Annotated in this window: 205 protein-coding genes and 2 tRNA genes (2 of these 207 only partly in view); 99 read left to right on the forward strand and 108 right to left on the reverse strand. The window is 67.9% G+C overall.

What is annotated here, in order from left to right; translation table 11 throughout:
• Nucleotides 1–767 carry the 5' portion of a lipoprotein-releasing ABC transporter permease subunit gene (locus tag M5C98_RS18685; RefSeq protein ID WP_272548942.1) on the reverse strand. The gene continues 487 nt to the left of window position 1, outside the view, so 767 of the gene's 1,254 nt are visible here — the first part of the coding sequence; it begins with the start codon at nt 765–767; its stop codon lies beyond the left edge, outside the window.
• Between the two features lie 81 nt (nt 768–848).
• Here M5C98_RS18685 and M5C98_RS18690 point away from each other — a divergent pair, with 81 nt between their 5' ends.
• The 5 genes from M5C98_RS18690 to M5C98_RS18710 all read left to right on the forward strand — a co-directional run bounded on the left by M5C98_RS18690 (nt 849) and on the right by M5C98_RS18710 (nt 6,156).
• Nucleotides 849–1,820 (forward strand): phosphoglycerate mutase, encoded by a 972-nt coding sequence (locus tag M5C98_RS18690; RefSeq protein ID WP_272548943.1) that lies wholly within the window; start codon nt 849–851, stop codon nt 1,818–1,820.
• Nucleotides 1,817–3,538, forward strand: a complete 1,722-nt coding sequence (gene recJ, locus M5C98_RS18695) for a single-stranded-DNA-specific exonuclease RecJ (RefSeq protein ID WP_272548944.1) — start codon at nt 1,817–1,819, stop codon at nt 3,536–3,538. Before M5C98_RS18690 ends, recJ begins: the two co-directional genes overlap by 4 nt.
• Before the next feature lie 88 nt (nt 3,539–3,626).
• Nucleotides 3,627–4,088, forward strand: coding sequence for a hypothetical protein (locus M5C98_RS18700; protein ID WP_272548945.1), 462 nt, complete (start codon nt 3,627–3,629; stop codon nt 4,086–4,088).
• Between the two features lie 18 nt (nt 4,089–4,106).
• Nucleotides 4,107–4,763: a response regulator gene (locus M5C98_RS18705; protein WP_272548946.1), complete on the forward strand. Its 657-nt coding sequence runs from the start codon at nt 4,107–4,109 to the stop codon at nt 4,761–4,763.
• Nucleotides 4,764–4,794: 31 nt separating this feature from the next.
• Nucleotides 4,795–6,156 (forward strand): sensor histidine kinase, encoded by a 1,362-nt coding sequence (locus M5C98_RS18710; protein ID WP_272548947.1) that lies wholly within the window; start codon nt 4,795–4,797, stop codon nt 6,154–6,156.
• A gap of 318 nt (nt 6,157–6,474) precedes the next feature.
• On the opposite strand, the gene M5C98_RS18715 is transcribed toward M5C98_RS18710, so the two are convergent.
• Nucleotides 6,475–8,337 (reverse strand): methyl-accepting chemotaxis protein, encoded by a 1,863-nt coding sequence (locus M5C98_RS18715; RefSeq protein WP_272548948.1) that lies wholly within the window; start codon nt 8,335–8,337, stop codon nt 6,475–6,477.
• A 182-nt stretch (nt 8,338–8,519) separates the two neighbouring features.
• Here M5C98_RS18715 and M5C98_RS18720 point away from each other — a divergent pair, with 182 nt between their 5' ends.
• Together M5C98_RS18720 and M5C98_RS18725 are read left to right on the forward strand one after the other, a co-directional pair.
• Nucleotides 8,520–9,383 carry a 3',5'-nucleoside bisphosphate phosphatase gene (locus tag M5C98_RS18720; protein WP_272548949.1) on the forward strand — a complete coding sequence of 288 codons (864 nt, stop codon included), beginning with the start codon at nt 8,520–8,522 and terminating at the stop codon, nt 9,381–9,383.
• A 10-nt stretch (nt 9,384–9,393) separates the two neighbouring features.
• Nucleotides 9,394–10,029: an L-threonylcarbamoyladenylate synthase gene (locus tag M5C98_RS18725; RefSeq protein ID WP_272548950.1), complete on the forward strand. Its 636-nt coding sequence runs from the start codon at nt 9,394–9,396 to the stop codon at nt 10,027–10,029.
• Nucleotides 10,030–10,056: 27 nt separating this feature from the next.
• On the opposite strand, the gene M5C98_RS18730 is transcribed toward M5C98_RS18725, so the two are convergent.
• On the reverse strand, nt 10,057–11,325 hold the full coding sequence (locus M5C98_RS18730; protein ID WP_272548951.1) for a methyl-accepting chemotaxis protein: 1,269 nt from the start codon (nt 11,323–11,325) through the stop codon (nt 10,057–10,059).
• 184 nt (nt 11,326–11,509) lie between these two features.
• On the opposite strand from M5C98_RS18730, the gene M5C98_RS18735 reads away from it, so the two are divergent.
• The 3 genes from M5C98_RS18735 to M5C98_RS18745 all read left to right on the forward strand — a co-directional run bounded on the left by M5C98_RS18735 (nt 11,510) and on the right by M5C98_RS18745 (nt 14,146).
• Nucleotides 11,510–12,178, forward strand: coding sequence for a site-2 protease family protein (locus M5C98_RS18735; protein WP_272548952.1), 669 nt, complete (start codon nt 11,510–11,512; stop codon nt 12,176–12,178).
• Nucleotides 12,179–12,256: 78 nt separating this feature from the next.
• Nucleotides 12,257–13,561: a tryptophan--tRNA ligase gene (locus M5C98_RS18740; protein ID WP_272548953.1), complete on the forward strand. Its 1,305-nt coding sequence runs from the start codon at nt 12,257–12,259 to the stop codon at nt 13,559–13,561.
• Nucleotides 13,562–13,600: 39 nt separating this feature from the next.
• A complete protein-coding gene (locus tag M5C98_RS18745) occupies nt 13,601–14,146 on the forward strand; it encodes an RNA 2'-phosphotransferase (protein ID WP_272548954.1) in 546 nt (181 codons plus the stop codon).
• Between the two features lie 279 nt (nt 14,147–14,425).
• Here M5C98_RS18745 and M5C98_RS24730 read toward each other — a convergent pair whose 3' ends face one another.
• Nucleotides 14,426–14,797, reverse strand: coding sequence for a helix-turn-helix domain-containing protein (locus M5C98_RS24730; RefSeq protein ID WP_336298482.1), 372 nt, complete (start codon nt 14,795–14,797; stop codon nt 14,426–14,428).
• 140 nt (nt 14,798–14,937) lie between these two features.
• On the opposite strand from M5C98_RS24730, the gene M5C98_RS18755 reads away from it, so the two are divergent.
• The 3 genes from M5C98_RS18755 (at nt 14,938) to mobV (ending at nt 19,127) form a co-directional block, all read left to right on the forward strand.
• Nucleotides 14,938–15,741 (forward strand): hypothetical protein, encoded by an 804-nt coding sequence (locus tag M5C98_RS18755; protein ID WP_272548955.1) that lies wholly within the window; start codon nt 14,938–14,940, stop codon nt 15,739–15,741.
• A gap of 741 nt (nt 15,742–16,482) precedes the next feature.
• Entirely contained in the window at nt 16,483–17,508 is a 1,026-nt protein-coding gene (locus tag M5C98_RS18760) for a YiiX/YebB-like N1pC/P60 family cysteine hydrolase (RefSeq protein ID WP_272548956.1), read from the forward strand.
• A gap of 443 nt (nt 17,509–17,951) precedes the next feature.
• Entirely contained in the window at nt 17,952–19,127 is a 1,176-nt protein-coding gene (gene mobV / locus M5C98_RS18765; RefSeq protein ID WP_272548957.1) for a MobV family relaxase, read from the forward strand.
• A 3-nt stretch (nt 19,128–19,130) separates the two neighbouring features.
• Here the strand turns inward: mobV and M5C98_RS18770 are convergent, their stop codons facing one another.
• The 4 genes from M5C98_RS18770 to serS form a co-directional block, all read right to left on the reverse strand.
• Nucleotides 19,131–20,444: a phage integrase gene (locus M5C98_RS18770; protein WP_272548958.1), complete on the reverse strand. Its 1,314-nt coding sequence runs from the start codon at nt 20,442–20,444 to the stop codon at nt 19,131–19,133.
• A gap of 77 nt (nt 20,445–20,521) precedes the next feature.
• A tRNA-Ser gene (locus M5C98_RS18775) sits at nt 20,522–20,611 on the reverse strand.
• A gap of 50 nt (nt 20,612–20,661) precedes the next feature.
• Nucleotides 20,662–21,174, reverse strand: coding sequence for a DUF1993 domain-containing protein (locus M5C98_RS18780; protein ID WP_272548959.1), 513 nt, complete (start codon nt 21,172–21,174; stop codon nt 20,662–20,664).
• Between the two features lie 100 nt (nt 21,175–21,274).
• Entirely contained in the window at nt 21,275–22,585 is a 1,311-nt protein-coding gene (serS, locus tag M5C98_RS18785) for a serine--tRNA ligase (protein ID WP_272548960.1), read from the reverse strand.
• A gap of 89 nt (nt 22,586–22,674) precedes the next feature.
• Here serS and M5C98_RS18790 point away from each other — a divergent pair, with 89 nt between their 5' ends.
• On the forward strand, nt 22,675–23,103 hold the full coding sequence (locus tag M5C98_RS18790; RefSeq protein ID WP_272548961.1) for a VOC family protein: 429 nt from the start codon (nt 22,675–22,677) through the stop codon (nt 23,101–23,103).
• A 43-nt stretch (nt 23,104–23,146) separates the two neighbouring features.
• Here M5C98_RS18790 and M5C98_RS18795 read toward each other — a convergent pair whose 3' ends face one another.
• Entirely contained in the window at nt 23,147–24,091 is a 945-nt protein-coding gene (locus tag M5C98_RS18795) for a threonine/serine dehydratase (protein ID WP_272548962.1), read from the reverse strand.
• A 282-nt stretch (nt 24,092–24,373) separates the two neighbouring features.
• Here M5C98_RS18795 and M5C98_RS18800 point away from each other — a divergent pair, with 282 nt between their 5' ends.
• On the forward strand, nt 24,374–25,054 hold the full coding sequence (locus tag M5C98_RS18800) for a CBS domain-containing protein (RefSeq protein ID WP_272553341.1): 681 nt from the start codon (nt 24,374–24,376) through the stop codon (nt 25,052–25,054).
• 130 nt (nt 25,055–25,184) lie between these two features.
• Here the strand turns inward: M5C98_RS18800 and M5C98_RS18805 are convergent, their stop codons facing one another.
• From M5C98_RS18805 to M5C98_RS18815, 3 genes are all read right to left on the reverse strand, one after another.
• On the reverse strand, nt 25,185–26,507 hold the full coding sequence (locus M5C98_RS18805) for a hemolysin family protein (RefSeq protein ID WP_272548963.1): 1,323 nt from the start codon (nt 26,505–26,507) through the stop codon (nt 25,185–25,187).
• A 248-nt stretch (nt 26,508–26,755) separates the two neighbouring features.
• Nucleotides 26,756–27,751, reverse strand: coding sequence for a 4-hydroxy-3-methylbut-2-enyl diphosphate reductase (gene ispH, locus M5C98_RS18810; RefSeq protein ID WP_272548964.1), 996 nt, complete (start codon nt 27,749–27,751; stop codon nt 26,756–26,758).
• A 4-nt stretch (nt 27,752–27,755) separates the two neighbouring features.
• Nucleotides 27,756–28,244, reverse strand: a complete 489-nt coding sequence (locus M5C98_RS18815) for an FKBP-type peptidyl-prolyl cis-trans isomerase (RefSeq protein WP_272548965.1) — start codon at nt 28,242–28,244, stop codon at nt 27,756–27,758.
• Between the two features lie 94 nt (nt 28,245–28,338).
• Between M5C98_RS18815 and radC the strand changes: the two genes are divergently transcribed.
• The 4 genes from radC to M5C98_RS18835 all read left to right on the forward strand — a co-directional run bounded on the left by radC (nt 28,339) and on the right by M5C98_RS18835 (nt 31,324).
• Nucleotides 28,339–29,052 carry a RadC family protein gene (gene radC, locus M5C98_RS18820; protein ID WP_272548966.1) on the forward strand — a complete coding sequence of 238 codons (714 nt, stop codon included), beginning with the start codon at nt 28,339–28,341 and terminating at the stop codon, nt 29,050–29,052.
• A 169-nt stretch (nt 29,053–29,221) separates the two neighbouring features.
• Entirely contained in the window at nt 29,222–30,157 is a 936-nt protein-coding gene (locus tag M5C98_RS18825; protein WP_272548967.1) for a hypothetical protein, read from the forward strand.
• A gap of 56 nt (nt 30,158–30,213) precedes the next feature.
• Nucleotides 30,214–30,681: a hypothetical protein gene (locus tag M5C98_RS18830; protein ID WP_272548968.1), complete on the forward strand. Its 468-nt coding sequence runs from the start codon at nt 30,214–30,216 to the stop codon at nt 30,679–30,681.
• Between the two features lie 82 nt (nt 30,682–30,763).
• Complete coding sequence (locus M5C98_RS18835) at nt 30,764–31,324, forward strand: hypothetical protein (RefSeq protein WP_272548969.1); 561 nt, start codon at nt 30,764–30,766, stop codon at nt 31,322–31,324.
• A gap of 41 nt (nt 31,325–31,365) precedes the next feature.
• Here M5C98_RS18835 and M5C98_RS18840 read toward each other — a convergent pair whose 3' ends face one another.
• Nucleotides 31,366–31,872 carry a hypothetical protein gene (locus M5C98_RS18840; protein WP_272548970.1) on the reverse strand — a complete coding sequence of 169 codons (507 nt, stop codon included), beginning with the start codon at nt 31,870–31,872 and terminating at the stop codon, nt 31,366–31,368.
• Between the two features lie 189 nt (nt 31,873–32,061).
• Here M5C98_RS18840 and M5C98_RS18845 point away from each other — a divergent pair, with 189 nt between their 5' ends.
• The gene (locus M5C98_RS18845) at nt 32,062–33,276 is read left to right on the forward strand and encodes an esterase-like activity of phytase family protein (RefSeq protein WP_272548971.1); all 1,215 of its coding nucleotides are present in this window, start codon (nt 32,062–32,064) and stop codon (nt 33,274–33,276) included.
• 187 nt (nt 33,277–33,463) lie between these two features.
• Nucleotides 33,464–34,111, forward strand: coding sequence for a Smr/MutS family protein (locus tag M5C98_RS18850; protein ID WP_272548972.1), 648 nt, complete (start codon nt 33,464–33,466; stop codon nt 34,109–34,111).
• 47 nt (nt 34,112–34,158) lie between these two features.
• Here the strand turns inward: M5C98_RS18850 and M5C98_RS18855 are convergent, their stop codons facing one another.
• Genes M5C98_RS18855 through M5C98_RS18865 form a run of 3 tightly spaced genes read right to left on the reverse strand, consistent with a single transcriptional unit; the run spans nt 34,159 to nt 37,107 of the window.
• Entirely contained in the window at nt 34,159–35,691 is a 1,533-nt protein-coding gene (locus M5C98_RS18855) for a sensor histidine kinase (RefSeq protein WP_272548973.1), read from the reverse strand.
• Between the two features lie 19 nt (nt 35,692–35,710).
• Complete coding sequence (locus M5C98_RS18860) at nt 35,711–36,385, reverse strand: response regulator transcription factor (RefSeq protein WP_272548974.1); 675 nt, start codon at nt 36,383–36,385, stop codon at nt 35,711–35,713.
• Complete coding sequence (locus tag M5C98_RS18865; RefSeq protein WP_272548975.1) at nt 36,385–37,107, reverse strand: PepSY domain-containing protein; 723 nt, start codon at nt 37,105–37,107, stop codon at nt 36,385–36,387. The genes M5C98_RS18860 and M5C98_RS18865 overlap by 1 nt, the downstream gene beginning before the upstream one ends.
• Nucleotides 37,108–37,267: 160 nt before the next feature.
• Between M5C98_RS18865 and M5C98_RS18870 the strand changes: the two genes are divergently transcribed.
• On the forward strand, nt 37,268–37,918 hold the full coding sequence (locus tag M5C98_RS18870) for a PepSY domain-containing protein (RefSeq protein WP_272548976.1): 651 nt from the start codon (nt 37,268–37,270) through the stop codon (nt 37,916–37,918).
• A 115-nt stretch (nt 37,919–38,033) separates the two neighbouring features.
• On the opposite strand, the gene M5C98_RS18875 is transcribed toward M5C98_RS18870, so the two are convergent.
• The 4 genes from M5C98_RS18875 to M5C98_RS18890 form a co-directional block, all read right to left on the reverse strand.
• On the reverse strand, nt 38,034–40,100 hold the full coding sequence (locus M5C98_RS18875) for a bifunctional 2',3'-cyclic-nucleotide 2'-phosphodiesterase/3'-nucleotidase (RefSeq protein ID WP_272548977.1): 2,067 nt from the start codon (nt 40,098–40,100) through the stop codon (nt 38,034–38,036).
• A gap of 132 nt (nt 40,101–40,232) precedes the next feature.
• The gene (locus M5C98_RS18880; protein WP_272548978.1) at nt 40,233–40,706 is read right to left on the reverse strand and encodes a RidA family protein; all 474 of its coding nucleotides are present in this window, start codon (nt 40,704–40,706) and stop codon (nt 40,233–40,235) included.
• 119 nt (nt 40,707–40,825) lie between these two features.
• A complete protein-coding gene (locus M5C98_RS18885) occupies nt 40,826–41,242 on the reverse strand; it encodes a group II truncated hemoglobin (RefSeq protein WP_272548979.1) in 417 nt (138 codons plus the stop codon).
• A 23-nt stretch (nt 41,243–41,265) separates the two neighbouring features.
• Nucleotides 41,266–42,711: an MFS transporter gene (locus M5C98_RS18890; protein ID WP_272553342.1), complete on the reverse strand. Its 1,446-nt coding sequence runs from the start codon at nt 42,709–42,711 to the stop codon at nt 41,266–41,268.
• Between the two features lie 257 nt (nt 42,712–42,968).
• On the opposite strand from M5C98_RS18890, the gene M5C98_RS18895 reads away from it, so the two are divergent.
• The 5 genes from M5C98_RS18895 to M5C98_RS18915 all read left to right on the forward strand — a co-directional run bounded on the left by M5C98_RS18895 (nt 42,969) and on the right by M5C98_RS18915 (nt 47,341).
• A complete protein-coding gene (locus M5C98_RS18895) occupies nt 42,969–43,868 on the forward strand; it encodes a LysR family transcriptional regulator (RefSeq protein WP_272548980.1) in 900 nt (299 codons plus the stop codon).
• A 163-nt stretch (nt 43,869–44,031) separates the two neighbouring features.
• Nucleotides 44,032–44,859, forward strand: a complete 828-nt coding sequence (locus tag M5C98_RS18900; protein ID WP_272548981.1) for an ABC transporter substrate-binding protein — start codon at nt 44,032–44,034, stop codon at nt 44,857–44,859.
• A 153-nt stretch (nt 44,860–45,012) separates the two neighbouring features.
• A complete protein-coding gene (locus M5C98_RS18905; protein WP_272548982.1) occupies nt 45,013–45,714 on the forward strand; it encodes an amino acid ABC transporter permease in 702 nt (233 codons plus the stop codon).
• A gap of 173 nt (nt 45,715–45,887) precedes the next feature.
• The gene (locus M5C98_RS18910; RefSeq protein ID WP_272548983.1) at nt 45,888–46,601 is read left to right on the forward strand and encodes an amino acid ABC transporter permease; all 714 of its coding nucleotides are present in this window, start codon (nt 45,888–45,890) and stop codon (nt 46,599–46,601) included.
• Entirely contained in the window at nt 46,598–47,341 is a 744-nt protein-coding gene (locus M5C98_RS18915) for an amino acid ABC transporter ATP-binding protein (protein WP_272548984.1), read from the forward strand. Before M5C98_RS18910 ends, M5C98_RS18915 begins: the two co-directional genes overlap by 4 nt.
• A gap of 29 nt (nt 47,342–47,370) precedes the next feature.
• Here the strand turns inward: M5C98_RS18915 and M5C98_RS18920 are convergent, their stop codons facing one another.
• Complete coding sequence (locus M5C98_RS18920; protein ID WP_272548985.1) at nt 47,371–49,893, reverse strand: ABC transporter permease; 2,523 nt, start codon at nt 49,891–49,893, stop codon at nt 47,371–47,373.
• Nucleotides 49,894–50,100: 207 nt separating this feature from the next.
• Here M5C98_RS18920 and M5C98_RS18925 point away from each other — a divergent pair, with 207 nt between their 5' ends.
• Nucleotides 50,101–50,484, forward strand: coding sequence for a hypothetical protein (locus tag M5C98_RS18925; protein WP_272548986.1), 384 nt, complete (start codon nt 50,101–50,103; stop codon nt 50,482–50,484).
• 151 nt (nt 50,485–50,635) lie between these two features.
• Complete coding sequence (yjjJ, locus tag M5C98_RS18930) at nt 50,636–51,916, forward strand: type II toxin-antitoxin system HipA family toxin YjjJ (protein WP_272548987.1); 1,281 nt, start codon at nt 50,636–50,638, stop codon at nt 51,914–51,916.
• A gap of 3 nt (nt 51,917–51,919) precedes the next feature.
• Here the strand turns inward: yjjJ and fdhD are convergent, their stop codons facing one another.
• The 5 genes from fdhD to apbC all read right to left on the reverse strand — a co-directional run bounded on the left by fdhD (nt 51,920) and on the right by apbC (nt 60,019).
• Nucleotides 51,920–53,095 carry a formate dehydrogenase accessory sulfurtransferase FdhD gene (fdhD, locus tag M5C98_RS18935; protein ID WP_272548988.1) on the reverse strand — a complete coding sequence of 392 codons (1,176 nt, stop codon included), beginning with the start codon at nt 53,093–53,095 and terminating at the stop codon, nt 51,920–51,922.
• Entirely contained in the window at nt 53,092–55,446 is a 2,355-nt protein-coding gene (locus M5C98_RS18940) for an FdhF/YdeP family oxidoreductase (RefSeq protein WP_272548989.1), read from the reverse strand. Before M5C98_RS18940 ends, fdhD begins: the two co-directional genes overlap by 4 nt.
• 108 nt (nt 55,447–55,554) lie before the next feature.
• Complete coding sequence (locus tag M5C98_RS18945; protein ID WP_272548990.1) at nt 55,555–57,081, reverse strand: methyl-accepting chemotaxis protein; 1,527 nt, start codon at nt 57,079–57,081, stop codon at nt 55,555–55,557.
• Between the two features lie 12 nt (nt 57,082–57,093).
• Nucleotides 57,094–58,734: an OFA family MFS transporter gene (locus M5C98_RS18950; RefSeq protein WP_272548991.1), complete on the reverse strand. Its 1,641-nt coding sequence runs from the start codon at nt 58,732–58,734 to the stop codon at nt 57,094–57,096.
• A 193-nt stretch (nt 58,735–58,927) separates the two neighbouring features.
• Nucleotides 58,928–60,019, reverse strand: coding sequence for an iron-sulfur cluster carrier protein ApbC (gene apbC, locus M5C98_RS18955; protein ID WP_272548992.1), 1,092 nt, complete (start codon nt 60,017–60,019; stop codon nt 58,928–58,930).
• Nucleotides 60,020–60,154: 135 nt separating this feature from the next.
• On the opposite strand from apbC, the gene M5C98_RS18960 reads away from it, so the two are divergent.
• From M5C98_RS18960 to M5C98_RS18975, 4 genes are all read left to right on the forward strand, one after another.
• The gene (locus M5C98_RS18960) at nt 60,155–60,736 is read left to right on the forward strand and encodes a restriction endonuclease (RefSeq protein WP_272553343.1); all 582 of its coding nucleotides are present in this window, start codon (nt 60,155–60,157) and stop codon (nt 60,734–60,736) included.
• A gap of 40 nt (nt 60,737–60,776) precedes the next feature.
• Complete coding sequence (locus tag M5C98_RS18965) at nt 60,777–62,033, forward strand: patatin-like phospholipase family protein (protein WP_272548993.1); 1,257 nt, start codon at nt 60,777–60,779, stop codon at nt 62,031–62,033.
• A 243-nt stretch (nt 62,034–62,276) separates the two neighbouring features.
• The gene (gene metG / locus M5C98_RS18970) at nt 62,277–64,346 is read left to right on the forward strand and encodes a methionine--tRNA ligase (protein WP_272548994.1); all 2,070 of its coding nucleotides are present in this window, start codon (nt 62,277–62,279) and stop codon (nt 64,344–64,346) included.
• Between the two features lie 173 nt (nt 64,347–64,519).
• The gene (locus M5C98_RS18975; protein ID WP_272553344.1) at nt 64,520–67,369 is read left to right on the forward strand and encodes a calcium-binding protein; all 2,850 of its coding nucleotides are present in this window, start codon (nt 64,520–64,522) and stop codon (nt 67,367–67,369) included.
• A gap of 389 nt (nt 67,370–67,758) precedes the next feature.
• On the opposite strand, the gene M5C98_RS18980 is transcribed toward M5C98_RS18975, so the two are convergent.
• On the reverse strand, nt 67,759–68,427 hold the full coding sequence (locus M5C98_RS18980) for a YitT family protein (RefSeq protein ID WP_442867200.1): 669 nt from the start codon (nt 68,425–68,427) through the stop codon (nt 67,759–67,761).
• A 150-nt stretch (nt 68,428–68,577) separates the two neighbouring features.
• Nucleotides 68,578–69,108 (reverse strand): outer membrane protein assembly factor BamE, encoded by a 531-nt coding sequence (locus M5C98_RS18985; RefSeq protein ID WP_272548995.1) that lies wholly within the window; start codon nt 69,106–69,108, stop codon nt 68,578–68,580.
• 117 nt (nt 69,109–69,225) lie between these two features.
• On the opposite strand from M5C98_RS18985, the gene M5C98_RS18990 reads away from it, so the two are divergent.
• From M5C98_RS18990 to M5C98_RS19045, 12 genes are all read left to right on the forward strand, one after another.
• Nucleotides 69,226–69,429 carry a DUF3460 family protein gene (locus M5C98_RS18990; protein ID WP_272548996.1) on the forward strand — a complete coding sequence of 68 codons (204 nt, stop codon included), beginning with the start codon at nt 69,226–69,228 and terminating at the stop codon, nt 69,427–69,429.
• A gap of 67 nt (nt 69,430–69,496) precedes the next feature.
• A complete protein-coding gene (locus M5C98_RS18995; RefSeq protein WP_272548997.1) occupies nt 69,497–70,366 on the forward strand; it encodes a segregation and condensation protein A in 870 nt (289 codons plus the stop codon).
• Nucleotides 70,367–70,442: 76 nt separating this feature from the next.
• The gene (gene nadB / locus M5C98_RS19000) at nt 70,443–72,032 is read left to right on the forward strand and encodes an L-aspartate oxidase (protein WP_272548998.1); all 1,590 of its coding nucleotides are present in this window, start codon (nt 70,443–70,445) and stop codon (nt 72,030–72,032) included.
• Between the two features lie 44 nt (nt 72,033–72,076).
• The gene (gene panD, locus M5C98_RS19005; protein WP_272548999.1) at nt 72,077–72,457 is read left to right on the forward strand and encodes an aspartate 1-decarboxylase; all 381 of its coding nucleotides are present in this window, start codon (nt 72,077–72,079) and stop codon (nt 72,455–72,457) included.
• A gap of 13 nt (nt 72,458–72,470) precedes the next feature.
• Nucleotides 72,471–73,796, forward strand: coding sequence for an adenosylmethionine--8-amino-7-oxononanoate transaminase (bioA, locus tag M5C98_RS19010; protein ID WP_272549000.1), 1,326 nt, complete (start codon nt 72,471–72,473; stop codon nt 73,794–73,796).
• The gene (bioD, locus tag M5C98_RS19015) at nt 73,793–74,485 is read left to right on the forward strand and encodes a dethiobiotin synthase (protein WP_272549001.1); all 693 of its coding nucleotides are present in this window, start codon (nt 73,793–73,795) and stop codon (nt 74,483–74,485) included. The genes bioA and bioD overlap by 4 nt, the downstream gene beginning before the upstream one ends.
• Nucleotides 74,482–75,705 (forward strand): 8-amino-7-oxononanoate synthase, encoded by a 1,224-nt coding sequence (gene bioF / locus M5C98_RS19020; RefSeq protein WP_272549002.1) that lies wholly within the window; start codon nt 74,482–74,484, stop codon nt 75,703–75,705. The genes bioD and bioF overlap by 4 nt, the downstream gene beginning before the upstream one ends.
• The gene (gene queE, locus M5C98_RS19025) at nt 75,702–76,340 is read left to right on the forward strand and encodes a 7-carboxy-7-deazaguanine synthase (protein ID WP_272549003.1); all 639 of its coding nucleotides are present in this window, start codon (nt 75,702–75,704) and stop codon (nt 76,338–76,340) included. The genes bioF and queE overlap by 4 nt, the downstream gene beginning before the upstream one ends.
• Nucleotides 76,341–76,390: 50 nt before the next feature.
• Nucleotides 76,391–76,777, forward strand: a complete 387-nt coding sequence (locus M5C98_RS19030) for a 6-carboxytetrahydropterin synthase (protein WP_272549004.1) — start codon at nt 76,391–76,393, stop codon at nt 76,775–76,777.
• Nucleotides 76,778–76,825: 48 nt separating this feature from the next.
• Nucleotides 76,826–77,185, forward strand: a complete 360-nt coding sequence (locus tag M5C98_RS19035; RefSeq protein WP_272549005.1) for a 5-carboxymethyl-2-hydroxymuconate Delta-isomerase — start codon at nt 76,826–76,828, stop codon at nt 77,183–77,185.
• Between the two features lie 237 nt (nt 77,186–77,422).
• On the forward strand, nt 77,423–78,769 hold the full coding sequence (locus M5C98_RS19040; RefSeq protein ID WP_272549006.1) for a hypothetical protein: 1,347 nt from the start codon (nt 77,423–77,425) through the stop codon (nt 78,767–78,769).
• Between the two features lie 14 nt (nt 78,770–78,783).
• A complete protein-coding gene (locus tag M5C98_RS19045) occupies nt 78,784–79,068 on the forward strand; it encodes a hypothetical protein (protein WP_272549007.1) in 285 nt (94 codons plus the stop codon).
• Between the two features lie 143 nt (nt 79,069–79,211).
• Here M5C98_RS19045 and M5C98_RS19050 read toward each other — a convergent pair whose 3' ends face one another.
• The 3 genes from M5C98_RS19050 to nadC all read right to left on the reverse strand — a co-directional run bounded on the left by M5C98_RS19050 (nt 79,212) and on the right by nadC (nt 83,148).
• Complete coding sequence (locus tag M5C98_RS19050) at nt 79,212–81,005, reverse strand: chorismate-binding protein (RefSeq protein WP_272549008.1); 1,794 nt, start codon at nt 81,003–81,005, stop codon at nt 79,212–79,214.
• An 81-nt stretch (nt 81,006–81,086) separates the two neighbouring features.
• On the reverse strand, nt 81,087–82,205 hold the full coding sequence (gene nadA, locus M5C98_RS19055) for a quinolinate synthase NadA (protein ID WP_272549009.1): 1,119 nt from the start codon (nt 82,203–82,205) through the stop codon (nt 81,087–81,089).
• Between the two features lie 76 nt (nt 82,206–82,281).
• Nucleotides 82,282–83,148: a carboxylating nicotinate-nucleotide diphosphorylase gene (nadC, locus tag M5C98_RS19060; RefSeq protein WP_272549010.1), complete on the reverse strand. Its 867-nt coding sequence runs from the start codon at nt 83,146–83,148 to the stop codon at nt 82,282–82,284.
• A gap of 64 nt (nt 83,149–83,212) precedes the next feature.
• On the opposite strand from nadC, the gene panB reads away from it, so the two are divergent.
• Nucleotides 83,213–84,106, forward strand: coding sequence for a 3-methyl-2-oxobutanoate hydroxymethyltransferase (gene panB, locus M5C98_RS19065; RefSeq protein ID WP_272549011.1), 894 nt, complete (start codon nt 83,213–83,215; stop codon nt 84,104–84,106).
• 58 nt (nt 84,107–84,164) lie between these two features.
• Nucleotides 84,165–85,013 (forward strand): pantoate--beta-alanine ligase, encoded by an 849-nt coding sequence (panC, locus tag M5C98_RS19070; RefSeq protein ID WP_272549012.1) that lies wholly within the window; start codon nt 84,165–84,167, stop codon nt 85,011–85,013.
• A 299-nt stretch (nt 85,014–85,312) separates the two neighbouring features.
• On the opposite strand, the gene M5C98_RS19075 is transcribed toward panC, so the two are convergent.
• The 4 genes from M5C98_RS19075 to M5C98_RS19090 all read right to left on the reverse strand — a co-directional run bounded on the left by M5C98_RS19075 (nt 85,313) and on the right by M5C98_RS19090 (nt 87,698).
• Nucleotides 85,313–86,329 carry an NAD(P)H-dependent glycerol-3-phosphate dehydrogenase gene (locus M5C98_RS19075; protein ID WP_272549013.1) on the reverse strand — a complete coding sequence of 339 codons (1,017 nt, stop codon included), beginning with the start codon at nt 86,327–86,329 and terminating at the stop codon, nt 85,313–85,315.
• Nucleotides 86,330–86,386: 57 nt separating this feature from the next.
• On the reverse strand, nt 86,387–86,848 hold the full coding sequence (secB, locus tag M5C98_RS19080) for a protein-export chaperone SecB (protein ID WP_092741496.1): 462 nt from the start codon (nt 86,846–86,848) through the stop codon (nt 86,387–86,389).
• A 117-nt stretch (nt 86,849–86,965) separates the two neighbouring features.
• Nucleotides 86,966–87,238 (reverse strand): glutaredoxin 3, encoded by a 273-nt coding sequence (gene grxC, locus M5C98_RS19085; protein WP_092741498.1) that lies wholly within the window; start codon nt 87,236–87,238, stop codon nt 86,966–86,968.
• A 52-nt stretch (nt 87,239–87,290) separates the two neighbouring features.
• Entirely contained in the window at nt 87,291–87,698 is a 408-nt protein-coding gene (locus M5C98_RS19090; protein WP_092741500.1) for a rhodanese-like domain-containing protein, read from the reverse strand.
• 71 nt (nt 87,699–87,769) lie between these two features.
• Between M5C98_RS19090 and gpmA the strand changes: the two genes are divergently transcribed.
• The 4 genes from gpmA (at nt 87,770) to M5C98_RS19110 (ending at nt 91,434) form a co-directional block, all read left to right on the forward strand.
• Nucleotides 87,770–88,513, forward strand: coding sequence for a 2,3-diphosphoglycerate-dependent phosphoglycerate mutase (gene gpmA, locus M5C98_RS19095; RefSeq protein WP_272549014.1), 744 nt, complete (start codon nt 87,770–87,772; stop codon nt 88,511–88,513).
• 106 nt (nt 88,514–88,619) lie between these two features.
• A complete protein-coding gene (locus M5C98_RS19100; RefSeq protein WP_272549015.1) occupies nt 88,620–90,056 on the forward strand; it encodes a S41 family peptidase in 1,437 nt (478 codons plus the stop codon).
• A gap of 101 nt (nt 90,057–90,157) precedes the next feature.
• Nucleotides 90,158–90,913, forward strand: a complete 756-nt coding sequence (locus tag M5C98_RS19105; protein ID WP_272549016.1) for a HesA/MoeB/ThiF family protein — start codon at nt 90,158–90,160, stop codon at nt 90,911–90,913.
• Nucleotides 90,914–91,029: 116 nt separating this feature from the next.
• A complete protein-coding gene (locus tag M5C98_RS19110) occupies nt 91,030–91,434 on the forward strand; it encodes a response regulator (RefSeq protein WP_272549017.1) in 405 nt (134 codons plus the stop codon).
• A 113-nt stretch (nt 91,435–91,547) separates the two neighbouring features.
• Here M5C98_RS19110 and M5C98_RS19115 read toward each other — a convergent pair whose 3' ends face one another.
• On the reverse strand, nt 91,548–92,180 hold the full coding sequence (locus M5C98_RS19115) for a response regulator (RefSeq protein ID WP_092741509.1): 633 nt from the start codon (nt 92,178–92,180) through the stop codon (nt 91,548–91,550).
• Between the two features lie 140 nt (nt 92,181–92,320).
• Here M5C98_RS19115 and M5C98_RS19120 point away from each other — a divergent pair, with 140 nt between their 5' ends.
• From M5C98_RS19120 to M5C98_RS19145, 6 genes are all read left to right on the forward strand, one after another.
• Nucleotides 92,321–93,664: a sensor histidine kinase gene (locus M5C98_RS19120; RefSeq protein ID WP_272549018.1), complete on the forward strand. Its 1,344-nt coding sequence runs from the start codon at nt 92,321–92,323 to the stop codon at nt 93,662–93,664.
• 231 nt (nt 93,665–93,895) lie between these two features.
• Nucleotides 93,896–94,060 (forward strand): DUF1328 domain-containing protein, encoded by a 165-nt coding sequence (locus tag M5C98_RS19125; RefSeq protein ID WP_011796896.1) that lies wholly within the window; start codon nt 93,896–93,898, stop codon nt 94,058–94,060.
• 51 nt (nt 94,061–94,111) lie between these two features.
• Entirely contained in the window at nt 94,112–94,513 is a 402-nt protein-coding gene (locus tag M5C98_RS19130; RefSeq protein WP_272549019.1) for a hypothetical protein, read from the forward strand.
• Between the two features lie 51 nt (nt 94,514–94,564).
• A complete protein-coding gene (locus M5C98_RS19135; RefSeq protein ID WP_272549020.1) occupies nt 94,565–95,137 on the forward strand; it encodes a ferritin-like domain-containing protein in 573 nt (190 codons plus the stop codon).
• A gap of 114 nt (nt 95,138–95,251) precedes the next feature.
• On the forward strand, nt 95,252–95,566 hold the full coding sequence (locus tag M5C98_RS19140; RefSeq protein WP_092741513.1) for a BON domain-containing protein: 315 nt from the start codon (nt 95,252–95,254) through the stop codon (nt 95,564–95,566).
• A gap of 148 nt (nt 95,567–95,714) precedes the next feature.
• Nucleotides 95,715–96,872 carry a zinc-binding metallopeptidase family protein gene (locus M5C98_RS19145; protein WP_272549021.1) on the forward strand — a complete coding sequence of 386 codons (1,158 nt, stop codon included), beginning with the start codon at nt 95,715–95,717 and terminating at the stop codon, nt 96,870–96,872.
• On the opposite strand, the gene coaD is transcribed toward M5C98_RS19145, so the two are convergent.
• The 4 genes from coaD to M5C98_RS19165 all read right to left on the reverse strand — a co-directional run bounded on the left by coaD (nt 96,847) and on the right by M5C98_RS19165 (nt 100,972).
• On the reverse strand, nt 96,847–97,344 hold the full coding sequence (gene coaD / locus M5C98_RS19150) for a pantetheine-phosphate adenylyltransferase (protein WP_272549022.1): 498 nt from the start codon (nt 97,342–97,344) through the stop codon (nt 96,847–96,849). The two genes, M5C98_RS19145 and coaD, sit on opposite strands and share 26 nt — an antisense overlap.
• A 180-nt stretch (nt 97,345–97,524) precedes the next feature.
• Nucleotides 97,525–98,145, reverse strand: coding sequence for a 16S rRNA (guanine(966)-N(2))-methyltransferase RsmD (gene rsmD / locus M5C98_RS19155; protein WP_272549023.1), 621 nt, complete (start codon nt 98,143–98,145; stop codon nt 97,525–97,527).
• Entirely contained in the window at nt 98,142–99,494 is a 1,353-nt protein-coding gene (locus M5C98_RS19160; RefSeq protein ID WP_272549024.1) for a M16 family metallopeptidase, read from the reverse strand. The genes rsmD and M5C98_RS19160 overlap by 4 nt, the downstream gene beginning before the upstream one ends.
• Nucleotides 99,495–99,517: 23 nt before the next feature.
• The gene (locus M5C98_RS19165) at nt 99,518–100,972 is read right to left on the reverse strand and encodes a M16 family metallopeptidase (RefSeq protein WP_272549025.1); all 1,455 of its coding nucleotides are present in this window, start codon (nt 100,970–100,972) and stop codon (nt 99,518–99,520) included.
• 280 nt (nt 100,973–101,252) lie between these two features.
• Between M5C98_RS19165 and ftsY the strand changes: the two genes are divergently transcribed.
• The 5 genes from ftsY (at nt 101,253) to M5C98_RS19190 (ending at nt 106,272) form a co-directional block, all read left to right on the forward strand.
• Nucleotides 101,253–102,440, forward strand: coding sequence for a signal recognition particle-docking protein FtsY (ftsY, locus tag M5C98_RS19170; protein ID WP_442867295.1), 1,188 nt, complete (start codon nt 101,253–101,255; stop codon nt 102,438–102,440).
• Nucleotides 102,441–102,715: 275 nt separating this feature from the next.
• Nucleotides 102,716–103,657 carry an RNA polymerase sigma factor RpoH gene (rpoH, locus tag M5C98_RS19175; protein ID WP_272549027.1) on the forward strand — a complete coding sequence of 314 codons (942 nt, stop codon included), beginning with the start codon at nt 102,716–102,718 and terminating at the stop codon, nt 103,655–103,657.
• Between the two features lie 134 nt (nt 103,658–103,791).
• A complete protein-coding gene (locus M5C98_RS19180; protein WP_442867201.1) occupies nt 103,792–104,808 on the forward strand; it encodes a Bug family tripartite tricarboxylate transporter substrate binding protein in 1,017 nt (338 codons plus the stop codon).
• Nucleotides 104,809–104,919: 111 nt separating this feature from the next.
• On the forward strand, nt 104,920–105,300 hold the full coding sequence (locus tag M5C98_RS19185) for an oxidoreductase (protein WP_272549028.1): 381 nt from the start codon (nt 104,920–104,922) through the stop codon (nt 105,298–105,300).
• A 111-nt stretch (nt 105,301–105,411) separates the two neighbouring features.
• Nucleotides 105,412–106,272, forward strand: coding sequence for a Crp/Fnr family transcriptional regulator (locus M5C98_RS19190; RefSeq protein WP_272549029.1), 861 nt, complete (start codon nt 105,412–105,414; stop codon nt 106,270–106,272).
• On the opposite strand, the gene M5C98_RS19195 is transcribed toward M5C98_RS19190, so the two are convergent.
• From M5C98_RS19195 to M5C98_RS19215, 5 genes are read right to left on the reverse strand one after another with little or no spacing between them, the layout of a single operon-like run.
• Nucleotides 106,212–106,820, reverse strand: coding sequence for an SCO family protein (locus M5C98_RS19195; protein WP_272549030.1), 609 nt, complete (start codon nt 106,818–106,820; stop codon nt 106,212–106,214). The two genes, M5C98_RS19190 and M5C98_RS19195, sit on opposite strands and share 61 nt — an antisense overlap.
• 5 nt (nt 106,821–106,825) lie before the next feature.
• Nucleotides 106,826–107,737 (reverse strand): heme o synthase, encoded by a 912-nt coding sequence (gene cyoE / locus M5C98_RS19200; RefSeq protein ID WP_272549031.1) that lies wholly within the window; start codon nt 107,735–107,737, stop codon nt 106,826–106,828.
• Nucleotides 107,734–108,939: a COX15/CtaA family protein gene (locus M5C98_RS19205; protein ID WP_272553349.1), complete on the reverse strand. Its 1,206-nt coding sequence runs from the start codon at nt 108,937–108,939 to the stop codon at nt 107,734–107,736. Before M5C98_RS19205 ends, cyoE begins: the two co-directional genes overlap by 4 nt.
• Nucleotides 108,939–109,688: a hypothetical protein gene (locus tag M5C98_RS19210; RefSeq protein WP_272549032.1), complete on the reverse strand. Its 750-nt coding sequence runs from the start codon at nt 109,686–109,688 to the stop codon at nt 108,939–108,941. Before M5C98_RS19210 ends, M5C98_RS19205 begins: the two co-directional genes overlap by 1 nt.
• On the reverse strand, nt 109,630–110,400 hold the full coding sequence (locus M5C98_RS19215; RefSeq protein WP_272549033.1) for an SURF1 family protein: 771 nt from the start codon (nt 110,398–110,400) through the stop codon (nt 109,630–109,632). Before M5C98_RS19215 ends, M5C98_RS19210 begins: the two co-directional genes overlap by 59 nt.
• A gap of 6 nt (nt 110,401–110,406) precedes the next feature.
• On the opposite strand from M5C98_RS19215, the gene M5C98_RS19220 reads away from it, so the two are divergent.
• A complete protein-coding gene (locus M5C98_RS19220) occupies nt 110,407–110,637 on the forward strand; it encodes a twin transmembrane helix small protein (protein ID WP_272549034.1) in 231 nt (76 codons plus the stop codon).
• A 111-nt stretch (nt 110,638–110,748) separates the two neighbouring features.
• Here the strand turns inward: M5C98_RS19220 and M5C98_RS19225 are convergent, their stop codons facing one another.
• The 7 genes from M5C98_RS19225 to M5C98_RS19255 form a co-directional block, all read right to left on the reverse strand.
• A complete protein-coding gene (locus M5C98_RS19225; protein ID WP_272549035.1) occupies nt 110,749–111,630 on the reverse strand; it encodes a cytochrome c oxidase subunit 3 in 882 nt (293 codons plus the stop codon).
• A 51-nt stretch (nt 111,631–111,681) separates the two neighbouring features.
• Nucleotides 111,682–111,900: a DUF2970 domain-containing protein gene (locus M5C98_RS19230; protein ID WP_272549036.1), complete on the reverse strand. Its 219-nt coding sequence runs from the start codon at nt 111,898–111,900 to the stop codon at nt 111,682–111,684.
• Nucleotides 111,897–112,496, reverse strand: coding sequence for a cytochrome c oxidase assembly protein (locus M5C98_RS19235; RefSeq protein WP_442867296.1), 600 nt, complete (start codon nt 112,494–112,496; stop codon nt 111,897–111,899). Before M5C98_RS19235 ends, M5C98_RS19230 begins: the two co-directional genes overlap by 4 nt.
• Before the next feature lie 45 nt (nt 112,497–112,541).
• Nucleotides 112,542–112,652, reverse strand: a complete 111-nt coding sequence (locus M5C98_RS19240) for a cytochrome oxidase small assembly protein (RefSeq protein ID WP_272549038.1) — start codon at nt 112,650–112,652, stop codon at nt 112,542–112,544.
• Between the two features lie 13 nt (nt 112,653–112,665).
• Complete coding sequence (ctaD, locus tag M5C98_RS19245) at nt 112,666–114,306, reverse strand: cytochrome c oxidase subunit I (RefSeq protein ID WP_272549039.1); 1,641 nt, start codon at nt 114,304–114,306, stop codon at nt 112,666–112,668.
• 33 nt (nt 114,307–114,339) lie between these two features.
• Nucleotides 114,340–115,509: a cytochrome c oxidase subunit II gene (gene coxB, locus M5C98_RS19250; RefSeq protein WP_272549040.1), complete on the reverse strand. Its 1,170-nt coding sequence runs from the start codon at nt 115,507–115,509 to the stop codon at nt 114,340–114,342.
• A gap of 487 nt (nt 115,510–115,996) precedes the next feature.
• Entirely contained in the window at nt 115,997–116,902 is a 906-nt protein-coding gene (locus M5C98_RS19255; RefSeq protein WP_272549041.1) for a methyltransferase domain-containing protein, read from the reverse strand.
• Nucleotides 116,903–116,939: 37 nt separating this feature from the next.
• Between M5C98_RS19255 and M5C98_RS19260 the strand changes: the two genes are divergently transcribed.
• Both M5C98_RS19260 and trmL read left to right on the forward strand, forming a co-directional pair.
• Nucleotides 116,940–117,662 carry a ComF family protein gene (locus M5C98_RS19260; protein WP_272549042.1) on the forward strand — a complete coding sequence of 241 codons (723 nt, stop codon included), beginning with the start codon at nt 116,940–116,942 and terminating at the stop codon, nt 117,660–117,662.
• 92 nt (nt 117,663–117,754) lie between these two features.
• Nucleotides 117,755–118,216, forward strand: coding sequence for a tRNA (uridine(34)/cytosine(34)/5-carboxymethylaminomethyluridine(34)-2'-O)-methyltransferase TrmL (trmL, locus tag M5C98_RS19265; RefSeq protein WP_272549043.1), 462 nt, complete (start codon nt 117,755–117,757; stop codon nt 118,214–118,216).
• Between the two features lie 11 nt (nt 118,217–118,227).
• Here trmL and M5C98_RS19270 read toward each other — a convergent pair whose 3' ends face one another.
• Nucleotides 118,228–119,193: a LysR family transcriptional regulator gene (locus tag M5C98_RS19270; RefSeq protein WP_272549044.1), complete on the reverse strand. Its 966-nt coding sequence runs from the start codon at nt 119,191–119,193 to the stop codon at nt 118,228–118,230.
• 209 nt (nt 119,194–119,402) lie between these two features.
• On the opposite strand from M5C98_RS19270, the gene M5C98_RS19275 reads away from it, so the two are divergent.
• Nucleotides 119,403–119,717 (forward strand): DUF4148 domain-containing protein, encoded by a 315-nt coding sequence (locus M5C98_RS19275; RefSeq protein ID WP_272549045.1) that lies wholly within the window; start codon nt 119,403–119,405, stop codon nt 119,715–119,717.
• Nucleotides 119,718–119,818: 101 nt separating this feature from the next.
• Here the strand turns inward: M5C98_RS19275 and M5C98_RS19280 are convergent, their stop codons facing one another.
• The 3 genes from M5C98_RS19280 to M5C98_RS19290 all read right to left on the reverse strand — a co-directional run bounded on the left by M5C98_RS19280 (nt 119,819) and on the right by M5C98_RS19290 (nt 121,747).
• Complete coding sequence (locus M5C98_RS19280; protein WP_272549046.1) at nt 119,819–120,283, reverse strand: MaoC family dehydratase; 465 nt, start codon at nt 120,281–120,283, stop codon at nt 119,819–119,821.
• A 65-nt stretch (nt 120,284–120,348) separates the two neighbouring features.
• The gene (locus tag M5C98_RS19285; protein WP_272549047.1) at nt 120,349–120,966 is read right to left on the reverse strand and encodes a ParA family protein; all 618 of its coding nucleotides are present in this window, start codon (nt 120,964–120,966) and stop codon (nt 120,349–120,351) included.
• 142 nt (nt 120,967–121,108) lie between these two features.
• On the reverse strand, nt 121,109–121,747 hold the full coding sequence (locus tag M5C98_RS19290) for a LysE family transporter (RefSeq protein WP_272549048.1): 639 nt from the start codon (nt 121,745–121,747) through the stop codon (nt 121,109–121,111).
• Between the two features lie 116 nt (nt 121,748–121,863).
• Here M5C98_RS19290 and kefC point away from each other — a divergent pair, with 116 nt between their 5' ends.
• The 9 genes from kefC to M5C98_RS19335 all read left to right on the forward strand — a co-directional run bounded on the left by kefC (nt 121,864) and on the right by M5C98_RS19335 (nt 139,593).
• The gene (kefC, locus tag M5C98_RS19295) at nt 121,864–123,759 is read left to right on the forward strand and encodes a glutathione-regulated potassium-efflux system protein KefC (protein WP_272549049.1); all 1,896 of its coding nucleotides are present in this window, start codon (nt 121,864–121,866) and stop codon (nt 123,757–123,759) included.
• 81 nt (nt 123,760–123,840) lie between these two features.
• Nucleotides 123,841–128,022, forward strand: coding sequence for a DUF4132 domain-containing protein (locus tag M5C98_RS19300; protein ID WP_272549050.1), 4,182 nt, complete (start codon nt 123,841–123,843; stop codon nt 128,020–128,022).
• Nucleotides 128,023–128,074: 52 nt separating this feature from the next.
• Entirely contained in the window at nt 128,075–129,220 is a 1,146-nt protein-coding gene (locus tag M5C98_RS19305) for an ATP-binding protein (RefSeq protein ID WP_272549051.1), read from the forward strand.
• Entirely contained in the window at nt 129,217–131,697 is a 2,481-nt protein-coding gene (locus M5C98_RS19310; protein WP_272549052.1) for a DUF5682 family protein, read from the forward strand. Before M5C98_RS19305 ends, M5C98_RS19310 begins: the two co-directional genes overlap by 4 nt.
• Nucleotides 131,694–132,821, forward strand: coding sequence for a vWA domain-containing protein (locus tag M5C98_RS19315; protein ID WP_272549053.1), 1,128 nt, complete (start codon nt 131,694–131,696; stop codon nt 132,819–132,821). Before M5C98_RS19310 ends, M5C98_RS19315 begins: the two co-directional genes overlap by 4 nt.
• Nucleotides 132,818–134,965, forward strand: coding sequence for an SWIM zinc finger family protein (locus M5C98_RS19320; protein ID WP_272549054.1), 2,148 nt, complete (start codon nt 132,818–132,820; stop codon nt 134,963–134,965). The genes M5C98_RS19315 and M5C98_RS19320 overlap by 4 nt, the downstream gene beginning before the upstream one ends.
• A 251-nt stretch (nt 134,966–135,216) precedes the next feature.
• Nucleotides 135,217–137,400, forward strand: coding sequence for a TonB-dependent siderophore receptor (locus tag M5C98_RS19325; protein WP_272549055.1), 2,184 nt, complete (start codon nt 135,217–135,219; stop codon nt 137,398–137,400).
• 280 nt (nt 137,401–137,680) lie between these two features.
• The gene (locus M5C98_RS19330) at nt 137,681–138,319 is read left to right on the forward strand and encodes a helix-turn-helix transcriptional regulator (protein WP_272549056.1); all 639 of its coding nucleotides are present in this window, start codon (nt 137,681–137,683) and stop codon (nt 138,317–138,319) included.
• Nucleotides 138,316–139,593 (forward strand): type II toxin-antitoxin system HipA family toxin, encoded by a 1,278-nt coding sequence (locus M5C98_RS19335; protein WP_272549057.1) that lies wholly within the window; start codon nt 138,316–138,318, stop codon nt 139,591–139,593. Before M5C98_RS19330 ends, M5C98_RS19335 begins: the two co-directional genes overlap by 4 nt.
• A gap of 100 nt (nt 139,594–139,693) precedes the next feature.
• Here the strand turns inward: M5C98_RS19335 and M5C98_RS19340 are convergent, their stop codons facing one another.
• The 10 genes from M5C98_RS19340 to M5C98_RS19385 form a co-directional block, all read right to left on the reverse strand.
• The gene (locus M5C98_RS19340) at nt 139,694–140,686 is read right to left on the reverse strand and encodes a tripartite tricarboxylate transporter substrate binding protein (protein WP_272549058.1); all 993 of its coding nucleotides are present in this window, start codon (nt 140,684–140,686) and stop codon (nt 139,694–139,696) included.
• 74 nt (nt 140,687–140,760) lie between these two features.
• The gene (catC, locus tag M5C98_RS19345) at nt 140,761–141,045 is read right to left on the reverse strand and encodes a muconolactone Delta-isomerase (protein ID WP_272549059.1); all 285 of its coding nucleotides are present in this window, start codon (nt 141,043–141,045) and stop codon (nt 140,761–140,763) included.
• A gap of 58 nt (nt 141,046–141,103) precedes the next feature.
• Entirely contained in the window at nt 141,104–142,438 is a 1,335-nt protein-coding gene (locus M5C98_RS19350; RefSeq protein WP_272549060.1) for a short-chain fatty acid transporter, read from the reverse strand.
• Between the two features lie 62 nt (nt 142,439–142,500).
• A complete protein-coding gene (locus M5C98_RS19355; RefSeq protein WP_272549061.1) occupies nt 142,501–143,226 on the reverse strand; it encodes an SDR family oxidoreductase in 726 nt (241 codons plus the stop codon).
• Between the two features lie 41 nt (nt 143,227–143,267).
• Complete coding sequence (locus tag M5C98_RS19360; protein ID WP_272549062.1) at nt 143,268–143,564, reverse strand: YciI family protein; 297 nt, start codon at nt 143,562–143,564, stop codon at nt 143,268–143,270.
• A gap of 113 nt (nt 143,565–143,677) precedes the next feature.
• Complete coding sequence (locus tag M5C98_RS19365) at nt 143,678–144,745, reverse strand: cyclase family protein (RefSeq protein WP_272549063.1); 1,068 nt, start codon at nt 144,743–144,745, stop codon at nt 143,678–143,680.
• A 29-nt stretch (nt 144,746–144,774) separates the two neighbouring features.
• Entirely contained in the window at nt 144,775–145,569 is a 795-nt protein-coding gene (gene pcaD, locus M5C98_RS19370) for a 3-oxoadipate enol-lactonase (RefSeq protein ID WP_272549064.1), read from the reverse strand.
• Nucleotides 145,570–145,597: 28 nt separating this feature from the next.
• Complete coding sequence (gene pcaF, locus M5C98_RS19375; RefSeq protein WP_272549065.1) at nt 145,598–146,800, reverse strand: 3-oxoadipyl-CoA thiolase; 1,203 nt, start codon at nt 146,798–146,800, stop codon at nt 145,598–145,600.
• A 53-nt stretch (nt 146,801–146,853) separates the two neighbouring features.
• Nucleotides 146,854–147,507, reverse strand: coding sequence for a 3-oxoacid CoA-transferase subunit B (locus M5C98_RS19380; protein WP_272549066.1), 654 nt, complete (start codon nt 147,505–147,507; stop codon nt 146,854–146,856).
• A gap of 29 nt (nt 147,508–147,536) precedes the next feature.
• On the reverse strand, nt 147,537–148,238 hold the full coding sequence (locus tag M5C98_RS19385; RefSeq protein WP_272549067.1) for a 3-oxoacid CoA-transferase subunit A: 702 nt from the start codon (nt 148,236–148,238) through the stop codon (nt 147,537–147,539).
• Nucleotides 148,239–148,346: 108 nt separating this feature from the next.
• Between M5C98_RS19385 and M5C98_RS19390 the strand changes: the two genes are divergently transcribed.
• The 4 genes from M5C98_RS19390 to M5C98_RS19405 all read left to right on the forward strand — a co-directional run bounded on the left by M5C98_RS19390 (nt 148,347) and on the right by M5C98_RS19405 (nt 154,385).
• Complete coding sequence (locus tag M5C98_RS19390; RefSeq protein ID WP_272549068.1) at nt 148,347–149,147, forward strand: IclR family transcriptional regulator domain-containing protein; 801 nt, start codon at nt 148,347–148,349, stop codon at nt 149,145–149,147.
• 160 nt (nt 149,148–149,307) lie between these two features.
• The gene (locus M5C98_RS19395; protein ID WP_272549069.1) at nt 149,308–151,158 is read left to right on the forward strand and encodes a methyl-accepting chemotaxis protein; all 1,851 of its coding nucleotides are present in this window, start codon (nt 149,308–149,310) and stop codon (nt 151,156–151,158) included.
• A 122-nt stretch (nt 151,159–151,280) separates the two neighbouring features.
• The gene (locus M5C98_RS19400) at nt 151,281–151,715 is read left to right on the forward strand and encodes a DUF1841 family protein (RefSeq protein WP_272549070.1); all 435 of its coding nucleotides are present in this window, start codon (nt 151,281–151,283) and stop codon (nt 151,713–151,715) included.
• A 150-nt stretch (nt 151,716–151,865) separates the two neighbouring features.
• Nucleotides 151,866–154,385 carry a bifunctional diguanylate cyclase/phosphodiesterase gene (locus tag M5C98_RS19405; RefSeq protein ID WP_272549071.1) on the forward strand — a complete coding sequence of 840 codons (2,520 nt, stop codon included), beginning with the start codon at nt 151,866–151,868 and terminating at the stop codon, nt 154,383–154,385.
• Between the two features lie 37 nt (nt 154,386–154,422).
• Here the strand turns inward: M5C98_RS19405 and M5C98_RS19410 are convergent, their stop codons facing one another.
• Together M5C98_RS19410 and M5C98_RS19415 are read right to left on the reverse strand one after the other, a co-directional pair.
• Nucleotides 154,423–155,481 carry a hypothetical protein gene (locus M5C98_RS19410; RefSeq protein WP_272549072.1) on the reverse strand — a complete coding sequence of 353 codons (1,059 nt, stop codon included), beginning with the start codon at nt 155,479–155,481 and terminating at the stop codon, nt 154,423–154,425.
• 202 nt (nt 155,482–155,683) lie between these two features.
• A complete protein-coding gene (locus tag M5C98_RS19415) occupies nt 155,684–156,349 on the reverse strand; it encodes a c-type cytochrome (protein WP_272549073.1) in 666 nt (221 codons plus the stop codon).
• A 104-nt stretch (nt 156,350–156,453) separates the two neighbouring features.
• Between M5C98_RS19415 and M5C98_RS19420 the strand changes: the two genes are divergently transcribed.
• From M5C98_RS19420 to M5C98_RS19445, 6 genes are all read left to right on the forward strand, one after another.
• Nucleotides 156,454–157,308 carry an AAA family ATPase gene (locus M5C98_RS19420; protein ID WP_272549074.1) on the forward strand — a complete coding sequence of 285 codons (855 nt, stop codon included), beginning with the start codon at nt 156,454–156,456 and terminating at the stop codon, nt 157,306–157,308.
• Nucleotides 157,309–157,318: 10 nt separating this feature from the next.
• A complete protein-coding gene (locus tag M5C98_RS19425; RefSeq protein WP_272549075.1) occupies nt 157,319–157,549 on the forward strand; it encodes a hypothetical protein in 231 nt (76 codons plus the stop codon).
• Nucleotides 157,550–157,557: 8 nt separating this feature from the next.
• Nucleotides 157,558–158,160 (forward strand): GNAT family N-acetyltransferase, encoded by a 603-nt coding sequence (locus M5C98_RS19430; protein ID WP_272549076.1) that lies wholly within the window; start codon nt 157,558–157,560, stop codon nt 158,158–158,160.
• A gap of 28 nt (nt 158,161–158,188) precedes the next feature.
• The gene (locus tag M5C98_RS19435; protein ID WP_272549077.1) at nt 158,189–159,376 is read left to right on the forward strand and encodes a vWA domain-containing protein; all 1,188 of its coding nucleotides are present in this window, start codon (nt 158,189–158,191) and stop codon (nt 159,374–159,376) included.
• A 190-nt stretch (nt 159,377–159,566) separates the two neighbouring features.
• Nucleotides 159,567–161,420, forward strand: coding sequence for an autotransporter assembly complex protein TamA (locus M5C98_RS19440; RefSeq protein ID WP_272549078.1), 1,854 nt, complete (start codon nt 159,567–159,569; stop codon nt 161,418–161,420).
• 18 nt (nt 161,421–161,438) lie between these two features.
• A complete protein-coding gene (locus M5C98_RS19445) occupies nt 161,439–165,629 on the forward strand; it encodes a translocation/assembly module TamB domain-containing protein (protein ID WP_272549079.1) in 4,191 nt (1,396 codons plus the stop codon).
• A gap of 17 nt (nt 165,630–165,646) precedes the next feature.
• On the opposite strand, the gene M5C98_RS19450 is transcribed toward M5C98_RS19445, so the two are convergent.
• Nucleotides 165,647–166,141 carry a guanylate cyclase gene (locus M5C98_RS19450; RefSeq protein ID WP_272549080.1) on the reverse strand — a complete coding sequence of 165 codons (495 nt, stop codon included), beginning with the start codon at nt 166,139–166,141 and terminating at the stop codon, nt 165,647–165,649.
• Nucleotides 166,142–166,316: 175 nt separating this feature from the next.
• Here M5C98_RS19450 and M5C98_RS19455 point away from each other — a divergent pair.
• Nucleotides 166,317–166,391: transfer RNA gene (locus M5C98_RS19455), tRNA-Arg, on the forward strand.
• 844 nt (nt 166,392–167,235) lie between these two features.
• On the opposite strand, the gene M5C98_RS19460 is transcribed toward M5C98_RS19455, so the two are convergent.
• From M5C98_RS19460 to M5C98_RS19475, 4 genes are all read right to left on the reverse strand, one after another.
• Entirely contained in the window at nt 167,236–167,976 is a 741-nt protein-coding gene (locus M5C98_RS19460) for an IPTL-CTERM sorting domain-containing protein (protein ID WP_272549081.1), read from the reverse strand.
• 305 nt (nt 167,977–168,281) lie between these two features.
• The gene (locus M5C98_RS19465; RefSeq protein WP_272549082.1) at nt 168,282–168,542 is read right to left on the reverse strand and encodes a hypothetical protein; all 261 of its coding nucleotides are present in this window, start codon (nt 168,540–168,542) and stop codon (nt 168,282–168,284) included.
• 160 nt (nt 168,543–168,702) lie between these two features.
• The gene (locus M5C98_RS19470) at nt 168,703–170,217 is read right to left on the reverse strand and encodes a lyase family protein (RefSeq protein ID WP_272549083.1); all 1,515 of its coding nucleotides are present in this window, start codon (nt 170,215–170,217) and stop codon (nt 168,703–168,705) included.
• A 219-nt stretch (nt 170,218–170,436) separates the two neighbouring features.
• Nucleotides 170,437–170,919 (reverse strand): DUF2127 domain-containing protein, encoded by a 483-nt coding sequence (locus M5C98_RS19475; RefSeq protein ID WP_272549084.1) that lies wholly within the window; start codon nt 170,917–170,919, stop codon nt 170,437–170,439.
• 259 nt (nt 170,920–171,178) lie between these two features.
• Between M5C98_RS19475 and M5C98_RS19480 the strand changes: the two genes are divergently transcribed.
• The 3 genes from M5C98_RS19480 to M5C98_RS19490 all read left to right on the forward strand — a co-directional run bounded on the left by M5C98_RS19480 (nt 171,179) and on the right by M5C98_RS19490 (nt 175,593).
• Nucleotides 171,179–171,562 carry a DUF2946 family protein gene (locus tag M5C98_RS19480; protein WP_272549085.1) on the forward strand — a complete coding sequence of 128 codons (384 nt, stop codon included), beginning with the start codon at nt 171,179–171,181 and terminating at the stop codon, nt 171,560–171,562.
• Nucleotides 171,563–171,748: 186 nt separating this feature from the next.
• Nucleotides 171,749–174,037, forward strand: a complete 2,289-nt coding sequence (locus M5C98_RS19485; protein ID WP_442867297.1) for a TonB-dependent receptor — start codon at nt 171,749–171,751, stop codon at nt 174,035–174,037.
• A 20-nt stretch (nt 174,038–174,057) separates the two neighbouring features.
• The gene (locus M5C98_RS19490) at nt 174,058–175,593 is read left to right on the forward strand and encodes a PepSY domain-containing protein (RefSeq protein ID WP_272549087.1); all 1,536 of its coding nucleotides are present in this window, start codon (nt 174,058–174,060) and stop codon (nt 175,591–175,593) included.
• Between the two features lie 164 nt (nt 175,594–175,757).
• Here the strand turns inward: M5C98_RS19490 and M5C98_RS19495 are convergent, their stop codons facing one another.
• From M5C98_RS19495 to M5C98_RS19510, 4 genes are all read right to left on the reverse strand, one after another.
• Nucleotides 175,758–177,158 (reverse strand): phospholipase D-like domain-containing protein, encoded by a 1,401-nt coding sequence (locus tag M5C98_RS19495; protein ID WP_272549088.1) that lies wholly within the window; start codon nt 177,156–177,158, stop codon nt 175,758–175,760.
• Nucleotides 177,155–178,669, reverse strand: coding sequence for an ATP-binding protein (locus tag M5C98_RS19500; protein ID WP_272549089.1), 1,515 nt, complete (start codon nt 178,667–178,669; stop codon nt 177,155–177,157). The genes M5C98_RS19495 and M5C98_RS19500 overlap by 4 nt, the downstream gene beginning before the upstream one ends.
• A complete protein-coding gene (locus M5C98_RS19505) occupies nt 178,666–179,325 on the reverse strand; it encodes a response regulator (RefSeq protein WP_272549090.1) in 660 nt (219 codons plus the stop codon). Before M5C98_RS19505 ends, M5C98_RS19500 begins: the two co-directional genes overlap by 4 nt.
• A gap of 175 nt (nt 179,326–179,500) precedes the next feature.
• Nucleotides 179,501–181,030, reverse strand: a complete 1,530-nt coding sequence (locus M5C98_RS19510) for a DegQ family serine endoprotease (RefSeq protein ID WP_272549091.1) — start codon at nt 181,028–181,030, stop codon at nt 179,501–179,503.
• 153 nt (nt 181,031–181,183) lie between these two features.
• On the opposite strand from M5C98_RS19510, the gene M5C98_RS19515 reads away from it, so the two are divergent.
• Both M5C98_RS19515 and M5C98_RS19520 read left to right on the forward strand, forming a co-directional pair.
• Complete coding sequence (locus tag M5C98_RS19515; protein ID WP_272548362.1) at nt 181,184–182,359, forward strand: IS5 family transposase; 1,176 nt, start codon at nt 181,184–181,186, stop codon at nt 182,357–182,359.
• Nucleotides 182,360–182,686: 327 nt separating this feature from the next.
• Complete coding sequence (locus M5C98_RS19520; RefSeq protein WP_272549092.1) at nt 182,687–182,863, forward strand: hypothetical protein; 177 nt, start codon at nt 182,687–182,689, stop codon at nt 182,861–182,863.
• Nucleotides 182,864–183,365: 502 nt separating this feature from the next.
• On the opposite strand, the gene M5C98_RS19525 is transcribed toward M5C98_RS19520, so the two are convergent.
• Together M5C98_RS19525 and M5C98_RS19530 are read right to left on the reverse strand one after the other, a co-directional pair.
• Nucleotides 183,366–184,451: an IS5 family transposase gene (locus M5C98_RS19525; RefSeq protein ID WP_272553350.1), complete on the reverse strand. Its 1,086-nt coding sequence runs from the start codon at nt 184,449–184,451 to the stop codon at nt 183,366–183,368.
• Between the two features lie 160 nt (nt 184,452–184,611).
• Complete coding sequence (locus tag M5C98_RS19530) at nt 184,612–186,240, reverse strand: ABC transporter permease (RefSeq protein ID WP_272549093.1); 1,629 nt, start codon at nt 186,238–186,240, stop codon at nt 184,612–184,614.
• A 147-nt stretch (nt 186,241–186,387) separates the two neighbouring features.
• Between M5C98_RS19530 and M5C98_RS19535 the strand changes: the two genes are divergently transcribed.
• On the forward strand, nt 186,388–187,455 hold the full coding sequence (locus M5C98_RS19535) for an ABC transporter ATP-binding protein (protein WP_272549094.1): 1,068 nt from the start codon (nt 186,388–186,390) through the stop codon (nt 187,453–187,455).
• 56 nt (nt 187,456–187,511) lie between these two features.
• Here the strand turns inward: M5C98_RS19535 and M5C98_RS19540 are convergent, their stop codons facing one another.
• Together M5C98_RS19540 and M5C98_RS19545 are read right to left on the reverse strand one after the other, a co-directional pair.
• Complete coding sequence (locus M5C98_RS19540) at nt 187,512–188,426, reverse strand: lysine exporter LysO family protein (RefSeq protein ID WP_272549095.1); 915 nt, start codon at nt 188,424–188,426, stop codon at nt 187,512–187,514.
• Between the two features lie 3 nt (nt 188,427–188,429).
• The gene (locus M5C98_RS19545) at nt 188,430–189,194 is read right to left on the reverse strand and encodes a 2OG-Fe dioxygenase family protein (RefSeq protein ID WP_272549096.1); all 765 of its coding nucleotides are present in this window, start codon (nt 189,192–189,194) and stop codon (nt 188,430–188,432) included.
• A 315-nt stretch (nt 189,195–189,509) separates the two neighbouring features.
• On the opposite strand from M5C98_RS19545, the gene M5C98_RS19550 reads away from it, so the two are divergent.
• Nucleotides 189,510–189,962, forward strand: coding sequence for an Lrp/AsnC family transcriptional regulator (locus M5C98_RS19550; protein WP_272549097.1), 453 nt, complete (start codon nt 189,510–189,512; stop codon nt 189,960–189,962).
• Between the two features lie 63 nt (nt 189,963–190,025).
• On the opposite strand, the gene M5C98_RS19555 is transcribed toward M5C98_RS19550, so the two are convergent.
• From M5C98_RS19555 to M5C98_RS19580, 6 genes are all read right to left on the reverse strand, one after another.
• Nucleotides 190,026–190,766: a lysophospholipid acyltransferase family protein gene (locus M5C98_RS19555; RefSeq protein WP_272549098.1), complete on the reverse strand. Its 741-nt coding sequence runs from the start codon at nt 190,764–190,766 to the stop codon at nt 190,026–190,028.
• A 34-nt stretch (nt 190,767–190,800) separates the two neighbouring features.
• The gene (locus M5C98_RS19560; protein WP_272549099.1) at nt 190,801–192,102 is read right to left on the reverse strand and encodes a dihydroorotase; all 1,302 of its coding nucleotides are present in this window, start codon (nt 192,100–192,102) and stop codon (nt 190,801–190,803) included.
• Nucleotides 192,103–192,173: 71 nt separating this feature from the next.
• Nucleotides 192,174–193,199 carry an aspartate carbamoyltransferase catalytic subunit gene (locus M5C98_RS19565; protein ID WP_442867298.1) on the reverse strand — a complete coding sequence of 342 codons (1,026 nt, stop codon included), beginning with the start codon at nt 193,197–193,199 and terminating at the stop codon, nt 192,174–192,176.
• Nucleotides 193,139–193,681 carry a bifunctional pyr operon transcriptional regulator/uracil phosphoribosyltransferase PyrR gene (pyrR, locus tag M5C98_RS19570; protein WP_272549101.1) on the reverse strand — a complete coding sequence of 181 codons (543 nt, stop codon included), beginning with the start codon at nt 193,679–193,681 and terminating at the stop codon, nt 193,139–193,141. The genes M5C98_RS19565 and pyrR overlap by 61 nt, the downstream gene beginning before the upstream one ends.
• Entirely contained in the window at nt 193,678–194,112 is a 435-nt protein-coding gene (gene ruvX / locus M5C98_RS19575; protein WP_272549102.1) for a Holliday junction resolvase RuvX, read from the reverse strand. The genes pyrR and ruvX overlap by 4 nt, the downstream gene beginning before the upstream one ends.
• Nucleotides 194,109–194,708, reverse strand: a complete 600-nt coding sequence (locus tag M5C98_RS19580) for a YqgE/AlgH family protein (RefSeq protein ID WP_272549103.1) — start codon at nt 194,706–194,708, stop codon at nt 194,109–194,111. Before M5C98_RS19580 ends, ruvX begins: the two co-directional genes overlap by 4 nt.
• Before the next feature lie 21 nt (nt 194,709–194,729).
• Between M5C98_RS19580 and M5C98_RS19585 the strand changes: the two genes are divergently transcribed.
• Nucleotides 194,730–196,202, forward strand: a complete 1,473-nt coding sequence (locus tag M5C98_RS19585) for a cryptochrome/photolyase family protein (RefSeq protein WP_272549104.1) — start codon at nt 194,730–194,732, stop codon at nt 196,200–196,202.
• Nucleotides 196,203–196,341: 139 nt separating this feature from the next.
• On the opposite strand, the gene M5C98_RS19590 is transcribed toward M5C98_RS19585, so the two are convergent.
• From M5C98_RS19590 to M5C98_RS19615, 6 genes are read right to left on the reverse strand one after another with little or no spacing between them, the layout of a single operon-like run.
• Nucleotides 196,342–202,659 (reverse strand): hybrid sensor histidine kinase/response regulator, encoded by a 6,318-nt coding sequence (locus M5C98_RS19590; RefSeq protein WP_272549105.1) that lies wholly within the window; start codon nt 202,657–202,659, stop codon nt 196,342–196,344.
• Between the two features lie 47 nt (nt 202,660–202,706).
• Nucleotides 202,707–204,986, reverse strand: coding sequence for a methyl-accepting chemotaxis protein (locus tag M5C98_RS19595; protein ID WP_272549106.1), 2,280 nt, complete (start codon nt 204,984–204,986; stop codon nt 202,707–202,709).
• Nucleotides 204,987–205,007: 21 nt separating this feature from the next.
• Complete coding sequence (locus M5C98_RS19600) at nt 205,008–205,535, reverse strand: chemotaxis protein CheW (protein ID WP_272549107.1); 528 nt, start codon at nt 205,533–205,535, stop codon at nt 205,008–205,010.
• Between the two features lie 16 nt (nt 205,536–205,551).
• Entirely contained in the window at nt 205,552–205,917 is a 366-nt protein-coding gene (locus M5C98_RS19605) for a response regulator (protein ID WP_092741674.1), read from the reverse strand.
• Nucleotides 205,917–206,315 (reverse strand): response regulator, encoded by a 399-nt coding sequence (locus tag M5C98_RS19610; protein ID WP_092741676.1) that lies wholly within the window; start codon nt 206,313–206,315, stop codon nt 205,917–205,919. Before M5C98_RS19610 ends, M5C98_RS19605 begins: the two co-directional genes overlap by 1 nt.
• Before the next feature lie 51 nt (nt 206,316–206,366).
• On the reverse strand, nt 206,367–206,540 hold the full coding sequence (locus tag M5C98_RS19615) for a rubredoxin (protein WP_272549108.1): 174 nt from the start codon (nt 206,538–206,540) through the stop codon (nt 206,367–206,369).
• Between the two features lie 95 nt (nt 206,541–206,635).
• Between M5C98_RS19615 and thiD the strand changes: the two genes are divergently transcribed.
• The 3 genes from thiD to M5C98_RS19630 all read left to right on the forward strand — a co-directional run bounded on the left by thiD (nt 206,636) and on the right by M5C98_RS19630 (nt 210,286).
• Complete coding sequence (gene thiD / locus M5C98_RS19620; RefSeq protein ID WP_272549109.1) at nt 206,636–207,586, forward strand: bifunctional hydroxymethylpyrimidine kinase/phosphomethylpyrimidine kinase; 951 nt, start codon at nt 206,636–206,638, stop codon at nt 207,584–207,586.
• Nucleotides 207,570–208,883 carry a glutamate-1-semialdehyde 2,1-aminomutase gene (gene hemL, locus M5C98_RS19625; protein ID WP_272549110.1) on the forward strand — a complete coding sequence of 438 codons (1,314 nt, stop codon included), beginning with the start codon at nt 207,570–207,572 and terminating at the stop codon, nt 208,881–208,883. Before thiD ends, hemL begins: the two co-directional genes overlap by 17 nt.
• 146 nt (nt 208,884–209,029) lie before the next feature.
• The gene (locus M5C98_RS19630) at nt 209,030–210,286 is read left to right on the forward strand and encodes a pectate lyase (protein ID WP_272549111.1); all 1,257 of its coding nucleotides are present in this window, start codon (nt 209,030–209,032) and stop codon (nt 210,284–210,286) included.
• A 105-nt stretch (nt 210,287–210,391) separates the two neighbouring features.
• Here M5C98_RS19630 and purH read toward each other — a convergent pair whose 3' ends face one another.
• From purH to M5C98_RS19650, 4 genes are all read right to left on the reverse strand, one after another.
• Complete coding sequence (gene purH / locus M5C98_RS19635) at nt 210,392–212,017, reverse strand: bifunctional phosphoribosylaminoimidazolecarboxamide formyltransferase/IMP cyclohydrolase (protein ID WP_272549112.1); 1,626 nt, start codon at nt 212,015–212,017, stop codon at nt 210,392–210,394.
• Between the two features lie 82 nt (nt 212,018–212,099).
• Complete coding sequence (locus M5C98_RS19640) at nt 212,100–212,333, reverse strand: Fis family transcriptional regulator (protein ID WP_005799570.1); 234 nt, start codon at nt 212,331–212,333, stop codon at nt 212,100–212,102.
• Nucleotides 212,330–213,379: a tRNA dihydrouridine synthase DusB gene (gene dusB / locus M5C98_RS19645; protein WP_272549113.1), complete on the reverse strand. Its 1,050-nt coding sequence runs from the start codon at nt 213,377–213,379 to the stop codon at nt 212,330–212,332. The genes M5C98_RS19640 and dusB overlap by 4 nt, the downstream gene beginning before the upstream one ends.
• A gap of 123 nt (nt 213,380–213,502) precedes the next feature.
• A complete protein-coding gene (locus M5C98_RS19650; protein WP_272549114.1) occupies nt 213,503–214,354 on the reverse strand; it encodes a c-type cytochrome in 852 nt (283 codons plus the stop codon).
• A 134-nt stretch (nt 214,355–214,488) separates the two neighbouring features.
• On the opposite strand from M5C98_RS19650, the gene M5C98_RS19655 reads away from it, so the two are divergent.
• Nucleotides 214,489–214,968 carry a YqaA family protein gene (locus M5C98_RS19655; protein ID WP_442867202.1) on the forward strand — a complete coding sequence of 160 codons (480 nt, stop codon included), beginning with the start codon at nt 214,489–214,491 and terminating at the stop codon, nt 214,966–214,968.
• Between the two features lie 120 nt (nt 214,969–215,088).
• On the opposite strand, the gene M5C98_RS19660 is transcribed toward M5C98_RS19655, so the two are convergent.
• The 6 genes from M5C98_RS19660 to M5C98_RS19685 form a co-directional block, all read right to left on the reverse strand.
• On the reverse strand, nt 215,089–216,492 hold the full coding sequence (locus M5C98_RS19660) for a sensor histidine kinase (RefSeq protein WP_272549116.1): 1,404 nt from the start codon (nt 216,490–216,492) through the stop codon (nt 215,089–215,091).
• Nucleotides 216,489–217,202: a response regulator transcription factor gene (locus tag M5C98_RS19665; RefSeq protein WP_272549117.1), complete on the reverse strand. Its 714-nt coding sequence runs from the start codon at nt 217,200–217,202 to the stop codon at nt 216,489–216,491. The genes M5C98_RS19660 and M5C98_RS19665 overlap by 4 nt, the downstream gene beginning before the upstream one ends.
• A 47-nt stretch (nt 217,203–217,249) precedes the next feature.
• Entirely contained in the window at nt 217,250–218,221 is a 972-nt protein-coding gene (locus M5C98_RS19670) for an aspartyl/asparaginyl beta-hydroxylase domain-containing protein (protein WP_272549118.1), read from the reverse strand.
• Entirely contained in the window at nt 218,218–218,340 is a 123-nt protein-coding gene (locus M5C98_RS19675) for a hypothetical protein (RefSeq protein WP_272549119.1), read from the reverse strand. The genes M5C98_RS19670 and M5C98_RS19675 overlap by 4 nt, the downstream gene beginning before the upstream one ends.
• A 125-nt stretch (nt 218,341–218,465) precedes the next feature.
• On the reverse strand, nt 218,466–219,257 hold the full coding sequence (locus M5C98_RS19680) for a MipA/OmpV family protein (protein ID WP_272549120.1): 792 nt from the start codon (nt 219,255–219,257) through the stop codon (nt 218,466–218,468).
• A gap of 353 nt (nt 219,258–219,610) precedes the next feature.
• Complete coding sequence (locus M5C98_RS19685) at nt 219,611–220,576, reverse strand: YihY/virulence factor BrkB family protein (RefSeq protein WP_272549121.1); 966 nt, start codon at nt 220,574–220,576, stop codon at nt 219,611–219,613.
• A gap of 377 nt (nt 220,577–220,953) precedes the next feature.
• Between M5C98_RS19685 and M5C98_RS19690 the strand changes: the two genes are divergently transcribed.
• A complete protein-coding gene (locus tag M5C98_RS19690; protein ID WP_272549122.1) occupies nt 220,954–222,087 on the forward strand; it encodes a Kelch repeat-containing protein in 1,134 nt (377 codons plus the stop codon).
• Between the two features lie 791 nt (nt 222,088–222,878).
• On the opposite strand, the gene M5C98_RS19695 is transcribed toward M5C98_RS19690, so the two are convergent.
• From M5C98_RS19695 to M5C98_RS19715, 5 genes are all read right to left on the reverse strand, one after another.
• Nucleotides 222,879–223,838: an HNH endonuclease gene (locus tag M5C98_RS19695; RefSeq protein ID WP_272549123.1), complete on the reverse strand. Its 960-nt coding sequence runs from the start codon at nt 223,836–223,838 to the stop codon at nt 222,879–222,881.
• A 448-nt stretch (nt 223,839–224,286) separates the two neighbouring features.
• On the reverse strand, nt 224,287–224,496 hold the full coding sequence (locus tag M5C98_RS19700) for a hypothetical protein (protein ID WP_272549124.1): 210 nt from the start codon (nt 224,494–224,496) through the stop codon (nt 224,287–224,289).
• A gap of 25 nt (nt 224,497–224,521) precedes the next feature.
• Nucleotides 224,522–224,956 (reverse strand): hypothetical protein, encoded by a 435-nt coding sequence (locus tag M5C98_RS19705; RefSeq protein ID WP_272549125.1) that lies wholly within the window; start codon nt 224,954–224,956, stop codon nt 224,522–224,524.
• 402 nt (nt 224,957–225,358) lie between these two features.
• Nucleotides 225,359–226,453, reverse strand: coding sequence for a redox-regulated ATPase YchF (ychF, locus tag M5C98_RS19710; RefSeq protein WP_272549126.1), 1,095 nt, complete (start codon nt 226,451–226,453; stop codon nt 225,359–225,361).
• Nucleotides 226,454–226,550: 97 nt separating this feature from the next.
• Nucleotides 226,551–226,937, reverse strand: partial view of an MOSC domain-containing protein gene (locus tag M5C98_RS19715; protein ID WP_272549127.1) — the 3' portion only. 486 nt of this gene lie beyond the right edge of the window; the window shows 387 of its 873 coding nt (coding positions 487–873); its start codon lies beyond the right edge, outside the window; the stop codon is at nt 226,551–226,553.

The raw sequence follows: 226,937 nt of genomic DNA on the forward strand, positions 1-226,937 counted from the left end.
TCGCGGATCAGCAGGTCGCCGGTGAGCGCGTGCGCCAGCTCCTGCGCCACCTGGGGGGCGCGGTGCAGATCCTTCAGTTTGAGGCGGATGCCGGTCGGCCCCTCCAGGCGGAAGATGCGCTCGGCGTCCTCGTGGTGCAGCAGCACCAGTGCCGAGTCGTATTCGTAATGGCCCGAGTTGAACGTGCCCGCCACCGTCATCTGCTTGAGGCGGGGCACCACGCCAGCGGGCGTCACCTGCCCGCCCGGCGCGATCAGCGTGACCGCGTCGCCCAGCCGCACGCCCAGGGCACGGGCCAGTTCGCTGCCCAGCACCACGCGGAACTCGCCCGGCACCAGGGCCTTGAGGGCTTCGACGTTTTCGGCGGCCAGATCGGTCACGTCGGCTTCGCGCAGCGGGTCGATGCCGCGCACGAGCGTGCCCTTCATGTCCTCGCCGCGCGCCAGCAGCGCCTGCGCTGCCACGAACGGCGCTGCGCCCACGACCTCGGGGTTGGCCCGCGCTTCGGACAGCGTGCGCGGCATGTCGGCCAGCGCCGCGCCGTGCGGCGCGAAGATCTCGATGTGCGAGACCACGCTCAGCATGCGGTCGCGCACCTCTTTCTGAAAACCGTTCATCACGCTGAGCACGATGATGAGCGCCGCCACGCCGAGCGCGATGCCCAGCATGGAGACGCCCGAGATGAACGAGATGAAGCCGTTGCGCCGCGTGGCGCGCCCGGCCCGGGTGTAGCGCCAGCCCAGGGCCAGCTCGTAGGGAATTTGCATGGTGTGATGGAAGGCCCGCCGCCGCTCTGGAAATGTCGGCCACCGGGCGGCGCCGATTGTGGCATCCCGGACAATAGGCCCATGTCGGACACCCCCCATTTGCTCATTCCGTTCGCGGCCAGCCCCTCGGACGGATGCCAGCAGGCCTTGCAGGACCTTGCCCTGCCCCACCTCGACCGGCTGCTCGCCCGCCTGCCGCCCCCCGCCACCGACCCCGGAGACGAGACCGATTTCATCCCCCCGCACGAGCGCGCCCTGGCCCGCCACCTGGGCTTGCCGGCCACCAGCCGCCTGGCGCCCTGGGCCGCCTGGCACCAGCGCCAGGCCGGCATCACCGGCGCCGATGGCGACGGCGCCACGGCCTGGGCCTTCGTCACGCCCTGCGAATGGCGCGTGACCACCGAGCATGTCACCGTCGGCGATCCGGCCGCGCTGCGCCTGGACGAGGCCGCGTCGCGCGCGCTGCTGGACATCGTGGCGCCCTGGTTCGCCGAGGACGGCATCGTGCTCGCCTATGAGCAGCCCACGCGCTGGCTGGCGCGCGGCGCGGTGTTCGAAGGGCTCGCCACCGCCTCGCTGGACCGCGTGATCCAGCGCGACGTGCGCGCCTGGATGCCCGATGCAGCCCAGGCCCGCCTGCTGCACCGCCTGCAAAGCGAGATGCAGATGCTGCTCTACACCCACGCCTTCAACGACGTGCGGGCCGCCCAGGGGCTGGGGCCCGTCAACTCCTTCTGGGTGCACGGCACCGGGTCGCTGCCGCCCGCCGCCCCGCGCGCCGCGCCGCTCCCATCCCTTCCCGAGATGCCCACCGCCCTGCGCGATGCCGCCCTGGCCGAGGACTGGCGCACCTGGCGCGCCGCCTGGCAGGCGCTGGACAACGGCCCCATCGCCCGGCTGGCTGATCGCGTGGCCGCCGGCGGCGCGGCGCGGCTCACGCTGTGCGGCGAGCGCAGCGCCCTCGCCTGGCAGACGGGACCGCGCGGCTTCGTGCAAAGGATTCAAAGCCTTTTCCGGCCCCAGCGCATGAAAGACTACGGCACATTGCTATGAAAATAGTAGCAAGAGACATTCCTCCGCGTGCCGCCTGGGCGCTGGAGCAGGCCGGCGTGCACCCGCTGCTGGCGCGGCTGTACGCCGCCCGCGGCGTGTGCGGCAAGGACGAGCTGGACGACGGCCTGGCCCGGCTGCTCCCCCCCGACACCCTGCTGGGCACGCGCGAGGCCGCCGTGCTGCTGGCCGACGCCATCGCGCAGGACCGCCGCCTCGTCGTGGTGGCCGACTACGACTGCGACGGCGCCACCGCCTGCGCCGTGGCCGTGCGCGGGCTGCGCCTGCTGGGCGCGCGGCAGGTGGACTACCTGGTGCCCGACCGCGTGGCGGACGGCTACGGCCTCACCCCCAGCATCGCCCGGCGCGTGCACGAGCGCGGCGCGGACGTGCTCATCACCGTGGACAACGGCATCGCCAGCGTGGACGGCGTGGCCGAGGCCAAGGCGCTGGGGCTGCAGGTGCTCGTCACCGACCACCACCTGCCCGGCCCCGCGCTGCCGCTGGCCGATGCCATGGTCAACCCCAACCAGCCCGGCTGCACCTTCGAGAGCAAATCGATTGCCGGCGTGGGCGTCATGTTCTACGTGCTGATGGCGCTGCGCGCCGAGCTGCGCGAACGCGGCGTGTTCGACAAGGCCAGCCAGCCCAAGCTGGAGCCGCTGCTGCCGCTCGTCGCCCTGGGCACGGTGGCCGACGTGGTGCGCCTCGATAGCAACAACCGCCGCCTGGTGGCGCAGGGCCTGCGCCGCATCCGCGCGGGCGCCATGCCGGCGGGCATCGCCGCGCTGTTCGATGCCGCCGGCCGCAAGGCGCCCGTGGCGACCACCTTCGACTTCGGCTTCGCCCTGGGGCCGCGCATCAACGCCGCGGGGCGCCTGGCGGACATGACGCTGGGCATCGAATGCCTGCTGACGGACGACCCCGGCCACGCCGCGGAACTCGCCCGCACGCTCGATGCCATCAACCGCGAGCGCCGCGAGATCGAAGGCGGCATGCGCGAGCAGGCGCTGCTCATGGCCGAGAGCCTGTTCGAGGAAGGCACCGAGCCCCCGCCGGCCATCAGCGTGTTCGACCCCGACTTCCACGAAGGGGTGGTGGGCATCGTCGCCTCGCGCATCAAGGACAAGCTGCACCGCCCGACCTTCGTCTTCGCCGCCAGCGCCGCGCCGGGCAAGGGGCACGAACTCAAGGGCTCGGGGCGGTCCATTCCGGGCTTTCACCTGCGCGATGCGCTCGACCTCGTGGCCAAGCGCCACCCGGGCACGCTGCTCAAGTTCGGCGGCCACGCCATGGCGGCCGGCTGCACGGTGGCCGAGGAACACTTCGTCACCTTCGAGCGCGCCTTCGCCCAGGTCGCCCAGGAGTGGCTGGACGCCGCCACGCTCACCCGCCGGCTCGACACCGACGGGCCCCTGGCCCCCGAATACTGCCGCGCGGACATGGTGGACACGCTGCACCGCGAAGTCTGGGGCCAGGGCTTCGCGCCGCCCACGTTCAGCGAAGAGGTCGAGGTGCTTTCGCAGCGGCTGGTGGGCGAGAACAAGCACCACCTGTCGCTCAAGCTGCTGCACCAGGGCCAGCCGGTGGACGGCATCTGGTTCGGCCACACCGAGCCGTTGCCCTCGCGCGTGCTGCTGGCGTTCCGGCTGGATGTGAACGAGTGGAAGGGCGAGCGGCGGGTGCAGTTCCTGGTCGAAGCCGCGCAGGAGTCAGGCTGACGTCTTTGGCTAAGCCAAAGCTTGGGCGCTCAAAAATGGCCGCATGGATATCCACTCCATGCCCCAAGCCACCATCCCAAGGAACACCATGCAACTCCGTCAACTACTTATGGGCGCATCTCTTGTCTGCGCGGTCTTTTCCAGCGGCTGCACTTCAATGATGAGCGAAGTCGTCACCGCCAAAAAACAGGGTACAGAAGGCCTGACGGTGGAATACCCGATCACGGAAAACCAGGCCTGGGACATCGCCAAAACGGTGCTGCGTGAAGCCGGCGCGCAGGCCATCGAGGAGCATCGCGCCGAGGGCTACATGCTCACGACCAGTCCCAACACCTTGGGCGTGTCCGGCGCGCTTTTGGGAGTCTGGATCAGCACGGGCAGCGCGTCGAAAACAGCGGTGACGGTCATTTCCAAACGCCAGATCAAATCCGCCCTGTTCGTTGCGCCTACCGAGACCCGGATTCACGACCGGTATGCGCAAGCCGTTGGGCAGTTGCACAAGGACCTCACCTACATGCTGGTGGCGCCCGACGCCCAACCCCGAAGCTGACCCTCGCACAATAGTGCCATGCACATTCTGTTGATCGAGGACGATCTTGACCTGGGTCGGGCGCTTCACTCCAGCTTGCAGCTGGAAGGTTTCAGCGTGCAATGGCTGCGCCGTGCCGCCGACGCACCGCACCAACTGGACGATGGCGTTGTGGGCTGCGTGCTGCTGGATTTGTCCTTGCCCGACGGCGATGGCATGGCGCTGCTGGCCCACTGGCGGCGGCAAGGCCACGTGACACCCGTGATCGTCATCACCGCGCGCATGGCTTTGCATGATCGCTTGAGCGGTCTGGACAACGGCGCCGATGACTTTCTGGTCAAACCCTTTGCCATCCCGGAACTCGTGGCCCGCATCCGTGCCGTGCTGCGCCGCTATGCAAAGCAGGCCAGCGAAGTCTGGGCCATCGGTGCGCTGGCGCTGGAGCCCAAACGCCACCTCTGCCGGCTGCATGGCGAGCCGCTGGATTTGTCACCGCGCGAATTCCAGCTGCTGCTCGAACTGGCGCGCGAACCCGGCGTGGTCATCGCCAAGGGCCAGTTGGCCCAACGCCTCGAACCCCTGGGCGACGCCGTGGAGTTCAGCGCGTTGGAAGTGCATCTATCCAACCTGCGCCGCAAGATCGGGGCCGACCGCATCCGCACGGTACGTGGCGTCGGCTACCTGCTGGAGGCTTGAGATGCGGGGTTGGCATTGGCCTAAAACCCTGGTGGCGCGTCTCGTCGCCGTGGTGGTGCTGGCGGTGGCACTGTCCGGTGCTGCGGTGGCGCTGCTGAACTATTGGCAGTTCAAGCAGGCCATGGCCACCGAATCGGGGCTACAGCACCTGGGCCGCTACCTGACTCCGGCCCTGGAAGGCATCGGCAATGCACAGGATGCCATCACCACGGTGGTGGCACTGGAGACCGTCGTGAACGCGTCCCGCCACGAAGCTGCGGCGCAAGGCCTGGCGCTGGCCCCCTGCCTTTTTCAGCTGCGGGATGCCAATAACCGGCTGCTGTACTCCAGCACCCCGCTGGGCACCCAAATGCTGCTGGCCCAAGGCACCCAAGTCACCGAGCAGAACATCGCCGGGCAGCCTTACCGGGTGGTGCAAACCGATCTGCCGCGCTGGTCGGTACGCATTGCCGAGCCCAAGCTGGCCGACGCTACGGTGCTGCAGGTGATCGTGAACGACCTGCTGCCCGCGCTACTGCTGGCCTTACCGGTGACTTTGCTGCCCATATGGCTGGCCGTGCGCCAGGGGCTCAAGCCCTTGCAGCGCTTGTCCGCACAACTGCAGACGCGTTCGCCCAACGATCTGCGCGCCGTGACCGCGGATCTGCACTATGCCGAACTCAGCGCCGTGGCCCATGCGTTCAACGCCGTGCTCAACCAGCTGCGCGACAAGATGCAGCGCGAGCATGCTTTTGTGCAGGATGCGGCCCATGAACTGCGCACCCCCATGGCCGTCATCAGCGCCCAGGCCCATCTGCTGCTCCAGGCAACCAATGGGCCGCAGCGCGCGCAAGCCCAGGCCGGCTTGGAGCATGCGATCCAGCGCGCCTCGCACCTGGCACACCAGCTGCTGGCCCTGGCCGCCCTGGACGAAGCCAGTCGCCCATCTGCGCAGCGGGTGGATGTGGCCGCCCTGCTGCGCAACACGCTGGCCGCCCTGACCCCGGCCGCCATGGCGCGGAATATGGACATATCGCTGGAAGCCCCCGATCAGGTGTTCTGCACGCTGGATGCCGCTGCCTTGCAATCCATCGTGCAGAACCTGCTGGACAACTCCCTGCGCTACGGGCGCGAGGGAGGACGCATCGCCATCCGCCTGCATGCCGACAGCGACAGCCGGCAACTGCGGCTGCTGGTGGCCGATGACGGCCCCGGCATCCCGCATGACGAGCAGGCGCACATCTTTGAGCGCTTTGTGCGCGGCAGCCACCCGCAGGCCGCCGGCTCCGGTCTAGGGCTGTCCATCGCGCGGCAGGCCGCCCTGGCGTTACACGGCCACATCACGCTGGGCCCCGGACTGGACGGCCAAGGGGCCACCTTTACGCTCACTATTCGCATCCAACCCGGTGCGTGAAGCGTGGTTGTTTGGCCTTCATGACCGGGAGTATCTGCACCACCATTGCCGGCACGCATCCAGGCACCGGCTCCGGCGCTGCTGGCGGCGCAGAGCAGCGCATCAGGGCTGCATCCAAAACCCCACTGGGCAAGGGCTAGCCCGTTTTACGCGCTTTTCAGGACTCCGGCGCAGCAGTGCCTGCGCTACCAGCCAGCAAATTTAGCTATTATTTTTATAGCGCCTGATTTGCATCTGGCGCTCACTGAATGCCTGGTGTTGGCAGTGCCTGCAGCCCATCAGCCACAGACCGATATCAGTGCCCCCGAGGGCCACAGGTCAGAACGTTTCCCAATCGTCCTCGGAGCCGGAGGAGGTGCGGGCAGCCGCCGGGCGTGGCGCTGCAGCGCTGTTGGCAATGCGGGGGGCTGCAGCAGGCGCTGCGGGTGCCTTGGCGGAAGGCGCCTTGGGTGCTGCGGCAGCCGTTTTCTTGGCGGGCGCCGCAGCACTACTGGTGCGGACTGCCGGGGATGCGAGGGCTGCCGGGGCGGCGGTTCGCACGGGTGCGGGTTTTCCGGCGAAGCGGTTCAGTGCCGGTGCGGGCACTGGCCGCGGGGCGGCGGTTCGCACCGGGGCCGGGATCGGCGCGCGCGCGACCGCCACGGCTCCGACGTTGAACACCGACACGACCTGCGACAGCCGCTGGGCCTGATCCCGCATGGCGGTGGCCGCGGCGCTCGACTGCTCCACCAGGGCAGCGTTCTGCTGCGTCATCTGATCCAGGTTGCTCACGGCTTGGTTAACCTGGGAAATGCCGTCGCGCTGCTCGGTGGACGAGGCGGTGATCTCGCCGATCAGGTCGGACACGCGCTTGACGCTGCCGACGATCTCTTCCATGGTCTGGCCGGCCTGCGCCACCTGCTGCGAGCCCGATTCCACATTCTCCACCGAGGTGTCGATGAGCAGCTTGATCTCCTTGGCCGCCTCAGCCGAGCGCTGCGCCAGGCTGCGCACTTCCGACGCCACCACGGCAAAGCCCCGGCCCTGCTCGCCCGCACGGGCGGCTTCCACCGCGGCGTTCAGCGCGAGGATGTTGGTCTGGAACGCGATGCCGTCGATCACGCCGATGATGTCGCTGATCTTGCGAGAGCTGTCGGTGATCCGCTGCATGCTCGTGACGACCTGGCCCACCACCTCGCCGCCCCGCCCGGCCGCCTGCGCCGCCGTAGAGGCCAGCTGGTTGGCCTGGCGCGCGGTGTCGGCGGACTGGGTGACGGTGGCGGTCAGCTCTTCCATGCTGGCCGCCGTCTCTTCGAGGTTGGCGGCGGTCTGTTCGGTCCGTGCGGACAGGTCCTGGTTGCCGGTGGCGATTTCGTTGGAGGCGGAAGAGACCGATTCCACGCCCGAGCGCACCTCGGCCACCACCCCGCGCAGGCGCGCCGCCATGGCGGACAGCGAGCGCAGCAGATGGCCCAGCTCGTCCTGGCGGCCGTTCTGCACCTGCACCGTCAGGTCGCCTTGCGCAATGGCGTCGGCCATGCCCACGGCATGGCCCAGAGGCACGGTGATCGACCGCACCGTGAGGTGGGCCAGGAACACGCCCAGCAGCACCACGAGCGCGGCGATTCCCGCGCCGATCCAGTGGGCCTGCGCGCGCTGGCGGCGGCCCTCGGCCTTGGCCGCTTCGCGCTGCCCCTCCTGCTGCCCGATGAAGGCTTCCTGGGCCTGGATGTATTTGGCAACGGCGGGCAGCAAGGCGTCGTCCACCAGCTTGCGGGTAGTGTCGATGTCCGCACGGCCTTCCTGGGCCTGGGCGGTGATCTTGAGCACGCCGGCGCGCTCGGCCGCGACCCGTTCGAGCTGTGCCTTTTCCTCGGGGCTCACGGCCTGCTCGACGATCTTTTTCTGGATTTCGGTGATGGCGGCGATGTCCGCCTTGACCTGCGTCTTCATGCGCGCGCTCAGCACTTCGTCGGTGGCCACTGCGCTCACCACCACCCGCTCCACGGCCAGTTGCGTCATGCCCTTCCATCGCAGCGCCAACGAAATGCGGTCTTCATTGGCCTGCACCATGGCGGTGGTTTGTACATCGACGCGGGCCGTGTAGCTCACGAGCGCATAGACCAGCAGCAGCATTCCCCCCATGAGCCCAAGAATGATGAGCCACAGCTTGCGGCCGACGGAAAGGTTTTGAAAGTTCATGGAGCGTGGGAAAGAAAAGAAGGAAGTGCCGTGAAGGCACAGGGCCAAGCAGCGCATCGCCTCTCCCAGCGCGCACTCTTTCTTACATTTTGCATTCTTGTCTTGGTGTATTGCCAAGGGGTTTTCCGCATTCCGTGCAAGATTGCGACACATGGGACCACCTCCGGTCCTAGAATCGATCCGTGTCCATCCTTCTCAACGCCGATCTGCATTGCCATTCCGTGGTCTCCGACGGCACGCTCACGCCTGAAGAACTGGCGGCCCGGGCGCACGCCAACGGCGTTCAGCTGTGGGCATTGACAGACCACGACGAGATCGGCGGCCAGCACCGCGCCATCGCTGCCGCCGCATCCCACGGCCTGCCCTACCTGACCGGCGTGGAGATCTCGGTCACCTTCGCCGACACCACGGTGCACATCGTCGGCCTGGGGTTCGACCCGGACGACCGGCAGCTCAGCCAGGGCCTGGCCGCCACCCGCGGCGGGCGAGGCGAACGCGCGATGGAAATGTCGCGCCAGCTGGCACAGGTCGGCATCCGCGGTGCCTACGAAGGCGCGCTGCGCTACGTTGGCAACCCGGAACTCATCTCCCGCACGCACTTCGCGCGCTTTCTGGTCGAAACAGGCGTGTGCCGCGATACCTCCGAGGTGTTCCGCAAATACCTCACCGAAGGCAAGCCCGGCTACGTGCCGCACCACTGGGCAGCGCTCGGCGACGCGGTGCGCTGGATCAGCGAGGCCGGCGGCATGGCCGTCATCGCCCACCCGGCGCGCTACAAGTTCAGCGCGAACGCCGAGTACGCGCTGTTCACCGAATTCATCCAGCATGGCGGACGCGGCGTAGAGGTGGTGACCGGCAGCCATTCGGTGGCCGAGTACGGCGTGTATGCCGGCATGGCCACCGAATTCAAGCTCGCCGCATCGCGCGGCAGCGACTTCCACAGCCCGGACGAATCGCACACCGACCTGGGCGCCCTGCCCTCGCTGCCCGGCGCATTGACCCCCGTATGGGACCTGCTGGCAGACCGCATCCACACCGTCGCCTGAGGACCCTCCCTTGGCCCAGTATTTCGAAGTCCATCCCGACAACCCGCAGCCCCGGCTGCTCAAGCAGGGCGCCGCACTGTTGAAACAAGGCGCGGTGCTGGCCGTGCCCACCGACTCCAGCTACGCCCTTGTGTGCCAGCTCGACGACAAGACCGCCGTGGACCGCCTGCGCCGCATTCGCCAGGTGGACGAAAAGCACCACCTCACCCTGCTGTGCCGCGACCTGTCCGAGCTGGCCAACTACGCCCGCGTGGACAACCGGCAGTACCGCCTGCTCAAGCTGGCCACGCCCGGGCCCTATACCTTCATCCTGGACGCCACCAAGGAAGTGCCCCGCCGCGTGAGCCATCCGCAGCGCAAGACCATCGGCCTGCGCGTGCCGGACCGCAAGGGCCTGCAACTGCTGCTGGAACTGCACGGCGCGCCGCTCCTGGCCACCACCTTCATCGCGCCGGGCGAAACGCTGCCATTAAACGACCCGCGCGAGATCCGCGAGCGCTACGAGCACCAGATCGATGCCGTGGTCGATGCGGGCGCCTGCCCGCTGGAGCCGACCACCGTGGTGGACCTGACCGACATGTACGACGGCGGCGAACCCCGGGTGGTGCGCGAGGGCCGCGGCAGCCTGCAGGCGCTGGGCCTCTGACGCGAAACCGGCGCGCCGCCGGGCCCCTCAGGCCGGCAGGCGCAGCGCGGACGTGGTGTGATGGCCGGGCGAGCCCACCAGGGCGGGCGCGTCGTCATCGTCCAGCTTGAACGCACCCACGGCACGCTGCAGGTCGTTCGCGCGTTCCGACAGCACCGACGCGGCCCGCGCTGCCGCCTCGACCATCGCTGCGTTCTGCTGCGTGGCGCCGTCCATGTGAGCAACCGCCTGATTCACGTGGGCAATGCCGTCGCTCTGTTCATGCAAGGCGCGCGAAATCTCACCCAGCAGGGCGGTGACCTGCCCGACATCGTGCACGATCTCCTGCATCGTCTTGCCCGCCTGGCCGACCAGGCCGGTGCCGTTCTGCACCTGCTGCACGGACTCCTGGATCAGCGTGCGGATCTCGCGCGCGGCCACGGCGCTGCGCTGCGCCAGGCTGCGCACCTCGGAGGCCACCACCGCGAACCCCCGGCCCTGCTCCCCCGCGCGGGCCGCTTCCACCGCCGCGTTCAGCGCCAGGATGTTGGTCTGGAAAGCGATGCCTTCGATCACCTGGATGATGTCCACGATCTTGTGCGAGCTGCCGCTGATGGCCTGCATGGTCTGCACCACCTCGCCCACCACCGCCCCGCCACGCTCGGCCGTGGCGGAGGCGGCCACGGCCAGCCCGCTGGCGGAGCGCGCCCGATCGGCGTTCTGGCGCACGGTAGAGGTGAGCTGCGCCATGCTCGCGGCCGTCTCGGTCAGCGAGGAGACCTGCTCCTGCGTGCGGCGCGACAGATCGGAGTTGCCCGAATCGATGTCGCCCGCGCACAGCGTGATCGCATCGGTGGACTGCTTGATGCGCGAGACCAGTTCGGTCAAGGTGTCTTCCATCGTGCCCAGCGCCCCGAGCAGCCGCCCGAAATCCCCTTGCAGATCGGAGCTGAACTCCTTGCTCAGGTCGCCCGCCGCCACGGTTTCCGCAATGACGATGGCCTGAGCCAGCGGGCTCACGATGCCTTGGCGCAGCAGCAGGAAAGCGGTGATGGCCACCGCAAACACCGCCCCGCCCAGCACCAGCAGCCACACCCGCACGTCGTCCAGTTGGGCCTGCGCCGCCTGAATGGCCTGCACCAGCGGCAAGCGTTGCGCATCGGCCAAGCCACCCGCCAGTTGCAATGCCGCGCGGTGCGAGGCCTGCGCGCGCCCGATGTCTGTCAGCCCAACGACCAACAACAAGGCCATCAGCGCCGCCAATGCCCCGAACGCGAGCACCAGCCGCGTACCAATCCTCAGCCTGTCCAAGCCCATGATCGCCTGTCTCCTATGCCTGTTGTATGTCGTTATCGCAGGCAGCCAGCGGCGCCCGGCGGTGTGCACGGGCTACGTTTTGCAACATGCCGTGCCATGCTATCAACGATCGCGCCGGGCGCCCTCCGTAGTTGCGCTTATGCCCAGGACAAGGCCGTGTGCCGGCGTCTGAGACAATCGCGCCGTGGACTTCTCCAACCTCATCCAAACCGTTCTCATCTACGCACTGCCGGTGCTCTTCGCGATCACGGTGCACGAAGCCGCCCACGGCTACGCGGCGCGCCACTTCGGCGACCAGACCGCGTTCATGATGGGCCGCATCACGCTCAACCCGCTCAAGCACATCGACCCGGTCGGCACCATCCTCATGCCGCTGCTGCTGTACTTCGCCACGTCGGGGGCGTTTCTCTTCGGCTACGCCAAGCCGGTGCCGGTGAATTTCGGCAACCTGCGCAACCCCAAGCGCGACATGATCTGGGTCGCCCTGGCGGGACCGGCCTCCAATTTCTTCCAGGCCATCCTGTGGGCGGTGTTCCTCATCGCGCTGGTCGGCTTCGGCGTGCAAGAGCGCTTTTTCATGGAAATGGCGCGCGCCGGCATGCTGGTCAACCTCGTCATGTGGGCCTTCAACCTGTTTCCGCTGCCGCCGCTCGATGGCGGGCGCATCCTGGTCGGCCTGTTGCCGTGGAAGCAGGCGCAAATGGTGTCGCGCATCGAGCCCTACGGCTTCTTCATCGTGCTGGCCCTGGTCGTGGCCGGCGTGGTGGGTGCGGTCTGGCTGCGCCCGCTCATGTCGCTGGGCTACTCGGCCATCAACCTGCTGCTGACGCCCCTGATGGCGATGCTGCGCTGATCGGTGCTTGCCGCTGGCGCCGCTGACAGCGCTCGCACCGGCGTCCCTCTTCTTTTGTTTTCTGCGGATTCCGTTTACATGACCACCACGCGCTTTCTCACTGGCATCACCACCACGGGCACGCCGCACCTGGGCAACTTCGTCGGGTCCATCCGCCCCTCCGTCGCGGCCAGCCTGCAGCCCGGCGTGCAGAGCTTTTACTTTCTGGCCGACTACCACGCGCTCATCAAGTGCGAAGACCCGTTGCGCATCCAGCGGTCCACGCTGGAGATCGCTGCCAGCTGGCTTGCAGCGGGGCTGAACCCCGAGCACGTCACCTTCTACCGCCAGTCCGACATTCCGGAAATTCCCGAACTCAACTGGCTGCTGAGCTGCGTGACCGGCAAGGGCGTGCTCAACCGCGCCCATGCCTACAAGGCATCGCAAGACAAGAACACCGCCGCCGGCCGCGAGGCCGACGACGGCGTGACCGCAGGCCTCTTCATGTACCCCGTGCTCATGGGCGCCGACATTCTGCTGTTCAAGGCCCACAAGGTGCCTGTGGGGCGTGACCAGGTGCAGCACATCGAGATGGCGCGCGACATGGCGGCCAGCTTCAACCACCTGTACGGCGACCATTTCGTGCCGCCCGAGGCCGCCATCGACGAACACGTCGCCACCCTGCCCGGCCTCGATGGCCGCAAGATGAGCAAGAGCTACGACAACACCATTCCGCTGTTCTCGTCGCGCGAACAGTTGCGCAAGCTCATCGGCGGCATCCTCACCGACTCGCGCGCGCCCGGCGAACCCAAGGACACCGAAGGCTCGGCCCTGTTCCAGATCTACCAGGCCTTCGCCACCGAAGCGGAAACCGCCGCGCTGCGCCAGCAATACGCCGAAGGCATCGCCTGGGGCGATGCCAAGCAGGTGCTGTTCGAACGCGTGGACCAGGTCATCGCCCCCATGCGCGCGCGTTACGAAGCGCTGATGGCCAACCCCTCGCAGATCGAAGACACCCTGCTGGCTGGCGCCGAACGCGCACGGGCCATCGCAACGCCTTTCATGCACGACCTGCGCGCGGCCGTGGGGCTGCGCAGCCTGCGCACCGCAGCAGTGGCGACGCCGGCACAGGCCAAGCCCGCCAAGGCGGCGCTGCCGTCGTTCAAGCAGTACCGGGAGGCGGACGGCAAGTTCTACTTCAAGCTGGTCGCAGTGGATGGCCGGGTGCTGTTGCAAAGCACCGGCTTCGATGCACCGCGCGATGCGGGGCAGGCCATTGCACGGCTGCAGAAGGAAGCGGGAGCACTGCAGGCGCTGACAGCCCGCCTGGTGCCGCAGCAGGGGATCGAGGACCGCGAAGTGGACGAGGCCTTGCAGGCGTTGATCGCAGCAGCGGCAGATTGACGGACCGCCAGGCCAGAGAAACAGCCCAAGGCGTTTTCCATGAGCACCAAGCCACTCGCCGAAACCAGCAAGTTTCTCAGTTACGTTCTGCGCCATGAACCCCAATCCATCGGGCTGACCCTGGATCGCGAGGGCTGGGCACCCATCGACACATTGATCGCTGCGGCAGCCATGCACGGTCGCGCGCTGGACCGTGCATTGATAGAGCAAGTCGTCGCTACCAGCGACAAAAAACGGTTTTCGATTTCGGAAGATGGCTCCAGCATCCGCGCAGTGCAGGGGCACTCCACCCCCACCGTGTCGATCAGCATGCAGGAAAAGACGCCGCCCGCTGTTCTGTACCACGGCACTGCAACCCGGTTTCTGGAGTCGATCCGCCATCAAGGATTGCTGCCGGGTTCGCGGCACCACGTGCATCTTTCAGAGGATGCGCAGACGGCGATCAGCGTGGGGCAGCGATACGGGCAGCCCGTGGTGCTCTCCATCGCGTCGGCCACCATGCATGGCCAAGGGCACCAGTTCTATCAAGCAGAGAATGGCGTCTGGCTCACAGAGGGCGTGCCGGCCCGCTTCATTGGCTTTTGAGCAGGCGGTGGTGGCGAACGCCACAGAAAACACCGTTCATCTCAATTTTTGGGCCCATTGCTAGCGTTGACCGTTTATGAACAGGCAACAAAAAAGCGCCCCGGAGGGCGCTATTTTGTTTACTTGCTGGCGGAGAGGGTGGGACAAACTTTCCCAACCTAGAAAACCTATATAAATCAACTGCTTAGGTGGTAGCGGGGTCAAAAATCCTGCTACTAGCACTGCTACCAATAGCAACCTTGGGCGTTATACCACACGTGTAACCTTGGAGTTTTTGGTTCATTTTTCGGGTTTGCGGAGGGATGCTTCGCCCTTCGCCATTAAGTGCTGATAGGCCTCCTCCATCAGCAGATTCGCAAGCTCTTTGAGTGCCTCTTTGTGGCCGTCTTTGCCATCGCTGCCCCGCTCGTCCAGGGCCTTGAAAAACTCAGACGGCTGCATGCCCAACGCCTTGATTATTTTCAGGATGTTGGCCAATGCCAAATTGTGCTCGCCGCGCTCGATTCCCCCCATGTAGCTGCGGTCTATTCCGCACGTGTCCCCGAATGCCTCTTGCGAGTAGCCGCGCGCCTTGCGCTGCCGCCTTACCGCTGCGCCAAAAGCCACGAGTTCCGGGGCCTTTTTCCTTGATGTGTCCCTGTCTTCAACCATGTTCCCATGGTGTTTTCATGCACTATTTAACACCACGGCAGAAAGTTTCCTTTGATGATGTATATGGTTACCAATGCTTGCTACGATTCCCCTCGGTAGCGGCGATGTGCCGCCCACAATCTATCCAAAGAGGACTTCTTATGAAAGCACCGGCAGCCCTTGCGCTCGCCTTCGCCCTGACGCTCCCCAGCATCAGCGCACAAGCTAACGACATTGCCGGGGTCAAGCTCGGTATGTCCATTGCGGAGGCAAAAGCCGCATTCGCAAAACCCGCCAACATGAAGGTCATACCTGTTCAAACCGACAGGGTGGAAAGCGGCTTAGCTGGCTGGGTAAACCCAACTCACGATAGCGAATTTGGCAGCCAATGGGGCGGCCCGCCTGATGAGTTTTTTGCGTTCAAAGGTAATGCAGAGAACGTTTGGTTCATTCAAAAAAATCAGCGTCTGTCAAAGAATGAGAGGTATGCGCAGCAAACCCTTTTGGAAGCTGTTAGGAAAAAATTCGGCAAAGAGAGCTATATTCGCGGCGAACTGAATGACCGATATGGGACCATTGTTGTTGGCTGGGAATATGACCAAAATGGAAAACAATACTTTGGCTCGTATTCAGAGGGTGGAAATTCAATTACGGGCGTGCCTATTATTGCCCCTCCCTGCCGAATGTTTGACCTCAACAGAATTGGGGGCAATCGCACCGGAGGAGATAATTTTCTGCCAACACCCATGAAAATATATCCCCCCTCGGATTTCCAGCGTTCATGCAGTCGCGCCTATTACGTTGAATGGAATCATGGCGACGGATTGGTCGAAGCGATTGCAATCAGAGCGATAGACTCAGGCGCTATGCTGAAAGCCATTGACGGGAAAAATTCGCGAAATGAAGCGGATAGCAAACAAAAGACCCAGCAGCAACTCAGCAAAGGCATAAAGCCAAGCCTGTAAATGGCTCTCAGCTTGGCCAAATATAATGGCCCAAGCCGGTTTCCTATCTGCGAAGGAAGGCAGTTAAAACCCGTTTTACCTGTCAAGGGATGGAACGATGCCAACCCGTTCTCTACCACAGCCTTTAGACCCATTACAGCCCCATTGCGGGCTGTTTTGTCGTGGGAATCGGTCCCCGATTCCCAATTTTCCTTTGGCTCGATGGCACAGCCCCGACGCTAGGCCGCAGGCCGACGCAAGGCGGGGCGTGATAATCGGAGGCCGTCAGGCCGACCCGCTCTAGCGTGCGTATGCACGCCTGTCCCCCTCAATAAATCCCCTCTTCCCCTTTAGGGGGAGAGGGGTTTATAGAGGGGTTAAAGAGAAGAGATAGATATCTCTTCTCTTCCCCGCGCCCCAGGCGCTCACATACGCGCGAGGGCTTCGCACGATGAAACCCCGCTAAAAAGCGCTTTACCCTCCCAATGGAGCAATGCCCCCACCTCGGTCTCAATCAGAGCACCGGGAGGCACTATGGCCTGATTGCGGCCCCTTCCCGTCAATGAAAGCTTCGGACATTCAAAGCCGCGAAATAACTATCCGCTTGGCACAAGCTCACCATGCAATCGAATGCCCAGTTGCGCAAAATCTCTGGTATCAAATAGCGATACTTTGGAGCACTTGGTATGATACCGAGAAAACTTATGAAGGCAGTTATTAAGTTCTTCTATAAGATTGGCCACTTTCAAGGCTGCACCGAAAATGACACACCCCAATCCAAAATACATAATCAATATAGATTCCCTAAGACCTGGAGATATTATTCTCACATCTGCCAAAACAGTCATTAGCAAATCCATTCGAATTGCAACAAAGAGCGATTTTTCTCATGTAATATTCCATGTGCGGGATGGAAGTTGCATGCATGCAGATAGCGGTGGTGTGCACCCTCTAAATTTGCAAAGGTTTTTACTTGATGAGAAGAATACTGCTGTTGTACTGCGTTTGAAAAATTATGACCAATTTCAAAACGCTATCGCTTTTGCCTGTGATTTTGTTTATGTCGATGCAGGAAAAAGCTATTCAACACGCGAAGCATTATTTTCCAAAAAACTCCGAAGTTCAAAAATGCAGCAACGGGAAAATAGGCAATTTTGCTCGCGCCTCGTTGCTCAGGCTTATGCAGCAGCAGGCATAAATCTTGTCAACAATCCTGACTACTGCTTTCCTAGTGATTTTTCTGATTCCGAGCTTCTAGAATTTGTTGACGAATGCATTGAATTGGCGAGTGACGAGCAGATTGCATTCGCCATTTCGGATAGTCCACTGGATTTGCAAAAGCACATGATGAATGAAATAATGGCTTTTGCTCGGCGGTTATTTGACGCAGACGTGCAAAGCTTTCCTCAGATTGAATTAGCACTGGAAGATAAAAATCTTGCAAAACTAGAAGGGATGCTTGCGAAGAAAATTGAAGAGACTGGATTTTTATCTTTTGGATTTATTGATGTTGAAAAAAATCCATGGAGATATAACGGCCAGATACTTATGACAGCCGTCAATATAAGTGACACCAAGAAATTAGAAGCGGCTAGGCGAGAGCTAAAGCTCGCAAAATCTGACGTAAAAAAGTATGAAGCCCTAACAATTCATCATTATTATCGATATATGAGCAATGGATTCAAATACGATGAGCAATTTTTTGAGCTTTATAAAAAAATGCATTTTCTCCACTCTGCCAGAAAGATTGCCGCAGATTACGTGATAGACCTTTTAGGCAATTGTTAATATATTTCATTTAGCCAATTATTTTTAGCACATCCTCTAAAAGCGTTTGCCATTACCAATTGGCAACACCCCCAACCCGAGCCATATCGAACCGTCTGAGGGTATCATGGCTCAATTATGCGACCTTCTCGTCCCCTGGCGTGGCGGTAATCGGCGGGGTATGGGGTGTAACCCCATGGCAGCGAAGCGGAAGCCGGGGCCGTCGATAAAGCGCTGGCCATGGACGCGTGGCCCATGGCCCAAATATCACCGGACGCACTCCGCGACTTGGTGAACAGCGGCATTTTGGCTTGTGCCGAAGGCGGCCCCCGGCAGGGGCGAAGGAAGGGTTTTTTTATGCGCAGCGTAAAAAATGCCGTAGTGAGTACACGTAGTGGACGGGCCACCCCCGATAAACTTGCTTAAAGCTTGCACGGTGCTATTTTAACCCAAAGGGATAAAAAATGGCATACGCGATATTCAGGGTCGAAAAATACAAAACCAATCACGCCATCGGCGGCATCATGCGGCACCATCTCCGAGAAGCTCCGGAGGAGGTGGATGGGCTCGACCCGAGCCGCTCCCACCTCAATATAACCATCGGCGCAGCCGACCGACCGGCGCTATTCAGGGCGATAAAGGCGCGGATTGCCACAACGACGCGAAAACCGCGCCCCGACGCCAATCGTATTATTGAGAATGTCTTTACGGCTTCCCCGGAGTTTTTTGATGGCATGCCTTATGAGAGTCAAAAGACGTATTTACTCCACTGCGTTGATTTTGCAAAAGAGGTTTATGGTGCTGATAATGTCGTTGGGGCGTATTTGCATTTTGACGAAAAAAGTCCGCATTGCCATGTACTTTGCGTGCCCATTGAGACATCGACCAGGACTACAAAGAAAAACAGCCGCCACATCACAGCACTCAACGCGGGTCATTATTTGGGTGGTTCTGAAAAGTGCATTAACCTGCAAACCCGCTTTGCTGAGTTCGTCCAGAGGAAGGGGTACGACCTGAAACGGGGCGAGCCCAAGAGTGAGACCCAAAGGCGGCATGTTCCATTGCGGGAGTATTACGCCGAGATTGCCGCGAGCCATAAGGCCGCCACTGAATTGCTGGCGCAAGCGGCAAGCGAAGCCAGCGCGACAGCACAGAAGCGGCGGCAGGCGGAGCATGAAATGGGGCGCCTGAAACTCGACCGGGAGGCCATAGAAGCTGAGCGCGAAGCCATCCAGAAGCGACATACCGAAGCAGATGCGGAATGGAGCCGCGCCCGCGCTGCGAACCAAAAGGCACGGGACTATGAGGACAGGGCGCAAAAGCTGGCCCATCAAGGGCTGGCGGGCATCCAGGGCGTGAAGCGCCTTGCAGCAATTGCCAACCGGCCAGAGCTGGCCGGGATGTTGGAGCTATTGGCCGAGAATGCCACCGCCCGGGAGCTGTTGGCCCTCTATCAGCATGACCCGAAAATGGCCCTAGTGGTCCAGAACAATGTCGCCTTGGCCATTGGCATGTCCGACCAAAATCTGGCCCCCAAAACGGGCGATGAAAAAAATGCCGTAGTGATTACGGCATTGAAGGGTTTGAAGCCCCAGGAAGATGGCCCCGCCGCATTCGACTGGGGCATGCCAGGCCATTGACGGCTACATCAGGGCATCGGGGTCGATAAGCCCCCCCATCTCGATGCCCGCCATGGGGTCGGTGGCTATTTGGACGGTCTGGGCAATCAGGTCCAGCGTTGGGAACACCGACGCAGCCAGTTCGTCGATGCCGATGACCTTCGTATACACGGCCACGTTCACGTTGTCGATTTCGTGCCCGGCGAACTGGCAGCGGTGTTCCAAGCTCACTTTGTTTTGCATGAGTTCGTTGTTCACGTACTTGCGCAGGCTATGGAATACGAGCTTGTCCCGTGAAATCCGGGCGCTTTCGAGGTTGCGGGCGAACATCTTGCCGACGGCGTTGCCGCTTCCCTTGCCGTCGCGCTCCTTGTACTTGAAGAGCTTGTCTTCCGCGTTTTCCAGCGTGTCCAGCACGGGCACTATCTGCGCATAGATGTAGGGGTGTAGCGGCACCTCACGGATGCCTGCTTGCGTCTTGCTATCCCGGATGGTGATGTAAGGCACGCCGTTACGGCTACGCTTGAACTGGCCTTTTTTCAGGGCGGTGATCTCGCCCACGCGGCAGGCCGTGAACAGGCCCATAAGCACCGCGTTCACATAGTCCGGGGATTTCTCGCGTTGCTCGCGGAAGAAGTCGCCGCCCAGCAAGAGCGCGATTTCGTCGGTTTCAAACGTGGCCCAACCGCCTTGCAAGCGCTGTTTCTTGGTCAGCAGCGCGCGATTCTCTGCGGGGTTGTCGCCGCGCGTGTAGCCTTGCTTTTTAGCGAAGTTGTACAGGGCGCGCACGGTGGATATCTTGTTGTCAATGGTGCGGATGCCATTGCCCTTGGCGGCTAGATGTTCCTGGTAGCGCGTGAGGTCGCTTTGCGTGATGCGCGTGATGGGTGGGTTTTTGAGGAACTTGGCCAGTTCGGTGGTGGTGTTCTCGTACGAGTCGGCAGTGGACTGCTTGACGGATTTGAGCAAGAGGAACTTTTCCAGCAACTCGCCCAGCTTCAAGGCCGTGGGGTCGTCTGCTGGTGGGGCTACTGTGGCCGGTGCCAGTGTGGGCGCGGGCTGGCCTGCGTGTAGCGCTTTGAGGGCCTGGATGGCCTCCATCATCCGCTTGTGGTCTTCGTCTCCGTCGGCTTTGAAGATGCCCTTGGATACGTCCATCTCGTAGGTGCTAAGTTCGCTGAGGTCGGGCTTTTTGTGCATTGTGTTCAACAGAGCTATTGCCCGAATGATAGCTACCCGTTTGTAGCTGGTGCGCAGCGAACGCTTGACCTGCTGGCCATTGATACGGGTATGGAGGTAGTAGCTGGAACCAAGTAGGTAGATGGGCAAATTGAGCATGAATTGCTACCAAATTTGCTACCACCCTCAAAGCAAAAAGCCTCGTAAGTCGTTGACTTACAAGGCTTTTTCCGTTTTGGCGGAGAGGGTGGGATTCGAACCCACGGTAGTGTTGCCACTACGCCTGATTTCGAGTCAGGTACATTCGACCACTCTGCCACCTCTCCTGTGTGTCGAAGCCGGGATTCTAGCAGGAAGTTTGGCCCCTCCAGGCGGCTCAGTACTTCCCCATGTAGTCGCGCTTGCCCAGTTCCACGCCGTTGTGCCGCGCGATGGCGTACGTGGCGTTCACGTGGAAGAAGAACTGCGGCAGGCCGTAGTGCAGCAGGTAGTGCTCGCCGGCGAACTGCTTTTCGCGGGGCGTGCCGGGCTGCAGAGTGATCTGGCGCGTGGCGGCTTCGTTGAAAGACTCGGCGGGCAGGCCTTCGATGAATGCCAGCACGGCGTCGATGCGAGCTTGCAGATCGGCAAAGCCGACCCGCTCGGCATCGGGCATCGACGGAACATCAGCGCCAGCCAGCCGTGCAGCGATGCCTTTGGCGAAATCGCAGGCCACCAGCACCTGGCGGGACAGCGGGAACATGTCAGGGAACAAGCGTGCCTGCAGCAGCGCGTCCGGGTCGATCTTGCGTGCGGTCGCGTGGGCTTCGGTTTTGGAAAGCACATCCCGCAGGGAGCCGAGCATCTGCTTGAAAACGGGGACGCTGGCGCTGTAGATAAAAGAAGTCATTGCAGATCGATCCTGGTTGGAGAGAGGTGCCGGCAGAAAGCCGGCGAACCATGAGCGCCACAGTAACGGACTGCCGCGCTCATGGTGTGACGAAAGGCGATCAGGCAGCCAATACGGCCAGCCCGCCCAGATAGGGGCGTAAGGCCTCGGGCACCTGCACGCTGCCATCCGCTTGCTGGTAGTTCTCCAGCACCGCCACCAGAGTGCGGCCCACGGCCAGGCCCGATCCGTTCAAGGTGTGCAGCAGCTCGTTCTTGCCCTGCGCGTTCTTGAAGCGGGCCTGCAGGCGGCGGGATTGGAATGCCTCGCAGTTGCTGACCGAGCTGATCTCACGGTAGGTGTTCTGCGCGGGCAGCCACACTTCCAGGTCGTAGGTCTTGGCGGCGCTGAAGCCCATGTCGCCCGTACACAGGCTCATCACGCGGTAAGGCAGGCCGAGCTTTTGCAGCACGGCTTCGGCGTGGCCCGTCATGGCCTCCAGCGCCTCGTAGCTCTTGTCGGGATGGACGATCTGCACCATCTCGACCTTGTCGAACTGGTGCTGGCGGATCATGCCGCGCGTGTCGCGGCCGTAGCTGCCGGCCTCGGAACGAAAGCACGGCGTGTGCGCCGTGAGCCGGATGGGCAGGTCCGACTCGGGCACGACCACATCGCGCACGAAGTTGGTCAGCGGCACTTCGCTGGTGGGAATGAGGTACAGGGCCGCATGGTCGGGCACCGGCTCGCCGTCCTGGCCGCCCTTCTTGGCCGCGAAAAGGTCGCCCTCGAACTTCGGCAGCTGCCCGGTGCCGCGCAGCGAATCGGCATTGACGGCGTAAGGCACGTAGCACTCGGTGTAGCCGTGCTCCTGGGTCTGCACATCGAGCATGAACTGCGACAGCGCACGGTGCAGGCGAGCGATGGGCCCCTTCATCACGGTGAAGCGCGAGCCCGACAGCTTGACGCCCATGTCGAAGTCCAGCCCCAGCGGCGTGCCCACGTCCACGTGGTCCTTCGCCGCGAAGTCGAAGGCGCGCGGCGTGCCCCAGCGGCGCACTTCGACGTTGCCGGCTTCGTCCGCGCCCAAGGGCACGCTCTCGTGCGGCAGGTTGGGCACGGCCAGCAGCAGCGCGTGCAGTTCGCCCTGCAACTGCTCCAGCCGGGCAGCCGAGGTTTCGAGTTCCGACTTGAGCGAGCCCACTTCGGCCATGACCGCATCGGCGTTCTCGCCTTTGGACTTGAGCTGGCCGATCTGCTTGGACAGCGTGTTGCGGCGCGCCTGCAGTTCCTCGGTGCGGGTCTGCAAGGTCTTGCGCTCGGACTCCAGGGACTGAAAGGCCTCGACGTCCAGGAAGGCCTGGGGTTTTTTGCGGGTCTCCAGCCGGGCGATGGCGGAGTCGAGGTCTTTTCGAAGGAGGAGGATGTCTAGCATAGGCGGCGATTTTAGTAGGGCGTCTTACCGGGTTGGCGTGCCGGAGTTTCCGTTTTAGGATGGACCGCACTGCCCCAGGGAGGAACTCCATGCACATCGAACCGTACCTTTTCTTCGACGGTAACTGCGAGCAAGCGCTGGATTTCTACGCCAAGTGCCTGGAAGGGCGTCTCGCGGCGGTACACCGCTACGAGGGCTCGCCACTGGAAAAGCAGCTTCCCGCGCATTGGCGCAACAAGATCATGCACGCCACCCTGGAGGTGCCTGGCGGCCACCGCTTCATGGCAAGCGACCGCATGCCGGGCCAGCCATTTGCAGGGCACGCGGGCTTTTCGATATCGATCAACTGCCCGGGCAGCGCCGAACGCGGCGAGCGCATCTTCCACAGCCTGGCTGTGGGCGGGCACGTGGGCATGCCCTTCACCGTTACGTTCTGGGGCGCGCACTTCGGCACGCTGGTGGACAAGTTCGGAGTGGGCTGGATGGTCAACTGCGACGGGGCGCCGCCGCCCGCCTGAAAAGGCGCCGTCCCGACAGCGCAACCATCCAGCAGCGCACCGCTCAGGCCAGCGAGGCGGGATCGAAATTGGCCCCGCACAGGATCAGGCCGACCGTCTCGTCGGCACGCGGGCGGTAGGCGCCGCTTTGCAGCGCGGCCAGGCCCAGCGCCGCCGCCGGCTCGACCGCCAGCTTGAGTTCCCGCCACAGCCACTGCTGCGCGCTGCGAATGGCGTCGTCGGGCAGCAGCAGCGCGGCATGCACGTGGCGCTGCGAAACCTCCCAGGCGATGTCGCCGATGCGGCGGGCCCCCAGTGAATCGGCGGCGATGCCACCCACCTCCACATCCACCGGCATGCCCGCCGCGCGGGCGCTGTGCAGCGTGGGCGCGCGCTCGGGCTCCAGCGCCACCACGTGCGCGCGGCTGTCGCACCACGCGGCCACGCCGGCGATCAGCCCGCCGCCGCCCACGCTCACCAGCACGCTGTCGGGCAACCGGTCGCCCGCCTGTCTCTGCATCTCCAGCGCCAGCGTGCCGGCACCGGCCACGACTTCGGGCTGGTCATACGCATGGTTGAGCAGCGCGCCGGTGGCCTGCTGGCGCGCCAGGCAGGCCTGCAGCGCTTCGGAATACGCGGCGCCGGTCACGACCACTTCGGCGCCCAGGGCCCGCAGCCGGGCGCGCTTGGCCTCGGGCGAGATTTCCGGCACGAACACCTCGCAGCGCACGCCCAGCGCGCGCGCCGCGGCCGCCGTGGCAATGCCCGCGTTGCCGCCCGAGGCGATGATCACGCCGCTCTCGGGCACGGGGTTGGCCAGCATGCGGTACAGCATGCCCCGCGCCTTGAAACTGCCGCCCACCTGCAGATGCTCCAGCTTGAGCCACACCTGCGCGCAGTCCACGCCCAGGGCGCTGCCGCTCAACTGCAACAGCGGGGTGGCGCGAAGAAAGCCGGCCTGTGCGGCCAGGCGCTGGTGTGCGGTGGAGATGGCGGAGCGATCGATCATGAAGGGGGCCTTTGGCAAAGCGAAAAGAAAGACCGTGCCCGCACGGGCCTCGCACGAAGAACGGGCGACGGGCAACGGGCTTGCGGCACACGAAACCGTCGAGTGTATGCAGCGCACCACGCACCCGCCACGCACCCGCAACGTGAATCCATCGAAGCCCGTCGCCCGCCCCCGCCATGCCCCGGCTTTCTGCGGCCCCTGCATCTGCCGATACCATGGACCGCCGATCGCGGCGTGCGCGGCACTGTGCACGCCGGTGCAGCGGCATTGCAGGAGATGGCGATGTTCTATGTGTTCGGGCCTTCGGGCCAGATGTACCGCGGCGGGCCGGAGCAATTGGCGCAGGTCTCGCCCGTGCGGCGGGTGCAGCGGCCCCAGGCGTTGCGCACCCGCAGCGCCGATCCCGAGGCCACCCCGTTCCCGCCAGTCGGCACGCCGGCACCCGACCCTACCCCCAACCCGGTGAACCTGCGCGCGCAGGAAGCCGTGAGCGCCTATGCCCAGACCGAGCAAGGCCCGCAGGTGCCGCGCCAGCCGCTGTCGCGCGTGCAGGACGTGATGACCGTGGGCGCCCTCACCGTGCCGCCCGACATCCGCGTGAACGACGCCTGGGCCACGCTGGCCGAGCACCGCATCGCCCAGGCGCCCGTGGTCAACGCCGCGGGCCAGGTGGTCGGACTGCTGCTGCGCGCCGACATGGCGCCGCTGGATCTGCTGCCCGAGCCCGGCAGCGTGAAGGCGGCGATCGACCTGGCACGCCGGCCCGTCTCCGAGATCATGGTGAGCCCGGTGCCCACCGTGGCCGCCGACACCGAACTGCGCCGCGTGGCGAGCGTGCTGCTCGACACCGGCCTGCCCGGCCTGCCGGTGACCGACGAGTCCGGCACCATGACGGGCTTCATCTCGCGCACCGACATCCTGCGCGCCGTCGCGGCAGACCCGCCCCTCGATCTCTGGAGCTGAAGCGGCAGGCGGCACCCGACCGCTGCCGCAGCGCATGAAAAAACCCGCGGGGGCCTTGCAGCCGCGCGGGTTCTTGATGGACCGAGGCAGCCCGCAGCTTGCGCCACAGGTCGCGACTTGAATCAGGGGATCACTCGGCCGAAATCGCCTCGGGCTCGGCGATCTCCACCGAAGGCAGCGGACTTGCCAGCACCTTGTCGATGGTCTTGCCGTCCATGTCCACCACCTCGAACTGCCAGCCCTCCCACTGCACCCTGTCGGTCACGCGGGGCAGCTTGCCGGTCAGCAGCATCACCATGCCGCTGAGCGTGTGGTAGCGGCCGCGGTCTTCCTCGGGCACGGCGTCCAGGTTCAGGCGGTCTTTCAGTTCGGGCACCGGAATGTGGCCGTCCAGCAGCCAGCTGCCGTCCTCGCGCTGCACCGCCCAGGACGTTTCGGGGTCGCGGGCATGGAATTCACCCGTGATGGCCTCGATCAAGTCCTGCAGCGTGACGATGCCCTGCACTTCGCCGTACTCGTCGATCACGAACGCCATGTGCAGGTCCGACTGGCGGAAGTTGTCCAGCAGCTCCATGCCGGTGATCGTCTCGGGCACGTACAGCGCCGTCTGCAGCGGCTGCGTGGCCAGGTCGCGCGCCTGCTCGCGCAGCGAGCGCGACAGCCACTGGCGGGCGTTCAGCACACCCAGCACGTTTTCCATGCCGCCCCGCACCACGGGAAAGCGCGCGTGGTCCGACTCTTCGATGCGCTTGAGGTTTTCTTCGAACGAATCTTCCACATCCAGCACCGCCACATCGGCGCGCGGCACCATCAGCGAGCCGATCTGGCGATCGTCCAGGCGGAACACGTTGCGCACCATCTGATGCTCGTGCGATTCGATCACGCCGGCGCTCGTGCCTTCGGCCAGCACCGCGTGGATCTCGGCCTCGGTCACCGCGCTGGCGTTGTTCTCCTTCACGCCCAGCAGGCGCAGCAGGCCCCGCGTGGACATGGACAGCAGCTTCACGAACGGCTTGGTGGCAATGGCCAGCCAGTTGATCGGGCGGGCCACCAGGCGGGCGATGGCCTCCGGATGGCTCTGGCCCAGGCGCTTGGGCACGAGTTCGCCCACGACGATGGAGAAGTAGGTGATGAGCATCACCACCAGGCCGGTGGCCAGGTAGCTGGCGTATTTGGCCTCCAGCCCCAGGGTGCGCAGCCATTCGCCCAGTGGCTGGGCCAGCGCGGCTTCACCGACGATACCGTTCAGCACACCGATGGAGGTGATGCCGATCTGGATGGTGGAGAGGAATCGGGTCGGGTCTTCGCCCAGCTTGATGGCAGCGACCGCGCCGCTATCGCCCTCATCGATCAGCTTCTGAAGCCGGGTCTTGCGCGCTGTGACCAGCGCCAGTTCCGACATGGCAAACAGGCCATTGAGCAGGATGAGGGCGAACAGTATTGCTATTTCCATAGACAGGGAACGGATGGGTTCCCTCAGAGTGAATCAACCGCAAATTGTAAGAAGTCACACCCGCCGTGGGGTCATAGGGGCCGCCAGCGTAGGGACATTGGGCCGCTCGCGTGGTATTTGCGCCCTGTCGCTGCCGGGACAGGGCGTGCGGCAAGCCCTTGGGCACTAAGCATCAAAATGGCCTCCAGCGCAATTAGCACTAGGGCATACAGCTATCAAATTAATAGCAAAATGACAGCAAAGCCATTTCAATGCCCTGCGGGGCCCGTCTCCGGCGTGCGCTCGGTGATCGCCAGCCCCGTGGCCGCATCGATGCGCAGGCCCTTGGGCAGCGGGAATTTCACCGTCTCCTCGATGCCGTCCATCTTGCGCACCGACACGGCGCCCAGCGCCTTGATGCGGTCGATCACCTGGCGCACCAGGATCTCGGGGGCCGAGGCCCCGGCCGTCAGCCCCACCCGGGCCACGCCCTCGAACCACTCGGCGCGCAGTTCCTCGGCGCTGTCCACCATGTAGGCCCGCGTTCCCAGGCGCGCCGCCAGCTCGCGCAGCCGGTTGCTGTTGGAGCTGGTGGGGCTGCCCACCACGATCACCAGGTCCACCTGCGGGCTCAGCACCTTGATCGCGTCCTGCCGGTTCTGCGTGGCGTAGCAGATGTCCTGCTGCTTGGGCTCGCGCACGCTGGGAAACCGCGCACGCACCGCCGCGCTGATCTCGGCCGCGTCATCCACCGACAGCGTGGTCTGCGTCACCACCGCCAGCTTGGCCGTCTGCCCGGGCTGCACGCGGGCTACGTCCTGCACGTCTTCCACCAGGTGGATGCCATGGTCCAGCTGGCCCATGGTGCCCTCCACCTCCGGGTGGCCCTTGTGGCCGATCATGATGAACTCGTAGCCCTCCTTGGCCAGCTTGGCGACCTCCACATGCACCTTGGTCACCAGCGGGCAGGTCGCATCGAACACGCTGAAGCCGCGCTCGGCCGCCTCCGTCTGCACCGCCTTGCTCACGCCGTGGGCCGAGAACACCAGCGTGGAGCCCGGCGGCACATCCGCCAGGTCCTCGATGAAGATCGCGCCCTTGGCCTTGAGGTCGTTCACCACGTAGGTGTTGTGCACGATCTCGTGGCGCACGTAGATGGGCGCGCCGAACTTCTGCAGCGCGCGCTCGACGATCTCGATCGCGCGGTCCACGCCCGCGCAAAAGCCGCGCGGCTCGGCCAGAACGATTTCCTGGGGTTTTTGCATGGCGTCAGAGCACCCCGATGAGCTGCACCTCGAAGGTGACCGGCTGCCCCGCCAGCGGGTGGTTGAAGTCGAAGCGCACCGCGCCGTCCTCACGCACCGCCAGCACCACGCCCGCGTAGCTGCCCAGCCCGTCCGGCGTGGGGAACTGCACCACGTCGCCCACCGTGTAGCACTCGTCGGGGTCGCCCAGCTCGGCCAGCAGCTTGCGCGCCACCCACTGCTGCATGTCGGGATTGCGGTCGCCGAACGCCTCGCCCGCGGGCAGGGTGAAGGTGGTGCGCGTGCCCTCGGGCAGGCCCATCAGGCGCTGCTCCATGGCGGGCGACAGCTCGCCCGCGCCCAGCGACAGCGTGGCCGGCTTGTCGCCGAAGGTGTTGATCACATCGCCCGCCGGGCCGGCCAGACGGTAGTGCAGGGTCAGGAAGGAACCCGCCTGCACGGTGGGAGCGGCGGCGGGAGAGGCAACGAGGGAGGTGGGGGCGAGGGTGGTCATGAGAGTCCCGATAAACTGGCCGCCATTGTAGAAACCCGCCCATTCCCTGCCCCGCGCGCGGCCATGCCGCCGCCCTTACCGGACCTGCCGCACCATGCTCATGAAAACCATGCCTGCCGACGCCCGGCCCCGTGAACGGCTGCTGCAGCGGGGCCCTGCCGCGCTGTCGAATGCGGAACTGCTGGCGATCTTGCTGCGCACGGGCATCGCCGGCAAAGGGGTGATGGAGATGGCGTGCGAACTGCTGGCACCGACCACCGTGGATGCAGCCTCAGGGCGTCCCACCGGAGGCTTTGGAAGCGTCAGCGGCCTGTTGCACGCCAACGTGGACGACTTGAAGCGCATCAAGGGGTTGGGCCCTGCAAAGCGCACCGTCCTTGTCGCCGTTCTGGAACTGGCCCGTCGTGTGTTGAGCGAGCAATTGCCTGACCGCGAAACATTCGGCTCACCTGCAGAGGCCAAGCACTATCTGCAGTTGCACTTGGCCGGCAGAGGCTACGAAGTCTTTGCCGTGATGTTCCTGGACGCCCAGAACCGCATGATCGCCCTGGACGAAATGTTCCGCGGCACGCTCACCCATGCCAGCGTGTACCCCCGCGAAGTCGTCAAGCGCGCACTGCACCACAACGCCGCTGCCGTGGTGCTGGCCCACAACCACCCCAGCGGCAGCGTGAAGCCCAGCCGCGCCGACGAAAACCTCACCAAGACCCTCATGAACGCACTGGAACTGGTGGAGGTTCGCGTGCTGGACCACGTGATCGTCGCGCCAGGCAACGCGCTGTCGATGGCCGAATCCGGGATGTTGTAACGCGCTGCCGGAGTCGCGGCCTGCTTGCCCGACTCCAGCCATTTCACAACGAAGCATCGCCCACGTATTAACAATTTGTTAAAAAATTAATTTACTTCAAAATCAAAAATCAACCATTGTCCGATTAGCATTCGCCCCCAACAAAAACACGATCTCAAAGGGGGATTGAATGAGCGCAGAACTCGCGGCGACGTTTTTCAACGTCGGCTACGGACAGACCCTGGCCCAGTCCATGGACAAGAACCAGGTGGACGTGCTGGTGCTGACCCAGGGCCAGTACATGAGCATCTTGCAGGACAAGGCCAGGCGCAATGCCGCCCTGGAATTCAGCCTGCGCAAGATGCTGTCGCAGTCCACGTTCGGGCAGTATTGGCAGAAAGAATTCAGCCCGAATGCGGGTGAGCCTTGGGTGGGGCCTGTAGCGCAAAGTGCAAACGACGCAATCACCATCGTCAAGACGCTGAACGCCATAGGCATGGCTGGCATCTCCAGCTACATCAAGACCACTGCGACAGGGACTTACATCATCATCAAGGGTTACTCGGCCAAGCGTAGCAGCGCTCTGCAGGGCACTCGCTATCTGGCGACCAACCCGAAAATGCTGCAACTCGGCCTGGGAATCAAGAGCCTGCAGGGCATTGCCAAGGGCGGCTTCATGCTAGGTGTGGTCGTCTCCACAGGCCTTGAAGTGATGGACTTCATGTTCAACGACGAGAAGACCATGTACGACCTGGTGGGCGGCATCGGCGTGGAGGCCGTCAAGGGCGGGCTGGGTGGATTGGTGGCGTATGGCGCTGCCGCAGGTACGCTGGGGGCCACTACGGCGGTCGTGCTGCCCCTGTTCGTGATGGCTGTCGTGGCGGTCTCTATCGGCATTGGGCTCAACATGCTCGACAACCACTACAAGATCAAAGGCAAGGTGATTGCAGCCCTGAAAATGATCCCCGAGCAGACGGCTCAGGGCATTTACTATGTCGACACCCAATCGCAGTCCTGGCTGGACGACATGCGCAACGCTGTCGAAAACAAGAAATTGGAAGTAGGTCAATCCATCAACCAGGGCATGAAAAGTTGGCTATGCCGTATTACTTGTTTACGGTACTAGGCATTCACTCCTGAGCGCTATCGATCATGCACGACCCCCAAACGGTCCGAAAAACCATGCTGTGGAGCACCCCGCTTTTTTTAGGAATAGCGGCAAGCTGCGTCCTTGTGACCTGGTACGCACTCATTCCCGCAGTTCAGGGGGTTGCTTCGTTGGCCCCAGCGGTCCGGATCGCTCCTGCCGCACAGCTGACGCCTTTCACGGCACTCACCTGTCTCATGGTGATCGTGATGGGCGCGATGCGCGCCATCCCCACCAGCGACAGCAGGATCAAGAAATTCGAGCGGTTTCTCACCTACACCGTGCTGCTCAACACTCTGGTCCTGGTCCTGATCCCCGTCACCTCTGTGGCACAGCGCTTCTACATGCCTAGCGTTGGCTACTCGATGTGTTCGGAGTTGCAGGGCAACCCCACCCTGTGGTTCACCGACTGGGTGCGCGATCCCGCTTGGTGCGTCAAAGGAAAGAGCCTGGACTGGGTCATAGAGAAAGCGAGCACAGCCGGTCATCACGGCACGCCGTAGAGGCGATCGCTGCAACATCCCGCTTTTTGCTATTAATTAAATAGCGCCATGCCAGCATACTAATTGCGCTGGAGCCCGATTCATGTCTGATACACGACCACGCCGAAAGCGTACGCGCAACGTGCGCGCCACCGAGTTGACGGTGTTCGATGTCAAAAAAGTCCGCCGGGCGATGCTCTGGGGCGTCCCTTCTTTCATTGCAATGATTGCAGGGTGCTACTGGATGACGACCGAGCTTTTGATCTCGACCTTCGTGGACATCGCATACCGCGCACCAGCGGTGCAAATCACACCGGGCGCCCTGGTAGCGCCGTTGCTGGCCGCGATGCTGATATTGGGCATCGTCGTGGGATGCATGCGTGCCATACCTTTGCGCGAACGCATCGTGAAACCCTTCGAATACGCCATGTTGCTGGCCTCGCTCTTGGGCTTCGCTGTCATGTGGCTGGTTCCTGTCGCGGCGGTGGCCCAGCATTTCTTCATGCCCAGCCTGGGCTACTACCCCTGCAACATCCTGCAGGGCAACCCCAACAAGTGGTCCACCGACTGGGTGCTCGACACGCAGTGGTGCGTCAAAGGCCAGACCATCGAATGGGTCAAGGAGCAGGCCCGCGCGGCCTTCACTCCCAGCGCTTCCAGGTAGACAAGGAACGCGCCCTGCGGCCGAGCGACCGCCGCATCCGCTCAGCACCCCGCCGGCCGGTTTCCGCGCAGGGTGAGCAGCCCGGTCACGCGCAGCGTGTCGCCCGTGCCATCCGTGGCCGTCAGCCGCTTGTTGACGATCTCCAGGTAGTCGCGGCTGTGGTGCACGTCGGTGTCGTCGCCATCGCCGTTGGCGGTGGCGAACTCCCGGCCGCGCACGTTCAGGACCAGCCGGTAGAGCGAATCGGCATTGGTGGCGTAGCGCACCGTGCCGGAGGCCGTGCCGTCACCGCCCACCCGGTCGGCGCCGTTGAAGCCGAAGCTGCAAAGCACGGGGTCCGTGCCGGTGGCCGGCACTTGGGTGACTTCGGTGGCATTGATGTTTCCGTCGCCATACGTGCCATCCAGCCCACTGGCCGAGGCATTGGTCACCGTGAGCGAGGCGGCGCGTTCATCCAGGGAATCGCCGCCCCCGCCGCACGCGGACAAAAGCGCGGCAGCAGCCAGCACGGCGGACAGGACAGAGAAGGTTTTGAGGGAGGTGTTCATGGCAAATGGGGCGGTTGTGGAATCGAGGAAAAGGCTTGCTGGGGCCCAGCCAAAGCCAGACACCGGTCATAACTGTACCATCATGTTCTGTTTTAAATGGTGGTTTTTTAGCGCCCTTTTTTGGCGGCAAGCACCTTGACGGATGGGCTCGCAGCCAGGCCTGCCCCTGCCGCACCTACACTGCGCGCCATGCCAGACACCCGCATTCCGCCGCCTTGGAGACGACGCCCCTGGCACTGGTGGGCCACCTGCCTTGCGGCATCGGCGGTACTGCTGGCCGCCTGCACTGGCGCGCGGCAGGGGCCGGAGCCAGACCCCGCCGCGCCGGCCGCGCTGCGCCTGATCGGCACTGCCGCCATCGCGCCCGGCACCGAAGTGCTGGGCACGACCTTCGGCGGCATCTCGGGCATCGACTACGACCCGGTGCAGGACCGGTGGCTGCTCATCAGCGACGACCGCTCGGCCCTGCAGCCGGCGCGCATCTACACCGCCACGCTGCGCTACACGGCCACGCACCTGGACACGCCGGTGGTCACCGGCACGGCACCGCTGCGCCAGGCCAGCGGCGCGCCCTACCCTTCGCAGCGGCAGGCCGAGCCCGGCGTGGACGTGCCCGATGCCGAGGCGGTGCGCTGGCTGCCGGGCGGGCACACTTTTTTGTGGACCAGCGAGGGCGACTTTGCGCGCGGCTTCGGCCCGCAGTGGCGCGAAAACCGGGCCGATGGCGCGTGGGTGCGCGAGCTGCCCTTGCCGGCGGCGTTCGGGCCTGTGCCCGACTTTCGGCGCGGGCCCCGCGCCAATGCCACGCTGGAAGGCCTGGCGCTGTCGCCGGACGGCCGCACAGCCTGGCTGGCGATGGAAACGGCCTGGATTCAGGACGGCCCGCGCCCCACGCCCGAGGCCCCGGGCGGGCCGCTGCGCATCACGGCGATGGATGTGGCCAGCGGCCAGCCCTGGCGGCAGATCGCCTATGTGCCGGACGCGGTGCCGCACGCCCGGCGCATCCCGTGGGGCCCGCAGCTGAACGGGGTGAGCGAGGTGCTCGCGGACGGGCCGCACCACCTGCTGGTGCTGGAGCGCAGCTACAGCGCAGGGGCGGGCTTTTCCGCGCGGCTGTACCGCATCGACACGCGCGCGGGCAGCGACACGCTGGCGCTGGACGCGCTGCAAATCCAGGGCACGGGCAGCAACCACACCGCGGTGCCGAAAACGCTGGTGGCCGACCTGGACCGGCTGGGCGCGGGCCCGCTGGACAACCTGGAGGGCATGGCCTGGGGCCCGCCGCTGCCCGGGGGCGGGCGGGTGATCGTGTTCGTGAGCGACGACAACTTCAACCCCGCGCAGGCCACGCAGTTCATCGCGGCGGAGTACCGGGGCCCGGCTGCGAGGCCATCGGTGCCTTGACCGCCAAAGGACCGCACGCGCGGCGTGGCGAACACGGGCGACAGCGGGGGCGAGCGCACGGCACCGAACGATCGGTGGGTGCAACGGGTGCGGCCCTGTCCCTGCGCGGCAGGGCATGGCCCGCGGCGACCCCGGGGCACTGCCGCGCGCGCCAGGGCAGCCGCCGCACTTCGGGTACAACCGGCGCATGAAAGTGAAGTCCTTCCAGGATCTCCAGCCGATGCGCCAGGCCCTGGCGGAGGCGGCCGAGCGCGAGGCGCGGCTGCAGCGCGAGTGGCTGGAGGCCGCGCGCCGCGCGCGCGCCGAGTTGATGCTGTTCGAGACGGCGGTGGGCCCGGTGCAGGCCCTGCGCGGGCAGCACGACCGGCGCTGGCACTTGCCAGAGCCGGTGGAGCCGCTGCCCGTGCAGCGCGAGCTGGACGAAGAGCGGGTGCTGATGGAGTCCATCAGCGACGAGTTCGACGTGACGACCCTGCTGGACGTGGACGACCAGATGAGCTACCGCCGCAGCGGCATCGGCCCGGAGGTGACGCGCCGCCTGCGCGCGGGCCACTGGAGCATCCAGCGGCAGCTGGACCTGCACGGCCTGCGCACCGACGAGGCCCGCGAAGCGTTGGGCGAGTTCATCCGCCTGGCGCACCGCACGGGCCTGCGCTGCGTGCGCGTGGTGCACGGCAAGGGCCTGGGCTCGCCCGGCAAGACGCCCGTGTTGAAGGGCCGCGTGCAAAGCTGGCTGGTGCAAAAGAAAGAGGTGCTGGCCTTCGTGCAGGCCCGCCCGGCCGAGGGCGGCGCGGGGGCGCTGGTGGTGCTGCTGCAGCCGGTGCAGCGGCATTGATTTTTCCGAGGAAGGACGGCGCCCTGCGTGGCACCGCCCGGGCTCCGTCAACCCGCAGGGCGGTGATCCCCCCTCACCAGCCCACGCATCTCCAGCCGCACGCGCAGGCCCCGAAGGGCCTCGCTTTTGTCCAGCTGCAACTGCCCGCCGTAGGCCTGGGCGATCTGGCTCGCGATGGCCAGGCCCAGCCCGCTGCCCTGCACGGATTCATCGAACCGCACGCCGCGCTGCCCGGCGGCCTGCAGCTGCGCGGCGGTCATGCCGGGGCCATCGTCTTCGATGTCCAGCCGCAGGCCCGGGTGATCGGCACCCTCCTGCCGCGATAGCGTCAGCCGCACCCGCGACGCGGCCCACTTGCCCGCGTTGTCCAGCAGGTTGCCCAGCACCTCCTGCAGGTCGGCCTGCTCGCCGCGCCACAAAAGGCGGCCCGAGGTGCGGTCTTCCAGCGCCCAGTCCAGCTCCTGCGCGGCATGCAGGCGCTCCATCATTCGCACCACCTGCGACAGGCACTCGCGCACGTCCACCGCCTGCCCCGCAGCGCCGGGATGGGCATGCAAAGCATCGCTCAGGGTGCGGGCCTGGTAGCGGTCCACGAGCTGGGCCATGGCATCGACCTGCTGGCGCACCTCGCTGCTGGGCACCTGGGGGTGCGCGCTGGCCTGGGCACTCAGCAAGGCCAGGGGTTTCTTGAGGGCGTGGTTCAGGTCCACCGCATGGGCGCGGGCGCGGGCCACGACGTGCGCGTTGTGCGCCAGCAGGCCGGCCAGCTCGTTTTGCAGGGGCTGCAGGTCGCGCCCCGTGGGCGCTGCCAGGTGCGAGGTCAGGTGCGCGGCCACATCGGGTCCGTCGCCCTGCGGCGCGCGCAGGGCGGCCAGCAGCGCTTCGAGGCGCCGCAGCGGTGCCAGCCCCACCCGCACCTGCAGCCAGGCCAGGCCGCCGGCCAGCAGCATCAGCACCAGCCCGGCCAGCACCAGGGTGCGGTCGATCTGGCGCATGCTGGTTTGCAACTGGGCAGCGGGGCCATAGACCGTCAGTGCCACCTGAACGGGCTGGGCAGATGGCTGGGCGGGCGGCTGGCCCAGGGGGATCGGCAGCGTCAGCGACAGCAGCGGCTCTTGCAGCGGCCCGGTCGCCAGGTGCAGCACGGCCGAGCCGTGCAGGGGCTGGGGGTCGGTGGGCAGGCGGTCCATGTCCCACAGCGAGCGCGAGCGCAGCGCCTCGCCGCCCGACTGGGCACGCCAGTACCACCCGGCGTAGATGGCGCTGAATTCGTCCGCACTGCCGGTGGCTTCGCGCAATTCGCCATTGGGGCCCTGCTGCAGCCTTGCGCCCACGCGCTGGACCTTTTCGCGCAGCACCTGCTCGAAGCCCCCCAGCAGGCTCTGGTGCATCTGCCCGCGCAGCCACAGGCCTCCGGTGGCCACCAGCAGCAGCATGGGCACGAGCGCCAGCACCGCGATGCGGGTCGCCATCGGCCACTGGGCCAGTGCCAGAGCCCATGCAGAAAGCCCACGCGCCGGCAGGGCCTGCGGGGGCGGCGCGGGCGGCGCTGCCAGCGGGTCGAAGCCGCCGTGCTTCATCGCTTGCCCTGGCAACGCATCAGCCTGGCACCTCGGGGAGCAGCAGGCGAAAGCCCTGGCCGCGTTCGGTGACCAGTTGCGGCGCGCCGCCGAGCTTGCGGCGGATGCGGCCGATCAGCACGTCGATCGTGTTGGAGTCCGGGTCGAGGTCGCGCGCATACACGTGTTCGCCGATGTCGCTGCGCGTGAGCAGCTTGCCCGGGTGGTGCATGAAGTACGCCAGGATCTTGTGCTCCTGCGCGGTGAGCTGCAGGCTCTGGCCCTGCAGCGAGAAGCGGCCCCGCACCACGTCGTACTCCAGCGGTCCGACCTGCAGCACGGCGGCGGCCGATCCGGCCGTGCGGCGCAGCATGGCCCGCAGGCGCAGCACCACCTCGTCCATCAGGAACGGCTTGGTGAGATAGTCGTCGGCTCCGGCGTTGAAGCCCGCGACCTTGTCACTCCAGCGATTGCGGGCGGTGAGCACCAGCACGGGCCAGCTGCGGCCCGCGCCGCGCCAGTCGTGCAGCACGCTCAGGCCGTCTTTGAGCGGCAGGCCCAGGTCCAGCACGGCGGCGCTGTAGGCCTCGGCGCTGCCGGCGAAGGAGGCGGCCTCTCCGTCATGCTCCACATCCACGGCAAAGCCCGCAGCCTCCAGTGCGCCGCGCAGTTGCTGGGCGAGCGCCACATCGTCTTCCACGACCAGGATGCGCATCAGTCACCCCCCTTTCGCCGCGTCACTTCCAGGGTGGTGGCATCGACCTCCAGCTCCAGCTTGAAGCCGTTGGGCTGCTGCAGCTCGACGCTGTAGTACGCGCGGTTGCGGTGGTCGCGTTCCAGCTCCACCTCCAGCACCAGGCCCGAGAAGCGCGGACGCAGCGATTCCAGCACCACGTCCATGGATTTCGGGGGAGCCGTTGCAGCAGCCGCCTCCGGCCGATGCAGGACCTCGCCCGTGTTCACGTCCATCAGCAGCTTCATCTCCACGGCGGGCTTGTCGGACAGCTTGACTTCATAGACCGCCTTGCCTTGCGAATCGCGCTCGAACTCGGCGTTCACGACGCGCGCGCCATACCGCTGCTCCAGTTGCTTGATGTACCGGGCCATCTGCGCCAGCGTGACGGGCTGCGTGGGCCAGTCGCGCTCTTGCGCCACCACGGAGCCGGTGGCGGCATCCACCAGCACTTCCTGCTTGTTGCCCCGCGCGTCGATGAGGGTGATTTCATAGCGCGGCTCGCCCTTGCGCCCGCGCTTGCTTTCCACCTCGATGACGCGGCCCGCGTACTGGCGGCTGATGTCCGCAACGATGCTGTTGAGCGGCTTGAGCTGGCCATTGAGCACGCCACGCCGCGCCGCGTCCTGCTCGGCCGCAGGCGCCTGCGCGCACGCGAGCGCCACCGCCGCCACCGCCGCCGCAAAGACGGCGCGCAAAAGCACGCGACAGGTCCGTCCGCTCCGGGTCCATTTTTTCATCGCGGGATTATTGCTGGCGCCGTTAAACGGCGCATGAACGAATGCTTCATGAAAGGTTTAGCAACGGTTGCGCACACTGCCTCCCAGTTCTCGCCACTTCTGCAACACCGAAAGGAAAAGCACCATGAAAAAGACCATTGCCACCCTGGCCATCGCCGCCGCAGCAGCCACCGCAGCCACCCTGCCTTCCATGGCCTGGGCGCTGACCGCCCAGGAAGCCGTCAACGTGATCACCCAGCACCAGTACGTCGCGCCGCAAGACCTGCAAAAGCAGTACGGCTACTGGTCTGCCGACGCGGTCGCCCTCGATGGCTTGCGGGTCGATGTGCTGGTCAATGACGCGGACGGCAGCCTCACCACCGTGCGCAAGAGCGACATCGGCAAAACGCTGCCCAGCGTCGAACAGGTGGCACAGCACCTGCGCTCCAAGGGCTACGCCTTCGTGTACGACGTGGAACTGGACGACGGCTTCTGGGAGGCGAAGGCCCGCCAGTCCGCCCAGCAGAGCGAGAAGGTGGAGTTCGTGCTGCACCCCGTGACGCTGGAGGTGCTGAGCCAGGTGGGCCGCAGCGGCGGCACGGTCAACAACCAGCCGGTGCTGAGCGCCGACCAGGTGCGCCAGGCCCTGGAGCAGGTCGGCTACACCCGCGTGCGCGGCATCGAGTACGAAGACGGCTACTGGGAAGCCGAAGCCACCAACATGGCCGGTCTGAACATGGAACTGCGCGTGGAGCCCACCACCGGCAAGGTGATCAGCGAACGGCTGGACGACTAAAGGCGCCCGCACCGGCTCTGAAAAAAGCACCGGGCCCCGGCACGCACATGCATGCCGGGGCCCGGTCGTTTGGTTGGGCGTTACTGGCCAGCCGTTGCCGCTGGCCGGCGGCCGGTTACTTCGACAGGTCCAGCCGGTACTTGGACGTGCCCTTGCCCGAGCCGTCGTCCGCCGCCATCAGCGTGACGTTGGCCAGGCCCGCGGCCTGGGCCACGGGCAGCGCGTTGGCGCCGGAGCTGAACACCACCGGGCCGGCCGTGGCCACCTTGGTGAAGCGCCAGCTCTTGGCGGCGCCGTTGGCCGCACGGGTCACGTTGGCGTTCTTGCGGATGTAGTCGATCACCACGTCGCGGTTGGCGTCCGGCGAGGCCCAGATGGTGCCCGAGCCGTCCAGCTTGTCGATGAAGCTCTTGCCGCTGGTGGCGCGGTAGTTGTTGGTGGCGATCACGAACTCCTGCGCCGCATTGATGGGCTGGCCCTTGTAGGTCAGGTTCTTGATGCGGCGGCCGGTGGGCTGCGTCACGTCGATCTCGTACTGCACGTCGGCCGTGGTGAACATGTCGAAGTTGTAGCCGGGGAAGGTGCTGATGAGCGGCTGCTCGGCGGTCTTGGCCGGGTCGATCTGGTTGAAGCGCTTGGCAGCGGCCTCCAGCCAGCCCTGGATGTCGGCGCCGTTCACCTTCACCGCGTACACGGTGTTGGGGTACAGGTACAGGTCGGCGGCGTTGTAGATCGCCAGCGGCCCCGTGGCCACGTCGGTGTAGTCGGCCCCGCCCTGGAAGCCCGACTTGAACGGCGCGCTGACCGACAGCACGGGCAACTGCGCGTACTGCGGCAGGTTGGCGGCCACGTAGGCGGCCACGTAGTCGCGCTGGGCCTGGTTCACGATCTGGATCGCGCCGGGGTCGCCCACGTCGGCGAACAGCGTGCTCATGCGGAAGTCGGTGCTGCCGATGGGCGTCTTCACGTAGGCGATGGCGGCCTGGTGCTGCGTCTCGATCAGGGGCGCGACGGTGGGATCGGCATCCACGTACACCGTGGCGCCCGAGGCGTTCTTGCCCTGGATGTTGCGCAGCTCGCTCCTAGTGGCGGTCTTGTCCACGGCCCAGGCCTTGCCGTCCCACTTCAGCGCGAGCTGGATCACGCCCAGCGCCTTGCCCCACGAGCTGGCCATGACGGCAGGCACGCCGTTGATGGTGCCGGCCTTGTTGTCCACGCCGGTTTGCGAATAGGCCGGCGTGGCGGCGGTGTCGGGGAACACGCTGTGCTGGTGGCCCATGACCATGGCGTCGATGCCGGCGACCTTGGACAGGTACAGGCCCGGGTTCTCCATGGTGGCCGAGTAGGCGCCCGCATCGAGCCCGCCGTGCAGCAGGGCCACGACGACGTCGGCGCCCTTGGCGCGCAGCTCGGGCACGTATTTCTGCGCGGCTTCGACGGCGCCTTCGGTATAGACCTTGCCTTCGAGGTAGCGCTTGTCCCAGTTCATGATGCCGGGCGTGGTGAAGCCGATCACGCCCACCTTGATGGGCAGCTTGACCTCCTTGCCGTCCGCGCCCTTGGAGACCAGCGTGCGCTCCAGGATGGCGTAGGGCTGCACCAGCGGCTTCTTGGTCTTGCTGCTGTACACGTTGGCCAGCACGGCGGGGTAGCCGGCGCCGGCGCACTTTTGCGCGGCATCGACGCCATCGACTTCCATGCCGCCGCCCAGCACCTGGTTGAGGAACGGCAGACCGTAGTTGAACTCGTGGTTGCCCAGCGTGCCGGCATCGAAGCCCAGTGCGCCCATGGCCTTGTACATGGACAGCTGCTGCGTGCAGGGAATGGCCTTGACCACGGCCTCGTAGTCGGCCAGCGCCGTGCCCTGGATGGTGTCGCCGTTATCGACCAGCAGCGTGTTGGCGAACTCCTTGCGCGCCTGGCGCACCAGCGTGGCGGTGCGCTCGAAGCCGTAGCTCTTGTCTTCGGCGAGCTTGAAGTAGTCGTAGCTGCGCACGTTGAAGTGCAGGTCGGTCGTCTCCAGCACGGCCAGCGTGGCGGTGGCGCCGGCGTTGTTGTTGCCGTCGTTGTCGCTGCCGCCGCAGGCGGCCAGCAAGCTGGCGGCAGCGATCACGGTGAATGCGGTGAGGGCGGTCCGGCGGGTGGCCGGCGAGAGGTCTTGGCGTGGGAGGGTGTCCAGCATGCAATGGCCCGGGTGGTGGGTAAAGGCCAGAGTGTCACGAACCCGTTTGACACTGGCGTGACGCGGCCGTGGCCCGCCCGCAGTCACCGGCCCGCCGGCGCCCCGCCCCACCGGCCTGCGCGCTTGCGGCTGTCAGTCCGCCGACGCGATCAGGTCCACTTCCACCGAAGCGTTCTTGGGCAGCTGCAGCACGCCGACCGAGGTGCGCGTGTGCGCCCCGGCCACCGGGCCCAGCACGTGAAAGAGCACCTGCGAGGCTGCATCGGCCACCTCGCTTTGCTGCGTGAAGCCGGGCGCGGACTGCACGTACACCGTGATGCGCGGCACGGCACGCACTGCGTCCAGCGTGCCCAGGCTGCGCTGCAGCAGCGCCAGCGCGCGCATCACGCACACCTGGGCGGCATGCTGCGCGCGCTCCAGGGGCACCTGCGCGCCCACTGCGCCGGTGACCACCACGGTGTCGCCCACGCGCGGGATCTGGCCGCTCAGGTAGATCTGCCGGCCGTCGCGCACCAGCGGCACGTAGTTACCGCCGATCTTGATCTCGCCATCGAAGCGGTGGCCCAGGGCCAGCGCCTGTTCATCGAACCGTGCATCGCAAGACATGGAATATTTCCTCGGGGTTGGAACGGTGGAGGGGGTTGAAGAAAAAAGTGCCTCCAGCGCAATGATTACTAGGGAATATAGCTATCAAATAAATAGCAAAAAGAGGCGGAGGCGCCGCGTTATCCGCCGCGGTTGCGCATCCAGTCGGCCGTGCCCATGAAGCTATCGCGCAGGCGCGTGCGCAGCTCGGCGGGCACCCCGGTCTCGCCCATGGCCTGATCCATGCAGGCGACCCACTGGTCGCGTTCCTTGATGCCGATCGAAAACGGCATGTGCCGCGCGCGCAGGCGCGGGTGGCCGAAGCGGCTCTGGTAATAATCCGGCCCGCCGAGCCAGCCGCACAGGAACCAGAACAGCTTGTCGCGCGCGTCCGCCAGGGTGCTGCCGTGCGCGGCGCGCAGTTCGGCATAGCCCGGCTCCAGGTCCATGAGGTCGTAGAACCGGTCCACCAGCGCGCGGACTTTCTCTTCGCCGCCGATCCATTCGAAAGGCGTGGTGGCAGGCGTGGGCGCGGGCGGGGATTCGGGTGTGGACATGGCGGCGGGCGGGGGGAGAAAAGCTAGCCCTCGATTGTAGAAAGCGCCGCCCCGCGTGCGCCGCCCGCCCGCAGGCAGGCGAACACCGCCACCGCCGTGAACACGGTCACCCCGGCCAGCACGCGCAGCAAGGTGGCGAAGGCCTGGCCGTAGCCCTGCAGCAGCTCGGCCTGCGAGAGCTGGGGCAGCAGCGCCCGGGCGCGGGACAGGTCCCCCGCCACGAGGAATTGGGCGGCGCGCACCGCATCGCCCCCCGGCACCTGCGGCCACTGCAGGGCCAGCAGCGCCACCAGCCCCGCGCCCACCACGGCCAGCGCCAGCCCCTCGCCGGCCACGCGCACGGTGTTGAAGATGCCGGTGGCCATGCCCGCGCGCTCGGGCGGCACCACGCTCACGGCCAGCCCGTCCATCAACCCCCACGGCAGGCCGATGCCCACGCCGATCAGCAGCAGGGGCCCGGCCAGCACCGCCGCCGGCGAGCCCGGCGCGCAATCGCTCAGCCACCACAGCCCCACCGCGCACACGGCGAGGCCCCCGGAGGACAGCGCCGCCGCCGACCACCATCGCGCGAGCCACCCCGCCATCAAAGGCACGCACAGCATGGCCGCCGACAGGGCCAGCATCAGCTGCCCCGCCGCCATCGCGCTCAAGCCCTCGATGCCGATGAAGCGCACCGGCAGCAGCACCAGCAGCACCACATAGGCATAAGCCGGCGCCGCCGCCAGCAGTTGTACGCCCACGAAGCGCGGGTAGCGGAACAGCGACAGGTCCAGCATGGGGTGCCGCACGCGGCGCTCGGTGCGCACGAAGGCCGTCGCCATGGCCGCAGCGCCCGCCAGCGCCGCCACCACGGGCAGGCTGGCCCAGCCGCTCTCGGGGGCCTGCAGCACGCCCAGCGTCAGCAGGGCCAGCGCCGCCGTGAAGCGGACCGCGCCCGGCCAGTCCACGCCCGCCGCGTCCGGGTCGCGCGAATGCTGCAGGAACTGCGCACCAGCCGCGCCCGCGGCCAGCGCCACCCCGGCCACGCTGAGCGCCACGGCCCGCCAGCCGCCGTGCCCCAGCAGCCACCCGGCCAGCAGCGGCCCGAAGGCCAGCCCCACGCCGAAGGCGGTGCCCACCCAGCTGAACGCCCGGGTGCGCGCCGGGCCCTGCACGGCCTGCGCCAGGGCCGACGTGCCCCCGGCCAGCGCGGCCGCCGCGCCCACGCCCTGCAGCGCGCGCCACAGGTTGAAGGCCACGATGCCGCCGGCACACGCCAGCCCCACCGCGCTGAGCGCCACCACGCCCACCCCGCACAGAAAGACCCGCTTGCGCCCCCAGGCATCGGCCAGCGCGCCGCAGGCCATCAGCGTGGCGCCGAAGCTCAGCATGAAGGCGTTGGTGACCCAGGCCAGTTGCACCGGGCTGCCGCCCAATGCATCGCGCAGCGCAGGCAGGGCCACGGCCGGGCCGGTGAAGCTCAAGGGCATGGCCAGCGCAGCCAGGCACACGGCCAGGAGTTGAAGGGACACGGGGGACGCCGGCTTCGGGGCGCGGGCAGGAGGTGGGGTCGGGGACATGGCGAGGACAGCGGCTTTCAGGCAGTGGACAAGGGCGCCGGCGACTCCAGGCCACCAACGCCCATGAACGATAAAAGCGATGCAATGCGATGAAAATAGGCCCCCGCATCCCCAGACAAACAACCTTGGGTTGGCAATCCGAACCCATTCACCTCACTTCCACCACCATGGACAGCTTCAGCGGCCTCGAATCGTTTGTGCGCGCAGCCGATCTGTCGAGCTTCGCGCAGGCCGGGCGCGCGCTCGGCATCTCGGCCTCGGCCGTGGGCAAGAACATCGCGCGGCTGGAGCAGCAGCTCGGCCTGCGGCTGTTCCAGCGCACCACGCGCCAGGTGCGCCTCACGCAGGAGGGCGCGCTCTTTCACGAGCGCTGCCGCCGCATCCTGGATGAGCTGCAGGACGCCCGCGCGATGATGCAGGCGGCCGTGCAGGCCCCGCGCGGGCGCCTGCGGGTGAGCCTGCCGGTCATCGGCTACCGCTTTCTGCTGCCGGTGCTGCCCGAGTTCAAGGCCCGCTACCCCGACGTGGAACTGGAGCTGGACTTCAACGACCGCCTGGTGGACGTGGTGGAGGAAGGCCTGGACGTGGTCATCCGCAGCGGCGACCTGCCCGACTCGGGCCTGGTGGCGCGCCGGCTGGGGCCGTTCCGCTTCGTGCTGGTGGCCTCGCCACAGTACCTGGCCCGGCGCGGCACGCCGCAGGTGCCGGCCGACCTGGCGCAGCACGCCTGCCTGATCTTTCGCTTTCCCAGCGGCGGCAAGCTGCACGACTGGGTGCTGCCCGGCCTGCCGCAGCCGCTGCCGACCGAGCTGGTGTGCAACAACATGGAGGCCATGCGCGGTGCAGCCATCGCCGGCATGGGCGTGGCGTACATGCCCGACTTCCTGGCGCGGGATGCCATCGAGCGGGGCGAGCTGCGGCAGGTGCTGGCCACGCACCTGGTGCACACCGGGCAGTTCTCGGCCCTGTGGCCGTCGAGCCGGCAGCTGTCGCCCAAGGTGCGGGCGTTCGTGGACTTCATCGGCGAGCGGCTGTTCAAGGCAACGCCCGCACCCGCGCCGGATTGACACCGGGGGCCGCTCAGCCCCGGGTGCGCCGGGCTGCCGCACGGAAGCCGCCACCGTGCCAAGCGCATTCGGCGAGTTTGATTATGAAAAAAGCGACGTTCCTCTCTGGCCGCCACAGGCATAGCCTTCGGGCTTCATCCATCGGAGAGAGAGAAAGAACACCATGCGCATCCGCTTCATCGCATCCCTGGTCGCCGCCGCGTTCGCCGTATCGGGCGTGGCCCACGCCGACCAGCTGGCCGACATCAAAAAGAAGGGCGAGCTGGTCGTCGGCGTGCTGGGCACCGACGAACCCAACAGCTTCATCGACCCCAAGACGCGCGAGCTGATCGGCTATGACATCGACCTGGGCAAGGCGATCGCCAGGAAGATCGGCGTCAAGCCCGTGTTCAAGCAACTGGCCGTGGCCGCGCGCATTCCCGAGCTGCAGCAGGGCCACGTGGACATCCTGGCCGCATCGCTCACCCACAACAAGGAGCGCGAGGCTCAGATCGATTTCTCGCTGACCACCTTCGTCACCGGCCAGAAGGTGCTGGTCAAGAAGGCCAGCGGCATCCAGGACGTGGCGGACCTGGCCGGCAAGCGCGTGGTGACGGTCAAGGGCGGCACGCAGGAGCCCAACGTGCGCAAGGCCGTGCCCACCGTGGACGTGGTGACGTTCGAGACGACGCAGCAGGCGTTCCTCGCGCTGCAGCAGGGCAAGGGCGTGGGCTACGTGAACGACGAGTCCTCGCTGATCGACGACTTCGGCAAGCTGGGCGAGCGCAACAAGGACTACGCCATCCTGCCCACCAACCTGAGCGTGGAGCCGCTGGCGCTGGGCATCAAGAAGGGCGAGACCGCCGTGAAATCCATTGTGGACGACACGCTGCGCGAGCTGGAGAAATCCGGCGAGGCCGAGAAGATCTTCTTCAAGTGGTACGGACCCGGCACCAAGATCCAATTCACCACCCGCCCCTTCAAGTTCGAATCGGACAAGATCGACGGCTGATGGATGCAGCCATGGCGGCAGGGCCGCCGGGGGCAGCGCACGGGCGGCAGGCATGCCATTGGCGCATGCGGGCCGCCCTGTGGCAGGCACCCCGGTGGCGGGCCGCCGAGCCCGCATGCCCCGCGTGCGGCGTTTTCCGAATGACTGGCGTGCATGCCCTTGTTTGACTACTCCTTGCTGCTGAGCGGCCAGTACCACCTCATGATGGTGGGCGGTCTGCTGCTGTCGCTGCAGCTGCTGGCCGTCTCGCTGGTGCTGGCCCTGACCCTGGCCCTGGTCGTGGCGCTCCTGCGCCTGGCGCCGGTGGCGCCCCTGCGCTGGGCCGGCTTCGCCTTCGTGGAGGGCATGCGCAACGTGCCGCTGTTGGCGCACATGCTGTTCTGGTACTTCGGCGCGCCCGAGCTGCTGCCCGAGGCCGCGAAGCAGTGGCTGTACGACAGCGGCCATGCCGAGGCGGCCGCGGCCGTCGTCGCGCTTTCGCTGTACACCGCGGCCTTCATGGCCGAGGACATCCGCAGCGGCATCCGCGCGGTGCCCACGGTGCAGACGGAGGCGGGGCGGGCCCTGGGCCTGGGGTTCCTCGCCACCATGCGGCGCGTGGTGCTGCCGCAGGCGCTGCGCGTGACCGTGCCGCCCCTCATCTCGCAGGCACTGAACCTCTGGAAGAACACCTCCATCGCCACCGTGATCGGCGTGGCCGAACTCATGTACCAGGCGGCCAAGGTGGAAAGCGCCACGTTCCGCAGCATCGAGGCGTTCGCCTTCGCGAGCGCCGCCTACCTCACGGTGTCGCTGCTCATCACGGGCCTGGCGAGTTGGTACCACCACCGCTACCCCGTGCGGACGGTTGGATGAAACACCCCCTGAGTCGCTTCGCGCCTTCCCCCTCTCTCGTCTCGCTGCGCGAGTCGGGAGGGGGACGCCCCCAGTGCGGCGGGGCGGCCCTTGCACGGGGGCACTGGCTTTGGCAGCGCCAGTTTGATGCGCCGCAGGCAGTGCGCAGCGCAGTGAACAATGGATAGGCACACATGCTGGAGCTGATTGACACCTACTGGCTGTACTTCCTGGTCGGCCAGTACCCCAATGGCCCGCTGGGCGGCCTGGCGCTCACGCTGCTGCTGGCGGCGGGCGCCCTGTTGCTGGCGCTGCCGCTGGGCGTGCTGTTCGGCCTGGCGCGCGTGAGCCCGTGGCGCTCGGTGCGCTGGCCGGTGACGGCCATCGTCTTCGTGGTGCGCGGCACGCCGCTTTTGATGGTGGTGTTCTGGGCCTATTTCTTCCTGCCCAGCGTGACGGGGGTGAAGACCGACCAGTTCACCACCATGCTGGTGGCGCTCGTGGTGTTCAACGCGGCCTACCTGGCCGAGATCGTGCGCGCGGGCATCCGGGGCCTGCCGCGCGGGCAGATGGAGTGCGCCCGCGCCCTGGGCCTGTCCTACCCCCGCGCCATGCGCCGGGTGGTGCTGCCGCAGGCGCTGCGCAACATGCTGCCGTCGCTGGTGAACCAGTTCGTCGTCACCATCAAGGAGACCTCGCTGGGCTACATCATCGGGCTCACGGAGGTGGCCTTCATCGCCACGCAGATCAACACCCAGGTCTTCATCCGGCCGGCGGAAGTGTTCGGCATCCTGGGCCTGACCTATTTCGTGCTGTGCTTCGGCCTGTCGCGCCTGGCCTACGCGCTGGAGCGCCGGCTGGCGCGGCGCGCGGCCCCCTCCCCTTCTTCCGGACTCCGAACGACATGATCGAACTGCACGGTGTGAACAAGTGGTACGGCAGCTACCACGCCCTGGTGGAGGTGACCGAAACCATCGCCCAGGGCGAGGTGGTCGTGGTGTGCGGGCCTTCGGGCTCGGGCAAGTCCACGCTGATCCGCACGCTCAACCGGCTCGAACCCGTCCAGGGCGGGCGCATCCTGATCGACGGGCAGCCCATCCACGGGCCGGGCGTGGACGTGAACGCGCTGCGCTCGCGCATCGGCTTCGTGTTCCAGCAGTTCAACCTGTTTCCGCACCTGTCGGTGCTGCACAACTGCACGCTGGCCCCCATCCAGTTGCGTGGCCTGTCGCGCCAGGCGGCCGAGCAGCGGGCCCTGGCCCTGCTGGAGCGCGTGGGCCTGGCGCACAAGGCGCAGGCATGGCCGAGCGAGCTCTCGGGCGGCCAGCAGCAGCGCGTGGCGATCGCCCGCGCCCTGGCCATGGAGCCGCCGCTGATGCTGTTCGACGAGCCCACCAGCGCGCTGGACCCCGAGATGGTGGGCGAGGTGCTGGTGGCCATGCGCGACCTGGCCCAGGGCGGCATGACCATGGTCTGCGTGACGCACGAGATGGGCTTTGCCCGCGAAGTGGCCGACCGCGTGCTCTTCATGGACGAAGGCCGCGTGCTGGAGCGCGCCACGCCGGCCGACTTCTTCGGCCGCCCGCAGCACCCGCGCGCGCAGCAGTTCCTGTCGGACATCCGCACGCCGTTCGCGCGGGCGGCATAGCAGCGCCGCCCTGCTCCTGCTCTTTTGCGCTACTCCGCCGCGCGGCGCAGCGTCTCCACCACCGGGCGGCGCAGCACATCGCGCAAACCCCACCAGCCTGCGGCCAGCGCCAGCACGGCCCCGGCCAGCGCGCCGATGATCGGCACCCAGGGCGTGGCCGTCCAGGCGAAGTCGAACACGTAGCGCGCCAGCGCCCAGCCCACCGCCACCGCCACCACGCTGGCGAGAAAGCCCGCCAGCAGCCCCACGCCGGCCAGCTCGGCCCGCTGCACCTGGCGCAGCAGGCTGGCGCGCGCGCCCACGGCCCGCATGATGGCGAACTCGCGCGCCCGCTCCTCGCGCGTGGCCGTCACGGCGGCGAACAGCACCACCAGCCCCGCGGCCAGCGTGAAGCCGAAGAGGAACTCCACCGCGCGGATCACCTGCGCGAGCACGCCCTGCACCTGGGCCAGCGTGGCGCTCATGTCCACGTTGGTAATGTTGGGAAACGCCCGCACCAGCGTGTTGTCGAAGCCCGGCGTGGCAGGCGCGCGGTAGGCCGCCAGGTAGGTCACCGGCAGCTCCGGCGGCAGCTGGCCCACCGTGTACATCACGAAGAAGTTGGCGCGCAGCGAGCCCCAGTCCACCTTGCGCAGGCTGGTGATGCGCGCCTCGCTGACCACCCCGCCGATGTCAAAACGCAGCGTGTCGCCGAGCTTGAGGCCCAGCGTCTCGGCGATGCCGTCCTCCACGCTCACCGAATCCTTCTCGCCCGGCGTCCAGCGGCCGGCCACCACGGGGTTGTGGGTGGGCGCCTGCTCGGCGTTCGACAGGTTGAACTCGCGGTCCACCAGGCGCTTGGCGCGGTCTTCGGTGTAGTCGGCCGGGCCCACCTCGCGCCCGTTGATGGCCACGAGCCGGCCGCGGATCATGGGATACCAGTCGTACTGCGACACGCCGCCGTCGCGCAGCGCCTTCTGAAAAGCCTCCGACTGGTCGGGCATGACGTTGATCACGAAGCGGTTGGGCGCATCGGCCGGCGTGGAGCGCTGCCAGCTGCTGATCAGATCGGTGCGCAACAGCACCAGCAGCACCAGCGCGAGCAGCCCCACCGCGAGGCTGCTGACCTGCACCACCGCATACACCGGCCGCGCCGAGATCTGCCGCGTGGCCAGCACCAGCCAGCGCGGGGCCGTGGCCTCGTTCACGCTGCGGCGCAAGAGCTTCACCGCGCCCCAGGCCAGCCCCGCAAAAAGCAGCACCGCCCCCGCGAAACCGCCCACGGCGATGAGGCCCAGCTTCAGGTCGCTGCTGACCGCCAGCAGCAGCGCGGCGAACCCCGCCACGCCCACGCCCAGCACCGCCAGCGAGGCGGGTTTCAGACCGCCCAGGTCACGCCGGATCACGCGCAGTGGCGGCACCTGCGACAGCTGCAGCACCGGCGGCAGCCCGAAGGCGAACATCAGCGTGAGGCCCATCCCCAAGCCGAACGCCACCGGCCACAGGCTGGGCGCGGGCAGCGCCGTTTCCACCAGTCCCGCCAGCAGCAGCACGAACACGTGGTGCACCGCGTAGCCCAGCAACACGCCCAGCGCGCTGGCGAACAGCCCGATCAGCGCGAACTCGACCACGTAACCGCCCGCAATGGTGCGCTGGCTCTGACCCAGCACGCGCAGCAGCGCCGCCGCATCGAGGTGCTCGTTGGCAAAGCCGCGCGCCGCCAGCGCCACCGCCACCGCCGACAGCAGCGCCGCGAGCAGCGCCACCAAGTTGAGGAATTTCTGCGCCCGGTCCAGCGTCTGGCGCATCTCGGGGCGGCCGCTGTCCAGCGACTCCACGCGCACGCCGTGCACCTCGGGCGCCTTCACGGCTTCAGCAGCCCAGTCGCCGAACTGCTTGACCGCCCGCGCCTCGCCCGCCACGGCAAAGCGGTAGGTGAGCCGGCTGGCCGGCTGCACCAGCCCGGTGGCCGGCAGGTCCAGCGCATTGACCATGACGCGCGGCGCAAAGCTCATGAAGCCCGCGCCCCGGTCCGGCTCGATGGCGATGATGCGGGCGATGCGCAACTGCGCGTCGCCCAGCAGCAGCGAATCGCCCATCTGCAGGCCCAGCGAGCCCAGCACCGGCGCATCCACCCACACCTCGCCGGGCGCCGGAATGTCGCGCGTGGCCCGCGCGGGCGCACCCGGCGCATCGGCCACCTGCAGGCTGCCGCGCAGCGGATAGCCCGGCTCCACGCTTTTGAGCGCCACCAGCCGGCTGGCGCCGCCCTGCGCATCGCTCGCGCGGCCCATGGTGGGAAACCCCAGCGTCGTCACCGCGGACAGGCCCGCAGCCTTGGCCCGCTCGACGAACGCCGCCGGCGTGGGGTTGTCGCTGGCCACCACCACGTCGCCGCCCAGCAACTGCAGCGCATCGCGCTGCAACCCGCCCTGCAGCCGGTCGGCAAAGAAGCCCACCGAGGTGAGGGCCGCCACGGCCAGCGTGACCGCCACGATGAGAAGACGCAATTCGCCAGCCCGCAGATCACGCCACAGCGTGCGCCAGCCGATTCGGAAGAAGGACAGGTTCATGGGGGGCGACGTTAGCGCAAATGGGTTGGGCTTCGGGTGGGAAGGGGCTCAGGGCGAGGGGATTTGGAGTTTCGCTGCAACCAGAGTGGATGGATGAGGAACAGGGCCTTGAAGGCGCCTTATGATCCGGGCCGCCGGAACGTGACTCATCCGCAAATTTCGGGCAGATCATCAAAATCAAAGGGAGTTTTTTTCAAAGCCTCTGAGATGAAAGACATCACACCTATCGACGGACCTCTCGGTCCGCAGCCTCGGCGCTGGCGCCAACGCGCTTCTCGACTCGGTGTTCTCTTCGGTGTCCTCGCGGCTATCGTGGCGGCAACACTTTTTTTGTTTACCAGAACCTTCGACAGTGCAAGGCTGGTGCACACCGATGTCTGCGGCAATGGAAGCTATCGACTCAGCATCTACAAGTACAGCGGTGGCGCGGGGTATGTCGAATTGACGGACAGACAAGGCAAAGTGTTCGGTCAGTCAGATTTCCCGGAGGGTGCTTATCTTGATCCGGAGTGGTCGGACGATTGCCTTGCGGTCACTGTGGGAACCGACACGGATCGCGTGAAACTCGGGGCAGCGCGTCGAGGGGGATAAATCAAGTCGTATCAGCGCGGAATGTTTTATTTATCTATTCATAAAACCATTCAAACCGGATACGCTGAGAGATATGTCATCCGCAGCCGAGCGTCACTCCGCACAAATCCAGAAGAGGCTTCTTCAGGGCCCAAAAACAGCCCATTTCCTGATGGAATCCCTGGGTGCCAGGCAGCCCACGGTATCGCGCGCCCTCAAGTTGCTGGGTGATGAAGTGGTGCAGATCGGGGCTGCAAGATCTATTCAATATGCACTCCGGGATGCGGCCCGGGCACAGCTGCAGGCCCCTGTGTACCGCGTCTCTGCCGAGGGCCAGTTGCAAGCGCTGGGCACACTGATTCCGGTGGCGCCCGAAGGCTTCGTGATGGTGCAAGCCGATGGCAAGCGCGTCCACAGCGATGGATTGCCCTGGTGGATCTTCGACATGCGCCCCCAGGGTTATCTGGGGCGTGCCTACAACCAGCGCCACGGGGCACGTCTCGGGCTCCCTGAACGATTGAGCGACTGGGGAGACACCCATGTGCTGCGCGCCCTGCTGCTTCAGGGAGACGACCTGCCGGGTAACCTTCTTTTGGGTGCGGCGGCACGCGAGCAGTTCGTCAATGCGCCAGCCCCGTTGCCCATCCCAACGGCCCGGAGACCCCAGGCCTACGTGGACCTTGCGGCAGCGGCAACGCGCGGCGAACTGCAGGGATCGTCCGCAGCGGGCGAACAACCGAAATTCACCGCCTACGTGCAACCGGAAACCGGGCCGGCCGTGCACACCATCGTCAAGTTCTCCGCCTCGCTGCCGACCTTGGTGAGCGAGCGCTGGCGCGACCTCCTGCTGGCGGAACACATCGCGCTGCAGGTGCTGGGAGACGCGGGAATCCCCGCATCGCTCACCCGTGTCATCGATCATGGCACGCAGCGGTTTCTCGAAGTGCAGCGCTTCGACCGGGTGGGGGGCCTCGGTCGCCGCGCGCTGCACACTCTCGCGGCGCTGGACGCGGAATTCGTGGGCCATGGTGGCCGATGGCCCGAGATCGCGCAGGCCTTGGCACGCGAGCGGATCATCGTGCCCGAAGCGTTGGAGGGGGCCTGCCTGCTCTGGGCTTTCGGCACCCTGATCGGCAATACCGACATGCACAGCGGCAATCTTTCGTTCATGTCCGAGCAGGGCCGCCCTTATCAACTGGCGCCCGCTTACGACATGACGCCCATGGCCTTCGCACCGACGGCCGGCGGGGATCTTCCGCAGCGCAAGCTGGAGCTGAACGTGGGCCAACAGGTCTCCGCCCGGGCCTGGCTTCAGGCCCTGCCCCTGGCACAGGATTTCGTGCAACGCCTGCGGGGGGCCGAAGGCTTCAGCGGTGGATTCGGGCCTTGCCTTGCCGCCCTGCAAATGCATGTCGCCCTGGCGGCCGAGCGGATCGGTCGGCTGGTCCCATGACCCTCATTCGCCCGACCCTTGCGCGCCCCCGTACCGCACCGCCCGCGGCGGGCGGCACAGCCCCCACAGCGTGATTCCGGCCTGCTGCGCCAGATCGATGGCCAGCGAGGTCGGGGCCGACACGGCGGCCAGCAGGGGAATGTCGAGCCGGGCGCACTTGCGCACCAGCTCGTAGCTCGCCCGGCTGGACATGACGACGAAGCCGTCCTCCCCCAGCCGGCCCTGGGCGGCCAATTGGCCGATGAGCTTGTCGAGGGCGTTGTGGCGCCCCACGTCTTCGAGCAGGTCGGTCAGCTCGCCGCCTGGCGTGGCCCAGCCGGCGGCATGGACGGCGCCGGCCGCGGCATTGAGCGACTGCCGCGCGGGCATGGCAGCCACAGCGCGCAATATCGCGTCGGCCGGCAGCGCACCGGCCCATGCGCGTTCGGTGACGCGTTCGGGCACCAAATCCAGCGCCTGCAGGCTGTCGATGCCGCACACGCCGCAACCCGTGCGGCCCGCGAGCGAGCGGCGCTTGTCTTTCAGGCGTGCGAAGCAGCGTGCCGTGATGTCCACCCGCACCTCGCACGCGGTGGCCGTGCCGGCCGGCACCCCGGCGGGCGCCTGCAGCGCATGCACCTCGATGCCGTGGCAATCGGCGGGCTGATCGATGAGGCCCTCGCTCAAAGCGAAGCCGAGGGCGAAGGCGTGCAGGTCGGCGGGCGTGGCCATCATCACGGCATGCGAGAGGCCGTTGAACACCAGGGCCACCGGCACTTCGGCGGCCACGGCGTCGTCTTCCCACGCGCCTGCGGCCGAGCCGGGCACCGAGGGATGGCGCTGCACGCTGCGGGTCGCCAGCGGCGCGGGCAGGGAACGGCCTTCGTCGTCCAGGCCCTCGGTGCTGGCGGCTTCGTCCTTCCTTTCCGTGACGGCCAGATGCTGGCGCCCGGCGTCAGTGAGCCAGGCCAGCCAGCGGCTGTCGTCCTGCGCCACGCGCACCCAGCCGGGGCCCGGCTGGCCGCCCACGGCCGCGCCGCTCAGCAGGTGCAGGCCGCGCAGCACGGCGCTGCCGGGCAAGCCCAGGTGCTTGGCCAGGCGCGGCATGGAGACGCCCTGCGGGTCGTCCAGTTCGGCCAGCGCCGACAGCAGCGCGGTCGAGAGAACGCCGTCATGGCCCACCGGCACGGGCGGCGTCAAATGGCCGCCACGGCCGCAGTTTCCGGCGCGGCCGCGGTGCCTGCGGCATCCAGCGCGTTGGCATCCGCCGCCGCATGCGGCACCAGCACCACGGGGATCGACTTGGAGGTGGGCGTGCCCGCGTTGAGCGCCACCGACGACAGGGGCACGAGCGGATTGGTCTCGGGGTAGTAGGCGGCGAGGTTGCCGCGTGGAATGTCGTAGGCCACGAGCTTGAAGCGGTCGGCGCGGCGCTCCTGGCCGTCGCTCCACACGGTCTGGATGTCCACCCAGTCGCCGTCCTTCAGGCCCAGGGCGCGGATGTCCTCTGCGTGGATGAACACCACGCGCCGCTGCCCGAACACGCCGCGGTAGCGGTCGTCGTGGCCGTAGATGGTGGTGTTGTACTGGTCGTGCGAGCGCGTGGTGAGCAGGGTGAACACGACGGTGTCGCGCCGCAGCGCGCGGGCCTGGTGCGAGGGCGTGTCCACCGGCACCGGGTGGGCGACGAAGCTGGCCTTGCGGCCGGCCGTGGCCCAGACGCGCTCGCTGGCGGTATTGCGCAGCCGGAACCCGCCGGGCACGGCCACGCGCTGGTTGAAGTCCTTGAAGTCGGCGAACACGGCTTCGATCTTGTCGCGGATGCGGGCGTAGTCCTCGATGAGCCACAGCCACGGGGTGCGGCTGCGCCCGCCGATCGTCGTCGCGGCCAGCCGCGCGACGATGGCGGGCTCGGACAGCAGCTGGTCCGAGGCCGGCGGGTTGATGCCCATGGACAGGTGCACCATGCTCATCGAGTCCTCCACCGTCACGCCCTGCGGGCCGCCGGCCTGCATGTCGATCTCGGTGCGGCCCAGGCACGGCAGGATGAGCGCCTCGCGCCCGTGCACGATGTGGCTGCGGTTGAGCTTGGTGGTCACGTGCACCGTCAGGTCGCAGCGGCGCAGCGCCTTCCAGGTCTCGTAGGTGTCGGGCGTGGCGGCGGCGAAGTTGCCCCCCAGCGCGAAGAACACGCGCCCCTTGCCGTCCAGCATGGCCTGGATGGCCTCCACGGTATCGACGCCGGGCTCGCGCGGGGGCTCGAAGCCGAACACCTCCTGCAGCTTGTCCAGCAGCGCGGCCGGTGGCTTTTCCCAGATGCCCATGGTGCGGTCGCCCTGCACGTTGCTGTGGCCGCGCACGGGGCACGGGCCCGCGCCGGGCCGGCCGATGTTGCCTCGCAGCAGCAGCCAGTTGACGATCATCTGGATGGTGGCGACCGAGTGCATGTGCTGGGTGATGCCCATGCCCCAGCAGGCAATCACGCGCCGGGCGTTGCGGTACACCTCGGCCGCGGCGCGGATCTGCGCCTCGGGCAGGCCGGACTCCTCTTCGAGCAGCGGCCAAGATTCGGCGCGCAGATCGGCCAGCAGGCCGTCGATGCCGGTGGTGTGCTCGGCGATGAAGGCATGGTCGAGCACGCCGCCGTCGCGGTCCTCGATCTCGATCAGGTGCTTCATCATTCCCTTGACCAGGGCCAGGTCGCCCCCCACACGCAGCTGGAAGTAGTGCGTGCTGATGGGCGTGGAGCCCAGCGTGGCCATTTCCATCTTGTTCTGGGGGTCTTGAAAGCGCTCCAGGCCGCGTTCGCGCAGCGGGTTGAAGCTCACGATCTGCGCGCCGCGCTTGTGGGCCGCACGCAGCTCGCCCAGCATGCGCGGGTGGTTGGTGCCGGGGTTCTGCCCGAAGATGAAGATGGCGTCGGCTTCCTCGAAGTCCTGCAGCGTGACCGTGCCCTTGCCCACGCCGATCTGCGGGCGCATGGCGCTGCCGCTGGGCTCGTGGCACATGTTGGAGCAGTCGGGAAAATTGTTGGTGCCGTATTCGCGCACGAACAGCTGGTACAGGAAGGCGGCCTCGTTGCTGGCGCGGCCCGAGGTGTAGAAGATGGCCTCGTTCGGGCTCGGCAGCGCGTTCAGGTGCCGGGCAATGAGCGCGAAGGCATCGTCCCAGGCAATGGGCACGTAGTGGTCGCTGGCCGCGTCGTACACCATGGGGTGGGTGAGCCGGCCTTGGTCTTCCAGCCAGAAGTCGCTCTGCTCGGCCAGGGCCGCCACCGAATGCTGGGCGAAAAGCTCCGGCCCCGCGCGGCGGGCCGTGGCCTCGGCCGCCACGGCCTTGGCGCCGTTCTCGCAGAACTCGAAGGTGGAGGCATGGTTGCGGTCGGGCCAGGCGCAGCCGGGGCAGTCGAACCCGTCGGGCTGGTTGGCCGACAGCAGGGTCTTGGCCCCCTTGAGGGGAATGTCCTGATACTGAAGGGCGCGGCCGACGGAGCGCAGCGCGCCCCAGCCACCGGCCGGGCCTTTGTAGAACTCGATTTTCTTGTCGGTCATCGTGGTCTCCTGCTCCAAGGCGAAACGAACGGCGATCAGAGTGGGCGCCCGAGAGCGCGACCGGGTTGGACACCGCCGCGCGCGCGGCGTTCCGCAGCGGCCACCATGCTAGGGCGTTTTGAAGGTGGCTGCCGCGTCGGCCAGGGCCGCCGCCTGCTCGCGCATGCGCAGGGCGGCAGCCGCGGCCTCCTCCACCAGCGCCGCATTCTGCTGGGTCATCTGCTCGATGCGGGCGACGCTCTGGTGGATGCCGTCGATGCCGCTGCTTTGCTGGCCGCTCGCTGCGGCAATGCCTTCGATCAGGCGCGTGACTTCGGCGATCGAGTGGGCGATGCCCTGCATGGACTGGCGTGCATCGTCCACCAGGCCGCCGCCCGCGTCCACCCGCTCGACCGACGCGGCGATGAGGCCGCGGATCTCCCGCGCCGCATCGCCCGAGCGCTGGGCCAGCGCCCGCACCTCGCCCGCCACCACCGCGAAGCCCCGGCCCTGCTCGCCCGCGCGGGCGGCCTCGACCGCGGCATTCAGCGCCAGGATGTTGGTCTGGAAGGCGATGCCATCGATGATGCCGATGATGTCGCGGATGCGGTGCGCGCCCTCGCGGATGCCGCCCATGGTGGCGACGACCCGGTCCACCGCCGCACCGCTCTGCTCGGCGGCCTGCGAGACCGAGCCCATGAGCCCGTTGACGCGCCGGGCGTGCTCGGCATTCTGCCCCACCGTGGCCGTGAGCTGCTCCAGCGCCGAGGCGGCGCTGTTGACCTCGCCGGCCTGCTGCTCGGTGCGCGTGGCCAGATCGCTGTTGCCCGCCGCGATCTCGCTGGTGGACAGGCGCAACCCGTCCGCGCCCCGCCGCACATTGCCCACCAGCCCGGCCAAGCCCACGCCGATGCCGTTGATGGCCTGCAGCATCTGCCCCACCTCGTCGCGCCGGGCCACGTGCATCTGGGTGGTGAGGTCGCCCGCCGCAATGCGCTGCGCCGCCGCGCGCCCCTGGGCCACCGGCCGCGCAATGCCGCGATGCACCGTGCGGTAGACCACCGCCGCCGCGAGCAGCGGTAGCCCCGCCACCACCGCCACCCAGGCAGCGGGCAGCGGCGGAAGCACCAGCCAGGCCAGCGCCCACAGGACGTATTGCACCGCCAGCACCGACAGGGCCAGCCGGCCCGCCAGGTTCAAGGCCGGAATCTCGCTCACATCCAGGCCCACGTAAAGCACGCCCACGACCTGGCCGGACGCATCGCGCACCGGGTCGTAGCGGGTCATGTTCTGGCGGCCGAATACCGTGGCGTAGCCCGCATAGGCCCTCCCCGCCAGCAGGCTGGCATAAGCGGGGTGGGAGCGGTCGAGCAGCGTGCCCACCGCGCGCTCGCCGTCCTGCTTGCGGACCGAGGTGGCGATGCGCACGAAGTCGTTGCCCTGCCGGGCGAACACCGTGGCACGCACGCCGCTGTGCGCGGTGAATCGGTCAGCCACCGAGAAGTCGCCATTCAGCAGACGCCCGGCGCAGCGCAGTAGCGGCGCCTGTGCCGCGCCGCCCTGCGGTGGCTCCAGCGTGAAACTGCCTGCGTGCTCGGCGGCGAACCGGACCGCGGCGGCATTGATCCGCCGGTGAAGGGAGCCTGGCAGCACCATGGCGCCCCGCCCTTACTGGAAGAACTTGGCCGCGCTCACCAGGGTCTTGTAGATGCCCCAGGCCAGGGGAAGGCCCACGGCGGCCCAGGCGAATGCCACGAGCGCCAGGCTGGTGGTGCTGCCGGCCCCGGTGCCAGAGCCCACCTCGGTCGCCAGCGATTTCTCGTGCGCAAGCTTTTTCTCGTGGGCCAGTTCTTCATCGCTCATGAACCATTTGTCGGCCAGCGGGCGCACCAACAGGTTGGCGATCAGGCCGATGACCAGCATGCCCACCAGGATGTACATGGTCTGGTTATAGACCTGCTCGCGCGGCAGGCCCAGGCCGAGCTGGTACTCGCGCATGTAGTTGACGACCACCGGGCCCAGGATGCCGGCCGTGGCCCAGGCGGTGAGCAGACGGCCATGGATGGCGCCCACGAACTGCGTGCCGAACAGGTCGGCGAGGTACGCCGGCACCGTGGCGAAGCCGCCGCCGTACATCGAGAGGATGAGGCAGAACGCCCCCACGAACAGCAGCTTGCTGCCGGCCCCGGCCGAGCTGGGAATGCTGGCATACAGCAGGCCACCCAGCACGAAGAACACCACGTAGGTCATCTTGCGGCCCAGCTTGTCCGACAGGCTGGCCCAGAAGAAGCGGCCGCCGATGTTGAACAGCGACAGCAGCGCGGTGAAGCCGCCAGCCACGGCCGCGATGGCCGCCAGCTGCGCCTTGTCGAGTTCGCCGAATTTCTGAGGCACACCGATGAGCGCGCCGCCAAACACCTCCTGCAGCATGGGCGAGGCCATGCCGATCACGCCGATGCCCGCGCTCACGTTCATGCACAGCACGACCCACACCAGCCAGAACTGCGGAATGCCCCACACGCGCTTCACGTGCACATGGCGCTGCGTGATCATGGTGTTGGCGCTGGGTGGAGGAGGCGTCCAGCCGGCCGGCTTCCAGCCCGTGGCGGGCACGCGGTAGCCGAGAGCGCCAGCCATCATGAAGACGAAATAGACGAGGGCCATCACCACGAAGGTCTGCATCACGCCCACGTCGGTGGGGGTGGAAAACCGCTTCATCAGGTCCACCGCCAGGGGCGAGCCGATCATCGCGCCGCCGCCGAAGCCCATGATGGCCATGCCGGTCGCCATGCCCCGCCGGTCGGGAAACCATTTGATGAGCGTGGACACCGGCGAGATGTAGCCCAGCCCCAGCCCGATGCCGCCGATGACGCCCGAGCCCAGGATCATCAGCCAGAACTGGTGCAAGTGGATGCCCAGCGCCGACAGCAGCATGCCGCCGCACCAGCACACAGCCGACACGACACCCGCCTTGCGCGGACCGGCACGCTCCAGCCAGCCGCCCCAGATGGCGGCCGAGCAGCCCAGGAACACGAAAAACAGGGTGTACATCCAGCCCAGGGTGGCCACGCGCCAGTCGCAGCCGGAGGCGAACAGCTCGGCGAAGAAGCTCATGTCCTTGGGACAGGCAGCGCCCGTGCCGGCCGTGGAAAGGGCCTTGGACAGCGGCAGCCAGAACACCGAGAACCCGTAGGCCATGCCGATGCACAGATGGATCGCCAAGGCCGCCGGAGGAACGAGCCAGCGATTGAAGCCGGGGCCGGCAATGATGCGTTCCTTGTCCAGAAAACCAGGTTGCGTGGATGACATGCGTTCCTCTCTGGTGTGCTCTTCTCGACGTCCTCGCGCCCCCCTTGGCGCGGGTTCTATGAGCAGTTTCAGCGCAATGCTTGAGCTACGTCAAGACACATGGCACACAATATGTCATGTTTTTTCGCGCTGTCAGGCAACAGCAAGGACAGCGGTGCAGGAGAGGGTCGCCGGCGCCCCGGCGGCGGCGCGTTCAGGTGGTCTTGCTGATGGAGATGGTGGGGAATTTGGCCGAGAAATCCTTGGCCTGCTGCGCCACCTTGACCGCCACGTCGCGCGCCATCTTCTTGTAGATGCGGGCCACCTCGCCGTCGGGATCGGCCACCACGGTGGGGGTGCCGGTGTCGGCCTGCAGGCGGATCTGCATGTCCAGCGGCAGCGCGCCCAGGTAGGCCATGCCGTATTCGGCCGCCATGCGCTGGCCGCCGCCCTCGCCGAAGATGTGTTCGGCATGGCCGCACTGGCTGCACACGTGCACCGCCATGTTCTCGACGATCCCGAGGATGGGCACACCCACCTTCTCGAACATCTTGATGCCCTTCTTGGCATCCAGCAGGGCGATGTCCTGCGGCGTGGTGACGATCACCGCGCCGGTGATGGGCACGCGCTGGCTCAGCGTGAGCTGGATGTCGCCGGTGCCGGGCGGCATGTCCACGATGAGGTAGTCCAGGTCTTTCCAATTGGTTTGCCGCAGCAGTTGCTCCAGCGCCTGCGTGGCCATGGGGCCGCGCCAGATCATGGCCTGGTCGGCATCGATCAGGAAACCGATCGACATCACCTGCACGCCGTGATTGCGCATCGGCTCCATGGTCTTGCCGTCGGCGCTTTCGGGCTTGCCCTCGATGCCGAGCATCATGGGCTGGCTGGGGCCGTAGATGTCGGCATCCAGCACGCCGACACTGGCGCCTTCGGCCGCGAGCGCCAGGGCCAGGTTGGCGGCGGTGGTGCTCTTGCCCACGCCGCCCTTGCCCGAGGCCACGGCGATGATGTTCTTGACCTGCGGCAGCAACTGCACGCCGCGCTGCACCGCATGGGCGACGACCTGGCTGGTGATGCGCACCGCCACCTGCTCCACGCCGGCGACGGACTGCGCCGCGGCGGTCAACTGGCGCTCCAGTTCGGGCACCAGGCTTTTGGCCGGGTAGCCCAGCTCGACGTCGAACGCCACGTCGCCACCGGCGATGCGCACGTTGCGCACCGCCCGCGCACTGACGAAATCCTTGCCCGTGTGCGGATCGCTTACGCTCGCGAGCGCCGCCAACAGCGCCTGTTCTGTGACTGCCATGCCAATAACTCCTTGAGGGGGCCGGTAGTCTATTCCCTGATCCGCCAACCCCGCGGGGGCGGGGACAATGCGCCGTTGCCGCCCCACCCGACCGTAAGCACCCCGCTCAGCACAAGGATTCCCGTGAAATTCAAGATGGCCCCCAACTCCCTGTTCGCGATCCTGCTGCGTTCGCCCTGGTGGATCAGTTGGTCGGTGGCCGGTTTGATCGCGCTGGTGTGCGGCGCCCTGCTGCCCTCGCACATCGCCCCGTACGCCGCGGTGGGCGCCCTGCCGATCTTCGGCGTGGGCTGCCTGGCCGCCTGGCGCCAGTGGCGCGCGCCCAGCAGCGCACGGATGCAGGCCATGCTGGGCCAGGCGGCGCAGATGCCCTGGCGTACTTTTGCGGATGCCCTGGAGCGCGCCTGGCAGGCCGAGGGCTACGCGGTGCGCCGCCTCACCGGACTGCAGGCCGATTTCCGCCTGGAAAAAGCGGGCCAGGTGGCCTTGGTGAGCGCCCGCCGCTGGAAGGCCGCCACGCATGGCATCGAGCCGCTGCGCGACCTGCAGGCGGCAGCCCACGCGCAGGACGTGCCCGCCAGCACCTACATCGCCATGCAGGGCACCGTGAGCGACAACGCCCGCGGCTATGCCCGCGAGCATCGCATCACGCTGATGGAAGGGGAGGCACTGGCCGCCCTGCTGCTGAAGGCATCCCACATCGGCCCCGGAAAGTGATCCGCCGACCGATCCCACCACCGATCCGCCGAGGCCCCCCATGCCCCCTTCCGCCCCCGCCCCCGCTGCCAAGCCCGTAACGCCCCGCCCCATCGGCCTGGTGCTGACCGGCGGCGGGGCCCGCGCGGCCTATCAGGTGGGCGTGCTGGAGGCGATCTCCGACCTGCGCATGGCGTGCGGCGCGGGGCGCGAACCCAACCCGTTTCCGATCATCACCGGCACTTCGGCCGGAGCCATCAACGCGGCCGCCCTCGCCTGCGGAGCCGACCAGTTCGACCGGGCCGTGCGCCGCATCGCCCGCGTGTGGCGCAACTTCCATGCGCAACAGGTGTACCGGGCCGATTCGCTGAGCGTGATGCGCAGCGGCGCGGGCTGGCTCACGCTCATGTCGCTGGGCTGGCTGCTGGCGCGCTGGCGGCGCATGCGGCCGCGCTCGCTGCTGGACAACACGCCGCTCACCGGCCTGCTCACGCAACTGGTGCCGCTGGTGCGGCTACCGCGGCTGATCCGCCAGGGGCACCTGCAGGCGCTGGCCATCACCGCCTCCAGCTACAGCTCCGGCGAGCACGTGACCTTCTTCGAGGCCGCTCAGTCGCAGCAGCCCTGGGTGCGCTCGCAGCGCAAGGCCACACGCGACCGCATCACGCACGACCACCTGCTGGCGTCGTCGGCCATTCCGTTCGTCTTTCCCGCCACGGCGCTGGGGATCGACGGCCATACCGAATACTTCGGCGACGGCTCGATGCGGCAGTCCGCCCCGATCGCGCCGGCCATCCACCTGGGGGCCGAACGCATCCTGGTGGTGGGCGCGGGCCGCATGCACGAGCCGGCGGGCGAGGCGCTGCACAGCGATGCACCGGCCTACCCGTCGCTCGCGCAGATCGCCGGGCACACGCTGTCCAACATCTTCCTGGACGCCCTGTCGGTGGATGTGGAGCGCGCCCAGCGCATCAACCAGACGCTTTCGCTGATTCCGCCCGAGGTGCGCGCGCACAGTGCGCTGCGCCCGCTGGAGCTGCTGGTGATCGCCCCTTCGCAGCGCCTGGATGCCGTGGCGGCCCGCTACGTGGGCGAGCTGCCCCGCCCCATCCGAACGCTGCTGGGCGGCCTGGGCGTGACCTCCAACATGCAGGACGTGCGCGGCGCGGCGCTGGCCAGCTACCTGCTGTTCGAGGCCGGCTACACGCGCGAACTCATGGCCCTGGGCCGCGCGGACGCCCTGGCGCGCCGCAGCGAGATCTGCCGATTCTTCGGCTGGACCGATGCAGGCAACGCGTTGCGGGCGCCTGCCGGTTGAGCCCACCCCCATCGGAGACCACCGGTGCCCCGCGCGCAGGCGGCGTTCGGCGGCGAGTGCCGGTTCCTGCCCGCGTACCGGCCGCAGCCGCTGGCGCCCCGGGTCCCGCTGCGCGAGCGGCCGTGAGGCCCCAGCGGGCCATACAGGCCATCGGGGCCATCGGGGCCGCACGGGCCGGGGCGAGCGCCTAAAATCCGCGGCTCGTCCGCGTTTTTCGCGGCCCACCCCGAACGCCCGCACCCGATGACCGCACGCAAGATCTTCGTCACCACCGCCCTGCCGTATGCCAACGGCAACTTCCACATCGGCCACATCATGGAATACATCCAGGCCGACATCTGGGTGCGGTATCAAAGAATGCAGGGCGCCCAGGTGAACTTCGTGGGCGCGGACGACGCCCACGGCGCGCCGATCATGATCGCGGCCGAGAAGGCCGGCAAGACGCCCCAGCAGTTCGTGGCCGACATCGCCGCGGGCCGCAAGCCCTACCTGGACGGCTTTCACATCGCGTTCGACAACTGGCACAACACCGACGCGCCCGAAAACCACGCGCTCGCCCAGCAGATCTACCGCGACCTCAAGGCCAACGGCCTCATCGAGACGCGCACCATCGAGCAGTTCTTCGACCCCGAAAAGAACATGTTCCTGCCCGACCGCTTCATCAAGGGCGAATGCCCCCGGTGCCACGCCAAGGACCAGTACGGCGACAACTGCGAGAACTGCGGCGCCGTCTATGCGCCCACCGACCTCATCCACCCCTTCTCGGCGCTGTCGGGCGCCAAGCCGGTGCTGAAAAGCTCGGAGCATTTCTTCTTCAAGCTCTCCGACCCGCGCTGCGTGGAGTTTTTGCAGGAATGGACGCAGAACGGCGTGCACGTGCAGCCCGAGGTGGCCAACAAGGTCAAGGAATGGTTCACCGTGCGCACCAACCCGGACGGCAGCACCAGCGAGGGCCTGGGCGACTGGGACATCAGCCGCGACGCGCCCTACTTCGGCATCGAGATCCCCGATGCGCCCGGCAAATACTTCTACGTGTGGCTCGACGCGCCCGTGGGCTACCTCGCCTCGCTCAAGAACCTGCTGGACCAGCGCGGCGAAGACTACGAGGCCTACATGGCCGACCCGCTGCTGGAGCAGTACCACTTCATCGGCAAGGACATCGTCACCTTTCACACCCTGTTCTGGCCCGCCATGCTGAAGTTCAGCGGCCGCAAGACGCCCGACAAGATCTGCGTGCACGGCTTTCTCACCGTGAACAACGGCGAGAAGATGAGCAAGAGCCGCGGCACGGGCCTGGACCCGCTCAAGTACCTGGGCCTGTCGATGAACCCCGAGTGGCTGCGCTACTACATCGCCGCCAAGCTCAATGGCCGCAACGAGGACATCGACTTCAACCCCGAAGATTTCATGGCCCGGGTCAACAGCGACCTGATCGGCAAGTTCGTCAACATCGCCTCGCGCGCGGCCGGCTTCATCGCCAAGCGCTTCGGCGGCCAGCTGGGCGCCATGAGCGGCGACGGCCAGGCCCTGCTCGCCACGCTGGCGGCCCAGGGCGGCACCATCGCCGAGGCCCTGGAAAAGCGCGACACCGCCCGCGCCCTGCGCGAGGTGATGCTGCTGGCCGACCGCGTGAACGAATACGTGGACGCCAACAAGCCCTGGGAACTGGCCAAGCAGGACGGCATGGACGCGCGCCTGCAGGACGTGTGCACGACCTGCATCGAGGCCTTCCGCGTGCTCGCCATCTACCTCAAGCCCGTGCTGCCCGCCCTGGCCGCGCAGGTCGAAGCCTTCCTGAACGTCGCGCCGCTCGCCTTCGCCGACGCGAAGACGCTGCTGGGCTCCGGCCACGCCATCGGCGCCTACCAGCACCTGATGCAGCGCGTGGACGTGAAGCAGCTCGACGCCCTGTTCGAGCCCCCCGCAGCGCCCGAGCCCGAAAAGACCGTGCCCGGCGGCGAGGAGATCGCGCCCACCATCACCATCGACGACTTCGCCAGGATCGACCTGCGCATCGCGAAGATCGTGAACTGCGAGCCGGTCGAAGGCTCGACCAAGCTGCTGCGCCTGACGCTCGACGTGGGCGAAGGCCGCCACCGGAATGTGTTCAGCGGCATCGCCAGCGCCTACCAGCCCGCCGACCTGATCGGCAAGCTCACCGTGATGGTGGCCAACCTCGCCCCGCGCAAGATGAAGTTCGGCATCAGCGAGGGGATGGTGCTGGCCGCCAGCCATGGCGATGAAAAAGCCCACCCCGGCATCCACGTGCTGGAACCTTGGGCCGGCGCGACGCCCGGCATGCGGGTGCGCTGAGCGGACCGAGACAGCTCCGTCATCTGGCTCGCCGAAAAAACCGGAAGCCAACTCAAACCTTTGCAGCCCATGAGGGCGACGGCACCAAAGCCCCCGGCTGGATCAAGGACCGCAACGGCAACGGCCTGATCGACTCCGGGCGCGAACTCTTCGGCGACCAGACCTTGAAACCCGTGGGCAGCGATGGCCGGGCGCAGACCTATGCCAACGGCTACGAGGCCCTGGCTGCGGAAGATGGCAACGGCGACAAGGTGATCGACGCCAACGATGCGGTGTACAGCCAGTTGCGCATCTGGAAGGACGCCAACCAGGATGGGGTGTCCCAGGCGGGCGAACTGCAGACCCTGGCCGATCTGGGCATCGCCCGCATCGGCGTGGCGGGCACCGCCAGCAACGTCAACCTGGGCAACGGCAACACCCAGCCCTTGAGCGGCAGCTTCACCCGCACCAACGGCACCACCGGGGTCAGCGGCGTGGCCGAGGTCACCGGCAGCCTGCTGCTGGCTTCCAATAATTTCTACCGCGAGTTCTCTGATGACCCCGCCGTCACGGCCACCGCCGGGGCCTTGCCCCAGATGGGCGGCAGCGGATGGGTGCGTGATTTGCGCGAGGCGATGAGCTTGGCCGGCGGGGCGGCGCAGGGCCTGCAAACCCAGGTGGCGGCCTTCGCAGCGGGAGCCACCCGAGATGCCCAGTTGGCGCTCGTGGACGATCTGCTGACGCAATGGGCCGATACCTCGGGCAAGCGGGTGACCGACATTGGTTTTTATTACCTGGTGTATAGCGAAGGCGGCTTGGTGACGGGACCTCGGGACCCGATGTTTGGGTCGTCGCAGGCTACGTTGAGCATCTCGATGGATGCCACACAGCTTTCGGCGGCAGAGAGTCAGGCCGTGCTCAGAAAACTGAATGTGCTGGAGGTCTTCAACGGCACCAAGTTCATTCAGATTTCAAGCACGAACAGCTCCGGTGGTGGCGGTGGCGGCGGCGGCTTGGGGGCCCCAGGCAGTGGCGGTGGCGTGGGCGCTGCGGCAGACCCCGTCAGCCGCTATACAGCCACCCTGTCCGCCCCGCAGGTGGCCCTGCTCAACCAAAGCTATGACGAACTGCGCGAAAGCGTCTATGGCGCGCTGGTCGTGCAAACGCGCCTCAAGCCCTACCTGGACAGCGTGCAACTGACCGTCGATGAAAACGGAGTGGGCTTCGATACGAGTGGGCTGTCAGCGATGCTCGATGCCCGCAAGGCCGGCAGCGAGCGCGAGGGGCTGATCGATCTGGTGGAACTGAACCGCTACCAGGGCAAGCTGCTCAACGCCGTGGGCTTCGACGGGCTGGGCACGTTGTCGCAGTGGGTCGAAGTCCTGCCGGCCGGTGATGCGTTGCGTGGGGAGTTGAGCGGGCTGGGCGTGATCCTGTCCGGTGCGGCCGAAGGATCGGCACGCAGCGATCTCTATCTGGGCGGCGCGGGCGACGATGCCTTCGCGGCGGGCGCGGGTGACGACCAACTGGATGGCGGCGCTGGCAATGACACGCTGCGCGGCGGTGACGGCAACGATGTGTTGATGGGCCGCGAGGGCGCCGACGCTCTGCATGGGGATGCGGGCGACGATCAGTTGCACGGCGGCTCGGGCAACGACAACCTGTGGGGCGGTGCCGGCAACGACACGCTGCTGGGTGGGGATGGCGACGACGGGTTGTACGGTGATGCGGGCGACGACACCCTGGACGGAGGTGCGGGCCGGGACTGGCTGGAGGGCGGCGCTGGCGCCAACACCTACCGCTTCGGCAAGGGTGATGGTCAGGACACCATCGCGTTCAAGAGCGGCGTCCGCGACGGCCAGCCCGGCGTGCTGCAGTTCAAGGACGGCGTGACCGCCGCTGACCTGGCCCTGCGCCAGGTCCATGACACCGTGCACGGCGGTTATTCGCTGGAGGTGTCGATCAACGGCACGGCCGACAAGGTGACCATCCAGGGGTTCTTCTATGGCGACGATCCCGACGCACCCTACAGTTCGGTGCAGCGGTTCCAGTTCGCCGATGGCTCGGCGTTGGACATTGCCACCATCACGGCCCAGTTATTCGCGGGCACGGCCTCGGCCGACACCCTCTTCGGCACCAACGCAGCCGACACTCTTCGTGGCGGTTCGGGCAACGACAACCTGTGGGGCGCCGCCGGCAACGACACGCTGCTGGGCGGGGATGGCGACGACGGGCTGTATGGCGATGCGGGCGACGATGTAATCGACGGCGGCGCGGGCCGCGACTGGCTGGAGGGCGGCACGGGCTCCAACACCTACCGCTTCGGCCGGGGCGACGGCCAGGACACCATTGCCTTCAAGAGCGGCGTCCGCGACGGCCAGCCCGGCGTGCTGCAGTTCAAGGACGGCGTGACCGCCGCTGACCTGGCCCTGCGCCAGGTCCATAACCCCGTGCGCGGCGGCTATTCGCTGGAGGTGTCGATTGCCGGCACGGCCGACAAGGTGACCATCCAGGGGTTCTTCTATGGGGACGATCCCGGTGCGCCTTACAGCTCGGTGCAGCGGTTCCAGTTCGCCGATGGCACGACATGGGATCTTTCAGCGATTGAAACCCAACTGTCAGCCTCAGCGGCGACGCAAGCGAACAAGGATGCCATTGCCACCGATTCGATGGAGTTGAACAGCGAAAAACCTGATGTGTTCGACGATGGCGTTTCCATGTCCGGCGTCAACAAGCCCTACGCGTTCACTGGCTTGGACGATGCGGACTTCGTGGCCCTGAAGCCGCAGGAGAGAGAGACATCGATCGACGCGGTGGCGCCGACCGACTGGAGCATCGCACCCTTGGACTCTTTCGAAGCGATTCAGTGGAAACCGTTGTTCCAATCGGTGCAGATGGATGGTGCATCCGCATCACTGGACAGCCAGGCCCAACTGCTGACGGAAGCAATGGCGCAGTTCGCTCCACCTGCCGCCATCGACGCCAAGGGCGTGGCAGCGGCGCAGGATGGGCCATGGAAGGTCGTTGCCGCGCATTGGCAGTGAACGGACTCTCGCCATGAACAGAAAGCCTGGAGCTGGCAAGCCCCAGGCTTTTTTTTCGAGGGATGGCACCGGAGGGTTCATTCCGGGATCTGATCCGCCTGCGGCGTGGGCGATCACGGCGTGAACGGCCCCGTACAGAGCAACGGGCTCAGTTCGAATGCTATTAAAAATATAGCAACAAAGGCAATTGACACGGCGGCATGAGGGGGATTTCTTGGCTTTCTTACGGCTTGGGTCACCGTCATGTGCCCAGGGGGGAACCGCGGCTTGATACCGCCATGCCTCCATGGCGAGGACCACACGAAACTTGGAAAAAACTTGCTTCGCCGATGGAGTGGGCCAAGAGGGGGGGGGGGCTTCTCTCGGTCGCAAGCGTGACAGGCTGGCGCTCAATGCCCCACGTACCGCCCCGGCCGGTGGCTGATCCACAAAAACCCGCTCATCACCACCACCGCCAGCACCGAATACGCCACGCGCTCGATGGGCACGATGACCAGCGCCAGCAGCACCACGGTGCAATCGATCGCCATCTGCACCTTGCCGGCGCGCATGCCATAGCGCTGCTGCAGGTACAGCGAGACGATGGTGGCGCCGCCCAGGCTGGATTTGTGGCGCGCGAGGAACAGGCAGCCGGTGCCCAGCAGCAGCCCGCCCAGCACGGCGGCGAAGAGCGGGTTCAGGTAGTCCACGTGCATGACGTGGGGAAACAACTCCGTCAGCACCGACAGCAGCGCCACCGACAGGAACGTCTTGATGGTGAACTCCCGCCCCATGCGGGTCCAGGCGAACCAGTAGAACGGCAGGTTGATGGCAAAAAACAGCTTGCCGAACGAGATGTCGGTCACGTAGTGCAGCAGGAAGGCGATGCCCGCCGTGCTGCCGATGAGCAGCCCCGCCTGGCCGAACAGCATGAGCGCCATGGCCACGAACAGCGTGCCGGCGAAGAGCGCCTGCACGTCTTCGTAATGCCCATGGCGCAGCGATCCCATGGGGTACAGCGGCGGTGAGGGCGGCGGCGGGGCCGGGGGCGCAGGGGGTGGCAAGGGGGCTTCGGGCATGGCGGGGCGGATGGTTGTCACAGGCTACTCCAACACGGGGAGCGCATGCAAACAATGCGCCAGCCCGGCGGTGGCGCGGAATGAAAGGCCAGCACCCAGCCTGCTGTCTCCGCTACCGGCCACCACCGGTTCCCTCCGCTGCAGGCCGGGCTACCGGCCTCCTTCGCGGATTTCCAGCGCGCTGCCGCTGCGCAGCACCCGGCCCTGGCCGTCGAAGTACACGGTGAAGATCATGGGCTGGTTGCCGCCGTCGTTCCAGCGCCAGTCCCAGGCGGTTTCGCCCTTGCGCTCGTAGGTCATGGCCTTCATGGGCTTGCCCAGGCGCCGGCGCACGTCGTCCATGGCCATGCCGGGCACGATCTGCTCGAAGTTGTGCGGCGCCAGCACCTGGCGCAGCGCGCTCATGCGGCCGTCGGGGCCGATGGTGATCATGTAGTTCTGGTGGCCGGCCGGCTGGCGGTTGTATTCGAAGGTGCGGGCGCCGCCGGGCTCGTCCCACACGCGCTCGGGCTCGCCGAAGCGCGAGCGCACGTCGGCCTCGGTGGAGCTGCCCTCCTCCAGTTCGCTGATGCGTTGCGGGTCGCAGCCGGCGAGCAGGGCCGCGAGGACGCCGAGCGTGCAGGCCAGGCCGGCGGCGCGCAGCGCCCGGGCGGCCGGGGCGCTCCATCGGGGGGTATTCATTAGGGGCCTTTCTCGGGCAGATGTCGGGGTCCGCACTGTAGCGCGCCGGCGCTGCGGCGGCCCGGGCGGCGGCGCCCGGTAAAATCGCCGCCTCCCTACAGTGACTGCACCAACGCCATGTCCTTCTTTCGCCGCCCCGACTACCAGTCCGACATCACCCAGTTCATCAACCAGCTCAAGGTCGAGAAGCCCGAACTGGACGCGCAGCAGCAGGCCGGCCGCGCGCTGCTGTGGGACAAGCGCGTGGACCGCAGCATCTGGGGCGAATACGACGAAGCCAGCGTGTCGCAAAAGCCCTACGTTTACCAGACCCAAGGCTGATCCGCATCAAAAAGGCCTCCAGCGCAATAGTACGTGGCGCAGGCAGCTATATTTTTAATAGCAATCCATGAGCACCGCCGCGGACCGGGCCTCCGCCGCCTCCCTGGCTGCCGTGGGCATCGAGGGCGCCGACGGCGCATCTCCCCAGGTCGTGGATTCGGTGGCGCTGGCGCGCCTGTATGGCGAGCCGCTGTTCGCGCTGCCCACCGACCTGTACATCCCGCCCGATGCGCTGGAGGTGTTCCTCGAAGCGTTCGAGGGTCCGCTCGATCTGCTGCTGTACCTCATCCGCAAGCAGAACTTCAACATCCTCGACATCCCCATGGTGGGCGTCACGCGCCAGTACCTGGTGTACGTGGACGAGATCCGCAGCCGCAACCTGGAGTTGGCGGCCGAGTATCTGCTGATGGCGGCCATGCTCATCGAGATCAAGTCGCGCATGCTGCTGCCGCCCAAGAAGCAGGAGGGCAGCGCCGAGCCCGAGGACCCGCGCGCCGAACTCGTGCGCCGCCTGCTCGAATACGAGCAGATCAAGCTGGCCGCGGCCGGCCTGTCGCGCATGCCGCAGTACGGGCGCGATTTCCTGCGGGCGCAGGTGCACATCGAGCAGAGCCTGCAGCCGCGCTTTCCCGACGTGCACGTGGCCGACCTGCAGGAGGCGTGGCGCGACATCCTGCGGCGCGCCAAGCTGGTGCAACACCACCGCATCACGCGCGAGGAGCTGAGCGTGCGCGAATACATGAGTGCCGTGCTGAAAGCCCTGCAGGGCCGGCGCTTCGTGGAGTTCGAGGAACTGTTCGAGCCCGAAAAAGGCAGCACCGTGCTGGTGGTGACCTTCATCGCGCTGCTGGAGCTGGCCAAGGAAACCCTGATCGAGATCACCCAGGCCGAGGCCTTCGCGCCCATCTACGTGCGGCTGGCGTACACGCCGGTCTGAGCCGCCGCCCTTCACCGCCACGGCCGGGCGCCCCGGCCCGAACGCCCCACACGCCCACACGCCCATACGCAACACCATGCCATCCCACGATTTCGACGTTCTCATCATCGGCAGCGGGCTGGCCGGGCTGTCGGCCGCGCTGCACCTGGCACCCACGCACCGCGTGGCGGTCATCACCAAGCGCTCGCTGCAGGACGGGGCCAGCGCCTGGGCACAGGGCGGCATCGCCGCCGTGCTGGCCGAGGGCGACACCTACGAGGCCCACGTGCAGGACACCCTGGTGGCCGGCGCTGGGCTGTGCGACCTGGCCGCCACGCGCTTCGTGGTGGAGAACGCGCCCGAGGCCGTCCATTGGCTGCAGGGCCTGGGCGTGCCGTTCTCGCAGGAGGACGGCGCCCTGCACCTCACGCGCGAGGGCGGCCACGGCGCGCGCCGCATCGTGCACGCCACCGATGCCACCGGCGCCGCCGTGCAGCGCACCCTGATCGACACCGTGCGCGCCACGCCGGGCATCACGCTGTTCGAGCAGCACACGCTGGTGGACCTGATCACCCCGCACAAGCTGCGCCGGGGCGGGCCGCAGCGCTGCCTGGGGCTGTATGCGCTGGACGAAGGCACCGACGAGGTCGTCACCTTCCGCGCGCCGCAGACCATCCTGGCCACGGGCGGCGCGGGCAAGGTGTACCTGTACACCACCAACCCCGACACGGCCACGGGCGACGGCATCGCCGCGGCCTGGCGCGCGGGCTGCCGGGTGTCCAACCTGGAGTTCATCCAGTTCCACCCGACCTGCCTGTACCACCCGCACGCCAAGTCGTTCCTCATCACCGAGGCGGTGCGCGGCGAGGGCGGGCAGCTGAAGCTGCCCCCATCGGCCGGCGGCACGCGCTTCATGCCGCAGCACGACCCGCGCGCCGAACTGGCCCCGCGCGACGTGGTGGCCCGCGCCATCGACTACGAGATGAAGCGCCACGGCCTGGACTGCGTGCACCTGGACATCTCGCATCAGAGCCCGGCCTTCTTGCAGGAGCACTTTCCCAACATCCTCGCGCGCTGCGCCGAGCTGGGGCTGGACATCACGAAGGAGCCCATCCCCGTGGTGCCCGCCGCGCACTACACCTGCGGCGGCGTGCTCACCGACCTGGCCGGCCGCACCGACCTGCCCGGCCTGTTCGCCATCGGCGAGACCGCCTGCACCGGCCTGCACGGCGCCAACCGGCTGGCCAGCAACTCGCTGGTGGAGTGCATGGTCTTCGCGCGCGCCGCCGCCCAGGCCATCGCCGCCGCCAGCTTTGACGCCGTGCCCGATGTGCCGCCGTGGGACGACAGCCGCGTGACCGATGCCGACGAGTGCGTGGTCATCTCCCACAACTGGGACGAGCTGCGCCGCTTCATGTGGGACTACGTGGGCATCGTGCGCACCAACAAGCGCCTGGAGCGCGCGGCGCACCGCATCACGCTGCTGCAGGCCGAGATCGAGGAGTTCTACGCCCACTTCCACGTCACGCGCGACCTGCTGGAGTTGCGCAACCTGGTGCAGGTGGCCGAGCTGATCGTTCGCTCGGCCCAGATGCGCCGCGAGAGCCGGGGCCTGCACTACAGCCGCGACTACCCCGAGCGGGCCGCCCCGGCCGCGCCGACCATCCTGGTCCCGCCGGTCCGCTGACCGCCTCACCACAAGCTTTACCCGTTTTTTTCGCCCATCCCGCCATGCAACGCACCCTGCTGAAATCCAAGATCCACCGCGCCAGAGCCACGCACTGCGAACTGCACTACGAAGGCTCCTGCGCGATCGACGAAGACCTGCTCGACGCCGCGAACATCGTGGAGAACGAGCAGGTGCACATCTGGAACATCGACAACGGCGAGCGCTTCGTCACCTACGCCATCAAGGGCCAGCGCGGCAGCGGCATGGTGTCGGTCAACGGCTCGGCCGCGCGCCGCGCCGCCGTGGGCGACCTGCTCATCATTGCCGCCTTCGCCCAGTTCGACGAGGCCGAGGTGGCCGCGCACCGGCCGCAGCTGGTGTTCGTGGACGCCGCCAACCGCCAGGTGGAACTGCGCCACCACGTGCCCACGCAGGCCCTGTGAAAGGCCACCCACGATGAACCAGGACACCCTCGTCGCCCGCAGCCTGGCCAGCGTCTGGCACCCGTGCACGCAGATGAAGCGCCACGAGGCCGACCCGCCCGTGGCCATCGCCAGCGCCCGCGGCCCGTGGCTGCACGGCACCGACGGCCGGCGCTACCTGGACGGCATCAGCTCATGGTGGGTCAACCTGTTCGGCCACAGCCACCCGCACATCCAGGCCGCGCTGGCCGACCAGCTCGCGCGGCTGGACCACGTGATGCTCGCGGGCTTCACGCACGCGCCGGTGGTGGAACTGTCCGAGCGGCTGGGCGCGCTCACCGGGCTGGGCCACGCCTTCTACGGCAGCGACGGCGCCGCGGCCACCGAGATCGCCCTCAAGATGAGCGCGCACTATTGGCGCAATGCCGGGCGGCCGGGCAAGAGCCGCTTCGTGGGCCTGGCCGGCGGCTACCACGGCGAAACCGTGGGCGCGCTGGCCGTGACCGACATCGCCCTGTTCCGCGAGGCCTACGCCCCGCTGGTGCGTCTGGCGGCCACCGTGCCCAGCCCCGATGCGCGCGGCGCGCAGCCCGGCGAGAGCGCATGGGATGTGGCCCGGCGCGCCGCCCGGGCGCTGGACGACTGGCTGGCCGAGCACCACGAGAGCACCGCCGCGCTGATCGTCGAGCCCCTGGTGCAGTGCGCCGCCGGCATGGCCATGCACGATGCCGAATACCTGCGACAGGCCCGCGCGCTGTGCGACCGCTACGGCGTGCACCTGGTGGTGGACGAGATCGCCACCGGCTTCGGCCGCACCGGCACGATGTTCGCGCACCAGCAGGCCGGCATCCGGCCCGACTTCATCTGCCTGTCCAAGGGCCTCACGGGCGGCACGCTGCCGCTGTCGGCCGTGCTCACCACCGAGGCCATGTACGCCGCGTTCTACGACGACGACGTGGCCCGCGGCTTCCTGCATTCGCACTCCTACACCGGCAACCCGCTGGCCTGCCGCGCGGCGCTGGCCACGCTGGAGCTGTTCGACCAGCTCGACCCGCTGGCGGCCAATGCCGCGCTGGCCGGGCGCATCGACGCCGCCTGCGCGCCCATCACGCACCACCCGCGCGTGCGCCACGCGCGCCGGCTGGGCATGGTGTGGGCGTGGGACGTGGAGACCTCCCTGCCCGATTTTTCCCGCCGCTACCACCGCCACGCCATGGCGCGCGGGCTGGTGCTGCGCCCCATCGGCAAAACGCTCTACGCCATGCCGCCCTACGTGCTCGACGATGAGGCCGTGCAGCACCTGGGCGATGCCGCCTTCGCCGCACTGCAGGCCACGCTGACCGAAGAGACCACCCCATGAGCCCGACCCCGAAATTCGCCTGCTTCGTCACCGGCACCGACACCGGCGTGGGCAAGACGCTGGCCTCGGCCGGCCTGCTGCACGCGCTGGCGCGCCACCACGCGCGCGTCGTGGGCATGAAGCCCATCGCCGCGGGCGCCGAATGGCACCATGGCCAGCTCGCCAACGAAGACGCCATCGCCCTGCGCGCCGCCTCCACCATCGCGGTGCCCCCGGCGCTGGACAACCCCGTGCTGCTGCCTGACCCGCTCTCGCCCCACATCGCCGCCGAGCGCGCGGGCACGCGCATCGACATCGCGCACATCGTGCGCAGCTACGAAGCGCTGGCGGCGCAGGCCGATGCGGTCGTCGTCGAAGGCGCAGGCGGCTTCCACGTGCCGCTGTCGGACACCGAGACCGGCGCCGACCTCGCCCAGGCCCTGGGCCTGCCCGTGGTGCTGGTGGTGGGCCTGCGGCTGGGCTGCCTGAGCCACGCCGCACTCACCGCCGACGCGGTGCGCGCGCGCGGCCTGCCGCTGGCCGGCTGGATCGCCAGCCGCATCGACCCGCACATGCGGGCGCCGCAAGACAACCTCGACTGGCTCGCGCAGCGCCTGGGCGCCCCGCTGCTGGCCGACATTCCCCAGCAGGCCGTGCCGGACGCCCGCGCGCTGCCCTTCGACCTTCCCGCCGCATGGACGACCCGATGAGCCCCCGCACCGACGCCCCCTCCTGGATCGACGAGTTTCCGGCGCGAATCGCCGCGCTCGACGCCGCCCACCTTCGCCGCCAGCGCCGCGCCGTGGTGCCGGCCGGCGGCGCGCACCTGCTGGTCGATGGCGCGCCCATGCTGGCGTTTTGCAGCAACGACTACCTGGGCCTGGCCAGCCACCCGGCGCTGGCCGAGGCCGCCTGCGCGGGCGCACGCGAGTTCGGCGTGGGCTCGGGCGGCTCGCCGCTGGTGAGCGGCCACAGCGCGGCCAATGCGGCGCTGGAGGCCGACCTCGCCCGCTTCGTGGGCCTGCCGCGCGCGCTGTACTTCTACGCGGGCTACGCCACCAACGCCGGCATCGTGCCCGCGCTCGTGGGCGAAGGCGATGCGCTGTTTTCCGATGCGCTCAACCACGCCTGCCTGATCGACGGCGCCCGCCTGTCGCGTGCCCGCATCCACCGCTACCCGCACGCCGACCTGGCCGCGCTGGAAGCGGCGCTCGCCAGCAGCCCCGCGCGCCGCAAGCTGGTCATCACCGATGCCGTGTTCAGCATGGACGGCGACGTGGCCGACATTCCCGCGCTGCTGGCGCTGTGCGAGCGCCACGACGCGCTGCTGCTGCTGGACGACGCGCACGGCTTCGGCGTGCTCGGGCCGCAGGGGCGCGGCGCGCTGGCCGAGGCGGGCCTGGTCGGCGCGCAGGCCTCGCGGCGCGTGCTGTACATGGCCACGCTGGGCAAGGCCGCGGGCGTGGCCGGCGCCTTCGTCGCGGGCGACGGCGCATTGATCGAATGGCTGCTGCAAAAGACGCGCAGCTACATCTTCGCCACTGCCGCGCCGCCGCTGCTGGCGCGCGCGCTGCAGGCCAGCCTGGCGATCATCGAGGCGGAGGATTCGCGCCGCGAGCACCTCGCGCGCCTCGTCCAGCGCCTGCGGGGCGGCTTGGCGCCGCTGCTGCAGGGCACGCACTGGCAGCTGGGCGAGTCGCGCACCGCCGTGCAGGCCGTGGTGATCGGCGCCAACGACGAGGCCCTGGCCGCCATGGAAGGCCTGCGCCAGCGCGGCCTGTGGGTGCCCGCCATCCGCCCGCCCACCGTGCCCGAGGGCACGGCCCGCCTGCGCATCGCGCTGTCGGCCGCGCACACCGAGGCCGACGTGGACCGCTTGCTGCAGGCGCTGGCCGAGCTGGCGCCCGCCGCCGTGGAGGCCCTGGCATGACCTACAGCGTCAAGGAAATCTTCTACACCCTGCAGGGCGAAGGCGGCCAGGCCGGCACGCCCGCCGTGTTCTGCCGCTTCGCGGGCTGCAACCTCTGGAGCGGCCGCGAGGAAGACCGCGCCAGCGCCGTCTGCCGCTTCTGCGACACCGACTTCGTGGGCACCGACGGCACCCTGGGCGGCAAGTTCGCCACCGCAGACGCGCTGGCCGACGTGATCGCCGCGCAGTGGCCCGCGCACGACGCCGCGCACCGCCTGGTCGTGCTGACGGGCGGCGAGCCGCTGCTGCAGGTGGACACGGCCTTCATCGACGCCCTGCACGCGCGGCGCTTTCGCATCGCCGTGGAGAGCAACGGCACCGTCGCCGCGCCGCCCGGCATCGACTGGCTGTGCATCAGCCCCAAGGCCGGCGCGCCCTGGGTGCAGCGCAGCGGGCAGGAACTCAAGCTGGTGTGGCCCCAGCCCGGCTTCGACCTGGCCGCGCTCGAGTCGCAGACGCAGTTCACGCACCGCTTCCTGCAGCCCATGGACGGCCCGGAGCAGGCCGCCAACACCGAGCGCTGCATCGCTGCCTGCCTCGACCGCCCCGCCTGGCGCCTGAGCCTGCAGACCCACAAGCTCACCGGCATCCGCTGAGCCGTTTTCCCTATCGTTTTTTCGCCCCCGTTCCCGCCCGTTCGCCGACCATGCAGTTCACCGTCCACCAGCGCTTTTTCTTCGATGCCGCGCACACCTTGCAGCGCGAGATCGAGGCCGAGGGCAGCCGCCGCATCCACGGCCACACCTACCACGCGGAGGTGGCCGTCACCGGCCCGCGCGATCCCGCCACCGGCATGGTCATCGACCTGGGCCACCTGCGCCAGCGCCTGGCCGCCGTGCGCGAGCAGCTCGACCACCACTGGCTGGACGAAGTGCCCGGCCTGGGCACGCCCACGCTGGAAAACCTGTGCCGCTTCATCGCCCAGGCGCTCGATGGCATGCAGCCGCCCGCCAGCCGCGTGCGCGTGTGGCGCGAGGCGCTGGGCGACGGCTGCGTGCTGGACCTGGCGCCGCCCGGCCCGGTGCCGGGCTGAACCCATCCGCCCCCCATCCCTTTCATCCCACCTCGCAGGAGAACCGCCATGCCCCACCTCGTCATCGAATACAGCCAGAACCTGGCCGGTCTGCCCGAAGCGCAAATGCTGGCGGAACTGAACCAGTCCCTCACCGCGAGCCGCGAGATCCAGAACGAGGCGGACCTCAAGTCCCGCTTCCTGCGCACCGACCGCTTCGAGATCGGCACCGCCCCCGCCGACCGCGCGTTCGTGCATGCGCAACTGCGCCTGCTGTCCGGCCGCTCGCCCGAGGCCAAGCAGGACCTCGCCGGCCGCGTGGCCGACGTGCTGCGCCGCCTCACGCCCCGGCCCGAGGGCGTGCTGGTGCAGCTCAGCGTGGAGATCGTGGACATGGACCGCGGGTCCTACGTGAAAGAGCGGCTTTGAGCCCTACCGGGCTCCAGCGCAATCAAAACTAGGGCATATTGCTACAAAATAAGTAGCAAATCACTTTGCGCCGGGCGATCCGTCCAAAGCGCGAGAGTGGGTAGCACCGGTGAGGCATTCCGTCTGCCGGGTCAGGACGGCTTCGCAAACCCCATCGAAGATTCGGGTCCTGCGAGAGATTCCATGGCGCTGCTCGGATGATGAGCATCATTCGAAAACCCAAGCCACAGGGCTGCCATGAGACCTCTACCCAATGCGATCGCCACCCGGCTCACTCAGGTACGCCCTTCGGCGCTGCAGGCTGCACAACTGGCAGCCGTCAAACCGGAGAAGCCCAGTACGGGCACGTCTGAGTCGCCATTGCCAGGGCCGCTCAGGCCCCGGCCCAAACTGGAAACCGCGTCCTCCCTGCAGCCGCGCATCCAGATCAAACTCAGCAGTGGGGCCAAGATCTCGCTGAACGATGCGATGAAATTGCTCTCTGCCGCCCAGAAGCCGAGCATTGCCGCGCCAGCCGGCACCGCGCCGGGGCGCATCAGCGCCGCATCGGTCCTGCAGTCAATGAAACCGACCTCGCAGCTCCCGAACGGCGGGGCCAACGCAACGGTGTTGCCGCAGGCGCGGCCGCACGCCAGTGCACCGCAAGGAGGCTTTCCAGCGCAGGTCGCGCCATCGCCGCAGCCACCCCATGAAGAACCCGTGCTGGCGATGCCCTGGATGGGTCATCCACCGCCTCAGGCCGCCCCGACCATGGCGTTTCACCCAGGCTTTCAGACACCGCCCCAGCCGGCACACCCGCTGCATCCACCACAAAACCAGCCTTTCACCGGCTTCGCGTCGCTGTTCCCGGGCGGTCCGCAGCCCGCTTTCGCCCCCGTGCTTCAGCAAGCCCCGCACGGCCTGCAGGGCGCACCGGGGAATTCGCCCTGGCCTCCCGCCGAGCACGCCGTCGGTCTGGCCTCCATGCTGCCAGGCGCCACCACGGCAGGTCCTGCCCCCTCGCAGGCCGTTCATGAAGCGCCGCAAATCTGGAATCCGGCCAACCCGCCCACGCCCCATGTCGATCCCTTTGAGGACAAGCGCCTTTCATTGAACGCAGTGCCGCCCACGGCCAAGTTCCAGCACAACGTTGCCCTCTTTGCCGAGTACGACGGCGAGCACCTTCAGGGCAACAAGACGTGGGCGACTTCCGTCACCTATCTCAATGCAGAGCAGCGTCAGCAATTCAAGCTGACGGTGAAAGACGGAAAGATTTTTGACGCGGAAGGCAAGCCGTTCGATACCCGCAACGGCAAGACGGCATGCTTCGGCGGAGGCGCGGGCAAGGCGATCTTCGTCATGGATCACGATGGCAACCTGTATGCGTCCAATTACCATGCGCCCGGCAAGTTCCACCATTCGAGTTTCCTGGCCGGCCAACCGGTGGCGGGTGCGGGAGAGATCACCGTGCACAACGGCGAGATCCAGTCCCTGACCCGCAACAGCGGACACTACCGCCCCAGCGCAGCCCAGCTGGAGCAAGTGGCCCACAACCTCAGCTCCCAGGGCCTGAGCAATTTCGTGGTCGACCAGAAGATTCAGTAGCAGGAAAGAAAAACATGGATACCGTCAAATTCCTTCGCATCCCCTTGAGCATGATCGACTACGTCGGCGACCTCGATGCCTTCCAGGGCCTGACCGCCGAACAGCTGGCCTCGCTGCCCGAGGAATACACGCCCGACGAAACTGCCGGCATCATTGCCAGTCTGCGTTTCGCGGCAGAGCATCCCGAATTCGACTTCGCTTCTTTGCTGCCGGGGATCAGCGCCTCCAACGGCCAGATCCACGTCTTTCTGGTCAAGATCTACCGCTCGTTTCAGGAAGCAGGCCTGGCCCCGCGCTGAACCGGTTCTCCGAGGGATGGCCCGGACTGCAGCCCCTGAATTGCCTTGAAGCCTGACAGGGCTCCAGCGCAATAAGCACTAGGGCATATCGCTACAAAATCAGTAGCAAAAGCCAGAACCAGGGGCCTTCGGCCCCGCCGGCTTCAGGCCTGCAACGTGGCGTCCAGCCAGCCCCGCAGGCTGTTCACGAACGCCCAGGCCCGCACCTGTGGCACCTCCTCCACGCGCAGCACGGCCTCGGTCACCCGGCCTTCGCGCAGGGCCACCGCGCGGCCCACGCCGGGCAGCAGGCCGCAGGACAACGGCGGCGTGACCCACCGGCCGTCGGCCCGCAGCGCCGCGATGCAGCCGCGGGTGCATTCGGTGATCTCGCCGGCCTCGTTCCACAGCAGCGTGTCGAACACGCCCTCGGCCTCGGGCGTGAAGGCGTCGTAGTGGGCCCGGCGCGTGGTCTTGTGGCGCACGAATTCGCCGTGCGCGTTCTCCAGCGGGCGCGTGGCCAGTTGCAGGCGCACCGGCTCGGCGGTGGGGGCCATCGCCCAGGCCTCGGCGCGCGGGTGGCCTGCCGCATCGAGCAGCAGGCGCGCGCGCCACAACCCGGCGGGGTGGGCTGCGGCCAGCGCATCCAGGCAAGCCTGCACGCGCGCCGCGTCGAAAGCGTGGCCGAAGTGCGCGGCCGAGGCGGCCAGCCGCGCCACGTGGTCGGCGCGGTGGCGCAGCACGCCCTCCTCCAGCGCCAGGGTTTCCAGCAAGTCGAACGGGGCGCTGGCGCGCTGCAGGAAGGCGCTCTTGTGCTGCCACTCCTGCCACTCCGCCGCGGCCTGGGCGCCGGAGGTGATGCCGCTGCCGATGCCGCAACGCGCGTCGCGGCCGCGCAGCGTCACGGTGCGGATGGGCACGTTGAAGGTGGCGGCCACGGCGCCCTCGCCGTCCGGCCGCACGATGCCCACCGCGCCGCAGTACACGCCGCGGGGCGCGGGTTCCAGCGCGTGGATGGCCTGCATCGCCCGCACCTTGGGCGCCCCGGTGATGGAGCCACAGGGGAACAGCGCGGCGAACACGTCGGCCAGGGTGGTGCCGGCGCGGGTGCGGGCCTCGACGTCGGACGTCATCTGCCACACGGCCGGCAGCGCCTGGGTGTGGAACAGCGCGGGCACCCGCACGCTGTGCGGCTCGGCGATGCGCGAGAGGTCGTTGCGCAGCAGGTCCACGATCATCACGTTCTCGGCGCGCTCCTTGGGCGAGGCGCGCAGCGCGGCGGCCTGCGCGGCATCGTCCTCGGCCGTGGCACCGCGCGGTGCCGTGCCTTTCATGGGCCGCGCCAGCAGGCTGCCGCCACGCCAGTCGAAGAACAGCTCGGGCGAGACGGACAGGATCTGCTCGGCACCGCCGTCGATGCACGCGGCATAGCCGCCCGGCTGGGCGCGCTGCAGCGCGGCGAACAGCGGCAGCGCCGCCTGCGCCCCGCCCACCGGCGACACGGTGCCCTGGATCGGCGCGGTGTAATTCACTTGGTAGAACTCGCCGGCCGCGATGGCCTGATGAAGATGCGCCAGGGCGGCCTCGAACGCGGCGCGCTGCGGGCGGGTGTGCCAGTCCACCGTGGGCGCTCCCGCACCGCCGCCATCGCCATCGCCATCGCCATCGCCGGCCGAAGGGTCGGGCCAGGGCAAGGCCCGGTCGAACACGGCGAACCACGCCAGGGGCCCGTCGGCCGGGTGCGTGCGCAGCGCGGCGTCGAACGCGCCGGCCGCCTCGTAGCGCAGGTAGCCCAGGCACCAGGCCCCACCACGCGCCTCGGCCTCGGCCGCGTCCAGCACGGCGCGAACCTCGTGCGGGGCCTGCGCCACCAGCGTGCGGCGCGGCATGCCGAACGCATGGCGCAGGCGCGGCCCGGCCGGGTGGCGCGGGTCGGAGAAGTCGATCCTGAAATTCACGTCAAAACAGGCCCATGCCCTAGAAAATCATGCCTGGATAGCTATTAAATTAATAGCAAATCGATGCCATGCCGGCGCGCGTCATGCCGCGCCGATGTGGGGCACCAGCGCGCCCAGGGGCTGCCCGCCCTTGAGCGCGGCGGTGAAGGCCAGCATGCGGTCGATGGGCTGGCGCGCGCGGGGGATGAGCGCCGGGTCCACGTGGATGGCGTTGGCGCCGGTCTCCAGCACGCGGGCCACGTCGGCCAGGCCGTTCATGGCCATCCAGGGGCAGTGCGCGCAGCTCTTGCAGGTGGCGCTGTTGCCGGCCGTGGGGGCTTCGTGGAAGGTCTTGGCCGGATTGAGCGCGCGCAGCTTGTGCATCATGCCGTTGTCGGTCGCCACGATGAATTCGCGCGCATCCATCTCGCGCGCGGCCTTCAGGATGGCGGAGGTCGAGCCCACGGCATCGGCCAGCGCCACCACGTCGGCGGGGCTCTCCGGATGCACCAGCACCTTCGCCTGCGGATGCGCCGCCTTCAGCGCCTGCAGTTCCTCGGCCTTGAACTCGTCGTGCACGATGCAGGCGCCGTTCCAGAACAGCATGTCGGCGCCCGTCTGCTGCTGAATGTAGGCGCCCAGGTGGCGGTCGGGCGCCCACAGGATCTGGTGGCCCGCCGCCTTGAGCGCGCCCACGATCTCCAGCGCGCAACTGGAGGTGACGAGCCAGTCGGCGCGCGCCTTCACCGCCGCGCTGGTGTTGGCATAGACGACCACGGTGCGGTCGGGGTGCGCATCGCAGAACGCGCTGAACGCATCGGCGGGACAGCCCAGGTCGAGCGAGCAGGTGGCATCCAGGTCGGGCATGAGCACGGTCTTCTCGGGCGAGAGGATCTTGGCCGTCTCGCCCATGAAGCGCACGCCCGAGACCACCAGCGTCTGCGCGGCATGGTCGCGGCCGAAGCGCGCCATCTCCAGCGAATCGCTGACCAGCCCGCCCGTCTCTTCGGCCAGGTCCTGCAGGTCCGGGTGCACGTAATAGTGCGACACCATGACGGCGTTCTTCTCCCGCAGCAGCCGCCGGATGCGGTCCTTGAGCGCGGCGCGTTCGGTGGGCGAGGGCTCGGCGGGCACGCGGGCCCAGGCGAACTTCGTGGAGCAGACGGCGCCGTCTTCGGGCTGCTCGTACTCCACTTCCTTGGTGGCGGTGGGGGTCGTCATGGGGTGGGTCTTTCGGCCGCGGCGGCAGGGCGCGGCGCAAACACGTTATCTCAGGTCCGGAGGATGGCCGTACCGGCTAGTCAATGTCCTGCATCCGCATCGAGAAATCGATGGCCTTCACGTCCTTGGTCAGCGTGCCGATGGAGATGCGGTCCACGCCGGTCTCGGCCAGGGCGCGCAGACCTTCGAGCGTCACGCCGCCGGAAATTTCCAGGATGGCGCGGCCGGCGTTCAGGCGCACGGCCTCGTGCAGCATCGGGAGCGGCATGTTGTCCAGCAGCAGCATCTTCGCGCCGGCATTAAGCGCCTCCTGCAGCTGCTCCAGCGTCTCGACCTCGATCTCCACGAAGGCCGCCTGTGCGGCCACGGCGTGCGCGGCGCGCAGCACGGCCGTCACGCCACCGGCAGCGGCGATGTGGTTTTCCTTGATGAGCACCGCGTCGTGCAGGCCGATGCGGTGGTTGGTGCCGCCGCCCGTGCGCACGGCGTATTTCTGCGCCAGGCGCAGGCCCGGCAGGGTCTTGCGCGTATCGACGATCTGCGCCTGCGTGCCGCGCACGGCCTCCACGTAGGTCGCCGTCTTGGTCGCCACGGCCGACAGCAGCTGCAGGAAGTTCAGCGCCGTGCGCTCGGCGCTCAGCAGCGCGCGGGCGCTGCCCTCCACCTCCAGCACCACCTGGTCGGGCGCGCAGCGCTCGCCTTCCCGCACGTGCCACACGATGCGCGCGGCCGGGTCCAGGGCCCGCACGGCCGCCTCGGCCCAGGGGCCGCCGCAGATCACTGCGCTCTCGCGGGCCAGCACGCGGGCGCGCACGCGGCGCGCCGGATCGATCAGGCCGGCGGTGAGGTCGCCGGCGCCCACGTCCTCGCGCAGCGCGCGGGCAACGTCTTCCTGGGCCAGCGATGCGATGCCGCCGTCCAGGGAAAGGGGGGATTTCGTCATGGGCGGCAAGCATAGCGGCATCGCATAGACTCGCCGCACTTTCGGCCCGGCCCTGCCCATTCCCATGACCACTGCCATCCCCAACGCCTCCGCCTCGTCCGCAACGCCCTACGGCACGCTGCCGCCCGCCTCTCCCCTGCCCGAGCGCCGGCCCGTGAGCCTGCCGCGCCTGCAGCAGATGCGCGAGGCCGGCGAAAAGATCACCATGCTGACCGCCTACGACGCCACCTTCGCCGCCATGGCGGACGCGGCGGGCGTGGAATGCATCCTGGTCGGCGACTCGCTCGGCATGGTCTGCCAGGGCCTGCCCAGCACCGTGGGCGTATCGCTGGACACCATGGCCTACCACACGGCCAGCGTGGCGCGCGGCTTGCACCGGGTGCAGGGCACGGCGTGGCTGATCGCCGACCTGCCCTTCGGCACCTACGCCGAAAGCCGCGAACAGGCCCTGCGCAGCGCCTGCACGCTGATGCAGGCCGGCGCGCACATGGTCAAGCTCGAAGGCGGAGGCTGGACGGCGCCGACGGTGGAGTTTCTGGTGCAGCGCGGCGTGCCGGTCTGCGCCCACCTGGGTCTCACGCCGCAGACGGTGCACGCCCTGGGCGGCTACCGCGTGCAGGGCAAGGGCGACATGGCCGCGCGCACCTTGCGCCAGCAGGCGTCCGAGCTGCAGAACGCGGGCGCCGCCATGCTGGTGCTGGAGATGGTGCCCGCGGCGCTCGCGCGCGAACTCACGGCCGAGCTGGCCCACTGCCACACCATCGGCATCGGGGCGGGCAGCGGCACCGCCGGCCAGGTGCTGGTGCTGCACGACATGCTGGGCATCCACCTGGCCAAGATGCCGCGTTTCGTGCACGACTTCATGCAGGAGGCGGGCAGCGTGCGCGGCGCGATGCAGGCGTATGTTCAGGCGGTCAAGGCCGGACGCTTTCCGGACAACGCGCTGCACGCCTGGTAGGGCGGCCCTTACCTTCCTTTCCTGCAGCCCTTTCCTTTTTTCCGATCGGGGATGACCCATGCTCATCGCACACACCCAGGCCGACCTGCGCCAGGCCCTCGCGGGCCGGGGCCGGCCCGCTTTCGTCCCCACCATGGGCAACCTGCACGCCGGCCATATTTCGCTGGTTGAGCAGGCCCGGCCGCTGGGCGACGTCACCGTGGCCAGCATCTTCGTGAACCGCCTGCAGTTCCTGCCCCACGAAGACTTCGACAGCTACCCGCGCACCTGGGAGGCCGACTGCGCCCAGTTGCGCGAGGCCGGCTGCGACGTGCTCTTCGCCCCGCGCGAGGCCGACCTGTACCCCGAGCCGCAGACCTTCAAGGTGCATCCCGATCCGGCGCTGGCCGACATCCTGGAGGGGCACTTTCGCCCCGGGTTCTTCATCGGCGTCTGCACGGTGGTGATGAAGCTCTTCGCCTGCGTGCTGGGCGCGAGCGGCGGCACGGCAGTGTTCGGCAAGAAGGACTACCAGCAGCTCATGGTGATCCGGCAGATGGTGCGGCAGTTCGCGCTGCCGGTGGACGTGGTGGCAGGGGAGACGCGGCGCGCGGACGATGGCCTGGCCCTCAGCTCGCGCAACGGCTATCTCGGGGCGCTGGAGCGATCACGCGCCATGCAGCTGGCCCAGGCCCTGCGCGCGCTGGCGGACGGCTGTCTCGCGGGCGGGGGCGATGCCGGCGAGCGGGAGCGCCAGGCCCTGGACGCGCTGCGCCGCCAGGGCTGGGCACCGGACTACCTCACGGTGCGGCGCCGCCACGACCTGCAACCGCCCGAGGCCGGCGGGCCGGCCGGTGCGGGCACGCTGGTGGCCCTGGGCGCCGCGCGGCTGGGCAGCACGCGGCTGATCGACAACCTGGAATTCTGAAGGGCGCGCGGCGCCGGGCGGGGCCTCGCCGCGAAGCCTGGCGGCCCGGCCTCTCCTGCACCGCCGGTAGGCTCGGGACTACGCGCGCAGGTGCCCACGCCGCACAGGAGCGCCCAGGGGTGGCCTTTAAGGTTGATCCATCGACCAACCACTTTTCAGGAGAACTTCCATGCCTGTCATCCTCTGGCTTCTCGGCGTCCCACTGTCCCTCGTGCTGCTGCTCATGCTCTTCGGCGTGCTCTGAGCATCACCCCCTGCAACCGGCAAAGAAGCCCGGTGGCAGAGCTTTCAAAGGCCCTTCAAGGCCGCGAGAGTTCCGCCACCGGGCTTCTGCCCATGAGCAGCGCCACCGCATCGCGCGGCGTTCTCTGCCCGTCCAGCAACGCCACCACCGCCTCGGTGATCGGCATGTCCACCTGCAGATGGCGCGCACGCGCCAGCACCGTCCTGGCGCTGTAGACGCCTTCGGCCACATGGCCGAGCGAATCCACCGCCTGGGCCAGCGTCAGCCCCTGCGCCAGGGCCTGGCCCACGCGCCGATTGCGCGACAGGTCGCCCGTCGCGGTCAGCACCAGATCGCCCAACCCGGACAAACCCATGAAGGTATCGGGCCGCGCACCCAGCGCCAGCCCCAGCCGCGTCATCTCGGCCAGGCCGCGCGTGATGAGGGCCGCACGGGCGTTCAGCCCCAGATCGAGCCCGTCGCACAGCCCCGTCGCGATGGCCAGCACGTTCTTCACCGCGCCGCCCACCTCCACGCCGACAATGTCGTCATTGGCGTACACCCGCAGCGTGGGGCCATGGAACGCCTCCACCAGCAGATCGCGCACGGCCGCGTGCGGGCTGGCCGCCACCAGGGCCGTCGGCTGGCCGCGGGCGGCCTCCTGCGCAAAGCTGGGGCCGCTCAGTGCCCCGCTGCGCAAGCCGGGGGCGACCTGCGCGCACACCTCGTGCCCCATCAGGCCCACGGCGCTGCCGCCCGGCGGGGCGGCCTCGAAGCCTTTGCACAGCCAGGCCACCGGCACGTCCAGGGCGCTCAGCGCCTGGAGCATGCCGCGCAGCGCGGACATGGGGGTCGCGACCACGACCAGATCGGCGCCGCACGCCAGCGACAACGGGTCGCCCGCGCTCAACGCCAGGGAAGAAGGGAGTTCGATGTCCGGCAGATACCGGGCGTTCTGCCGTGCGGCCTGCATGCCGGCCACCTGCTGCGCGTCGCGCGCCCACAGGGTCACGGCATGCGCGCAAGGGTGCGCTGCCGCGCTGACGGCCATAGCCGTGCCCCAGGCCCCGGCCCCCAAGACGACGATGTTCATTCGGTCGTGTGCCCGAGGTTCACGCGGGAGGCGCAACGGCCTCCCGGCGCTGCACGCTTACTGCGTGATGATGGGCGACGGCGCGGCGGAGGCCACCTGGGCCTGCTGCTGCTCGTACATGGCCTGGAAGTTGATTTCGGCCAGGTGCACGGGCGGGAAGCCGGCGCGCGTGATGGTGTCGGCCACGTTGCCGCGCAGGTAGGGGTACACGATCTGCGGGCAGGCGATGCCCATGATCGGACCCATCTGGTCTTCGGGGATGTTGCGGATCTCGAAGATGCCGGCTTGCTTGGCCTCGACCAGGAACACCGTCTTGTCCTTGATCTTGGTCTGCACCGTGGCGGTCACGGCCACTTCGAAAATGCCATCGGCCACCGGCGTGGCTTCCACGCCCAGCTGGATGTCCACGCTGGGCTGCTCCTGCTCCAGCAAGATCGCGGGCGAGTTGGGCTGCTCCAGGGACAAGTCCTTCAGGTACACGCGCTGGATCTGGAACACGGGATTTTCTTCGGTAGCCATGGTGTCGTTCTTTCAGTCAAAACACTATTCGACAAAACAAAGCCCGCTGGGAAACACTCCCGCAGCGGGCACTTGGGGCTGCATTATGCAGCGCCGTCGGGACAGGAAAAAGGCAGTTCAGGCATCGGCCTGGGCACCGCCGAGCAGCGGCATCAGACCGCCCCGGCCATCGAGCGCGACCAGATCGTCATGCCCGCCGACGTGCGTGTCGCCGATGAAGATCTGGGGCACGGTGCGGCGCCCGGTGATTTCCATCATGTGGCTGCGGGCCACGGGATCGAGGTCCACGCGGACTTCCTCGATCTCCTCCACGCCCTTGGACTTGAGGATCTGCTTGGCACGAACGCAGTAGGGGCAGACGGCGGTGGTGTACATCTTCACGGCTTGCATGGGAGGGCCTTCCTGCTCAAAAAATGGCTACACGGCACACATTGCGGCCAACTCAGGCCTTTTCAACGGGCATGCTGGCGTCTTTCCACGCCTTCAGCCCGCCCGCCAGCGCCTGGGCATTGTCGTAGCCCAGCTTTTTGGCGATGCCCACGGCGCGCTGGGCCCGCGGGCCCTTGGCGCAAACCAGCACGATCGGCAGGGCCTTGTTCTTGACCACCTGGGGCAGCCGCTCTTCCAGCTGGTTCAGGGGAATGTTCTTGGCGCCGCCCACGTGGCCCGCAGCGAACTCGTCGGGCTCGCACACGTCGATCACCACGCCCTTCTCGCGGTTGATGAGCTGCACGGCGCGTGCCGCCGTCAGCGAGCCGCCGGTGGCATCCTTGAGGAGCGGCACCAAAAGCATGCCGCCGGAGGCCAGCGCGATAAAGAACAAATACCAGTTGTCGATGATGAATTTCACGTCAGTCCTAGGGTTGGCAAACCGCTCAATTTTAGAATGCTGGATTTTGACCCGCCTGCTCTAGGGAAACCATGCACCAACTCGTCCTGATCCGCCACGGAGAATCCACCTGGAACCTCGAGAACCGCTTCACCGGCTGGACCGACGTCGATCTGACGCCCACGGGCGTGGAACAAGCCAAGAGCGCAGGCCGCCTGCTGAAGGCGGAAGGCTACGAATTCGACCTGGCCTACACCAGCATGCTCAAGCGCGCCACGCGCACGCTGTGGCACACGCTCGATGAGATGGACCGCACTTGGCTGCCGGTGCACCACAGCTGGCGCCTGAACGAGCGCCACTACGGCGCCCTACAGGGCCTGAACAAGGCCGACATGGCCAAGCAATACGGCGACGCGCAGGTGCTGGTGTGGCGCCGCAGCTACGACACGCCGCCGCCAGCGCTGGAAGCCACCGACCCGCGCAGCGAGCGGGGCGACCTGCGCTACGCCAGCCTGGCCCCCGAGCAGATCCCTCTGACGGAATGCCTCAAGGACACCGTCGAGCGCGTACTGCCGTTCTGGAACGAGTCCATGGCACCCGCCATCCGCGCCGGCAAGCGCATCGTCGTCGCCGCGCACGGCAACTCGATCCGCGCGCTCATCAAGTACCTGGACGGCATCTCGGACGACGACATCGTCGGCGTGAACATTCCGAACGGCATCCCCCTGGTCTACGAACTCGATGCGGACCTGAAACCCCTGCGCCACTACTACCTGGGCGATGCCGAAGCGGCGGCCAGGGCGGCAGCGGCGGTGACATCGCAAGGCAAGGCGTAAAGTCCGTGTAAAGGCGGCCCGCACAGCGCAAAAGTCGCTTCCAGCGCGGAACTGCAATGGGGGCAATCTTTCCAAGGTGTATATTGAAGCGGCAAAGGTGTTTTTAATGGGCCACAAACTGAAAATCGCAGGTTGGGTGTCGATCGGCGTCGTTGCCGGGGCACTGACCACCGTCTCACTGCAGACGGTGGCGCGCGGCGCGATGACGCCGCTGCCGCTCGAGGAAATCCAGCAGCTGTCCGCCGTGTTCGGTCTGGTAAAGACCGATTACGTCGAGCCGGTCGATGACAAGAAGCTCATCACCGACGCGATCTCGGGCATGGTGTCCAGCCTGGACCCGCACTCCCAGTATTTCGACAAGAAGTCCTTCAAGGAATTCCGCGAAGGCACTTCCGGCCGCTTCGTGGGCGTCGGGATCGAGATCACGCAGGAAGACGGGCTGATCAAGGTCGTCTCGCCCATCGAAGGCTCCCCGGCCTTCCGTGCCGGCCTCAAGACGAACGACCTGATCACCAAGATCGACGACACCGCCGTCAAGGGCCTGGCCCTCAACGACGCGGTCAAGAGAATGCGCGGCGAGCCGAGCACCCAGGTCACGCTGACCATCTTCCGCAAGGACGAGAGCCGCACGTTCCCGGTGACGATCACGCGCGAAGAGATCAAGACGCAGTCCGTGAAGGGCAAGGTGATCGAGCCCGGTTATGGCTGGATCCGCCTGTCGCAGTTCCAGGAACGCACGGTGGACGACTTCGTTCGCAAGATCGAAGAGGTCTATCGCCAGGAGCCCAACCTCAAGGGCTTGGTGCTCGACCTGCGCAACGACCCGGGCGGCCTGCTGGACGCAGCCGTGGCCGTCTCCGCCGCCTTCCTGCCCGAGAACGTCACCGTGGTGACCACCGACGGACAACTGGCGGAAAGCAAGGCCACGTTCAAGGCGGCACCGGAGTTCTACCAGCGCCGCGGCAATGGCGACCCGCTCAAGCGGCTGCCCGCCGCCCTCAAGAGCGTGCCCCTGGTGGTGCTGGTCAATGAAGGTTCGGCCTCTGCCAGCGAAATCGTGGCCGGCGCCTTGCAGGACCACAAGCGCGCCACCATCATGGGCAGCCAGACGTTCGGCAAGGGCTCGGTGCAGACGGTGCGCCCCCTGGGTCCGGACACCGGCATCAAGCTGACCACCGCGCGTTACTACACCCCCAGTGGCAAATCCATCCAGGCCAAGGGCATCGTGCCCGACGTGATGGTCGATGAAAGCGCCGAGGGCGATGTGTACGCATCGCTGCGCATGCGCGAGGCCGATCTCGAAAAGCACCTGACCAGCGGCCAGGGCGAAGAGAAAAAGGACGAAGCGCGCGAGAAGGCTCGCGAGGAAGCGCGCAAGCGCCTCGAGGAAGAAGCCAAGAAGCCCATCTCCGACCGCAAAATGCCTGAGTTCGGTTCGGACAAGGACTTCCAATTGGCGCAGGCGCTCAACCAGTTGAAGGGCCAGGCCGTGCTGGTGAGCAAGACGCAGACCGAACGCAAGGAAGAGAAGAAGGAAAACTAAAACCCCTTCTTGATTCACCGACGGCCGGGCACCTTTCAGGCGCCCGGCCTTTTTCATGGCCCTCTCCCCTCCCGCACACCGCCCGCGCCAGTTTCCAGCCCATGACAGACGATCAGCTACTGCGCTATTCGCGCCACATCATGCTCGACGAGATCGGGATCGAGGGCCAGGAACGCATCCTGGCTGCCCATGCGCTCGTGATCGGAGCGGGCGGGCTGGGCTCGCCAGCCGCCCTGTTCCTGGCCTCCGCAGGCGTGGGACGCATCACTCTGGTGGACGACGATGTGGTGGACCTGACCAACCTGCAGCGCCAGATCGCCCACACCACTGCGCGCGTCGGCGAGTCCAAGGTGCACTCCGCGGCCCAGGCGCTGCAGGCCATCAATCCGGGCATACGGATCGACGCGATCCATGCCAGGGCCGGCAACGAGTGGCTGGATGACTGGGTGGGCCAGGCCACCGTGGTGCTGGACTGTAGCGATAACTATGCAACGCGCCACGCGGTGAATGGCGCCTGCGTCGCCCACCGCACGCCATTGGTCACCGGAGCAGCCATCCGCTTCGACGGGCAGATCACGGTCATCGACCCTCGCAACCCGCAAGCGCCGTGCTACGCCTGCATCTTTCCGCCGGACACAGCGTTCGAGGAAACCCAATGCGCCACGCTGGGTGTCTTCGCGCCGATGGTGGGCATCATCGGCGCCATGCAGGCAGCAGAAGCGCTCAAGCTCATCGCGGGTTTTGGCGAATCCTTGGCAGGCCGCCTCTTGATGCTCGATGGGCGTTCCATGGATTGGACTGTGATGAAAATCCCTCGCCACATGCACTGCACCGTGTGCGGCGATGCCAAACCGTAGGAAGAATCCTACCGGCTCCGCATGTTGCTACTGGCAGAATGACACATTGGATCCCCATAAAGTGAAGCTGTGATCACATTCTCATTCTGCTGCCGTGATCCGGACTGGACCCCACAGTGAAACTGCGCACCTACATTGTTGAAGACAACGCCACCATCCGAGAAAATCTGATCGGTACGCTCGAGGAACTGGCGGAGGTGGAAGCCGTAGGCATTGCCGAAACCGAAGACGAAGGCAAGGAATGGCTCGCCAACAATGCAGGCCAATGGGATCTGGCCATCGTCGATCTGTTTTTGAGACAGGGAAGCGGTCTGGGGGTTTTAGCAGCATGCCGAAATCGCACGGCAGGCCAGAAGATGGTGGTACTCAGCAACTACGCCACACCGGATGTCCGCATGCGCTGCGCCCAACTCGGTGTGGATGCCGTCTTCGACAAATCCAACGAGATCGATGCGCTGGTGGAGTACTGCGTAGAACACAGCACCACACGCCAAGCCAATCCCAAATCCGCTGCTGGCTGACTGTTTTCTTCAAGCCGCAGGGTTGCGGCGCGCGGGCTAGCGGAAAGTCTTTTTCTATTCGTCCATTTTGAACGGCCACCGATTTCTCGGTGGCCGTTTCGCATGGTGCTGGTTCAGTCGATCAGCTTGTTCTTCAGCGCGTAATAGGTCAGGTCGCTGTTGGAAGACAGCGCCATCTTCTCCATCAGGCGCGTGCGATAGGTGCTGACGGTCTTCACACTGAGCGACAACGACTTCGCGATATCGCCCGCTGTTTCACCCTTGGCCAGCTTGAGGAACACCTGGAATTCGCGCTCCGACAATTGCTCATGCGGCGGTGCGTCGTCCTTGCGGTTGAGCTGCTGGGCCAGCAGGTCGGCCACGGCGGGGGTCAGGTAACGACGGCCCAGCGAGATGGTGCGAATGGCTTCGACGATCTCCTTGGGGTCGCATTCCTTGTTGAGGTAGCCGCTGGCGCCCTGACGAATCAGGTTGATGGCGTAATGCTCTTCCGGGTAGCCGCTGAGGATCAGGATGCCCATGTCGGGCGCCTTGGCGCGCAGCATGGCCAGCGCATCGAGTCCGCTTTGGCCGGGCATCGACAAATCCATGAGCAGCACATCGATCTCCTGTGCCCGGACCAGATCGATCGCCTCGCGCCCGTTGGACGCCTCACCCACCACCCGAAGGTCTACATGTTCTGACAAAAATTGTCGCAATCCCGAGCGGACAATCGCATGGTCATCCACAATGCCGATCTTGATCATTGAGCGTTCTTTCAAGGGGCAGCCAAGCTGCCCGTTATCGTTCTGGTAGCCAATTCACCCGTTGCGGGCGTGCCTGCAGCGGAACACCGCTGGCTGGTGACATTATCCAGAAATCACCCGCTTGTCTTTCGGAGAAACTTATGCGTTGGTCCAATTTTCGCAAGATGGCTGTCAGCTTGCCCCTGGCATTGCTGGCTGCATCGGCGTTGGTTGGCATCAATGAAGCCGGCTACGACCGCTCGCACGATGCGGTGAGCGCCTTGTCGCGCACCTACACCACACGCGCCGCGCTCGACCGCCTGATGCAGAACATGCTGGACGCGGAGACCGGCCTTCGGGGCTATCTGCTGACGGGCGACGAACGCTATCTGGAGCCGTATGAAAAAGCAGCCTCCACGATCAACAGCAATCTGGACGAGTTGCGCGCCATCTTCACAGCCTCATCGCTCGAAGACCAAGAAGATTTCACTCAGCTGTCGCGCCAGATTTCCCGGAAGATGTCCGAGCTCGACCTGAGCCTGCGGCTGCGGCGCCAGGACAACGACGATGCCTGGAAGTTCGTGCTCTCTACCGATGTGGGCAAAGAGAACATGGACGCGATCCGTTCGCTCGCGGGCAAGCTGACCGAGCGCAGCACCGACCGCACCAACCACAGCACGCAGGAGATCCTGCATTCCCTCATGCTGTCGCGCATCGGCATCGCCACCATGGCAGCCATCGGCCTGCTGGCGTTCTACATGTACCTGCGGCAGGCAAGCGCGCTGCAAACGTTCAATCAACGCGAGCAAGAAACGCTGGAGCGCGAGCGCGACCGGCTGGAGCAATTGGTGCGGGAGCGCACCGCGTCGCTCACCGAGTTGGCGAACCACCTCCAGCAGGTGCGCGAAGACGAACGCGGCCATCTGGCGCGCGAGTTGCATGACGAATTGGGCGCCCTGCTCACCGCGGCCAAGCTCGATGTAGCACGCCTCAAATCCAAGGTGGACTCCCAGGCCCCTGAAATCGCGGAGCGCCTCAAGCACCTGACCGACACCCTCAACAGCGGTATTGCACTCAAGCGCCGCATCATCGAAGACCTGCGGCCCTCATCCCTGTTCAACCTGGGGCTGACGGCATCGCTCGAAATTCTGGGCCGCGAATTCGCGGAGCGCAGCAATGTGGAGGTGGATCTGAATCTGGAAGCGGTGGAGTTGCCCGAGTCCGTTCAACTGACCATCTACCGCATGGTGCAGGAATCGCTGACCAACATCGGCAAGTACGCCAACGCCGAAAAAGTGCTGGTTGCCGTGCACAACTACCCCACGCATGTAGCGGTGCAGATCCGCGACAACGGCAGCGGTTTCGACACGGGCAAGGCCAACCCTTCCGCCCACGGTTTGATGGGGATGCGGCATCGGGTGGAGGCCGCTGGCGGCCGGCTCACCGTGACCTCCGAGCCTGGCGAAGGCACCCTCGTTTCTGCCGTGCTGCCGCACGTGCATTGATCCCGCGGCGTCCCCTGACGCCGGGCGGATTTGTTTCTTTTTCTCCATGACACCCGCTGGCGTTTGCCCGCGGTTTTTTGCCTGCCTCATTCCAGATGGGCGACGTCCTACATGGGGGCGCGTCAGGGACCGGCAGCTTCTGCGCCCTGCGAAAACTACATTCAATCCCAGGCGCTAACAGATGCGCCCCCAACCAACCCGCCGGAACTTCTGGTGCAAGAGGAGATGAAGATGTTGCATTACGCAGTGGTTTTCCTGGTGATCGCTTTGATCGCCGCACTTTTTGGCTTTGGCGGCATCGCTGCCGGCGCCGTTGGCATCGCGAAGATTCTGTTCTTCGTGTTCGTGATCATGGCGGTGGTCACTTTCGTGCTGAGCCTGCTCAAGCGCGGTTAACAGCCCGCTGACCCCAGCGCCTCCACCCCGCAACCCCAAAGGAACCCAACCATGATCGACACCCAGAACGCCGCGAAAAAAGCCGTTGACTCCGCCCACACGGCCGCAGACAACGTGCTCGACTCTGCCAAGGAAGCGGTGCAATCCACCCGTGACGCAGCCAACAACACCCTGGACAAGGCCGCTCGCAAAGTGGACGAACTGCATGGCGAAGTGAACCCGCTGATCGACGACCTCGCAGCCCGTGCACAAGACCTGGCATCGCGCGGCATTTCCTACTGTGCCGACACCACGGAACGTGCCCGCCGCCAATTGAACCAGGCGGCCGATGTCACGACGCGCTATGTGGTCGAGCAGCCTGGCAAGTCGATGCTGCTGGCAGCAGCAGCGGGCGCCGCAGTGGCGACGTTGTGCCTGCTGAGCCGCCGCCCTTCGCGCCGCCACGAATATTGATTCCATTGGCAACTGCTTAAAACACCACCAATAACAAAGAGCGAGCGTCCCATGACCCCTGTCACCACCATCAACCCGGCCAGCAATCCGGCGGCCCCTTCCGAGACCCTGGTTCTCGACGAGAAGGCCCTGCACCAGGCAGCGACGCAGGATCTGGATGAAGGGGCTGTCACGCCCGCCTATGGTCCTCACCGCGAAGCGATCGTGAAGCTGCTGAACGACGCATTGGCCACCGAACTGGTGTGCGTGCTGCGTTACAAGCGGCACCATTTCACTGCAGATGGCATGGAGTCCCCAGCCATCGCAGCCGAATTCATGGTGCATGCGAATGAAGAGTCCGCCCATGCGGACAAGATTGCGCAACGCATCGTGCAGCTCGGCGGTGAGCCTGACTTTTCGCCCAGCTCGCTCGAAGAGCGCAGCCATGCCGATTACGACGATTCGTCCGACCTCAAGGCCATGGTGCGAGCCAACCTGGTGGCAGAACGGATTGCCGTGGAAGCGTACCGCCAGATGATCACGTTGATCGGCGACAAGGACCCGACGACGCGCCGCATGCTGGAAGGCATTCTGGCCGACGAAGAAGAACACGCCGACGAACTCAAGGATTGGCTGCATCGCTGAAAGGCGACGGAGCCAGCCCAAGAAACAGTTCATCGACCGCGGGGGGTGCAACAGGTCGGTGAACTGAAGAATCCCAAAGCACCCGTGTTAACAAACCAAACCAAGGAAATAACCATGAAATACGCACGTGCACTCGCTTTTGCAGCCCTCGCTGGCGCAACCATCATCTCCGCAGGCTGCTCGGTGGCGCGCGATCAGCAGACCGTCGGCTCCTACGTGGACGACGCAGGCATCACGACCGCTGTGAAGGCCAAGATGGCTGAAGACAAGTCCGTGTCGGCCACGTCCATCAGCGTGGAAACGCTGAACGGCACCGTGCAACTGTCGGGTTTCGCCAAGTCGCAAACCGAAAAGAACACGGCTGAATCCATCGCACGCAACACCAAGCACGTGCGTGACGTGCGCAACAGCATCGTCGTGCGTCCTTGATCGAGGCCCTGCAGGCCCCCAGCGGCCTGTGAGATGCTATGAAAAAACAGGCTCTTCGGAGCCTGTTTTTGTTTCGCCCTCCCCTTGGTTTGCCACACGCTTGCCGCAAGTGCAATGCAAGATTCCTCACAGGCTCTAAGCTCGCACCATGCAGGTATTCAATTGCGACCAATGCGGTCATCTCGTTTTCTTCGACAGCGTCCAATGTCTGCATTGCGGCGCCAAGCTCGCCTTCCTTCCTGACCAGTTGACGATGGCCGCGCTGGTGCCGGCGGTGTCGGGCCTGCGTGACGATTCGGACCTCTGGGAGCGGGTTGCAGATGCAGGCCGTGGCAGTGCCCAACCGCTTTATCGGCTTTGCCACCATCGCAATGCGCACCGCGCATGCAATTTCGCGCTGCAGGGCGACGACCCCCATGCCCTGTGCGTCTCGTGCCGGCAAACGCGCATCCTTCCCGACCTTTCGGAACCCGCCAACCTGCGCCGCTGGAAGCAGATCGAGCAAGCCAAACGGCAGCTTTACTACACGCTGGCCAAGCTGGGACTGGAGCCCGCGCCCGCAGGCGACAGCCCCGCGTTCGAATTTCTGGCCGACCAGCCTGGCTACCCCGTGATCACAGGGCATTCGAGCGGCACCATCACCCTCAACATCGCAGAGGCCGATGACGACGAGCGGGCACGCCGCAGGCTGGCGCTGCACGAGCCTTACCGCACACTGATCGGCCATTTGCGCCATGAGTCGGGGCATTTCTACTGGGACCGCCTGCTGCGCGACCAGGGCAAGCTGGAGAACTTCCGCGCCGTGTTCGGCGATGAGCGGCAGGACTACGGCGCGGCACTGCAGGACTACTACGCCAGCAGCCCGCACCTGCGGGACTGGGGCGACCACCACGTGAGCGCCTATGCCGCCGCGCACCCCTGGGAAGACTGGGCCGAGACCTGGGCGCACTACCTTCATATGGTCGATCTGCTGGAGACGGCCTCCAGCTACCGCACCGGACTTCAGATCCCGAAACCCAAGGCCGGCGCGGCACGCCACTTCACGATGAACGACCCGTTCGCCACGCAGTCCCCGGATTTCGATGCCATGGTCAGCGAATGGGTGCCGCTCACGCTGCTGCTCAACAGCCTGAACCGCAGCCTGGGCCAGCAGGACGCCTACCCGTTCGCCCTGTCGTCCGGAGCGCTCGCCAAGCTGCGTTTCGTGCACGAACTGGTGCAGTCCGCCCGCGCGGCGTTGTCAATGGCGCACGGGCGCCTGAACACGCGGGCAACGCGCGTCAGGCCGACTGAGCGCGCACCTTGACGGCCAGGCGCTCGGACACTTCGGGCGACACGAACTTGTCCACCTCGCCACCCAGCAGGGCGATCTCGCGCACGAAGGTGCTGCTGATGAACTGGAACTTGTCGCTGGGCGTGAGAAAGACGGTTTCCACCTCGGGCATGAGGCTGCGGTTCATGCCGGCCAGCTGGAACTCGTAGTCGAAATCGGTCACGGCGCGCAGGCCGCGCACCATCGCCTTGCCGCCGCGATCGACCACGAAGTCGCGCAGCAAGCCGGAGAAGGTCTCGACCTGCACCTGCGGATAGGCGCGCACGGCCTCGCGGACCATCTCGATGCGCTCTTCCAGGCTGAACAGGGTTTTCTTGTGGTGCCCTGCCGCGACCGCGACGATCACCCGGCCGAAGAGCTGCGTGGCACGGCGCACCACATCTTCATGGCCCAGCGTGATGGGATCGAAGGTGCCGGGATAGATAGCGAGGACGTTCTGGGCCATGGCGTGGTCGCTCCTTTGCGGTCTGGCGGAAGGGGGCACACGCGGTGGAGCGGGCGCAGGGGCGGATTATGCAGCGGGCGCAAAGCCCGCCCTGGCTCCAGTGATGACCGCCAGGACTTGAAGCAAAAAATGCCTCAAGCACATATTCCACTAGCGCATATAGCTATTAATTTAATAGCATCACTGTTTTCTGAGCAAGTGGGCATGCACGGCGCCGGCCTTGAGGTGGCGATGGACCGCCAGCCCCAGGGCCGCCAGCGCGGCCTCGTCCCAAGCCTGGGGCGCTTCCAGGTAGATGAAACCGTCCGCAGCGACGGCCTGGGCCGCGGCGGCCAGAGCGGGTTCGAACAAGGCGCTTTCGAACGGCGGGTCCAGCAGCACCAGGTGCAGGCTGGCCGGCGCGCAGTGCCGCAGTGCGGCCAGGCCGTCGCCCCGCTGCACCCGCACGGCCATGGCTTGCAGCCGCTGCTGCAGCGTGTGCAGTTGATCGACCAGGGCCGGATCGTTCTCGACCAGCTGCACGGCAGTGGCGCCGCGCGAAGCGGCCTCGAAACCCAGGGCGCCCGTGCCTGCGAAGGCGTCGAGGCAGCGCCAGCCGGTCAGGTCCTGTCCCAGCCAGTTGAAGAGCGTCTCGCGCACCCGGTCGGGCGTGGGCCGCAGGCCGGGGCGCTGCGCCACGGGCAGGCGGGTGCGCTTCCATTGGCCACCGATGATCCGGACTTCGCCCACTCCCTTCGGCGCGGGTTTTTTCACGGCGGGCCCGGGCGCTGCCGGCGCGGCGCGGCGTGCGGGGCGGCTCACGGCTTGCCTCCGACCACCACGGTCACCATGCGGTCGGGCTGCAGCTTGCGGGCCATGGCGGCGCGCACGTCGGCTGCGGTCAGGGCCTGCACGCGGTCGGTCCAGTGTTCCAGGTAATCCAGCGGCAGATCGTTCCACGCGATGTTGACCACGTTGGCCAGCAGCTTGCGGTTGCTGTCGATGCGCAGGGCGAAGCCGCCGATCAGGTTGTCCTTGGCGGCCTTGAGCTGGGCCTCGGTCGGGCCCTGGGCCACGAAGCGCGCCAGCACGTCGCGCGACACCTTCACGGCCTCGGCGGCCTGGTCGGGACGGGTCTGCAGGCCGACCAGGAACACGCCGGTGTTCAGGCCCGGCGAGAACTGGCTGTACACGCTGTAGCTCAGGCCGCGCTTTTCACGCACCTCGCTGGTCAGCAGCGAGGTGAAGCCACCGCCGCCCAGGATGTGGTTGCCCACGAGCAAGGCCAAAAAGTCAGGGTCGCGCCGCGCAAAGCCCGGCTGGCCGATCAGCACATGCGCCTGCGCCGAGGCAAAGGGAATGTCCTGCTGCACCGGCGCAGCCAGCGCCTGCACTTCGGGCACGGGCGGCAGCGGCTGGCAGGTGGCGGGATCGCGCGCGGGCATCTGCGACAGCAGCGTGGCCACCAGCGCCTGCGCCTCTTTGCGCGTGACGGCCCCGACGATGCTCACGCGGGCCCGGCAGGTTTCGACGTAGCGGTCGTGGTAGGCCTGCATGTCGGCGATCTCGATGCGGCCGAGCGTTTCTGGCGTCGTGCGCTGGCCGTAAGGGTGGCTGCCGTACACCGCGCTGCCGAAGGCCTTGGCCGCGGCCGTGCCGGGGCGGGTTTCGGCCTCTTTCAAGCCAGCCACCCAGCGCGAACGCTCGCGCTGCCAGATGTCCTGCGGAAAGCTCGGCTGGGCCAGTTGCCGTGCAGCCAGGCGGGCCGCGCGGTCCAGCAGATCGGGCTCGGTGAGCGAGCGCAGCGAAAAGCTCAGGCCGTCGCGGTCGGCCGCGGCCTCGAAGCTCGCACCCAGATCGGCCCAGGCTTCGCCGAGCGCGTTTTCGTCCATCGCCGGCTCGCTGCCCTGGGCGCGCACGCCCTTGGACGACATGGCGGCCACCGAGCTTGCCAGGCCGGCCTGCTCTGCCGGGTCACGGCGCGCGCCGGCATCGAAGTCCACCTGCACATCGACCATCGGAATGGCCGGGCTCTCCACCAGCCAGACGCGGGCGCCGCTCGGCTCGGTCCAGTGCTGGATGGGCAGCAGCGCCCAGGCGGGGTGGGCCAGGCACAAGGCGCCGGCAAAGGCGAGGCACGCGCGCGCGGCCATGCGTTGGAAGCTTTTCATGGGGGGTGTCCTGCGCGTTCTCATCAATGCATCCGCCCGTCGGCGCCGGCTGCGGGGGCGGCGCGCTTGGCGCCAGGGGCCATGGGTTGCGGCAGCAGCGTGCCCACGGTGAGCTGGTCGTCGCCGAAGTAGCGGGCCGCCACCGATTGCACCTGGGCGGGCGTCACCGCGCGCAGCAGGGCAATGAGGCGCGCGTCGGCGTCGGGCGGCAGGCCCTGCACCCAGTTGCTGCCCAGGTCGCTGGCCTGGCTTTGCAGCGAGTCGCGCTGGTAGATGGTGGAGGCCGCCCACTGTGTCTTCACGCGGGCCAGTTCGGCCTCGCTCACCCCTTCGCGGGCGATGCGGGCGACCTCGGCGCGCAGGGCGTCTTCGACCTGCTGCGGGGTCTTGCCGCTGGCAGGCACGCCGGTCAGCAGGAACACGCTGGGGCCGCGCCCCACCACGGATGCCGAGCTATCGGAGCTGTCGGCCACGCGGTCGGGGCCCTGGCTCAAGGCGCGCTCCAGCCGCGCGCCGTCGTAGCCGCTGAGCACGGCCGACAGCACCAGCAGCGACAGCGCATCGCGGTCGCTGTCGGTCATGTTCTCCAGGCGCTCGATGCTCGGCGCGCGGAACGCCAGGGCCACGTAGGCCTGCTCGGCCGGCGCCTTGTAGGCGATGCGGCGGATGCCCTGCTGCACGGGCTCCACGCGCGGCTTGCGGGCCGGCACGGCGCGCACCGGGATGCGGCCGTAATATTTTTCGGCCAGCACGCGGACCTTGTCGGGGTCCACGTCGCCAGCCACCACGACGACCGCGTTGGCCGGCACGTACCACTGGCGGTGGAAGGCGCGCACGTCGTCGGCGGTCATGGCATCGAGATCGCTCATCCAGCCGACGACGGGCCGGCGGTAGGGCGAGGCGATGAACGTGGCGGCGTAGAGCTGCTCGATGAGCGCGGCCCGGGGCTGGTCCTCGGTGCGCATGCGGCGCTCTTCCTTGACCACCTCGATCTCGCGCTTGAACTCGGCATCGGGCCACTGGTTGTTGGCGAATCGGTCGGCTTCGAGCTTCATCACGTCTTCCAGCCGGTTCGCGGGAATCTGCTGGTAGTAGCCGGTGTAGTCGCGGCTGGTGAAGGCGTTTTCCTGCCCGCCCAATGCGGCCACGCGGCGCGAGAACTCGCCCGGCGGCACGGTCTTGGAGCCCTTGAACATCATGTGCTCCAGCGCGTGGGCGACGCCGGAGGTGCCGTCCACCTCGTCCATCGCGCCGACCCGCAGCCAGACCATGTGCACCGCCGTCGGCGCGCGCCGGTCGGGCTGCACGAGCAGCTGCATGCCGTTCTTCAAGGTGAATTGCCGAACCCCCGAGGACGGCGGGCGTTGCGCCTGCGTGTCCTGGGCCGAGGGAGGAAGGGAGGGGGGAGCGGACGGCGGGGTTTGGGCCCCGGCATGCACGCAGGCCAGCAGGCCCAGAAGGGTGATAGCGCGTTTCATAGAATGATGCGATTCTAAGAACCCTCCAATGTTCAGTTTTTTCAAGAAAAAGCCCGCCGCCCCTACCGAGCCGCAAGCCCCCCTTCCCGCGGAGGCTGCGCCAGCGGTTTCCGTGCCTGTCACGCATGCTGCTGCCGACGCGCCCGCGCCGCCCGCTGCCGCACCCTCGGGGGGCCCTGCAGCGTCCGGGGGCTTCGGATGGCTGAAGAATCCGTTTGCGAAGGCACCGGCGGAGGTTCCGCCACCGCCGCCGCCACCGCCCGCCGTTGTTCCGCCGCCGGTGCAGGCGCCAGCCCCGATCGCTCCGCAGGCACCCGTGCCGCCAGCGATCCCCGTGCCGGTGCCTGTGGTGCCCGCACCGGTGCCAGCACCCTCTCCAGCCCCTGTCTCCGTTCCAGTGGCAGCGCCTGCGCCGCCCGCTGTAGCCCGTGTTCCGGTGCCCATCCCTGCGCCCGTGCAGCCTCCAGCGCCAGTGTCTGTACCGGTACAGGTGGCGCCGGCTCCCGCACCCTTGCCGCCCGCTGTTGCGCTCGTCCCTTCGGCCCCGCCGGCAGAACCAGCGCCGGCCGAGCGCAAGGGCTGGATGGACCGCCTGAAGAACGGCCTGCGCAAGACCGGCAGCAGCATCGCCACGGTCTTCACCGGCACGCAGATCAACGACGCGCTGTACGAAGAGCTGGAAGAAGCCCTGCTGATGGCCGACACCGGCGTGAAGGCCACGCAGCATCTGCTGGACGACCTCAAGCGCCGCGTCAAGGACACCAAGACCACCGATCCCGCCGCCGTGAAAGCCCTGCTGGCCGAGGCCCTGGCCGACCTGCTGCGCCCCCTGGAGAAATCGCTGGTCATCGGCCGCCACACGCCCACCGTGATCATGGTGGCGGGGGTCAATGGCGCAGGCAAGACGACCTCCATCGGCAAGCTCACCAAGCACCTGGCGAACGAAGGCGCGGCCGTGTTGCTGGCCGCGGCGGACACCTTCCGGGCGGCGGCGCGCGAGCAGCTCGGCGTCTGGGCCGACCGCAACACGGTCGAGATCGTCAGCCAGGACGGTGGCGACCCCGCGGCGGTGAGCTTCGATGCCGTCACTGCCGGCAAGGCGCGCGGCAAGGACGTGGTGCTGGTCGATACCGCCGGGCGGCTGCCGACCCAGCTGCACCTGATGCAGGAGCTGCAGAAAATCAAGCGCGTGGTCACCAAGGCGGATGCGACGGCGCCGCACGAGGTGCTGCTGGTGATCGATGGCAACACCGGGCAGAACGCGCTGGCCCAGGTGCGCTCCTTCGACGATGCGCTGCAGCTGACCGGCCTCATCGTGACCAAGCTGGACGGCACGGCCAAGGGCGGCGTGCTGGCCGCCATTGCGCAGGAGCGGCCGATTCCGGTGTACTTCATCGGGGTGGGCGAAAAGCTGGAAGACCTGGAAACGTTCAACGCCAAGGAATTCGCGCAGGCTTTGTTGACCTGAAGGGTGGCTCGGCGCCCAGGCTCCCGGCCTTCAACGGGGCTTGGGCGGGGCAAGCCGATTGGTGCCATCCGGCGAATTGATTGTTCACAAAACGAAGTTTTTGGACTTGATTGCTATTAATCCAATAGCACAAAACCATTGCTAGCATTGCGGTGGGACGTATTTTTTCTTCCGAATCTCATCTGCAGCGTCCTACGCCGGCGCGGGAACTAGTCCCTTAGCACTCCCTCATATGGAGTGCTAACATGAATGTCATGGAAGAAAGGACCTCTGGAATGACGCTTCAATCTGGAACCGCAGCCACTGCTCTGGCTCCCGCCAATCCTTGGGCGCTCATCCCCCCCTTGGGCAATCTGGATGCATACATCTCGGCGGTGAACCGCCTTCCGCTCCTCACGGCGGAAGAAGAACGCACCTACGCGCGCCAGCTCAAGGAAAACAACGACGTGGATGCGGCTGGCCGCATGGTGATGTCGCACTTGCGCCTGGTGGTGTCGATCGCCCGCCAATACCTCGGCTACGGCCTGCCGCACGGCGACCTGATCCAGGAAGGCAACGTGGGCCTGATGAAGGCCGTCAAGCGTTTCGACCCCGATCAGAACGTGCGCCTGGTGAGCTACGCCATGCACTGGATCAAGGCCGAGATCCACGAATACATCCTGAAGAACTGGCGCATGGTCAAGGTCGCCACGACGAAGTCGCAGCGCAAGCTGTTCTTCAACCTGCGCTCGATGAAGCAGGGCTTCAAGGCCGATGCGGCAGCGGCCGATGCGGCCACCCACCGCGACACGCTGTCCGAGCGCGAAATCGACGCGGTGGCGCAGCACCTGAACGTCAAGCGCGAAGACGTGATCGAGATGGAAACCCGCCTGTCGGGCGGCGACGTCATGCTCGACCCCTCGCCTTCGGATGATGGCGAACAGGCCTACGGCCCCATCGCCTACCTGGCCGACGGAGCGCACGAGCCGACCGCCATGATCGAGTCGCGCCAGCGCGACGCCCTGGCCACGGACGGCATCGCAGTTGCCCTGTCGGGCCTGGACGACCGCAGCCGCCGCATCGTGGAAGAGCGCTGGTTGAAGGTGAACGACGATGGCTCTGGCGGCATGACGCTGCACGAGCTGGCCGCCGTGTATGGCGTGAGCGCCGAACGCATCCGCCAGATCGAAGTGGCCGCGATGAAGAAGATGAAAAAAGCCCTGGTCGAGTACGCCTGACCAGATGGCCGCCCGCCTTCGCAGGCGCGGTTGGCATGGCGATAATCCCGAGCGCGCAATCCCCTGTGGATTGCGCGCTCTTTCATTGGTGCGCCCGCCCCCGGCGTGCCCCGACTCCCAAGGACGAGACCCCCATGACTTTCCCCGCCGTTCGACGCCGCACGTTGATGGTTGCCCTTTCGCTCGCCGGCGCTCTGGGTATGGCTGCTGCCCAGTCGGCGCCCGGCGCCCTCGCGACGCCGGGGTGGCCGAGCAAGCCGCTGCGCATCATCGTGGGCTTTCCGCCGGGCTCGTCGCCCGACCTGACCGCGCGCACGTTTGCCGAACCGCTGGCTCAGGCGCTGGGCCATCCGGTGATCGTGGAAAACAAGGTGGGCGCGGGCGGCAACATCGGCGCCGATGCGGTGGCCAAGGCGACTGACGGCCACACCATCGGCCTGTTCATCAACGGCAACCTGACGATCGCCAAGCTGCTCAACCCGGCCGTGCCCTACGACCCGCAGAAGGACCTCGCGCCGCTGAGCCTGGTGGGCACCTCGCCGCTGGTGCTGACCGCGCCGGCGTCGCAGCCGGACGTGCCGGCCCATGCCGATGCGCGCGCGTTTCTCGATGCGGCCCGGCAGGCCGGCAACCGCTGGAGCTACGGCACGCCAGGCGTAGGAACGGTGGGGCACCTGGGCACGGAACTGCTCAAGGCCCGCGCCGGCATCGCGCCGATACACGTGCCCTACCCCGGCTACCCGCAGGTGGCCACCGGCATGCTGGGCGGCCAATTGCAGATGGCGCTGCTGCCGCCCGCGCTGGCCCTGTCGCAGGAGCGCACGGGCAAGCTGCGCCTCATCGGCGTGACTTCGGCCGGGCGCAGCACGCTCGTGCCGGGCGTGCCCAGCCTGGCGGAGGCCGGCGTGCCGGACCTGAACCTGGAGATCTGGAACGCGTTCGCCGCGCCGGCCACGATGCCTGCCGCCGTGCAGGCGCGGCTGTCGGCGCTGATCGCCGAGATCGCCCGCAGCCCCGACGTGCGGGCCAAGCTCTTCCAGCAAGGCTGGCAAGTGGCCGGCACCTCGCCCCAGGGGCTGGCGAACCGCATCCAGGCGGACACCGCACTCATGGCGCGGGTGATCCGCACGCAAGGCATCCGCGCCGACTGAAGCCCTGCCCCGGCGGAGGTGGCAGCGCTGCGCTTGTACCGATGTTGATGCAGATCATGCCCCGCGGGGTCCGCGGCCGGCAGACTCGCGCCTTTGATTTCAAGGCACGCCATGCAGCCCTTTCGCATCCTCGTCATCGGCGCCGGCCACACCGGCACTCCACTGTTGCAGCAGTTGCTGGCAGCGCCGTTCGTCTCCGTGCTCGGGGTAGCGGACCTGGACCTCTCCCTGCCCAGCATCGAACTGGCGCGCAGCCACGGCGTGCCCGTGACCTCCGATTTCATGGGATTGCTGGCGGCGCATGGCAGCGCCGTGGACATCGTGATCGACGTCACAGGCCAGCCGACGGTGCGCGACGCGCTGCGCAGGCACATGGTGGACACCGGCAACCAGCAGACGGTCATCCTGCACGAGACCATTGCGCTCCTGCTGATGTCGCTGTCGGCCGGCCAGCGCATCGAAAGCCGGCACGGCGAGCTGGCCTACGCCTGAATCGCAAAGCGCCGATGCCATGACCAAGCCAGGCAATTGCTATATTTTTAATAGCGATATGCCCTAGTGAATCATGCGCTGGAGGCTGTTTTCTTGCTAACCCCTCGCTCCGTGCCCCACCCCGGCGGCACCCCGATGGACTTCGGCGTGCCCCTGCCCCCTTGCCACACCTGCGCCGGCCGCTCGCACTGCCTGCTTGGGCGGGCACCGCGCGAGGTGCAGATGGCCTGCAGCGTGGGGGAGCGGCGCTTTCGCAAAGGCGAGACGCTGGCGCGCCAGGGCCAGTCCTTGCCGGTGCTGCAGATCCTCAAGGTCGGCACCGTGCTGCTGCACCGCCGGGGTGCCGAAGGGATCGACCGGCCCGTGGGCCTGGCAGGCTGCGGGCAGGCGCTGGGCACCACGGCGCTGTTCGCGGCGCCCGCAGAGCTGTCGGTCACGACGCTGGGGGAAGGCCGGCTGTGCGAAGTGCCGGCAGAGGCCCTGGTCTCCGTCCGCCAAGGTGCCGTGGCGCGGGGACTTCTGGAGGCGCTGTCACGCGAAAACGCCCGGGCGCAGGCGCAATTGGCGGATTGGTCGGGGCTGCTGCGCATGCGCGGGGCCACGGCACGGCTGGCGGGCGCCCTGCTGCTGCTGGCCGATCTGCAGCGCAGCACCCTGGTGCGGCTGCCCACGCAGGCGATGCTGGCGGCGCTGCTGGCCACCACGCGCGAGACGGTGGCCCGGGGGCTCGCGCACATTGCGCTGGCAGGCGGCCTGGCCCGGCACGACCGCTGGCACTGCGCCATCGTGCGGCCCCGCCTCATCGCCATGGCGCGGGGAATGGCCGGGCCGGTTTCAGGATCGGGGGCCGGTGACGCCAGGCGCGCCGCCGCCCTGACGGAAACCGATGCGGCTGCCGCCCTGCCGTCGGCTCAGCCCTCGTTCAGCAGGGCGCGCACATCGGCGGCGAGCGCCTGCGCGCCGCTGCCGTAGCGGTTGTACACGCGCAGCCGGCCGGCGGGGTCGTACACGTAGCTGCCGGCCGAATGGTCCATGGTGTAGCTCGTGGGCGTCTTGCCGTCGACCTTCTTGTAGTAGATCTTGAAGTCCTTGGCCACGGCGGCCAGTTGGTCGGGGCTGCCGCGCAGCGCGAGGAACGTGGGGTCGAAGTTGGCCATGTAGGCCTTCAGCACCTCGGGCGTGTCGCGCTCCGGGTCCACGGTGACGAAGATGCCCTGGAGCCGGTCGCCGTCCTGGCCGAGCGAGCGCTTGACCTCCGCCAGCTCCACCATGGACGTGGGGCACACATCGGGGCACTGCGTATAGCCGAAGAACACCACCACGACCTTGCCAGCGAAGTCCTTGAGGTGGCGCGGCTGGCCGTTGTGGTCGGGCAGGGGCAGGTCCTTGGCGTAGTCGGCGCCAGTGATGTCCACGCCCTTGAATTCCGGGCCTTTCTTGGAGCAAGCCGCCAACAGGCCACCAGCGCTTACCAGCAAAGCGCTGGCAGCTATTTTTTTGAGAGCAATGCGTTTGTTCATGGCGGTCACAGCACGTAGTGGTCCACCAGCAGCGCGGCAAACAGCAGGCTCAGGTGGATGAGGGAAAAGCGGAAGGTCTCGCGGGCGAGCGCATCCGAATAGCGGCGCCACAGCCGAAAGCCGTAGGCGCAAAAGCCCAGGCTGAGCACCACGGCGGCGGCCAGGTAGATCCAGGAACTCATGCCGTACACGAAAGGCATGAGGCAGCCGGCGAAGAGGATCAGCGTGTACAGGAACACCTGCAGCCGCGTGAACTCGTTGCCATGCGTGACGGGCAACATGGGCAGGCCCGACTTGCGGTAGTCCTCCACGCGGTACAGCGCCAGGGCCCAGAAATGCGGCGGCGTCCACAGGAAGATGATGAGGAACAGGATGAGCGCCTCGGGCGCCACATCGCCCGTCATGGACGACCAGCCCAGCACCGGCGGCATGGCACCGGAGGCGCCGCCGATCACGATGTTCTGCGGCGTGAGCGGCTTGAGGATCACCGTGTATATCACCGCGTAGCCCACGAACGTGGCGAAGGTGAGCCACATGGTGAGCGGGTTGACCCAACGGTAGAGCACCACCGAGCCCGCCACGCACAGCGCCGCTGAAAACAGCAACGTCTGCGTGTTGGACAGCTCGCCCTTGGCGGTGGGCCGCCAGGCGGTGCGCTTCATCTTGGCGTCGATGCCCTGCTCCACGATGCAGTTGAACGCCGCGGCAGCGCCCGCCACGAGCCAGATGCCCGCGCAGGCGATGGCCATGTGCGCCCACTGGGCGCCGCTGGGCATGCCGGGCACGGCCAGCACCATGCCGATGAAGGCGCAGAAAACGATCAGCTGGACCACGCGCGGCTTGGTCAGCGCATAGAACTGCGCCGCGCGCGACGGCATGCTGGTGATCGGAGGGGAGGTGGCGGGAGCAGCGCTCATGCGGAGATTCTCGTTGCGCCGGTGGGCGCGGTTGTCGTTGCGCTGGCGGTCGCCGCCAGGGGGCGGGCGGCGCCCACGGCGCGGCTTGCGGCCAGGGCCCAGGTGAGGACCACGACCAGGGCCGCGGCGCCGCCGGTGTGCAGCACGGCGGCCACGAGGGGCCAGTCCAGCACCACGTTGGACAGGCCGGTGGCGAACTGCATCAGCGCCAGGCCGGCGATCCAGCGCGCCTGGGCCGGCAGCAGCGCGGCGCGGTGCAGGCGCCAGGCCAGCAGCCCGAGGGCCAGCAGCACGGCGTAGGCCGCCAGACGGTGCGCATAGTGGATGGCCGTGAGGCCCGCGAAGGTGATGTGGCTGCCGTCCTGCAGCAGGCCCAGCGGCCGCCAGATCTCGAAGCCCTGGCCGAAGGCCATGTCGGGCCACCAGCTGCCCTGGCAGGTGGGGAACGTGGTGCAGGCCAGCACCGCATAGTTGGTGCTCACCCAGCCGCCGAGCACGATCTGCACCGCCAGCAGCGCGGTGGTCGCCACCAGCAGACCCCGCAGGCCGCGGCCCAGCGCCACGGGCAGGACGCCGCGCGCGGCGTGCGTCTCGCGCACCGCCTGCACGCACAGCAGCGCCAGCAGCACCAGCCCGCCGATCAGGTGCAGCGTCACGATGGCGGGAAAGAGCTTCATGGTCACGGTGAGCGCACCGAATGCGCCCTGCAGGCAGACCCACACCAGCGTCGCCGTGGACCACCAGGGGCTCAGGGCGGGCGGCGGGCCCTGGTGCCGGGCCGCGCGCGACCGCTGCCACCACGCGCCGACGGTGAGCACGATGATGAGCATGCCCACGCCGCTGGCCAGGTAGCGGTGGATCATCTCGACCCAGGCCTTGCCGTGCGTGACCGGGCCGGTGGGCATGGCCTGCTGGGCAGCGGAGATTTCGGCATGCGCGCCCAGCGGACTCGCGTTGCCGTAGCAGCCCGGCCAGTCGGGGCAACCCAGGCCCGAATCGGTGAGCCGGGTGAAAGCGCCGAACAGCACCAGATCGAAGGTGAGGAACAAGGTCAGCACGGTGAGCGCCTGCAGGCGCCGCACCGGCGAGGTGCCGCGGTTGCGCAGCCACACCCAGGCCAGCGGCCCGAGCGCGATCACCGCGCCCAGCAGCACCATGCGGGCGAGCGGGGCCAGGTCGTACAGCGGCTGGGCGTCCGGCATCATGGCGCTCCGGTGCGGCCGGGCTGGTCCCACGAGGCCGACGCACGCATCAACCGCTCCAGGTCGCGCTTGGCCTTGGCGGCCCCGGCGGCGTCCAGTCCTGCCGGAAAACGCATCATCCAGTGGCCCATGGGATCGATGACGTAAAGATGGTCTTCGATCGCGCGGCCGGCGGCGGGCGCGAGCCACGCGGACAGCGCCTGGGCATCGACCCGCAGCACCTGGGCCTTTTGCAGGGCGGGCTGGATCTCAGGCGGCGGCGCCGCGCCATCGGTCACCAGCCAGACCCAGTCGAGGCGGTCCTTGTCCTTGCCCAGGCTTTCGCGCAGCTGGCGCTGCAGGTACAGGTGGTTCTGGCAAGGCGTGCCGCAGGCGCCTGGCGCCACGCTCACCAGCAGCCACTGGCCCTGCAGCTGGTCGAGCCGCCCCGCAGTCCCGTCGAGGGACGTGGCCGCCAAGCCGGCAGGCATGGCGCGCTGGGGCGCGATGAGTTCGCCGAAATTGCGCCGCCCTTCGGGCCGCAGCACGTAGTAGGTGAAGTACGAGGCCACCACGGGCGCCGCGCACACCAGCAGGATGCCCAGCATCTTCCAGCGCCCCTGGCGGGACTGCTGCACGGCCGCCATGGCCCCGCCCGCGGGCGGCAGGCTGTGCACCGTGAGGCCCAGCGGATGGGCGCCCTGGGGCGCGTCAGGCGGCAGGCTGGCGGCGTGGGCGAATGAAGCGTCGGACGATTTGGAACCAGACATAGAGGATTGCCACCAGGGCGCAAAGCCCGAACCATTGGACGGCGTAGCCGTAGTGTTTTTCGACCCCGGCGTCGATGACGGGCCAGTCGCGCTGCAACCCGTCGCTCGCGGCCCCCGTCTGCAGCACGGTGAGGGGCGCCAGGGCCAGGCCGGTCTCGCCGCGATAGGCTGCAAGGTCGAGATTTTGCCGGATGCGGGAAGACCCCTCGGCGCCGCCGGTGGCGCCGACTTCGTACAGCCGCGACGGCGGCGCCGCGATGCGGCCTTCCACCTCGGTGTCGCCCGCGGGCGTGGGGATCCGGGGCAACTGGGTGCGGTCCTGGAAATTGCGCGGAACCCACCCGCGCTGCACCAGCACGCTGGTGGCACTGCCCTGCAACTGCAACGGCGTGAGCACGAAGAACCCCGGCCGGCCCTGCATCTGGCGGTTGTCCAAAAAAACGGTGTGGGCGGGCAGCCAGCGGCCGCGCAGCACGATGCGGCGGTGCACCAGCGGGTCGTCCGGTCCCGTGGCCACGGGCAGGGCCGCCAGCGTGGCGCCCTCCAGCGGCGGCTGGGCCGAACGCGCGTCGATGGCGGCTTGCAAGGCTTCCTTCTGCGCCGCGCGCGACAGCTGCCAGCGCCCGAGCGACGCGGTCGCGGCCATGGCCAGCACGGCGGCCAGGCTGACCAGCCAAAATTGCAGGCCAGGTCGGCGTCTTGCAGATGTCACGGGATAATGCGCTCCATGAAATACGTGGTGGTGCTGGCCTTCCTGGCCATTCTGGCGAGCCTCGGTTCCGCGCTGTTCTTCATGATGCGCAACGGCCGCAACGACAAAGCCCGCAGCGGCCACATGGCCCGCGCGCTCGCCGTCCGCGTGGGGCTGTCGATTCTGCTCTTCCTGTGCCTGCTGGCCGCATGGAAGCTCGGCTACATCCAGCCCACCGGCCTGCCGGCCACACGTTAGCCAACGCCCAATCCGCCCGGCATCGCCCACGGGCCGCGGCGGGCACCAAGCCCCCGCCACAAAAAAAGCGCCCTGCGGCGCTTTCTTCGTCGGGCCGTCGAGAGGCTTCGGTTACAGCCAATAGACCAGCACGTACAGGCCCAGCCACACCACGTCCACGAAGTGCCAGTACCAGGCGGCGCCCTCGAAGCCGAAGTGCTTTTCCGGCGTGAAGTGCCCTTTTTGCAGGCGCAGCGTGATGAACAGCAGCATCAGCATGCCCACCAGCACGTGAAAGCCGTGGAAGCCCGTCAGCATGAAGAAGGTCGAGCCGAAGACGCCAGAACTCAGCTTGAGGTTCAGGTCGGTGTACAGGTGGTAGTACTCGTAGCCCTGCACGCACAGGAAGACGATGCCCAGCAGCACGGTGGCCCACATGAAGGCGATGGTCTTGCCCCGGTGGTTTTCCCGCAGCGCATGGTGCGCGATGGTCAGCGTGACGCCGGAGGTCAGCAGCAGCGCGGTGTTGATCGTCGGCAGCCAGAACGGGCCGACCGTCTGGAAGGGCTCCACGATGCCGGCGGGCGATGCGGTCATGCCCGTCGCCATGCTGGGCCACACGGCCTTGAAGTCGGGCCACAGCAGCGCGTTGTCCAGGCTGCCCAGGGCCGGCACCGAGTGGGAGCGAGCCCACCAAAGGGCGGTGAAGAACGCGCCGAAGAACATCACCTCCGAGAAGATGAACCAGCTCATGCTCCAGCGGTAGGACAGGTCGATCTTGTGGCCGTACAGACCGCCTTCGCTCTCGCGCACGGCATCGCGGAACCACTGGTACAGCACGAACAGCCACCACACCATGCCCAGGGCGAGCGAATACTTGCCCCAGTCATGGCCGTTGACCCACTGGCCCGCGCCCAGGATCACGAAGAACAGGCCGGCCGCCGCCATCACCGGATGGCGCGATTCGGCAGGCACGTAGTAGTACGGGGTCGTGCCGGGGGTAGATGCACTCATGTCAGCTCCTGAATCTCAAATCGTTGTTATCCGTCGGGCTGCGGCCGTCCATCAGACGACCCAGTTGACCAGCGCGATCAGCCCGACCACCAGCAGCAGCGCCGCGGCCAGGCCGACGACGATGATGTGGATGGGGTTCAGCCGCTCCACGTCCTGCTGGTATTCCGAGCCCTTGCGCAGGCCGATGAACGACCACGCCACCGCCCGCACGGTGCGCAGCAGCGAGCCCTTGCGGCGCGCCGGCGATTCGCCAGGGGTGCGCGGGCTCACGATCCGGCTCCCTGCGGCGCCACGCCGGCCGGCAGCGCGGCCGTGGGCTCGGTGGGCGCGGGCGGCGTCTTGCCGCCCACCTCGAAGAAGGTATAGGACAGGGTGATGGTGGTCACGTCCTTGGACAGGCGCGGGTCGATCACGAACGCCACGGGCCATTGCTTCTTCTCGCCCGGCTCCAGCACGTACTGGTTGAAGCAGAAGCACTCGAGCTTGTTGAAGTGCGCGGCCGCCTGCCGAGGCGCGTAGCTCGGGATGGCCTGCGCGGCCATGCGGCGGTTCTGCACGTTCTGGAACTCGTACATGACCGTGGCGAGTTCGCCCGGGTGCACCTGGATGGAGCGCTGCGCGGGCTTGAAGTCCCACGGGCCGCGCGCGTTCGCATCGAACTCCACGGTGATGGTGCGGCTCCTGTCCACCTGCGTGTTCGCGGGCACCTTCACATCGCGGCCCGCCACCCCGTTGCCCGGCACCTGTCGCTCGGACAGCGACAGGATGTTGATGCCGGTCATCTCGCAGATGTGCTTGTAGATGGGAATGAGCACGTAGCCGAAGGCGAACATGCCGACCGAGATCACGGCCAGCTTGCCCACCATCTTGGCGTTTTCAGTGCGGAACATGCCCATGGCGCGTCCAGGCTTTCAGCGGGCCAGCCAGGCCATCTTGACCATGAAGCCGACGAAGAAGGCCACGGCCACCGAGGCCAGGATCAGCGCCATGCGCCGGTTGGACTTCTTTTGCTCGGGGGTCATTGCCAGGCCCTCCTCAGCCGATCACGCGGGTGGCCGAGGCGTCCAGCTTCGGAGGCGTCTCGTACGTGTGGAAAGGCGCCGGCGAAGGCACTTCCCATTCGAGGCCTTCGGCCCCTTCCCACGGGCGCTGCGGCGCCACTTCGCCCTTGCCGCGCATCGCGGGCACCACGATGAACAGGAAGAAGTACACCTGCATCAGGCCGAAGCCGAAGGCGCCGATGGAGGCCAGCATGTTGAAGTCGGCGAACTGCATGGGGTAGTCGGCATAGCGGCGCGGCATGCCGGCCAGGCCCAGGAAGTGCATGGGGAAGAACGTCACGTTGAACGTGATGAGCGAGCCCCAGAAGTGGATGCGGCCCCGGGTTTCGCTGTACATCACGCCGGTCCACTTCGGCGCCCAGTAGTAGTAGGCGGCGAACATGGAGAACAGCGAGCCGGCCACCAGCACGTAGTGGAAGTGGGCCACCACGTAGTAGGTGTCCTGCAGCTGGATGTCGATGGGGGCCATCGACAGGATCAGCCCGGTGAAGCCGCCCATGGTGAACACGAAGATGAAGCCCACGGCGAACAGCATCGGGGTCTCGAACGTCATGGAGCCGCGCCACATGGTGGCGATCCAGTTGAAGATCTTCACGGCCGTGGGCACCGAGATCAGCATGGTGGCGTACATGAAGAACAGCTGGCCGGTCACGGGCATGCCGGTCGTGAACATGTGGTGGGCCCACACGATGAACGACAGGATGGCGATGGACGAGGTGGCATACACCATGGAGGCATAGCCGAACAGCCGCTTGCGCGAGAACGCCGGCACGATCTGGCTGATGATGCCGAAGGCCGGCAAGATCATGATGTACACCTCGGGGTGGCCGAAGAACCAGAAGATGTGCTGGTACATCACCGGGTCGCCGCCGCCGGCGGGGTTGAAGAAGCTGGTGCCGAAGTGGCGGTCCGTCAGCGTCATGGTGATGGCGCCGGCCAGCACGGGCATCACGGCGATCAGCAGGTAGGCGGTGATGAGCCAGGTCCAGGCGAACATGGGCATCTTCATCAGCGTCATGCCGGGGGCGCGCATGTTCAGGATGGTCACGATGATGTTGATCGAGCCCATGATGGACGAGGCCCCCAGGATGTGCATCGCGAAGATGCCGGCATCCATCGACGGGCCCATCTGCAGCGTGAGCGGCGCGTACAGCGTCCAGCCCGCCGCGGGCGCGCCGCCGGGCATGAGGAACGAGGTCACCAGCATGATGGCCGCCGGGATCATCAGCCAGAAGCTGAAGTTGTTCATGCGCGCGAAGGCCATGTCGGATGCGCCGATCTGCAGCGGGATCATCCAGTTCGCGAAGCCCACGAAGGCCGGCATGATGGCGCCGAACACCATGATCAGGCCGTGCATGGTGGTGAGCTGGTTGAACAGCTCGGGGTTCACCAGCTGCAGGCCGGGCTTGAACAGCTCGGCGCGGATCAGCAGCGCCAGGATGCCGCCCACCATCAGCATGGTGAACGAGAACAGCAGGTACAGGGTGCCGATGTCCTTGTGGTTGGTCGCGAACACCCAGCGCCGCCAGCCCGTCGGGCCGTGGTGGTGGTGATCGCCGTGGCTGTCGTGTGCGTGGCCGCCCGCGTGACCGTGGTTGTCGAGAACTGCGCTCATCTTGGATTCCTCAGTGCGTTGGGGCGTTGGTGGCTATTTGCCACGCTGGGCCAGGATCTCGGACGGCTGCACGATCTGCCCCGTCTTGTTGGACCAGGCGTTCTTGGTGTAGCTCACCACCGCCGCCAGATCGGTGTCGCTCAGCTGCGCCCAGGAGGGCATCGCGCCGTTGGCGGCGCCCTTGAGCACGATGTGGATCTGCTGGGTGTGGTCGTCGCTCTTGACGATGGCCGAGCCGTCCAGCGGCTTGATGGGGCCCGCGCCCTTGCCGTTGGCCTGGTGGCAGGCCGCGCAGTTGGCGGCATACACCTTCTCGCCGCGCGGCAGGATGTCCTGCAGCGTCCACACCTTGCTCGGGTCGTCCAGCTTGGCCGCGGCCTTTTTCTTCTCGCCGGCCACCCACTGGGTGTAGTCGGCAGCGGAGACGACCTTCACGTGGATGGGCATGTAGGCGTGTTCCTTGCCGCACAGCTCGGCGCACTGGCCGTAGTAGTCGCCCACCTTGTCGGCGCGGAACCAGGTGTCGCGCACGAAGCCGGGAATCGCATCCTGCTTAATGCCGAAGGCCGGCACCATGAACGAGTGGATCACGTCGTTGGCGGTGGTGATCACGCGCACCTTCTTGCCCACGGGCACGACCAGGGGGTTGTCCACCTTGAGCAGGTAGTCGGCCGGGGCATTGGTCACGTTGCCGCTGTCAGACATGCGGCGGTGGCTGCTGTCAAGGGTGGAGATGTACGCCAGGCCCTGGCCTTCGCCGGTGATGTAGTCGTATCCCCACTTCCACTGGTAGCCGGTGACCTTGATGGTCAGGTCGGCGTTGGTGGTGTCCTTTTGCGCCACGAGCACCTTGGTGGCGGGCAGCGCCATGAGGATCACGATGATGAAGGGCACGATGGTCCAGATGACCTCGACGGTCACGGACTCATGGAAATTGGCCGGTTTGACGCCACGCGACTTGCGGTGCTTCCAGATCGAATAGAACATCACCGCGAACACGGCGATGAAGATCACCGTGCAGATGATGAGCATCATCCAGTGCAGGAACTGCTGCTCCTCCGCGATGCGGGTGACCGGAGGCGCCAGGTTCAATTGGTTGACGGCCGGGCCACCGGGGAGATCCTGCACGGCGTGGGCTGCGGTGCCCACCCATGCACCCGCCATCAGCAGCAAAGAAGCCAGCTTGTTGGAAATGCTCTTCATAGTTCTCACTTCTAAGCCTCAATTAACCAATCCCTGGGCGCCCCCGCGTGGGGTCGGGGCGGCGCACAAAGCCATGCGAATTCCAACATCCAGACCGTGCCCGGGCCTTGGGGCGCAATGCCCGAGCCCTTCAGCGCGGCTGGGTTCCACATGAACCCGGTTTCATCGATGCGAAGCACCGCCGGTGCTTCGCTTTTGTCTCCTGACCTTCAAGGCCCGCGCGGGTTGGCGCGTGCCTTGCACCGTGCAGCATGCCGTTCCCGTGGCCCGATTGCAAGGCCCGCGGCGACATCCGCTGCACAGCCCCGTACAAACCATGAGAAGGTTGGAAGGTTTCGCGCCGACCGCAGAGATGCCGCTTATGGGCGGCTTCCCGGCAGGGCCGCGTGGATCGCACCGCGCAGCAGAAGTTCCGGAACAGCACCGCCAAGAATTGTAGCCTGCTGTTGCGACGGATCATGGGGGCCCTGCCCCCGGGAAAACACCCTCAGGCGCCCGGTTTTCTCGCCCCCTTCAGCATGGCGCGCATGTCTTGCAGCGACACGGCGCTGCTCTCGCTCACCCGCAGGCGCGGCGCGGGCTTGAAGGCGTGGCCATAGACGATCTCGAAGGTCAGCGCCAGTTGGCCGCCTTCGTTCGGGTCGGCCAGGCGGTCGGCCAGCGCCTGCTCCAGCCGCTCGCGCCAGCGGCGCCCGCGCAGCGCAGGGAACCGCGCCGGGTGCAGGTTGCAGCCCAGTTCGCGCAACTCCTGCAGCAGCCGGGCCGGGGTGGCGAAGGTCAGCCGGATGCGTTCCATGTCCATCACGGGTTCGGCAAACCCGGCCTGCACCAGCATGTCGCCCCAGTCGTGCATGTCCGTCATGGCATGGCCGGCGGGCGGCCAGCCCAGTTCGGCATAGACGGCATGCAGCTCGCGCACGGTGTCGGGGCCCAGGCAGGAGAACATGAGGTAGCCGTCCACGGCGAGTGCCCGGTGCCACCGGCCGATCAGCCCCTGCGGGTCGGCGGCCGTGTGCAGCGCCATGTTGGACCACACCAGGTTGACGCTGCCGTCCGCCGGCAGGCCGAACCTCGGGGCACGCCCGCCCCAGCGCAAAGGGCTCCACCACGCCACACCCAGCGCCTGCTCGGCCACGGGCTGGCGGCGCGCCGCGGTTTCCGCCACCTGGCAGGTGGCCTGGGGGTAGCGCTGGCGCACCAGGGCATGGCCCTGCAGGCCGCCACGCACCGGGTCCCAGTCGCACCAGGCGGCGGGGGCCTGGCGAATCCACTGGAGCCGGTCGTCCATGCGCCGGGCGACCTCCTCGTGCAGCCAGGGGGAGACAGCGGGCGCGGCGGCGTGCCAGCGGGCCGCGGCGGGCGGGTCGATGGTGGGGGGAAGGTGCTCTGGCATCGTGGGGAACGGGGGTCGCGGCGAGTATATTGAGTCGATGCTCCACAGGCACCTTGCAGGGATATCGCACTGGCTGGGCGCGGCCCTGCATGCCGTGCCCAGCCAGTGCGCCGTCTGCCATGCCTGGCCCGCGCGGCGCATCTGCGATGCCTGCGCCACCCGCTTCGCGCAGCCGCAACTGCGGTGCACGACCTGCGCCCTGCCCGTGCCGGCGGGCGTGGCGCGCTGCGGGCAGTGCCTCACCGACCCGCCGCCGCTGGATGCGTGCCTTGCCGCCGTGGACTACGGCTACCCGTGGGCGCAGGCGCTGGGCGATTTCAAGTTCCGGGCCGATCCCGGCTGGGCGCCGTCGCTGGCCACCCTGCTTCGCAGCACGCCCTGGGTGGAGCCGGCCGTGGAAGCGGCCGACTGCCTGCTGCCCATTCCCCTGTCGCGCGAGCGGATGAAAGAGCGCGGCTTCAACCAGTCCGCGCTGCTGGCGCGCGCCCTGTCGCCGGCGAAGGCGGATGCCGCCAGCCTGCTGCGCACCCGCGCGACCGAGGCGCAGAGCAGCCTGCCGCGCAAGGACCGGCTGCGCAACCTGCGCGGCGCGTTCGCGCTGGAGCCCGCACGGGCTGCGCGCATCGCTGGCCGCCGGGTCGTTCTGGTGGATGACGTGATGACCACGGGCGCCACGCTGCATGCCGCGGCGCGCGTGCTGCGGGACGCGGGCGCCGCGCACATCACCGCCATCGTGGTGGCACGGACCGACAGCCCCTGACCTCCCTGGCCGGGTTGCGGGATGATGCCGGTTGATACTTTTCTTTACGAGCTTTCCCACTAGGTCCGGCGCAGATGCCGACAATAGACGCCATGTTTCATATCGTTCTTGTCGAACCCGAGATCCCGCCCAACACGGGCAACGTGATCCGGCTGGCCGCCAACACCGCGTGCCGACTGCACCTGATCGAACCCTTGGGTTTTTCCATGGAAGACCGCCTCATGAAGCGCGCGGGCCTCGACTACCACGAGTACGCCGAGGTGCAGCGCCATGCGGGATGGACCGCCTTCCTGCGCGATGCCGAGCCGGACGCCACGCGCATGTTCGCCATGACCACGCATGCCACGCTCACGGTGTACGAAACCAGCTTCCGCGCCGGCGACTGGCTGGTGTTCGGCGCCGAGACGCGCGGGCTGCCGCCCGAATTGCGCGAATCGTTCCCCCCCGCCCAGCAGCTGCGGCTGCCCATGGTGCCGGGGCAGCGCAGCCTGAACCTGTCGAACGCCGTGGCGGTCACGGTGTACGAGGCCTGGCGGCAAAACAGCTTCCTCTGATGTGTTGAGCTTCAGTCCTGCGGCGCGGGCGGGCCCGTGTCCGGCTCCAGGCTGCCAGGGGCCTGCAGCGCCTCTTCCACGGACTTGCGCGTGCGCGCACTCAGAAAATCCAGGAAGGCCCGCGTGCGTGCCGGCATGAACTTGCGGCTCGGAAAGGCCGCGTACAGCGTGAAGCGCCCCGCCGTCCAGGGCGCCAGCACCCGCACCAGTTGCCCGCTACGCAGGTAGGGTGCGGCCAGATCGACCGGCAGCGAGGTCAGCCCCGCGCCATCCAGCGCCGCACGCAGCAAGGTCCCGATGTGGTTGGTTACGCAGACCGGCTGCACCTCGATGTCGATGGCCCGGTGGCCCAGCAGGGGATCGAACAGGCGCATCACCCCCGGTTTGGTGTCGCTGCGCCGGCGCAGCAGGCATTGGTGCCGGGCCAGGTCCTGCGGCACCTGCAGCATGCCGTGGTCCCGCAGGTAGGCGGGCGAGGCGCACACCACGCTGTCGGACCGCACGATGGGCCGGGTGATCACGTTGGCGCCGAAGACCGCGTCGTCGCTCAGCAGCGTGATGTCGAAATCGCCGATGGGCGGCTCCAGCGAGGAATCCACATGGATGTCCAGCACCACCCGGGGATGCGCCCGGTGGAAGCCCTCCACCAGCGGCGCGAGGATGTGGACCGCGAGCACCGGCGGCGCGTGCAGCCGCAGCACGCCGGCGATCTCCGAGGTGTGGGCCTGGGCGGCGGCAAAGGCCTCCTCCACGTCGGCCAGGATGGTGCGCACGCGGGCCAGGTAGGCCTCGCCGGCATCGGTGAGCGAGACCCGGCGCGTGGTCCGCTGCAGCAGCCGGGTGCCGATGTGGCTCTCCAGGTCGGCAACCAGCCGGGTGACCGCCGCAGCCGACAGGTCCATCGCGCGCGCCGCTGCCGCGAACCCGCCTTCGTCCACCACGGACTGGAACACGCGCATCGTCAGCAATCTATCCATTGCAGGAATGACGGCGTTTCAAGGGCCGCGATTATTTCAATTTCGTTAATTATTCATTGCCGAGAGTGCTGTTTTTCAAAGGGTTAACCCTGCGTACAGTTCAACCCATCGATGAGGAAGCCTGAAGGCGGACCCACCGAGGCAGGACAAGACCGGCCCGCAACAAGACCAGCCTTGCCCGGAAACACCAACCAATGAAGGACACCATCATGAACAACTACCGCACTCTCGCCACCGCTGCCGCCATCGCCCTGAGCGCCTTCGCCGCCCACGCCGGCGTGGAAGGCGACGGCTCCGACTATCCCGCCCCTGTCGCCGCCTCCAGCGCGCTGACCCGTGAAGCCGTCGTGGCCGATCTGGTGGCTGCCCGCGAAAACGGCACCCTGCCCCGCGCTGGCGACTGGTACGACGTGCCCGCGCCTCTGGCTGTATCGGGCAACGCCACGGCCGTCACCCGCAAGGAAGTGCAGGCGCAAACCGTGGCGGCAGCGAAGTCTCGCAACACGGTCAGCGGCGACCACTGATCTGATCGCACGGCGGCCTGGCCGGTTGCGACCGGCCCGGCCCCTCCTCCGAAAAAAAGGCCCGCAGGCTCGCCCTGCGGGCCTTTTTCATTGGAGCGCTGTCAGGGCGCCGCGCCGTAGTTGCGCGCCAGGGATTCGGCCACGCACGCGGGCTTGTCGGCGCCTTCGCGCTCGATGGTGACCAGCCAGGTCATCTGGATGCCGTCCGGCGCAGCGGGCTCGCAGGCCTGCAGCGTGAGCCGCGCGCGCAGGCGGCTGCCCACGGGCACGGGCGAGGTGAAACGCACGCGGTTGAGCCCGTAGTTCACGCCCATCCGCGCGCCGGCGATGGCGAACGCCGATTCGAAGAACCGCGGAATCAGCGACAGCGTGAGAAACCCGTGGGCGATGGGCGCGCCGAACGGCCCCTGGGCCGCGCGCTCGGGATCGACATGGATCCACTGGTGGTCGCCCGTGGCCTCGGCGAACTGGTCGATCTGCGCCTGGGTGATGGTGATCCAGTCGGTCACCGCCACCTCGCTGCCCACGCAGGCGGCCACTTCGGAATACGTCTGGAAGGTTTTCATGCGCGCACTTTAGGCCGGGGCCGGCCAGGTGCGTTGTCGGGCGCGCGACAGCCGCGCGCGCCGGCCTACTGGTCGAGCCAGCCGCAGATGCCTTGCCACTGCTCCAGGTCGCGCGCCACGCGGCCGGGCGACACGTCGAAGACCGACAGGCCCTGCGCCGCCAGGTGGATGTAGTTCTGCGTGTCGCGCAGCCGGCCCAGCACCGGCAAGCCCAGGCTTTCGACGAACTCGCCCAGCTTGTCGGCCGCGATGGTGCGGGCATCGACCCGCATGCCGACGATGCCGATCTGCACGTTCGCCGCATGGCGGCTTTCGGCCAGCTCGTCCAGGAAGCCGCGGATGGCGAAGATGTCGAACACGCTCGCCTGCAGCGGCACGATCACCTTGTCGGCCAGCTTGAGCACCTCCTTGAGCTGCGCGCCGTGCAGGCCCGCGGGCGTGTCCAGCACCGCGTGGGTGGCCTCCTTGGGCGGGCGGCCGATGGCGTCGGGCTGCACGGGCCAGTCGCCGATGGGCCGCACGGCCGGGGACCGCAGCCCGCGCCACAGCCGGGACGACTGCTGCGGGTCGGCGTCGCCCAGCACCACGGCGTGGCCCTGGCTGGCGAAATAGCCGGCGATGTTGGTGGCGAGCGTGGATTTGCCCACGCCGCCTTTGGGATTGGCCACTGCGATCACTGGCATGCACGCCTCCTCGGTGTCAAAAGTTGGGTTGGCGGGGGCGATGGTAGCGCCGTCTGGAGCCGGACTGGGGAGTATGAGTCAAAAACCCCTCCAGCGCATATTCCACTAGGGCATATTGCTATATTTTTAATAGCAACCAGATTCAGCCGTGCTGGGCACCGCGCTTGACGAAGAAGAGCCCCGTGCCCACGGCCATCAGCAGGCCGCCGAACACGCGGTTCTGCGCACGCACCGCGCGGGCGTTGCGCAGAAGGCGGCGCAGCGCACTGGCACCGGCGGCATAGCCGTGCATGACGGCCATGTCCACCGCCACCATGGTGGCCGCCATGGCGAGCAGCTGCGTCCACAGCGGGCGCGTGTCGGTCATGAACTGGGGCAGCACGGCGACCATGAAGATGATGCCCTTGGGGTTGGTGGCGTTGGTCAGAAAGCCCGTGAGGCAGCGCTTTTGCCACGGCCCGGCCGGCGCGGCCTCCCCGCCCGGCAGGGATGACGCATCGCCCGAGCGCCATTGGGCGAGACCGATGTAGATGAGGTAGCACGCGCCCAGGATCTTGACCGCGCTGAACGCCGTCTCCGAGGCCAGCAGCAGCGAGCCCACGCCCGCCCCGGCGATCACCAGGATCAGCAGCAGCCCCAGCTGCAGCCCGAGGATGGTGGCGCCCGTCTTTCGCACGCCGTAGGTGAGGCCGTGGCTCATGGACAGCACGGCGCCGGAGCCCGGCGAGATCGCGATGAGGCAAGCCGCCGCCAAAAATGCCAGCCAGGTGTGCAGGTCCATGGGTCCGCCGGAAAAGAAAGGAAAGAAGATGAAAGGATCGGAAGCCGCCGATCTTACCGATGCAAAATTGCTGTGATCCCTCCGCCACCTCTCCCCCTCCATCCCTTTCTTTCTCCATGGCCCACGCACCCACCTGGCTCACCTACGGTTTCCTCTACCTGGGCGCGGCCGTGCTCGCCGTGCCCATCGCGCGGGCGCTGGGGCTGGGGGCGATCATCGGCTACCTGGCCGCCGGCATCGCCATCGGCCCCTGGGGCCTGGGCCTGGTGAGCAACGTGCAGGACATCCTGCATTTCGCCGAGTTCGGCGTGGTGCTGATGCTGTTCCTCGTCGGTCTGGAGCTGCAGCCCAGCCGGCTGTGGAGCCTGCGGCGCCCGATCTTCGGGCTGGGCAGCGCGCAGGTGCTGGGGTGCGCGGCGCTGCTGTGGCTGGCGGCGTGGGCCTGCGGCCTGCCGTGGCGCGTGGGGCTGGTGGGTGCGCTGGGACTGGCGCTGTCGTCCACGGCCATCGCGCTGCAGTCGCTGAACGAGCGCAACCTGATGCGCACCGACAGCGGGCAGAAGGCGTTCTCGATCCTGCTGTTCCAGGACGTGGCGGCCATTCCCATCCTGGCGCTGCTGCCGCTGCTGGGCGCGGCCGCCGCAGCCGACGCGGCGCCCCACGCCACGCCCGACCTGCTGCTGGAGGCGGCCAAGATCGTGGGCGTGGTGGGCGGCATCGTGCTGGGCGGGCGGCTGCTGTTGCGCCCGGTGCTGCGCTGGATCGCCAAGAGCAGGACGCCGGAGATCTTCACCGCCGCCTCGCTGCTGCTGGTGGTGGGCATCGCCTGGCTGATGGTGCTGGTGGGCCTGTCGATGGCGCTTGGGGCCTTCCTTGCGGGCGTGCTGCTGGCCGACAGCGAATACCGGCGCGAGCTGGAGGCCGATATCGAGCCCTTCAAGGGCCTGCTGCTGGGGCTCTTTTTCATGGCCGTGGGCATGTCCATCGACTTCGGCGTGCTGATGCGCTCGCCCGGGTTGATGGCCCTGGTGCTGCTCGGTTTTCTGGTCATCAAGGGCGTGGTGATCTACGCGCTGGCGCGGGCGACCGGCACGCCGTACCAGGAGCGGCCCGTGATGACGCTGCTGCTGGCGCAGGGCGGCGAGTTCGCGTTCGTCGTGTTCCAGGCGGCATCGACGGCGGGCGCGCTGCCGGCGGAAACCGCGTCGCTGCTGATCGGCGCCGTGGCGCTGTCGATGCTGCTGTCGCCGCTGTTGCTGGTGCTGCTGGACCGCGTGCTGCTGCGCCGCTATGCGCGGCTCAAGACCGATGTGCCGGCCGCGGCCGAGATCTCCGAGCCGCAGGAGGCGCCGGTCATCATCGCGGGCTTCGGGCGCTACGGGCAGATCGTCGCGCGCACCATGCTGCTGCAAGCCGTTCCGACCACCGTGCTGGACCACAGCGTGGAGATGCTGGAGGTGGCCCACACCTTCGGCTACCGCGTGTTCTACGGCGACGCCACGCGGCTGGAGCTGCTGCGCATCGCAGGGGCCGCGCAGGCCCGCATCCTGGTCATCGCGGTGGACGACACGGGCCAGTCCGTCAAGATCGCCGCGTTGGCGCGCGCTCACTTTCCGCAACTGAAAATCGTGGCCCGCGCCCGCAACATGAGCCATTGGAACGCGCTGCGCGATCTGGGCGTGGAGCACGTCGAGCGCGAGCTGTTCGAGTCCAGCCTGAAGACCGCCCGCACGGTGCTGGAACTCATGGGCCTGCCGGCACAAGAGGCCCAGCGCGTGGCGGACCGGTTCCGCCAACACAACATCGACCTGGCCAACCGCATGTACCCGCACCACAAGAACCAGGAGAAGTTCATCGCCGTGGCGCGGCAAGGCCGCCAGCAACTGGTGGAGCAGATGGCCAAGGAGCGGCAGGAAGCCGCATCCGCCGCGGCGGACGCAGGCACCCCTGCGGACGCCGCAGGCCATGCCCCGCCCGCGCAGCGCACCGGCCTGCCGCCGGGCAGCGCCTGACTTTTTTCGACCGGCTCCGCGGCCCGGGCCGCGGCCGCCGGCCATCCCCCAAGACCCGTTTGCGAAAGGACACCCGACCCCATGCGCCGTTTCGAACTGATCGAAGGAAACTCCAGCAAATTCTGGGAGATCGAGCCCTCCGGCTCCGACCTCAACATCCGGTGGGGCCGCATCGGCACGGCCGGCCAGAGCCAGACCAAATCGTTCGCCGACGCCGCGAAGGCCTCGGCGGCGCTGACCAAGCTGGTCACCGAGAAAACGAACAAGGGCTACAGCGAAGTCGGCGTGGCACCGGGCGCCGCCATCGGCGCCTCGCCCGCGCCCGCCAAGGCGCCCGCGCCCCAGGCCGCTTCCAGGCAGGCGGCCGCGGATGGTGCCGAGCGCTCCGCCGCCAGCGTTTCTGCACCGGCGCCCGCCCCGGCGGAAAGCCTGGATGCGCAGTGCGATCGTGTCTTCGCAGCCTTCTGCACGCAATTGGCCGAGGGTGCGGTGAAGGTGGAAGACGTGTTCTCGGCCGCGGTGCTCAAGCGCCAGCACGGCGTGAGCGACCAGGGTGCCTCGATGGCGTTCGAGCGCCTGAAATCCGAAGGCCTGCTGACGGGCTGGGGCACGACCGCGCAGGTCGGCAAGCGCGCGCCGGCCCTCGCCCAGGCCCTGCTCGCCGAAGCGGCGGCTGGGGCCGCGGCCACGCCGCCGGCCGCAGCGCCCACCGGTGCACCGGCCGGTGACGGCGAGCCCGGCGCTGTGCCGCCCTGGCTGGCTCAGGGCGACCCCGTGCGCCTGCCGTCCCAGATGGAGCGCGAGGCCTACGCCTCGCGCCGTTTCCCCCAGGAAGCGAAAGCCGCTGCACTGCCCCAGGCATGGCAGCGCGTGCGCAGCAGCTGCGATTTCCACATCGACCTGCCCGGCACCGATGCGGCCCTGCGCGATCCGCTGCAGCGCACCATCGACCGCCTCGGCCGGGACAAGGCCGAGGCCGATGCAGAGGCCGACACGGCACTGCTCGCGCTGGCCCTGGCCAGTTCGGGCTACTACGGCGAGAACGAACCGGCCGCCGCCATCGTGGACTACCTCGTGGCGCAGTACGGGCTGCCGGGGGCCGTCGACATCCTGATGGCATCGCAGCGCCTGGAGACGACCAACGATTACGACTCGACCACCAAGAAGCGCCGTGCGCACCTGTCCGCCACCGTCACCCGCGCGATGAGCAACGGATGGCGCGGGCCGTTGGGCCAGGGCGAAGAAGCCTTCCGCCGCCATCTCGCGGTCGCGCCACAGGCCGAGTGGGAGGCCTGTGCAGACCGCATCGAGGCCGCCCTGCCCTCCCTGCATCCGAGCCGGCAGCCGGCGATGGCGCTGCTGCTGCCCGACCGGCCTGCGGTTTCCGACGCGCTGGCGCACCGGCTCGCCGCCGAGAAGGAGGTGCCCGACACCCTGCACTGGCTGATGCTCACGGCCACCGACCCCGCCGCGATCGCGCTGGCCGCGAAGACGCGGCTGGGCTACTCCGAGGGCTTCTGGGGCAACCGGCGCATGGTGGCGACGGCCGTGCGCGAACGCGGCACCGGCGCAGTGGTGGTGCTGGAACGCGGGGCCGCCGAGGAGGCCGCCGGCGAAGCGCTGGCCGCCGTCGGCACGCCCGAGGCGGTGCATGCGCTGGCCAAGGCCGCCAGCAGTTCCAAGGGCGCGCTGGCGCGCCTGTCCCTGGCGGCGGACCGCTGGCCGCTCGCGGCGATCGCGGCCCTCTCGCGGCTGGTGGCCGCGGACGGAAAGGACGCCGGCCTGCTCACGCCCATGCTCTCGCGCCTGCTGCGTGCGCACGGGCAGAGCGTGCCGTTGCTGCGCCCCTGGCTGGATGCCGCTGCGCAGGCCGCCGTGGACCGGCAATTGGCCCTCCTCACCGGTCCGTCCGAGGTGGCCGCCCGCGAAGAATTGCCGGCCGTGCTCGCCGATCCGCCCTGGCTCGCGAAGACCGCGCGCAAGACCGCGGCGGTGCTATCCCTGGAGCCGCTGCCGCTGGCCCCCGTCGAGGAATGGGCACCCGGCGAACGCGAAGAGGCGCAGCGTCTCAACTCGTGGCAGCTCAGCCGCTTTGCGAAAGCGGCACAGGACGTGCCGGAGATGGTGGATCTGCTGGGCTTCGACACGAACAAGAAAAAGCAGCTCGCCCCCCTGGCCGAGGACGCCGCCCGCGCCATCCGGGCGGGAGACGCCGATGCGCTCGTCGCGGCATGGCGCGCCATGCTGGCCGAGCGCAAGCGCGAGCGCTACTACTGGTATTCGTTCGACTGCGTGGCCGTGGCCACGCTGCCTCCTGCGCTCGCCGTGCCATTCTGGAATGCCGTGGCGGGCGAGGCCGAGGGCTACGGCGTGGGCCATGCCATCGCCAAGCTGGGCCTGCCCGCGCTGCCGGCGCTCGCCGCCATGGTGCGCGCGAAGCCGGCCGAGAACCTGGCCTGGGCGATGCACTACGGTGGCGTGGAGATCGCACCCACGGCCGCACGCGCGTTCGCCAAGCTCAAGACCGCGCGCGACACCGGCCGCGCCTGGCTGCTGAAGTACCCCGAGCACGCGGCCTGTGCGCTCATCGCGCCAGCCCTGGGCAAGGCGGGCGAAGCGCGCGACTGCGCGGGCGCCGCCCTGCGGCTGCTGCATGCGCAGGGCCACGGGGCACTCCTGATGGAAGTGGCCGGCCGCTACGGTGACGATGCGGTCCTGCAGGCGCTGCGCACCGTGCTGGACGAAAGCCCGCTGGACCGCTTCCCGACCAAGCGTGCCAGATTGCCCGAGTTCTGGCAGCCGCGCGGCTGGCGCCGCCCGGTGCTGCAGGATGGCCCGGGCCGCGGCAAGGCGCTGCCCGACGAAGCGCTCGACGCGCTCGGCCAGATGCTGACCTTCCCCACGAGCGAGGAGGTGTATGCCGGCATCGCGCTGGTGCGCGAGGCCTGCACGCCCGATTCGCTGGCCGACTTCGCATGGGATGCATTCGGCGCCTGGCTCGAAGCGGGCGGCCCTTCGAAGGACGGCTGGGCGCTGACCGCGCTGGGCCTGCTGGGCACCGACGACACCGCCCGCCGGCTCACGCCCTTCATCCGCGCCTGGCCCGGCGAGTCGGCCCATGCGCGCGCCGTCACGGGGCTGGACGTGCTCGCGCAGATCGGCACCGACGTCGCGCTGATGCTGCTCAACGGCATCGCGCAGAAGATCAAGTTCAAGGGCCTGCAGGACAAGGCGCGCGAGAAGATCGCCGCCATCGCCGAGGCGCGGGGCCTGAGCCCCGAGGAACTGGAGGACCGCCTCGCGCCCGACCTGGGCCTGGACGCGCAGGGCACGCTGCGGCTCGACTTCGGTCCGAGGGCGTTCAAGGTGGGCTTCGACGAGACGCTCAAGCCCTATGTGCGCGAGGTCTCGGTGGACGGCAGCGACGGCGCGCGCCTGCCGGACCTGCCCAAGCCGAAGAAGACCGACGACCCCGCCCTCTCGGCCGAGGCCGTGGAGCGCTTCAAGCTGCTCAAGAAGGACGCGCGCACCATCGCCAGCCAGCAGTTGCTGCGCCTGGAGGTGGCCATGTGCGCGCGCCGGCGCTGGACGCCGCAGGTGTTCCGCGCCTTCCTCGCCGGCCACCCGCTCGTGCGCCACCTCGTGCAGCGCCTGGTTTGGGGCGTGTATGAGGTGCCGGATGGCGGCAGCTACGGCGGCCGGCTCGCGGCCTGCTTTCGCGTGGCGGAAGACGGCAGCACCACCACGGCCGAGGACGACCCGTTCGATATCCCGGAGGGCGCGCAGGTGCGCATCGGCGTTCCGCATGCGCTGGAACTGTCGCCCGAGGACGCCGCGGCCTTCGGCCAGATCTTCGCGGACTACGAGCTGCTGCAGCCGTTCCCGCAGATCGGCCGCGACACCTACACGCTGACCGAGGCGGAAAAGGCGGACATCAAGCTCTCGCGCTGGACGAAGGCCAAGGTGCCCACGGGCCGCGTGCTGGGCCTGGTCAACAAGGGCTGGCGCCGCGGGCAGGCGCAGGACGGCGGCGGCATCTGGTACTTCACCAAGCCGCTGGGCGCCGCCCACGTGATCGAGCTGCACCTGGACCCCGGCATCATCGTGGGCATGGTGGACGAGTACCCCGAGCAGGAACTGGGCGAGGTGCAGGTGGGCAAGCCTTCCGCCTGGGGCGAACTGCAGAATGCCGAGCCCATCGGCCGTCTGGACGCCATCTCCGCCAGCGAGCTGATCCGCGACCTGGAAGGACTTCGCGCCTGACCGGCCATCGCATGGCTGCCCCCCGCCTTTCCCATCCCTGACCGACCGCACCATGGCCATCTCCCGCAAAACACCACCTCCCGGCGAAGCCGCCACCGCGGGTGTCCCGCTGCAGCGGCCGCCCTCCGAAATCCTCCATGCCGCGGAGCTGGAGCGCCTGCGCGCACAGGACGCCGACCCGCGCCCGCCCGGCTGGTCGCTGGGCCTGCGCGCCGCGCGGGCCTTCATCCTGGGCGATGCGGCGCTGGGCATCGCGCCCAAGATCGTCGCGCCCGTGGCAAGCATCGAGCGCATGCTGGTCACCCTGGCCACCGGTCGCGGGCTGATGCTCGTGGGCGAGCCCGGCACGGCCAAGTCGCTGCTGTCGGAGCTGCTCGCCGCGGCCGTCTCGGGCGTCTCCACGCTGACCATCCAGGGCGGCGCCTCGACCACCGAGGACCAGATCAAGTACGGCTGGAACTACGCCCTGCTCATCAACGAAGGCCCCAGCCCGCGCGCTCTGGTGCCCGCACCGCTCTACCAGGGCATGCAGCAGGGCCGCATCGTGCGGTTCGAGGAGATCACGCGCGCGCCGCTGGAGGTGCAGGACTGCCTGCTCGGCATGCTCTCCGACCGCGTGATGGCGGTGCCCGAGCTGGCGGGCGAACACGCCATGCTCTACGCACGCGAGGGCTTCAACATCATCGCCACGGCCAACACGCGGGACCGCGGCGTGAACGAGATGAGCGCCGCGCTCAAGCGCCGCTTCGACTTCGAGACCGTCTTCCCGATCCTCGACTTCGACCGGGAGCTGTCGCTGGTGCAGGACGCCAGCGCGCGGCTGCTCGCGCAAAGCGGCATCCCGCACGCCGTGCCGGCGCCGGTGCTGGAGCTGCTTGTGTCCACCTTCCGAGACCTGCGCGGTGCACCGGCCGACGGCCAGCGCGGCGCGCCGCCCGATGCGGCCATGGACCGCCTGAGCGCCGTGATGTCCACCGCCGAGGCCGTGAACGTGGCCCACGCGGTGGGCGTGCGCGCCTGGTTCCTGGAGCGGCGCGAGGGCTCGCCCGCCGACCTGGTGGACTGCATCGCCGGCACCATCGTCAAGGACAACGCCGACGACCGCGCCAAGCTGCGCCGCTATTTCGAGCAAAAGGCCGCCAAGCGCACGGGCGGGCACTGGCGCGCGTACTACGAAGCGCGCCACCGGCTGCCGTGAAGGCCGCCACGGCGCCGCACGCCGACCCCGTCATCCTCGGCGTGCGCCACCACAGCCCCGCCTGTGCGCGGCTGGTGGCGGCGCGCATCCGCGCGCTGCGGCCCGCGTTCGTGCTGATCGAGGGGCCCGCGGATTTCAACGACCGGCTGGACGAGCTCTACCTGCCGCACCGCCTGCCGGTCGCGATCTACAGCTACCTTGCGCGCGGCGATACGCACCGCGGATCGTGGACGCCCTTCGCCGATCACTCGCCCGAATGGCAGGCGCTGCAGGCCGGGCGGGAAGCCGGCGCGCAGGTGCGCTTCATCGACCTGCCCGCCTGGCACGACGCATTCGCCCATCTCGAGAACCGCTATGCCGATGCGGCCGATGCCGAGCACCAGGCGCGGGCCGAGGCCTACGAGCGCGCGCTGGCGGACAAGCTCGCGGTGCAGGGCCGCGACGCGCTCTGGGACCACCTCTTCGAAGACGCAGGGCCGGAGGATGCGCAGGCCGGACGGGAGGCCAGCGATGGCCTGGCGCTGCGCCTGTCCACGTACTTCGGCCACCTGCGCGGCGAGGGGGAGGCGGGCTCGCTCGGCAACCAGGCGCGCGAACAGATGATGGCGCGCTGGATCGCCTGGGCCATGGCGCAGGACCGCGGCGCGGTGCTGGTGGTGTGCGGCGGCTACCACGCCCCCGCGCTCGCGCGGCTCTGGCGCGGGATGCCCACCGGCGAGCCGGAGACGCCGCAGCCCGCGGAAGACCCCGAAGACACTATCAAAAATATAGCAAACCACCCAATTACTACTAAGGCATCGGCACGATTTGGCTCTTACATCGTGCCCTACACCTTCCGGCGGCTCGATGCCTTCGCGGGCTATGCGTCGGGCATGCCGTCGCCGCAGTACTACCAGTGGCTATGGGAGCACGGGGCCGAGGGCGCGGCCCGCGAGTTGCTGCGCGGCGTGGTGCAGCGCCTGCGCGAGCGCCAGCTGAGTGCCTCCACCGCCGACCTGATGGCCGTGCATGCGCGCGCGCTGGGGCTGGCGCGGCTGCGGGGGCACCGCCAGCCGCTGCGCTCGGACTGGCTCGACGCCCTGGCGGGCGCCTTGGTGAAGGAGGCGCTCGACGCCCCCCTGCCCTGGACCTACCGCGGCCCGCTGCGTGCCGGCACTGCCCCGGTGCTGGTGCAGGCGATGGACGTGCTGGCCGGCGACACGGCGGGCCGCCTCGCACCGGGCACGCCGCAGCCGCCGCTGGTCGCGGCCGTGCGGGCCGAGTTGGCCGCGCAGGGCCTGCCGCTGCGTGGCACCGTCACGCTCGACCTGCTGCAGGAAGGCGACCGCGCCCGCAGCCGCGTGCTGCACCGGCTGGCCTTGCTAGAGCTGCCGGGCGTGGTGCGCACGCGCGGCCCGGCGATGGCGCTGTCGGGCGAACGCGGCGAGGCCTGGAGCCTCAGCGAACCGCTGGAGCAGCAGGCCGCGCTCATCGAGGCGGGCGCCTGGGGCGCCACGCTGGAAGACGCCGCGCGGGCGCGCCTGGAAGACCGCCTGCGCCAGGCCCGCGGGCGCATCGCGCCGCTGGCCGAAGGCCTGAACAGCGCGGCCTGGGCCGGCCTTGCGGACCTGAGCGACGGGCTGCTGCGGGACATCGGCGACGCCATCGCGCAGGAGCCGCGTTTCGAGGCGCTGGCCCCCGCGCTGGGGCTGCTGCACACGCTGCTGCGCCACGGCCAGATGCTCGGCATGGCCGGTGCACCCGTGCTGCGCGTCGCGGTGGAGGCCGGCTTCGACCGCGCGCTCTGGCTACTCGAAGCCCCCGCCGCGGTGGCCACCGCCGACACCGAAGACCATTTGCGCGGCCACCGCGCGCTGCAGCGCATCGTCGCCGACACGCTGGCCGACCTGGAAGACGGCGCGTCCCGTCCGCTCGCACTGGAACCCGCGCGCGCCCTCGCGGTCTGGCAGCGCAAGGCGGCCGACCCGCAGGCCGCACCGGTCAGCCGCGGCGCGGCGCTGGGCGCGGTGCTGGCGCTGTCGGGCCGCCTGGGCGGTGGCGCGCAGGGCAACGATGCCGCCACACCCGAGGCCAGCGTGGAGGAAGCCATGGACCTGCTCGCCGCCATGACCGCCGCCACGCTGGGCGACGCCCTCGCCGGCCTTTTGGCGCTGGCGCGCGAGGCGCTCGCCACCGAACCCGCCTTCGCCGCCGGCATGGACCGCCGCATCCGGGCGCTGGACGACGAAGACTTCGTGCAGGCCCTGCCGGCGCTGCGGGCCGCCTTCGCCTGGCTGCCGCCGCGCGAGCGGGGCCAACTCGCCGGGCAGGTGCTGTCGCTGCACGGCGCGCAGCACCTGCCGCGCCGCACCCTCACGGCCGCGACCCCGGGCGCCCTGCCCCCCGAAGCACTGGCACGCGCGCGCGCCGGCGAAGCCGCGGCCGCGGCGCGGCTGGCCGCGTGGGGCATCGACGCCGGCACCGGAGCCCCTTCATGACACCGCTGACCATCCCTGACCCCCTGCAGCGCTGGCGCCTGTTGCTCGGCGAGCCGGCGGAACCCGCGTGCGGCGCGCTCGGCGATGCCGCGCAGGCGGCCGATGCGGCCCTCGAATGGCTCTACGGCCGCGACAGCGATCGCGCCGAGCGCGGCGAGCGCAGCGCGGGCCTGGGGCCCTCGGCGCTCAGCACGCCGGACTGGATCAACACCATCCACACGCTCTTTCCCAAAGAAGTGATCGAGCGGCTGGAACGCGATGCGGTGGAGCGCTACGGCATCGACGAAGTGGTGACCAACCTGGAGGTGCTGGAGCGCATCGAGCCGTCCGAATCGCTGCTGCGCGCGGTGCTGCACACCAAGCACCTCATGAACCCGCAGGTGCTGGCCGCCGCCCGCCGGCTCGTCGCCGAGGTGGTGCGACGCATCATGGAAAAGCTTGCCACCGAAGTGCGCCAGGCGTTCAGCGGCAGCCGCGACCGGCGCCGCCTCTCGCGCATGAAAGTGGCACGCAACTTCGACTTCCGGCGCACCCTGCAGGCCAACCTGCGGCGCTGGGACGCGGCTCGCGGCAAGCTCTACGTGGAGCGGCCCATTTTCATCAGCCGCACGCGGCGGCATGCCGAGCCGTGGGACATCGTGCTGCTCATCGACCAGAGCGGGTCGATGGTGGACTCTGTCATCCACAGCGCGGTGATGGCCGCCTGCCTTTGGCAGCTGCCGGGCATGCGCACGCGGCTGGTAGCCTTCGACACACAGGTGGTGGACCTCACGGCCGATGTGTCCGACCCGGTGGAGCTGCTCATGAAAGTGCAGCTGGGCGGCGGCACCGACATCGCACGGGCCGTGGCCTATGCGCAGTCGCTCGTCGCCAACCCGGCCCGCACCATCGTCGTGCTGGTGAGCGATTTCTACGAGGGCGGCGACCCCGGAGAACTCGTGCGCCGCGTGAAGGCGCTGACCGGCGCGGGCGCGAAGGTGCTGGGCCTGGCCGCGCTCGACGCACAGGCCGAGCCCGCCTACGACCGCGAGATGGCCGCGCGCCTCGTGAAGGAAGGCGCGCAGGTCGGCGCCATGACCCCGGGCCAGCTCGCGGGCTGGCTGGCCGAGAAGGTGCAGGCATGAACGCGCCGCTGCGGGCCGACCTGCTCGAACTCACCCCGGAGGCGCTGACGGCGCTGGCCAACGCGGGCTTCGTCAAGCGCGCGCAAAAGGACGTGGCGGCCAATGTGCTGCCGCGGCTGGAGACCGAACCCGACGGCACCGTGCGCGCGGAATTCGACGACGGCGCGCGCACGCGCCTGCCGCCGGGCCGCACGCTGCGCGATGCCGCATGCACCTGCGCCGCGAGCGGCATGTGCCGCCACCGCGTGATGCTGGTGCTGGCCTACCAACAACGGTACGGCACGGCGAGCGCCCCGGCGATCGACACGTCCACGGCCGCAGCGCCGCCCGCGGAATCGGGGGGCGCCTGGAGCCCCGCGCATTTCGACGACGCGGCGGTGTCGGCCAGCGTGGCGCCCTCGGTGCTGGAGCAGGCCGCGCGGCTGGCGGCCTCGCGCCCCGTGGTGGCGGTGCAGCCGTGGCAGAGCAACGCCTCGCCGCCCACGGCCCGGTTGCCGATGTGCACCGTGCGGTTCTTTTCGCGCAGCTCGCTCGTGCATGCGCGCTGCGACTGCCAGCAGGGCAGCGGCTGCGCGCATGTCGTGGTGGCGCTCTGGGCTTTCCGCGCCGCAGGCGATCTGCCCGCAGGCAGCGAAGAAGCCATGGTGGAAGTGCCGCCGCGCGCGGCCCCTGCCCAGCACGGCGCCGGCGCCGATGGCGGCAGCGGCGCCGCGGCGGCACCCGCGCACCTGCAGTCCCCCGAGGCGCTGCGCCTGCGCGAGGCGCTCGATGCGGTGCTGCTGTCGCTGTGGCTCGACGGATCGGCCCAGCCCGCGATGGCCCTGGCCGCGCGCTTCGAGGCCTTGCGGGCGCAGGCGCAGGCCCTGGGCTGGCGCTGGGTGGACGACGGCATCGCGGAGCTGTGGCTGCTGCTGCAATCGCAGCAGGCCCGCAGCAGCAGGCACGACCCGCTGCGCCTGCTGGCCGTGGCGGCCGAGCTGTGGGCGCGCCCGCGCGCCGCGGCCCACGCCGAGGCCGCGGCCGCGGACAGGACGGGGGCCGCACGCCCCGCGCTGCATGCCAGCCAGATCCTGGGCGCGGGCGTGAAGGGCGAAGTCGCGCTGGACCACATCAAGCTCGTCTCGCTGGGCGCCGCGCTCTGGTCCGACGCAGCGGCCGAAGGCGCCAACGTGCTCTTCGCCGATCCGGACACGCAGACCGTGACGGTGCTGGAACGCCAGTGGCCGCGCGGCGAAGGCGCCAGCGGCCCCGCGCAGGCCCTCGCCGGACGGCGCGTGGCGGGCTTTCCGCTGCGACAGATCGCGACGGGGCAGGTCATCACCAAGACCGCCACGCGCCGCGCCAACGGCCTCATCGACATCACCGCCGGGGCGCGCCAGACCGGCGTGATGCCGCTCTCGCCCGCGGCCTGGGACGAGCTGGCCCCGCCCTTGCGCCAAGCCAGTGTGCAAGCGCTGCGCGAGCGCCTGCGCGCCGCGCTTCCCGATTTCGTGCAGCCGCGCCAGGCCGCCACAGGCGCGGCCAGCGGGGCCTCGGGCGCGCTGCATGTGGTGGCGCTGGAAGGCGGCATGCAGGTGCAGGACTGCGAGTGGGATGCGGCCGCGCAGGTGCTGCATGCGCGCATCGTGGACGCGCAGCAGGAGGACGCCGGGCCTCTCCTGCACCTTGCGCTGCCGCACCGTGCGGCCGCGCCGGGCGCCGTGGACGCGCTGGCCCGCGCGCTGGCGGGCGAATGGGGGCCGCTGCGCGCGGTGGCCGGGCCGGTGGCGCTGCGCGGCGGCGAGGCGGTGATGCAGCCGCTGGCCCTGCTCACCCACCAGCGCGCCGTGGTGCCGCAGATCGAGCCGCCAGCCGCCCAGCCGCTGGCGCTGCGCACCTGCGCCGATGCGCCCACCCCCTTGCAGGCCCTGCTCGAAGAAACCCTGCAATCGCTGGCCCAGTGGCTGCGCCAGGGCCTGCGCCACCAGCCAGGCGGGCTGGATGCGCGCGCGCAGTCTCAGGCCCGGCAACTGCGGCAAGGCGGCCTGGACCGCGGCGCCGCGCTGCTCGAAAGCCTGGGCGGCCACCTGCGGTCGGCCGACCGCGGACCGCTGCTGGCAGCGCTTTCCACGCTGGCACTGCTGTTGCAGGCCCAAGGCGGCTGAGGCGGCCGCAAGACCGCGCGGGGCGGCCCGCCCCTGCCAGCAGGTGCGGGCGCGTCCGTTGCATGCACGCCGAAGACGGCTGAAAGCCTGCCGAAAGCCGGCGCCTCTTTCCGAATCGACCGTTTCCGCACCAATTTGAATGATAATTATTCTTAATCAAATGGATCCATCTTTCCATCGCTGAGTCCGGCTGCCTTCCGGCCGGCCGGCGGCCTCTTCCTCCTCCTCGCCTTTTCCTTTCCTGCATTTCCATGGTCCACACCCGTTCCGACGCGGCGCGCTCGCCTGCCCACGCCACTGCTTTCCTTCGCCCTTTCCTGCGCCCTTCACTGGCCCGCTCCCCCGCACGCACCCTGTGCCGCTGCGCACTCACGCCGCTGGCGCTGTGCCTGTCGCAGGCCGCCATGGCCCAGGCCAGCGCGGACGCGACGCCGCAACTGCAGGAAGTGCGCATCAACGCCAGCACGGAAAAGGACGTGGGCTTCGCCCCGGTGGAAGCCCAGACGGCCGGCAAGGCGCCCATGCGCCGGCTGGAGACGCCGCAGTCGGTGAGCGTGGTGACGCGCGAGCAGATGGAGTCGCGCCAGATCGCGAACCTGCAGCAGGCGCTGCAGACCGTGGCCGGCGTGAGCCCGGTCAACTTCGGGCGGCGTGGCTTCGACGACATCAACATCCGGGGCTTTCGCTCCACCGAATCCATCCTCATCGACGGCCTGGTGCAAAGCCCCGGCATGTGGACGCGCCTGACGCCCTACGGCTACGAGCGCTTCGAGGTGCTCAAGGGCGCGGCCTCGGTGCTGTACGGCCAGGTGCAGCCCGGCGGCATCGTCAACGCCATCAGCAAGCGGCCCAAGCGCGATGCCTTAAGCGAAGTGGGCGTGGAGGTGGGCAGCTTCGGCCAGCGCACCTTGCAGGCCGACATCAACCGCCCGCTGAACGAGTCGGGCAAGGCGGCGTTCCGCATCAACGCCCAGGTGTCGAACAGCGACGACCCGACCGACTTCATCTACCGGCGCGACCGCTGGATCGCCCCTTCGCTGTCGCTGGACCTGGGCGCGCAGACCGATCTGGTGCTGTTCGCCACCTACAGCCAGAGCGCCTGGATGCGCCAGCAGGGCATCACGCCCTACGGCACGGTGCTGCCCAACCGCAACGGCCCCGTGCGCACCACGCTGTACACGGGCGATCCGAGCTTCGGCGGCTACGACATCGAAAGCACTTCGGTCGGCTACGCGCTGGAGCACCGCTTCTCGCCGCAAATGACGCTGCGCCAGAACGTGCGCTACGAATCGGAGAAGGGCAACGGCAACTTCGTCTCCAACCTGGCGCTGCAGTCCAATCAGCGCCTGCAGAACCGGCAGGCCACGCGCCAGTACCTGGATGACGACATGCTGGCCACCGACACCTCGCTGCTGTCGCAGTTTGCCGCCCTGGGCGTGCAGCACCGCCTGGTGACCGGGCTGGACGCACGCACCAGCCACAGCTGGCAAGGCCAGCGGCGCTGCACCATCGGCGCGCTCGACCTGTTCAACCCGGTGTACGGCGCGGCCACCACCTGCCCGGCCGCCTACACCAGCAACGCGCCTGAAAAGCTTAGCGTGATGGGCCTGTACGCGCAGGACCAGATCAAGTTCAACCCGCAATGGACGGCCCTGGTCGGCCTGCGCCGCGACTGGTCGGACAACCAGATCGACGACCGCCTGGCCAACCGGCAGACGCGCCAGAAGGACTCCGCCACCACCCTGTCGGCCGGGCTGGTGTACGAGTTCACGCCCGGCTGGGCCGCCTACGCCAGCTACGGCGAATCGTTCCTGCCCGTGTCGGGGACCAGTTTCGGCGGCTCGCCCTTCGCGCCGGAGACCGGCAAGCAATGGGAAGCGGGCCTGAAGTACGAGGCGCCCAGCGGCGGGCTCACCGGGGCGCTGGCGCTCTTCGACCTCAAGCGCCGCAACGTCACCACCGCCGACCCGGCCAACACCGGCTTCAGCGTGCAGACCGGCGAGCAGCGCGCGCGCGGGCTGGAGCTGGAAGTGGGCGCCGAACTGCTGCGCAGCCTCAAAGTGACGGGCGCCTACACCTACACCGACACGAAGGTCACGCGCGACAACAACGCCGCCATCGTGGGCCTGCCGCTGAACCTCACGCCGCGCCACACGCTGGCCCTGTGGGCCACCTACAAGCTGCCCCAGATGCCGCAGATCACGCTGGGCGCCGGCGCCCGCTACGTGAGCGAGCAGGTCGGCTCGTACCCCTTCACCCTGCCCGCCTACACCGTGGCGGACCTGTCGATCGGCTATGCCGGCTCCAACTACCGCATCACCGCGGGCGTGAAGAACGTGTTCGACAAGGCCTACTACGACGGCGCGATCAACGCCAACGTGGTGTCGCCCGCCCTGCCGCGCAGCTTCAGCGTGGGCTTGACGTACTTCTTCTGACGACCGGCGGCAGGGCGTGATTGCCCGCCGCCCGCCATCGGAGCGGCCGACGCCCGCAGCCGCACGCCATGCCCAGCCAGCGCGCCGCGAACCGCCTGTTCACGCAGCAGACATGGGCTGGCATCGGCACGGGCCTGCTGCGCTTCAATTATTCATAGATATCCTATTTTTTCCATTCATTGCCTATCTATGTGAGTTTTTGATGTGTCTTTCCCTCATGCCAGAGGAAGCCATAAATTCATAGGTTTCTATTTTTTTGCATTTTCAATAACATCTATGAATGCCAAAACAGAACACCCCGCCTGCGGAGTACCCCCAGGCTGTCCTGCAGCAGATTGAGCAGCTGGCGCAGAACATCGTCATTGCCCGCAAGCGCCGCAAGGAAACGCAGGCGCAGTGGGCGCAGCGGCTGGGTGTGTCGCAGCCGACCATGGCCCGCATCGAGCGGGGCGATCCCTCCGTGGCGATGGCGTCGTATGTCATGTGCCTGTGGCTCATCAATCAGGCGCAGGGGCTGGCCGATCTGATTGCCCCGCAGAACGATCTCGCCTCGCTGGAGCGCGAAGTGGCAAGAACCCGTTCCAAACCCCGGTCTCTTGCCAAGAAAGAAGAAGGGAACATGGAAACAGCCGCCCAGGGCCGTGCAAGGCGCGCAGCCCCCTCCTTGAAGGCAGGCGCTGCGCCTGACAGTGGGGCTTCAGGTTCACCCACCCAGGTGGCGAACCTGCCTTCCGTATCCGGCCAAGGCGTGGCAAAAGAAGCCCTGCTCGGCGTTTCTGTGCTGGACTGGAAGGCAGAGATCGAAAAAGACCTACGGGATTACGCTGAAGAGAAACAACGGCGGGCTGAACGAGTTCTTCCCAGTGCCGCTAAAGGCCTCGCCGCGTTGATCTCCGGCATCAAGAAAGAGCGGCCATGACGCTGCAAGGGGTGACGCCCCGCGCTTACGAACCGCAGGACACCCTCTACGTCTGGGCCCTGGTCAACCCGGCCGCCCCCGTGCTGACGGGCTCCGTGGCCCTGTCGCAGCTGGTGCCCAACTGCGCCACCTTCACCTATGCCGCGGACTGGTGGGAGTTCGCGCTCAGCGAAGACCTGCCCCTCATCGCGGGCCAGACTTTCAGCGCGGGGCACAAGGACACCGCCCCCGGCGCCATCGACGACGCGCGGCCCGACCGGTGGGGCGAGCGCATCATCCGCCACATCGACCGGCCCGCGCGCCTGTCGATCCTGGAGATGCTGCTGTTCGCCGGGGACGACCGATTCGGCGCATTGGGCATCTCCACCTCCGCCGAGCGCTATGTGCCCCGGCGCATCGGGCCCTATCCGCGATTGAGCGATCTGGCCTCGCTGGCGCAGGCCGTGGAAGACGTGCAGACACAAGCGCCCATCACGCCGGACATCCAGCGCCTGGTGCAGCCCGGCGTCACGCTGGGCGGCGCACGGCCCAAGGCGCTGCTGCAGACCGACCAAGGCCCCTGCGTGGTCAAGTTCAGCGAACTGGATGACGCGGTGGACACGCCGCTGATCGAACACGCCACGATGACGCTGGCAGCGCAGGCCGGCATCCACGTGGCCACCACTGGCGTGCTGCCCCTGCCATCGCGGCACGCGCACGGCAAGCGGCGCCATGCGCTGACCATCGAGCGCTTCGACCGGCTCGACATCGGCGGGCAGACCCTGCGGCTGCATTGCCTCTCGGCCCGGACGGCGCTGGCGGCAGCGGGCCTTGCGGAAAGCTACGGGGCGCTGGCCACCGTGCTGCGGCGCCAGGCCCACCCCGACCGTCAGAAAGCCCAGCGTGAAGAGCTGTTCCAGCGCATGGTGTTCAACATCCTCATGGACAACACGGACGACCACGAACGCAACCACTGCCTGCGGCTGGGCTGGGACGGGTACTACGAGCTGTCGCCCGCGTTCGACGTGGTGCCCACCCTGCAGAACATGGGCTACCAGGCCATGGTGGTCGGCCGGCACGGCGCCGAATCCACGTTGGAGAACGCGCTGACGGACCTGAGCGAGTTCGGCATTCCACGCGCCCGGGCCATCGAGCTCATCCAGGCCGTGGCACGCACGGTGGACCGGTGGCCGCAGCACTTCGCCGGCCATGGCGTGGACGCGAGCGACATGGAACTGCTGCACGCCAGCATCGACCGCGATGCGCTCAAGGTGCAGCGCAAGGCGTTCTGCTGAGTTTGCGCCGGCGCCTGCGATTCACGCGACCGGCATCGGCATGAAAAATGCCGCCAGCGCATATTCCACCAGGGCATATAGCTATTAAAAATGTAGCAAATCAATCCACACTGGCGCCGGACTCCTTCACCACCTTGCCCCACTTGGCGCTTTCGGCCTGGATGAAGGCGGCAAACTGCTCGGGCGTCTCGCTCACCGGCTCGGCGCCCTGGTCGGCCAGCTTCTTCTTCACGTCGGCCTGCGACAGCACCTTGACCAGCGCCTTGTTCAATTGCGCCACGATGGGCGCGGGCGTGCCGGCGGGCGCGAACATGCCGAACCACGACGTGGCCTCGTAGCCCGGCACGCCGGCTTCGGCGATGGTGGGCACGTCGGGCAGCTCGGGCGAGCGCTTGGCCGTGGTCACGGCGATGGGACGCAGCTTGCCCGAGCGCACGTGCTGGATGGCCGAGGGCATGTTGTCGAACATGATGCCGATCTGGTTGCCCAGCAGGTCGGTCACGGCCGGGGCGCTGCCCTTGTAGGGCACGTGCTGCATGTCCACCTTGGCCAGGCTCTTGAACAGCTCGCCCGACAGGTGGATGGAGCTGCCGCTGCCGGACGAGCCGAAGTTCACCTTGCCGGGGTTGGCCTTGGCATAGGCGATCAGCTCCTGCACCGTCTTGTAGGGCTGGTTGGGGTTGGCCACCAGCAGGTTGGGCACGTTGGCCACGCGCGTGAGTGGCGCGAAGTCCTTCACCGGATCGAATGGCATCTTCTTGTAGAGCGCGGCGTTGATGGCGTGCGTGCCCACCGTGCCCATGAAGAGCGTGTAGCCGTCGGCCGGCGCACGCGCGGCCATCTGGCCGCCGATGTTGCCGCCCGCGCCGGCGCGGTTGTCCACCACCACCGACTGGCCCAGCTCCGCGGACAGGCCCTGGCCGATCACGCGCGCCAGGATGTCGGTGGTGCCGCCGGCCGCGAAGGGCACGATGATGGTGATGGGCTTGTTGGGGAACGCCTGCGCGAAGGCGGCCGGCGCGAAGCCCGTGGCCGCCAGAGCCAAAGCGGCGGCCAGGAGCGTGCGGCGGGAGGTGAATCGGGATGCGGTCATGTTGTTTCCTCGGATCTCTTATGGGATGAAAGCCCGGCAGGTGCGGCGCCTGCCCGGCGGGTGGCGAAAAAGGCCTATTCCTGCACGATGGACGACGGGTGGTTGGCCAGCGGCGTCACCTTGATCTGCATGTAGGGAAAGAGCGGCAGGCCGCTCAGGATGGCGTGCAGCTCATCGTTGCTGGCGACGTCGAAGATGCTCACGTTGGCGTATTCCCCGACGACGCGCCACAGGTGGCGCCATTGGCCGCCCTGCTGCAACTGCTGCGAATATTCCTTTTCCTTGCGCTTGATTTCGTCGGCCACTTCGGGGGCCAGCGTGGACGGGATCTGCACCGTCATTTCAACCATGAACAGCATGGGGTTCTCCTTGCGAGTACGGGGTCGTAAAAAAGGGGAAGGCGCTCTAGAGGTGCGCTCAGAGGTGCGGCCAGATCAGCATCGTGGCGGCGTAGATGGCGCCCACCAGCAGCATGGAAACCACCGTGTAGCCCATGATGTCTTTGAGCTTGAGCTTGGACAGCGCCAGCGCCGGCAGGATCCAGAACGGCTGCACCAGATCGTTCCAGCCGTTGCCCAGCATCACCGACATGGCGGTCTGCGCCTGCGAGGCGCCCAGCGTGGTGGCCGCGTTGATCATGAACGGGCCCTGCAGCACCCAGTGGCCGCCGCCCGAGGGCGCGAAGAAGTTGATGACGAACGAACTCACCAGGCCCCACAGCGGCAGCGTGTCGGCGGTGGAGACGCTCACGAACACGTGCGCGATGGACTCCACCAGGCCCGAGCCGTGCATGATCGCCATGATGCCGGCGTAGAACGGGAACTGCAGGATGATCCCGCCGATGGTCTTCACGCCTTCGTTGACCTTCTCCACATAGGCCATCGGCGTGCCCAGCAGCAGCACCCCGAGGAACAGGATGAAGAAGTTGATCATGTTCAGGTCGAGATTGCCGCCCTGGATGAAGTGCATCGCCACGTACGCCATGCCGCACAGGCCGATCAGCAGGCTCAGCACGCGGCTGTGGTTCAGGCGCCAGGCCAGCGTCTTCTCGTCGCCCATCACACTCTCGGCGCCCGTGGACTTGGCATCGGCCACGGTGGCCGGGTCCAGTTCCACGACCGGCTCACCCTTCTTGGGGTGCATGGTGGCGTTGAGCAGCGGCAGCGCGATGAGCACGGCCAGGCTGGTCAGCAGGATGGGCGCGGAGAAGATCGTCTGCGTGAGCGGGATCAGCCCCATGGTGCTTTCGAACGCGTGGCCCTTGGTGGAGATCAGCACGGGGATGGTCGCCGAGAAGCCCAGGCTGTACATGGTGAAGCCCGTGTACGCCGCCGCGATGATGAGCGGGTAGTGCACGCCCTTGACCTTGAGCGCCAGCTTGCGCGCCATGATTCCCCCGATCACCAGGCCGAAGCCCCAGTTCAGGTAGCTGCCCACGCAGCCCACGATGGTGGCGACGATGATGGCCTGGCGCGGCGTTTGCACGTGCGAGGCGATGCGGTTCAGAAACCGGTCCACGATGGGCGCGGCCGCCAGCACGTAGCCCATCACCAGAATCACCGCCATCTGCGTGGTGAAAGCCAGCAGGCTCCAGAAGCCCTTGCCCCAGTCCTGCACCACGGCGTTGATGGGGCGGTTTTCCACCCCGAAGGCGAGCGCCATGGTCAGCAGCGTGAGCATGATCGCGAAGACGAACGGATCGGGCAGGTAGCGCCGCATCAGTTCGGTGAAGAAGGCGGTGATTTTCGACATGGAAGTTGTCTCTTGCGTGTTGTGATGTTTTGGAGTCGGAACGCGGAAAAAAAGGCCGAGCGCTACACGCCCGCCACGCCCACGGTCATGCCGCCGCAGACATAGAGCACCTGGCCGGTGACGAAGCCGCTGCGCGCATCGAGCAGATAGGACACGGCATGCGCCACGTCGTCGGGCGTGCCCACGCGCTTGACGGGCACCGAGTCGATGATCGCTTTGGTGCGCGGCGCATCGGGCGGGTTGGCGCGGTCGAACAGCTCGGTCCGGATGGGGCCCGGGCCGATGGCGTTGGCCGTCACGCCGTGGCGGCCCAGCTCCAGCGCCCACACGCGCGTCATGCCGATCAGGCCGGCCTTGGTGGCCGAATACGCGGTGCGCAGCTCCTTGCCCAACGCAGCGCGCGAGGACATGTTCACGATGCGCCCGAAGCCCGCCGCCTGCATGCCCGGCAGCAGCGCCTGCATGCACTGCAGCGCGCAGCGCAGGTTCAGCGCCACGGCGAGGTCGAATTGCGCGAGCGTCTGCTCCGCTGCTTCCGCAGGCACCACGATGCCCACGTTGTTGACCAGGCGCGTGATCGGCCCGCCCGCCAGCGCCTCCTGCAAGGCCCGCGCGGTGTCGGCGGTATCGGACAGGTCGGCCTGGATGCCGCCGGGCACATGGGCGATCGCGCGGTCGATGATGACGGGCTCGTAGCCGTCGGCGCGACAGCGCTCGGCCGTCGCCGCGCCGATGCCGGCGCCGCCGCCGGTGATGAGAACGCGCTCGCGTGCAGGTGCAGTGGTCATGGAAGGTCTTTCTTCTTCAGGGAATGCCGGGACGCGCCGGGTCACAGGTAGCTCTGGCCATCGACGTAGGCCTTGCGCCAGCGCGTGAGCGTCACGCGCTCGAACAGGCCAGCGGCGTGGAACGGGTCGGATTCGATGAAGCGCTGCGCCTCTTCGCGCGAATCGAGCGCCACCACGTAGAGACCGCCGCCCAGGTCTTTGCCGTCATCGGCCAGCTTGGCGCCGCAGGCCAGCAGCAAGGCCTTGTGCTGGTCCAGAAACACCAGATGCGCGGCGCGCGTGGCCTGGCGCACATGCTGGTGATCGGGCTTGTCGAAGGTTTCGATGATGAAAGGCACAGCAGTCTCCGTGTGCACGGCGGTCCGGCACATTGCAAACGCCGGTCAACCGGCTTCAGGGGATGAATTTCCGCGCAGTGCGCACTGCGCGGAACGGGGTGACGGTCAGGACTTCAGACGGTGGCGACCGGTGTCACGGGCGAGGCGATGGCCCCGGGCAAATTCAACGGCGGCGCCGTCAGCAGGAATCGCGAGCGGTGGCGCGCGCGCAGCCACGCGGCCAGCGGCGTCAGGTGCCACAGCTCGCCCAGGTGCACGCCCAGCTTGAACAGGCAATGCTCGTGCAGCGGCAGCGCGGCGCAGCAGGCCGGGCCCGCCTTGGCGGGAAAGGCTTCCACGGCATAGTTGTCAGCGGCGATGGCGGCGAGCTGGCTGTCGGTGATCCACTGCAGCAGCTTCCCGTCGCGCCCGTCCAGCACGGCGCAGCTGTCCGCCAGCACGGCCGGATCGGGGTGCCGGCGCATGCCCAGCACCACGTCGGCAAAGCCCGTGTGCAGGCAGACGATGTCGCCCGGCTCCACCGCCACGCGGTCGGCCTCCAGCACGCGCATCAAGGTGTCGTAGCCGACCACCGTGCGGGCATCGCCCAGGTGCGCGCGCAGATCGATCATCACGCCGCGCCCCTGCACGCCCGTGCGGGCCATGCCCTCGATGCCCAGCGCATGCGCGGCCGAGGTGCTGGTGGCCGCGCCCGGCGCGGCGGGCACGCCGGCATCGCGCACATCGCTCGGCCCCACCACATCGCGGCCGGCGGCGTAGCCGTTGTAGTACAGCGCTTCGGGCAGGCCGTCGCCGTTGGCGTCGAACATCGAGCCTGCATGTGCCAGGCCGTCCCACTGCGTCGAATACTGCAGGTGCAGGATGGCCAGGTCGTCCGACAGCACATCGGTGCGGCCCGGCTCCAGTTCGGCCAGCAGGCAATTGAAGTTGACCAGCCCCTTGCGCAACAGCGGCCGCAGCACGGGCGGCTGGCGGTTGGGGTTGAGGGCATTGCCGCCAGGGTAGTCCAGCGGCAGGCTCAGCGCGAAGGCCAGGCCTTCGTGCACTTCGGCCACGCCCTGGCGCACCTTCTCGGGCGTGAGCAGGTTCAGGCGGCCCAGCTGGTCATGGGGGCCGAAGTCGCCCCAGGTGGAGCCGGCGGGCCGGTGCTGCCAGCGGGGGTTGGTGGGCTGCGGGTCCATGCGGTCTCTGTCTCTCTTCGTCCCGCGGCTCAGCGCGCCAGGGACGCGGCCAGTGCGGCGTCGAATTCGGCAGGCGCCTCCAGGTTGGACAGGTGCGAGGCCGGCACTTCGGCCAGCTGCGCACCCGCGATGACGGCCTGCATGGCCTGCGCATCGACCACGGAGGTCACCGGGTCGGCATTGCCGGCGATCAGCAAGGTGGGCACGGAAATGGCACGGATGGCGCTGCGCAGGTCGGCCTGGGCCAGGGCTTCGCAGCAGGCGGCGTAGCCCTCGGGCGCAATGCCGGCGATCCAGCCCTGGGCGCGCTGCACCACGGCGGGCTGCGCGGCCACGAAGGCATCGGTGAACCATCGGCCGGGCGACGATGCGGCCAGCTCGGCCATGGCGGCCGCGCCCCTCTCGCGCACCAGCGCGGCGCGCGATGTCCAGCCCTCGGCCGTGCCGATCTTCGCGGCGCTGTTGGCCACCACCAGATGGTTCAACCGTGTGGGCGCGTTCACGCCCAGCCACAGGCCGGTGAAGCCGCCCATCGAGATGCCGCAGAAGCTGGCGCGCTCGATGGCCAGCGCGTCGAGCAGCGCCAGCACATCGCCGCCCAGCTGGTCGAACGTGTAGGGGCCGGGCGACACCACGCTCGCGCCGTGGCCGCGCGTGTCGTAGCGCAGCACGCGGTGCGTCGTGGCGAAGCGCGCGGCTTGCGCGTCCCACATCTCCAGCGTGGTGCCCAGCGAGTTGGACAGCACCAGCACGGGCGCGCCCTCGGGGCCGTCGATGCGCACGCGGAACGCGCCGGCAGGGGTTTCGATGGTGGAGGTGGACACTGGCTTTCCTTGGATCTTGGCCACCGGGTCAGACGCGTTCGAGAACCACGGCAATGCCCTGCCCCACGCCGATACACATGGTGGCCAGCGCGTAGCGCCCGCCCGTGGCATGCAGGCGGTTCACCGCCGTGGTGGCCAGGCGCGCGCCGCTGGCGCCCAGCGGGTGGCCCAGCGCGATGGCGCCGCCCCAGGCGTTCACGCGCGCGTCGTCGTCCTGCAGGCCCAGTTGGCGCAGCACGGCGATGCCTTGCGCGGCGAAGGCTTCGTTGAGTTCGATCACATCGAGCTGATCGAGCGTGAGGCCCGTCAACTGCAGCACCTTGTGCGTAGCCGGCGCGGGGCCGATGCCCATCACGCGCGGGGCCACGCCGGCCGTGGCCATGCCGACCACGCGGGCCTTCGGCGTGAGGCCGTGCCGGGCGGCGCTCGCCTCATCGGCCAGCAGCAGCGCGCAGGCGCCGTCGTTCACGCCGCTGGCATTGCCGGCCGTCACCGTGCCGCCTTCGCGCACGACGGGCTTGAGCTTGGCGAGCGCTTCCAGGCTGGTCTCGCGCGGGTGCTCGTCCTGGTCCACGGTGATTGCATCGCCCTTCTTCTGCGGCACCTGCACGGGCGTGATCTCGCGCGCCAGATGGCCGGCCTGCTGCGCGGCCACGGCCTTGCGCTGGCTGGCGAGGGCCATGCGGTCCTGCGCCTCGCGCTCGATGCCGTAATCGGCGGCCACGTTCTCGGCCGTCTCGGGCATGGAATCCACACCGTACTGCGCCTTCATGAGCTTGTTGACGAAGCGCCAGCCGATGGTGGTGTCGTACACCGCATTGGCGCGGCTGAAGGCGGTTTCGGCCTTCGGCATCACGAAGGGGGCGCGGCTCATGCTCTCCACGCCGCCGGCGATCATCAGGCCCGCTTCGCCGGACTTGATGGCACGCGCGGCCGTGCCCACGGCGTCCAGGCCCGAGCCGCACAGGCGGTTGATGGTGGCGCCGGGCACGTCGATCGGCAGGCCGGCCAGCAGCGCGGACATGCGGGCGACGTTGCGGTTGTCTTCGCCGGCCTGGTTGGCGCAGCCGTAGAGCACATCCGCCACGGCGGCCCAGTCCACGTTCGGGTTGCGCGCCATCAGCGCCTTGAGGGGGATGGCACCCAGGTCGTCGGTGCGCACGCTGGACAAGGCACCGCCATAGCGGCCGAAGGGCGTGCGGATGGCGTCGCAGATGAAGGCTTGCGTCATGGTCTTTGTCTCCAGGGTGTTGTGTGTCGGGAAAGGCGCTGCGGCGGCCGGGGTCAGGCCTGCGCCGGCCGGATGGGCAGGCCCACGAGGCGTTCGAGTTCGGCATGGTCGAGGCCCGGCACGGCATCGATGAGCACCAGGCCCTCGGGCGTGCAGGCCAGCGTGGCCAGGTCGCTGTAGATGCGCTTGACGCAGCCGATGCCGGTCAGCGGGTAGGTGCACTGCGGCACGACCTTGGACTGGCCCTGCTTGGTGAGCAGGTCCATCATCACCCACGTCTGCTTGGCGCCGATGGCCAGGTCCATGGCGCCGCCCACGGCGGGAATGGCGCCGGGCTCGCCCGTGCTCCAGTTGGCCAGGTCGCCCGTGGCGCTGACCTGGAAGGCGCCCAGCACGCAGATGTCCAGGTGGCCGCCGCGCATCATGGCGAAGCTGTCGGCATGGTGGAAGTACGCACCGCCCGCCAGCAGCGTGACGGGCTGCTTGCCGGCGTTGATGAGGTCGTAGTCCTCGTCGCCCGCGGCCGGAGCCGGGCCCATGCCCAGGATGCCGTTCTCGCTTTGCAGGATGACTTCGCGGCCCGGCGGGATGTGGTTGGCCACCAGCGTGGGCTGGCCGATGCCCAGGTTGACGTAGGCGCCGTCGTGGATATCCTGCGCCACGCGGGCGGCCACTTCGTCTTTGCTTCTTTTTTGATAGCTGCTCACGCTAGTTCCTCTTGCGCTGGGGGCCAATTTCATGCCGACTTCTTGAAGCCACCGGCCTCGGTGGCCACGCGGTCGATCCGCACCACGTGGCTCACGTAGATGCCGGGCGTGACGACAGCCTCGGGGTCGAGCGCGCCCAGCTCCACCACCTCGTGCACCGTGGCCACGGTGCGCCGCGCGGCAGTGGCCATCACCGGGCCGAAGTTCCGGGCGGACATGCGGTAGGTCAGGTTGCCCCAGCGGTCGCCCCGCTCGGCCTTGATCAGCGCCACATCGCCCTGGATGGGGTACTCCAGCACGTACTGCCTGCCGCCGATCTCGCGCGTCTCCTTGCCCTTGGCCAGCTCCGTGCCGTAGCCCGTGGGACAGAAGAAGGCGCCGATGCCGGCCCCGGCCGCCCGCAGGCGCTCGGCCAGGTTGCCCTGGGGCACCAGTTCCAGTTCCAGCTGGCCGGAGCGGTACAGGCCGTCGAACACCTGGCTGTCCACCTGGCGGGGAAAGCTGCAGATGATCTTGCGCACCCGCCCGGCCTTGAGCAGCGCGGCCAGGCCCGTCTCGGCGTTGCCGGCGTTGTTGTTGACCACGGTGAGGTCGCGCGCGCCCTGCTCGATCAGCCCGTCGATCAGTTCGCCGGGAATGCCGGCGGTGCCGAAGCCGCCGATCAGCACGGTGGCGCCATCCTGAATGCCCGACAGGGCCTGGGCCACGGAATCCGCAATCTTGTTGATCATGGGGAAGGGGAAGCCTAAAGGTGAGAATTCGGGTCCCGCCGGAGCGGCTGCGCATTTGTTCGTATGTAGAACAAATGTTCGTATAATGAATTTTAGGACCAAATGCTTATGAGCGATACCCCCGCGGAGACTGGTGATAACCCTAGGCCGGGCGACAGCTATGTGCAGTCGTTCGCCCGCGGGCTGGAGGTGATCCGCTCGTTCAGCGCCACCGCGCCGCAGCAGACCTTGAGCGACGTGGCGGCCCGCACGGGCCTCACGCGCGCCGGGGCGCGGCGCATCCTGCTCACCCTGCAGACGCTGGGGTACGTGGAGAGCGACGGGCGGCTGTTCCGGCTGACCCCGCGCATCCTGGACCTGGGCTTTGCCTACCTCTCGTCCATGCCGATCTGGGATCTGGCCGAGCCGACGATGGAAGCGCTGGTGGACCAGGTGCACGAATCCTGCTCGGCCGCCGTACTGGATGGCAGCGACATCGTCTATGTGCTGCGCGTGCACACCCACAAGATCATGAGCACCAACCTGGGCGTGGGCTCGCGCCTGCCCGCCTTCTGGACGTCGATGGGCCGCGTGCTGCTCGCCGGCCAGCCCGATGCCGACGTGGTCGCCCTGCTGCCGAAGGTGCCGCGCCAGCGGCTCACGCCCCACACCCTGCTGGACGACGACGCCCTGCTCGCCGCCGTGCGCCAGGCCCGCGCGCAGGGCTGGTGCCTGATCAACCAGGAACTGGAAGAGGGCCTGATCTCGGTCGCGGCGCCGCTGCGCAACCGGGCGGGGGAGACGGTGGCGGCGCTCAACATCAGCGGGCAGGCCAACCGGACCAGCGCCGAGATGATGCAGACCGAATTGCTGCCCGCCCTGCTCAAGGCCGCCGAAGCCATTTCGCGCACGCTGGGCACGCGCCGCTGACACGCGGACCGCTGTGGAATTTTTCCCACAGGCGGCCAGCGAAGCCGCCAAAAAAAAGGCAGCGCCCAGAGGCCCCGGCAATTAGTGGTTACGATTAATGACAAATAGGCAGCTTGCTGTTGCCATCCCTCCAATTGGTCATTTCCAGGAAGTTCCTTCCATGAAAAATCTCAAACTGGGCGTGCGCCTGGGCCTCGGCTTCGGCGTGGTGCTCCTGCTCATGGCAATCATCACCGGCATGAGCCTGGTTCGCCTGGCAGAGCAGGACGACGGGTCTCAAAACGTCATCAACGACCTGTATCCCAAAGCCGCGGCCAGCCAGCAACTGGCCTACCTCACCATGGACACGGCCCGCGCCGTGCGCAACCTCATCATCCTGCCCGATGAACAGGCCATGGCGCCCCACAAGGCGTCGCTGGACAGGAACGGCCCTGCGGGTACGGCGATCATCGAAACGCTGGAAAAGCTGGCCGACACCGCGGAAGAGCGCGCCCTCATCCAGGACATCAAGACCCAGCGCGCAGCCTACGTCGCATTCAGCCAGGAGGTGGCCGCACTCGGCTTGCAAAACCAGAAAGACGAAGCGAGGCAGCTTCTGTTCGGCCCCCGATTTGCCTTGCAGGGCACCTATCTGGCCACGCTGAAGAAGATGGTGGACCTTCAAGAAAAGAACATGCAGGAAGGTGGCGCAAAAACCCACGCCGCGTACCTCAGTGCCCGCATGATCGTCTGGGCCGTGGCGCTCATCGCCGCGCTGCTCGGCGCGGTCTGCGCCTTCTTCATCACCCGTTCCGTCACGGCCCCCTTGCAGGACGCCGTGGACGCCGCCGACCGCGTGGCCGACGGCAACCTGAGCGTGCCGATCATTTCCCAATCAAGGGACGAAACCGGTGCCCTGCTGACCGCCCTGCAGCGCATGCAGACCAACCTGGTTCAGACCGTGGGCACCGTGCGCGGCAATGCCGAGAGCGTGGCCACCGCCAGCGCGGAGATCGCCCAGGGCAACAACGACCTGAGCCAGCGCACCGAGCAGCAGGCCTCGGCCCTGGAAGAGACCGCCGCGTCGATGGAAGAACTGGGCAGCACCGTGCGCCAGAACGCCGACAACGCGCGCCAGGCCAACCAGCTCGCGCAGGATGCAAGCGACGTCGCGGTGAAGGGCGGCGAGGTGGTGAACCAGGTGGTGGACACCATGAAGGGCATCAACGACAGCTCGCGCAAGATCTCGGACATCATCTCCGTGATCGACAGCATCGCCTTCCAGACCAACATCCTGGCGCTGAACGCCGCCGTCGAAGCCGCCCGCGCGGGCGAGCAAGGCCGGGGCTTCGCCGTGGTGGCCAGCGAGGTGCGCAGCCTGGCCGGGCGCTCGGCCGATGCGGCCAAGGAAATCAAGAACCTCATCAGCGCCAGCGTGGAGCGCGTGGAGCAAGGCACGGCCCTGGTGGACCAGGCCGGCGCCACCATGCAGGAGGTGGTGGCCTCCATCCGCCGGGTGACCGCCATCGTGGGCGAGATCAGCGCGGCCAGCCGCGAGCAAAGCGATGGCGTCGCGCAGGTCGGCGAAGCCGTGGTGCAGATGGACCAGGCCACCCAGCAGAACGCCGCGCTGGTCGAACAAAGCGCTGCCGCCGCCTCGGGCCTGCGGGTGCAGGCCGACCAGCTGGTTCAGGCCGTGGCCGTGTTCAAGCTGGCCCCCGGCAGCGACGTAGCCGCACCGCGCCCCGCGGTGATGGCATCGTCCGCCTCCGCCCCCCTGTCCACGCCGGCTCGCCAAACCGCCGCCCTTCCCCCACGGGCTGCCGCAGCGCCCCGGACAGCGGCCAAGCCCGCACCCACCCGCCTGTCGGCCCCCGCCGGCAAAGCGCCAGCAGACAAAGCCCCCGCGGCGCCCCGGGCACCAGCCCAGAAGCCGCGATCCATCCCTGCGCCTGTCACCGCCACGGCCTCCGCCACGGCGGCACCGGCAGCGGGCGGCAAGCACAACGCCGATGACTGGGAGACCTTCTGACGGTTTGGGGCGGGCTGCGCCGGCCGTGCGCGGCGCACCGGCGCTCCGCATGCTGGAAAGCACGCGTTCCGCCCGTGCAACCCCTGCTTAAAACCCGCTTTGCCCGTGCTACGCTGGCTGACATGTTCAATCCGTCCCAAGCCGATGTGCGGCGTTTTTTCTGCGCCGTGTACGCCAAATCCCAGGCCGGCCAGCCCATGGAAGCCATCGAGACCCTCGCGAGCCTGTGGATCGCGGAGCACCCCGAGTACCACGCCGATCTGGTCGATGTGGATGCGGCCCTGGCCCGCAACTACGACGAGACACCGGACCGAACCAACCCCTTCCTGCATCTGTCCATGCACCTGTCGATCAGCGAGCAGTGCAGCATCGACCAGCCGCGGGGCATCCGCCAGGCCGTCGAACTGCTGGCCGCGCGCAAGGATTCGCTGCTCGATGCACACCACGCCGCCATGGAATGCCTGGGGCAGATGCTGTGGGAAAGCCAGCGCTCCGGCCGCCCGCCCGATGGCGATGCCTATGTCGCCTGCGTGCAGCGGCGCGCTACCCAGGATTGAGGGCTCCCCGCCCGCTGCACGCCATGTCCGCAAGCTCCACGGCTGACCGCAAGGCACCTGCGCCTGCCAGTACGGCATGCGGGGCCGGGCCGCACACCGCCCGGCGCCCGCGGACCCGCGGCGCTTTACCACCCGGCCAAGGGGCCTGACATGCGCCGGTGGCAGATTTCGCTGCGCACCGCCATTGCCATTCCGTTCGCCGTGCTGTTCGCGGCCACCGTGGCGCTGCACGCCTTCACCCAGCAGCGGCAGATCGGCCATCTGATCGACCAGGAAAGCGTGCGGCTGCTGGATGCCGTGACGATCACCGCCCGGGACCGGCTGTCGCGCTTTCTTTCGCGGCCCTTCGAAATCCAGCGCGACATCGCCGACGCGATCGGCCGCCACGGCCTCTACCAGCCGGGCGACATGCGGCGCATCCACGAACACCTGCGCGCCGTGTTCGACGCCCTGTACCGCGATGAGCGCCAGATCAGCCTGCTGGGTTTCGGCAGCCGCGACGGCGAATACGCCGGCATGCGCCGCGAGGCGGATGGCTTTCGGCTCATCCTGAAGGACCGCTCCACCGAAGGGCTCATGCACGTGTACCAGAGCGGCACGCCCGACGCAGTGTCGGCCTCGTTCCGCGGCTACGACCCGCGCGTTCGCCCCTGGTACGCCCCCGTGGCGCAGTCCGGCCGCTCCGGCTGGTCGCCGATCTACACCACCGCCGGGGAGCGTGCCGATGTGACCATTTCCGCCGCCTCCGCCGTGATCGCCGGCGGCCAGATGGTGGGCGTGATGGAGGCCGACGTGCGCCTGGACACGCTCAACCAGTTCCTGCGCGAGGACCCTTTGCGCGGGCAAGGCCACATCTTCATCCTGGACACCGACCAGCGGCTGGTGGCGCAGTCCGAGGGCGGCTCGGTGCTGTCGGAGCAGCCTGCTGCGCGCGGGGGAGAGCGCGAGCGGCTCACCGCCGGACTGAGCGCCAGCGCGCCGATCCGCGCCGCCGCTGCCGCCCTGCCCCGCACCCGATCCGACGGGGGCATCGATTTCCAGTTCGCGCACAACGGCGAACGCTATTTCGCCCGCGTCACCCCGTTCACCCAGCAGCCTGGCATCGACTGGCGCATCGTCGTGCTGCTGCCCGAATCCGACCTGCTGGGCGACACGCGCGTGATCAGCCGCCGGTCCATCTTCGCTGCGGCCGCCATCGCACTGCTCGGGCTGCTGCTGGGGCTGTGGGCGGTGCAGCGCGTGGCGCGCCCCATATTGCTCACAGCCGACGCCGCCAACCGCCTGTCGCGTGGCGACTGGGAGCCGGGCCTGCTGCCCCACACCAGCGCCCTGCGCGAGACCACCACCCTCATCCAGGCCTTCAACCAGATGGCCGACCGCCTGCGCCAGTCGTTCCAGCAGATGCGCGAGCAGTTGCTGAGCGACCCGCTCACCCGCCTGCTGACCCGGCGCGGCCTGCTGGAGAAAGCCGACTGGAAACCCCAGCGCTGGGCCGTGCTCAGCCTGGTGGGGCTGGATGCCTTTCGCGCCATCAACGACAGCGTGGGCTTCGGCACCGGCGATCGGCTGATGCAGGCCATCGCCGAACGGATGCGCCAGCACCTGCCTGCCACCGTGCTCATGGCGCGGCTGGGTGGCGACGAATTCGCGCTGCTGCACCTGGACGGCCAGGCCGTGGCGGAAGACACCATCGGCAAGGCGGTGCTGGGCCTGTTCTCCACACCGTTCTCCGTCGGGGCGGACGAGGTCATGCTCAATGCCTCGGTCGGGGTCGTCGCCGGTTCCCTGGCAGGCGAGCATCTGGCGGAATGGCTGCGCAACGGCAGCATCGCGCTGGGCGAGGCCAAGCGCCGCGGCCGCAACCAGTGCGTGGTGTTCGAGCCCGGCATGGTCGAGCAGTCGATGGAGCGCACGCGCCTGGCCATCGAACTGCGCCAGGCGCTGGAGAAAAGCCAGTTCATCGTGCACTACCAGCCCGTGATCGACCTGGCCAGCGGCCGGGTCACGGGTGCGGAGGCGCTGGTGCGGTGGAGCAGCCCCACGCGCGGGCTGGTGCCGCCCGGCACGTTCATCCCCATCGCCGAAGAATCCGACCTCATCCTGGCGCTGGGCGACTGGGTGCTGCGCGCCGCCACCCAGGCCATTGCAGTCCAGCTGCCCCGCCTGCCGGAGCGCTTCGACCTCCATGTGAACGTGTCGGCGCGGCAGCTCATCCAGTCGGACTTTCCCGCCACGCTGCAGCAGGTACTGCGCGACAGCGGGCTGCCCCCGGACCACCTCACGCTGGAGCTGACCGAATCGGTGCTGATCGAAGACGACGGCGTGACGCAGGCACGCCTGGCCGCCATCCGCGCGCTGGGCGTGAAGGTCGCCATCGACGATTTCGGCACCGGCTATTCCTCGCTGGCCTACCTGAGCCGGCTGCCCTTCGACTGCCTCAAGATCGACCAGCGCTTCGTGCGCAACCTGCTGCATTCGCCCCAGGACGCGGCCATCGTGACCGCCGTGCTCAACATCGCCCAGGGGTTCGGCGTGGCCGTGGTGGCCGAAGGCGTGGAAACCGAAGGCGAGGCCCGGCAACTGCGCGCCATGGGCTGCGCCCAGGCGCAGGGCTACTACTTCGGCAGGCCGGCACCGCTGGAAAGCATGGCCCTGTCCCCGCGGGAGTGAGGGCCCCGCACGGCCCAGGACGGGCGTGCAGCGGCGGCTATGCGCCCGCGCCGGCGAGTCGCGCCAGGGAAACGAGGCCCGCGCTGGACACCCGCAGTTCGACCTGCGCGTTCGCCGCGTTCTCGGAGCCGACCGGCAAGATCATCGTCGCCCCGTCCTGGCCCAGCCGCGCCGACCGCGGGGCATGCGCGGCCAGCAAGGCCATGGCCTGCTGAAGGGCCGCGTCGACGAGCCGCGCGGCTGACGCGCCGGTCTCGCCCTGGTAACGGGTGCCCTCGACGATGCACCGGACACCCTCGGACAAGCTCGAAAAGCCGATGCGCCTGCCCATCATCAGCCAGTTGTTCACGGCCATCCGCACTTCCTCCGCAGACGTTGGCACCACCGCCAGGCTCGGTCCGTCCAGCGCACCCAAAAGCACAGGCAGCAAGGCCTGCAGCGCCGCTTGCGCCGCCCCGCTGCGCTGCTCCGCGGACGCCTGCGCAAGGCCGGGCAGATGGGCCGCCAAATGCAGGTAAACGCGGTAGTAGTCGGCAAACTCGCGGGGCGTGCGCGCCTGGCCCACACCGAATGTCGCGGCCTCTGCCTGCAGCGGCTGCAAGGGCGCGGGCCCGCCAAAGGATCCGCCCGGCAATTCGCACAGCGCCGCCCAGTCCATGAATTCGATGCACTGGAACACCGGGGCCCCCTCCACGCCCAGCGAGGCCAGGAACGCCCGCGCGTTGCGCAGGTCCGCGGCGGTCAGCAGCCGATGCTCGCGCAAGACGTGCTGGACCTGCGCGCCCACCACAGGGCTGGCATCGCCGGCTTCGGCGAGCGCCAGGGTGCGAAGGTCGCCCAACCCCAGCGTCATCAGCTTGACGGGGCTGACCGACAGCCCCAGGCCGGGCAACAGCGCCAGGGGAGACCCGTGCAGGCCTTTCTGCGTGCCCTCCAGCAGGGTGGCCTCATCGGGGAAGTGGTAATGGGTCCCGAGCGAGGCGATCGCCCAGTTCAGCCATTGCGGCCCGCCGTCCACGAAGGCCAGGGCCAGCCGCCCCAACTCCGACAAGGCAGAGGAATTCTGAATGGGACGACCGGCGACGGAAATGCTCATGCGTTGGCCTCATGGAGGTGCGTTGATGGGATGGAACGAAAGACAGGGCACCACCAAAATATAACGCCCATCCCGGCCCGTCCGCGCTCGGGCATGCCCGGCCTCGGGCATGGGATCTCCGCGCTGTTTCAGCCAAAAGAAAACCCGCCAGAAGGCGGGTTCGGGGGGAGTCGCTGCAGGGTGATGCCCCGGTGCGCCACGGTCAGCGAAAACGCGACTGCGGCACCACCTGCAGTTCGCCGTCGAGCGAACCGATGTAGCCCGCCAGCGCCTTCAACTCGGCATTCGTGAACTGCTTGGCAATGCCCGCCATGACGGCGTTGGAGCGGCCCAGGTGCGCGTTGTTCGGGTCGGCCTTGTAGGACTTGAGCGCCACGAACAGGTAGTCCGCATGCTGGCCTGAAATCTTGGGATACGAAGGATCGATGGGCTTGGCGAAGTTCTCGCCGTGGCAGGACACGCACGCGCCCTTTTGCAGCAGCTGCGCCACCTGCACGCTCGGCTCGCGCGTGGGCTTTGCCGGCAGGTTGGCGCCCTCGCGCACCTGGGCCGCGTAGTACGCGGACACATCGGCGATGTCCTGGTCGGTGAGCGAGTCGGCAATGCCACGCATGGTCGGGTGCTTGCGCTCGCCCTTCTTGTAGGCGTTCAGGGCCGCAGCGATGTAACGCTCGCCCTGCCCCGAAATCATGGGCACCTTGTGCACTTCGGGAAAGCTGGCCTGGTAGCCCGGAATGCCGTGGCAGCCGATGCACATGGCGATCTTGCCCTGGCCCGCCTTGGCATCGCCCTTGGTCTCCTGGGCCTGCGAAACCGCGGTCACGCAAGCGACAGCCAGGGCGAATATCGTGGTCAACTTCTTGTTCATTTTGCGCGCACAATCTCGTGGAAGTTTGTCGGTGCTCGGGCAGAAAACGATTATAGCCAGCGCCTTTCCAGGCCTTTTATCAACGATTACCCTATTTACGGCCCATGAAATTCCAAGGCTCACAGAGTTACGTTGCCACCCAGGACCTGATGCTCGCGGTGAATGCGGCCATCACCTTGCAGCGCCCGCTGCTCGTCAAGGGCGAGCCCGGCACCGGCAAGACCATGCTGGCCGAAGAGGTCTCGCGCGAGCTGGGCTTGCCGCTCCTGCAGTGGCACATCAAGTCCACCACCAAGGCGCAGCAGGGTCTGTATGAATACGACGCCGTGAGCCGCCTGCGCGACAGCCAGCTGGGCGACGCCGACAGCAGCGAGCGCGTGAAGGACATCCGCAACTACATCGTGCAGGGCGTGCTGTGGCAGGCCTTCACCGCCGACCAGCCCGTGGCGCTGCTGATCGACGAGATCGACAAGGCCGACATCGAATTCCCGAACGACCTACTGCGCGAGATCGACCGCATGGAGTTCTACTGCTACGAGACGCGCGAACTGATCCGCGCCAAGCACCGGCCGCTGGTCTTCATCACGTCCAACAACGAAAAGGAATTGCCCGACGCGTTCCTGCGCCGCTGCTTCTTCCACTACATCAAGTTCCCCGAGGCCGAGACGATGCGCAAGATCGTCGATGTGCACTTTCCCAAGCTCAAGAGCGAACTGCTCGCCGTGGCGATGAAGACGTTCTACGACGTGCGCGGCCTGCCGGGCCTCAAGAAAAAGCCGTCCACCAGCGAACTCATCGACTGGCTCAAGCTGCTCGTGGCCGAAGACATTCCGCTCGAAGCCCTGCAAAGCGCCGACCACAAGGTGGCCGTGCCGCCGCTGGTGGGCGCCCTGCTCAAGAACGAACAGGACGTGGGCCTGTTCGAGAAGCTGGTCTTCATGAACCAGCGCAACCGATGAAGGGCCCGCGATGAGCAGTGCACGCCGCCTGCTGATGGAAGGCCTGTCCGATGCCGTGGGCTTCGTGGGCGGCGCGCTCGCGGGCTACTGGATCGGGCGCCTGCTGGGCTTCGACATCTTCACCTCGGGCTACGGCCCGTCCAGCCTGGCGGGCATCGCGCTCGTCGGCCTGGGCGGCGGCTTCGGCCTGCAGGCGGCACGGCGCTGGCGCGCCAGCCGCGCGCCCCGCGACAAGGAGTGATTCTTTCCATGGCTTTCGTCGAACCCGTCACCCTGCGCGATCGCGGCATCCGCCTGGAGCCGCTCGCGCTGTCGCATGAAGAGGGCTTGCGCGCCGCGGCCGCCGATGGTGCGCTGTGGACGCTGCGAATCACCTCCGTGCCCGAGCCGCAGGACGTGCGCGCCTACATCGAGACCGCCCTGGCCGGCCGCGAGCAAGGCCACCGTTTCGCCTTCGCCGTGGTGCAGGAAGACACCGGCAAAGTGCTGGGCACCAGCAGCTACCACGACATCGTGCCGGCCGTGAAGCGCGTGGAGATCGGCTTCACCTGGTACGCCAGGAGCGTGCAACGCACGCACGTCAACACCACGTGCAAGCTGCTGCTGCTGGGCCATGCCTTCGACACGCTGGGCTGCCACGTGGTGGGCTGGCGCACCGACAACTACAACTTCGCCTCGCAGCGCGCCATCGAGCGCCTGGGCGCCAAGAAGGACGGTGTGCTGCGCGGCCACGCGCTGCGCCGCGACGGCACCATCCGCGACACGGTGATGTACAGCATGCGCTCGGGCGAATGGCCGGAAGCCCGCGCCCAGTTGCTATATCTTTTGCAGCAGCACGCCCTAGTGGAATAAGCGCCAGAGGGCTAAAAGGCTTCAACCCATGTTGATCGACTTCTTCTACACCCTGCGCGCCGGCCAGTTGCCGGTGTCGGTGAAGGAATACCTCACGCTGCTGGAGGCCCTGCAGGCCGGCGTGGTGGGCCCGAACTCGGACGATGCCTGGAGCCTGGACGACTTCTACCACCTCGCGCGCACCGTGCTCGTGAAGGACGAGAAGCACTTCGACAAGTTCGACCGGGCTTTCGGCGCCTATTTCAAGGGCGTGGAGATGGTGGCCGACTTCCGCAAGGACATCCCCGCCGACTGGCTGCGCAAGCTCCTGGAGCGCGAGCTCACGCCCGAGCAGAAGGCCGCCATCGAGAAGATGGGCTGGGACGAGTTGATGGAGACGCTCAGGAAGCGCCTGGAAGAGCAGAAGGAACGCCACGAGGGCGGCAACAAGTGGATCGGCACGGGCGGCACCAGCCCCTTCGGCCACGGCGGCTACAACCCGCAGGGCGTGCGCATCGGCGGCGCCGGCAAGAACAAGAGCGCCGTCAAGGTGTGGGATCAGCGCGCCTACAAGGACTACGACGACACGCAGGAACTGGGCACGCGCAACATCAAGGTGGCGCTGCGGCGGCTGCGCAAGTTCGCGCGCGAAGGGCACGAGATGGAGCTGGATCTGCCAGACACCATCCGCAGCACGGCGGCCAACGCGGGATACCTGGACATCAAGATGGTCCCCGAGCGCCACAACAACGTGAAGGTGCTGCTGCTGATGGACGTGGGCGGCACAATGGACGAGCACGTGCAGCGCGTGGAAGAACTGTTTTCCGCGGTCAAGACGGAGTTCAAGCACCTGGAGTTCTACTACTTCCACAACTGTGTGTACGACTTCATGTGGAAGAACAACCGCCGCCGCTTCGCCGAGAAGTTTCCGACCTGGGACATCATCCGCAAGTACAACAAGGACTACAAGCTCATCTTCGTGGGCGATGCCACCATGAGCCCCTACGAGATCCTGCAGCCCGGCGGCAGCGTGGAATACGACAATGAAGAGGCCGGCGCCGAGTGGCTGCAGCGCCTGATCCATGCCTTTCCCCGGTTCGCCTGGATCAACCCCGAGCCCCAGGGCGTGTGGCAGTACCGGCAAAGCATCGGCATCATCCAGCAGATCGTGGGCCAGCGCATGTACCCGCTGTCGCTCAAAGGGCTGGAAGAGACCATGCGCCTGCTGTCCAAATAACCGCCCGGTACGGCTCAGCGCGCGCCGCTGTCTGACAGCGGCGGTGCGCTTTTCAGGCCATAGTGCCCCCAATTGCCGTTGCGCAGCCTGGATGCAACGGCGTGGCAGCGCTCCCATCAAGCACCATAAAGTCTTTCCTTACGTGTCCCTCCCTGCACCGCATTTTTCGAGACGATTTCCGACGCCGGCCTTGTGGCCGGCGTTGCTGCTTTCGAGCCTGCTGGCCCTGCAGGGCTGCAGCCTGCTGCCGGGCGCCAAGGAAGGCACGGTGGACAACAACACCATCCAGTCCGACGCCGGGGCCGGCACCGGGCCCGATGCGTTTTCGCTCGAAGTGCGCGCACCCGACGCCGTGCGCGAATACCTCACGCGGCACATGGAACTGCAGCGCTTTCGGCAGTTGCCCGATCTGCAGTCGAGCGAGATCACCCGCCTGCTGGGCGCGGCCGAGGCCAATGCCCGCGAACTGCTCGGCACGCTGGGCTATTTCAGCCCCACGCTCACCATCACCATGCAGGAGACGCCCGGCGCCGCCGGCGCGCCGCGCACCATCACCGTGGAGGTGGAGCCCGGCCCGCAGACCCGCGTGGCCCGCGCCGACATCGACTTCACGGGCGCCGAGGCCGATTCGCCCCAGTTCGCCAACCGCCGCGCGCGCGTGCAGCGCAGCTGGTCGCTCGCGCCCGGCCAGCCCTTCACGCAGGATGCCTGGGACGGCGCCAAATCCCAGGGCCTGCGCCAATTGCAGGCCACCCGCTACCCCACCGCCAGCATCGCCAAGCGCCGCGCGGAAATCGATGCCGACCGCAACGAAGCCCAGTTGGGCGTGACCTACGACCCCGGCCCGCCCTACCGCTTCGGCGCGCTGCGCGTGCAGGGCGGCGAGCGCTACAGCGCCGACGGTGCGCGCCGCATCGCCCGATTGCCCACGGGCGCCGACTACAGCGAAGCCCAGTTGCTCGATGCGCAGATGCGGCTGGCCAGCAGCGGCTATTACGACGCCGTTTTCCTCTCGCTGGAAACCGACGGCGCCGACCCGCAGGCCGCGCCCGTGGTGGCCCAGGTGCGCGAGGCGCCACTGCAGAAGGTGGTGTTCGGCGTGGGCCTGTCCACCGACAGCGGCCCGCGGCTGAGCGTGGACCACATCCACAACCAGTTGCCCGGCATCGGCTGGCGCGCCGTCAGCAAGGTCTCGGTGGACCGCAAGAACAAGCTGCTGTCCACCGACTGGACCGACCTGCCCGGCGAGGACGGCTGGCGCTGGTTCACCGGCGCGCAGGTGCAGCGCGAAACCACGGGCGACTACGAGGTCAACAGCAGCCGCCTGCGCGGTGGCCGCAGCAAGAGCACCGACCACATCGATCGCAGCTATTTCCTGCAGCACGACACCGCCAAGAGCCAGGGCACGGACGCGCCGCCCTCCAGCGCGGCCATCAGCGCCAACTACGGCTGGACGGGCCGCTACTTCAACAACTCCACCAATCCCACGCGGGGCTTCGGCCTGGCCGCCGAACTGGGCGTGGGCACCACGCTGCGGCCCGAGCGCGACCCGTTCGTGCGGGCCTATCTGCGGTGGCAGTCGTTCTACCCCATGGGCCGCGTGGACATGGGCGAAGGCGTCACCCGCACCAGCCGGCTGGCCCTGCGTGCCGAGGGTGGCGCGGTGCTTGCGCGCCGAGCGGCCGAGATCCCGGTGACCACGCTGTTCCTGACCGGGGGCGACACCACGGTGCGCGGCTACGGCTACCGTGAGATCGGAGCGCGCATCACCAGCGGGCAACTGTATGGCGGCCGCTACCTGACCGTGGCCAGCGCCGAATGGCAGCGGCCCATCGAGTTCCGCGGCAACCGCACCGATTTCGAAACCGCCATGTTCATCGATGCCGGTGCCGTGGCCGACCGCGCGGGCGACCTGGACCCGCGCGTGGGCGTGGGCGCCGGACTGCGCTGGCGCAGTCCCGTGGGGCCGCTGCAGGCCGACGTGGCCTATGGCGTCCAAGCCAAGCAACTGCGGCTGCACCTGCGGCTGGGCTTCAGCTTCTGACCGCCTTCTGAAAGACCCATGGCAACGCGCGCTCCCCGCAACCCCTACGCCGCCGCCGCGGCACCCGTTCCCGCCCCCCGGCGCCGCCGCGGCTGGCGCATCGCCGCCTGGACCCTTGCCGTGCTGCTGGCCCTGGTCGCCCTCGTCGTCGGTGCGGCCTGGTGGTGGGCCGGCGGGCAGGCTTCGCTGGCCACCACGCTGGACCGCGCGGCACGCTACCTGCCGGCCGACCAGCGGCTCGAAACCCGCGACGTGACCGGATCGCTGCGCGCCGGCGGCCACATCGGCTGGCTGCGCTGGAGCAGCCCCACGCTGGCGGTGGAGGTCAACGATGCGCGCATTGCCTGGCAGCTGGCGCCCTTGCTGCAGCGCCAGCTCACCCTGGGCGAAGTGCATGCGACCGAGGTAAAAATCATTCCGCAGGGCCCGCCCCGCACCGAGCCCGACACGCCGCCGCAACCGCTGCAATCGCTGGAACTGCCGCTGCGCATCGACCTGCCGTTCCGCGTGGACACCATCACCTGGGCCGCGCCCAGCCCGGTCACCGCGCAGGGGCTGGCAGGCCGCTACCGCTACGACGGCACCCACCACCGCCTGGCGCTGGACAGCGTGGCCTTCGCCCAGGGCCACTATTCCGGCCAGGCGACCGTGCAGGCCCAGGCGCCGATGGCGCTGGAGCTAAAGGCCGACGGCACCGTGCGCACGGCTTCGCCGGGCGGCGGCGATGACATCGAAGCCCGGGCCCATGCCGAGGCCAAAGGCACGCTGGCCACCGCAGCCGCACGGCTGCAGATCACCGCCCAGTTGCAGGCACAGGCCGCCGCGCCATTGACGGCGGCTCCGCCCGCAGCGGGAGCCTCCCGCCCCGCCCCATCCGTCAAACCCACCAAGCCAGCATCCCGCCCCGCGCCACCGGCTGAGCCGATGCGCGCCGACGTGCAGGCCGAGATCGCCCCCTGGTCCGCGCAGCCCGTGCTGCAGGCACGCGCCGATGTCGAATCGCTTGACCTGGCCGCCCTGTGGCCGCAGGCCCCGGTGACTTCGCTGAGCGGGCAACTGCGCGTGGACCCGGCCCATGCCGCCCCCGGCGCCACTGGAACACCCGGCACAGGCTGGTCCATCGGCGCCCAGTTGCGCAACGCCTTGCCGGGCCCCTGGGACCAGCGCCGGCTGCCCCTGGAAAGCATCGATGCCCAGGCCGCCTTCGACGGCACGCAATGGACCGTGCCCGACGCCACCGCGCGCATCGGCAACGGCAGCGTGGCGCTGCAAGGCCGCTTCACCCCCGCCACGCGCGCCATGGAAGGCCGTGCCGAAATGCGTGGCCTGCGCCCCAGCGCCCTCTACAGCACGCTGGACTCCACCCCCGTCGCCGGGCAGGCGCAGGCCCGCAGCGAAGGCGGCGAAGGCGAACCGCTGGTGCGCTTTTCCGCCGACCTGCGGGCCACCGGCGCCGCGGCCCCCCGGCGCGCTGGCGCGCCCGCAGCCCTGCGCGTCGAGCGCCTGGCCACCGAAGGCACCTGGCAAGGCAGCCGGCTGGCGCTCGCCCGCCTGCAGCTCGATGCCCTGCAGGCGCAGGTGAATGCGCGGCAATTGCAGATCGGCACAGCGGACCTGTCAGTCAAAGGACAGTTGCAGGCCACCGTGCCGGGCGCCACCGCCCAGATGGATGGCCAGATCGCGCCGCGCTCCGGCAACGGCCAACTGGAGCTGCGCGTGGCCGATGCGCAGCGCGTGCAGCGCTGGATCGAGTCCTTGCCCGGCCTGGCCACCGCCCTGCGCGGCACGGCCATGCAGGGCGACGCCCAGCTCACCACCCGCTGGAACGGCGGCTGGCAGACCCTGCAGCGGCAGTTGCAGGCGGCGGGCCTGCTGGCCCCGGCCGCTGCAGGCACGGCACGCGCCGCTGCCGGCGAGCGGTTCGAATGGCAGGCCCGGCTGAGCGCGCCGCGCTTCGATGTCTCTGTGCCCGCCAGCGGCTCGGCCGCGCCCATGGCGGTGCGGCTCACCGCCGTGCGTGCCGACGTGGCTGGAGGGTTGGCCCAATCCACCCTGTCGCTGGACGGCGAGGCGCGCGTGGACCGGCGCCGCATCGATCTGCGGCTGCGCGGCACCGGGGGCATGACCGCGCCGGGGCAATGGAACGCGCAGATCAGCGAGTTGCGGGCCCAGGCACGCGATGAGCAGTTGCCCGGCCCCTGGACCGTGCAGTTCAACCAGCCTTTGTCCGTCACCCTGCGCCAATCGCCCAGCCTGCAGGTGGAGACCTCAGGCGGCCAGGCCACCGTCTCCGGCCCGGCGCCGGGTCAGGTCGCGCTGCATTGGGAGCCCGTGCGCTTTGCCCAAGCCGCCAATGGCGCCATCGCCTTGCGCACGCAGGGCCGCCTGCAAGGGTTGCCCATGGCATGGACGGAAGCGTTCGGCCCCCAAGGCCAGGAAGCCCTGCAGCGCCTGGGCCTGGCGGGCAACCTCGTGTTCGACGGCGACTGGGACGTGGACGCGGGCGACACCCTGCGCGCCAGTGCCAGCGTGCGGCGCGCCAGCGGCGACATCCGCGTGCTGGCCGGCAGCGCCCCACCCACCACCACGGTCGTGCGCAGCAGCGGCCAGGGCCAGGGCGCCGGCCGCGCGCAGACGAGCGAAGGGCCCGGCACGCCCGCCGGCGTGCGGCAGGCCGAAGTGCAGCTGCAGGCCGAAGGCAACACCGTGCGTGCCCGCGTGCAATGGGACAGCGAACGCGCCGGCCGCGTGCAGGCCGAGGGCAGCACCCGCCTGGCCCGTGCCGATGGCGGCTGGCAATGGCCCACCGATGCCCCGCTGACCGCCACCGTGCGCGCCCAATTGCCGGACGTGGGCGCGTGGTCCGCCCTGGCACCGCCGGGCTGGCGTGTGAAGGGCACGCTCGACGCCAATGTCGCCCTCGCCGGCAACCGCGCCGCACCCCGCTGGAGCGGCACGCTCGGCGCCGACCAGCTGTCGGTGCGCTCGCTCATCGACGGCGTGGACCTGCAGGACGGACGCCTGCGCGCCACGCTGAACGGCGACCGGCTCGACATCACCGAATTCCGCGTGAACGGCGGCCAGGGCAGCAACGCCCGCATCGCCGGCTTCAGCGGCAACCGCACCGCGGCCCCGCGCGATGGCGGCACGCTCACCGGCAAAGGCAGCGTGTCGTGGACCACGGGCGGCTCCACCGGCGCCACCGGCTCCGGCATCGCCATGGACTTCGACGCCGAGGCGCGCGCGCTGCAGGTGCTGGTGCGCGCCGACCGCCAGGTCAGCGTGTCGGGCAATCTGCAGGCGCGGCTGCGCCAGGGCCAGTTCACGTTGCGCGGCAAGCTCACCACCGACCGCGCCACCATCATCCTGCCCGAGGCCGGCGCGCCCAGCCTGGGCACCGACGTGGTCGTGCGCTCGGCCGCCAAGGACCGCGAGACCGTCAAGCAGGCCGAACGTGCAGGCGAGGCCGCGGGCCGGGTGGAGGCGGCCAAGCCGCCGGACATCGCCGTCACCCTCAACCTGGGCGACGACTTCGCGCTGCAGGGCCACGGCATCACCACCCGCCTGGCGGGCGAACTGGAGATCCGCGGCGCCACCGTGGCCGGGGCGCCGCCGCGCGTCACCGGCGAGGTGCGCACCGTGGAAGGCCGCTACCGCGCCTGGGGCCAGTCGCTCGATGTGGAGACGGGCCTGGCGCGCTTCAACGGCCCGTACGACAACCCCGCGCTGGACATCCTCGCCATCCGGCCGAACATCAGCGTGCGCGCTGGCGTGCAGGTCACGGGATCGGCCAAGGCGCCGCGCGTGCGGCTCTATTCCGACCCCGACCTGCCCGACGCCGAAAAGCTCTCCTGGGTGGTGCTGGGCCGCAGCGGCGCCGCTGGCGGCGCCGAGGCCGCGCTGCTGCAGCAGGCGGCATTGGCCCTGCTGGGCGGCAACGGCAACGCCGGCGCAGGCAACTTCGCCAAGCGCGTGGGGCTCGACGAGATCGGGTTCAAGGGCCCGGGATCGGGCGAGGACGCTTCGGCCGCCGCGCTCACCTTCGGCAAGCGCCTGTCCAAGGACCTGTACGTGACCTACGAGCGCAGCCTCTCGGGCGCCCTGGGCACGCTGTACATCTTCTACGACCTGACCAAGAGCCTCACGCTGCGTGGCCAGACCGGCGCGCAAAGCGCGGTGGATTTGATCTACACGGTGCGGTACGACTGACGGGCACCAGGGCCCGTTCAGCCCGCCGCGGCGCGGGCGAACTGCGGCGCAGCGTACGCCCGCCCATCCCCGTGCGGCAGATAGGGATAGAGCAGGCCCCCCGCGGCCTGCAGCAATTCGAACTGTGCGGACGGCAGCCGCTGCTCCACCAGATCGAAGTGGCACAGCGTGCCGTACAGGCCACCGCGCCGATCGGGCACCGGCACGCCGTGGTAAGCCACCACCACCCCGCGGAACGAACTGGCCAGCAGCCGCTCGTCATGCATCGAGTTGTCCACCAGCAGCGAGCCATCGCGCAGCACGAACTGGCAAAAGCTGTTGTCCAGCGCCACCACGGCCAGCGCCTCGGGCCGGATCTGCTGCTGCTTGTCGTAGAGGAAGACGTTGATGAGCTGCGACTCGATCACCTGGAAGATGCCGGTGTACCGATGCGGCACACCACGGTTGAGGGCCTCCATGGCGGGAAAGAGTCCCTCCGCCTGGAGCATGGCGTGGAACTGTGGAGGCGTCATCGGTGAAATCATTGCGGAGGGATTTTAGGGCGGCGCACCGCCCGGGGCGCGTTGCCGCTGCGGAAATGCGGCACTCACATGGCCTCTGGCCCCGCGCCAGGCGCGATCTTCTTTTGCGGAGGTCTCAGCACAGCGGGGAAAAGCTGCCACGGCCACGCCTTTACAATCGCCCGTCCTCCTCGTAGTTCAATGGATAGAACGAGTGCCTCCTAAGCGCTAGATACAGGTTCGATTCCTGTCGAGGGGACCATCGACCGATCCGAGAGAGTCCAAATGCGATAGCTGCTGAGGGACCAGATTTACCCCGCAGGGCCCATTGCGGGCAGAGTCGGTGGGTAAGCGGGGCAAGTTCGGAACAAGCTCCCGAAGTCGTCGTCTCGGAGGTCCGCAGAGGGCACTAACTGCCGATTGCGCTCAATGCTCCTGGCAGCCGGATGCCATAGCCGGGCCGCCATGGCTCGCCTTACCTCTGACTGATAACGAACAGGGTCGGGCGCGCAGAAGTGCCGATGGGCATGGCGCTTCCAATTGCACCAATGGCAGCAAGCCGCAATGTTTGCTGGATGATCCAGGCCACCTCGTTGACGCTCCACCAAATGCTCAGCCGTAGAGCGAAGCGGATCGAGCAGGGCTTCAGGAAGACCGTATGCCTGCGCAAATCTTTCGCGGCATTCCGGCTCCCAGATCGGCAACTCACAATAAATGCAGAGGCCCCGTTGGGCAAAGTAGGCACGCTTGCGGAGGGTGGTAGTAGTGATTTTCAGCATGGTCGATCAAAAACAGTGGTGCTGTTTCCGTCGCCAATGACTGGTCGGGTCGGACGCCGAGGCTTGTGCCGAATCGGCTGTGCAGGGAATTGCTCCCATGCGGTCGGTTTTGCGATACCGAACGCTTGCAATTTACGCGTTCACACCACCGCACGTCAAGCCAGAAGTTATCGGCTGCATTGGTATGGGGGAATAGAAATCTCTCGCTGAAAACCGTGCCAGTTCGGTTCCGGCTCGGAGCACCATGGGCCGCCCATGGCTCGGTTTATTCCTTGCCGTGCGATATCCCTCGAACGCCGGAGTCCGAAGACCAGACACGCGATGCACTCAGGCAGGTCGCCGCCGGCGCCATGCCAGAAACCCCAGCATGGCCGTCAGCATCGTCAGGCCGATGTGCGACAGCGTGGGGATGGCAGCGGCGCTGGCCGGCACCGCGGCAATCACCGCCGGCCCACCCGGATCGGAGATCGTGCCCACTGCCGGATCGGCGTCCCCTGGGCCGTTGTCCTCGATCTCGAAGGTCACCGTGTCGCCGCTGATCTGGGCGCCTGGCCATTCGAACCACTCCGACTGCGCCGCGCCCGTGGTGCGCGGGCCGTACTTCATGAAGCGGCTGCCCGACGCCAGCGCTTGCGGGTACTTCAACGTCACCGCGACCTTCCCCGCGCAGGTGGTGGCCACGAAACGGAAGACGCCTTGGGGAAACTGCGCGCCCGCCGGAGCGCTGGAAGGCACCTCGAATGCGGTCTGCGCCGTATCGAAAGTGCAACCGCTGACGCCTGCCAGCGAGGCGGTGATCTGCCCGGCGCCCGAAGGCGACGCACCGGTGAACGCATCTTCGATGCCTGGCGCGCGCACTACCAGATGCAGGGTCGATTCCTTCTGGATGTTGTAGTCCGAGAGGGTCCGGCCGTCTTCCAGTTGCTTGCCCGCGAAGGTCAGGCGCTGCTGCTCGGGCGCAATGCCTTCCTGGTCCTGGATCTTGGCCTTCACGTTCTCAATCGAGTCGCTGGGCTCCACGTCCAGAGCGATGGTCTTTCCAGAGACGGTCTTCACGAAGATCTGCATGGCCCACGCGCCCTGCGAAAGGGCGGCGAGCGCAATGAAGAGGGCCCATCGGGCAGCCCATCTCCGAATATCCAGAAAGGGGGGAACAGGCACGGGGAACAGAAAAACCATGGATCAACTGGCAGTAGGTCAAAAGACCCCGGATCATGCGTTTCTGACTGCCTTCTTACCAGCGCTCCGGCCCTGGATCTGCGGAAAGTCGCGTTTTAAAGGGGCTTGCGCCAGTCAGGCCCTCGAACACAGGGCGGCGAGCCAGAATTTCGCCGGAAAGAGAAGGCATGCGGGCAGCGCCTGGGGAACGCGCCTCAACGGTTCAGCATCGCCACGACCGCGACGATGCCGATCACCACCACGGCCACCGCCCGCGCGGCCCAGCCACCCAGGCTGGCGGCGGTCATCCCGGCGATGCCGGCTTTCACGGTCCCGGCGTGGCGGCCCTCGTGGGTGCCGGATTCAAAGGCAGAGCGCCTGCTGATGGCTGCCGCCTGCGGATGGCCGCAGCCGGGGCAAGCGGTCGCCTGATCGGAAATCTGCCGGTTGCATTCGGGGCATGGAACGAGTGCCATGGTTTTCTCCTCCTGGTTCATGGGTTGAACGATGGCCACAACCTACCTGCGGCCATCGCACCATAGCCCGGCCCTTGTCCCCGGCTGTTTCGAAATGCGTCGAAGCCGCGCGGCACCGACCGCGTCACGGCGGGCGGTCGCGGCGAAGAGGGCGAGCCCCCTAGCGGGCCGCGCCCAGCTTCTCGAAATCCGCATCCAGCCGCGCCAGCGATGCCGCGATCTGCGCGCGCCGGGCCTTGATCCAGCCGTCCTGCTCGGCCGCGCGCTGGGAGGCCTGGCGCAGCATGCGATCCATTTCGGCAGGCTGCGGGCCGCCGGCGGTCTGGCGGTTCCTGACGATCGCTACGGGGTCGAGCGTGGAACGGAACTCGGCCTCGGACAGGGGTAGCACCTGTGCAAACTCCGTTCCCTTCACCGTCTCGGCGTAGATGCGTTGCGCCTGCGCATACGGAAACGCGAGGGGTCGAATGTCCTTGGCCTTCGCGTATTCCACGACCTCCGAGGCGAAATGGTGGCCGACGCGGAAGGGCAGCTTGTATTGGCGCATCAGTACGTCGGCCAGCTCCTGCGAGGCGGTCCAGTCGCTGTTGAGTTCCTCCAGCGCCCGCTGGGGATCGATCACCAGGTTGTTGAGGATGCGGGTCCAGTTGTTCAGCACGCCGGCCGCCGCCTGCACCATCGCGGCGTTGGTGCGGACCTCCTTGGGGTCGCTCATGCCGGGAGGGATGTTGTGCGCCTGCAATGCGGGGCCCATGCCCAGGTTGAGCGCCGTGGAAGCGTCGCGGCGGGTGCTGTTGAGCAGGCCGGGGTTGCGCTTTTGCGGCATGGCACTGGAGACGTACGTGTTGCCGCCGCCTTCCTGCAGCAGGATCCAGGGGCGCGGCTGGGCGTATTGGGTCATCACGTCTTCGATGAAGCTGCCGGCATGCAGGGCGATGGCCATGACGATGGCGCCGGCCTCCACGGGCTGGTCCACGGCGGAGATCTGCGCGGCGTCGTAGGCGTTGTCCACCGTGGCGGAAAAGCCCAGGTAGTCCGCCATGCGCTGGCGGTTCAGCGGCCAGCTGGTGCCGTTGAGCACCGTGGTGCCCATGGGCGAGCGGTCCATGCGGGCATAGGCTTCGCGGATGCGCTGGGCGTCGCGCTCCAGCCCGGCGGCGATGCCCAGCAGATAGTGGCCGTAGCTGTTGGGCTGGGCGGCCACGCCGTTGGTGTAGTTGGGCACCACGGTGGCCCGGTGCTTGCCGGCGAGTTCGATCAGGGTGGCGGTGGTTTGGTTGAGCGCCTCGGCCAGGTGGAGCATTTCATCGCGCAGGATGGCGGACCGCGCGGTGGCCAGCATGTCCTGGCTCGATCGGCCTGCGTGCAGCAGCGTGATCTGGGGGCCGGCGGCCTCGATCAGCAGCGGCTCGAAGGTGATGACCAATGAGGGGCGCTTGCCACCCGGCTTGTCGCCGTTGGCCAGCACCTGGGTGATGCCTTTGTAGATGAGGGGCGACAGCGATGGGTCGAGCAGGCCTTCGTCGGTGTTGATGACGGCAGTGGCCTTGTTGATCTCGCCGAGCCAGAAGAAATCGTCGTGCTTTTTGGCGGGGGCCTGGGCACCCGCGTGGGGCATGAGGGCCGCCAGGGAAATGGCGGCGGCAATGGCGAGTCGGGTGGGTTTCATGGGCATGGCATGTTGTCTCTGTAATGGGTTCGTTCCACCGGCGCCGGTGGCCGTGGGGCGATGATGGTCGCGCCTCAGACCGTGCTCAATAGACGCCGTAGCGGTACGCAAAGTAGAGGGCGGCGAGGGTGCCGACGACGGCGAGGACGGTCATTGCTTTGCGCATGGAAACTCCAGGGAAAGGGCCATGGTAGCCGCCCCCAATGCCATCGGCCGGCGCCGGCGTCAGCGGCCGTGCAGGCCCTGCGGCGCTCCGCCCGGCCGCGCAGCGCGCCGCTGCAGCAACGCCCGCACCATCACCCCCACCACCAGCGCGTTGACCACGAAAATGCCCGCATGCAGCGCATTGCTGTGGTGCAGGAAGCCGATGAACTCGAACGGCAGGTAGATCGCCCCGCTGCCCGCCGCCAGCACCTCGGCCCAGGGGCGTTCCTTGAAAAGGCCGTACGCCTCCACCAGCCGCAACGCGGCATACGCGGCGGCGCCCAGGGCCAGCAGCACGAGTCGGGAGTCCTGCACGTTGCGGGCCGCGTCCAGAAAAATCTGCGGGTATCTGGCCGCGGGATTGAGGTGCGCATGCTCGATGAGCCGCACGGCGATGGCGTAGATGTCGCGGTGCGCCAGCGACAGCAGCCCCGTGGCGGCGGCCAGGACGAGCAGGCCCTTGAAGGCTTCGAGGAACGCGACGAGACGGACGGCCTGGTTCATGTGAAAACGCCTCCATGCGGCGGCATGGACGGATGGATGACGAAGGGTGGAACAGTCGAGCGGATGCGCCGCAAGGGGCATGCACCGGCCGATTGTCGGCCCTGGCAGTGCCCACCCAGGGCGGCCCGCCGCGCGGCCGGGGCCGCGGCCTACAATCCGGCGCCCAGCCCCACACGATCCAGCGCACCACGCCGCGCACCGGGATCTGGGCCAAAAAGGCCTCCAGCGCAATCAACTTCCCGGCATATTGCTATCAAAAATGAAGCGACCGACTTCCATCGCCCTGCTGCACGCCCTGCGTGCGCTGCGCCGTTGGGTGTTGATGGGCTTCGTGGCGGCGATGGCCGTGGCCACGGCCTCGCCGCTGGTGCATGCGCGGGCGATGGAGTGGGTCTGCTCCACGTCCGGCATGGTCAAGGTCTATGTGCAGACCGACGACGGGCCCGTGGAGATGGGGCAGACGGCCATGGACTGCCCCCTGTGCATTCCCCACGGCGCGCCGCCCCCGGTGGTGGCGGTGCAAACCCTGCCGCAGCCGCTGCCGCTCGGGCATGCGATGCAGGCGATTGCGGCGGCGCGCATCGCTGCCGCCACGGCCGCGCCCCTTCCCGCGCGCGGCCCCCCGGCCTTTCGGCACGCCTGAGCCTCGCCGGCTCCCTGCGTTCGCCGTAGCGCAGCCACCCGCCCGTGTGCGGGTGGCTGCTGCCCCGCGCGAACGCGTTCCCCCTCTCCTTTGCTGATCCGCCTGCCGGGCGCACTGCCGTACCGCCGCCACCGCGCGGCGGGCGGAGCGTGCCGGGTGCGGGCGATCCGCGTGCTGATCGATGCCATGACCACGACTTCCTTTTTTTCCTCAGCCCTGCCCGCGCTTGCGCCAGCACAACCGCAACCGCCGCGACCGCCGCAGCCGATCCCGGCCCGGCCGCCGCGCAAGGCACGCTCACCGCTGGCCCACGCGGTGCTGGCAGCACTGGCCGGCTTCGGGTCGGCCACCGCCCCCGCGCAGGAGGCGCCCCTGTCGTCCGTGCCCACGCTGGCGCCGGTGACCGTCTCGGGCACGCCGGCCGAGCCCCTGGGCCGGCTGAACCTGGACACCCCCGCCGAAACCGGCAGCCGCCTGGGCCTCACGCCGCGCGAGACGCCCGCCTCGGTCACCGTGGTGGACCGCGCCACCATCGAAGCCCGCGGCGCGCAGGACACGCAGGAGATCCTGCGGGCGATCCCCGGCGTGACCGCGCACAACGCGCCGGGATCGATGGCGGCCAGCTACCGGGGCTTCAGCAACAACTCGGTCACGCAGCTGTACAACGGCATCACGGTGCAGTACGGCAGCGCCACGCGCGCGGTGGACAGCTGGATCTACGACCGCGTGGAGGCCGTCGGCGGCGCGTCGAGCTTCCTGTACGGCGCGGGGGCGGTGGGCGGCTCGCTCAACTACATCACCAAGACGCCCGACCGCAGCGGCGACTTCGCGGAAGGCCGGCTGCGCGCGGGCTCGTACGGGCTCAAGGAAGCCTCCGCGGGCCTCAACCGCCGCATCGCGGGGCCGCAGGACGGCGGCGCGGGGCCGAGCCACTTCGCGCGCATCGACGTGAACCACCGCGATGCCGGCAGCTGGACCACGGGCACGCAGACCCGGTCCACGCAGTTGGCCGCGTCGCTGCTGTCCGACCTGGGCGGCGGCTTCACGCACCTGCTGGCGTACGAGTACCAGAAGGACGCGGTGGACCGCCCCTACTGGGGCACGCCGGTGCTCAACCCCGCCGTCGGCGCGCTGCGAATCGATCCGGGGACGCGCTTTGCCAACTACAACAGCAGCGATGGCATGTACGCCCACCGTGTGCAGTGGCTGCGCTCGGTGGCGCAGTGGCGCGTGTCAGACGCCCTGCAGTGGCGCAACACGCTCTATGCCTACGACGCGCTGCGCGACTACCGCAACGTGGAGACCTACCAGTTCAACGCGGCCAACACGCAGGTCTCGCGCGGCAGCGCCTACCTGCAGCGGCACGACCAGCAACTGGTGGGCAACCGCACCGAGGGCACCTGGCACGGCACGCTGGCCGGCCGGCCGAGCGACTGGGCCTTCGGCCTGGACGTGAGCGTGAACCGGCAGACGCGCTTTCCCAACAGCCTGGCCGGCACGGTGAGCACGGTGGACCCGTACCGCTTCACGACCGAGCGGTTCTTCGACATTCCCGGCATGGCGCCCGGCTTTCGCGCCGACCGCGACAACCGCGTGCAGACCACCGCGGTGTTCGTGGAGAACCGCACGGCCCTGATGCCCGGCGTGAACCTGGTGACGGCGCTGCGGCAGGAGCGCATCGCGCTGGACTTGACCAACCGCCGCGCCGTCACCGCCACCAGCCCCGCCACGTTCGAGCGCAGCTACACGCCCACCACCGGCCGCCTGGGCGTGGTGTGGGACGTGGCCCCCGGCGCCAACGTGTACGCCCAGTACGCCACGGCGAGCGACCCGCCGTCGGGCTCGCTGTCCACGGCCTCGTTCGCCGATGTGGCCAACAACAGCGCGCTCACCACGGGCCGTCAGCTGGAAGCGGGCGCCAAGTTCGACTTCTGGGGCGGACGGGGCACGGCCACGGTGGCGGCGTTCCAGATCACGCGGCGCAACATCGCCTCGCAGGACCCGAACAACCCCGCGTTCACCGTGCTGGTGGGCGAGCAGTCCTCGCGCGGCGCGGAGGTGGCCGTGGGCCTGCGACTGACCGACCGCTGGCAGCTGCAGGCCAACGCGATGCGCACCCGCGCCCGCTACGAGCAGTTCGTGCAGGGCGGCGTCTCGCTGGCCGGCCGCACGCCCATCAACACGCCCGAGAGCGTGGCCAACCTGTGGCTGGGCTACGCGGTCACGCCCGCGCTGCAGGCCACGGCGGGGGCGCGGCGCGTGGGGCGCATTGATGCGGACGCGGCCAACACGCAGTATTGGCCTTCGTACACGCTGCTGGACCTGGGGCTGTCGTGGAAGCTCTCGCCCACGGCCACGCTCTCGGGCCACCTGCGCAATGCCACCGACCGCATCTACGCGGCCGAAGCGCGCAGCGCGCAGGTGTACCTGGGTGCGCCACGCACGGTGGACGTGTCGCTGCAGGTGGCGTTCTGACCGCGCACAGGAGACGCACCATGGACTGGACCCCTCCCGCCCGCGCCAAGCGCTGGCTGTTTCTCACCCACCGCTGGCTGGGGGTGCTGCTGTGCGCCTTCTTCGCGATGTGGTTCGTCTCCGGCATCGTGATGATGTACGTGGGCTACCCCCAGCTCACCGAGGCCGAGCGCACCGCCCACCTGCCGCCGCTGGGCGGCGGCTCGGGCCTGCGGGAGCCCGCGGCCGCGCTGGCCTCCGCCGGCCTGGCGCTGGTGCCGCTGGCCGAGCTGCGCCTGGCAGCGGCCAGCAGCGGGCGCGCGGTGTACCTGGTCCGGCCCGAAGGGGCGCCACGCCGCTCGCCCGCCACGGTGATCGACGCGGCGACGGGCGAGGTGCTGCGCGCGGTGGATGCGCCACGCGCGCTGGCCAGCGCCGCGGCCTGGGCCGGCCCCGGCGTGGCCGCGGACTACCAAGGCACGCTGCAGGAAGATGCGTTCACCCATTCGCGCGGGCTGGACATGCACCGGCCGCTGCACCGCGTGCGGCTGCACGATGCGGACGGCACCGTGCTCTACGTGTCCGGCACCACGGGCGAGGTGGTGCGCGATGCGCCGCGCACCGAGCGCCTGTGGGGCTACGTGGGCACGTGGATCCACTGGCTCTACCCGCTGCGCGGCAACGCGCTGCAGCCCTATTGGAGCGCCACGGTGAACACGCTCGCCGTGGCCGGCACGCTGGCGGCGCTGGCCGGCACCGTCGTGGGCCTGCAGCGCTGGCGCTTTCGCGGGCGCTACCGCAGCGGCGCACGCACGCCCTACCCCACGCGCGCGATGCGCTGGCACCATGCGCTGGGACTGGTGTTTTCGGCGGCGACCATCGCATGGATCTTCAGCGGCTTCATGTCGATGAACCCGTGGAAGCTGTTCGACAGCGGCGCGCCGCCGCTGAATCTGGCGGCGCTGCAGGGCGGGCCGCTGGCCGTGGGCCCGCCGCAGGACGCTCAACCGCCCGCCGCCTCGCTGGCCGCGCTGCTCGCCCAGGCAGGCGGCGGCACGCGCGAACTGCGCTGGGTGCGCGCCACGGGCCGCACGCTGGTGCTGGCGCAGCCTGCCCAGGGCGCGCCCGAGGTGCTCGATGCCGCCACGGGCGCGCCCACCGCCATCGATGCCGCCGCGCTGCGCGAGGCCATCGCCCGCCTGGTGGCGGCGCCCCTGGTGCGCGTGGATACGCTGGCGCACTACGACCTGTACTACTACGCCCGCGCCCCCCACACCATGACGGGTGCGCCCGCCAAACCCCTGCCGGTGCTGCGCGCGGTGTTCGCCGACGAACACGCCACCTGGGTGCACGTGGACCCGCTCACCGGCGCGGTGCTGGGCCGCCTGGACGGCCACCGCCGCGCCAGCCGCTGGCTCTTCGCCATGCTGCACAGCTGGGACTGGGTGCCGCTGCTGGAGCGGCGCCCGCTGTGGGACGCGGTGATGCTGGTGCTGGGCCTGGGGGGCGCGGCGTTGAGCGCCACGGGCATGGTGATCGGCTGGCGGCGGCTGCGGCGCAAGGCGGGCCGGGCGTGAGCGCAGGACCGGCCCGCCCCGGCGCCCGCACGCGCCCAAACGCTCCCGCCGGACGGTTTCCATATAAAAACCGCCTCACGCCCTAGTACTTATTGCCCATTTAGCTATAAAAACAATAGCAAAACACTGCGGTACTGGAGCATTACGCCGGGCGAACGGCCTTCCTACAGCTGAAAGCCCACCGCGCGCACCACGCCCTCGCCGATGTCGCGCGGCCAGGACGGGCGCCGGGGCACATAGGGCCGCGCCAGGGCGATCTGGCGCGCGCACCAGTCCGACAGCCACTGCACCTCGGCCGGGCCGTAGAACGCCGTCATCGCCTCGTAGTTGAGGAACAGGCTGCGCGCGTCGAGGTTGAGCGAGCCGGACAGGGCCAGGTCGTCGTCGATCAGCACGGCCTTGGCGTGCACCATGCCCGGTGCCAGCCACACCTCGGCGCCGGCCTGGGCCAGTTCGCGCAGGGCGCGCTCGCGGGCCCAGTCGGCCAGGCGGTGGTTGGACCGCCAGGGCACCAGCAGGCTCACGCGCACGCCGCGGCGGCAGGCCATGCACCAGGCCTCCAGCAGCGCGTCGTCGGGCACGAAGTACGGCGTCACGGCCACGATGCGCTCCTGCGCGTGGTAGGCGCCGGCCAGCAGCAGGGCATGCACGGTGTCGTCGGCGTGGTCCGGTCCGCTGGGCACCCACTGGGCCAACGGGCCATCGGGCGGGCCGGGCGGCAGCGGCTGGGGCAGCGCGGCGCGCACCAGGCGGCCGCTGGCGGTGCTCCAGTCGGCCTCGAACTGCGCGGCGGCCTGCAGGGCGATGGGGCCGTGCACCTCGTAGCTCAGGTCGATCCAGGCCGGGTGGCCGGGCTGGTCCAGGAAGTATTCGCAGGCCAGGTTGCGCCCGCCGCTCCACAGCCGCTCGCCATCGGCCACCACCAGCTTGCGGTGGTTGCGCAGGTTGGTGCGCCCGCGCATCGGGTTGTGCAGCATGGGCATGAAGCGGCGCACCTGCACGCCCTGCGCCTGCAGCGTTTTCACGAGGGCGCCGGGCGTGGCCAGGCTGCCCACCGCATCCAGCAGCAGCCGCACGGCGACGCCGCGCTGCGCGCATTCGCCCAGGGCCCGCGCGACCTGCCGGCCCACCGGGTCGTCGCCGAAGACGAAGGTGCACACGTCCAGCCGGTGCCCGGCCGAGGCGATGGTGGCCAGCAGCGCGCGCAGGGCCTGGGTGCCGTCGGCGTGCAGCACGACGCGCGCGTTGCGCACCGCCGGCTCCAGCTCCATGCTGGCCAGCAGCCGCGCGGCCCAGGGCGGGCCGGCGGGCTGCGCGGCGGCCGCGGCGGTCTCCTGCTGCGCCTTGCGCGGGCGGCGCAGGGGCCGCGCGAACTTGCGGGCGCCGAACAGCACGAACAGCGGCACCGCCACGTAGGGAAACGCCACGATGGCCACCACCCAGGCCACGGCGGCGGAGGGGTGGCGCCGCTGGCGCCCGATGCGCGTGCCCATCACGTAGATCAGCAGGCCCACCGCCACGAACACCGCGTGGCCCAGGCCCGAGAGCACGGCAAAGCCGGTCAAGCGCCGTCCCCGGCCGATGGCGCCTGCGGGGCCGGCGCTGGCGGCAACGGTGCGATGGCGGTTGCCACAGGCATCTCTGCCGGTGTGCCGAACCGCACCGACACCCGCAGGCCTTTCAAGCGCGGCGAGCCGTCCAGATCGACCTGCGCCTGGTGCATGCGCGCGATGGACTGCACGATGGCCAGCCCCAGTCCGCTGCCCGACACCTGCGCCCCACCTTCAGCGGCCTGCGGCGCGCGGTAGAACCGGCCCAGCACGCGCTCGCGGTCGCCCTCGCCGATGCCCGGGCCGCTGTCTTCCACCACCAGCGTGACGGTGCCGGCCCGTGCGGGCGCTCCGGGCTCCGCACCATCCGCACGGACGTCGGCGTTCGTGCCGGCGATCACCTGCACATCGACCACCCCGCCGTCGGGCGTGTACTTGACCGCGTTGTCCACCAGGTTGCGCAGCAGGATGCGCAGGGCCTCGGCATGGCCGGCCACCGGCGCCGCATCGGCCCTGGCCAGGCCCAGGTCGATGCCGCGCTGCTGGGCGGCGGGCGCCGCATCGGCCACGGCCTGCAGCGCCAGATCGGCCAGCACCACGGGCTGCGCGGGCGCACCGGCGGCCACGCTGGATTCCTGCCGCGCCAGGGCCAGCAACTGCTCGACCAGCCGCGTGGCCCGGTCGATGCCGGCCGACAGCCGGGCCACGGCCACGCCACGGGCCTCGGCATCAGGCGCGCGCAGCAGCCCCTGCGCCTGCAGCTTGAGCGCGGCCAGGGGCGAGCGCAACTCGTGCGCCGCATCGGCCACGAAGTGCTGCTGCGCCTCGAACGCGCGCTGCACCCGCGCGAACAGCAGGTTCAGCTCGTCCACCAGCGGCTGCACTTCGGCCGGCAGGGCATCGCCGTTGACGGGCGAGAGGTCGTCCGCCTGGCGCTGCGCCACCTCGCGGCGCACGCGCTCCACCGGCGCGAGCGAGCCGCTCACCACCCACCACACGGCCAGCGCCAGCAGGGGCGCCATGAACGCGATGGGCCCCGCGGTGCGCAGGGCCAGATCGCGCGCCATGGCTTTGCGCACCGCCATGTCCTGCGCCACCTGAATGACCTGCGCGCGCGTCTGCACCGAAAACACGCGGTAGGTGGTGCCGTGCGCCTTCACCTTGGAAAACCCCAGCACCGCGCGCTGCGGCAGGGCAGCGCCCACGGCGGATTCGAACACGCGCGAGCCTTCGGACGACCACACCTGCACGACGAACTCGTAGCTTTCGTCCTCGTGCACCAGCGGCCCGGGCGCATCGGCCGGCACGGCAGGCAGGCCGGGCCGCAGGGCCATCGCCATCTGCTCCATGTGGTAATCAAAGATCTCGTCGGCCTCGGACAGGGCCGAGCGGTACGACAGCACGATCTGCAGCAGCGCCGTGCACACGATCGCCGCCAGCAGGAACCACAGCAGCCGCGCGCGCAGCGAATGCGCCGGCGCCGCCACGCGGGGAGACTGCGGCAGGTCTTGGACCGCGGGCTTCATGCCTTGGGCACCATGTAGCCCACGCCGCGCACGTTCAGCACCAGGTCGGCGCCCAGCTTCTTGCGCAGGCCGTGCACATACACCTCCACGGCGTTGCTGCTGATCTCGTCCTTCCAGCCATAGAGCTTTTCTTCGAGCTGGGTGCGCGACAGCACCATGCCCGGGCGCGCCAGCAGCGGCTCCAGCACGGCCCATTCGCGCGCCGACAGCACCACGGGCGCGCCGTTCACCGTCACTTCGCGCGTGGCCGGCAAAATCCGCACGCCCTTGTGCTCGTAAGCCGGCTCGGCCCGCCCGGCCGCGCGCCGCGTGAGGGCGCGGATGCGGGCCAGCAGTTCGTCCAGTTCGTAGGGCTTGAGCACGTAGTCGTCGGCGCCGGCATCCAGCCCCTCCACGCGCTGGGCCAGCGCATCGCGCGCGGTGGCCACCAGCACCGGGGTGCGGTCCTTGCGCGCGCGCAGGTCGCGCAGCACCGCCAGGCCGTCGCGCCGGGGCAGGCCCAGGTCCAGCAGCACGAGGTCGTAGGTCTGCGTGCGCAGGGCGGTGTCGGCCATCTCGCCGTCGCGCACCCAGTCCACCGCGTAGTGCTCGGCGCGCAGCAGATCGTGCACGGCTTCCCCGATCATGGTGTCGTCTTCCACGAGCAGCAGGCGCATGGGACGGCCCTCCTCTTCTTTTCAGGTCTCAAACGCCACCGCGCCGGCGGCGGCTGCGGCAATCGCAGCGGCGGCGGCGCGGTGGCGTCGGGGTTGCGGACAGGCAGGCGGCGGCGTCATCATCCATGGCCGCCAAGCATAGCGGCCCAGCCCAATGCCGCCGCGTAGGACGCGGTCAGCCCAGCGGCACCGGCACGAAGATCTTGTCGCCGTCGCGCTGGATCAGCAGGGCCACCGATTTGCCCGCCTTGGCCATCGCCTCGCGCACCTGCTCCACGCCCCGGGCCGGCGTGCCGTTGATCGCCAGCAGCACGTCGCCGGGCTGCACGCCGGCCAGGGCGGCGGGGCCACGGGCATCCTCCACCAGCAGGCCGCCGTCCACGCCGGCATCGCGGCGTTCCTGCGGCTGCAAAGGCCGCAGCGCCAGGCCCAGGCGGCCCTTGCCGGCGGACTTTTCCGAACTGGCGATCTTGGTGGCCTTCTCGCTCGCATCGCCCAGCGTGGCGGTGAACTCCTCGGGCTTGCCATGGCGCCACACCTCCAGGCGCGCCTGCGTGCCGGGCGCCGCCTGGCCCACGATGGCCGGCAGATCGCCCGAAGCCACGATGCGCTGACCGTTCACGCTGCGGATCACGTCGCCCGATTTCAGGCCCGCCTTGTCGGCCGGGCCGCCCTCTTCCACGCCGGCCACCAGCGCCCCTTCGGGCTTGTCGAGCTGGAACGAATCGGCAAAGGCCTGGTTCACCTCCTGCACCGACACGCCCAGGCGCGCATGGCTGGCCTTGCCCGTCGCCACGATCTGGTCCTTGACCTTGGCCGCCACCTCGATCGGGATGGAGAACGACACGCCCTGGTAGCCGCCCGAGCGGCTGTAGATCTGCGAATTGATGCCCACCACCTCGCCGCGCGCATTGAACAGCGGGCCGCCCGAGTTGCCGGGGTTCACCGCCACGTCGGTCTGGATGAAGGGCACGTAGCTGTCGTCCGGCAGCGAGCGCCCCTTGGCGCTCACCACGCCGGCCGTCACGCTGTTTTCGAAGCCGAAGGGCGAACCGATGGCCAGCACCCACTCGCCCACCGCGAGGTTGCGCGTGCTGCCCAGCTGCACCACGGGCAGGTCCTTCGCGTCGATCTTGAGCACCGCGATGTCGGTCTTGGGGTCGGAGCCCAGCACCTTGGCCCGGAACTCGCGCCGGTCGGTCAGCTTTACCGTGACCATGTTGGCGCCCTTCACCACGTGGGCGTTGGTGAGGATCACGCCATCGGCGCTCACGATGAAGCCCGAGCCCTCGCCCCGCGTGGGCACCTCGCGCTGGCGGCCGGGGGCCTGCAGGCCGGGCGGCACCATGCCGAACCGGCGGAAGAATTCGAACATCGGATCGTTCGGGTCGATGCCCTGCGCGCCGCTGCGCGGGTGCGCCGCGGTCTCGTCATCGTCGTCGTCCGAATCGGTCATGGACGTCTTGGTGGTGCCGCTCACGCTGATGTTCACCACCGCCGGGCCGTTGCGCGCGGTGATCTGCGCGAAGTCCGGCGCCGTCACGCCGCCCGTGTAGGGCATGGCCGCTGGCTGCATCGCAGCGGGCGGCATGGCGGCGCGGCTGGAATGCATGTTGGTCACCAGGCCCGCGCCGGTGGCGCCGATGGCACCGGCGGTCAGCAGGGCCAGGGTCAGGCGGCGGGGGGTCGAGAGAACGGAGTTCATGGCAGTCCTTTCGTTGGGTCGTTGCATGGGGGCAGTTTGGGCAACGAGACTTAGGTGTGGCTTAGCAGGCTGAAGAAATACCCCCGCTCAGCCAGCCCGGCAACCCAACCCCGGTAAGCTCACCAGTCCCTCCCATCTCCATTGCCTGACCCCATGCGCGGCGCCGACACCTTCACCGAGAGCCTGTTTTCCGTTCGCAAGCTCGACGACTTTGTCCCAGCCTCGCATCCCCTGCGTCCCATCCGCAAGATGGTCAACGCAGCCTTGGCCAAGATGGATGCCCTGTTCTCGCGCATGTACGAAGCAGACATCAAAGGCGGGCGCCCCAGCATCGCCCCCGAGAAGCTGCTGCGCGCCATGCTGCTGCAAGTGCTGTACAGCGTGCGCTCGGAGCGCCAGTTGATGGAGCAGGTGCAGTACAACCTCTTGTTTCGCTGGTTCATAGGCCTGTCCATGGACGACGAGGTCTGGGTACCCAGCGTGTTCACCAAGAATCGTGAGCGCCTGATCGAGCACGACGCCGTGATCGAGTTCTTCAACGAAGTGCTCAAGATCGCCGACAAGAAGCACTGGCTCTCGGGCGAGCACTTCAGTGTGGACGGCACGCTCATCCAGGCCTGGGCGGGCCACAAGAGCTTCGCGCGCAAAGGCGACGATGACGCGAGCGGTGATGGTCGTGATGGCAATAGTGACAACACAGATGATGGCCATGGTGCAGATGCCAAAGCCAACAGCGATGGCGGCAACTTCAAGGGCCAGCGGCGCAGCAACGACACCCACGAATCCACAACCGATGCCGATGCCCGGCTGTACCGCAAAGGCAATACCGCCAGCGAACTGCGCTACATGGGGCACACCCTGAGCGACAACCGCCACGGGCTGGTGGCCAATGCGGTAGTCACGCTGGCCGATGGCTACGCAGAACGGGAAGCAGCCAAGGCCATGATCAACGACGCCAGGCAGGCGCAGGCCGATCCCATGCGAACCATCACGCTGGGGGCAGACAAAGGCTATGACGCATGCGAATTCATTGAAGCGTGCCAGGCCATGAACGTCACGCCCCACGTGGCCCAGAACAAGTCAGGCAGAAACTCGGCCGTGCCCGAAGCCATTGCGCAAAGCGAAGGCTACGCGGTATCGCAACAAAAGAGAAAGCTCATCGAGCAAGGCTTTGGCTGGGCCAAGACCGTGGGCGGCATGAGGCAGGTGATGGTGCGAGGAATCAAGCGCGTGGACCAGATGTTCGTGCTGACGATGGCGGGCTACAACCTGGTGCGCATGCGCACGCTGGGGCAATGGGGACAGGTGCGTGCGCAGGCAGTGCATTGAGGGAAAACGGGTGCAAAGGTGGCCCCAACATGCGCAAGAACGCCTGATTGGCCGCTCGGATCCCGGGATGTGAAAGCCAGCGAGCCCGCCGACGACCGCAGGCCAGGACTGGCTTGGAATCTGGGGAGTATTTCTTCAGCCTGTTAGGGGCACCGGAGGGCTGGCGATGCAGGCCAGGTTGCGGCACAGTTCAGTCACTGGACGTAACAAAAGGCGCGCCAAAGGGAAACCCCGCAGGCGGCACGCCACGCCCAGCCGCCACAATGCCCCCGCCGACAGCTCATCCATAAAGGACTGCGGCCACCGACCCAAAGGGAGGAAAAACCATTGAACGACGAAGAACAGCGCACTGGCACGCCGCGCTTTTACGCGCACTCCACGGACAGCGCCGACCAGAGCGATTGGCAGCCACTGCCGGACCATCTGCACGCCGTGGGGCGAGGGGCCGGGGAGTTTGCCGCTGTTTTTGGCGGCCAGGCGCTGGCCTGCCGGCGCGTAGGTTGAAACGTTTCCGAAATCCCGCAACCAACTGACACGCTGCCGTCGCGCCCCGTGCGGGCGCGTGGGTTGAAACAAGGGGATGGTGACAGCGCTTGGATCGACCTGGGAGTCGCGCCCCGTGCAGGCGTGGGTTGAAACAAGGCGGCCGGCTGGGCCGTGCTGGGAAAGACCAGGTCGCGCCACGCGCGGGCGCTTCGGTTGCAACTTAAGCGCCTCGGCAGTGCTGTTGCCTTCTTTGGGTTGCGTCCCGTGCGAGCGCGGGTTAAGAATTCAGCAGACCGGCGAGCGATTTGATGGAAGCTCTTCGTTGCGCCTTTGCCAACGTTGGCGTTTACCAATAGCGTTCAAAGAAACGATGACAGCGAGCAATCAATCGGGAACCTCTCACAACTCGCGCTGGTAGGCGCCCCCAGCCCAGCCGCGCAGATTTCAGCGCCTTGAATGCGCAATAACGCCTGCGCAGTGGCCTGGAGCCTTTCACTTGAGGCGCTGCGGCCCCTTCAACTCAGGCTTTCGCCGTTTGCAGGCGCACCTGTGCCTTGGTGGTAGCCGGTTTGAAGAACGCATCCACGCCTCGCTCCAGGAAGGACGCCAGGCGCTTCATGTTGTAGCAGGCGGCCATCATCGTCATCCCCACCGTGGCGCGCGCCTGCCCGATCGTGCGCACGAACTTGCCCCCCAGGTGGCGGATGCCGGCGAACACGTGTTCGACCTTGGCCCGCTGGCTCGCAATGCGCTGGTTGCGCCGCTTCTGGCACTCGCTCAAGGGCTGGCCCGTCCGCGCCCTGCGCTGCATCGCGTCCACAAAGCCCAGCACTTTCAGCATCTGGCGCCTTTGGCGGCTCGGGTAGGCTTTGTCCGCATGCACGGCCCGCCCGGTGTTGTGCAGGTCCAGCACCTCCTCGAAGTGGTGCCCGTCGTGCTCGCTGGCCGTGCCCGTAGCGATGCGGCGGATGAAGCCGTGCTTGAGGTCCACGCTCACGCTGAGCTTGTAGCCGAAGTAACTCTTGCCGTGCTTCTTCGTGTGCGTGGCATCCACATCCTTTTGCCTGCGCCGCACATCGCTCCACTCAGGCGTTCTGCCCTCGGCCAGTGCCTCGCGTTCCGGCCTGTCCAGGCGCTGGCGGGGCGCGGGCACCAGCGTCGCATCAATGGCCTGCCCGCCCCGGGCGATGTAGCCGTGGCGGTGCAACTGCATATCCACCCCCTGGAACAGCACCGTGGCCCCCTCCACACCCAGGCGCTCGCCGAAGCGCCAGATGGTGTTGCGGTCCGGCACGTTCATCGCATCCTGCAGCAGGCAAAACCGCTGGTAGCTCGCCCGATCCAGCAACTGGTATTCCATCTGCTCATCGGACAGGTTGTACAGCCGCTTCAAGACCAGGATGCGCACCATCACCTCGGTGGGATAGGCGGGCCGACCACCCTTGCGGCCATCGCCGCGCTCGATCAAGGCATCCACCAGCCGCGCCAGTTCTGCAAAGTCGATGTGCCGCGCGATCACCTGCAGCGGATCGCCCACCTCATCTCTCTTGTGCTGGCGCGAGGCCTCGGCGAACAGGTCGAACTTCAGCGCGCTGCGGGGTGTGATCATGGCAAGGGGCGGGTCAGGCTTGTCGGGTCAGAAAGAGAGTGGATGGGTTTTGAGAGGTTCCCAATCGAGTCACATCACATAAAGGCGCCCAGGATTCATCCCAAAAGAGGCATCTCTCTAGAAAGAACACATACCACCAAGCCCCCTCAGTCCGCACTCACCCGCGACTGCGCAACGTCCTGCTCAGCAAAACCACCGGCACCAACCCCACCGCCACCAGAGCCAGCGACGGCAATGCGGCTTCGCCCAGCCGCTCGTCGCGCGCCAGCTGGTAGGCGACCACGGCCAGGGTGTCGCTGTTGAAGGGCCGCAGCACCATGGTGGCGGGCAGTTCCTTCATCACGTCCACGAACACCAGCAGCGCCGCGGCAGCCGTGGAGCGCTTGAGCAGGGGCCAGTGCACGCGGGCCAGCAGGCCGGCGCCGCCGGCGCCCAGCATGCGGGCAGAGTCGTCCAGGCTGGCGGGAATGCGCGCGTAGCCGCTTTGCATGGACTGCAGGGCCACGGCGCAAAACCGCACGAGGTAGGCCCACACGATGCCGACCGCCGTGGCGGTGATGATCGACGGCAGGCCCCACTGGGGCGCGGCGGCCTGCAGCCAGCCGACGGGCAGCAGCAGGCCCACGACGATCACGGCGCCGGGCACGGCATACCCCAGGCTGGCCAGTTGCGCCACGCCGCGGGTGAGCGCGCCGGCCCGCCGCCGCACGGCGAAGGCCAGCACCAGGGCGATGGCCACGGCCAGCACGGCGGTGATGCTGCCCAGGCGCACGCTGTTGCCGGCCCATTCCAGAAAACGCGACCAGGGCAGCACCGACCAGTCGGCCGCCAGGGGCCGCAGCATGAAAACCACCGGGGCCACGAAGCCGAAGACCACCGGCAGCACGCACACCGCCCAGGCGGCGGCGCAGCGCAGCCCCTGCAGCCGCTGCGGCTGGGCCTCGGCGGAGCCCGCGCGGCCCGCCCCGCCCGCAGCAAAGCGCATGCGCCGCTGCGCACGCTGCTCCAGTTGCAGCAGCAGCATGACGAGCACGAGCAGGATGGTGGCCAACTGCGCCGCGGCCAGGCGGTTGTCCATCGACAGCCATGCCTTGTAGATGCCGGTGGTGAAGGTCTGGATGCCGAAGTAGCTCACCACGCCGAAGTCGGCCAGCGTTTCCATGAGGACCAGCGCCACGCCGGCCGCGACCGCGGGGCGCGCCAGCGGCAGCGCGACCGTGCGCACGCGCCGCGCCAGCGGTGCCCCCAGCAGGCGGGCGGCCTCCATGAGATGGGCGGCGCGCTCGCCCAGCGCCGTGCGGGCCAGCAGGTACACGTAGGGGTAGAGCGAGAAGATGAACACCCACACCGCGCCGCCCAGGCTGCGCACCTCGGGCAGCAGCCGGCCTTGCAGGCCATAGGTTTCGCGCAGCCACACCTGCAGCGGGCCGCTGAACTGCAGAAAGTCGGTGTAGGCATAGGCGGTCACGTAGGCCGGCATGGCCAGGGGCAGCAGCAGCAGCCATTCCAGCGTGCGGCGGCCGCGAAAGTCGAACAGCGTGACCGCGGCAGCCGTCGCCGTGCCCACGACCGCCGCGCCGATGGCCACGGCCAGGCCCAGCCACACCGTGGTGGCGAAGTAGCCGGGCAGCACGGTGGCGGCCATTTCGCGGAGGATGGCACCGGCCTCGGCGCCACCGGCGCTGCCCGGCAGCCACGACGCGAGCACGGCCAGTACCGGCAAGGTCAGCGCGGCGGCCAGCAGCAGCAGGGGGACGGATCGCAGGGCAGAAAGAAGGCGTGGCAAGGGCGGGCCCTGAAGGGAAGGGTCGGGAGAATCGGACGAGGCATCTCGGTCGAAGACGGCCTTGATCGGGCGCTGGACGGCAGGCCGGCAGGGCCACACGGATGCAAATGCGAATTCTACGCATTGGCGCCTTCTAGAATCGCGGCCATGTTCCTTGAAGTCTCCCAACTGGAAGTGCGCTATGCCGGCCGCGCGCAAGCCGCCGTGCGCGGCGTCACCCTGGGCCTCGCAGCGGGCGAGATCGGCGTGCTCATCGGCCCGTCCGGCTGTGGCAAGACCACGTTGCTGCGCGCCGTGGCCGGGCTGGAGCCCGTGACGGCCGGCGAGATCCGGCTGAGCGGCGCCGTGGTAAGCAGCGCTTCAGGCCGCAACGTGCCGCCGGAGCAGCGGCGCATCGGCATGGTGTTCCAGGACTACGCCCTCTTCCCGCACCTTTCCGTGGGGCGCAACGTGGCCTTCGGCATCCACCGCCTGCCGCGCGCCGAACAGGCGGCGCGCGTGGACGAGGTGCTGCGGCTCGTGGGCCTGGAAGGCAGCGCCGCACGCTTTCCGCACGAGTTGTCCGGCGGGCAGCAGCAGCGCGTGGCGCTGGCCCGCGCGCTGGCGCCACGGCCCCAGCTGATGCTGCTGGACGAGCCGTTTTCCAACCTGGATGTGGACCTGCGCGAGCGCCTGGCGCACGAGGTGCGGGGCATACTGAAAGCGGCGGGCGCCACGGCGCTGTTCGTCACGCACGACCAGCTGGAAGCCTTTGCCATCGGCGACCGCATCGGCGTGATGGAAAGCGGCCAGTTGCATCAGTGGGACGATGCCTATGCGCTCTACCACCGCCCGGCCACGCGGTTCGTGGCCGACTTCATCGGCCACGGGGTGTTCGCGCCGGCCACGCTGGAGCAACGCGGGGACAACGTGGTGGCCCGCACGCCCCTCGGTGACCTGACCGATGTGGCCGAGTGCCCCCTGCCGTCCAGCTACCCCGCAGGGGAATGCGACGTGCTGCTGCGGGCCGACGATGTGGTGCACGACGACGCCTCGCCGGTGCAGGCGCGCATCGTTCGCAAGTCGTTCAGGGGCTCGGAGTTTTTGTACACGCTGCAATTGCGGGACGGCCTGACGGTGATGGCCCATGTGCCGAGCCACCACGACCACGCGGTGGGCGAGTGGATCGGCATTCGACCGCAGGTGGACCATGTGGTGGCGTTTCCACGGGCCTGAACCCGTCAGCCGAAAGCGCAGCGATGCCAGACCAGCAGCCCCCCCCCCCGGGCCTGCTACGACAGGAAGAAGGCAATGAAGACGGGGGCCAGGATGGTGAGGATGAAACCGCTTACCAGGGCCAACGGGACCGCATCCGGATGGCAGGCCTGCTTGACGATCGGTAGCGTGGAATCGAGCGCCGTCGCCCCCGCGCTGCCGATTCCGATCGCGGGCTGGTGCCGGCCGATGGCGTAAAGCGCGACGATGGCTATCAGCTCCCTGAACAAGTCGGTCATCAGCGCCATGGTCCCGTAGGTCTGCCCGAGGTGGTGCCCGACCATGACGCTCGACAACGTGAACCAGCCAAAGCCACTGGACAGCGCCAACGAGATTTTCATCGTCTCGCCCGTGGCCCACGAGGCAGCCACCGCGCCCACGAACGAGCCGATCACCACCAGCACCGGTACGGACAGCACGGCCCATGAAAACCAGTTGGAGCTGAGCTTGACGTACGCCAGATCGATGCCCACCAACACGATCAATGCCAGCAGGATGGCCGAGCTCGATGGCAGCCAGAGGGCACCGGCCAAGTAGGCCTGGTTGACGAAAAAGAGCGCACTGCCAAGCGCCACCATGGACAGGGCAATGCAGCACTCCTTCAAAGGCGGCCAGATCGTGCGGAAACCCAATGGGCCGGCTTGGGTTTCAGTGGCTCCACCGCTGCGAATGCCGGCGGCAAAGATCAGGCCGCAAGGCACCAAGGTCGTCAGCAAGGCGAAGACCACGGCGGTTTTGACCACTTGGCCGACCGACTGCGCGGAAAGAATGACCTCGCCGAACTCCACGCCAATCAGGAAAAGCAGCAGCCAGACGAGGGGCAATATCAAGCGGATCAAGCCGGAACCGAATCGGTGCGGGATTATCTTTCCCGCAATGAATCCGCCCGCCAGTGCCAGCACAATGGGGAGCAACGAATAAAAAACGCCCATGGTTTATATGCTCTGCCTCATTCTGGAAAAGTCGATAAGTATAACGCAGCGCTCTCCGTCCTCCGCCTCGTTTTCTTTTCTGCGAATGGGTGTCACATAATGTGAAACGCGCGGATCGTGAACCACGAAGCTCTCCAGAAACTGCGAGAGTTCGAATTCCGCGATCACCTGCTCTTGGGGCACCTCGTGCAGCCCCAGGCCGCGCGCCTGCACCGTACCGATGTAATTGGTGCCCCCCACCGTGCTTTTCGTCCTGCGTATCAGGTGGGCGAAGGTGAACGGTTCGCCATCCTGATGGAAGCAGTCCGGCGAACTGATGCCCAGGTCCGACTCGGAGCCTGACCGGAGTTTGACGAAATGCACGCCGAAATAGATGGGCGACCGGCGGTCGGTTTCAGACCAGAAGGTGTGCGAGAAATCCTTCTTCACCAAGTCGCACAGGAAATCCGTGGCCTTCGCCTGGTCGCTCAACGCATGAAAGTAGCGGATATCGGGATGCTCCGGGTTGTTGCCTCCCTGGTCGTAGCCGGATAGCTGCGCACCCTGGTCGTCCCGCACCGTAGGAATCCAGTGAATATCCGCCTGCGCATCCCACGGAAGAATGATTCCGTTGCCATACCGCCGAAACCGCTTGACCTGAGCGGGCGCGTAGGGGTCATGCTCCAGGCGATCGAACTCCTGGTGGAGCGTTTTCAACTCCCCGGGATCGCATTCGATTTCGGGGACGAATTGGCAGAAGCCGTTTTGTTTGAGCTGGGTTTGAATCATGTGTGGATGTATTAAGAACAGCGTTCAGTCGAACGCTGGTTGGCTGAATTTTCATGTCACGCTCTGAGTGGCATTGAGCCGAGACACCAGGACCTCTTGCAGTATTCCTCGCGAGCAAATAGCCATGCCGCATCCGCATAAAGCAGGAGGATTCCCTTTCCGAATTTTTCTTCAATTCGCTTATATTGCCCTCTGCTTGAAAGGGCACCCATTCTAATAAGGAGGTACGAATTGAAGGAATGCAAAAAATGAGATTCAAATGCCAATCATCCTTAATAAATTAGATATTTTTCACCGTTACCTAATTTAAAGAATATGGACAACATTGATCGCAATCTGCTGAGCGCTTTGCACCAGGACGCCAAGACCACCGTGAAAGCGCTCAGCGAGCGGGTCGGCCTTTCTCAGCCCAGTTGCGCTGAACGGATCAAACGATTGATCGACCAGGGGGTGATCGAAAAATTCTCGATCCAGGTGTCACCCAAGGCCATCGGGTTCCCGATTGCGGCCATCGTGCGGGTTCGACCACTGCCCGGGGAGATGTCCCGGGTCGAGCAAGTGATTCGCGGCATCGACGCGGTCGTGCAATGCGACAAGGTCACCGGCGACGACGCCTTTTTCTGCCGGCTTTATCTGCGCGAGATCGAAGAGCTGGACCATTGCCTGGGCAAGCTGGCACCGTATGCCACGACCAGCACGTCCATCGTGAAATCCACGCAGGTCGCCAACCGGCTCCTGCCATTGGAAGAGCCCGCCCGCGCGCATTGACACAGGGCCGAAGGCAACGATACCGGCGGCACCGCCAGGCGGGCCGCCGGGGGCCGGGCTTCGTCAGCTACGGCGCAGTCCGTCCACGGCGTGGCGCAGATCGTCGGCCCAGGCGCGGCGGTCGCGGCCCTGCGCTTGCTGCAGGGGGCCGTAATGCACCACCGCCACCACGGCGTCTGCGGTCAAGGTGCGCCACAGCGAGCCGACCAGGGTGTCGTCGCCCACATAGTTGGGCGCGGTGGTCGGTGCGCCGGTGGCGCGTTCCACGAATCGCAGGCCCACGGGTTGCACTGGCGCATCGGCGGCCACGGCGGCCTGCAGCAGGTTGGCGTGGAACGGCAGCAATTCGGTGCCATCGGCCGTGGTGCCTTCAGGGAACACGGCCAGCACTTCATGGCGCGCCAGCGCTTCCTGCATCAGCCGGACCATGCGCAGCGCGTCGCGGCGCGAGCTGCGTTCCAGATAGAGCGTGCCCGCCGCCGTGGCGAGCGTGCCCACCAGCGGCCAGCCCTTGATGTCCGACTTGGAGATGAACCGGCAGTGACGCGCGGCATGCATGACGGTGATGTCGAGCCAGGACAGGTGGTTGGCCACCAGCAGCACCGGGCCCTGGGGTGCGGGCGTGCCGCGCACGTCGAGGGTGATGCCGGCGTGCACCAGCATCTGGCGCGACCACGCCTGCACGCGCGCGTGTTGCTCGCCCTCCGGCATGCGGGGAAACCGCAGCGCCACGGTGGCCAGGCCGGTCACCAGATGCGCCAGCACACGCGCCAGGCGCCATGCGGCGCGGGCCTGGCGCTTCATGCGGCACGCCCGGTTGCAGCGGCGGCGCGCACGCTCACGCGCCGCTGCGCTCGAAGGCGATCTGCCCGCCCACCAGCGTGCAGCGCACGCGGCCGGGCAGTTCATAGCCCGAGAACGGGGTGTGCTTGCCCTGGCTGCGCAGCGCGCCGGCCTCCACGGTCCAGGCCGCGCTGGGATCGACCACGCACAGGTCGGCCACGCCGCCTTCCACGATCTGGCCCACGCTGGCCTGCAGGGTGCCCAGGGCGCCGCCCAGCACGCGGGCGGGCTCCGAAGTGACGGTGGCCAGCGCACGCGCCAGCGGCACCCCGTGGTCGGCGGACCACTTGAGGGCGATGCCCAGCAGCAGTTCCAGCCCCGTCGCGCCCGGCTCGGCCTCGGCGAACGGCAGGGTCTTGGCGTCTTCGTCCACGGGAGTGTGGTCGGACACCAGCGCATCGATGGTGCCGTCGGCCAGCGCGGCCAGCAGGGCGTCGCGGTCGCGTTGCTGGCGCAGCGGCGGCGACAGGCGGGCGCGGCTGTCGAAAAAGCCGATGTCGGTGTCGGTGAGCAGCAGGGAGTTGATGCTCACGTCGCAGGTCACCTTCAGGCCCTCGGCCTTGGCCCGGCGCACCAGCTCCACGCCCGCGGCGCTGCTGATGCGGCACAGGTGCACGCTCGCACCCGTGGTCTTGAGCAGCTCGAAGATGGTGTGCAGCGCGATGGTCTCGGCCGCCACGGGCACGCCGGACAGGCCCAGGCGCGTGGCCAGCGGCCCGCTGGCCGCCACGCCGCGCCCCAGGTGCAGTTCCTGCGGGCGCAGCCAGACGGTGTAGCCGAAGGTGGCGGCGTACTGCAGCGCGCGCTGTGTGACCTGGGTGCTGGCCAGCGGCACATCGGCCTGGCTGAAGCCCACGCAGCCGGATTCGGTCAGCTCGGCCATTTCGGTGAGCACCTCGCCGGCCAGGCCGCGCGTGAGCGCGCCCAGCGGAAAGAGGCGCGCCTGGTGCAATTTTTCGGCGCGGAACTTGAGCATCTCCACCAGGCCCGGTTCGTCCAGCACGGGGTCGGTGTCGGGCGGGCACACGAGGCTGGTCACGCCGCCGGCCACCGCCGCCGCCATCTCGGATTCGAGCATGCCCTCGTGCTCGTGGCCGGGCTCGCGCAGCCGCGCCGCCAGGTCCACCAGCCCGGGCAGCACGATGCAGCCGGTGGCGTCGATCACGCGGTTGGGCGCGAAGTCCCGCGGCACCCGCTGCACGGCGATGACACGGCCGGCGGCCACCGCGATGTCGCCGGTCTGGTCGAGCCCGCTGGCGGGATCGATCACGCGGCCGTTCTGGATCAGTATCTTCATGGGTTTAAGCAAAAAAGGCCACCAGCGCATATTCCACTAGGGCGTATAGCTATAAATTTAATAGCAAACGATCACGCTTCGTTTCCAGCGACGATGGACATCACCGCCATGCGCACCGCGATGCCGAAGGTGACCTGAGGCAGGATCACGCTCTGCTTGCCATCCACCACGGCGGAGTCGATCTCCACCCCGCGGTTGATGGGGCCGGGGTGCATGACGATGGCGTCGGGCTTGGCCAGTTGCAGCTTCTCGGGCGTGAGGCCGAAGCTCTTGAAGTATTCCTGGCTGGACGGCAGCAGCGCGCCGCTCATGCGCTCGTTCTGCAGGCGCAGCATGATGATGACGTCGGCGTCCTTGATGCCCTCCTCCAGCGTGTGGCACACGCGCACGCCCATCTGCGCCATGTCGGACGGCACCAGCGTGCGCGGGCCCACCACGCGCACTTCGGCACAGCCGAGCGTGGTGAGGCCGTGGATGTCCGAGCGGGCCACGCGCGAATGCAGCACATCGCCCACGATGGCCACGGTGAGGTTGCTGAAATCCTTCTTGTAGTGGCGGATGGTGTACATGTCCAGCAGCCCCTGGGTGGGGTGGGCATGCCGGCCATCGCCCGCGTTGATGACGTGCACGTGGGGCGCCACGTGCTGGGCGATCAGGTAGGGCGCGCCCGATTCGCTGTGCCGCACCACGAACAGGTCGGCGGCCATCGCCGACAGGTTGGCGATGGTGTCCAGCAGCGACTCGCCTTTGCTGGCCGAGCTGCGCGCGATGTCCAGGTTGATCACGTCGGCCGACAGGCGCTTGGCGGCGATCTCGAAGGTGGTGCGGGTGCGCGTGCTGTTCTCGAAGAACAGGTTGAACACGCTCTTGCCGCGCAGGAGCGGCACCTTCTTGACCTCGCGGTCGTTCACCGACACGAAGTTGGCCGCGGTGTCGAGGATGTGCGTGACGATGCTCTTGGGCAGGCCCTCGATGGACAGCAGGTGGATCAGCTCGCCGTTGGCGTTGAGTTGGGGGTTGCGCTTGTACAGCACCGTCAGGCCTCTTGGACTTGGAAGTGGAAGGTGCCGGCCTCGGTTCGGGCCAGCGCCAGCGATTGCGTGTCCGGCAGCGCCACGCGGGCGGCGGCGAACTCGGCCTGCACCGGCAGTTCGCGCCCGCCCCGGTCCACCAGCACGGCCAGCCGCACGCTCGCGGGGCGGCCGTAGTCGAACAGTTCGTTGAGCACCGCGCGGATGGTGCGGCCGGTGTAGAGCACGTCGTCCAGCAGCAGGATGTCGGCGCCGTTCACGTCGAAGGGCAGCGCCGTCTGGGCGCTCACCGCCATGCCGCGCTGGGAGAAGTCGTCGCGGTGCATGGCGGACGACAGCACGCCCGCCCCGCCGGGCAGGCCCAGGTCCTTTTGCAGCCGCTCGGCCAGCCAGGCGCCGCCCGAGGCGATGCCGGCCAGCTGGGTGTTGTCGGTGCGCAGGCTGCGCACGCCGCGCAGCAGCTCGCGGTACAGCGCCTCGGCGTCGAGCGCGAGGGTGCCCGGGGTCGGCGGTGAAGGCGTGGGTGAAGTCGGGGGCGTGGCACTCATGGAAGATTCCTCAAAAACTGCTCCAGGATGATGCAGGCGGAGGCGGCGTCGGCATCGCGGGCGCCGGACGAATGCGCCTCGGTGGTGCTGTAGCGCTCGTCCACCTCGAACACCTGCAGGCCGAAGCGCCCGCGCAGCTGGCGCGCGAACTTGAGGGCGCGCGCGGTGTTCTCGTGGCTCGCGCCGTCAGGGTGGTAGGGCACGCCGATGACCAGCGCATCGGGCTGCCATTCGCGGATGCGCTCGGCCACCAAGGCAAAGCGGGCATCGCCTTCGGCGCGGAGGGTGGGCTGGGGGGTGGCGGTGCGCAGCAGGCGCGAGCCCACGGCGACCCCGGTGCGCTTGAGTCCGAAGTCAAGCGCCAGAAAGCTCTGGAAATGCGCGGGGACGGCCAGCGGGGCGTTGGGGGCGGCGGCGGGCGTGCCGCTCATGCATGCCCCGCGTCGGGCGAGAGCATCCAGGTCTGGAGCCCCAGCAGGCCCAGGGCACGGTCGTAGCGCTCGACCACCGGCGTGTCGAAGATCACCGACAGATCGGCGCCCACGGTCAGCCAGCTGTTCTCGGCCAGCTCGGATTCGAGCTGCCCCTCGCCCCAGGACGAATAGCCCAGGGTGACCAGCACGCGGCGCGGGCCGGCGCCGGTGGACAGGGCCTCGAGCACGTCCTTGGACGTGGTCATCTCCAGTCCGCCGGGGATGGTCATGGTGGAGGCATAGGCCGATTCGTCGGGGTCCACGCTGTCGGTCAGCATGGGTTCGTGCAGCACGAAGCCGCGCTCGGTCTGCACCGGGCCGCCCTGGAAGACGGGCTCCTGGGACAGGTCCGCCCGGCGCAGCGACAGATCGACCTTGTCGAAAAGGCCCTTGAGGCTGATGTCGGAGGGTTTGTTGATGATCAGGCCGAGCGCACCACGCTCGCTGTGTTCGCACAGGTACACGACGCTGCGGGCAAACGACGCGTCTTCCAGTCCCGGCATGGCGATCAAGAAATGGTGCGTCAGGTTCATGGGCGCAGAATCGGCAGGCATTTGCCAATTTTAGCGACGATCATGGAGCAAACCTTTTCATCGGGCCTTGTCTGGTTCCGCCGCGACCTGCGCAGCAACGACCACGCCGCCTTGTACAACGCATTGCGCCAGTGCGCGCAGGTGCATTGCGCCTTCGTTTTTGACCGCGAGATTCTCGACGCCCTGCCCCGCGCGGACCGCCGCGTGGAGTTCATCCGCGAATCGCTGGCCGAGCTGGACGAGTCCCTGCGAGCGCTTTCGGGACACGGCCACGGCGGGCTGATCGTGCGCCACGCGATCGCCCACCAGGACATTCCCGCGCTCGCCAAGGAACTGGGCGTGCAGGCCGTGTTCGCCAACCACGACGACGAACCCCTGGCGCTCGAACGCGACGCGCGGGTGCGCGGGGCCCTGGATGGCATGGGCAAGCGCCTGCTCACCTTCAAGGACCACAGTATTTTCGAGCGCGCCGAGGTGCTGACCCTATCGGGCACGCCCTACACCGTGTTCACGCCCTACAAGAACGCCTGGCTGCGCAAGATCGATGCGTTCTACCTGAGCTCGTACCCCGTCGAACGCCATGCCGCCCGGCTGGCTCCGAGGCCTGAAGGCATGCGCAGCCCGGTGCCTTCGCTGCAGGCTCTGGGTTTCGAGCCGACCGGCCTGGAGTCGCTCCACCTGCCCACCGGCATGCAGGGCGCGCAGACGCTGTTCCAGGATTTCATCCAGCGCATCGACGCCTACGACGAGGCGCGCGACTTTCCCGCGGTGAAGGGCCCGAGCTACCTGAGCGTGCACCTGCGCTTCGGCACGCTATCGCCCCGCGTGGCCGCGCGCGCGGCGCACGAGCGCAGCCGGGCAGGCAGTGCGGGAGCCGCCACCTGGCTGAGCGAATTGATCTGGCGCGACTTCTACTTCCAGATCCTCGCCCACCATCCCCACGTGGCCGGCGCGAGCTTCAAGCCCGCCTACGATGCCATCGAATGGGAAAGCGGCGCCCACGCCCAGACCCTCTTCGCCGCGTGGTGCGAGGGCCGCACGGGCTACCCGCTGGTGGACGCCGCCATGGCGCAGATCAACCAGACGGGCTACATGCACAACCGCCTGCGCATGGTGGTGGCCAGCTTCCTCACCAAAGACCTGGGACTCGATTGGCGGTGGGGCGAGCGCTACTTTGCACAGAAGCTGAACGACTTCGACCTGTCGGCCAACAACGGCGGCTGGCAATGGGCCAGCTCCAGCGGCTGCGACGCCCAGCCGTACTTTCGCATCTTCAACCCGGTGAGCCAGAGCGAGAAATTCGACCGGGACGGCAAGTTCATCCGCCGCTACCTGCCGCAACTGGCGGGCCTGCAGGGCAAGGCGCTGCACGCGCCCTGGAAGGCGGCGCCCCTGGAGCTGCAGGCGGCAGGCGTGGTGCTGGGCAAGGACTATCCGCGGCCCGTGGTGGACCATGACGAAGCGCGGCAACGCACGCTTGCGCGGTATGCAGTGGTGAAGGTCGCGCCGGGCTGACCGCACAACGGCGGCCCGTGGCGAAGCGGCTGCCGGGACAGGGCGCGTCACGCGATAGGCCTTTGTCCAACGCCTCAGAATGAAAAAAGGGCCGCTCGAAAGCGGCCCTTTTTGCCGAAGGCAATCGCAGCGAACCCCGTCAGGCCACGGCCGCCTCGGCGGCCGCCCGCGCATAGTGCTGCACCAGGCTCAGCAGTTCCTCGTCGGAGTACGGCTTGCCCAGGTAGTGGTTCACCCCCAGCTCGGCCGCATGCTCTCGGTGCTTTTGCGCGATGCGCGACGTGATCATGATGATCGGCAGGTCGCGCAGCCGCGCATCGGCACGGATGTTCCGCGCCAGGTCGAAGCCGTCCATGCGTGGCATTTCGATGTCGGACAGCACGACGGTCGGGCGCTCTTCCTGCAGCCGCTCCAGGGCCTGCAGGCCATCGGCCGCCAGCACGACGCGGTAGCCTTCGCGCTGCAGCAGGCGCTGCGTGACGCGGCGCACCGTGATCGAATCGTCCACCACCAGCACCAGCGGCACCTGGCTGGGCGCCGACAGCGCCGGCACCCCAGCCTTGCGGTCGCCATCGCCGGCGCCCTGGGCATCGGCATCGCCGGCCGGCGCCGACAGCGCTGCCAACTGGGCGCGCACCTGATCGCCATACACCGTGGACAGCGCCACCGGGTTGTAGATGAGCACGACGGCACCGGACGCCAGCACCGACATGCCCGCCAGACCCGGCAGGCGCGACAACTGCGGGCCGAGGTTCTTCACCACGACTTCCTGGTTGCCGAGCACTTCGTCCACGTGGATCGCGATGCGTTGCGACGCGCTGCGCAGCACCACCACCGGCCGGGTCTTGCCCGAGGTTTCGCTGCTGCGCTGCGAAGACTGCAGCAAGGCGCCCGCCCAGAAGAAAGGCAAGGCCTCCACACCGTCCTCGAACGCGCCTTGCTGGTAGGCGGAGTCCAGTTCGGTGGCGGTCGTGCGGCGCACGATCTCCACCAGGTTGGCCGGCACGCCGATGGTCAGGTCGCCCGCGCGCAGCATCACCACCTGCGTCACGGCCGTGGTGAGCGGCAGCACCATGCGGAAGGAGGTGCCCTGCCCCGCCGTGGTGTGGGTTTCGATCCGGCCGCCGAGCGCGTTCACCTCGGCACGGACGACGTCCATGCCGATGCCCCGCCCGGCCAGGCCCGTGATCTCGTTCGCCGTCGAGAAGCCCGGCATGAAGATCAGGTTGGCCGCGTCGGCCGTGCTCAGCTCGGTATCGGCGGGGACGAGCCCCTGGTCCACGGCCTTGGCCCGGATGCGCTCGATGTTCAGGCCCGCGCCGTCGTCGCGGAACTCGACCGAGACGTCGTTGCCTTCCTGGTGCAGGTCCACCGTGATGGTGCCCGACGCCGGCTTGCCCGCGGCCGTCCGGTCCTCGGGGGCCTCGATGCCGTGGGCCACGCAATTGCGCAGCAAGTGTTCGAAGGCGGGCGTCATGCGGTCCAGCACACCCCGGTCCATCTCGATCGATCCGCCGGAGATGTCCAGCTTGATCTGCTTGCCGGTTTCCTTCGACGCCTGGCGAACCACCGCGTACAGGCGCTCGGAAATGCCCTCGAACTCCACCATGCGCGTGCGCAGCAGGTCGCGCTGCAGCTCGCGGGCCTGGCGGCCCTGCGAGATCAGATCGTCTTCGGCGCCTTCCATGGAACGCTGCAGATTGCGCTGCACCGTGGCCACGTCGTTCACCGACTCGGCCATCATGCGCGTCAGTTCCTGCACCCGCGTGAAGCGGTCGAACTCCAGCGGATCGAAGCCCGCGGCGGAATCCTTGGACAGCGCCAGGCGCGACTGCATCTGCGACTCCGCCTGCACTTCGATGTCGCGCAGTTGCTGGCGCAGCCGGTCCAGATTGCCCGACAGGTCGTTCAGCGAGCCCTTCATCTGACCCAGGCGCACATCCAGGCGCGAGCGGGCGATCATCACCTCGCCCGCCTGGTTGACCAAACGGTCCAGCAACTGGGCACGCACACGCACCGACTGGCTTGCGACAGGCCGCACGGCGGTGAGTTGCGAGGCCGCCGGCAGGCGCACCGCGGGCAGCTTTTGCAGCACCGGTGCCTCGGGTGCATCGGCCGGGGCCGACACGGGCTGCGAGTCCTGCCGTTCGGCGGCCGGCACCGGCGCCACGGCGACGGGTTCGACCAGGCCTTGCGAACCGATCTTGCGCAGCCCATCGAAACTGGCCTGCAGACCATCGAAGCTGGCCAGCAACGGCTCGATCAGTTCCGACTTCGGATCTTCGACGTCGATCTGCTCGACGGCCGATTCCAGGCGGTGGGCCATTTCGCCCAGCCGCATGGCACCGGCGAGCCGCGAACTGCCCTTGAGGGTGTGAAGGGCACGCAGCAGTTCGCTGCGGGCGCCCAGGTTCTCGGGGCGGGCAGCCCACTGCCGCAGCGCGGCGCCCAGCACCGGCAGCAACTCGATCGCCTCTTCCTCGAAGATGGGGAACAGGTCGGGGTCGATGACGTCCAGCGCATCGATGTCGTCGTCGATATCGGAAGACAGCGACACCGCATGGGCAATGGCCGAATCCACTTCGTCGTCGTACGGGTTCGACACCACGACCGACAACGCAGGCGCCACATAGCCGCGGGCCACGGGTGCGGGCACTTCGGGCGCGGGCTCGGGTGTGGCGGCTTCCGGCTCGGGCAGCGACTCTTCAGCAAAAGCTGCGGCCTCGGCGGTTTCTTCCACCGGCACCTGAACGGTTTCGGCCGGGGCGTCCTCTGCCTGGGGTTCCTGGGGTTCTTCGTGCAGCGCCGGCTGCGGTTCGTCGGCAGGCGCGTCGCTTCCCAACGCAGCCAGGCCGCTGCCGACCTCGGTCTGCAAAATCTCGCGCAGGTCGGCCAGCACCTGCTGGTTCGGCTCTTTGAGGAAGCCGGCGGCAAACTGGTGCAGCAAACGGCGGATATCGTCGGCCGCAGCCAGGAAGACGCGGGCCTGTTCCGCCGTGCCTTCGCCGCGCAATTGCACATGTTGGAGTGCATGCTCCAGGGCGCGTGCCATTTCCGACAGCGCATGGAAGCCGACGGTGGCGGAACTGCCAGCCAGCGAATGGGCCAGTGCCACGGCCGTGTCCGGCAGCGGCTCGTGCAGCTCCAGGGCCCATTCCTGCAGGCAGGTGGCCAGGCGGCGCGACCATTCGTCGGCCTCGTTCAAATACACGTTGTACAGCGGGATGCCGATGCGCAGGGTCTCGATGACCTTCACGGCTTCGTCCTGCGCAGCCAATTCGGCATCGGCATCGGCAGGGAAATCCTCGATCCCATCCTCCATGGCCTCGACCACCTCGACCACTTCACGCACGGACGCCATTTCGGGCTCGGGCGCGGGGTCGTCCTGGGTGGCGGGGGTGTCCGGCAACGCCGGTGCAGATTCGGGCTCCAGCTCGGGCACTTCCAGCGCAGCGGACTCCGCTTCCAGTTCGGGCAATGTCTCGGCGGCAAGTTCGGCGGGCAGGTCCAGCGCCAGATCGGCCAGTTCCGCCTTCGACAGCTCGGACAGCGCCGCGGGCTCTGCAGCGTCCACCAGCACGTCGTCGAGCGATGGCAACGGCACCTCGGGCACAGGCTCTGGCGAAGGCGTGGCAGAGGCCGGAGGCAGTTCTTCTGCCAGGGCATCGGCAAAGACCGAGAAGTCGATGTCTTGCGCCATCTCGGGCGTCGCGGCCTGGGCTGGCACCGACGGTGCAGCTTCGGTGCCGGCAAGCCCTGGCATCTCCGTGTCCGCGAAGTCGAGCAGCGGTGGCTCGTCTTCCAGGATCAGATCGAATTCATGCGCCGGCACCGACGCTGGCGGAGGCGCCAGGGCCTCGACGGCAGCGGGTGCCTCGGACGCCTCTGGCGCTTCGGCAGGAAGATCGAACTCGGGCAACGGCTCCAACAGGTCTTCGGACACGGTGGGAGCCGGATCGGCCACATCTTCGGCCAGCGCACCCGCCGAGGGCACGGCCAGCGGCAGGAAGGTGCCGGTGTCCCGCATGGCGTCCGCCGACGCGCTGAACGGCCGGGGTTGCCAGGCCGACGCATCGCCAGCCGCAATGGCGTCCGCCCAGGCGCCAAATGCACGCAGGGCTTCGCCCGATAACTGCAGCAGTGCCGGTGGCATGGGCTTTTGCTCCGCCAGCCAAGCGTTGAGCACCTGTTCCATCGACCAGGCCGCTTCGCCGAAGGCATCCAGGCCCACCATGCGCGAGCTGCCTTTGAGGGTATGGAACGCGCGGCGCAGCGTGGTCTGCTCGCTCAGGTCTCCCGGCTTGGCCGTCAGGGCTTGCACCGCAGCCAGGCCGTTCGTGACCACTTCGCGGGCTTCTTCCAGGAAGATGTCGAGCAGTTCCTCTTCTCCGTCATCCGGCATCGAATCGACCGTCGCGACAGGCGCGGCGGCGGCCACGGACGGCGCGGTGCCGCCCTCCAGGGATTCGGCCGCAGCGGGCGAGGTGTCCTGCGCGAGCGCTTCAGCGGACGAAGGCAGCTCCAGCACTTGTTCCAGCGTCGGGGCGAGGTCTCCCAGGGATTCCTGCACCACCTTGGGTGCGGGCTCCACACGGGGAACGATCTCGGGCGCGACCACGGGGCCGCGCTCTTCGACCTTGGCGACCAGTTCCTCGGGCGCGTCGGTGGCACGGCCACGCGTTCGGCCCATGAGAATGCGCAACTCGCCCAGCTCTTCGTCATAGACGAACAGCTTGCGGGCCATGGTGCGCTGGTAGCTCAGCATGTCGATCAGGAAGCCCAGGGCCCCCAGGCTGCTGCCCAGCTTTTCGAACACCTGCTGGCGCTCGGACTCGGGAACCTGGCCGACCAGCAGACGCTCCACGGTGTCGCGCATGCGCAGCACCGCCAGCGAGGCCTGATCCAGGCCCAGCACCGACAGCACACCGCGCATCTGCGCCAGGCGGCCCGGCACGGGCGCCAGCGTGGACAGATCGTCCGGGCTGCGGAAATACTGGTCCATCGCCTTCTCGGCCTCGCCGAGCGTGGAGCGCAGTTCGTCCACCACGCTGCCCATCGTCTGGTGGTCGCTGACGCGGCGGTACAGCTCTTCCATCCAGGGTTCGAGGGGCGCCGAGTCACCGCCGGCAGTCACGTTGTCCAGGCGCTCCGCCAGCCGTGCTGCGCGGTCCGTCATGTATTCGTGCGCGGAATCCAGTTCTTCGAACGTGGCCTGCAGATACAGCACGGCCGTGGCCACTTCCATGGCCAGCGCCGGCGATGGGGGCTCCCCGGAGCGGGTCGTCACCTCCACCGCGCGGGTCAACGCCTTGGCGAGGCTGTCGCTGCCCGGGTGGAGCTTGGCCAGCGAATCGCACACCAGGCTGAACTGGTCGGTGGCAGGCTTGAGCTTGTTGCGGTCGCCCCCCGCAAGGGCCGACCAGGTCTCGGTGGCGGCGGCCATGCGCTTGCGCGCCTGGGCCAGCAGTGCGGGATCGAACAGCCCGAACCGCGGGGTTTCGTAATCCACGGCCTTGAACCGGTCCAGGCCGAACGCCTGGCGAACGGCCTGCAGGGCCGATCCATCGGCCGCGGGCTCGTCGGCCGCCAATGGCCGCGCCTGGGAGCAGAAAAAGAGCAGGTCCTGCACCAGCCGGTCGGCGATGGTCGGGTCGCCCTTGGCCAGGGTGGCGTACTGCATGAGCACGCGGGAGGCCACGCGCTTCACATACAAGTCGGGGTTGAGGCGGCCCTTGGACAGCGCCTCGAAGAAGCCGGCGCAGATCTTCCAGAACGCGCGCGACTGGCGGTCCGACTGCGAGGCCACGAAGGCCAGGCAGATGTCCCGCAGATCGCTTGCAGCAGCCAAATCGCCCGTCTTGACGATGCGCAGCACTGCCGAGTCGAGCCGTGCACGGGCTTCGGGGCCGTAGCTGAGCGGCGGCACGGACACGGCGAAGTCAGGTTCGCGAAAGCGGCGCTCCACCGGCCACAGATCGGCGGGGTGCACACGCTCGGCGCCCGCCAGCGCCTGAGCGTCGCGGTATTGCGGGAACAGCGCGACCGGGGAGACGGATTTGCCCGCCAGCACGCTCTCCAGGTATTCGATCAGCGCGAAGCTCGCGCGCTCGATCACGCCCGCGGCTTCGTCGCTGCACAGCTCGGGGCGGTGCACGAACTTCTGCACGGCCGATTCCATGGCGCGCAGCACGAGCGCGGGCGGGCCCATGCCCACCATCTCCAGCGCCCCGCTGGCCTGGTGCAACTGCTGCCGCGCGATGCGCAGCGTGCCGGCGTCGAGCGCCGCCAGATCGGATTCACGCGCCAGCTCGGCGTCGCGCACGAAGCGGCGCATGGCCTTGACGGCACCGTCGAGGGACTTGCGCAACTCATCGAGCACCCAGGCAAGAGGACCCAGGTCCTGCTCACCCTGGGTCCAGTCTGCGGCGGGTGCGTTTGCGGCGTCAGTAGATGACATGAATTCGTCCCCGGCTCCGCGAGCCAGTTCGTTGATGGGTCCGCGCGTCAGGCGATCTTGAAACGGGCAACCGACTGGCGCAGCTCTTCAGCCATGTGCGACAGCTCGCGCACCTGCTGGGCCGTCGTGCGGGTGCCTTCACCGGTCTGCTCGGTCACCGCGAAAATGTGCTGGATGTTGTCGGCCACTTCGTTGGCCAGTTCGGCTTCGCGGGACGTGGAGGACGAAATCTGCTCGATCAGGTCCGCCAGGCGGCGCGACACGCGGTCGATCTCGGTCAGGGCCGTGCCGGCGCTGTCGGACAGCCGGGCCCCTTCCACCACACCCTGCGTGGAACGCTCCATGGCGGCCACGGCATCCTGGGTGTCGGTCTGAATGGCCTTCACCAGCGCCGAGATCTGGCGCGTGGCATCGGCGGAGCGCTCGGCCAGCCGCTGCACTTCTTCCGCCACCACCGAGAAGCCGCGACCGGCTTCGCCGGCCGATGCGGCCTGGATGGCGGCGTTCAGCGCCAGCACGTTCGTCTGCTCGGTAATGTCGGAAATCAGTTCGGTGATTTCACCGATCTCCTGCGACGATTCACCCAGGCGCTTGATGCGCTTGGAGGTGTCCTGGATCTGGTCGCGGATGGAGTTCATGCCGCCGATGGCGTTCTGCACGGCTTGCAGGCCGGAGTCGGCCGCCTGCAGCGACTGGCGCGCCACCGAGGCCGATTCCTGCGCCTGCGTGGACACTTCGTTGATTCGGCTCGCCATGTCGAGCACCGAGCGGCCGGTTTCGCGAATTTCGCGCAGCTGCTCGGTGGAGGCGGCCAGCAGTTCGGTCGAGGTGCTGTCCACCTGGGACGTCGTCTGTGCCACACGGGTGGCCGTGTTCTGCACGCTGCCCACCAGCTGGCGCAACTCTTCCACCGTGTAGTTCACCGAGTCGGCAATGGCGCCCGTGATGTCTTCCGTCACGGTGGCTTCCTGGGTCAGATCGCCTTCAGCGACCGACTGCAGTTCGTTCATCAAACGCAAAATGGCGGCCTGGTTGGCGTCGTTCACGCGCTTGGCTTCCTGCTCCTGGCGGCGGGCGTCCTTTTGCTGCGATTCGGCAGAAGCCTGGCGCGAGCGGCTGTCCATCAGCTGGACGCGCGAGATGCCGATACCGCACAGCAGCACGAACAGGCCGGCGATGGCCAGCGCAGCGAACTGCCCGGCACCCAGGCCCGTCTGGGACGACAGCTTGGTCTGCAGGCCTTCCAGTTGGCGGCGCAGCGGTTCGCTGTCGGCAATGATGGCGGACTGTGCTTCGCGGGCGGACACCAGGCCCTGCAGGTTGCCCAGAATGGCGCTGGCTTGCGAGCGGGTCTGCTCGTACAGCTTGATCAGGCTTTCCAGTTGCTCGCGGGTCTGCGCGTCCCGGGTGGCGGCCAGGCGCAGGTCGGCGCTGCCGTCCAGCATGCCCTGGGCGATTTCCTTGAACGAGTTCAAGTCCTTGCCCAGCAGGAACACGGCCTCGGGGCTCACGCCTTCGGTGGTCTGGAATTCGTTGGCGGACTTGCCGATGCGCTGGGTCAGCATCACCAGCTGGCCGGCGGCGGAGATTTCAGCGGCGGGCGCGTTCTGCTGCAGCTTGAGCGAGGAGATCGTTTCGGCGATTTCCAGCAGGTCGGAGGACTGGCGGTTGATGGTGCGAAGCGCGTCGCCCACCTGCGTCAGGATCTTTTGCTGGCCCATCACCACGCTGGCGTTGCGCTCGGCGCGCTCCATGAGCGGCGTCACGGCTTCCAGGTCGGGCTTGAACTGCTCGCCCAGGGCCTGCACGTTGCGCTCGTTGTCGCCGCTGTTCAGTGCGCGCACGTCGCGTGCCAGCGAGCCCGAGCTTTCCATCACGTCCGGGAAGGCCTGGGGGCTGCCCACCAGTGCCTGCGAAACCGACTTGGCCAGGCGCTGCGACTGCATCAGCGACTGGCCGGTGGCGGCCAGCTGCTGCGCGGAACGGTCGGCCTGCTGCAGCACCCACCCGGCGATCACCGCCAGGACGATCACGCCGATGGCCAAGAGCATCAGCAGGCGGCGCTGGTGGCTGGCGGCGGTGGCGCGGCCCAGCAAGGGCAGCGAGATCAGGTCTTCGTCGGCCACTTCGCCTTCGGAGAACTGCGAGATCGCGGACGGATCGCCCTGCACGCTGTTCATGGCGTCGGCCTGGTAGGAGTCACGCAGCGAGGATGCGTCGGACGTCAACGGATCCAGCCCGGCATCCGCCCCCGAAAGCCCCGGGTTGGCATCCGGCTCGGCGGGCTTGCGGTTGAACATTTTTGCAAATGGGTTGACGACGGACATGGTGCGGCCTTACAGAAAAACTCAAGCACTGATGCTGAGGAAAGCGGGGTGTTGGGACAGGGCTTGCAAGTTGAGCTCCTGCCATTGGACTCCCTGGGAGTCCAGATACGTGGTGCCGTAGAACGGCGGCGCGTCGTCGCCAGGGGGCTCGGAGGAAACGAAGGCTTCCGTGCCGCGCAGGCCGGCCAGGCGATCGACCAGCAGCGCGGCGTTCACATCGAGCACCGCATTGAAGGCCAGCAGGCTGGCATCGGCCAGCGTCTGCTCGGTGCGGGTGGAGGGCAGGCCCAGCAGGCCCGCCAGATCGACCACGCCAATCAGGGAGCCGCGCAGATTGGCCACCCCGAGGAACCAGGCATGGGTATAGGGCACGGCCTGCACGCCGCCCCAAGGGAAGATCTCTCCCGACTGGCCCAGCGGCAGCAGGAAACGGCGCCCCGCCGACTCGACGGCCAGCCAGGACGAAACAGACACACCCTCGCCCCGCGCCGCCTGCAGGCGGGCTGCAAGGCGGGTCTGGAGCTCTCTCAGCGCTTCACGGTTGGCCATGGACGGTCGGCCGCTTTTAGTTCAGTGCGTCGATCTTGGCTTGCAGCTCGGCGGGGTCCACCGGCTTGGTGATGTAGCCGCGAGCGCCCTGGCGCATGCCCCACACCCGGTCGGTTTCCTGGTTCTTGCTGGTGCACATGATGATCGGCACATCCGCGAACTGGGGATCGCGGGTGATGGCGCGCGTGAGCTGAAAGCCGTTCTGGCCCGGCATCACGACGTCCATGAGGATCAGGTCGGGCTTTTCTTCCGCAAGGCGGCGAAAGGCTTCTTCGGCGTTCTCCGCGGTGCGGACCTGCATGCCCTTCTTTTGCAGCAAGTCGGTCAGAAACATCAACTCGGTCTTCGAGTCGTCAACGACCAGTACTTTCTGGATAGGCATTACATCGCTCCTTGTTGGGCATTACCGAACTGCTGAACTGCTTTCAGCAACTGGTCTTTGGTAAATGGTTTGGTGAGATATTCCTGGCACCCCACCATGCGTCCACGCGCCTTGTCGAAAACGCCGTCCTTGGAGGACAGCATCACGACGGGCGTGTCGGCGAAGCGCGCGTTGCGCTTGATGATGGCGCAGGTCTGATAGCCGTCCAGCTTGGGCATCAGGATGTCGCAGAAGATCAACTGGGGCTGGTAGTCGTTGACCTTGGCCAAGGCATCGAAGCCATCATCGGCGAGCAGCACTTCGTGGCCGCCCTGCTTGAGGAAGATTTCTGCGCTGCGGCGGATGGTGTTGCTGTCATCCACGACGAGCACCTTGAAGGATGCGCCTGTTGTAGTCAATTTCGTCACCGCTCCTGAAGGGGAAAGAACAACGCTGGCAGGAGCCGCGCCTCAGATCTGGACCATTTCGAAGTCTTCCTTGCGAGCGCCACACTCCGGACAGGTCCAATTCATGGGCACTTGATCCCACGGCGTATCGGGCGCTATTCCGTGCTCAGGAGAACCCGTTGCCTCGTCATATATCCAACCGCAAATCAAGCACATCCAGGTTTTAGGGTCCGTCACAGCTTAAATGGCCTTCACATAGAATGCAACGATTGTATCCAAGCATCTCAACGGGAAGGCAGTTTCCGTGCCAACCGTTACGCTGGTGCGGCGCCATGACCACAGATTCCCCCCTCCCCCCAGAACCTTCCCTGCCCGATGAAGACGCCGAAGACGGCGCCACCCCCGCCTGCGTGATGGTGTTCAACGCCAACGACCCGAGCGGGGCTGGCGGCCTGACGGCCGACATCGCCACCATCGCCTCCGTGGGCGGCCACCCGATCGCGGTGGCCACCGGCGCCTACATCCGCGACACGGCCGAGATCTTCGACCACTACGCCTTCGACGACGAAGCCGTGGCGGAACAGGCCCGCACCGTCCTGGAAGACCTCACGGTGCAGGCCATCAAGGTGGGCTTCGCGGGCAGCCCCGAGAACCTGAGCGCCATCGCCTCCATCGCGTCCGACTACGACGAGGTGCCCGTGATCGCCTACATGCCCAACCTGTCCTGGTGGCGGGACGACCTCATCGACCAGTACCTGGACGCCTTTCAGGAACTGCTGCTGCCCCAGGTCTCCCTGTTGGTTGGAAACCACAGCACCTTATGGCGCTGGCTGCTGCCGGACTGGAGCAGCGAAAAGAAGCCCTCTGCGCGCGATCTGGCCATGGCCGCCTCCGAACTGGGCGTGCCCTATGTATTGGTGACCGGCATTCCCGCGCCCGAGCAGTTCGTGGAGAACGTGCTCGCCTCGCCGCAGACGGTGCTGGGCAGCGGCAAGTTCGAATTGTTCGAAGCCACCTTCGCCGGGGCCGGCGACACGCTCTCGGCCGCCCTGACGGCGCTGGTGGCCAGCGGCAACGACCTGGGCGAAGCCACCAGCGAGGCGCTCGCCTACCTGGACCGCTGCCTGGACGCCGGCTTTCGCCCGGGCATGGGCCACATCATTCCCGACCGCATGTTCTGGGCGCAGCCCGACGACGACGAGGATGACGAAGACGGCGAGCCCACTCCCGACCCCACCGCCATCGAAGGCTTCGTGATGCCACCCCATGACACCCAGCACTGATCTCAACCTTTCCCTGTTCGAACGCGCCAAGGCGCTCATCCCCGGTGGCGTCAACTCGCCCGTGCGGGCCTTCAAGGCCGTGGGCGGTACGCCGCGCTTCGTGCAGCGCGCGCAAGGCGCGTACTTCTGGGACGCCAACGGGCAGCGCTTCATCGACTACATCGGCTCGTGGGGGCCGATGATCCTCGGCCACGGCCACCCGGCCGTGCTCGAGGCGGTGCAGAAGGCGGCGCTCGACGGCTTCAGCTTCGGCGCCCCGACCGAGCGCGAGGTCGAACTGGCCGAGGCCATCATCGCGCACGTGCCGTCGATGGAGATGATCCGCCTGGTCAGCTCGGGCACCGAGGCCGGCATGAGCGCCATTCGCCTGGCGCGCGGCGCCACGGGCCGCAGCAAGATCATCAAGTTCAACGGCTGCTACCACGGCCATGCCGATGCCCTGCTGGTGAAGGCCGGCTCGGGCCTGGCCACCTTCGGCCACGCCACGAGCGCGGGCGTTCCGCCCGAGGTGGTGCAGCACACCCTGGTGCTTGAATACAACGACATCGCGCAGCTGGAAGAAGCCTTCGCGCTGCACGGCCGGGAACTGGCCTGCCTGATGATCGAGCCGATCGCCGGCAACATGAACTTCGTGCGCGCCAGCGTGCCGTTCATGCAGCGCTGCCGCGAACTGTGCACGCAGTACGGCGCGCTGCTGGTGTTCGACGAGGTGATGACCGGCTTTCGCGTGGCACTCGGCAGCGCCCAGAGCCTGTATGCGCGGAGCATCCCCGGCTTCCAGCCCGACCTCACGGTGCTGGGCAAGGTGATCGGCGGCGGCATGCCGCTGGCGGCGTTCGGCGGGCCGCGCGCGATCATGGAACAACTGGCGCCGCTCGGGCCCGTGTACCAGGCCGGCACGCTGTCGGGCAACCCGGTGGCCACGGCCTGTGGCCTGGCCACGCTGCGCGAGATCGGCCGGCCGGGTTTCTACGACGCACTGGGCGCACGCACCCGCTCGCTGGTCGATGGCCTGGCGCAAGCCGCGCAGGCGGAGGGCGTGCCGTTCAGCGCCGACTGCGAAGGCGGCATGTTCGGCTTCTTCCTGCTGCCCGAGCTGCCCCAGAACTATCCCACGGTGATGGCGACGGACGGCGCGCGCTTCAACACGCTGTTCCACGGCTTGCTGGACCGCGGCGTGTACATCGCACCGGCGCTGTATGAAGCCGGCTTCGTGAGCAGCGCGCACACGGCGCAGGACATCGACGAGACGGTGGCGATCGCCCGCGACGTGTTCCGCACGCTCGCCGCCCGGTAGCGTTCGCAGGCGGCGCTTCGGGTGGCCGGGCGCCGCTTCGCGCGGCCACTCCGCAGGCTGGGCGCGCGGCGCACAGTGTTCGCGAAGCCACGCATGTTGCGTGGCATTTTGACCGGCGGCCCGTTCCGCCGAGATCGCGAGCACGCATGAGCCCCATCGACCTTCTTTCTTCCTTCAGTGCCTGGAACACCCAACGCAAGTCCCAGGTCCACTCCGGAAACTCGCCCTCCTCCACATCGGGCGCCGACAGCCAGTCGCTGCAAAAAGCCATCGAGTCGCTGCTGCAGGGTTTTCTGGAAAAGCTGATCAAGGAACTGTCCGCCCTGCAGGGCGCCGGCAAGTCCGACGACTCCAGCAGCGGATCGCCCTCTCCTGCCCCATCTCCGTCTGCGTCGCCGTCGGCCCCCCCGTCGCCCGCGCCTGCGCCTTCCTCGGGCCCTTCGCCGGCACCGTCTCCCACCAGCACAGCCACACCGGCACCGAGCGCACCGGCGCCGGCACCCGCCCCGGCTCTTGCGCCGCCGGCAGCACCGCCCGCACCCGCGCCGGACCCGGCCACGGCAGGGAACAAGACCCCGCCTTCGCCGGCACCCGCACCGACGGAAACGGGCACGGGCAAGGCCCCGGCGTCCGCCCCCACCTCGGCACCGGCCCCGGCGCCCGCGACGGATTCACCCTCGGGCGGCACCGTCACCAAGCCCCCAGCGAACATGAAGGTCACCGAGCCCACGGGCGTGGAAGAGGTGAACAAGCCCATCATCGTGAAGGCGGGCACGACCTACGACGGGCAAGGCAAGCTGTTCAACGCCGGCGCCGGGCTGAACGGCGGCGGCACCGCCGAAACGCAATTGCCGATGTTCATCCTCGAGCCGGGCGCATCGATCAAGAATTTGCAGTTCAAGGGCGGGGACGGCATCCATCTGCTGGGCGATGCCAAGCTGGACAACGTGCACGGCCTGCAGACCGGCGATGACTTCGTCACCGTGGATGGCGCGGAGAACAAGGCCGTCGATGCCCAGCGCGCCGGCATCTCGGCGAAGGACCTGCCGAGCGGCCCCGCGAAGGTGGAGATCACCAACTCGTCGTTCCAGAACAGCCACGACAAGGCGATCCAGATCAACGGCGATGTGGACCTGAAGCTCAAGGGCATCTACGCCGACAACATCGGCCAGCTGGCGGTCACCCGCGGCGGCTACCCGATCACGGCGAACGTGGACATCTCCGATTCGACGCTGCAGAACCTCAAGGCCTTCACCTTCCGCTTCGACTCCAAGCACTCCACCGTGAACATCTCGAACACCGATGTGGACGGCGGCAAGACGCCGGTGAACGTGATGGCGGGCGACCCCAGCAAGGTGCACGGCGCCGGCAGCGTGCGCCAATCCGTCCAGACCGTCGGGTGACCTGACGCGCCACAACGGCGAAGGCCCTGCCAGCGCAGGAAGGCAGGGTCTGCCTTTCCCGCGCTGGCAGGGCCTTCGCGCATCGGGAGGTTCCTGCCGCCCGGCTCAGTGGCGGAAGTGGCGCACGCCGCTGAACACCATGGCCACGCCGCGCTCGTCGGCGGCGGCGATCACTTCCTGGTCGCGCATGCTGCCACCAGGCTGGATGACGCAGGTCGCGCCCGCGTCCACCACCACGTCCAGGCCGTCGCGGAAGGGGAAGAACGCGTCGCTCGCCACCACCGTGCCGGCCAGCGAGAGGTTGGCGTGCTGCGCCTTGATGCTGGCGATGCGGGCCGAGTCCAGGCGGCTCATCTGGCCGGCGCCCACGCCCATCGTCATGCCGCCCTTGCAGAACACGATGGCATTGCTCTTGACGTACTTGGCGACCTTCCAGGCGAACAGCAGGTCTTCCATCTCTTCCAGCGTGGGCTGCTTCTGGGTGACGACCTTGATGTCGATCATCGACAGCTCATGGTTGTCGGCCGACTGCAGCAGCATGCCCGAGCCGATGCGCTTGGCATCCACCGCGTTGCGGCCGCGGTGCCAGGGGGTGTTGCCACCCAGGGCGTATTCCGCCGCGTCCAGGGCCGGTGGCAGCGCGATCTTGAGCAGGCGCACGTTGGCCTTGGCCTTGAAGACCTCCAGCGCCTCGGCGGTGAAGTCGGGCGCCATCAGCACCTCGACGAACTGCTTGGCGATCTGCTGCGCCGCAGCCCCATCCACCAGGCGGTTGAAGGCGATGATGCCGCCGAACGCGCTGGTGGGATCGGTCTGGAACGCCTTGCCGTAGGCGCTCAGGGCATCGAGCCCCACGGCCACGCCGCAGGGGTTGGCGTGCTTGACGATCACGCAGGCCGGCACGTCGAAGCTCTTGACGCATTCCCAGGCGGCGTCGGCGTCGGCGATGTTGTTGTACGACAGCTCCTTGCCCTGCAGCTGCACGCCGGTGACGATGGAGCCGGGCGCGGGGTACAGGTCGCGGTACAGCGCGGCCTGCTGGTGGCCGTTCTCGCCGTAGCGCAGGTCCTGCACCTTGGTGAAGATGCCGTTGCTCTGGCCGGGGAAGGCCGTGCGCGCGGGCACGTAGTCCTCGGCCAGCTTCTCGGCCTCGAACGTGACGGACGAGAGGTAGCCGCTGATGGCCGCGTCGTACTGCGCGATGCGGTTGAACGCGGCGACCGACAGGCCGAAGCGCAGCGCATCCGACAGCTTGCCCGACGCCTTCAGCTCGCCCAGCACGCTCTCGTACTGCGCGGCGTCGGTCACCACGCCCACGTCCTTCCAGTTCTTGGCGGCGCTGCGCACCATGGCGGGCCCGCCGATGTCGATGTTCTCGATCGCGTCGGCCAGCGTGCAGCCGGCCTTGGCCACCGTGGCCTCGAAGGGGTAGAGGTTGACCACCAGCAGGTCGATGGTGTCGATGCCGTGCGCGGCCAGCGCGGCCATGTGCTCGGGCAGTTCGCGGCGCGCCAGCAAGCCGCCGTGCACCTTGGGGTGCAGCGTCTTGACGCGGCCGTCCAGCATTTCGGGGAACTGCGTGACCTCGGCCACTTCGGTCACGGGCAGGCCGGCCTTGGCCAGCAGCTGGGCGGTGCCGCCGGTGGACAGCAGCCGGATGCCCAGCGCGTGCAGGGCCTGGGCGAATTCAACGATGCCGGTCTTGTCGGAGACGGAGAGAAGTGCGTTCATGGCAGAGGGTGGGTTTGATTGAAATCGGGCTTCAGCGCAATATCCACTATGGCATATCGCTATTAAATTTATAGCAACCGCATTACAGCAGCTTGTGCTCCACCAGCTTCTTGCGCAAGGTGTTGCGGTTCAGTCCCAGCCATTCGGCGGCGCGGGACTGGTTGTTGTCGGCGTGGCTCATGACCACTTCCAGCAGGGGCTTTTCGACCACGCGCACGAGCATGTCGTACATGCCGTCCGGCGTCTCGCCGCCTAAGTCGCGAAAGTAGCCCTGCAGGCTCTCCCGCACGCACTCTTCGATGTGTTTCTTGCTCATGCCGCCAGGTCTTCCTGTTTTTCGCTGGGGTCTGCGTCCTCGGTGTGCGCGGGGGGCAGCCGGTCCATCCGTTGCCCGATCGCATCCAGATAGCGGGCCACCGCGTGCCACTGCTCGGAGCAGTCCTCGATGGTGTTGATGTGTTGCCTGAACGCCTCGCCGCCGGGCAGGGCCCGCACGTACCAGGCGATGTGCTTGCGCGCGCTGCGCATGCCGGTGAACTCGCCGTAGAGGCGATAGTGGTCCTGCAGGTGGTCCAGCAGCAGGCGCCGCACCTCGGCCACCAGCGGCGGCGCCAGGTGCTCGCCCGTGGCAAGGTAGTGCGCGATCTCGCGGAAGATCCACGGCCGGCCCTGCGCCGCGCGCCCGATCATGATCGCGTCGGCGCCCGTGGCGGCCAGCACCTCGCGCGCCTTCTCGGGCGAGGTGATGTCGCCGTTGGCCACCACCGGCACGCGCACCGCGGCCTTCACGGCGGCGATGGTGTCGTACTCGGCCTGGCCACGATAGCCCTGCTCGCGCGTGCGGCCGTGCACGGTGAGCATCTGGATGCCCACGCCCTCGAACGCCCGGGCCAGGGCCACGGCGTTCTTGTGCTCCTGGCTCCAGCCGGTGCGCATCTTGAGCGTGACGGGCACGTTGCGCGGGGCGCAGGCCTGGACCACCGCCTCGGCGATTTCCAGGGCCAGGGCCTCGTTCTGCATCAGGGCGGAGCCCGCCCATTTGTTGCAGACCTTCTTGGCCGGGCAGCCCATGTTGATGTCGATGATCTGGGCGCCCCGGTCCACGTTGTAGAGCGCGGCCTCGGCCATCATCTCGGCGTCGGTGCCGGCGATCTGCACGGCGATGGGGCCGGGCTCGCCCTCGTGGTTGGCCCGGCGCGAGGTCTTGAGGCTGTCCCACAGGTCCTTGCGCGAGGTGACCATCTCGCTCACCGCGTAGCCTGCCCCCAGCGCCTTGCACAGTTGGCGGAACGGCCGGTCCGTGACGCCCGCCATCGGGGCGACGAACAGGCGGTTCGCCAAAGGAATGTGGCCGATGTGCATGGGAGGGGGGAGGCAGCGCGTGCTGAAAAAGGAGGCAGGATTGTAACTGCTCAAAATTTCAGCAAATGAAAAGTTGCGTCCGGCGCCGCCACCGCCCCCCATCGGCGGCCTGCCGCGCCGTTCTCAGCGCGCCCCGCGGCGCTCGCGGGCCATGTGCTGCAGGTAGCTCACCAGATCGTCCAGATCGCTGTCGCTGAGCCGGTCCGGCGAGAAGCCGGGCATCGACTGCCCGGGCCACTGGCGCACGCTGGCCGGGTTGCGCACCAGCTGGCGCAGCGCCTGCGGCTGGAAGTACTCCACGGGACTCATCGGCAGGTTCAGGTCGGGCCCCAGGCGCGCCTCGCCGCCGCCGTTCATGGTGTGGCAGACGAAGCACTGCGCCACGAAGATCGCCTGGCCGCGCCGGCGCGCATCGCCCGCGGGCACCTCGGGTGCGACGCCGATCCGGGGCCAGCGCTTTTCCGGCGCCTCGCGCACGTGCAGCCGGGCCACCGCGTAGGGCCACTGCTCGCTGAGCACGCCGTCGGCCACCGGCCAGACGATGTAGAACGGCCCGGAGCCCGACGCCTTGCCCGGCAGCGCGGGCCAGGGCGCACCGGCCGGCTCGACCGCCAGCCAGGCCTGGCCCCGCCCCGGGCGCAGCACCAGCGCGCCGGGCAACTGGGCGACGAAGCCATCGAGCGCGACCGCCTCCAGCACGTCGCCCGCGCCCAGGCCCAGGCCGTTCAGCACGGCGGACAGGGGCACGGCGCGGTAGCGCATGGGCCGGTGGTAGGCCACGTCCGCCGGCACGTCGATGTCGCGCGCCTCGGGGTGGCGCAGCAGCGTTTCGGTATCGACCTGCCGGGCACCGGCCGGACCTTCCAGGTGCAGGACCGCAGCCTGCGCCGCGCCGGCCAGCCAACAGGCCAGGCCCAGCGCGCACACGGCCAGGGCACGGCGCGCGGCCGGGACGGAAACATCGATCCATCGCATGGGGGGAACCTCCTCTTGTATGGGTGTGCAACGCGTGCCCGCCGCCCGGGCGCGCCGCAGCGGGATCGTATCGGAGCCCAAGCGCCTGTCCGACAAAGGCGGCGGGCGGGCGTCCCCTAAACTGCGCCCCAGTTATGGAAATCTGGATGAACCACCTCATGGACCTGCTGGCGCTGCCCCAGTACGGCCTCAGCACCGTGTTTTTGGTGTCGTTCATCTCCGCCACCTTGCTGCCGCTGGGCTCCGAGCCCGCGGTGTTCGGCCTCATCAAGCTCAACCCCGAACTCTTCTGGCCCGCCGTGCTGGTGGCCACCGCCGGCAACACCCTGGGCGGCGCGTTGAGCTGGTGGATGGGCTACGGGGCGCACAAGGCCGTGGACCGCGCCCGTGGCGAGCACTCCAACCCCCGGGCGCTGGCCTGGCTGCAGCGCTTCGGCGCCAAAGCGTGCCTATTGAGCTGGCTGCCCATCGTGGGCGACCCGCTGTGCGCGGTGGCCGGCTGGCTCAAGCTGCCCTTCTGGCAGTGCGTGGCCTACATGGCGGTGGGAAAGTTCGGGCGCTACCTGACCATGACGGCGGGCCTGCTGTACCTCTGGCCCGAGGCAGGGGGCTGAATTCCTGTTGCTACCAATTCAATAGCAATATGCCCTAGTGGAATATGCGCTGATGGCCTTTTTCACTCCAATCCTCACGAACCCCCCTGCGCTGCGGCCGGCGCGGGCCCTGAAAGTCCCCTAACCCGGCCTGACCGGCCCCGGCTCGAAGTGGAGGATGGCCGAGGTACCCACGGAGACCGACGACTCCAGCACCAGCCGCCAGCCGAACCGCTCGCAGATGCGCTGGGTGAGGAACAGGCCCATGCCCGCGCCCCCGGCGCCCCCGGCGCGCTTGCCCGATTGCTTCAACGACTCGGTGAATCGGTGGGCGGACTGCGCCGTGTCGAAGCCGCACCCGGTGTCGCGGATGCACAGCGTGGCGCCGGTGATCGACACATGGATCTCGCCCTCGTGCGTGTGCTCGGCGGCGTTGCGCAACAGGTTGCCCGCCGCGATGCGCACCATGGATTCGGGCGCCATCAACGTGGTGGGCTCCAGCGCATCGAGCACGTAGCGCACGGGCTTTCCGGACAGCAGATAGGCGTGGTCGCGCACCAGGTCGGGAACCAGCGCGTGCAGCACCGTGACCTGCCGGCGCTCTTCGGGACCGGGCTCGCGCGACAGGTAAAGCAGCGCCTCCATGATCTGGGTCAGGTTCTCCACCGCCTCGTCGATGCGGTGCAGGGGCCGCTGGGCGCGCTCGGGCAAGGCCTGCTGGTGCAGCACGTCGGCCGCGCCGGAGATGATGGCCAGCGGCGTGCGGAATTCATGGCTGGCCTGGTCGAGCAGGCTGCGCTCGCGCTCCACCGCCAGCTCCACCCGTTCGAGGTGCGCGTTGGCCTCTTGCGCAATCACGTTGAGCTCGCTCTTGCGGTAGCGCACGGGCAGGCGCTGCGAGGGTTTCAGCGGATCGAGCTCGCGCATCCGCCGCGCCAGGTCCTGCACGGGCCGGGTCAGGCTCAGTTGAAGCCACCAGATCACCGCACCGATCATCAAGAGGTTGAACAGCATGAACAGCACGCTCAGCTGGACGCTGCGGTTCTGCTCGTCCTCCAGTTCGGTCAGATCGATGGACATGATCAGCCGGCCCTGCGGCACGGCCGTGACCATGACCGTGTAGCTGCGGGAGCGGTCCGCCGCATCGCCTGCGCTGGCGAATGGTGCCTTGCGGGGCGTGAGAATCGAAACGGCGACGGCGAACGTCGAAGGATCGGCGATCTGTTCGATCTGGCCTTCGGTGTAGTACCCCGGGGCCAGCGCGGCGAAGAACGCCGGCATGCCGGGCGCAGCCGTGGCGCCGCTTGGCAGCAGCCAGCCCTTGACCGTGCCCTGGGTCGGCAGCGTGTCGCTCAGATCGGGCCGGGACGACTGCAGGACGCTGCGCGTGCCCGACTCCAGCAGGTGGTGCCAGATGGGATGCTCGACCAGGCCCTGGCTCAGCTTGCCTTGCACCAGCAGCGCCAGGGCGAGCATGGCGCCGAACATCAGCAAGGTGGCGTTGATCAGCCACTGCAGGCTCTGCACGCGCCATGGCCACTTCACGCCGAAGCCCCGCCCAGCCGGTAGCCGGCCCCGGTGACGGTATGCAGCAGCCGGGCTTCGCCGGGCTGGTCGATCTCGCGCCGCAGCAGGTGCATCCTGGAGCGCAGCAGGTCTGCGTCGGGAACGTCCTGGCCCCAGATCAGGCGCTCCAGCCGGTCGCGGCGCACGGTGCCTGGCGATTCGCGCATCAGCAGCTCCAGGATGTTTCGGGACGTGCCCGACAGCGCGACGGAGCGCGTGCCCCGCGTCACTTGCAGCGTATCCAGGTGGTAGGCCAGATCGCCCACCCGCAAGGTGCGCCCGGCCGCCGCCCGGGCCTGGGCACGGCTGACCATCACCCGCAGGCGGATCTCCAGTTCGGGCAGGGCCACCGGCTTGACCAGATAGTCGTCCGCCCCGTTCTCGAAGCCCAGCAGCTTGCCTTCCAGCTGGTCCTTGGCGGTGAGCATGATGATGGGGGTCACGCAGGCATGCTCCTGCCGCAGCTTGCACAGAACGCTCATGCCGTCCATCCGGGGCAGCATCCAATCCAGGACGATCGCGTCGTACCGGTTGCGGATGGCCAGATCCAGGCCCGAGTTGCCATCGGGCGCCGCATCCGGCACGTGCCCGCAGGCCTCCAGGTAGTCGAAGATGTTCGCGGCCAGCGCGCGGTTGTCCTCGATGATGAGGACTTGCAGAGGGACGGGATGGGCGAGGCTGGCGTTCACTGGACAGGCAGTTTCACAGCAAGGGGATGAAAGGCCGCGGCGGGCGGTCACGCCGGCAGCAGCCACTGCACCGACGCCAGGGCGCCGGCGGCGATGCCGAAGACCGCACCCAGCAAAGCCAGGTTGATGCCCCACTTGAGGGCATTGTAGAGAGGGCGATTGCGCTCGCGCAGCTGCTTTCCCCGGGCGCGCACGGGGGCGAGCGCGGCGAACAAGGCACTGGCGACGCCGCGCCGGTCGCGGGCATCGTTGGGCGTCTGGACCGCGCGGGCCAGCAGCGAATACGCCGCATTGAAAACGCGCCCGGGCAGCGCCATCGGCCTGCGCACGTCGCACATCAGGATGAGCCGCGGCGCGTCGGTGTCGTTGGTCACGAAGTGCAGGTAGGTCTCGTCGAACACGAAGGCCTCGCCATCGCGCCAGGCCCGCTCGACGCCATCGACGTTGATGAAGCACTGCGCCGCATTGGGCGTTGCGAGCCCCAGGTGGTATCGCAGCGAGCAGCCCAGCGGATCGGCGTGGGGCGTGAGCCCCGAGCGCGGGGGCAGCACGGCGAACATGGCCGCCCGGATGTCGGGAAACCGCGAGAGGATCTCCAGGGTTCGGGGGCAGCTGGCGATCGCCGATGGGTAGGTGTAGCCATACCAGTGCAGGTAATAGCGGCTCCAGCCGTATTTGTAGAAGGTGCGAAAGCCCACATCGAACGACGCGGGCGAGCCCTGGCGCCGCGCCTCGTCGAACCCCCCGTGCGCCTGCATGGCCAGGGCTTCATCGCGCAGGGTTTCCCAGTGCTGCGCCAGCTGCGCAAGCTGGGCGTAGCGATCGACCGGCACGAACGGACCACGGGCCCAGCGCCGGGTGAAGAGATACAGCACGGCGTTGGGCAGCGCGAACACCGGCCAGCTCTTGCGCCAATACTGCTGCACGCTGGCGTACCGCGCCCGGCCCCGCAACCGGTACACATACGCCATGGCCACCAGCCAGCCCCCGGCAAGGCCCGCCAGCACGGTGGCGATCACAGCGCCGCTCCGGTTGCGCCATCGGTGCTATCGGTGCTGGCCGCCGCCCTGGCCAGCGGGCTCGGCGCCTGCTCGCCACGGCCCGCCGCGCGCGGGCTGCCGTGGCGGTACACGGACATATAGGCCTTTGCCAGCAGCCAGCTCCCGGCCGGGGAGGCCGGCCTGATCGCATTCGCGGCGCAGCCCACGGCCGCGCCCTTCCCCACGGACGGCACCGATGCCTGTCGTTCCGGCCCGCCGCGCATCAGAAGCTCCTGGACAGGCCGAACATCACCGACCCTTCGCCGTTCGTGTCGGCCTTCAGGAGCGGGCTGTTCGTGATCTTCTTGGGCAGCACCTTGTATTGCAGCGCCGTCATGAACTGCCAGTGCTGGCCGATCGGGTGCACGTAGGTCAGGCCCAGCTTGGGGATCGTCGCCGCACCGGGCTTGTAATCGACCACGCCCCGCGCCACCTCTTCGTTCAAGGTGCCGTAGTAGTAGTTGGCCATGTCCTTGGACAGATAGCTCACGCTGATGCTGGGGGTGAGCCGCCCCCGGCCGAGCTGGAAGCCGTAGCCGTACCTGGCGCTCAGCTCGAACCCTTCGCTCGCGCCCGTCACGTCGGCCTTGGCGGTCAGCTCGAATTCACCGGCCGCGCCGCGCCAGGACGCGGCCACGCCCAGATCCAGGCCGTTGTCCCGGTCCTCCAGCAGGCTGCGGTTGATGCCGTTGCGCGCCAGTTCCGGCACGCCGAAGTCCTTGGCCGAGATGCCGTCGGTGCGCAGCGAAGCGATGGCATCCAGGCTGAAGCCCTTGCTGTGCATCAGATGCGCGCCGGCGGTCAGCCCGCGAAAGTAAAACCGCTCGCCTTCATAGCGGATCAGCGGCAACGCGGTGGTCTTGTTGCCTTCGCCGGCATAGGGGCTGTCCTTGACCATGAGCCCCAGGCCCAGGCCCCAGCGCGGGGACGGCGCCTCGGATTGCGATGCGGTCTGCGCCGTGGCGAGCACGGGCAGGGTGAGGAGGCAGGCCAGGACGGAGCAAGAGGTGTTCATAAGCGCCAGAAGTGCTGAAAGGTTCGGAAGATGTGCCGCGCACCGGAAGCGAGAGGCCGGCAGGGACCGGAATCGCTCGCCCGGGTGGGCAGCCATCGCAGCGTACGGACGGCATGTCGCAAGAATGTCGCGGCACTGCGCTGTGCCACGCTCTTTGCGGACCCGGGCACGGCGGCCGGGCGCACTTCAGCGCTCAAGGGAAGGATGGGAGATGCGGCACAGCGGCCCCAGTGCGCTATGCCAGCAAAGAACGGTCAGCGGTCAGCGGTCAGCGGTCAGCGGCCAAGGCGCCGCACTGGTCCGGGCGGGGATGGACCTGCGGTAAGCAGGCATCGGCGCGAAGCCCGCGCCGGTCACCCCTGGCTCTGCGGCGATGGAGGAGAGCCGGTCGCCGGGACCGCTTGCGGCTTGGATTCCGGGGGTTCGGCCGGCGCTTGGGGCGATGCCTCCAGCGGCTCGACACCGTCGCGCAGCACCCCGTTGACCTCCGCCCCGAAGATCAGGGTGGTGGCGCTGATGTACAGAAACACCAGCGTGGCCACCACGCCCGCGAAACTGCCATAGACCAGCGCCAGCTTGCCGGCGCTGCGCAGCGTGTACGACAGGGTGGCGGCCGCCCCCACCCACATCGCCGCGCCCACGATGGCCCCCGGCACCACGGTGCGCAGCCGCTGCCGCAGATCGGGCAGCCAGCCATAGAGCAGCGCGTACAGCACCGTCAGCACCAAAAACGCCGAGCCGTAGCGCACGCTGTTGCGCAGCCAGGGCGTCTCCTGGCCCACACCCACGTTGCGCTCCAGCAGCTGCCACACATAGGGCATGACGATCACCGAGCTGAACGCCGCGAAGATGCCGCCGCCCACCACCACCGTGAACACCGTCACCTTGATGCGCGCCTTCCAGAACGGCAGGCCGCGCTCGATGCCGTAAGAGCGGTTCAGCGCCGTGCGCACAGCCTGCATGCCCGACGACGCCGTCCACAGCGTGACCAGGAAGCCGATCGCCAGCAGCGCCTGGTTGCGCTGCGCCAGCACCTGCTGGATCACCGGCTGCATCGCGTCGCGCACGACCGGCGGCGCATATTCCAGCACGCGCTGGGCCAGGGCCGCCGCATCCCCGGGCTCGCCCACATAGGCCGCCGTGGCCGACAGCAGGATCAGCAGCGGGAACATCGCCAGCACCGAGGAGAACGCCATGCTCCCGGCCTGGTTCGCGCTCTGGTGGAGGATGTAGTTGCGGATCGCCAGGGCGATGACGGGCAGCCCCGGAATGGCCCAGGCGATTTGCCGCACGCGGTGCAGGACGGTCATCGGTGCCATGCGTTTGTCCAACTCTGCATCCTTCTTCGTTCCGCCGATCAACCGGCGCTTGTGTGAAACCAACCCATCGACACGCGGAGCGCCAGGATGACCCGCGGCTCGGGGCCGCACCCGCTGACTGTCGCCGAAGCCACGCAGGCCCTCTGTAGGACTCGAAGAACATCCGGAGTCGCCTCAGGGGGCGCGCCGCGCCACGATGCCAACGCCGCTGACTGCAGCGCGCAAGCCCCTTTGACAGCCTGCACAGGTTACAGATGCATCCAGTGGTGACCGATCCAATATTCCGAACAGCGGAAAGATAGACTGCGCGCGGTCGTTGCCGGAGAAGTCCGGACGACTGACTGGGTTCATTTCAATCATTACAACGGAGGAATTTCATGAAACGATTTCTGTGGGGCCTGGGAATGGCCCTGGCGCTGATCGCCCCCGGGGCGCAGGCGCATGGGAGCGCAGCAGAAGCATCAGCCGCAGCAGACGGCCGCTGGAGCCGGCTGGTCACCACGGGCGAGGGGCCGTCCGTGCGCTCGACGCCCGCTGTGGCGCCGGTCCTCGGGTCCATCTACCTGTTCGGCGGGGTCAAGGACGATTTCGCCAGCGGCGAGAACACGTTCTACGACGACCTGTACCGCTTCGACCCCCGCCTGGCCCGGTGGACGCCGCTGTCGCCCTCCGGCGCCAAGCCGCCGGCCCGGGCCTTCGCCGCGAGTGCCGCCGTGCCGGCGCGGCACTGGATGCTGGTGTTCGGCGGCGCCAACTACAGCGCCGACCTTTCTTCGCTCACGTTCTTCGACGACCTGTGGGCCTACAGCGCCCTGCTGAACCGCTGGACGCAGTTGCAGCCGGGCAATCCGGGACCCTCGGCCCGGTCGCGCCCCGCCATGTGGGTGGACGGCGAGAAGGTCTATGTGTTCGGCGGCATCCAGACCGATTTCAACACCTTGAACGACCTGTGGGCCTTCGACCTGCGCACCAATCTGTGGACCCAAATCATCGCCAATGGCGACCCGAACTCGCCGACCTCGCGCCATGAGGCCGCGGTGGCCGGGCGCGCATGGGACGGGCAATTGACGCTGTACGGCGGGCAATTCAGCGACAGCGACGGCTTCGTCTCGTTGAACGACACCTGGCGCTTCGACCTCGCCACCCACCAGTGGCAGAACATCACGCCCGCCGAAGCCGACAAAAACGTCGATGCGCCCCGCCACCAGGGATCGACCGTGCAGATCGGCCACGCGCTGCTGATGGCCGGGGGCGACCTGCCGGGCGGCAGTTCCGGCTGCGGCGCAGCGTTTCCGCAAAACGCCACGTCCGAACTGTGGCGCTTCAACCTGCACGACCGCAAGTGGCGCCTGCTGGCCCCGGGCGGCGATGCCTTCCCGGCGATCAAACGCACCAACGCGGCCGCGGTGGGTGGGGTGATGTACGTGTTCTCAGGCTTTGGCTTCTCGTGCCAGAACGATGAGGGTGGGCAGGTTTGGAACCCTGACGTCTACGCTTTCCGGCCCCGCTGACCGGGGGCGCCCGTGGGCTGCGCAAGGCAGCCTTCGGGCGCGGGTCTGGGCGCGCAGGCATGAACAGGATTCGATGGGTAGTCGTCTCTCTGCTCTGACGCTTGATGTCCCCAGACGGGCCGTGGAAATCCATCGGATCAAGGTGAGCACCGACGAACAGACGGGCGCTGTAATCGACCCAGAGCGTGCACTGGTCAAGTCAACTTGAAGGTCGACTATGCAGCGTCTCCTGCCCTTCGGTCGCCGCTGCCGTACTCACCCTCTCGGCCACCTACCGGTCACTGACTTGGTTGGCCAATGGCTCGACGAACGGCCGGTCCGAGAGGGCGCCGCGGTCGTTCGCGAATGTCTGCCGTACCGCCAGGGCATCCCGCCATAGGAAGATCGCTGCTCCGGCCTCCGAAGTTGCGCTACCCTGAGCAGATCTTCGGATCGTCGATCTCGCTGCCGAAAAGCGGTCACTCATGTCTGCGCTGATATGGTGAGGATCTCCCAGCATCCAGGTTTTGCGGCACATGACGAACACGGCAACGCCTCCGCGTGAGCAGCAGTTCCTGGCCGGTACCGGGTCTTACCTGGCTGCCGAAGCCGGCTGCCGATCTTCGGCGGATGGACTTGACCGACCACGGACGCCTTGCGGTCGATCTGGCAGGCTCCTTGTCTCGGCCAGAAGCCGGCATTCGTGGACGATTGGTGCCAGGCATCTGACTGGTACTGCCAGCAGCGATGACCTCCAGTGCAGCACGCCAACTCCTTGCCCGAATCCGGTCCAGCACCGATCACATAAGCGGTCACTGTCCGACAGTCGTACCGTCGAGCGCACCGTAGTGCTTTTTGATTGAAGTATGAGTCCCCACAACACCAGCGTCGTCGATCGTCAGCAGCTTGTGGTCGTATAAGGCGTGAAGATCCTTGCGGAGCAGCAGCCCATCCTCGGCCCGGTTGTGGCCTTCGCGCCAGTTGTGACCAATCTTGTGTGCGGCGTCAAGCGCCTTCCCCACATCGCAGCCCGATATGGCGCACCGACCCTTGTAGGCCATGAACACCTCTCGCCTAAACGCGGCCTGATCGGGACGCACCTCGACACTGGCAAACCTTGCCGCTTTCACTTCCAGGCGCTCATCCGTCTCTGGCGGCGTCGTATTCGTGTTCGCCTTCCAGTAATCGTACAGCCGCTCTCGCTCAGCAGCGTCGTCAGCAATGCCGAACTCCTTCTCGAATCCTGGCGAGCATCTGCCCATCGGGGAGACGATCAGCGCTGTGATGATGGGTTCGTCAAGGCTCTCGGACTGGTGACCCAGGAAGTCCATCACCCGCCGGATGTTGCGAAACCCGATGCCGAACGCTGCCATCACCTGGCCGTAGCGGACGGTCTCGCCAACCCTTGCAACTTCGATGAGCCAGTCACGGATCGCGGGGAGTTGATCCTTGTAAATTTGCTCATCCTTGGCGGGCGCAGATCGGCGCTTCACCGTCTTCGCCAGCATCGCAGCCAAACGCGGCTTGACGTTCGCACCGACGTTTCCAGCCGGTTTGAGGCCAGGTAGCCACTGCTCGCCCATTTCAAGGAGGACAGCAGAAATGTTCTGCATTCGGTATTCGAATGCCTTCTCCGTGCGTGGGAACTGCTTGGCTAGGTCGCGGTATACCTGACGCTTCGAGTAGGACTTGCGCTCGGCCTCCCGGCGTGCCATTCCGTTGTAAGCGTCCACCGCAGCCGATAGCTCAGCATCCGTCCAATCGTCGCTCATGCGTCTCCCTCTCCTTCTCAAATAATCGTGCACGGTGGGCATCTCTGAGTCAAGCGCACTGGCACCCACATTTGACGGTGCCGAAGGAGTTCTTCACCGCCTTGCTGAAGCGGTCTGGCCTCACAAATTCACATTTGCTGCTCGACGGTACGAATGCCAGCTTCCAGGCGCCCAATTCGGTCAAGTCTTGGACGGCTTTGATTCGTGAGCGCTAGTACGGCGTCGTCGACAGCTGAAATCGAGGCCTTCGCAGGGGTGAGCTGGCGCCGCATAGCTTGCCTATTGCTGAACGGCCGGTTCTGGATGAACACCGGACACGCATTGCCCGCAGGCCCCACTGACCGCTTGTTGCGGCCGCCTAAAGTCGTCATTCAGTGGCGAATGTCTCTCAACAGCCTGAAGCGGCTCATGCATTTCTCCACACATCACGCTGTAGGCTTGGCCGCGCTCAATCCTTGAGGCTCACCCCCAGATTGCCCAGCTTTTTTGCATACGAGTCCCTGCGTTTTGCTGCCTTTGCAGCGGCTTTGGAGGCGGCTTGGACTGCCTTCGGGCCCTTAGCCGCAGCAGCTTTGATCAATCCGAACTTGTGAGCGGCATCTGCCTCGGCCCGCTTGAAAGTGGCGATGAGTTCAGCATGGGCAACGGATGGATTCACAGGTACTCCATATCAATCAGCGGCGTCACCCTTCAATTTGGACGTCGGTGCGAAGCAAGGCGGTTCTCAATTCGCGATTCGCAGGTTTTGAAACATCCACCTTTTGAACAGCCAGGTCGAACGGTGAACCTGGCTTGATGCTGGTTGGCAGTATCTTTTTTGCTGGATTCTTGGCGGGGTACGTGCCCCGACCCGGACACATGCGAACGGAAAACCCGAATTCTTCGAGTGCACCTTTCGCATACAACTCCGCTAATTGTTGAAACGTTACGAAGGTCGAACGTTTGACGTCTTTGAATCCTGGCCGACTGATGTCACGAACGATCTCGAATTTACCAAGCGAATCTCGCTGTGTATCGGTAAACGGATGGAGCAAGAAAGTCTGACGAACCCCATTTTTGGACACCAGAGTGTGCTCGACGGCTATATCGGTTAACAGCATATTTTTCTCGCTCTTCAAGCTGCAGTTGCACAGCACATCATTTGCCATCCCACCCAAAGTCGCAGATCGTGTTTTCACACCACGCCACTGGGAAGCAATCGCTTTGGGTCTAAAACGGCCTGCCAGTGGGGGAGTGGGTAAAAGCTCGAAATTAGCCTGAACTGCCGTTCAGCCGAAAGAGAGCATGCCGGCCGATAGATGTCTGATGCGAGAAGCTTATCGCGAGCGTTCAGGTCAACGGACTGGCCAAACTCCACCACTGCAATATGCATCCGCGGCAAAGCTCTATCCAAGAAGCGCTATTTCGCTCTTATTGAAATCAAGGAATCGAGAGCGCCACTAGACAGCCCTGCATTTTTCCGAGCGCTGGCCGACGCCCGCAAACGTCGGCCAAGCTTGAAAAAACCGACGCGTGCCGGTTTAAACGTTGAACAGGAAGTTCATCACGTCGCCATCCTTGACGACGTATTCCTTGCCTTCCGCGCGCATCTTGCCCGCGTCCTTGGCGCCCTGCTCGCCCTTGAAGGCGATGAAGTCTTCGAAGGCAATCGTCTGCGCACGGATGAAGCCGCGCTCGAAGTCGCCGTGGATCACGCCTGCGGCCTGGGGCGCGGTGTCGCCCACGTGGATGGTCCAGGCGCGCACTTCCTTCACGCCGGCCGTGAAGTAGGTCTGCAGGCCCAGCAGGGTGAAGCCGGCGCGGATCAGGCGGTTCAGGCCGGGTTCGGCCTGGCCCATCTCGGCCAGGAACATGTCGCGGTCCTCGTCGCTCATCTCGGACATTTCCGCTTCCATCTTGGCGCAGATGGCCACGACGGGCGCGTTCTGGGCGGCGGCATATTCCTTGAGGCGCTCCAGCAGCGGGTTGTTCTCGAAGCCGTCATCGCTCACGTTGCCCACGAACATGGCGGGCTTGGCGGTGATCAGGCAAAAGGGCTTGAGCAGCGGCGCGTCTTCCTTGCTCAAGGGCACGGTGCGCGCGGGCTTGCCTTGGTCGAGCGCGGCCTGGATGGGCGTCAGGATGGACACCAGCTTGGCGGCTTCCTTGTCGTTGCCCGACTTGGCGGCCTTGCTGTAGCGGTTGAGCGCCTTTTCCACCGTGGCGAGGTCGGCCAGGCACAGCTCGGTCTGGATGACTTCGATGTCGGAGATCGGGTCCACGCGGCCGGCCACGTGGATGACGTTGTCGTCCTCGAAGCAGCGCACCACGTTCACGATGGCGTCGGTTTCGCGGATGTGCGCGAGGAACTGGTTGCCCAGGCCTTCGCCCTGGCTGGCGCCGGCCACGAGGCCCGCGATGTCCACGAACTCGACGATGGCCGGCACGATGCGCTCGGGCGTGATGATGTCGGCGAGCTGCTGCAGGCGGGGATCGGGCACTTCCACCACGCCCGTATTGGGCTCGATGGTGCAGAACGGATAGTTCTCGGCGGCGATGCCGGCCTTGGTCAGCGCGTTGAAGAGGGTGGACTTGCCCACATTGGGCAGGCCCACGATGCCGCATTTCAGGCTCATGGCAGGGCTTTCAGGTGTTCGGGAGACAAACCCGCGATTTTACGGGGTGGACCCGAGTCCACCGCGGACAGGGCCAACCGGGCCCTGTCCGGGCGGCTCATTCGAAGCGCAGATCGGCCGCCACAGGCTGGCCCACGCGCAGCATGCGGCCGGCGCCTTCGCGCACGATGGCGTTCATGCCGAAGGTGACGGCCCCGCCCAGCCGCCGGTCGTGGCGGTAGGTGCGCATCATGTCGCTCACCTCGGGGCTGCTGGCGGCGGTGGCCGGGTCGATGTCCGGGATGGGGCAGCGCGCGCAGGGCTTGGTGGGCTGCAGGTGCACTTCCTCGCCCTCCCCGGTGCCGATGTAGAGCCGGTCAATGCGGTCCTCGTCGTGCGCCTGCAGTCCATCGACCACGATGTTGGGGCGAAAGCGCTCGATGCCCACGGCCGCATGGCCGGCGGCCCGCAGCCGCTCGTTCAGACCGTCGAGCGAAGCCTGGCT

Origin of the sequence: Acidovorax sp. NCPPB 3576 (assembly GCF_028473605.1) — a bacterium.
In the GTDB taxonomy this organism is placed as follows: domain Bacteria; phylum Pseudomonadota; class Gammaproteobacteria; order Burkholderiales; family Burkholderiaceae_C; genus Paracidovorax.

Excerpts from the sequence above, each read along its gene's own strand:
- radC (WP_272548966.1), top strand. The coding sequence starts at position 28,339 with ATGCTCATGAAAACCATGCCTGCCGACGCCCGGCCCCGTGAACGGCTG.
- M5C98_RS19585 (WP_272549104.1), top strand. The coding sequence starts at position 194,730 with ATGGAGCAAACCTTTTCATCGGGCCTTGTCTGGTTCCGCCGCGACCTG.
- M5C98_RS18805 (WP_272548963.1), bottom strand. The coding sequence starts at position 26,507 with ATGGAAATAGCAATACTGTTCGCCCTCATCCTGCTCAATGGCCTGTTT.
- gpmA (WP_272549014.1), top strand. The coding sequence starts at position 87,770 with ATGCACCAACTCGTCCTGATCCGCCACGGAGAATCCACCTGGAACCTC.
- M5C98_RS19140 (WP_092741513.1), top strand. The coding sequence starts at position 95,252 with ATGAAATACGCACGTGCACTCGCTTTTGCAGCCCTCGCTGGCGCAACC.
- M5C98_RS19460 (WP_272549081.1), bottom strand. The coding sequence starts at position 167,976 with ATGCAGATCTTCGTGAAGACCGTCTCTGGAAAGACCATCGCTCTGGAC.
- M5C98_RS18990 (WP_272548996.1), top strand. The coding sequence starts at position 69,226 with ATGTCCTTCTTTCGCCGCCCCGACTACCAGTCCGACATCACCCAGTTC.
- M5C98_RS19355 (WP_272549061.1), bottom strand. The coding sequence starts at position 143,226 with ATGACCACTGCACCTGCACGCGAGCGCGTTCTCATCACCGGCGGCGGC.
- M5C98_RS19395 (WP_272549069.1), top strand. The coding sequence starts at position 149,308 with ATGAAAAATCTCAAACTGGGCGTGCGCCTGGGCCTCGGCTTCGGCGTG.
- M5C98_RS19445 (WP_272549079.1), top strand. The coding sequence starts at position 161,439 with ATGGCAACGCGCGCTCCCCGCAACCCCTACGCCGCCGCCGCGGCACCC.
- M5C98_RS19320 (WP_272549054.1), top strand. The coding sequence starts at position 132,818 with ATGAACGCGCCGCTGCGGGCCGACCTGCTCGAACTCACCCCGGAGGCG.
- M5C98_RS19580 (WP_272549103.1), bottom strand. The coding sequence starts at position 194,708 with ATGCCTGCCGATTCTGCGCCCATGAACCTGACGCACCATTTCTTGATC.
- dusB (WP_272549113.1), bottom strand. The coding sequence starts at position 213,379 with ATGCACATCGGCCACATTCCTTTGGCGAACCGCCTGTTCGTCGCCCCG.
- M5C98_RS18780 (WP_272548959.1), bottom strand. The coding sequence starts at position 21,174 with ATGACTTCTTTTATCTACAGCGCCAGCGTCCCCGTTTTCAAGCAGATG.
- M5C98_RS18730 (WP_272548951.1), bottom strand. The coding sequence starts at position 11,325 with ATGGGCTTGGACAGGCTGAGGATTGGTACGCGGCTGGTGCTCGCGTTC.
- M5C98_RS19515 (WP_272548362.1), top strand. The coding sequence starts at position 181,184 with ATGCGCGGCGCCGACACCTTCACCGAGAGCCTGTTTTCCGTTCGCAAG.
- M5C98_RS19490 (WP_272549087.1), top strand. The coding sequence starts at position 174,058 with ATGGACTGGACCCCTCCCGCCCGCGCCAAGCGCTGGCTGTTTCTCACC.
- nadB (WP_272548998.1), top strand. The coding sequence starts at position 70,443 with ATGCCATCCCACGATTTCGACGTTCTCATCATCGGCAGCGGGCTGGCC.
- serS (WP_272548960.1), bottom strand. The coding sequence starts at position 22,585 with ATGCTAGACATCCTCCTCCTTCGAAAAGACCTCGACTCCGCCATCGCC.
- M5C98_RS19270 (WP_272549044.1), bottom strand. The coding sequence starts at position 119,193 with ATGGATAGATTGCTGACGATGCGCGTGTTCCAGTCCGTGGTGGACGAA.
- M5C98_RS19225 (WP_272549035.1), bottom strand. The coding sequence starts at position 111,630 with ATGAGTGCATCTACCCCCGGCACGACCCCGTACTACTACGTGCCTGCC.
- M5C98_RS18830 (WP_272548968.1), top strand. The coding sequence starts at position 30,214 with ATGCTGTGGAGCACCCCGCTTTTTTTAGGAATAGCGGCAAGCTGCGTC.
- M5C98_RS18950 (WP_272548991.1), bottom strand. The coding sequence starts at position 58,734 with ATGTCATCCACGCAACCTGGTTTTCTGGACAAGGAACGCATCATTGCC.
- M5C98_RS19450 (WP_272549080.1), bottom strand. The coding sequence starts at position 166,141 with ATGACGCCTCCACAGTTCCACGCCATGCTCCAGGCGGAGGGACTCTTT.
- M5C98_RS19425 (WP_272549075.1), top strand. The coding sequence starts at position 157,319 with ATGAGCAGTGCACGCCGCCTGCTGATGGAAGGCCTGTCCGATGCCGTG.
- M5C98_RS19675 (WP_272549119.1), bottom strand. The coding sequence starts at position 218,340 with ATGTCCGTGTACCGCCACGGCAGCCCGCGCGCGGCGGGCCGTGGCGAG.
- M5C98_RS19105 (WP_272549016.1), top strand. The coding sequence starts at position 90,158 with ATGACAGACGATCAGCTACTGCGCTATTCGCGCCACATCATGCTCGAC.
- M5C98_RS19045 (WP_272549007.1), top strand. The coding sequence starts at position 78,784 with ATGGATACCGTCAAATTCCTTCGCATCCCCTTGAGCATGATCGACTAC.
- M5C98_RS18745 (WP_272548954.1), top strand. The coding sequence starts at position 13,601 with ATGAGCACCAAGCCACTCGCCGAAACCAGCAAGTTTCTCAGTTACGTT.
- M5C98_RS19145 (WP_272549021.1), top strand. The coding sequence starts at position 95,715 with ATGCAGGTATTCAATTGCGACCAATGCGGTCATCTCGTTTTCTTCGAC.
- M5C98_RS19185 (WP_272549028.1), top strand. The coding sequence starts at position 104,920 with ATGCAGCCCTTTCGCATCCTCGTCATCGGCGCCGGCCACACCGGCACT.
- M5C98_RS18705 (WP_272548946.1), top strand. The coding sequence starts at position 4,107 with ATGCACATTCTGTTGATCGAGGACGATCTTGACCTGGGTCGGGCGCTT.
- M5C98_RS19290 (WP_272549048.1), bottom strand. The coding sequence starts at position 121,747 with ATGGACCTGCACACCTGGCTGGCATTTTTGGCGGCGGCTTGCCTCATC.
- M5C98_RS19640 (WP_005799570.1), bottom strand. The coding sequence starts at position 212,333 with ATGAGCAAGAAACACATCGAAGAGTGCGTGCGGGAGAGCCTGCAGGGC.
- M5C98_RS19210 (WP_272549032.1), bottom strand. The coding sequence starts at position 109,688 with ATGTCTGGTTCCAAATCGTCCGACGCTTCATTCGCCCACGCCGCCAGC.
- cyoE (WP_272549031.1), bottom strand. The coding sequence starts at position 107,737 with ATGAGCGCTGCTCCCGCCACCTCCCCTCCGATCACCAGCATGCCGTCG.
- M5C98_RS19510 (WP_272549091.1), bottom strand. The coding sequence starts at position 181,030 with ATGAACTCCGTTCTCTCGACCCCCCGCCGCCTGACCCTGGCCCTGCTG.
- grxC (WP_092741498.1), bottom strand. The coding sequence starts at position 87,238 with ATGCAAGCCGTGAAGATGTACACCACCGCCGTCTGCCCCTACTGCGTT.
- M5C98_RS19485 (WP_442867297.1), top strand. The coding sequence starts at position 171,749 with ATGACCACGACTTCCTTTTTTTCCTCAGCCCTGCCCGCGCTTGCGCCA.
- M5C98_RS19480 (WP_272549085.1), top strand. The coding sequence starts at position 171,179 with ATGAAGCGACCGACTTCCATCGCCCTGCTGCACGCCCTGCGTGCGCTG.
- M5C98_RS19275 (WP_272549045.1), top strand. The coding sequence starts at position 119,403 with ATGAACAACTACCGCACTCTCGCCACCGCTGCCGCCATCGCCCTGAGC.
- M5C98_RS19465 (WP_272549082.1), bottom strand. The coding sequence starts at position 168,542 with ATGGCACTCGTTCCATGCCCCGAATGCAACCGGCAGATTTCCGATCAG.
- M5C98_RS18700 (WP_272548945.1), top strand. The coding sequence starts at position 3,627 with ATGCAACTCCGTCAACTACTTATGGGCGCATCTCTTGTCTGCGCGGTC.
- M5C98_RS19505 (WP_272549090.1), bottom strand. The coding sequence starts at position 179,325 with ATGCGCCTGCTGCTCGTGGAAGACGACACCATGATCGGGGAAGCCGTG.
- purH (WP_272549112.1), bottom strand. The coding sequence starts at position 212,017 with ATGAACGCACTTCTCTCCGTCTCCGACAAGACCGGCATCGTTGAATTC.
- M5C98_RS19400 (WP_272549070.1), top strand. The coding sequence starts at position 151,281 with ATGTTCAATCCGTCCCAAGCCGATGTGCGGCGTTTTTTCTGCGCCGTG.
- M5C98_RS19220 (WP_272549034.1), top strand. The coding sequence starts at position 110,407 with ATGCGCTCCATGAAATACGTGGTGGTGCTGGCCTTCCTGGCCATTCTG.
- panD (WP_272548999.1), top strand. The coding sequence starts at position 72,077 with ATGCAACGCACCCTGCTGAAATCCAAGATCCACCGCGCCAGAGCCACG.
- M5C98_RS18860 (WP_272548974.1), bottom strand. The coding sequence starts at position 36,385 with ATGCGCATCCTGGTCGTGGAAGACGATGTGGCGCTCGCCCAGCAACTG.
- M5C98_RS18870 (WP_272548976.1), top strand. The coding sequence starts at position 37,268 with ATGAAAAAGACCATTGCCACCCTGGCCATCGCCGCCGCAGCAGCCACC.
- M5C98_RS19165 (WP_272549025.1), bottom strand. The coding sequence starts at position 100,972 with ATGAAACGCGCTATCACCCTTCTGGGCCTGCTGGCCTGCGTGCATGCC.
- M5C98_RS18910 (WP_272548983.1), top strand. The coding sequence starts at position 45,888 with ATGCTGGAGCTGATTGACACCTACTGGCTGTACTTCCTGGTCGGCCAG.
- M5C98_RS19405 (WP_272549071.1), top strand. The coding sequence starts at position 151,866 with ATGCGCCGGTGGCAGATTTCGCTGCGCACCGCCATTGCCATTCCGTTC.
- yjjJ (WP_272548987.1), top strand. The coding sequence starts at position 50,636 with ATGGAATCCCTGGGTGCCAGGCAGCCCACGGTATCGCGCGCCCTCAAG.
- M5C98_RS18770 (WP_272548958.1), bottom strand. The coding sequence starts at position 20,444 with ATGCTCAATTTGCCCATCTACCTACTTGGTTCCAGCTACTACCTCCAT.
- M5C98_RS19325 (WP_272549055.1), top strand. The coding sequence starts at position 135,217 with ATGGTCCACACCCGTTCCGACGCGGCGCGCTCGCCTGCCCACGCCACT.
- M5C98_RS19435 (WP_272549077.1), top strand. The coding sequence starts at position 158,189 with ATGTTGATCGACTTCTTCTACACCCTGCGCGCCGGCCAGTTGCCGGTG.
- M5C98_RS19655 (WP_442867202.1), top strand. The coding sequence starts at position 214,489 with ATGGAAATCTGGATGAACCACCTCATGGACCTGCTGGCGCTGCCCCAG.
- M5C98_RS19630 (WP_272549111.1), top strand. The coding sequence starts at position 209,030 with ATGAGCCCCATCGACCTTCTTTCTTCCTTCAGTGCCTGGAACACCCAA.
- M5C98_RS18905 (WP_272548982.1), top strand. The coding sequence starts at position 45,013 with ATGCCCTTGTTTGACTACTCCTTGCTGCTGAGCGGCCAGTACCACCTC.
- rpoH (WP_272549027.1), top strand. The coding sequence starts at position 102,716 with ATGACGCTTCAATCTGGAACCGCAGCCACTGCTCTGGCTCCCGCCAAT.
- M5C98_RS19590 (WP_272549105.1), bottom strand. The coding sequence starts at position 202,659 with ATGTCATCTACTGACGCCGCAAACGCACCCGCCGCAGACTGGACCCAG.
- M5C98_RS18850 (WP_272548972.1), top strand. The coding sequence starts at position 33,464 with ATGAAAGTGAAGTCCTTCCAGGATCTCCAGCCGATGCGCCAGGCCCTG.
- M5C98_RS19235 (WP_442867296.1), bottom strand. The coding sequence starts at position 112,496 with ATGGTGGGCAAGCTGGCCGTGATCTCGGTCGGCATGTTCGCCTTCGGC.
- ctaD (WP_272549039.1), bottom strand. The coding sequence starts at position 114,306 with ATGAGCGCAGTTCTCGACAACCACGGTCACGCGGGCGGCCACGCACAC.
- M5C98_RS18980 (WP_442867200.1), bottom strand. The coding sequence starts at position 68,427 with ATGCCCGAAGCCCCCTTGCCACCCCCTGCGCCCCCGGCCCCGCCGCCG.
- M5C98_RS18840 (WP_272548970.1), bottom strand. The coding sequence starts at position 31,872 with ATGAACACCTCCCTCAAAACCTTCTCTGTCCTGTCCGCCGTGCTGGCT.
- M5C98_RS18885 (WP_272548979.1), bottom strand. The coding sequence starts at position 41,242 with ATGTCCACACCCGAATCCCCGCCCGCGCCCACGCCTGCCACCACGCCT.
- M5C98_RS19195 (WP_272549030.1), bottom strand. The coding sequence starts at position 106,820 with ATGAACAAACGCATTGCTCTCAAAAAAATAGCTGCCAGCGCTTTGCTG.
- M5C98_RS19415 (WP_272549073.1), bottom strand. The coding sequence starts at position 156,349 with ATGAACAAGAAGTTGACCACGATATTCGCCCTGGCTGTCGCTTGCGTG.
- M5C98_RS18855 (WP_272548973.1), bottom strand. The coding sequence starts at position 35,691 with ATGAAGCACGGCGGCTTCGACCCGCTGGCAGCGCCGCCCGCGCCGCCC.
- secB (WP_092741496.1), bottom strand. The coding sequence starts at position 86,848 with ATGGCTACCGAAGAAAATCCCGTGTTCCAGATCCAGCGCGTGTACCTG.
- M5C98_RS19100 (WP_272549015.1), top strand. The coding sequence starts at position 88,620 with ATGGGCCACAAACTGAAAATCGCAGGTTGGGTGTCGATCGGCGTCGTT.
- M5C98_RS19075 (WP_272549013.1), bottom strand. The coding sequence starts at position 86,329 with ATGAACATCGTCGTCTTGGGGGCCGGGGCCTGGGGCACGGCTATGGCC.
- M5C98_RS19390 (WP_272549068.1), top strand. The coding sequence starts at position 148,347 with ATGAGCGATACCCCCGCGGAGACTGGTGATAACCCTAGGCCGGGCGAC.
- M5C98_RS18825 (WP_272548967.1), top strand. The coding sequence starts at position 29,222 with ATGAGCGCAGAACTCGCGGCGACGTTTTTCAACGTCGGCTACGGACAG.
- M5C98_RS19260 (WP_272549042.1), top strand. The coding sequence starts at position 116,940 with ATGCTCCACAGGCACCTTGCAGGGATATCGCACTGGCTGGGCGCGGCC.
- M5C98_RS19690 (WP_272549122.1), top strand. The coding sequence starts at position 220,954 with ATGAAACGATTTCTGTGGGGCCTGGGAATGGCCCTGGCGCTGATCGCC.
- catC (WP_272549059.1), bottom strand. The coding sequence starts at position 141,045 with ATGCTGTTCATGGTTGAAATGACGGTGCAGATCCCGTCCACGCTGGCC.
- ispH (WP_272548964.1), bottom strand. The coding sequence starts at position 27,751 with ATGCAAAAACCCCAGGAAATCGTTCTGGCCGAGCCGCGCGGCTTTTGC.
- M5C98_RS19600 (WP_272549107.1), bottom strand. The coding sequence starts at position 205,535 with ATGGCCAACCGTGAAGCGCTGAGAGAGCTCCAGACCCGCCTTGCAGCC.
- M5C98_RS18690 (WP_272548943.1), top strand. The coding sequence starts at position 849 with ATGTCGGACACCCCCCATTTGCTCATTCCGTTCGCGGCCAGCCCCTCG.
- M5C98_RS18790 (WP_272548961.1), top strand. The coding sequence starts at position 22,675 with ATGCACATCGAACCGTACCTTTTCTTCGACGGTAACTGCGAGCAAGCG.
- M5C98_RS18740 (WP_272548953.1), top strand. The coding sequence starts at position 12,257 with ATGACCACCACGCGCTTTCTCACTGGCATCACCACCACGGGCACGCCG.
- M5C98_RS19280 (WP_272549046.1), bottom strand. The coding sequence starts at position 120,283 with ATGAAAACCTTCCAGACGTATTCCGAAGTGGCCGCCTGCGTGGGCAGC.
- M5C98_RS19410 (WP_272549072.1), bottom strand. The coding sequence starts at position 155,481 with ATGAGCATTTCCGTCGCCGGTCGTCCCATTCAGAATTCCTCTGCCTTG.
- M5C98_RS18900 (WP_272548981.1), top strand. The coding sequence starts at position 44,032 with ATGCGCATCCGCTTCATCGCATCCCTGGTCGCCGCCGCGTTCGCCGTA.
- M5C98_RS19030 (WP_272549004.1), top strand. The coding sequence starts at position 76,391 with ATGCAGTTCACCGTCCACCAGCGCTTTTTCTTCGATGCCGCGCACACC.
- mobV (WP_272548957.1), top strand. The coding sequence starts at position 17,952 with ATGGCATACGCGATATTCAGGGTCGAAAAATACAAAACCAATCACGCC.
- M5C98_RS18960 (WP_272553343.1), top strand. The coding sequence starts at position 60,155 with ATGGCCCCCAACTCCCTGTTCGCGATCCTGCTGCGTTCGCCCTGGTGG.
- M5C98_RS19255 (WP_272549041.1), bottom strand. The coding sequence starts at position 116,902 with ATGCCAGAGCACCTTCCCCCCACCATCGACCCGCCCGCCGCGGCCCGC.
- M5C98_RS19695 (WP_272549123.1), bottom strand. The coding sequence starts at position 223,838 with ATGAGCGACGATTGGACGGATGCTGAGCTATCGGCTGCGGTGGACGCT.
- M5C98_RS19685 (WP_272549121.1), bottom strand. The coding sequence starts at position 220,576 with ATGGCACCGATGACCGTCCTGCACCGCGTGCGGCAAATCGCCTGGGCC.
- M5C98_RS19240 (WP_272549038.1), bottom strand. The coding sequence starts at position 112,652 with ATGACCCCCGAGCAAAAGAAGTCCAACCGGCGCATGGCGCTGATCCTG.
- M5C98_RS19540 (WP_272549095.1), bottom strand. The coding sequence starts at position 188,426 with ATGGGCGTTTTTTATTCGTTGCTCCCCATTGTGCTGGCACTGGCGGGC.
- ychF (WP_272549126.1), bottom strand. The coding sequence starts at position 226,453 with ATGAGCCTGAAATGCGGCATCGTGGGCCTGCCCAATGTGGGCAAGTCC.
- M5C98_RS19470 (WP_272549083.1), bottom strand. The coding sequence starts at position 170,217 with ATGCCCATGAAACCCACCCGACTCGCCATTGCCGCCGCCATTTCCCTG.
- M5C98_RS19555 (WP_272549098.1), bottom strand. The coding sequence starts at position 190,766 with ATGAAGCGCCAGGCCCGCGCCGCATGGCGCCTGGCGCGTGTGCTGGCG.
- M5C98_RS19160 (WP_272549024.1), bottom strand. The coding sequence starts at position 99,494 with ATGAAAAGCTTCCAACGCATGGCCGCGCGCGCGTGCCTCGCCTTTGCC.
- M5C98_RS19115 (WP_092741509.1), bottom strand. The coding sequence starts at position 92,180 with ATGATCAAGATCGGCATTGTGGATGACCATGCGATTGTCCGCTCGGGA.
- M5C98_RS18895 (WP_272548980.1), top strand. The coding sequence starts at position 42,969 with ATGGACAGCTTCAGCGGCCTCGAATCGTTTGTGCGCGCAGCCGATCTG.
- M5C98_RS18715 (WP_272548948.1), bottom strand. The coding sequence starts at position 8,337 with ATGAACTTTCAAAACCTTTCCGTCGGCCGCAAGCTGTGGCTCATCATT.
- coxB (WP_272549040.1), bottom strand. The coding sequence starts at position 115,509 with ATGAAGAGCATTTCCAACAAGCTGGCTTCTTTGCTGCTGATGGCGGGT.
- M5C98_RS18815 (WP_272548965.1), bottom strand. The coding sequence starts at position 28,244 with ATGACCACCCTCGCCCCCACCTCCCTCGTTGCCTCTCCCGCCGCCGCT.
- M5C98_RS19365 (WP_272549063.1), bottom strand. The coding sequence starts at position 144,745 with ATGGACCCGCAGCCCACCAACCCCCGCTGGCAGCACCGGCCCGCCGGC.
- M5C98_RS19180 (WP_442867201.1), top strand. The coding sequence starts at position 103,792 with ATGACTTTCCCCGCCGTTCGACGCCGCACGTTGATGGTTGCCCTTTCG.
- M5C98_RS19680 (WP_272549120.1), bottom strand. The coding sequence starts at position 219,257 with ATGAACACCTCTTGCTCCGTCCTGGCCTGCCTCCTCACCCTGCCCGTG.
- ruvX (WP_272549102.1), bottom strand. The coding sequence starts at position 194,112 with ATGAGCGGCACGCCCGCCGCCGCCCCCAACGCCCCGCTGGCCGTCCCC.
- M5C98_RS19350 (WP_272549060.1), bottom strand. The coding sequence starts at position 142,438 with ATGTCGAAAATCACCGCCTTCTTCACCGAACTGATGCGGCGCTACCTG.
- M5C98_RS18995 (WP_272548997.1), top strand. The coding sequence starts at position 69,497 with ATGAGCACCGCCGCGGACCGGGCCTCCGCCGCCTCCCTGGCTGCCGTG.
- M5C98_RS19040 (WP_272549006.1), top strand. The coding sequence starts at position 77,423 with ATGAGACCTCTACCCAATGCGATCGCCACCCGGCTCACTCAGGTACGC.
- M5C98_RS19385 (WP_272549067.1), bottom strand. The coding sequence starts at position 148,238 with ATGATCAACAAGATTGCGGATTCCGTGGCCCAGGCCCTGTCGGGCATT.
- nadC (WP_272549010.1), bottom strand. The coding sequence starts at position 83,148 with ATGACGAAATCCCCCCTTTCCCTGGACGGCGGCATCGCATCGCTGGCC.
- M5C98_RS19120 (WP_272549018.1), top strand. The coding sequence starts at position 92,321 with ATGCGTTGGTCCAATTTTCGCAAGATGGCTGTCAGCTTGCCCCTGGCA.
- M5C98_RS19125 (WP_011796896.1), top strand. The coding sequence starts at position 93,896 with ATGTTGCATTACGCAGTGGTTTTCCTGGTGATCGCTTTGATCGCCGCA.
- thiD (WP_272549109.1), top strand. The coding sequence starts at position 206,636 with ATGACCACAGATTCCCCCCTCCCCCCAGAACCTTCCCTGCCCGATGAA.
- metG (WP_272548994.1), top strand. The coding sequence starts at position 62,277 with ATGACCGCACGCAAGATCTTCGTCACCACCGCCCTGCCGTATGCCAAC.
- M5C98_RS18945 (WP_272548990.1), bottom strand. The coding sequence starts at position 57,081 with ATGGTGCTGCCAGGCTCCCTTCACCGGCGGATCAATGCCGCCGCGGTC.
- M5C98_RS18800 (WP_272553341.1), top strand. The coding sequence starts at position 24,374 with ATGTTCTATGTGTTCGGGCCTTCGGGCCAGATGTACCGCGGCGGGCCG.
- bioD (WP_272549001.1), top strand. The coding sequence starts at position 73,793 with ATGAGCCCGACCCCGAAATTCGCCTGCTTCGTCACCGGCACCGACACC.
- M5C98_RS18845 (WP_272548971.1), top strand. The coding sequence starts at position 32,062 with ATGCCAGACACCCGCATTCCGCCGCCTTGGAGACGACGCCCCTGGCAC.
- M5C98_RS18760 (WP_272548956.1), top strand. The coding sequence starts at position 16,483 with ATGACACACCCCAATCCAAAATACATAATCAATATAGATTCCCTAAGA.
- M5C98_RS18915 (WP_272548984.1), top strand. The coding sequence starts at position 46,598 with ATGATCGAACTGCACGGTGTGAACAAGTGGTACGGCAGCTACCACGCC.
- M5C98_RS19650 (WP_272549114.1), bottom strand. The coding sequence starts at position 214,354 with ATGCGATGGATCGATGTTTCCGTCCCGGCCGCGCGCCGTGCCCTGGCC.
- M5C98_RS19340 (WP_272549058.1), bottom strand. The coding sequence starts at position 140,686 with ATGACCGCATCCCGATTCACCTCCCGCCGCACGCTCCTGGCCGCCGCT.
- M5C98_RS18965 (WP_272548993.1), top strand. The coding sequence starts at position 60,777 with ATGCCCCCTTCCGCCCCCGCCCCCGCTGCCAAGCCCGTAACGCCCCGC.
- queE (WP_272549003.1), top strand. The coding sequence starts at position 75,702 with ATGACCTACAGCGTCAAGGAAATCTTCTACACCCTGCAGGGCGAAGGC.
- M5C98_RS19285 (WP_272549047.1), bottom strand. The coding sequence starts at position 120,966 with ATGCCAGTGATCGCAGTGGCCAATCCCAAAGGCGGCGTGGGCAAATCC.
- bioA (WP_272549000.1), top strand. The coding sequence starts at position 72,471 with ATGAACCAGGACACCCTCGTCGCCCGCAGCCTGGCCAGCGTCTGGCAC.
- M5C98_RS18755 (WP_272548955.1), top strand. The coding sequence starts at position 14,938 with ATGAAAGCACCGGCAGCCCTTGCGCTCGCCTTCGCCCTGACGCTCCCC.
- M5C98_RS19475 (WP_272549084.1), bottom strand. The coding sequence starts at position 170,919 with ATGAACCAGGCCGTCCGTCTCGTCGCGTTCCTCGAAGCCTTCAAGGGC.
- M5C98_RS24730 (WP_336298482.1), bottom strand. The coding sequence starts at position 14,797 with ATGGTTGAAGACAGGGACACATCAAGGAAAAAGGCCCCGGAACTCGTG.
- M5C98_RS19430 (WP_272549076.1), top strand. The coding sequence starts at position 157,558 with ATGGCTTTCGTCGAACCCGTCACCCTGCGCGATCGCGGCATCCGCCTG.
- M5C98_RS18925 (WP_272548986.1), top strand. The coding sequence starts at position 50,101 with ATGAAAGACATCACACCTATCGACGGACCTCTCGGTCCGCAGCCTCGG.
- M5C98_RS19420 (WP_272549074.1), top strand. The coding sequence starts at position 156,454 with ATGAAATTCCAAGGCTCACAGAGTTACGTTGCCACCCAGGACCTGATG.
- M5C98_RS19135 (WP_272549020.1), top strand. The coding sequence starts at position 94,565 with ATGACCCCTGTCACCACCATCAACCCGGCCAGCAATCCGGCGGCCCCT.
- M5C98_RS19550 (WP_272549097.1), top strand. The coding sequence starts at position 189,510 with ATGGACAACATTGATCGCAATCTGCTGAGCGCTTTGCACCAGGACGCC.
- M5C98_RS18920 (WP_272548985.1), bottom strand. The coding sequence starts at position 49,893 with ATGAACCTGTCCTTCTTCCGAATCGGCTGGCGCACGCTGTGGCGTGAT.
- M5C98_RS19535 (WP_272549094.1), top strand. The coding sequence starts at position 186,388 with ATGTTCCTTGAAGTCTCCCAACTGGAAGTGCGCTATGCCGGCCGCGCG.
- M5C98_RS19300 (WP_272549050.1), top strand. The coding sequence starts at position 123,841 with ATGCGCCGTTTCGAACTGATCGAAGGAAACTCCAGCAAATTCTGGGAG.
- M5C98_RS18880 (WP_272548978.1), bottom strand. The coding sequence starts at position 40,706 with ATGTCTTGCGATGCACGGTTCGATGAACAGGCGCTGGCCCTGGGCCAC.
- M5C98_RS18985 (WP_272548995.1), bottom strand. The coding sequence starts at position 69,108 with ATGAATACCCCCCGATGGAGCGCCCCGGCCGCCCGGGCGCTGCGCGCC.
- hemL (WP_272549110.1), top strand. The coding sequence starts at position 207,570 with ATGACACCCAGCACTGATCTCAACCTTTCCCTGTTCGAACGCGCCAAG.
- M5C98_RS19545 (WP_272549096.1), bottom strand. The coding sequence starts at position 189,194 with ATGATTCAAACCCAGCTCAAACAAAACGGCTTCTGCCAATTCGTCCCC.
- pcaF (WP_272549065.1), bottom strand. The coding sequence starts at position 146,800 with ATGACGCAAGCCTTCATCTGCGACGCCATCCGCACGCCCTTCGGCCGC.
- M5C98_RS19595 (WP_272549106.1), bottom strand. The coding sequence starts at position 204,986 with ATGTCCGTCGTCAACCCATTTGCAAAAATGTTCAACCGCAAGCCCGCC.
- M5C98_RS19330 (WP_272549056.1), top strand. The coding sequence starts at position 137,681 with ATGCCAAAACAGAACACCCCGCCTGCGGAGTACCCCCAGGCTGTCCTG.
- panB (WP_272549011.1), top strand. The coding sequence starts at position 83,213 with ATGACCACTGCCATCCCCAACGCCTCCGCCTCGTCCGCAACGCCCTAC.
- apbC (WP_272548992.1), bottom strand. The coding sequence starts at position 60,019 with ATGGCAGTCACAGAACAGGCGCTGTTGGCGGCGCTCGCGAGCGTAAGC.
- M5C98_RS19305 (WP_272549051.1), top strand. The coding sequence starts at position 128,075 with ATGGCCATCTCCCGCAAAACACCACCTCCCGGCGAAGCCGCCACCGCG.
- bioF (WP_272549002.1), top strand. The coding sequence starts at position 74,482 with ATGAGCCCCCGCACCGACGCCCCCTCCTGGATCGACGAGTTTCCGGCG.
- panC (WP_272549012.1), top strand. The coding sequence starts at position 84,165 with ATGCTCATCGCACACACCCAGGCCGACCTGCGCCAGGCCCTCGCGGGC.
- M5C98_RS19035 (WP_272549005.1), top strand. The coding sequence starts at position 76,826 with ATGCCCCACCTCGTCATCGAATACAGCCAGAACCTGGCCGGTCTGCCC.
- pyrR (WP_272549101.1), bottom strand. The coding sequence starts at position 193,681 with ATGAGTGCCACGCCCCCGACTTCACCCACGCCTTCACCGCCGACCCCG.
- M5C98_RS19500 (WP_272549089.1), bottom strand. The coding sequence starts at position 178,669 with ATGAAGCCCGCGGTCCAAGACCTGCCGCAGTCTCCCCGCGTGGCGGCG.
- M5C98_RS18875 (WP_272548977.1), bottom strand. The coding sequence starts at position 40,100 with ATGCTGGACACCCTCCCACGCCAAGACCTCTCGCCGGCCACCCGCCGG.
- recJ (WP_272548944.1), top strand. The coding sequence starts at position 1,817 with ATGAAAATAGTAGCAAGAGACATTCCTCCGCGTGCCGCCTGGGCGCTG.
- nadA (WP_272549009.1), bottom strand. The coding sequence starts at position 82,205 with ATGACGACCCCCACCGCCACCAAGGAAGTGGAGTACGAGCAGCCCGAA.
- kefC (WP_272549049.1), top strand. The coding sequence starts at position 121,864 with ATGGCCCACGCACCCACCTGGCTCACCTACGGTTTCCTCTACCTGGGC.
- M5C98_RS18795 (WP_272548962.1), bottom strand. The coding sequence starts at position 24,091 with ATGATCGATCGCTCCGCCATCTCCACCGCACACCAGCGCCTGGCCGCA.
- M5C98_RS18940 (WP_272548989.1), bottom strand. The coding sequence starts at position 55,446 with ATGACCGACAAGAAAATCGAGTTCTACAAAGGCCCGGCCGGTGGCTGG.
- M5C98_RS19560 (WP_272549099.1), bottom strand. The coding sequence starts at position 192,102 with ATGAAGATACTGATCCAGAACGGCCGCGTGATCGATCCCGCCAGCGGG.
- M5C98_RS18890 (WP_272553342.1), bottom strand. The coding sequence starts at position 42,711 with ATGCCCTTGAGCTTCACCGGCCCGGCCGTGGCCCTGCCTGCGCTGCGC.
- M5C98_RS19130 (WP_272549019.1), top strand. The coding sequence starts at position 94,112 with ATGATCGACACCCAGAACGCCGCGAAAAAAGCCGTTGACTCCGCCCAC.
- M5C98_RS19205 (WP_272553349.1), bottom strand. The coding sequence starts at position 108,939 with ATGCCGGACGCCCAGCCGCTGTACGACCTGGCCCCGCTCGCCCGCATG.
- M5C98_RS19605 (WP_092741674.1), bottom strand. The coding sequence starts at position 205,917 with ATGCCTATCCAGAAAGTACTGGTCGTTGACGACTCGAAGACCGAGTTG.
- coaD (WP_272549022.1), bottom strand. The coding sequence starts at position 97,344 with ATGGCCCAGAACGTCCTCGCTATCTATCCCGGCACCTTCGATCCCATC.
- M5C98_RS19335 (WP_272549057.1), top strand. The coding sequence starts at position 138,316 with ATGACGCTGCAAGGGGTGACGCCCCGCGCTTACGAACCGCAGGACACC.
- M5C98_RS18835 (WP_272548969.1), top strand. The coding sequence starts at position 30,764 with ATGTCTGATACACGACCACGCCGAAAGCGTACGCGCAACGTGCGCGCC.
- M5C98_RS19315 (WP_272549053.1), top strand. The coding sequence starts at position 131,694 with ATGACACCGCTGACCATCCCTGACCCCCTGCAGCGCTGGCGCCTGTTG.
- trmL (WP_272549043.1), top strand. The coding sequence starts at position 117,755 with ATGTTTCATATCGTTCTTGTCGAACCCGAGATCCCGCCCAACACGGGC.